Annotated in this window: 190 protein-coding genes, 2 tRNA genes and 1 riboswitch; of the genes, 65 read left to right on the forward strand and 127 right to left on the reverse strand. The window is 67.5% G+C overall.

Annotated elements, in window-relative coordinates:
* Window positions 1–31 precede the first annotated feature (31 nt).
* Window positions 32–2,092, forward strand: a complete 2,061-nt coding sequence (gene kdpB, locus ACGFNJ_RS28685) for a potassium-transporting ATPase subunit KdpB (protein ID WP_393455373.1) — start codon at window positions 32–34, stop codon at window positions 2,090–2,092.
* Window position 2,093: 1 nt separating this feature from the next.
* A complete protein-coding gene (locus ACGFNJ_RS28690) occupies window positions 2,094–2,984 on the forward strand; it encodes a potassium-transporting ATPase subunit C (protein WP_393454737.1) in 891 nt (296 codons plus the stop codon).
* 116 nt (window positions 2,985–3,100) lie between these two features.
* On the opposite strand, the gene ACGFNJ_RS28695 is transcribed toward ACGFNJ_RS28690, so the two are convergent.
* The 11 genes from ACGFNJ_RS28695 to ACGFNJ_RS28745 all read right to left on the reverse strand — a co-directional run bounded on the left by ACGFNJ_RS28695 (window position 3,101) and on the right by ACGFNJ_RS28745 (window position 11,707).
* Complete coding sequence (locus ACGFNJ_RS28695) at window positions 3,101–3,523, reverse strand: VOC family protein (RefSeq protein ID WP_393454740.1); 423 nt, start codon at window positions 3,521–3,523, stop codon at window positions 3,101–3,103.
* Window positions 3,520–5,520 (reverse strand): GTP-binding protein, encoded by a 2,001-nt coding sequence (locus ACGFNJ_RS28700; protein ID WP_393454743.1) that lies wholly within the window; start codon window positions 5,518–5,520, stop codon window positions 3,520–3,522. Before ACGFNJ_RS28700 ends, ACGFNJ_RS28695 begins: the two co-directional genes overlap by 4 nt.
* A 211-nt stretch (window positions 5,521–5,731) precedes the next feature.
* Entirely contained in the window at window positions 5,732–6,217 is a 486-nt protein-coding gene (locus ACGFNJ_RS28705; RefSeq protein ID WP_393454746.1) for an SMI1/KNR4 family protein, read from the reverse strand.
* Between the two features lie 32 nt (window positions 6,218–6,249).
* Window positions 6,250–6,678, reverse strand: coding sequence for a hypothetical protein (locus ACGFNJ_RS28710; protein ID WP_393454749.1), 429 nt, complete (start codon window positions 6,676–6,678; stop codon window positions 6,250–6,252).
* A 55-nt stretch (window positions 6,679–6,733) separates the two neighbouring features.
* Window positions 6,734–7,222: a polyketide cyclase gene (locus ACGFNJ_RS28715; RefSeq protein ID WP_393454752.1), complete on the reverse strand. Its 489-nt coding sequence runs from the start codon at window positions 7,220–7,222 to the stop codon at window positions 6,734–6,736.
* Window positions 7,223–7,404: 182 nt separating this feature from the next.
* Window positions 7,405–8,109, reverse strand: coding sequence for a flavodoxin family protein (locus ACGFNJ_RS28720; protein ID WP_393454759.1), 705 nt, complete (start codon window positions 8,107–8,109; stop codon window positions 7,405–7,407).
* Complete coding sequence (locus ACGFNJ_RS28725) at window positions 8,106–8,552, reverse strand: hypothetical protein (protein ID WP_393454762.1); 447 nt, start codon at window positions 8,550–8,552, stop codon at window positions 8,106–8,108. The genes ACGFNJ_RS28720 and ACGFNJ_RS28725 overlap by 4 nt, the downstream gene beginning before the upstream one ends.
* Window positions 8,549–9,697 (reverse strand): molybdopterin-dependent oxidoreductase, encoded by a 1,149-nt coding sequence (locus tag ACGFNJ_RS28730; protein WP_393454765.1) that lies wholly within the window; start codon window positions 9,695–9,697, stop codon window positions 8,549–8,551. Before ACGFNJ_RS28730 ends, ACGFNJ_RS28725 begins: the two co-directional genes overlap by 4 nt.
* Window positions 9,697–10,362, reverse strand: coding sequence for a methyltransferase domain-containing protein (locus ACGFNJ_RS28735; protein ID WP_393454768.1), 666 nt, complete (start codon window positions 10,360–10,362; stop codon window positions 9,697–9,699). Before ACGFNJ_RS28735 ends, ACGFNJ_RS28730 begins: the two co-directional genes overlap by 1 nt.
* Window positions 10,359–11,039, reverse strand: coding sequence for a DUF2064 domain-containing protein (locus ACGFNJ_RS28740; RefSeq protein ID WP_393454771.1), 681 nt, complete (start codon window positions 11,037–11,039; stop codon window positions 10,359–10,361). The genes ACGFNJ_RS28735 and ACGFNJ_RS28740 overlap by 4 nt, the downstream gene beginning before the upstream one ends.
* On the reverse strand, window positions 11,036–11,707 hold the full coding sequence (locus tag ACGFNJ_RS28745; RefSeq protein WP_393454774.1) for a glycosyltransferase family 2 protein: 672 nt from the start codon (window positions 11,705–11,707) through the stop codon (window positions 11,036–11,038). The genes ACGFNJ_RS28740 and ACGFNJ_RS28745 overlap by 4 nt, the downstream gene beginning before the upstream one ends.
* A gap of 124 nt (window positions 11,708–11,831) precedes the next feature.
* Between ACGFNJ_RS28745 and ACGFNJ_RS28750 the strand changes: the two genes are divergently transcribed.
* The 4 genes from ACGFNJ_RS28750 to ACGFNJ_RS28765 all read left to right on the forward strand — a co-directional run bounded on the left by ACGFNJ_RS28750 (window position 11,832) and on the right by ACGFNJ_RS28765 (window position 15,666).
* Window positions 11,832–13,172 carry a hypothetical protein gene (locus ACGFNJ_RS28750; RefSeq protein ID WP_393454777.1) on the forward strand — a complete coding sequence of 447 codons (1,341 nt, stop codon included), beginning with the start codon at window positions 11,832–11,834 and terminating at the stop codon, window positions 13,170–13,172.
* 39 nt (window positions 13,173–13,211) lie between these two features.
* A complete protein-coding gene (locus ACGFNJ_RS28755; protein ID WP_393454780.1) occupies window positions 13,212–13,910 on the forward strand; it encodes a response regulator transcription factor in 699 nt (232 codons plus the stop codon).
* On the forward strand, window positions 13,903–14,928 hold the full coding sequence (locus ACGFNJ_RS28760; RefSeq protein WP_393454783.1) for a sensor histidine kinase: 1,026 nt from the start codon (window positions 13,903–13,905) through the stop codon (window positions 14,926–14,928). The genes ACGFNJ_RS28755 and ACGFNJ_RS28760 overlap by 8 nt, the downstream gene beginning before the upstream one ends.
* A gap of 267 nt (window positions 14,929–15,195) precedes the next feature.
* A complete protein-coding gene (locus tag ACGFNJ_RS28765) occupies window positions 15,196–15,666 on the forward strand; it encodes a DUF5958 family protein (RefSeq protein ID WP_393454786.1) in 471 nt (156 codons plus the stop codon).
* Between the two features lie 161 nt (window positions 15,667–15,827).
* Here ACGFNJ_RS28765 and ACGFNJ_RS28770 read toward each other — a convergent pair whose 3' ends face one another.
* Window positions 15,828–17,279 carry an HNH endonuclease signature motif containing protein gene (locus ACGFNJ_RS28770; RefSeq protein ID WP_393454789.1) on the reverse strand — a complete coding sequence of 484 codons (1,452 nt, stop codon included), beginning with the start codon at window positions 17,277–17,279 and terminating at the stop codon, window positions 15,828–15,830.
* Window positions 17,280–17,633: 354 nt separating this feature from the next.
* On the opposite strand from ACGFNJ_RS28770, the gene ACGFNJ_RS28775 reads away from it, so the two are divergent.
* The 3 genes from ACGFNJ_RS28775 to ACGFNJ_RS28785 all read left to right on the forward strand — a co-directional run bounded on the left by ACGFNJ_RS28775 (window position 17,634) and on the right by ACGFNJ_RS28785 (window position 21,242).
* Entirely contained in the window at window positions 17,634–20,066 is a 2,433-nt protein-coding gene (locus ACGFNJ_RS28775) for an MMPL family transporter (protein WP_393454791.1), read from the forward strand.
* A 151-nt stretch (window positions 20,067–20,217) separates the two neighbouring features.
* Complete coding sequence (locus ACGFNJ_RS28780; RefSeq protein ID WP_393454793.1) at window positions 20,218–20,547, forward strand: ArsR/SmtB family transcription factor; 330 nt, start codon at window positions 20,218–20,220, stop codon at window positions 20,545–20,547.
* Entirely contained in the window at window positions 20,547–21,242 is a 696-nt protein-coding gene (locus tag ACGFNJ_RS28785; RefSeq protein ID WP_393454796.1) for a cation transporter, read from the forward strand. Before ACGFNJ_RS28780 ends, ACGFNJ_RS28785 begins: the two co-directional genes overlap by 1 nt.
* Window positions 21,243–21,260: 18 nt before the next feature.
* On the opposite strand, the gene ACGFNJ_RS28790 is transcribed toward ACGFNJ_RS28785, so the two are convergent.
* Both ACGFNJ_RS28790 and ACGFNJ_RS28795 read right to left on the reverse strand, forming a co-directional pair.
* Entirely contained in the window at window positions 21,261–22,142 is an 882-nt protein-coding gene (locus ACGFNJ_RS28790) for an alpha/beta fold hydrolase (RefSeq protein ID WP_393454799.1), read from the reverse strand.
* 167 nt (window positions 22,143–22,309) lie between these two features.
* Entirely contained in the window at window positions 22,310–22,768 is a 459-nt protein-coding gene (locus ACGFNJ_RS28795; RefSeq protein WP_393454802.1) for a nitroreductase/quinone reductase family protein, read from the reverse strand.
* Window positions 22,769–22,846: 78 nt separating this feature from the next.
* Here ACGFNJ_RS28795 and ACGFNJ_RS28800 point away from each other — a divergent pair, with 78 nt between their 5' ends.
* Window positions 22,847–23,437 (forward strand): TetR/AcrR family transcriptional regulator, encoded by a 591-nt coding sequence (locus ACGFNJ_RS28800; protein WP_393454805.1) that lies wholly within the window; start codon window positions 22,847–22,849, stop codon window positions 23,435–23,437.
* Here the strand turns inward: ACGFNJ_RS28800 and ACGFNJ_RS28805 are convergent.
* The 5 genes from ACGFNJ_RS28805 to ACGFNJ_RS28825 form a co-directional block, all read right to left on the reverse strand.
* Window positions 23,419–24,477: an NAD-dependent epimerase/dehydratase family protein gene (locus tag ACGFNJ_RS28805; protein ID WP_393454808.1), complete on the reverse strand. Its 1,059-nt coding sequence runs from the start codon at window positions 24,475–24,477 to the stop codon at window positions 23,419–23,421. The two genes, ACGFNJ_RS28800 and ACGFNJ_RS28805, sit on opposite strands and share 19 nt — an antisense overlap.
* 136 nt (window positions 24,478–24,613) lie before the next feature.
* Complete coding sequence (locus ACGFNJ_RS28810) at window positions 24,614–24,796, reverse strand: hypothetical protein (RefSeq protein WP_393454811.1); 183 nt, start codon at window positions 24,794–24,796, stop codon at window positions 24,614–24,616.
* A gap of 117 nt (window positions 24,797–24,913) precedes the next feature.
* Window positions 24,914–27,046 carry a glycogen debranching N-terminal domain-containing protein gene (locus ACGFNJ_RS28815; RefSeq protein WP_393455376.1) on the reverse strand — a complete coding sequence of 711 codons (2,133 nt, stop codon included), beginning with the start codon at window positions 27,044–27,046 and terminating at the stop codon, window positions 24,914–24,916.
* A gap of 2 nt (window positions 27,047–27,048) precedes the next feature.
* Window positions 27,049–28,239: a glycosyltransferase family 4 protein gene (locus ACGFNJ_RS28820; protein WP_393454814.1), complete on the reverse strand. Its 1,191-nt coding sequence runs from the start codon at window positions 28,237–28,239 to the stop codon at window positions 27,049–27,051.
* Window positions 28,240–28,544: 305 nt separating this feature from the next.
* Entirely contained in the window at window positions 28,545–29,633 is a 1,089-nt protein-coding gene (locus ACGFNJ_RS28825; protein ID WP_393454817.1) for a winged helix DNA-binding domain-containing protein, read from the reverse strand.
* A gap of 80 nt (window positions 29,634–29,713) precedes the next feature.
* Here ACGFNJ_RS28825 and ACGFNJ_RS28830 point away from each other — a divergent pair, with 80 nt between their 5' ends.
* Window positions 29,714–30,010, forward strand: coding sequence for a hypothetical protein (locus ACGFNJ_RS28830; protein ID WP_245746040.1), 297 nt, complete (start codon window positions 29,714–29,716; stop codon window positions 30,008–30,010).
* A 9-nt stretch (window positions 30,011–30,019) separates the two neighbouring features.
* On the opposite strand, the gene ACGFNJ_RS28835 is transcribed toward ACGFNJ_RS28830, so the two are convergent.
* The 9 genes from ACGFNJ_RS28835 to ACGFNJ_RS28875 form a co-directional block, all read right to left on the reverse strand.
* Window positions 30,020–30,448 (reverse strand): carboxymuconolactone decarboxylase family protein, encoded by a 429-nt coding sequence (locus ACGFNJ_RS28835; RefSeq protein ID WP_393455379.1) that lies wholly within the window; start codon window positions 30,446–30,448, stop codon window positions 30,020–30,022.
* Window positions 30,449–30,535: 87 nt separating this feature from the next.
* Window positions 30,536–32,065 (reverse strand): PstS family phosphate ABC transporter substrate-binding protein, encoded by a 1,530-nt coding sequence (locus ACGFNJ_RS28840; protein ID WP_393454820.1) that lies wholly within the window; start codon window positions 32,063–32,065, stop codon window positions 30,536–30,538.
* 100 nt (window positions 32,066–32,165) lie between these two features.
* The gene (locus ACGFNJ_RS28845) at window positions 32,166–33,227 is read right to left on the reverse strand and encodes a PHP domain-containing protein (protein ID WP_393454823.1); all 1,062 of its coding nucleotides are present in this window, start codon (window positions 33,225–33,227) and stop codon (window positions 32,166–32,168) included.
* A 5-nt stretch (window positions 33,228–33,232) separates the two neighbouring features.
* Window positions 33,233–33,814: a dihydrofolate reductase family protein gene (locus ACGFNJ_RS28850; protein ID WP_393454826.1), complete on the reverse strand. Its 582-nt coding sequence runs from the start codon at window positions 33,812–33,814 to the stop codon at window positions 33,233–33,235.
* Between the two features lie 63 nt (window positions 33,815–33,877).
* Window positions 33,878–34,738: a bifunctional DNA-formamidopyrimidine glycosylase/DNA-(apurinic or apyrimidinic site) lyase gene (gene mutM / locus ACGFNJ_RS28855; RefSeq protein WP_069163824.1), complete on the reverse strand. Its 861-nt coding sequence runs from the start codon at window positions 34,736–34,738 to the stop codon at window positions 33,878–33,880.
* A 1-nt stretch (window position 34,739) separates the two neighbouring features.
* Window positions 34,740–35,453: a ribonuclease III gene (rnc, locus tag ACGFNJ_RS28860; protein WP_393454830.1), complete on the reverse strand. Its 714-nt coding sequence runs from the start codon at window positions 35,451–35,453 to the stop codon at window positions 34,740–34,742.
* A gap of 22 nt (window positions 35,454–35,475) precedes the next feature.
* Window positions 35,476–35,658, reverse strand: coding sequence for a 50S ribosomal protein L32 (gene rpmF, locus ACGFNJ_RS28865; protein ID WP_014987105.1), 183 nt, complete (start codon window positions 35,656–35,658; stop codon window positions 35,476–35,478).
* A gap of 2 nt (window positions 35,659–35,660) precedes the next feature.
* The gene (locus ACGFNJ_RS28870; RefSeq protein WP_393454833.1) at window positions 35,661–36,329 is read right to left on the reverse strand and encodes a YceD family protein; all 669 of its coding nucleotides are present in this window, start codon (window positions 36,327–36,329) and stop codon (window positions 35,661–35,663) included.
* Window positions 36,330–36,418: 89 nt separating this feature from the next.
* A complete protein-coding gene (locus ACGFNJ_RS28875) occupies window positions 36,419–37,165 on the reverse strand; it encodes a DivIVA domain-containing protein (protein ID WP_393455382.1) in 747 nt (248 codons plus the stop codon).
* Window positions 37,166–37,556: 391 nt separating this feature from the next.
* Between ACGFNJ_RS28875 and ACGFNJ_RS28880 the strand changes: the two genes are divergently transcribed.
* Entirely contained in the window at window positions 37,557–38,075 is a 519-nt protein-coding gene (locus ACGFNJ_RS28880) for a GtrA family protein (RefSeq protein ID WP_393454836.1), read from the forward strand.
* 92 nt (window positions 38,076–38,167) lie between these two features.
* Here the strand turns inward: ACGFNJ_RS28880 and coaD are convergent, their stop codons facing one another.
* From coaD to ACGFNJ_RS28895, 3 genes are read right to left on the reverse strand one after another with little or no spacing between them, the layout of a single operon-like run.
* Window positions 38,168–38,653, reverse strand: a complete 486-nt coding sequence (gene coaD, locus ACGFNJ_RS28885; protein ID WP_393454839.1) for a pantetheine-phosphate adenylyltransferase — start codon at window positions 38,651–38,653, stop codon at window positions 38,168–38,170.
* A 60-nt stretch (window positions 38,654–38,713) separates the two neighbouring features.
* A complete protein-coding gene (gene rsmD / locus ACGFNJ_RS28890; RefSeq protein WP_393454842.1) occupies window positions 38,714–39,265 on the reverse strand; it encodes a 16S rRNA (guanine(966)-N(2))-methyltransferase RsmD in 552 nt (183 codons plus the stop codon).
* On the reverse strand, window positions 39,262–42,666 hold the full coding sequence (locus ACGFNJ_RS28895; protein ID WP_393454845.1) for a pyruvate carboxylase: 3,405 nt from the start codon (window positions 42,664–42,666) through the stop codon (window positions 39,262–39,264). The genes rsmD and ACGFNJ_RS28895 overlap by 4 nt, the downstream gene beginning before the upstream one ends.
* Before the next feature lie 208 nt (window positions 42,667–42,874).
* Window positions 42,875–43,063, forward strand: a riboswitch (cobalamin riboswitch).
* Between the two features lie 152 nt (window positions 43,064–43,215).
* Between ACGFNJ_RS28895 and metE the strand changes: the two genes are divergently transcribed.
* Window positions 43,216–45,486, forward strand: coding sequence for a 5-methyltetrahydropteroyltriglutamate--homocysteine S-methyltransferase (gene metE, locus ACGFNJ_RS28900; RefSeq protein ID WP_393455385.1), 2,271 nt, complete (start codon window positions 43,216–43,218; stop codon window positions 45,484–45,486).
* 347 nt (window positions 45,487–45,833) lie between these two features.
* On the opposite strand, the gene ACGFNJ_RS28905 is transcribed toward metE, so the two are convergent.
* From ACGFNJ_RS28905 to prpB, 3 genes are all read right to left on the reverse strand, one after another.
* Complete coding sequence (locus ACGFNJ_RS28905; protein WP_393454848.1) at window positions 45,834–46,211, reverse strand: nuclear transport factor 2 family protein; 378 nt, start codon at window positions 46,209–46,211, stop codon at window positions 45,834–45,836.
* Window positions 46,212–46,339: 128 nt separating this feature from the next.
* A complete protein-coding gene (locus ACGFNJ_RS28910; protein ID WP_393454851.1) occupies window positions 46,340–47,470 on the reverse strand; it encodes a bifunctional 2-methylcitrate synthase/citrate synthase in 1,131 nt (376 codons plus the stop codon).
* A gap of 6 nt (window positions 47,471–47,476) precedes the next feature.
* Window positions 47,477–48,385, reverse strand: a complete 909-nt coding sequence (gene prpB / locus ACGFNJ_RS28915) for a methylisocitrate lyase (protein ID WP_393454854.1) — start codon at window positions 48,383–48,385, stop codon at window positions 47,477–47,479.
* An 83-nt stretch (window positions 48,386–48,468) separates the two neighbouring features.
* Here prpB and ACGFNJ_RS28920 point away from each other — a divergent pair, with 83 nt between their 5' ends.
* Window positions 48,469–48,648, forward strand: coding sequence for a DUF1737 domain-containing protein (locus ACGFNJ_RS28920; protein WP_393454857.1), 180 nt, complete (start codon window positions 48,469–48,471; stop codon window positions 48,646–48,648).
* 8 nt (window positions 48,649–48,656) lie between these two features.
* Here ACGFNJ_RS28920 and prpD read toward each other — a convergent pair whose 3' ends face one another.
* Window positions 48,657–50,180 (reverse strand): 2-methylcitrate dehydratase PrpD, encoded by a 1,524-nt coding sequence (prpD, locus tag ACGFNJ_RS28925; RefSeq protein ID WP_393454860.1) that lies wholly within the window; start codon window positions 50,178–50,180, stop codon window positions 48,657–48,659.
* Between the two features lie 150 nt (window positions 50,181–50,330).
* Here prpD and ACGFNJ_RS28930 point away from each other — a divergent pair, with 150 nt between their 5' ends.
* Entirely contained in the window at window positions 50,331–51,758 is a 1,428-nt protein-coding gene (locus tag ACGFNJ_RS28930) for a short-chain fatty acyl-CoA regulator family protein (RefSeq protein ID WP_393454863.1), read from the forward strand.
* Between the two features lie 27 nt (window positions 51,759–51,785).
* Here the strand turns inward: ACGFNJ_RS28930 and sigJ are convergent, their stop codons facing one another.
* Entirely contained in the window at window positions 51,786–52,706 is a 921-nt protein-coding gene (sigJ, locus tag ACGFNJ_RS28935) for an RNA polymerase sigma factor SigJ (RefSeq protein ID WP_393454866.1), read from the reverse strand.
* A gap of 168 nt (window positions 52,707–52,874) precedes the next feature.
* On the opposite strand from sigJ, the gene ACGFNJ_RS28940 reads away from it, so the two are divergent.
* On the forward strand, window positions 52,875–54,341 hold the full coding sequence (locus ACGFNJ_RS28940; RefSeq protein ID WP_393454869.1) for an MFS transporter: 1,467 nt from the start codon (window positions 52,875–52,877) through the stop codon (window positions 54,339–54,341).
* A 96-nt stretch (window positions 54,342–54,437) separates the two neighbouring features.
* Window positions 54,438–54,827, forward strand: a complete 390-nt coding sequence (locus ACGFNJ_RS28945) for a nuclear transport factor 2 family protein (protein WP_393454872.1) — start codon at window positions 54,438–54,440, stop codon at window positions 54,825–54,827.
* A gap of 16 nt (window positions 54,828–54,843) precedes the next feature.
* Here the strand turns inward: ACGFNJ_RS28945 and recG are convergent, their stop codons facing one another.
* Both recG and ACGFNJ_RS28955 read right to left on the reverse strand, forming a co-directional pair.
* A complete protein-coding gene (recG, locus tag ACGFNJ_RS28950) occupies window positions 54,844–57,132 on the reverse strand; it encodes an ATP-dependent DNA helicase RecG (RefSeq protein WP_393454875.1) in 2,289 nt (762 codons plus the stop codon).
* A complete protein-coding gene (locus tag ACGFNJ_RS28955) occupies window positions 57,133–58,779 on the reverse strand; it encodes a DAK2 domain-containing protein (protein WP_393455388.1) in 1,647 nt (548 codons plus the stop codon).
* 292 nt (window positions 58,780–59,071) lie between these two features.
* On the opposite strand from ACGFNJ_RS28955, the gene rpmB reads away from it, so the two are divergent.
* The 3 genes from rpmB to ACGFNJ_RS28970 all read left to right on the forward strand — a co-directional run bounded on the left by rpmB (window position 59,072) and on the right by ACGFNJ_RS28970 (window position 60,669).
* Window positions 59,072–59,263 carry a 50S ribosomal protein L28 gene (gene rpmB / locus ACGFNJ_RS28960; protein WP_011210730.1) on the forward strand — a complete coding sequence of 64 codons (192 nt, stop codon included), beginning with the start codon at window positions 59,072–59,074 and terminating at the stop codon, window positions 59,261–59,263.
* Between the two features lie 89 nt (window positions 59,264–59,352).
* Complete coding sequence (locus ACGFNJ_RS28965; protein WP_393454878.1) at window positions 59,353–59,850, forward strand: GNAT family N-acetyltransferase; 498 nt, start codon at window positions 59,353–59,355, stop codon at window positions 59,848–59,850.
* A 39-nt stretch (window positions 59,851–59,889) separates the two neighbouring features.
* Entirely contained in the window at window positions 59,890–60,669 is a 780-nt protein-coding gene (locus ACGFNJ_RS28970; RefSeq protein WP_393454881.1) for an enoyl-CoA hydratase-related protein, read from the forward strand.
* A 20-nt stretch (window positions 60,670–60,689) separates the two neighbouring features.
* On the opposite strand, the gene ACGFNJ_RS28975 is transcribed toward ACGFNJ_RS28970, so the two are convergent.
* Genes ACGFNJ_RS28975 through ACGFNJ_RS28990 form a run of 4 tightly spaced genes read right to left on the reverse strand, consistent with a single transcriptional unit; the run spans window position 60,690 to window position 63,608 of the window.
* Window positions 60,690–61,553 (reverse strand): alpha/beta fold hydrolase, encoded by an 864-nt coding sequence (locus ACGFNJ_RS28975; RefSeq protein WP_393454884.1) that lies wholly within the window; start codon window positions 61,551–61,553, stop codon window positions 60,690–60,692.
* A 54-nt stretch (window positions 61,554–61,607) separates the two neighbouring features.
* Window positions 61,608–61,880: a hypothetical protein gene (locus ACGFNJ_RS28980; protein ID WP_393454887.1), complete on the reverse strand. Its 273-nt coding sequence runs from the start codon at window positions 61,878–61,880 to the stop codon at window positions 61,608–61,610.
* A gap of 52 nt (window positions 61,881–61,932) precedes the next feature.
* Window positions 61,933–62,616 (reverse strand): uracil-DNA glycosylase, encoded by a 684-nt coding sequence (locus ACGFNJ_RS28985; protein ID WP_393454890.1) that lies wholly within the window; start codon window positions 62,614–62,616, stop codon window positions 61,933–61,935.
* Window positions 62,617–62,627: 11 nt separating this feature from the next.
* Window positions 62,628–63,608: a thiamine-phosphate kinase gene (locus tag ACGFNJ_RS28990; RefSeq protein WP_393455391.1), complete on the reverse strand. Its 981-nt coding sequence runs from the start codon at window positions 63,606–63,608 to the stop codon at window positions 62,628–62,630.
* A gap of 258 nt (window positions 63,609–63,866) precedes the next feature.
* Here ACGFNJ_RS28990 and ACGFNJ_RS28995 point away from each other — a divergent pair, with 258 nt between their 5' ends.
* Window positions 63,867–64,586 carry a DUF3515 domain-containing protein gene (locus ACGFNJ_RS28995; protein WP_393454893.1) on the forward strand — a complete coding sequence of 240 codons (720 nt, stop codon included), beginning with the start codon at window positions 63,867–63,869 and terminating at the stop codon, window positions 64,584–64,586.
* A 15-nt stretch (window positions 64,587–64,601) separates the two neighbouring features.
* Here ACGFNJ_RS28995 and ACGFNJ_RS29000 read toward each other — a convergent pair whose 3' ends face one another.
* Window positions 64,602–65,705 carry a D-alanine--D-alanine ligase family protein gene (locus tag ACGFNJ_RS29000; RefSeq protein WP_393454896.1) on the reverse strand — a complete coding sequence of 368 codons (1,104 nt, stop codon included), beginning with the start codon at window positions 65,703–65,705 and terminating at the stop codon, window positions 64,602–64,604.
* A gap of 67 nt (window positions 65,706–65,772) precedes the next feature.
* Window positions 65,773–66,768 (reverse strand): NAD(P)H-dependent glycerol-3-phosphate dehydrogenase, encoded by a 996-nt coding sequence (locus tag ACGFNJ_RS29005; protein ID WP_393454899.1) that lies wholly within the window; start codon window positions 66,766–66,768, stop codon window positions 65,773–65,775.
* Window positions 66,769–66,799: 31 nt separating this feature from the next.
* Between ACGFNJ_RS29005 and cofC the strand changes: the two genes are divergently transcribed.
* The 3 genes from cofC (at window position 66,800) to ACGFNJ_RS29020 (ending at window position 70,688) form a co-directional block, all read left to right on the forward strand.
* Complete coding sequence (gene cofC / locus ACGFNJ_RS29010; protein ID WP_393454902.1) at window positions 66,800–67,483, forward strand: 2-phospho-L-lactate guanylyltransferase; 684 nt, start codon at window positions 66,800–66,802, stop codon at window positions 67,481–67,483.
* A gap of 71 nt (window positions 67,484–67,554) precedes the next feature.
* Window positions 67,555–69,729: an RNA degradosome polyphosphate kinase gene (locus tag ACGFNJ_RS29015; RefSeq protein ID WP_393454905.1), complete on the forward strand. Its 2,175-nt coding sequence runs from the start codon at window positions 67,555–67,557 to the stop codon at window positions 69,727–69,729.
* A gap of 50 nt (window positions 69,730–69,779) precedes the next feature.
* Entirely contained in the window at window positions 69,780–70,688 is a 909-nt protein-coding gene (locus ACGFNJ_RS29020; RefSeq protein ID WP_393454908.1) for an NUDIX domain-containing protein, read from the forward strand.
* Window positions 70,689–70,927: 239 nt separating this feature from the next.
* Here ACGFNJ_RS29020 and ACGFNJ_RS29025 read toward each other — a convergent pair whose 3' ends face one another.
* The 3 genes from ACGFNJ_RS29025 to leuC all read right to left on the reverse strand — a co-directional run bounded on the left by ACGFNJ_RS29025 (window position 70,928) and on the right by leuC (window position 73,809).
* Complete coding sequence (locus ACGFNJ_RS29025) at window positions 70,928–71,587, reverse strand: HU family DNA-binding protein (protein WP_069163850.1); 660 nt, start codon at window positions 71,585–71,587, stop codon at window positions 70,928–70,930.
* Window positions 71,588–71,752: 165 nt separating this feature from the next.
* Window positions 71,753–72,352, reverse strand: a complete 600-nt coding sequence (leuD, locus tag ACGFNJ_RS29030) for a 3-isopropylmalate dehydratase small subunit (RefSeq protein ID WP_393454912.1) — start codon at window positions 72,350–72,352, stop codon at window positions 71,753–71,755.
* A gap of 35 nt (window positions 72,353–72,387) precedes the next feature.
* Entirely contained in the window at window positions 72,388–73,809 is a 1,422-nt protein-coding gene (leuC, locus tag ACGFNJ_RS29035) for a 3-isopropylmalate dehydratase large subunit (RefSeq protein WP_393454915.1), read from the reverse strand.
* A gap of 160 nt (window positions 73,810–73,969) precedes the next feature.
* On the opposite strand from leuC, the gene ACGFNJ_RS29040 reads away from it, so the two are divergent.
* From ACGFNJ_RS29040 to ACGFNJ_RS29050, 3 genes are all read left to right on the forward strand, one after another.
* A complete protein-coding gene (locus tag ACGFNJ_RS29040) occupies window positions 73,970–74,671 on the forward strand; it encodes an IclR family transcriptional regulator (RefSeq protein WP_069163853.1) in 702 nt (233 codons plus the stop codon).
* 33 nt (window positions 74,672–74,704) lie between these two features.
* Complete coding sequence (locus ACGFNJ_RS29045; protein ID WP_393454919.1) at window positions 74,705–75,205, forward strand: pyridoxamine 5'-phosphate oxidase family protein; 501 nt, start codon at window positions 74,705–74,707, stop codon at window positions 75,203–75,205.
* Between the two features lie 170 nt (window positions 75,206–75,375).
* Window positions 75,376–75,573, forward strand: coding sequence for a DUF5302 domain-containing protein (locus ACGFNJ_RS29050; protein WP_393454922.1), 198 nt, complete (start codon window positions 75,376–75,378; stop codon window positions 75,571–75,573).
* Between the two features lie 628 nt (window positions 75,574–76,201).
* Here the strand turns inward: ACGFNJ_RS29050 and ACGFNJ_RS29055 are convergent.
* The 4 genes from ACGFNJ_RS29055 to ACGFNJ_RS29070 all read right to left on the reverse strand — a co-directional run bounded on the left by ACGFNJ_RS29055 (window position 76,202) and on the right by ACGFNJ_RS29070 (window position 78,925).
* A tRNA-Glu gene (locus tag ACGFNJ_RS29055) sits at window positions 76,202–76,274 on the reverse strand.
* 146 nt (window positions 76,275–76,420) lie between these two features.
* Window positions 76,421–76,492: transfer RNA gene (locus tag ACGFNJ_RS29060), tRNA-Gln, on the reverse strand.
* A gap of 136 nt (window positions 76,493–76,628) precedes the next feature.
* The gene (gene gltX / locus ACGFNJ_RS29065; RefSeq protein ID WP_393454925.1) at window positions 76,629–78,101 is read right to left on the reverse strand and encodes a glutamate--tRNA ligase; all 1,473 of its coding nucleotides are present in this window, start codon (window positions 78,099–78,101) and stop codon (window positions 76,629–76,631) included.
* Window positions 78,102–78,148: 47 nt separating this feature from the next.
* The gene (locus ACGFNJ_RS29070; protein ID WP_393454928.1) at window positions 78,149–78,925 is read right to left on the reverse strand and encodes a fumarylacetoacetate hydrolase family protein; all 777 of its coding nucleotides are present in this window, start codon (window positions 78,923–78,925) and stop codon (window positions 78,149–78,151) included.
* A 204-nt stretch (window positions 78,926–79,129) separates the two neighbouring features.
* On the opposite strand from ACGFNJ_RS29070, the gene ACGFNJ_RS29075 reads away from it, so the two are divergent.
* Both ACGFNJ_RS29075 and ACGFNJ_RS29080 read left to right on the forward strand, forming a co-directional pair.
* Window positions 79,130–80,314 (forward strand): MFS transporter, encoded by a 1,185-nt coding sequence (locus ACGFNJ_RS29075; protein WP_393454931.1) that lies wholly within the window; start codon window positions 79,130–79,132, stop codon window positions 80,312–80,314.
* 346 nt (window positions 80,315–80,660) lie between these two features.
* Entirely contained in the window at window positions 80,661–81,269 is a 609-nt protein-coding gene (locus ACGFNJ_RS29080) for a TetR/AcrR family transcriptional regulator (RefSeq protein WP_393454934.1), read from the forward strand.
* 95 nt (window positions 81,270–81,364) lie between these two features.
* On the opposite strand, the gene ACGFNJ_RS29085 is transcribed toward ACGFNJ_RS29080, so the two are convergent.
* The 4 genes from ACGFNJ_RS29085 to ACGFNJ_RS29100 all read right to left on the reverse strand — a co-directional run bounded on the left by ACGFNJ_RS29085 (window position 81,365) and on the right by ACGFNJ_RS29100 (window position 85,759).
* Window positions 81,365–82,372 carry a 3-isopropylmalate dehydrogenase gene (locus tag ACGFNJ_RS29085; protein ID WP_393454937.1) on the reverse strand — a complete coding sequence of 336 codons (1,008 nt, stop codon included), beginning with the start codon at window positions 82,370–82,372 and terminating at the stop codon, window positions 81,365–81,367.
* Between the two features lie 60 nt (window positions 82,373–82,432).
* The gene (gene serA, locus ACGFNJ_RS29090) at window positions 82,433–84,028 is read right to left on the reverse strand and encodes a phosphoglycerate dehydrogenase (protein WP_393454940.1); all 1,596 of its coding nucleotides are present in this window, start codon (window positions 84,026–84,028) and stop codon (window positions 82,433–82,435) included.
* Window positions 84,029–84,270: 242 nt separating this feature from the next.
* On the reverse strand, window positions 84,271–84,483 hold the full coding sequence (locus tag ACGFNJ_RS29095; protein WP_393454943.1) for a hypothetical protein: 213 nt from the start codon (window positions 84,481–84,483) through the stop codon (window positions 84,271–84,273).
* A gap of 388 nt (window positions 84,484–84,871) precedes the next feature.
* The gene (locus tag ACGFNJ_RS29100; RefSeq protein ID WP_393454946.1) at window positions 84,872–85,759 is read right to left on the reverse strand and encodes a LysR family transcriptional regulator; all 888 of its coding nucleotides are present in this window, start codon (window positions 85,757–85,759) and stop codon (window positions 84,872–84,874) included.
* Window positions 85,760–85,847: 88 nt separating this feature from the next.
* On the opposite strand from ACGFNJ_RS29100, the gene ACGFNJ_RS29105 reads away from it, so the two are divergent.
* Window positions 85,848–87,050: an MFS transporter gene (locus ACGFNJ_RS29105; RefSeq protein WP_393454949.1), complete on the forward strand. Its 1,203-nt coding sequence runs from the start codon at window positions 85,848–85,850 to the stop codon at window positions 87,048–87,050.
* Window positions 87,051–87,099: 49 nt separating this feature from the next.
* Window positions 87,100–87,900, forward strand: coding sequence for a DNA polymerase beta superfamily protein (locus tag ACGFNJ_RS29110; RefSeq protein ID WP_393454952.1), 801 nt, complete (start codon window positions 87,100–87,102; stop codon window positions 87,898–87,900).
* 7 nt (window positions 87,901–87,907) lie between these two features.
* Here ACGFNJ_RS29110 and ACGFNJ_RS29115 read toward each other — a convergent pair whose 3' ends face one another.
* Window positions 87,908–88,399, reverse strand: coding sequence for a winged helix-turn-helix transcriptional regulator (locus tag ACGFNJ_RS29115; protein ID WP_393454955.1), 492 nt, complete (start codon window positions 88,397–88,399; stop codon window positions 87,908–87,910).
* 69 nt (window positions 88,400–88,468) lie between these two features.
* Between ACGFNJ_RS29115 and ACGFNJ_RS29120 the strand changes: the two genes are divergently transcribed.
* On the forward strand, window positions 88,469–89,161 hold the full coding sequence (locus ACGFNJ_RS29120; protein ID WP_393454958.1) for a dihydrofolate reductase family protein: 693 nt from the start codon (window positions 88,469–88,471) through the stop codon (window positions 89,159–89,161).
* Window positions 89,162–89,232: 71 nt separating this feature from the next.
* Here the strand turns inward: ACGFNJ_RS29120 and ACGFNJ_RS29125 are convergent, their stop codons facing one another.
* The 10 genes from ACGFNJ_RS29125 to ACGFNJ_RS29170 form a co-directional block, all read right to left on the reverse strand.
* Window positions 89,233–89,436: a cold-shock protein gene (locus ACGFNJ_RS29125; RefSeq protein WP_040708909.1), complete on the reverse strand. Its 204-nt coding sequence runs from the start codon at window positions 89,434–89,436 to the stop codon at window positions 89,233–89,235.
* 143 nt (window positions 89,437–89,579) lie between these two features.
* Complete coding sequence (locus tag ACGFNJ_RS29130) at window positions 89,580–90,062, reverse strand: putative immunity protein (protein WP_393454962.1); 483 nt, start codon at window positions 90,060–90,062, stop codon at window positions 89,580–89,582.
* 108 nt (window positions 90,063–90,170) lie between these two features.
* Window positions 90,171–92,018: a 3D-(3,5/4)-trihydroxycyclohexane-1,2-dione acylhydrolase (decyclizing) gene (iolD, locus tag ACGFNJ_RS29135; RefSeq protein WP_393454965.1), complete on the reverse strand. Its 1,848-nt coding sequence runs from the start codon at window positions 92,016–92,018 to the stop codon at window positions 90,171–90,173.
* The gene (gene iolB, locus ACGFNJ_RS29140) at window positions 92,015–92,902 is read right to left on the reverse strand and encodes a 5-deoxy-glucuronate isomerase (RefSeq protein ID WP_393454968.1); all 888 of its coding nucleotides are present in this window, start codon (window positions 92,900–92,902) and stop codon (window positions 92,015–92,017) included. The genes iolD and iolB overlap by 4 nt, the downstream gene beginning before the upstream one ends.
* A 31-nt stretch (window positions 92,903–92,933) precedes the next feature.
* Window positions 92,934–93,842, reverse strand: coding sequence for an aldolase (locus tag ACGFNJ_RS29145; RefSeq protein WP_393454971.1), 909 nt, complete (start codon window positions 93,840–93,842; stop codon window positions 92,934–92,936).
* Between the two features lie 73 nt (window positions 93,843–93,915).
* Window positions 93,916–94,854 (reverse strand): 5-dehydro-2-deoxygluconokinase, encoded by a 939-nt coding sequence (gene iolC / locus ACGFNJ_RS29150; RefSeq protein WP_393454974.1) that lies wholly within the window; start codon window positions 94,852–94,854, stop codon window positions 93,916–93,918.
* A gap of 61 nt (window positions 94,855–94,915) precedes the next feature.
* Window positions 94,916–95,746, reverse strand: a complete 831-nt coding sequence (locus ACGFNJ_RS29155; protein ID WP_393454977.1) for an ATP-binding cassette domain-containing protein — start codon at window positions 95,744–95,746, stop codon at window positions 94,916–94,918.
* Window positions 95,743–96,795 (reverse strand): ABC transporter permease, encoded by a 1,053-nt coding sequence (locus tag ACGFNJ_RS29160; protein WP_393454980.1) that lies wholly within the window; start codon window positions 96,793–96,795, stop codon window positions 95,743–95,745. Before ACGFNJ_RS29160 ends, ACGFNJ_RS29155 begins: the two co-directional genes overlap by 4 nt.
* 17 nt (window positions 96,796–96,812) lie before the next feature.
* Window positions 96,813–97,805, reverse strand: coding sequence for a sugar ABC transporter substrate-binding protein (locus ACGFNJ_RS29165; RefSeq protein ID WP_393454983.1), 993 nt, complete (start codon window positions 97,803–97,805; stop codon window positions 96,813–96,815).
* 19 nt (window positions 97,806–97,824) lie between these two features.
* Window positions 97,825–98,721, reverse strand: coding sequence for a TIM barrel protein (locus ACGFNJ_RS29170; protein ID WP_393454986.1), 897 nt, complete (start codon window positions 98,719–98,721; stop codon window positions 97,825–97,827).
* Window positions 98,722–98,983: 262 nt separating this feature from the next.
* Between ACGFNJ_RS29170 and ACGFNJ_RS29175 the strand changes: the two genes are divergently transcribed.
* Window positions 98,984–99,988: a LacI family DNA-binding transcriptional regulator gene (locus ACGFNJ_RS29175; protein ID WP_393454988.1), complete on the forward strand. Its 1,005-nt coding sequence runs from the start codon at window positions 98,984–98,986 to the stop codon at window positions 99,986–99,988.
* A gap of 55 nt (window positions 99,989–100,043) precedes the next feature.
* Window positions 100,044–101,063, forward strand: coding sequence for a Gfo/Idh/MocA family oxidoreductase (locus tag ACGFNJ_RS29180; protein WP_393454991.1), 1,020 nt, complete (start codon window positions 100,044–100,046; stop codon window positions 101,061–101,063).
* A gap of 99 nt (window positions 101,064–101,162) precedes the next feature.
* Here the strand turns inward: ACGFNJ_RS29180 and ACGFNJ_RS29185 are convergent, their stop codons facing one another.
* From ACGFNJ_RS29185 to ACGFNJ_RS29200, 4 genes are all read right to left on the reverse strand, one after another.
* Window positions 101,163–101,912, reverse strand: a complete 750-nt coding sequence (locus ACGFNJ_RS29185; protein ID WP_393454994.1) for an HNH endonuclease — start codon at window positions 101,910–101,912, stop codon at window positions 101,163–101,165.
* Between the two features lie 48 nt (window positions 101,913–101,960).
* Entirely contained in the window at window positions 101,961–103,022 is a 1,062-nt protein-coding gene (locus ACGFNJ_RS29190) for a Shedu immune nuclease family protein (RefSeq protein ID WP_393454996.1), read from the reverse strand.
* A gap of 209 nt (window positions 103,023–103,231) precedes the next feature.
* Window positions 103,232–104,650 carry a VWA domain-containing protein gene (locus ACGFNJ_RS29195; protein ID WP_393454998.1) on the reverse strand — a complete coding sequence of 473 codons (1,419 nt, stop codon included), beginning with the start codon at window positions 104,648–104,650 and terminating at the stop codon, window positions 103,232–103,234.
* Between the two features lie 94 nt (window positions 104,651–104,744).
* Window positions 104,745–105,632 (reverse strand): AAA family ATPase, encoded by an 888-nt coding sequence (locus tag ACGFNJ_RS29200; RefSeq protein ID WP_393455001.1) that lies wholly within the window; start codon window positions 105,630–105,632, stop codon window positions 104,745–104,747.
* A 72-nt stretch (window positions 105,633–105,704) separates the two neighbouring features.
* Between ACGFNJ_RS29200 and ACGFNJ_RS29205 the strand changes: the two genes are divergently transcribed.
* The 4 genes from ACGFNJ_RS29205 (at window position 105,705) to ACGFNJ_RS29220 (ending at window position 109,221) form a co-directional block, all read left to right on the forward strand.
* Window positions 105,705–106,124: a PPOX class F420-dependent oxidoreductase gene (locus ACGFNJ_RS29205; protein ID WP_393455004.1), complete on the forward strand. Its 420-nt coding sequence runs from the start codon at window positions 105,705–105,707 to the stop codon at window positions 106,122–106,124.
* 169 nt (window positions 106,125–106,293) lie between these two features.
* A complete protein-coding gene (locus tag ACGFNJ_RS29210) occupies window positions 106,294–107,304 on the forward strand; it encodes a zinc-binding dehydrogenase (protein ID WP_393455007.1) in 1,011 nt (336 codons plus the stop codon).
* Window positions 107,305–107,319: 15 nt separating this feature from the next.
* Window positions 107,320–108,534, forward strand: coding sequence for a cation:proton antiporter (locus ACGFNJ_RS29215; RefSeq protein WP_393455010.1), 1,215 nt, complete (start codon window positions 107,320–107,322; stop codon window positions 108,532–108,534).
* Window positions 108,535–108,861: 327 nt separating this feature from the next.
* The gene (locus ACGFNJ_RS29220; protein ID WP_393455013.1) at window positions 108,862–109,221 is read left to right on the forward strand and encodes a hypothetical protein; all 360 of its coding nucleotides are present in this window, start codon (window positions 108,862–108,864) and stop codon (window positions 109,219–109,221) included.
* Between the two features lie 39 nt (window positions 109,222–109,260).
* On the opposite strand, the gene ACGFNJ_RS29225 is transcribed toward ACGFNJ_RS29220, so the two are convergent.
* The 4 genes from ACGFNJ_RS29225 to ACGFNJ_RS29240 form a co-directional block, all read right to left on the reverse strand.
* Window positions 109,261–109,644 (reverse strand): VOC family protein, encoded by a 384-nt coding sequence (locus tag ACGFNJ_RS29225; RefSeq protein ID WP_393455016.1) that lies wholly within the window; start codon window positions 109,642–109,644, stop codon window positions 109,261–109,263.
* A gap of 70 nt (window positions 109,645–109,714) precedes the next feature.
* Window positions 109,715–110,716, reverse strand: coding sequence for a ketol-acid reductoisomerase (gene ilvC / locus ACGFNJ_RS29230; RefSeq protein WP_174567710.1), 1,002 nt, complete (start codon window positions 110,714–110,716; stop codon window positions 109,715–109,717).
* Between the two features lie 79 nt (window positions 110,717–110,795).
* Window positions 110,796–111,299, reverse strand: coding sequence for an acetolactate synthase small subunit (gene ilvN, locus ACGFNJ_RS29235; RefSeq protein ID WP_014987182.1), 504 nt, complete (start codon window positions 111,297–111,299; stop codon window positions 110,796–110,798).
* A gap of 79 nt (window positions 111,300–111,378) precedes the next feature.
* On the reverse strand, window positions 111,379–113,310 hold the full coding sequence (locus tag ACGFNJ_RS29240) for an acetolactate synthase large subunit (protein WP_393455020.1): 1,932 nt from the start codon (window positions 113,308–113,310) through the stop codon (window positions 111,379–111,381).
* Window positions 113,311–113,725: 415 nt separating this feature from the next.
* Between ACGFNJ_RS29240 and ACGFNJ_RS29245 the strand changes: the two genes are divergently transcribed.
* On the forward strand, window positions 113,726–114,223 hold the full coding sequence (locus ACGFNJ_RS29245) for a PH domain-containing protein (RefSeq protein ID WP_393455023.1): 498 nt from the start codon (window positions 113,726–113,728) through the stop codon (window positions 114,221–114,223).
* A 221-nt stretch (window positions 114,224–114,444) separates the two neighbouring features.
* Entirely contained in the window at window positions 114,445–116,286 is a 1,842-nt protein-coding gene (gene ilvD / locus ACGFNJ_RS29250) for a dihydroxy-acid dehydratase (protein WP_393455026.1), read from the forward strand.
* A gap of 201 nt (window positions 116,287–116,487) precedes the next feature.
* Here ilvD and ACGFNJ_RS29255 read toward each other — a convergent pair whose 3' ends face one another.
* Entirely contained in the window at window positions 116,488–117,333 is an 846-nt protein-coding gene (locus tag ACGFNJ_RS29255) for a DoxX family protein (RefSeq protein ID WP_393455029.1), read from the reverse strand.
* Window positions 117,334–117,468: 135 nt separating this feature from the next.
* Here ACGFNJ_RS29255 and ACGFNJ_RS29260 point away from each other — a divergent pair, with 135 nt between their 5' ends.
* Entirely contained in the window at window positions 117,469–118,569 is a 1,101-nt protein-coding gene (locus ACGFNJ_RS29260; RefSeq protein WP_393455032.1) for a PQQ-dependent sugar dehydrogenase, read from the forward strand.
* A gap of 84 nt (window positions 118,570–118,653) precedes the next feature.
* Here the strand turns inward: ACGFNJ_RS29260 and gatB are convergent, their stop codons facing one another.
* The 8 genes from gatB to ACGFNJ_RS29300 all read right to left on the reverse strand — a co-directional run bounded on the left by gatB (window position 118,654) and on the right by ACGFNJ_RS29300 (window position 129,977).
* A complete protein-coding gene (gene gatB / locus ACGFNJ_RS29265; RefSeq protein WP_393455035.1) occupies window positions 118,654–120,159 on the reverse strand; it encodes an Asp-tRNA(Asn)/Glu-tRNA(Gln) amidotransferase subunit GatB in 1,506 nt (501 codons plus the stop codon).
* A gap of 137 nt (window positions 120,160–120,296) precedes the next feature.
* Entirely contained in the window at window positions 120,297–121,676 is a 1,380-nt protein-coding gene (locus ACGFNJ_RS29270) for an alpha/beta hydrolase family protein (RefSeq protein WP_393455038.1), read from the reverse strand.
* 75 nt (window positions 121,677–121,751) lie between these two features.
* Window positions 121,752–122,786 (reverse strand): ATP-dependent 6-phosphofructokinase, encoded by a 1,035-nt coding sequence (locus ACGFNJ_RS29275; protein WP_393455041.1) that lies wholly within the window; start codon window positions 122,784–122,786, stop codon window positions 121,752–121,754.
* 71 nt (window positions 122,787–122,857) lie between these two features.
* On the reverse strand, window positions 122,858–124,519 hold the full coding sequence (locus ACGFNJ_RS29280) for a protein kinase (protein ID WP_393455044.1): 1,662 nt from the start codon (window positions 124,517–124,519) through the stop codon (window positions 122,858–122,860).
* A 117-nt stretch (window positions 124,520–124,636) separates the two neighbouring features.
* Complete coding sequence (locus ACGFNJ_RS29285; protein ID WP_393455047.1) at window positions 124,637–125,455, reverse strand: hypothetical protein; 819 nt, start codon at window positions 125,453–125,455, stop codon at window positions 124,637–124,639.
* A gap of 61 nt (window positions 125,456–125,516) precedes the next feature.
* Window positions 125,517–127,793: a protein kinase gene (locus tag ACGFNJ_RS29290; RefSeq protein WP_393455050.1), complete on the reverse strand. Its 2,277-nt coding sequence runs from the start codon at window positions 127,791–127,793 to the stop codon at window positions 125,517–125,519.
* Between the two features lie 44 nt (window positions 127,794–127,837).
* Entirely contained in the window at window positions 127,838–128,533 is a 696-nt protein-coding gene (locus ACGFNJ_RS29295) for a response regulator transcription factor (protein ID WP_174567697.1), read from the reverse strand.
* Window positions 128,534–128,636: 103 nt separating this feature from the next.
* A complete protein-coding gene (locus ACGFNJ_RS29300; protein WP_393455054.1) occupies window positions 128,637–129,977 on the reverse strand; it encodes a sensor histidine kinase in 1,341 nt (446 codons plus the stop codon).
* Between the two features lie 157 nt (window positions 129,978–130,134).
* Here ACGFNJ_RS29300 and ACGFNJ_RS29305 point away from each other — a divergent pair, with 157 nt between their 5' ends.
* From ACGFNJ_RS29305 to ACGFNJ_RS29315, 3 genes are read left to right on the forward strand one after another with little or no spacing between them, the layout of a single operon-like run.
* On the forward strand, window positions 130,135–130,455 hold the full coding sequence (locus ACGFNJ_RS29305) for a hypothetical protein (RefSeq protein WP_393455057.1): 321 nt from the start codon (window positions 130,135–130,137) through the stop codon (window positions 130,453–130,455).
* 54 nt (window positions 130,456–130,509) lie between these two features.
* On the forward strand, window positions 130,510–131,217 hold the full coding sequence (locus ACGFNJ_RS29310) for an ABC transporter ATP-binding protein (RefSeq protein WP_393455395.1): 708 nt from the start codon (window positions 130,510–130,512) through the stop codon (window positions 131,215–131,217).
* Entirely contained in the window at window positions 131,214–133,706 is a 2,493-nt protein-coding gene (locus tag ACGFNJ_RS29315; protein WP_393455060.1) for an FtsX-like permease family protein, read from the forward strand. Before ACGFNJ_RS29310 ends, ACGFNJ_RS29315 begins: the two co-directional genes overlap by 4 nt.
* A gap of 10 nt (window positions 133,707–133,716) precedes the next feature.
* Here ACGFNJ_RS29315 and ACGFNJ_RS29320 read toward each other — a convergent pair whose 3' ends face one another.
* Window positions 133,717–135,612, reverse strand: coding sequence for a protein kinase (locus ACGFNJ_RS29320; RefSeq protein ID WP_393455063.1), 1,896 nt, complete (start codon window positions 135,610–135,612; stop codon window positions 133,717–133,719).
* Window positions 135,613–136,029: 417 nt separating this feature from the next.
* On the opposite strand from ACGFNJ_RS29320, the gene ACGFNJ_RS29325 reads away from it, so the two are divergent.
* On the forward strand, window positions 136,030–136,962 hold the full coding sequence (locus ACGFNJ_RS29325) for a hypothetical protein (RefSeq protein ID WP_393455066.1): 933 nt from the start codon (window positions 136,030–136,032) through the stop codon (window positions 136,960–136,962).
* Window positions 136,963–136,974: 12 nt separating this feature from the next.
* Here ACGFNJ_RS29325 and ACGFNJ_RS29330 read toward each other — a convergent pair whose 3' ends face one another.
* Window positions 136,975–137,640: a response regulator transcription factor gene (locus ACGFNJ_RS29330; RefSeq protein WP_069163217.1), complete on the reverse strand. Its 666-nt coding sequence runs from the start codon at window positions 137,638–137,640 to the stop codon at window positions 136,975–136,977.
* Window positions 137,641–137,750: 110 nt separating this feature from the next.
* On the reverse strand, window positions 137,751–138,935 hold the full coding sequence (locus tag ACGFNJ_RS29335) for a sensor histidine kinase (RefSeq protein ID WP_393455069.1): 1,185 nt from the start codon (window positions 138,933–138,935) through the stop codon (window positions 137,751–137,753).
* A gap of 167 nt (window positions 138,936–139,102) precedes the next feature.
* Between ACGFNJ_RS29335 and ACGFNJ_RS29340 the strand changes: the two genes are divergently transcribed.
* From ACGFNJ_RS29340 to ACGFNJ_RS29350, 3 genes are read left to right on the forward strand one after another with little or no spacing between them, the layout of a single operon-like run.
* Window positions 139,103–139,900, forward strand: a complete 798-nt coding sequence (locus ACGFNJ_RS29340; RefSeq protein WP_393455072.1) for a hypothetical protein — start codon at window positions 139,103–139,105, stop codon at window positions 139,898–139,900.
* Window positions 139,897–141,372: an alpha/beta-hydrolase family protein gene (locus tag ACGFNJ_RS29345; RefSeq protein ID WP_393455075.1), complete on the forward strand. Its 1,476-nt coding sequence runs from the start codon at window positions 139,897–139,899 to the stop codon at window positions 141,370–141,372. Before ACGFNJ_RS29340 ends, ACGFNJ_RS29345 begins: the two co-directional genes overlap by 4 nt.
* Before the next feature lie 34 nt (window positions 141,373–141,406).
* A complete protein-coding gene (locus ACGFNJ_RS29350; protein WP_393455078.1) occupies window positions 141,407–141,844 on the forward strand; it encodes an SRPBCC family protein in 438 nt (145 codons plus the stop codon).
* Here the strand turns inward: ACGFNJ_RS29350 and ACGFNJ_RS29355 are convergent.
* A complete protein-coding gene (locus tag ACGFNJ_RS29355; RefSeq protein WP_393455081.1) occupies window positions 141,817–142,437 on the reverse strand; it encodes a TetR/AcrR family transcriptional regulator in 621 nt (206 codons plus the stop codon). The genes ACGFNJ_RS29350 and ACGFNJ_RS29355 overlap by 28 nt on opposite strands.
* Window positions 142,438–142,548: 111 nt before the next feature.
* Here ACGFNJ_RS29355 and ACGFNJ_RS29360 point away from each other — a divergent pair, with 111 nt between their 5' ends.
* The gene (locus tag ACGFNJ_RS29360; protein ID WP_393455083.1) at window positions 142,549–143,394 is read left to right on the forward strand and encodes an SDR family NAD(P)-dependent oxidoreductase; all 846 of its coding nucleotides are present in this window, start codon (window positions 142,549–142,551) and stop codon (window positions 143,392–143,394) included.
* Between the two features lie 85 nt (window positions 143,395–143,479).
* Here ACGFNJ_RS29360 and gatA read toward each other — a convergent pair whose 3' ends face one another.
* Both gatA and gatC read right to left on the reverse strand, forming a co-directional pair.
* Window positions 143,480–144,952 (reverse strand): Asp-tRNA(Asn)/Glu-tRNA(Gln) amidotransferase subunit GatA, encoded by a 1,473-nt coding sequence (gene gatA, locus ACGFNJ_RS29365; protein WP_393455086.1) that lies wholly within the window; start codon window positions 144,950–144,952, stop codon window positions 143,480–143,482.
* Window positions 144,949–145,248 (reverse strand): Asp-tRNA(Asn)/Glu-tRNA(Gln) amidotransferase subunit GatC, encoded by a 300-nt coding sequence (gene gatC / locus ACGFNJ_RS29370; RefSeq protein WP_393455089.1) that lies wholly within the window; start codon window positions 145,246–145,248, stop codon window positions 144,949–144,951. Before gatC ends, gatA begins: the two co-directional genes overlap by 4 nt.
* A gap of 380 nt (window positions 145,249–145,628) precedes the next feature.
* On the opposite strand from gatC, the gene ACGFNJ_RS29375 reads away from it, so the two are divergent.
* A complete protein-coding gene (locus tag ACGFNJ_RS29375) occupies window positions 145,629–146,279 on the forward strand; it encodes an amino acid-binding protein (RefSeq protein WP_393455092.1) in 651 nt (216 codons plus the stop codon).
* Window positions 146,280–146,396: 117 nt separating this feature from the next.
* On the opposite strand, the gene ACGFNJ_RS29380 is transcribed toward ACGFNJ_RS29375, so the two are convergent.
* From ACGFNJ_RS29380 to ACGFNJ_RS29390, 3 genes are all read right to left on the reverse strand, one after another.
* Entirely contained in the window at window positions 146,397–146,906 is a 510-nt protein-coding gene (locus tag ACGFNJ_RS29380) for a GNAT family N-acetyltransferase (protein WP_393455095.1), read from the reverse strand.
* A 67-nt stretch (window positions 146,907–146,973) separates the two neighbouring features.
* The gene (locus ACGFNJ_RS29385) at window positions 146,974–147,318 is read right to left on the reverse strand and encodes a hypothetical protein (RefSeq protein ID WP_069163226.1); all 345 of its coding nucleotides are present in this window, start codon (window positions 147,316–147,318) and stop codon (window positions 146,974–146,976) included.
* A 39-nt stretch (window positions 147,319–147,357) separates the two neighbouring features.
* Window positions 147,358–148,584 (reverse strand): ATP/GTP-binding protein, encoded by a 1,227-nt coding sequence (locus tag ACGFNJ_RS29390; RefSeq protein ID WP_393455099.1) that lies wholly within the window; start codon window positions 148,582–148,584, stop codon window positions 147,358–147,360.
* 266 nt (window positions 148,585–148,850) lie between these two features.
* Between ACGFNJ_RS29390 and ACGFNJ_RS29395 the strand changes: the two genes are divergently transcribed.
* Window positions 148,851–149,195 (forward strand): hypothetical protein, encoded by a 345-nt coding sequence (locus tag ACGFNJ_RS29395; RefSeq protein WP_393455102.1) that lies wholly within the window; start codon window positions 148,851–148,853, stop codon window positions 149,193–149,195.
* 22 nt (window positions 149,196–149,217) lie between these two features.
* Here ACGFNJ_RS29395 and ACGFNJ_RS29400 read toward each other — a convergent pair whose 3' ends face one another.
* The 8 genes from ACGFNJ_RS29400 to ACGFNJ_RS29435 all read right to left on the reverse strand — a co-directional run bounded on the left by ACGFNJ_RS29400 (window position 149,218) and on the right by ACGFNJ_RS29435 (window position 160,219).
* Window positions 149,218–150,252 carry an S-adenosylmethionine:tRNA ribosyltransferase-isomerase gene (locus tag ACGFNJ_RS29400; RefSeq protein ID WP_393455105.1) on the reverse strand — a complete coding sequence of 345 codons (1,035 nt, stop codon included), beginning with the start codon at window positions 150,250–150,252 and terminating at the stop codon, window positions 149,218–149,220.
* Window positions 150,249–150,944, reverse strand: a complete 696-nt coding sequence (locus ACGFNJ_RS29405; protein WP_393455108.1) for an SDR family NAD(P)-dependent oxidoreductase — start codon at window positions 150,942–150,944, stop codon at window positions 150,249–150,251. Before ACGFNJ_RS29405 ends, ACGFNJ_RS29400 begins: the two co-directional genes overlap by 4 nt.
* A gap of 101 nt (window positions 150,945–151,045) precedes the next feature.
* The gene (ligA, locus tag ACGFNJ_RS29410) at window positions 151,046–153,151 is read right to left on the reverse strand and encodes an NAD-dependent DNA ligase LigA (RefSeq protein ID WP_393455111.1); all 2,106 of its coding nucleotides are present in this window, start codon (window positions 153,149–153,151) and stop codon (window positions 151,046–151,048) included.
* Window positions 153,152–153,277: 126 nt separating this feature from the next.
* Complete coding sequence (locus tag ACGFNJ_RS29415) at window positions 153,278–154,369, reverse strand: methionine synthase (protein WP_393455114.1); 1,092 nt, start codon at window positions 154,367–154,369, stop codon at window positions 153,278–153,280.
* 171 nt (window positions 154,370–154,540) lie between these two features.
* Window positions 154,541–155,662 carry a tRNA 2-thiouridine(34) synthase MnmA gene (gene mnmA / locus ACGFNJ_RS29420; RefSeq protein WP_393455117.1) on the reverse strand — a complete coding sequence of 374 codons (1,122 nt, stop codon included), beginning with the start codon at window positions 155,660–155,662 and terminating at the stop codon, window positions 154,541–154,543.
* Window positions 155,662–156,891 carry a cysteine desulfurase family protein gene (locus tag ACGFNJ_RS29425; RefSeq protein WP_393455120.1) on the reverse strand — a complete coding sequence of 410 codons (1,230 nt, stop codon included), beginning with the start codon at window positions 156,889–156,891 and terminating at the stop codon, window positions 155,662–155,664. The genes mnmA and ACGFNJ_RS29425 overlap by 1 nt, the downstream gene beginning before the upstream one ends.
* Window positions 156,892–157,004: 113 nt before the next feature.
* The gene (locus tag ACGFNJ_RS29430; protein WP_393455123.1) at window positions 157,005–158,855 is read right to left on the reverse strand and encodes a glycoside hydrolase family 15 protein; all 1,851 of its coding nucleotides are present in this window, start codon (window positions 158,853–158,855) and stop codon (window positions 157,005–157,007) included.
* Window positions 158,852–160,219, reverse strand: coding sequence for a hypothetical protein (locus ACGFNJ_RS29435; RefSeq protein ID WP_393455126.1), 1,368 nt, complete (start codon window positions 160,217–160,219; stop codon window positions 158,852–158,854). Before ACGFNJ_RS29435 ends, ACGFNJ_RS29430 begins: the two co-directional genes overlap by 4 nt.
* A gap of 221 nt (window positions 160,220–160,440) precedes the next feature.
* Between ACGFNJ_RS29435 and ACGFNJ_RS29440 the strand changes: the two genes are divergently transcribed.
* Window positions 160,441–160,914, forward strand: a complete 474-nt coding sequence (locus ACGFNJ_RS29440) for a potassium channel family protein (protein WP_393455129.1) — start codon at window positions 160,441–160,443, stop codon at window positions 160,912–160,914.
* 32 nt (window positions 160,915–160,946) lie between these two features.
* On the opposite strand, the gene ACGFNJ_RS29445 is transcribed toward ACGFNJ_RS29440, so the two are convergent.
* The 3 genes from ACGFNJ_RS29445 to ACGFNJ_RS29455 are packed head-to-tail and all read right to left on the reverse strand — an operon-like array spanning window position 160,947 to window position 164,784.
* A complete protein-coding gene (locus ACGFNJ_RS29445; protein WP_393455132.1) occupies window positions 160,947–162,587 on the reverse strand; it encodes an MFS transporter in 1,641 nt (546 codons plus the stop codon).
* A 13-nt stretch (window positions 162,588–162,600) separates the two neighbouring features.
* A complete protein-coding gene (locus ACGFNJ_RS29450) occupies window positions 162,601–162,975 on the reverse strand; it encodes an SHOCT domain-containing protein (RefSeq protein WP_393455135.1) in 375 nt (124 codons plus the stop codon).
* Between the two features lie 51 nt (window positions 162,976–163,026).
* On the reverse strand, window positions 163,027–164,784 hold the full coding sequence (locus ACGFNJ_RS29455; protein WP_393455138.1) for an alkyl/aryl-sulfatase: 1,758 nt from the start codon (window positions 164,782–164,784) through the stop codon (window positions 163,027–163,029).
* Window positions 164,785–164,994: 210 nt separating this feature from the next.
* On the opposite strand from ACGFNJ_RS29455, the gene ACGFNJ_RS29460 reads away from it, so the two are divergent.
* Window positions 164,995–165,402 carry a hypothetical protein gene (locus tag ACGFNJ_RS29460; RefSeq protein WP_393455141.1) on the forward strand — a complete coding sequence of 136 codons (408 nt, stop codon included), beginning with the start codon at window positions 164,995–164,997 and terminating at the stop codon, window positions 165,400–165,402.
* 22 nt (window positions 165,403–165,424) lie between these two features.
* On the opposite strand, the gene ACGFNJ_RS29465 is transcribed toward ACGFNJ_RS29460, so the two are convergent.
* Entirely contained in the window at window positions 165,425–167,905 is a 2,481-nt protein-coding gene (locus ACGFNJ_RS29465; protein WP_393455144.1) for a LuxR C-terminal-related transcriptional regulator, read from the reverse strand.
* A gap of 162 nt (window positions 167,906–168,067) precedes the next feature.
* Window positions 168,068–168,427, reverse strand: coding sequence for a hypothetical protein (locus ACGFNJ_RS29470; RefSeq protein WP_393455147.1), 360 nt, complete (start codon window positions 168,425–168,427; stop codon window positions 168,068–168,070).
* Window positions 168,428–168,677: 250 nt separating this feature from the next.
* Between ACGFNJ_RS29470 and ACGFNJ_RS29475 the strand changes: the two genes are divergently transcribed.
* The 3 genes from ACGFNJ_RS29475 (at window position 168,678) to ACGFNJ_RS29485 (ending at window position 173,059) form a co-directional block, all read left to right on the forward strand.
* Complete coding sequence (locus tag ACGFNJ_RS29475; RefSeq protein ID WP_393455150.1) at window positions 168,678–169,013, forward strand: WhiB family transcriptional regulator; 336 nt, start codon at window positions 168,678–168,680, stop codon at window positions 169,011–169,013.
* 151 nt (window positions 169,014–169,164) lie between these two features.
* Window positions 169,165–172,548 (forward strand): BTAD domain-containing putative transcriptional regulator, encoded by a 3,384-nt coding sequence (locus tag ACGFNJ_RS29480; protein WP_393455153.1) that lies wholly within the window; start codon window positions 169,165–169,167, stop codon window positions 172,546–172,548.
* Window positions 172,549–172,573: 25 nt separating this feature from the next.
* On the forward strand, window positions 172,574–173,059 hold the full coding sequence (locus ACGFNJ_RS29485) for an acyl-CoA dehydrogenase family protein (RefSeq protein ID WP_393455156.1): 486 nt from the start codon (window positions 172,574–172,576) through the stop codon (window positions 173,057–173,059).
* A gap of 6 nt (window positions 173,060–173,065) precedes the next feature.
* Here the strand turns inward: ACGFNJ_RS29485 and ACGFNJ_RS29490 are convergent, their stop codons facing one another.
* The 5 genes from ACGFNJ_RS29490 to ACGFNJ_RS29510 form a co-directional block, all read right to left on the reverse strand.
* Window positions 173,066–175,039, reverse strand: coding sequence for a cutinase family protein (locus tag ACGFNJ_RS29490; protein WP_393455159.1), 1,974 nt, complete (start codon window positions 175,037–175,039; stop codon window positions 173,066–173,068).
* A gap of 451 nt (window positions 175,040–175,490) precedes the next feature.
* Window positions 175,491–176,345, reverse strand: coding sequence for a hypothetical protein (locus ACGFNJ_RS29495; RefSeq protein ID WP_393455162.1), 855 nt, complete (start codon window positions 176,343–176,345; stop codon window positions 175,491–175,493).
* Complete coding sequence (locus ACGFNJ_RS29500) at window positions 176,342–177,415, reverse strand: lysophospholipid acyltransferase family protein (RefSeq protein WP_393455165.1); 1,074 nt, start codon at window positions 177,413–177,415, stop codon at window positions 176,342–176,344. Before ACGFNJ_RS29500 ends, ACGFNJ_RS29495 begins: the two co-directional genes overlap by 4 nt.
* A gap of 6 nt (window positions 177,416–177,421) precedes the next feature.
* A complete protein-coding gene (locus ACGFNJ_RS29505) occupies window positions 177,422–178,249 on the reverse strand; it encodes a GNAT family N-acetyltransferase (RefSeq protein WP_393455168.1) in 828 nt (275 codons plus the stop codon).
* A gap of 244 nt (window positions 178,250–178,493) precedes the next feature.
* Window positions 178,494–179,786 carry an NAD(P)/FAD-dependent oxidoreductase gene (locus tag ACGFNJ_RS29510; protein ID WP_393455171.1) on the reverse strand — a complete coding sequence of 431 codons (1,293 nt, stop codon included), beginning with the start codon at window positions 179,784–179,786 and terminating at the stop codon, window positions 178,494–178,496.
* A gap of 111 nt (window positions 179,787–179,897) precedes the next feature.
* Here ACGFNJ_RS29510 and ACGFNJ_RS29515 point away from each other — a divergent pair, with 111 nt between their 5' ends.
* Window positions 179,898–180,755, forward strand: a complete 858-nt coding sequence (locus ACGFNJ_RS29515) for a LysR family transcriptional regulator (protein ID WP_393455174.1) — start codon at window positions 179,898–179,900, stop codon at window positions 180,753–180,755.
* An 88-nt stretch (window positions 180,756–180,843) separates the two neighbouring features.
* Here the strand turns inward: ACGFNJ_RS29515 and ACGFNJ_RS29520 are convergent, their stop codons facing one another.
* From ACGFNJ_RS29520 to ACGFNJ_RS29540, 5 genes are all read right to left on the reverse strand, one after another.
* Window positions 180,844–181,596: an ABC transporter permease gene (locus ACGFNJ_RS29520; protein ID WP_393455177.1), complete on the reverse strand. Its 753-nt coding sequence runs from the start codon at window positions 181,594–181,596 to the stop codon at window positions 180,844–180,846.
* Complete coding sequence (locus ACGFNJ_RS29525) at window positions 181,593–182,609, reverse strand: ATP-binding cassette domain-containing protein (RefSeq protein WP_393455180.1); 1,017 nt, start codon at window positions 182,607–182,609, stop codon at window positions 181,593–181,595. The genes ACGFNJ_RS29520 and ACGFNJ_RS29525 overlap by 4 nt, the downstream gene beginning before the upstream one ends.
* Window positions 182,610–182,675: 66 nt before the next feature.
* Complete coding sequence (locus ACGFNJ_RS29530) at window positions 182,676–183,296, reverse strand: PadR family transcriptional regulator (protein ID WP_393455183.1); 621 nt, start codon at window positions 183,294–183,296, stop codon at window positions 182,676–182,678.
* Between the two features lie 212 nt (window positions 183,297–183,508).
* On the reverse strand, window positions 183,509–184,465 hold the full coding sequence (locus tag ACGFNJ_RS29535; RefSeq protein ID WP_393455186.1) for an electron transfer flavoprotein subunit alpha/FixB family protein: 957 nt from the start codon (window positions 184,463–184,465) through the stop codon (window positions 183,509–183,511).
* Window positions 184,466–184,501: 36 nt separating this feature from the next.
* Window positions 184,502–185,287, reverse strand: coding sequence for an electron transfer flavoprotein subunit beta/FixA family protein (locus ACGFNJ_RS29540; RefSeq protein WP_393455189.1), 786 nt, complete (start codon window positions 185,285–185,287; stop codon window positions 184,502–184,504).
* 225 nt (window positions 185,288–185,512) lie between these two features.
* On the opposite strand from ACGFNJ_RS29540, the gene ACGFNJ_RS29545 reads away from it, so the two are divergent.
* The 4 genes from ACGFNJ_RS29545 to ACGFNJ_RS29560 all read left to right on the forward strand — a co-directional run bounded on the left by ACGFNJ_RS29545 (window position 185,513) and on the right by ACGFNJ_RS29560 (window position 190,510).
* Window positions 185,513–186,331, forward strand: a complete 819-nt coding sequence (locus ACGFNJ_RS29545; protein ID WP_393455192.1) for a methyltransferase domain-containing protein — start codon at window positions 185,513–185,515, stop codon at window positions 186,329–186,331.
* Window positions 186,328–187,935 carry a 1,4-alpha-glucan branching protein domain-containing protein gene (locus tag ACGFNJ_RS29550; RefSeq protein WP_393455194.1) on the forward strand — a complete coding sequence of 536 codons (1,608 nt, stop codon included), beginning with the start codon at window positions 186,328–186,330 and terminating at the stop codon, window positions 187,933–187,935. Before ACGFNJ_RS29545 ends, ACGFNJ_RS29550 begins: the two co-directional genes overlap by 4 nt.
* A complete protein-coding gene (locus ACGFNJ_RS29555; RefSeq protein WP_393455197.1) occupies window positions 187,932–189,185 on the forward strand; it encodes a glycosyltransferase family 4 protein in 1,254 nt (417 codons plus the stop codon). The genes ACGFNJ_RS29550 and ACGFNJ_RS29555 overlap by 4 nt, the downstream gene beginning before the upstream one ends.
* Before the next feature lie 368 nt (window positions 189,186–189,553).
* The gene (locus ACGFNJ_RS29560) at window positions 189,554–190,510 is read left to right on the forward strand and encodes a hypothetical protein (RefSeq protein WP_393455200.1); all 957 of its coding nucleotides are present in this window, start codon (window positions 189,554–189,556) and stop codon (window positions 190,508–190,510) included.
* A gap of 101 nt (window positions 190,511–190,611) precedes the next feature.
* On the opposite strand, the gene ACGFNJ_RS29565 is transcribed toward ACGFNJ_RS29560, so the two are convergent.
* Both ACGFNJ_RS29565 and ACGFNJ_RS29570 read right to left on the reverse strand, forming a co-directional pair.
* Window positions 190,612–191,154, reverse strand: coding sequence for a DUF1697 domain-containing protein (locus ACGFNJ_RS29565; protein ID WP_393455203.1), 543 nt, complete (start codon window positions 191,152–191,154; stop codon window positions 190,612–190,614).
* Window positions 191,155–191,200: 46 nt separating this feature from the next.
* Window positions 191,201–191,947, reverse strand: a complete 747-nt coding sequence (locus tag ACGFNJ_RS29570) for an acyltransferase (RefSeq protein ID WP_393455206.1) — start codon at window positions 191,945–191,947, stop codon at window positions 191,201–191,203.
* Between the two features lie 286 nt (window positions 191,948–192,233).
* On the opposite strand from ACGFNJ_RS29570, the gene ACGFNJ_RS29575 reads away from it, so the two are divergent.
* Window positions 192,234–193,586: a PQQ-binding-like beta-propeller repeat protein gene (locus ACGFNJ_RS29575; RefSeq protein WP_393455209.1), complete on the forward strand. Its 1,353-nt coding sequence runs from the start codon at window positions 192,234–192,236 to the stop codon at window positions 193,584–193,586.
* A 15-nt stretch (window positions 193,587–193,601) separates the two neighbouring features.
* Here ACGFNJ_RS29575 and ACGFNJ_RS29580 read toward each other — a convergent pair whose 3' ends face one another.
* The 10 genes from ACGFNJ_RS29580 to ctaD all read right to left on the reverse strand — a co-directional run bounded on the left by ACGFNJ_RS29580 (window position 193,602) and on the right by ctaD (window position 203,364).
* Window positions 193,602–194,771 carry a class I SAM-dependent methyltransferase gene (locus ACGFNJ_RS29580; RefSeq protein WP_393455212.1) on the reverse strand — a complete coding sequence of 390 codons (1,170 nt, stop codon included), beginning with the start codon at window positions 194,769–194,771 and terminating at the stop codon, window positions 193,602–193,604.
* Complete coding sequence (locus ACGFNJ_RS29585; RefSeq protein WP_393455215.1) at window positions 194,771–195,748, reverse strand: class I SAM-dependent methyltransferase; 978 nt, start codon at window positions 195,746–195,748, stop codon at window positions 194,771–194,773. Before ACGFNJ_RS29585 ends, ACGFNJ_RS29580 begins: the two co-directional genes overlap by 1 nt.
* 170 nt (window positions 195,749–195,918) lie before the next feature.
* Complete coding sequence (locus tag ACGFNJ_RS29590; protein WP_393455218.1) at window positions 195,919–196,710, reverse strand: enoyl-CoA hydratase-related protein; 792 nt, start codon at window positions 196,708–196,710, stop codon at window positions 195,919–195,921.
* A gap of 34 nt (window positions 196,711–196,744) precedes the next feature.
* Complete coding sequence (locus ACGFNJ_RS29595; protein ID WP_393455398.1) at window positions 196,745–197,515, reverse strand: NUDIX hydrolase; 771 nt, start codon at window positions 197,513–197,515, stop codon at window positions 196,745–196,747.
* A 155-nt stretch (window positions 197,516–197,670) separates the two neighbouring features.
* The gene (locus tag ACGFNJ_RS29600) at window positions 197,671–198,504 is read right to left on the reverse strand and encodes an ABC transporter ATP-binding protein (RefSeq protein WP_393455221.1); all 834 of its coding nucleotides are present in this window, start codon (window positions 198,502–198,504) and stop codon (window positions 197,671–197,673) included.
* 62 nt (window positions 198,505–198,566) lie between these two features.
* Window positions 198,567–198,740, reverse strand: a complete 174-nt coding sequence (locus tag ACGFNJ_RS29605; protein ID WP_393455224.1) for a hypothetical protein — start codon at window positions 198,738–198,740, stop codon at window positions 198,567–198,569.
* A 166-nt stretch (window positions 198,741–198,906) separates the two neighbouring features.
* Window positions 198,907–199,734, reverse strand: a complete 828-nt coding sequence (locus tag ACGFNJ_RS29610) for an aminoacyl-tRNA hydrolase (protein WP_393455227.1) — start codon at window positions 199,732–199,734, stop codon at window positions 198,907–198,909.
* On the reverse strand, window positions 199,734–200,180 hold the full coding sequence (locus tag ACGFNJ_RS29615) for a protease inhibitor I42 family protein (RefSeq protein ID WP_393455230.1): 447 nt from the start codon (window positions 200,178–200,180) through the stop codon (window positions 199,734–199,736). The genes ACGFNJ_RS29610 and ACGFNJ_RS29615 overlap by 1 nt, the downstream gene beginning before the upstream one ends.
* A gap of 82 nt (window positions 200,181–200,262) precedes the next feature.
* Window positions 200,263–201,480: a phosphoserine phosphatase SerB gene (gene serB, locus ACGFNJ_RS29620; RefSeq protein WP_393455233.1), complete on the reverse strand. Its 1,218-nt coding sequence runs from the start codon at window positions 201,478–201,480 to the stop codon at window positions 200,263–200,265.
* Window positions 201,481–201,618: 138 nt separating this feature from the next.
* Window positions 201,619–203,364, reverse strand: coding sequence for a cytochrome c oxidase subunit I (gene ctaD, locus ACGFNJ_RS29625; RefSeq protein WP_393455236.1), 1,746 nt, complete (start codon window positions 203,362–203,364; stop codon window positions 201,619–201,621).
* A 302-nt stretch (window positions 203,365–203,666) separates the two neighbouring features.
* Between ctaD and ACGFNJ_RS29630 the strand changes: the two genes are divergently transcribed.
* The 3 genes from ACGFNJ_RS29630 to ACGFNJ_RS29640 all read left to right on the forward strand — a co-directional run.
* On the forward strand, window positions 203,667–204,761 hold the full coding sequence (locus ACGFNJ_RS29630; RefSeq protein ID WP_393455239.1) for an ABC transporter substrate-binding protein: 1,095 nt from the start codon (window positions 203,667–203,669) through the stop codon (window positions 204,759–204,761).
* Between the two features lie 164 nt (window positions 204,762–204,925).
* On the forward strand, window positions 204,926–205,384 hold the full coding sequence (locus tag ACGFNJ_RS29635; protein WP_393455242.1) for an AMP-binding protein: 459 nt from the start codon (window positions 204,926–204,928) through the stop codon (window positions 205,382–205,384).
* A gap of 201 nt (window positions 205,385–205,585) precedes the next feature.
* A partial coding sequence (locus tag ACGFNJ_RS29640) for an amino acid adenylation domain-containing protein (protein ID WP_393455245.1) occupies window positions 205,586–213,026 on the forward strand: 7,441 nt, incomplete at its 3' end.

Genomic DNA, 213,026 nt, shown 5'->3' on the forward strand with positions numbered 1-213,026 from the left:
CCGGGTTCCGCGTGGCGCGCTCGATCCCAAGATGCTGCTGACGTCCCTGCCGGACGCCGTGCGCAAGCTCGATCCGCGCATCATGTGGCGCAACCCGGTGATGTTCATCGTCGAGATCGGCGCCGTCTGGTCCACGATCCTCGCGATCGCCGCCCCCACCTTCTTCGCCTGGGCCATCGTCGTCTGGCTGTGGCTCACCGTCATCTTCGCCAACCTCGCCGAAGCCGTCGCCGAAGGCCGCGGCAAGGCGCAGGCCGACACGCTGCGAAAAGCCAAGACCGACACCGTCGCCCGGCGGCTCGTGAACTGGTCGCCTGGCGCTCGGATCATCGAGGAAGGCGTCGCCGCCCCCGAACTGCAGCGCGGCGACCACGTCGTGGTCGAGGCAGGGCAGGTCATTCCCGGCGACGGCGATGTCGTGGAAGGCATTGCCTCCGTGGACGAGTCGGCCATCACCGGCGAATCCGCGCCGGTGATCCGGGAATCCGGCGGTGACCGCTCGGCGGTGACCGGTGGCACCACCGTGCTGTCGGACCGGATCGTCGTCCGGATCACCCAGGAACCGGGCAAGAGCTTCATCGACAAGATGATCGCCCTGGTCGAAGGCGCGAGCAGGCAGAAGACGCCCAATGAGATCGCGCTGAACATCCTGCTCGCCTCGCTCACCATCATCTTCGTGTTCGCGGTGGTCACCCTGCAGCCGCTGGCGATCTTCTCGAAGGCGAACAACCCTGGCGTGCCGAACACTTCGGCGTTGGACGACTACGGCATCACCGGGATCGTGATGGTCTCGCTGCTGGTGTGCCTGATCCCGACGACCATCGGCGCACTGCTGTCCGCCATCGGCATCGCGGGCATGGACCGGCTCGTCCAGCGCAACGTGCTCGCCATGTCCGGGCGTGCGGTCGAAGCAGCGGGCGACGTGAACACACTGCTGCTCGACAAGACCGGCACCATCACTCTCGGCAACCGGCAGGCCTCGGATTTCGTACCGATGCCCGGCATTTCGGCCGACGAGCTGGCGGACGCCGCGCAGCTGTCCAGCCTCGCCGACGAGACGCCGGAAGGCCGCTCCATCGTCGTCTACGCCAAGCAGGCATACAACAAGCGGGAGCGCACACCCGGCGAGCTGAAAGGCGCCACCTGGGTGGAATTCACCGCGCAGACCCGGATGTCGGGTGTCGACCTGTCCGACGGGCACCAGCTGCGCAAGGGCGCGGCCAGTGCGGTCATCGAATGGGTGCGCGCCCAGGGCGGCGTGGTGCCCACCGAGGTCGGCGTCACCGTGGACGGTGTCTCCGCCTCCGGCGGCACCCCGCTGGTCGTCGGCGAGGTCACGGACGGCACCGCGCGGCTGCTCGGCGTCATCCACCTCAAAGACGTTGTCAAGCAAGGCATGCGGGAGCGCTTCGACGAGATGCGCAGGATGGGCATCCGCACCGTCATGATCACCGGCGACAATCCGTTGACCGCCAAGGCGATTGCCGACGAGGCAGGCGTCGACGACTTCCTCGCCGAAGCGACGCCGGAAGACAAGCTGGCGCTCATCAAGAAGGAACAGGACGGCGGCAGGCTGGTCGCGATGACCGGTGACGGCACCAACGACGCACCCGCGCTCGCCCAAGCCGACGTCGGCGTCGCCATGAACACCGGCACCTCGGCGGCCAAAGAAGCAGGCAACATGGTCGATCTCGATTCGGATCCGACCAAGCTCATCGAGATCGTCGAGATCGGCAAACAGCTGCTCATCACCCGAGGAGCGCTGACCACCTTCTCCATCGCCAACGACATCGCCAAGTACTTCGCGATCCTGCCCGCGCTGTTCATCTCGCTGTTCCCCGGCCTCGACAAGCTCAACATCATGCGGCTGGCGAGCCCGCAGTCGGCGATCCTGTCCGCGGTCATCTTCAACGCGATCATCATCGTCGCGCTGATCCCGCTGTCGCTGCGCGGCGTGAACTACACGCCGAGCAACGCGTCGAAGTTGTTGAGCCGCAACCTGACGATCTACGGCCTCGGCGGCATCATCGCGCCGTTCATCGGCATCAAGCTCATCGACCTCGTCGTCCAACTCCTCCCCGGGATGTCCTGATATGCGTATCTCCTCGTGGATCCGGCAGCACCTTGCGGCGTTGCGCGCGCTGCTCGTGCTCACCGCGATCACCGGAATCCTTTACCCCCTCGCTGTTTTCGCGGTGGCACAGATCCCCGGCCTGCACGACAAGGCGGACGGGTCGCTGGTCAAGGTCGGTGACACCGTTGTCGGCTCCCGGCTGATCGGGCAGTCGTTCACCAGTGCCGACGGGAAGGCGTTGGTGCAGTACTTCCAGAGCCGTCCGTCGGCCGCGGGGTCAGCGGGCTACGACCCGACCGCTACGGCGGCGTCCAACCTCGGTCCTGAAAGCATTGTGGACACGTTGGACGCCGATCCGGCGAACGTGAAGCTCAGCCTGCTGTCCACCGTGTGCTCGCGGAGCAAAGAGGTCGGTGACCGTGAAGGGGTCGACGGCGCGCGCCCGTTCTGCACCGAAGACGGTGTGGGGGCGGTTCTCTCGGTGATCGGGCCGCGCGACGCCGACGGTCAGGTTTCGCATCCGACGCAGGTGGTGAGCGTCAACCAAGCGTGCCCTGCGGTGCCGTTCCTCGGTCATTACAAGGGTGTGCAGGTGCAGTGTGCGACTCCCGGCGAGGACTACTCGATGGGGCGGATCGTGCCGATCTTCGGCGATGCGTCGGTCGATACTCCGGTGCCTTCGGATGCTGTCACTGCCAGCGGTAGTGGGTTGGATCCACACATTTCCCCCAGGTACGCCGACATCCAGGTTGCGCGAATCGCTAAGGCGCGCACTATCACCGAGGATCAGGTCCGCCAGCTGGTGGCTGCGCACACCGACGGTCGGACGTTGGGGTTCCTCGGTGAGCCCCGGGTCAATGTTGTCGAGTTGAATCTCGATCTCGACCAGCGGTATCCGTTCCGCGGCTGATGAAACTGAACGAGGGCCGGTGACAGTGTCATCGGCCCTCGTGCTATTTCTGGGTGCCTTCTGCTTACGGGGTGGCTGCTGCTTGCGCGGGTGTCGCCGGCTCTCTGGGTGTCGTCCTATTCCTGAGTGTCGTCTGCCTTCTGGGCATCTTCTGCGCGAGTTCCCAAGGGCAGCAACGGAAGATGCATCGTCAAGCAGAACGGATGCCCCGCAGGATCCAGCAGCACCCGCCATTTATCCGGCTGCGGCTGTGTCTCGGCCACCCTGGCGCCCAACCGCACCGCCTCCACCTGCGCGACGTCCAGATCCTCGACGACCAGTTCGAAGTGAATATGGTGCGGCGTAGCGCCACCCGGCCACGTCGGCGGCTCGTAGTCCGCCACCCGTGCGGCACACAGCGTGCCTCGTTCGGTGTGCACTACCGCGATGTTCTCAGCGCGATAGACGATCTCACCCCCGAGTAGCGCGGCCCAAAACCCCGCCAATTCCTCCTGATCCGCACAGTTTATCGTGATCAAACTCAACCGAGCGATAGTCACGTGATCATCCTACTTTCCGCGGTGGCGGCACCGCTGGTCGTCGAACCGGCGCTGGTGGTCGTCGAACCGGCACCGCTGGTCGTCGAACCGACACCGTTGGATTGGTGGAGCGGACGGTAGCCCGCCGGTCTGGTCCACCAAGTACCTTCGCCTGCGGTGAGGTCCGGAAGACGTTCCTGCACGGTGCGCGCGTGGCGCGTCGGCAATGTTCCTCGGATCAACCAGTTTCGAGAGCCGAGTGCAGTGTGCTCGATGTCCGCGGCGAGGGTGGCGAGCAAGGACATCACGAGTGCGAATGCCGCGGTGGGTATTTCGGCATCGAAAGCATCATGCGGCTCCAGTATTCGGGTCCCCGCTGATTGCACGGCACGACTGAGCACGATCGGGGTCAGCCCACGGAAATCCGCGGCAGTGGTGATCGGCCCCGCGAACCCGGTGCGAGTGAGGGTGACGGTGCAGTCGGTGATCGCGCGGCCGCGCGGCCCGCGGCGCAGTGTCGCGTAGACGGTGTCCTCGATGGCTTGATGGAATGCGCGAGGCAAAGAGCCGTAGTGCGTTTCGTACCGGAATGTGACTCCCGATCCTGCGGGCGCGGGCTCGACGCGCAGTGCGACGGTTGCCCAGAACCCGCTCGGTCCGGCACCGCGGTGGCCCATCAATTCACCGGCTTCGCCTGTGCCGGTGACCTGTTCGATGCAGACGGGCTCGCTGACGTCGAACTCGACCTCGATGCCGAACTCGTCGGCGAGGGTGGTGGCGATGATCTGCTTCTGGATTTCGCCATAGAGCAGGATCGATAGCGTCCCATCGGGTTCGACGCACGGGTGCAGCAGCGGGTCCTGCTCGGCCAACAGCCGCAATGCAGCAAGCAAACCGAGCGCTGAATCATTGCGGGAGCGGACCACACTCCGCAGTGTTGGCGGCGCGAAGACTTCACCGCTGTCCGAGGTGCCTGCAAGGCGGTCACCGACTCGGACCTCGGCAAGTCCGATAATTCTGCCGATGTCACCGGCGGTGAGGGTACGGCCGTCGCCAGTGCCGCCGACGAGGTGCAGCGACGAAATTCGGGCGGTGTATCGGCGCAGTGTTCCGTCGTACTCGCGGCGTTGCATGGTCACCTGCTGGCGTGCGGCGACGGTGCCGGAAAACATGCGGAGGTAGGCGGTCTTGGCGCCGCTCGGTGCGCGTTCCATCGCGAAAACGGTTCCCTGCGCAGCTTGATCGGCTTCGAGGATTGCCGGCGGGGATGGGAACAATCCGGTGATCGCGTCCAGGAGCGCGGGAATACCCTCCCCGGTCAGCGCCGAGCCGAACAGCACCGGGTACTGCTTGGCACTCGTAATTTGTTGGCGTAGTGCAGCATTCAGCTCAGCTGCGGTTAGATCAGGACCATCTACCACCCGCCCCAGGATCCCGTCGTCGACCTCGGCGAGCGCCTCAGCGGTCCTGAGCCGAAACTCCTTGTCATCGAAAGTCTCCGCCACCACTCGCGCCTCCCGGGTCCCGAGGCCGCTGACCGTGGACATCGCGAGAACATGCGGTGTCAGCGTCCGGCGGATCTCGACGAGCAGACTTTCGAAGCGGGCACCGGCCCGATCGACCTTGTTGACGAAAAACAGTGTTGGAAGCCGTAACTCGCGCAGAATCCGGGCGAGGCCCCGCGTGTGCGCCTGCACGCCCTCGACCGCCGACACAACCAGCACGGCGGCATCGAGGACACCCAACGCCCGACCTACCTCGGCGACAAAATCCGTATGCCCCGGCGTATCAAGCACATTGACCTGAGTTCCGCCGTACACGAACGAGACGACCGCGGAACGGACCGTGATCCCCCGCTGTCGCTCGATGGTCCCGTGATCGGTTTGGGTAGTGCCGGCGTCGACGCTGCCGAGCGCGTCGATGACACCGGTGTCGAACAAAAGCCGTTCGGTCAGGCTGGTCTTACCAGCGTCGACGTGGGCAAGAATGCCGAGATTGAGTGTGTGTTCGATCTGCATGGATGCCGAAGTCCTCGAAAGTCACCGTCCAGTAGGGAACCCGGGGTGTTTCGAAGAATCGGCGCATCGCACTCTCCTGCTGCTCGGCATCGACGACACGAGAACGCTGCCAGACCACACTGCAATACCGCAATCGAATTTCCGACCGCGGCACGCCTCGCCCGCCAGCAAGCGCAGACCGCGGCGTCGACAGCTAGAACATCCGCACCGCTTACCTCGCGGTCAGACCCGCCAAAAACGTCTCGAAGTCGGGAGCCAGGAGTACTGAGGTTTCCTCGTCGGCGTCGAAGAACGCCACCGAAGGTTCGCCCTGCGGACCACAATCCCGGTAGTCGAGTCCGGCCCACCAGTGCCCGTCACCGTTGAGCAGCACGATCGGTGTCGGGAGACCCCATTCCTCGACCAGATACGGCGTGTCCAGCATGGAGATCGCGTCACCTGACGGGCCTATTCCCATGAGTTGATCGAGCGACACATAGTGGTCGAGACCAGAGGTCGACACGGGCATCGGGAACGCATTCCACCGATTCGCGACCGTGCCTCCGTTCTGTATCCGAAGCAACCGGACCAACGAGGCGGGCAGCCGAACGCCCAACTGCGCCTCCGCATCCTGGACCGCCGCGTCCGTGAGTGGAGCCAAGACGCCGTAGTCGGAACTACCCCAGAACGACGCCATCAACTCTTCAGCACTAGTCACGCCGCAGATCATACGAACAGCGGCCCAGCTGGTCAGTCGTCGACGAGCAGTGCATAGAGGGCTTGGGCTCGGTCGTGTTCGCCGAAATCTTGCAGTGCGCCCGCGTACTTGAAGGCCAGGTTGTCGGCGTCGTGGTCGTTCAGACAATTGTGCAGCCAGTTCAACGTGAACTGGGTTGCGCCACCGGCTTGTACCGCGTTGACGGCGTCGAGACGCGTCCCTTCGGCCTCGACGACGCAGCGAACGTCCGTGCAGGTATCGGCCAACAGCTCGGCGAGGTAGACGGAGTACGCCAGTAGCTTGATCGCGCGGAAAGCAGGTTCCTCGTCGTCGTCCTCGGCCATCGATTCGATGACTCCCTGGAGGAAGAAGACGCTGTCGTCGGTGCCGTCCAGGCGAGCGCCGCGGTCCCGTGCCCAGTCCAGAAACCGATGCGCTTGCGCCAGAAGTTGATCGCTCACCGTCGAATGGTACGTATCCGGCGAAGGACGGCCGTCGATATTGCCGCCCCGACGTTCAGGCTTGTGACGTCGCTGCGGCCAGCTCGGCCAGGTGCTGCAGCGAGTTGGTGAGATGTTCGAGACCGAACGGCGGGAACTGGATGTACTCCCTGATGTACTGCGGCACCGCAGACCAGTCGTAGGTGAGCGTGACCTCGGTCTCGGACGGACCGACCGGCACCAAGTCGTAATGCCAAGTCCAGCCACCGAATTCGAGGTGATCGTCGTCGCCCTTCTCCTGACCTGGCAGCCAACCGATGGCGCGCGGCGCATCGAGCACCAGCACCTTGTTGGCCATCCGGTAGTGACCGTCGGGATGGTTCGGGTGATACATGTCGATCCGGAAGATCTGCCCCACCTCGGTCAACGGCTCCTGGTCGACAGCGTCCTGCACCCAACCGGTCCCGTCGATCGCGGAATGGGTCGTCGGATCGGCCAGCACGGCGAACACCCTGGCGGCGGGCACGGCGACGATCAACGCGACACTCACAGTTTCTTCGGACACGATCCGCACTCCTAGTGATCTCGGCCCTCCCGCAGGCACGGAAGAACATTCTCTCCATGCAGATGACGCGACCCGGCGAAACTCATCGGTCCGGTAGCGAAGCTATTGCCTCGAGCAGTCGGACAATAGCTGTCTTGTGGCGGATTGCGTTGTGACGATGCGGCTCTCGACCGCGGACCGAACTACCGGTATTCCGGGTTCTCGAAGTCGAACCGACATCCCGCGTCCCACTCCGATCGCTGGTTCCCGTGCGCGGGGATCCCGTTGGTGTCCTTCAGCATTCGAGCGAGGTGCATAAGGTTCCAGGTCATGAACGTGGTGTTGCGGTTGGTGAAGTCGTTGTCGGGCCCACCGGAGCCGGGATCCAGGTAGGACGGCCCCGGCCCTGCCTCACCGATCCACCCCGCATCGGCCTGCGGCGGAATGGTGTAGCCGAGGTGCTGCAGGCTGTAGAGAATGTTCATGGCGCAGTGCTTCACACCGTCTTCGTTGCCGGTGATGAGACAACCACCGACGCGGCCGTAGTACGCATATTGCCCGCGCTCGTTGAGGATGGACGAGTTCGCGTAGAGCCGTTCGATGACCTGTTTGGTGACAGAGCTGTTGTCGCCCAACCAGATCGGTCCCGCGATGACGAGGATGTCGGCATCCATGACTTGGCGCTGCAATGCGGGCCACTCGTCCGTTGGCCAGCCGTGTTCGGTCATGTCGGGCCAGACGCCGAAGGCGATGTCGTGGTCGACCGCGCGGATGTGGGAGACGGTGACGCCGTTCTTCTCCATGATCCGGGCGCTGATGTCGACGAGGCCCTGGGTGTTGCTCACCTCCGGCGAGCGCTTGAGCGTGCAGTTGATGAACAGTGCGCGCAGATCGTCGTAGGTGGTCATGGTGTGCTCCTCGGTGTGGCGGTGTCGGGCGAGGTCGATGTCCGGGTGCGGCGGAATCTGGTTGCGGCGGTGACGGCGACCAGCACCCAGATCAGTGTGATCGTGACGGTGAGGCCGAGTGGATAGTTTCGGTCGAGCACGGTCGGGTTGTCCGGCATGGCGTGGCCGCGGCCGAGCACCGGAGCGGCGATCAGCACGAGCGCGACGGTGCAGACGGCGCCACAGGCGGCGAGTCCCCACCACGATCCGGGCAGGATGCGACGTGCGGTGACGCCGACGAGGGCGGACAGCGGCGCGAAGATCGCGTCGTGCAGCAGGATCGCACCGCCGAACCAGAGCGCGATGGAGATCAGGTCGGCTCGTGGGAAGTCGAGCAGCAGGCCGATCCCGTACCAGCCGAACCAGATTCCGGCCAGTACCAGCAGGATTCGGATCGTGGTCATGGCAGCACCTCGATCGTCGACAGCCATTTGGTTTGTAGCACGCCGGGTCGGCTCGGCGCGATCAGCCGGCAGGGGTAGCCGTGGTCGATGTCGAGCGTCTCGCCGTTCAACGACAGTGCGACGAGCGTCTCCGCGTCGACCGCGTGCCGTTGCGGGAGAACGGAGCTGCTGTAGATGCCGCTGGTCTCGAGCGAACGGAACAGCACGTCACTGCCGGGGTATGCGCCGACCGCGGCAAGCAGATCGCGCAGCCGCACACCGGTCCATTCGGCGGAGGCGCTCCATCCTTCTACGCAGGCGATGGGGAGTCGCGCATGCGTCTGGGGCATGGCGAGCAACTCGTCCCTGGTGAACTGGCGCTTGCGGTCGCCGACCACGACCGTGAGGCGATAGGCGAGATCACGAGCACGATCGACAACGCCAGCGGCCCTGGCTGACCGATTGACCGGAAGCCCTTGCGGCCCTTCACCACTCCGCGGCGCCAGAACTGCGGCCCAGCGCAGGAACGGCACTGTCTGCCCAGCCACCACCAGCGACGCGGCCCCGGCCGACACCCAGGCGGCGGTGAGCACAGCCCGCCGCGAAACATGCCTTCTACCAACCGCATCGGCGGATTTCGCAGGCTCGAGGGGGCGGCTCAACGCGTCCCGGATCACCGGCAACTTCACCGCCAGGTGCACCGCCAACGCGCCCACCGCCACGTAGGCCATCGCGTAATGCGCGGTGGGGAAGAAGAAGTTCCACGGGTAGTACTGCGCGATATTCAGCAGTCCGGTGACCAACTCGAACAGGATCGCCCCGACGAGAAGCGCGATCGAACCACGCTCGAGCGCACGCAACGGCGAGCCGATCAACGGCCGCTGGAACAACTTCGGGTAGACCGCCCACAGCTTCACCAGCAAGAGCGGGATCGCCGCCACACCGGAGATCACATGCGCGCCCTGGGTCACCCGGTACAGCCACACCGGATGCGCGGGCCACCAGAACCAGCTGGGCGGGTGCTGAATCCAGTGGCTGAGCAGTCCGGTGCAGAAGCAGATCAGGATCGCAACGCCGAGCACGATCCCCACCCGGCTGGCGACCTCGGGTCCGCGCGCAGTCGAGACACGCACGCGCTCTGCCATATCGGTCTCGCGCACGCTCATCACGCCACCGCCCGGAAGGCGCTGCCGTCTCGCCGCAACCACGCAATGTATCGGCCTGCTACTTCGGCGGTGGTGAGCACGTGGAACCCGGTCGCGGCGGCCAGTCGGTCCGCGTGTTCGATCCCGACGCGGGCCCACGGAAACCACGATCCGATGCGGGACGGTGACTCCAGCCGGATCTGCCTGGTGACCGAACCGGTACCGGGACGGTCGAATTCGACGATCGCGAGCCCGTCGGGGGCGAGCAAGTCACCGGTGCGCGCGAGGATGCGTTCCGGATCACCGCCGATGCCGATGTTGCCGTCGGCCAGCAGCGCATACGACCACCGGCCCACACCGGGCAAGGGCCCGAACAGATCTCGGTGCAAGGCGGGAGCACCACGAAACCTGCTGATGGCGACCGCCATCGGCGAGACATCCACGCCCAGGGCAGGCACGCCACGCTGCAGCAGCGCCGCGGTCAACCGTCCCGGCCCACAACCCAGATCCACGGTCGGTCCGTCACAGCAGCAGATCAGTGCGGTGTCGGCACGGTGGTCGACACCACCCGTCACGCCGAGCCAGCGGTCGGTCGGCACCGGCTGCCGGTTGCCGTTGCTCGTGCGCACCCAGCAGCGCTCACCCGCCAACGCGCGTTCGAAGACGTCGAAGCCTTTGCCGCTCATCGCAATACCAATCCGTCACGGGTCAACTCGTGCATGATCGCCGCGAAACGTCCGTCGGATTCCGCGGCGACGCGCTGCGCGTCGGCGTAGGTGTCCACATCACTGAAGCGGGGCAGCGAGCGCACCCGACAACCGCAGTGCTGCAACGCCTCCCGTGTCAGCTCACCGGTTCGGTCGGTCGACATCGGCACGGAGGCAAGGACCCTGGCCGGTTGTGGTGTCGGCAGGCCGAGCGCCCACCAGCCGCCGTCGTCGGCCGGACCGAGCAGCGCGGCATCGTCTGCGGCGAGTTCGGCAGCGGCCGTGTTCAATACGTCGGGGCCGAGCTGCGGTGTGTCCATTCCGATCTGGAGCACCGGCACACCGAGGCGTCCGGCGTCGGCGTGCGCGTTGGCCAGGCGCGCGCCGAAGTCGATGCCGCGCTGTGGGATTACGTCGAAATGGCGGAGCGCCCTGGCAATTTCGCTGCTGGACTCGGCCGCCGCCAGGTCACCGGTGAAGGCGACCACCCGGTGGGCGACATCGCTACGCAGCACCGAGTCGAGCGTATCCAGCAGTGCCGCCGCCGCGACCTGCGCCGCTTCCCGCGACGTCAGCGGCGGGGACAGCCGGGTCTTGGCGAATCCGGCGATCGGCGCCTTCGCGATCACCAACAGTGTTGTCGCACAACCACTCATCGCAGCACCGCCAGAAAGTCCTTGGTGGCACGCAGCGTGCCGAGCCACGAGCCGGACACCTTCGACACTCCACCGGCGCGCGGTCGATACGCGATATCCCGCTCGACCACCTGCCAGCCTGCCCGCGCCGCCGCGACGAGCAGCTCGAGCGGATACCCCGAACGCAGATGTAACGGCCCGAGCGACTGGATCCGTGCCCGCCTGCCGACCCGCATCGCGGCGATATCGTGCACCGGCAGTCCGTATTTCCGCCGCAGCCTGCGGGCGACGAGAAGGTTGCCGAGCCGCGCGTGCCACGGCCAGACGCCTGCCGTGGTCGGCCGCCGCCGCCCGACCGCGAGATCGGCTCCGCTACGGACCAATTCAACGAGCTCGGGCAGTTCGGCCGGATCCATCGATCCGTCACCGTCGAGCACCGCGATCAACTCGGTGCGGGCCGCGTCGATGCCCGCTTGCACGGCGGCGCCGTACCCCGGACGGTCTTCGCGCACCACGATCGCACCGCGGCCGCGGGCGACGGCGGCGGTTGCGTCGATGGAACCGTTGTCGACGACCAAGGCCTGGTAGCCGGCCGGGATGGCCGCCAGGACATTCGGCAACGCATCAGCTTCGTCTCGGCACGGAATAACCACGGTCACTCCGTCCGGATCAACGTGGGTTCGAGTCACGATCCAGACGGTAGGCCGTCGGGCCCGCAGAACGGCCGAAAAACCTGTGACGAAACAGTGACATCGTTCGGAAATGCCTCAGGAACTGCGGTAATAGTTCACCGCCCGTCTTAGGGTGATAGTCGTGCATGACGTTTCCGAGGTCGCGACCTCGCCGCGGGTCCGCCGCGGCGAGATCATCGGCGCAGGCATCGCCGCCGCGCTGGTGCTGACAGCCTTCGCGGTACCGCGAATTGCCAGCGAACAATGGCGCAGCAAGCTGTACGCAGGTGCCGCGCCGATCTTCGGGGTGTGGCTGCCGCATGTGGGCTGGGGCACCGTCCCCGCGATCGTCATCGCGATTCTCGTCGTCGTACAAGGCCCGCCGCTCGCGCAGCGGATGTCGTGGCGGCCGCTGCTGGCGACCGCGTGGGGCACGGCGATCGCCTGGGCGTTCACGCTCGCCATGGTCGACGGCTGGGCGCGCGGGTTCACCGACCGGCTCACCGACTCCAACGAGTACCTGTACGAGGTCGGCGGCGTCACCGACATCGCCGCGATGGTGCGCGAATTCTCTTCGCGCATACTAGATTTCGAGCCGGACTCGTGGACGACGCACGTGTCAGGGCATCCGCCGGGTGCGTTGCTGTTCTTCGTGCTGCTGGACCGGATCGGCCTCGGCGGCGGTGCGTGGGCCGGGTTGGCCTGCATGCTGATCGGCACCAGCGCGGTCGCCGCGGTGGCGGTGACGCTGCGGGCGCTCGGCGCCGAGGAGCGGGCGCGGGCCGCGTTGCCGTTTCTCACGCTGGCGCCGGCCGCGATCTGGATCGCGGTCTCGGCGGACGCGATGTTCGCCGGTGTCACCGCGTGGGCGATCGCGTTGCTCGCCATTGCCGCCCGGCCTGCGGGCAATCATCTGGCCGCGATCGTTTCAGGGGTGCTGTTCGGGTTCGGCATGTATCTCAGCTACGGGTTGGCGTTGCTGGCGATCCCTGCGGCAGCGGTGCTGATCGAGGGCCGCACCGTCCGGCCGCTGTTGCCGATGATTGCAGGCGGGCTCGCGGTCGCCGCCGCCTTCACCGTGTCCGGATTCTGGTGGCTCGACGGGTATCACCTAGTGGTGCAGCGCTACTACCAGGGCATTGCCAGCGATCGCCCCTACGCGTACTGGTGGTGGGGCAATCTGGCGGCGACGGTCTGCGTGGTCGGGCTCGCGACCGCGGCAGCGCTGTCGCGTGCGCTGTCACCGCGCCTCCTGCGAGCCCTCGATCCGACCGCCTTGTTGGTCGCGGCCGGGATACTTGCTGTGCTGGCCGCGGACGTGAGCGGGCTGAGCAAGGCCGAAACCGAACGGATCTGGTTACCTTTCGACATATGGATACTCGCCGCGACCGCGTTCCTGCCCAGGTCAACCGTCCGGGTGTGGCTTGCTGTGCAAGCGATCGGCACTCTCGTGCTCGTCCATCTGATCCTGACGAATTGGTGACGCTATGAGTTGTGCATTGCTGCTAGTCGAGGTGCGAGGATGACCGTTCTCATCGCCGATGACGATCCTCTCGTCCGAGAGGTGGTGCGCCGCTATCTCGAGCGGGACGGTATGACGGTGCGGGAAACCGACGACGGGCCAAGCACAATGGCGGCGCTCACCGATCTCGGCGACGAGATCGAGCTGGCCGTGCTCGACGTGATGATGCCCGCGCCCGACGGCATCGAGATCTGCCGGGCGATCCGCTCAGGGCCACGGCCGGAACTGCCGGTCATCCTGCTCACCGCGCTCGGCGACGAGGACGATCGGGTCCTCGGATTGGAGGCGGGCGCCGACGATTACGTCACCAAGCCGTTCAGCCCACGAGAACTCGCGCTGCGGGTTGCCTCGGTGCTGCGGCGCACCAAAACAGTGCGGGACAGCGACGCGCCGGTGTTGCGCGACGGCGGCGTCGAGGTGCGGCCCGCATTCCGGCTGGCACTGGTCGACGGCACACCCGTCGACCTCACCCCGCGCGAGTTCGATCTGTTGGTCTTCCTGCTGCAACACCCGCAGCAGGTGTTCAGCAGGGAGCAGTTGCTCGCCCAGGTGTGGGGCTGGGATTTCGGTGACCTGTCCACGGTGACCGTGCACATCAAGCGATTACGCGCCAAGCTCGGCGAGCGGCACCGCATCGAAACGGTGTGGGGGCGTGGCTACGCGTGGGCACGCACCGGGAACGGAGCCACCGATGCCTGAGGACACCACCCAGCTCATCGCCTACTCGCTCGCCTGCTCGGTGCCGGTGGTACTGATCGGCGCGTTGATCCTGCGTGCCACCAGCAATCGGTCGCTCACCACGAGTATGGCTGTGCTGGTGCTGATTCCGACGCTGTCGACGTTGGCGGGGATCATCGGGGTCAGCGGGCTGATGTTCACCCACGAGCTGCAACGCAACGCCGTTGTGCTCGCCGTCGTCGCAGCGGTCACGGTTCCTGCGGCGATCGTGCTTGGACGGGAGCAGGCGCGAAAGACTGTTTGGGAGAAGCAGATCCGTGAGCAAGAGCGGGCCGCGGAGCAGTCGCGGCGCGAGCTTGTCGCCTGGGTCAGCCACGATCTGCGCACTCCGCTCGCGGGGATCCGCGCGATGGCCGAAGCGCTGTCGGATGGGGTTGTCAGTGGGGCCGAGGATGTCGCACGGTATGCCGAGCAGATCGGCTGCGAGACCAACCGGCTGTCCCGGATGGTCGATGACCTGTTCGAAATGTCGAAAATCAATGCGGGTGCGCTGCGGCTCGACCTCGAACCCGTCGACCTTCGTGAACTCATCGATGAAGTGCTTGCCGCCAACCGGCCCACTGCGGAACGCGCGAAAGTCGCCCTGCGTGCCGAACAACCCGACACCCGAATCGTTGTCGCCGCAAGCGATCAGGCGCTCAGCCGGGTGCTCACCAATCTGGTGTCCAACGCCATCGCGCACACACCGCCAGGTGGTGAGGTCGCGATCTCTGCGGGTGCGGCTGACGGGCAAGCCTGGGCTCGGGTGGACGACACCGGTCCTGGCATCTCCGAAGAGGACTTGCCACGCATCTTCGAAGTTGCCTATCGCGGGACCGCGGCGCGGTCTCCGGTGGCCGCCGACGGCGTACCGACAGGCAGTGGCATGGGTTTGGCGATCGCCGCCGGGCTGGTTGCGGCGCACCATGGCGACATCACCGTGCAGAACCGGGACTCAGGGGCACGATTCGAAGTCCGGCTTCCGTTGTCGGACAACTGAATCTGCTGGACCCAGCGCCATACATCCTTGGCACGAACCCTTCTGGAACGAATCGAGCCCATGGCAGATAGTGGACCGCAGGCTGATACTGGTGCTCGAGCCGCGGACTCTGTGAGAAGTCGGAGTATCTCAGCCGGGCAGACGGGTGCACGGTGACGGGCGGCCAGGCCGCACTTGATCAAGATGTTGCACCAGAACATATTTCGCGATGCTCAGCTGCGCTCACATGGGACACTGAACGGTTCCATCCGAGCGGAGGAGGCAGTCGTGGGGGACGAACCCGCGGAAAGTGGCGGCTCGGTTGGTCGTCAGTGGACCATGAACGCGCGCGACACCATTCTGAACGGGCTCGCGCAGGAGCTGCGGCCCATGTCGGAGGGTGTGGGGTGGTTCGAAAGTCTTGCTGACGATGAACAATTCGATGTTCTGCACTACCTGGCCGAGCACTGCCGTCAGGCGCACGCAACTGTTGACGATGGGGTGGAGAGCATCAGACGGTCCGGCATACGACCGACCCACACACCGGCGGTGCTCATCACACGCGGGCAGTTGAACGTGCAGCTGCAGAAGATCATCAACCTGCCTCATGACGAGCGAATCAAAGCATTCCGTTTGCTTGTCGCGTTGCTTGGTGTCGCGGACGAGCGCAGGCGTGCACGGTACTGCGTCGATGGGTGCAGTCACATTTGGCACCAGTTGGGGCCTGGCTGGGAGATCGGAACAGCCACCGAGAAGTGATCGGGCGGCAAGCTCCTCACGGTGGGGGTCTTCAGGATGAAAGGCTAGGACTGCCAAGCCTATTCAGGCGGGACTGGGGCAGGTTCGATTGCTGGGCAGTCGTGGTGGTCTGCCCAGTTCGGGTCGCGCCCCTGGCGGTGTCACCCGTCGAGGTGTTGGTGTCACCCGTCGGGGTCGCCTTGGAGGGTGAGGTATTCGCTGGGGTGGTGGTAGTGGTTGATTCGGGGTTTGCGGTGGGGGTCGATGTGGGTGGGTGGGATCCACTGAGTACGGCCGGGTGTGCGGTGGTGGGTCGGGGTAGCGGTGGTGGCCCACCGGCCTGAGGTGGCGAGCTGGTGGTGGGGTTCACAGACGAAGGTGAGCTCGTCGGCATCGGTGTTGCCGTCGGCGGCCCAGTCGGTGCGGTGGTGGGTTTGGCACAGGTAACCCGGTTTCGAGCAGCCGGGGTAGCTGCAACCGATGTCTTTGGCGTGCAGGACGATCCGCTGATCGGCGGTGGCGATGCGTTTGGCACGACCGAGGTAGAGAGGGCGGCCGTCGGTGTCATCGAACAGGGCGAGGTAGTGGCGTGCGTGGGCGGCCATGCGGATGGCGTCGTGGATCGGCAGCAGACTCCCGCCACCGGTGACCACAGGTGGGCCGGAAGCACGCAGTTCATGATGGTCGGGGCTGTGTTGGACCTCTTCGACAGCGTTTTCGAGCTCGGCCAAGCCCATCGACACCACGACTGAGACTGGCAGGCCACGGTGGTGTCCGAGCTGCCCGGAGGCCAGCATCGCCCGAAACACCGCCTTGACCGCATCATGCTGACGTTGCGGCCCGGAACGCAAATCCCGTTCGGCCGCATCAGGATCGGGTTCGTCATCGACATGACGCACCACATCCTCAGGATTACAGGCACCAGGCTTGGCGTACTTGGCGAACACCGCCTCCAAATACGCACGCAACTCCGGATCCGCCACCAACGTGCACTTACTCATCAAATCCGGGCCCTGACGACCCAGGATGAACCCACGACGCCGCTCCCGATCACTCGGAGTGAACACCCCATCGGGGTTGAGGATCGCATCCAACCGATCAGCCACCTGACGCAACTGATCAGGCCGCAAAACCCTGGCATGCCCCGCCAACTCAGCCTCAGCCTGATCACGAGTCACCGTATCCACACACGACGGCAGATGCTCGACGAAATCCCGCAACACCTTCACATGCGCACCCCCGATCACCCCTTCCCGTTGGGCTGCGGCGGTAGCGGGCATCACCGGATCGAGGACTTCACCGTCGAGGCCGTAGCGGTGCGCGAGATCAGCGGCCGCGCGCCAGCGAGCCCGGGCTTCAGCGGGGCTGATACGCAGGCCGTCGGCGAGGGTGTCGATCGCGCTGTGAGTGGCGAAATCGTTGTTGCTCCACTGATCGAGCAATTGCGCGACCAGCTCCAACCCCACACCCGGCAGCGCGCGCACGACAGTCTCCAACCGCTGCATCACGATCAACCGATCCGGATTCGACAACCCATCAGTGCGCACCGTACTGAGTCGATCGAGCCCGGCCTCCAGCGCGCACAACGCCGCCTCCACACCGGGATCAGCGACAGCCACGCTACTCGAAGACATGTTCGAAGCCTACCCGCGAAAACCATCCACTACCAGCAGCTTTAGCACATACCCGAAGATTGGCAGTCTGGCAGTCAACGACAGCCTCGACACCACGCAACTCACCGACCAACGGCCCCTCGCCAGGCCCCTCACCGAGCTCTCATCGCACGATCATCACGTCTCCAGCTGGTCCGGCAACCAGCCATGATCGGAAAATGACGGCGACGCAGGCATACTCGCGGGATGTGAAAGGACGCAGCACCTTGGCCGTCGGCCCGGCAGTACACGGGATTCGCCACTCGGATCCGCTGATGTCTGGGCACCACGATTACCCAATGCGTTCCAGACGTCCGGAAATGGGGAGTTCTAAGGGTGTTCACGTGGTGGGGAACGGTTGTCCATCGATTGCGCTTCGCAGTCATCGGCATCGCAGTAGCAGGACTACTAACGTTGGGCGCCTACGGATTCGGGCTGGAGGACCACCTCAGCTCCGGCGGTCTGTTCGACCCGAACTCGGAGTCGTCCGTCGCAGGCCAACTCGCAGATGAGGCGTTCGGTCGTGACCACAGCGTGGACGTCGCCGTCCTGTACACCGCTCCCGAGGGCAAAACCGTCGACGATCCCGAATTCAGCCGCAGGATCGTCGACAACCTCAATGCCCTGCCGCGCGACCACCCCGACCAGATCGCGGGTATCAACGCCGCGTATTGGCGGACCGAAACCGGCAAGGTGAGCGGTGCCGCGGCGGCGACCAAAGACAAAAAGCATGCCATCGCGCTGATCGCCATTCGCGGTAACACCGACACCGAGATGGTCCGCAACTACCGCAAGGTCCAGAACGTCTTCCGCATCCCTGACGTCGACGTCCGAGTCAGCGGCCTACAGCCGATCGCAGGCTCGCTGAATGACACCATGGCCCAGGATCTTCGGCGCATGGAGGCCATCGCGTTACCCGCGGTGGGTGTGCTCCTGTTCTTCATCTTCGGCGGTATCGTCGCTGCCGCACTGCCACTGGCCATCGGCGGACTGACGATGCTCGGCGCCATGGGGATCATGCGCATCTTCACCACCTTCACCGAGGTGAATTCGTTCGTCTCGTCGGTGGTGACGATGATCGGCCTCGGGCTCGCCATCGATTACGGGTTGTTCATCGTGAGCCGGTTCCGGGAAGAGGTCGCCGAGGGCTACGCCACCCCTGCCGCGGTGCGCCGCACGGTGATGACCGCAGGCCGCACGGTGGTGTTCTCCGCGACGATGATCATCGCCAGCCTCGGCGGCATGCTGCTTTTCCCGCAGGGCTTCCTCAAATCCATGGCCTACGGCGCGATTACGACGGTGACGCTGGCGGCGCTGACCGCGATCACCATCTTGCCTGCGATGCTCGCCGTCCTCGGCAAACGGGTGGATGCGCTGGGGCTCAGACGATTCCGCAGGACGAAGAGCGCAGAGGAAGTCGAGAACGGCTTCTGGGGCCGGTTTCCGGTGTGGGTGATGAAACATCCGCTGAAGATCAGCATCTCGCTGTGCGTCGTGCTGTTGCTACTGATCTTGCCGGTCAAGAACCTGGTCTTCGGCGGGTTCAGCGAAAAGTACCTGCCGCCAGATGATCCGGTCCGACTGGCGAAGGAACAGATCGACACTTTGTTCCCGCTGCGCAGATCCGACCCGATCCAGTTGATCTTCGTCTCCGACGACACCGTTGCCATCGGGTCGGTGTTGAAGCAAGCCAACGACGCACCCGGTCTCAAAACTCAGTTCGAGCCGCCGAAAAGGCCGGACGATCCGCAGGCACGACGCGACATCCACCGCACGTCGGCCAGCCTGGTGAACCTCAACGACGCGGGCGCAACGGTCGACTATCTACGCTCGATCGAGCTGCCAGATGGGGTTACCATGCTGGTCGGCGGCATCCCGGTGCTGCAGAAGGACAGCATCGACGCCTTGCTCATCCGCATCCCGGTGATGGTGGCGGTGGTCCTGTTGCTCACCACGCTGCTGATGTTCCTGACGTTCGGCTCGCTCGTACTGCCGATCAAAGCCGCATTGATGAGCGCCCTCGGCCTCGGCTCCACCTTGGGCATCCTCACGTGGATCTTCCTCGACGGCCACGGCGCGGGGCTGCTGAACTTCACCCCGCAGCCGATTCAGGCGAACGTGCTGGTGCTGATCATCGCGATCATCTACGGCCTGTCCACCGACTACGAGGTCTTCCTGATGTCGCGGATGGTGGAGGCACGCGCCGCCGGAGCGTCCACCACGGAGGCGGTGCGGATCGGCACCGCGCACACCGGCCGCATCATCACCGCCGCCGCGCTGATCCTGCTGGTGGTCACCGGCGCGTTCGCGTTCTCGAAGCTGGTGATGATGCAGTACATCGCCTACGGCATGATCGCCGCACTGTTCATCGACGCGACCGTGCTGCGCATGCTCTTGGTGCCCGCGACGATGAAGCTGCTCGGCGACGACTGCTGGTGGGCGCCGGGGTGGATGACAAAGATCCAACAGAAGATCGGCCTCGGTGAACCCATTCTGGCGCACGAACACCCGAGCGGGGCGGTCACCGATCTGGTGAAGACCACACCGATCACCGATCCGGTGACCGAGCAGATCACGGCACTCGAGGACAATCGACCAGGCAAGGGGCACAACGTTACTCAGAGTCCCTCACCGCAACCAGCCCCGACCGGCCTCCCCTCACCGCAACAAGCCCCGACCAGCCTCCCCGGATTGCCGCGACAACCACGGCCGCCGCGCACGATACGAGACGACAATGCCGACGCTCCGACGCGACCCATCACGCGGTGACGCACAAATCAGCTGGGCAGGCGTGGGAAGCAAACGCGGCCGGCAAAGAAGTGGGCACAAATCGCGATCTTGTTCACTGGCCGATCCATAAGGGCAGAGCCCAGTATTGTTCAGGGTTTCATGTATACAGATTTTGATGTACCGTCACGACGTGGAGACAGTGATACACAGGGACGCGTTGGCCCGGTTCGGGCATGCGCTGTCAGATCCGACGCGTACACAGATCCTGCTGAGCTTGCGCAATGCACCGGGGTACCCCTCGGACCTGGCTGACCAGATCGGCGTCTCGCGACAGATTCTGTCGAATCACCTTGCCTGCCTTCGCGGCTGCGGGCTGGTGGTCGCCGTACCAGAGGGCCGCCGAAGCCGGTACGAACTGGCCGACGTACGCATCGGACATGCACTCGACGATCTGCTCGGCCTCGTATTGGCGGTCGATCCGGCGTGCTGCCCGGCCGCCGATTCGGAAGGGTGCTGCTGATGTCCGCGCCGCTGGGCATCCCTTCGTTCGGATCGATCACGGCGGGGCCAACTACGGAGCGGCGGGCCGTGTTGGCGCGCCGGATTCGATGGTTCGTCGCAGCGACCATCTCCTACAACGTGATCGAGGCGGTCGTCGCACTCAGCGAGGGCGCTCGCGTTTCGTCGACGGCGCTGATCGGCTTCGGGCTCGACTCGGTGATCGAAGTGTCCTCGGCGGCGGCGGTGGCCTGGCAATTCGCCGGCCGCGATCCCGCGGCGCGGGAGAAGGTCGCGCTGCGGATCATCGCGTTCTCGTTCTTCGCGTTGGCCGTTTACGTCACCGCCGATTCGGTCCGCGGCCTGCTCGGCGCGGCAGAAGCACAGCACTCCCCGATCGGCATCGCCTTGGCCGCAGCGAGTTTGGCGGTGATGCCGGTGCTGTCGGCGGCGCAACGGCGGGCCGGACGGGAGCTCGGGTCCGCCTCCGCGGTCGCCGACTCCAAGCAGACCTTGCTGTGCACCTACCTGTCGGCGGTCCTGCTGATCGGGTTGCTGCTCAACAGCGCGTTCGGCTGGTCGTGGGCTGATCCGCTCGCCGCGTTGGTCATTGCCGCCATTGCGGTCAGGGAGGGCATCAACGCGTGGCGAGGCGAAACATGCTGTGCCACACCTGCCATCGGCGCGGCTGATCCGGAATGTGCTTGCTGCGACTGAGCAATGCAACGACCGAGCTCAGCGAGCCAGAAAGACGCGCAGCGCGGTGACCAGATCCGCCGGATTGTCTTCCTGCACATTGTGTCCCGCGTCCGGCACCACCACCAGTTCCCCGTCGGGTAGCCGCTCGACCAGACGCTCGGCGGCGGATTGCGGGAGCACCTTGCTCCGCCCGCCGCGCACGAGCAGCACCGGCAGGCCGGCGAGCTGTTCCGCGAACAGCTCGATGGCGGCGAGCAGCGCGGGAAAGTCGGGCGTGCGCGGATCGGCCCGCGGCACCCAAGCACCGTCTGCCCCAAGGCGAAACAGCTTGCTCATCCGATAGGTGACGACAGCGCGATCGGCCAGTGGGCTGACCTGCAGCGCGCCGTCCACCACCGAATCGAGTTCGCCGACGGGACCGAGCCCGAGGATGAAGTCCCGCATCCGCTTGGTGCTCTCGAAGTCGGCGCCGGTCGCGACGTCGACAAGCACCAGCCGCTCGACACGATCCGGATACACCTCGGCGACACGGGCCGCGACCAGACCGCCGAGCGACATGCCGACCAGCCGCACCCGGTCGAAGCCGAGATGGTCTGCCGCGGCGACGACGTCGTCGGCCATGGTGGCGATCCGATAGTCGTCGGACCAGCCGCTGTCACCGTGGCCGCGCAGGTCGAGCGCGACGAGCCGCGCATCGCCGCGCAGGCCGAGACAAACGAAATCCCAAGTGTGCGCGGTCAATCTGCCACCGTGCAGCAGCAGCACCTCGGGACCTGATCCACCCCAGTCGAGTCCGTGCAACCGGCAGCCCGGGCGCGAGTAGAAGACGTCGCGCGGTGGTGTCGCGTTGTGAATCTGGACCCCCAGCGCCGCCGCCAGGTCGGTCATCGACGGAATCGTGGTTCTTCCGTTCATCATTTCCCCCTTACCTTGGACCTCCAAGGTAAGAGTAAATACCTTGGCCCGTCAAGGCAGGGGTGATCGATGCCATGCGAGCCGCCGACGCCGAACAGCCACCACGCAGTGACGCTGCTCGCGACATCCCGAGTCCTCTGCCTCAATCCGTTGCAGGACAAGGGTTCCGATCAGCGAGCGGCAGCGTCCTCGATCCGGATCATGGTGGCGTACTCGCCGGCACCACGAATATCGTCGAGATTCGGCGAGCCGTCGGCATCGCGGCGCACACCGTAGTACTTCGAATCCCCGGGCGTCACATGCAGGAACTCGGACAGCCCCGCCACCACGAGCGCACGATCCTCGACCGCGGTCGCGATCCCGGACACCGTTCGTCCGCCGATCAACATCTCGACCGGAGCTCCCCCACGCAGGTTGATCCACCACTTGCTGTCCGTGAAGCACGTGACGACCGCACCGACGCGGACGTAGCGAACCACGACGACGTACCGCCTGCCGCTCTTCCGTCCGGTGACGGTCAGCAACATCGTGTTCCCGCTCATCACCCGATGCAGCGGCGACCGCAGCAGCCTTGTCACGAACCAGTTCACATAGCCGGGAACAGTGGGCGGAGCAACCGTCGTCGTCATGCCGAGTCCTTCATTATTTTACGTGTGTACAACAACGACGGTACGCACTGTTGTACATGTGTCAAGTAAGTTGCAGAGATGGCACGACGACGGCTGAGTCCAGCGCAACGACGCGATCAACTGCTCGACATCGGCGCCGCCCTGTTCGCCGCAAGACCGTACGAAGACGTGCTGATGGAGGACGTCGCCGACCAGGCAGGCGTCACCCGCGGCCTGATGTACCACTACTTCCCGAACAAGCGAGACTTCTACGCGGCGATCTTCCAACGTGCCAGCGACCGCCTGCTCGCCAGCACCGGACTCGACGACGACCGCCCGCTCGAGGAGCAGCTGACGACGGCCATCGAGGCGCACATCCAGTACTTCGTCGACAACCCGCGCGACGCCATGACGGTGAATCGCGGTGCGCTGGCTGGAGATCCGGCGATCCAAGCGATCATCGCCGCCGAACTGAGCACCGTCGGCGCCCGCATCCTCGACAAACTCGGCCTCGAAGGGCACGCCCGCGAGATCGCCGCCATCGCCGTGCACGGTTGGCTGGTGTTCGGACGTGCCGTCTGCGTGGAATGGATGCAGTCCCAAACTATTTCACGCGCCGAACTCACCGAGCTGTGTCTGCGCGCATTCGCGAGCGTTATCGACCTCGACGCTCACAACGTCGGCGCGTAGACACCTACGGAGTCACGCAGCGGCGCGAAGGCGAACTGGGTGAGACCGGCGATCGGATCCACCTGCGCGACGAAACCCAAGGTGCGCCTTGCCCGGTCGGGGTCGGCGACGATATGACGGACGTCGCCTGCACGGTAGCGGCCGGTGACGACGGGCTCCGGTCCGCCGCGAGCGGCGGCGAGTGCCGCGGCGACCTCACCGATGGTGATCGGGCGGCCGGAGGAGATGTTGAGCGGAAGAAACCCGGGCAGCGGCTGTTCGACGGCGGCGACGTTGGCAGCGGCGATGTCGGTGACATGCACGAAATCCCTTGTCTGCCTGCCATCCTCGAACACCTGCGGTGGTTGACCGGATTCCAGGGCAGACCGGAAGATCGCCGCGACACCGGAATACGGAGTGTCTCTTGGCATATCGTCGCCGTAGACGTTGTGATAGCGCAGCGCGGTGACGCTGGAGCCGGTCACTGCCGCCCATGCCGAGGCATAGTTCTCCTGCGCGAGTTTGCTTGCCGCGTAGAGGCTTCGGGGCCGCAACGGCACGTCCTCGCCGACCGACTCCCAGGCCAGCACCTCATCGGAGGCCGGGTCGCGGTGCTCGAACATCCCGGCGTCGAGATCTTCGCGGCGACGAACACCCACATCGACCGTGCCACACCGCTCGCCTCGGTAGCGACCCTCGCCGTACACCACCATCGAGGAGGCAAGCACCAAGCGACGGCACCGAGTTCGGTCCATTGCCGCCAGCAGCACCGCGGTGCCGAAATCGTTGTGGCTCGCATAGGCAGGCGCGTCCTGTGCGCTCACTCCGGCGCCGACGACCGCGGCCTGGTGGCAGACAACATCGACCCCGTGCAGCAACGCATCCAGCGCCGCCCCGTCGCGCACGTCTACCTGACGGATCCCCTCGGGCACCGGCGCACCGGGCCCGTGCGCCGCAGGCAGCATCAGGTCGACGGCAATCACCTCGTGCCCTGCGGCGAGCAGATCACGGCGAATATGGGACCCGATGAATCCGGCGGCCCCGGTCAGCAGCACCCGCATGCGCACTCCCGCCGTCCCGGCTCGGCACTGATCTGCCCGATCGTTGCTGTCATGGGACGATCGTGCCTGCTCAACGCCCGCTCGAGCACCAGCAACGCCGCAGCGTCAGACTTTCGTCATGGTTGCCACAGACCGGTCAGCCGCCGGCGTGCCCGAAGCAGTAGGCCGAAGCCGCCAGATATTGCTGGCAGCCCGGCCCGTGGCCCGCGTGCGTGCTGCGGACGAACTGCGCTAGTTCCATGTCGAGATCCATCGGGTCGATCGTGCAGTCGCGGTGGTGAGCGTTCCACAGGTCCCGCATATCCGACGATGTCTGCATCGTGCACCTCCAGCCTGCGTGGTCTATTCGATCCGAGCGGCTTGCCACAGTGCTTCCTTGCCGAAATGCTTCTGCGTGTGCGTAGTACCCGATTCAGCTTCGCTCACGCCATGATCGTCATCTGGTGATCAGCTGCCAGTCGTCAGGCAGCCTGGCCGCGGTCACGGTGGCGCCTTCCACCTCGAGGTCGACGGTGATCGGGCCGAGCCGCAACGCGGACAACGTGATTCGACCCCAGTGCGGCGGCACCAGCGGACGCACGGTGAGGGTGCGCGCAGGCACGTCCGGCTCGAGGCCGAGGAACGAGCGCACCAGCAGCAGCGGTGCCGCGCTCGCCCACGCCTGCGGCGAGCAGGACGTCGGATACGGCACGGGCGCCGGGAACCGCGAGCGCGGGAACCCGCAGTACAGCTCGGGCAGCCTGCCGTCGAAAACCGCTGCGGCGTCGAGCAATCCGTTCGCGAGCCGACCGGCCAGCTCGACCGCCCCCGGCACCTGCCGGTAGCGAAGCAGCCCGGCCACCGCGATCGCCGTGTCGTGCGGCCACACCGAGCCGCAGTGGTAGCTCATCGGGTTGTAGGCGCCCATCGCCGAGGACAGGGTGCGTAACCCGAAGCCGGAGTCCATCTCCGGCCCGGACAGCCGCTGCACCAACTCGGCGGCGTGCTCGTCGGTGGCGATCCCCGACCACAGGCAGTGCGCCGGATTGCTGGTCAGCGCATCGACTTTCCGCTTGCCGCGGTCGAGAGCGACGGCATACCAGCCCTTTTCCGGAAGCCAGAACTGCTCGGCGAACTTGATGCGCAGCTCAGCGGCCTGATCGCGCAGCTTGCTCGCCAGCCGCGCGTCGTCGAAGGCGTCGGCCAGCTCGGCGCGGGCGAGCAACGCCGCATGCACGTAACCCTGCACCTCGCACAGCGCGATCGGCGCCTCGGCGAGATGCCCGCCGCTGTCGTTGACGCCGTCGAAGCTGTCCTTCCAGCCTTGATTGACCAGTCCACGGTCGGTGGCCCGCTGGTATTCGACGAACCCGTCACCGTCCCGGTCGCCGTAGTCGCGGATCCAGCGCAGTGCGGCATCGGCTGCGGGCAGCAGCCGTTCGATGACCGCCGGATCCGCGCCCCAGCGATGACATTCGGCCAGCAGCATCACGAAAAGCGGTGTCGCATCGGCGGTTCCGTAGTAGATGTTGCCGCCGAGCACCTGCCCACCCGCCGGTCCGCGCCGCATCTCGTGCATGATGCGCCCCGGCTCCTCCTCGGTGAGCGGATCGACGCACTGTCCCTGCAACTCGGCGAGCTGCTGCAGCGTGCCGACCGCGAGGTCGACCTCTAGCGGCAGCGCCATCCACGCGGTCAGCAGACTGTCGCGCCCGAACAAGGTCATGAACCATGGCGCGCCTGCGGCGACGAACGGCCTGCTCTCCCCCGTCTCGTCGTGAATCTGCAAGGCGCCCAGGTCACTTTCGGTGCGGCGCAACACCTGCGACAGCTCGGGATGCGAGGCCGCGATGTCGGTGGCGGTGTGCCGCCACGCTTCGATCTTGCGTCCCGGCGCGCTGACCCCGTAATGCTCCCCCGGAGCCAGCGGCGCCTGGAACCGCTGATTGCCCAGCGTCGGCTGGGCGATGATTTCGGTCTGCCAGCTACCGCCCACCGGCACCACCACCCGCCACATCAACGTGCCAGGCAGGACGACGGGTTCGACCGTCGCCGAGACCGAGAGCCCGCGCATCCGGTCGGTCCGATCATGAAACAGCAGTTCGCCATCGGTGACCGCCACCTCGGCTCTGCCATGTCCGACACGTCCTTCCTTGACCGCGAACAGGTCGACGAAATCGGCGTCGACATGCAATTCCAGCGTGACCGCGGTGGGTTCGCGGCCCATGTTCTCCAGCGTGAGCAGCTCGTGCATGCCGTCGGCGATGACGCGTTCGCGCAGCACGAGCAGGGTGCTGTCGGCCAAGCCTGCCGACGGCGGTCTTCGCAACACGAATCTGGCGGCGAAGGCCTCGGGGCTGAGCACCGAAAGTGGTTCGGGCGGACAGCCATCCACCAGCAGTTCCCAGCGGGACACGACCCGCGCGTCCCGGAAGAACAAGCCGTGCGGCCGCCCTGGCTCGACATCGCCGAGCCGGTTCGACAGGCAGAAGGTGCCGCCCTCGACCAGGGTGACCGCGCCCGCCCCGCCGAATCCGGTTGGCTCACCCGAATTCAACGGGGCAGGGCTCAGTGCGGCGGTGACGTCCACCGTCACGCGAGTCCGCTGGCGGCGAGCGGCAACCGGACGGATTCGCTGGTGCGCCACCGATAGTCGGGCCGCTTCCGCCGCCGCATCAACTTGTGATAGATCTGCTCGTAGCCGCGGCCGAGCGGGTCGGCGCCGAAGTTCGCCTCGACGTGGGCGCGGCACGCGGCCGGATCCATCGTCTGGACCTCGGCGATGGCGGCGGCCAATTGCGCTGGGTCGTCACAGACCCGACCGGTCACACCATCGACGACCACCTCGGCCACCGCACCGCCGCGCAGCGCGACCACCGGTGTGCCACACACCATGGACTCGATCATCACCATGCCGAACGGTTCCTCCCAGCGGATCGGGAACAGCAGACATTTCGCGCCCGCCAACAACTTCCGCTTGGCGGTCGCGTCGGCGAGCCCGAACACGTGGTCGTTCTCGGTGAGCAGTGGACGCACCTGCTCGTCGAAATATTTCAGTTCGGGCGGCTCGCTGCACTTGCCGGCCAGCACGAGCGGCATGCCGGCAGCATGCGCGGCCTCGAGCGCCAGATGCGGCGCCTTGCACTCGTTGAACCGGCCGAGGAACAGCGCGTAGTCGTCCTTGTCGGTGCGGAACGGCCACTCCTCGGTGCGCAGAGCATTATGCACCCGCCCTGCCCAATTCAAATCGGGGGCCAGTTCCTGCTGCCGGTCGCTGATCGCCACCAGCGCAACCTCGTCGCCCAATTCCCGGTAGTACTCATAGGAATCGTCCTCGACCGGGCCGTGCACGGTGAGCACCGTCGGCAGGCCGAGGCCCTGGTACACGGGCGCGTTGAGCGGTCCGGCGAAGGTGTGCTCGTGCACCAGATCGATGCTGCCGGTCGCGGCGAGTTCCTGGATCGCGCGCCGTACCCGCAGCGCGTGCATCACCTCGGGGAACGGCTCGCCGAGCCGCTCGGGCACCGTACGATCCCACAGCGGAACGAATTTCGCCTTCGTCCCCGGTTCCCCCGCGCCGAGCAGGGTCACCTCGTGGCCTCTGGCCACCAGCGCGTCGACCAGGTCGGCGACGACAGCCTCGACACCGCCGTAAGCCTTGGGCGGCACATCGAAATACGGCGGAACGACCATCGCGATCCGGAATCGGGTACCGACGTGGTCGATCGACAGGAGATCGGATGTGGCTTTCTGCGCCGAAGTCGGCACGGGTAACGCACTCATGACCCTCCTTCCAAGGGGCACAACCGGTTAGCACTCGCATCCACCCAGCACACCGGGGTGCGGGGCGCCGAACTCGAACTGGTGGCCGCCGCAGCGGAGGTGGAGCTCAGTCACACCGCCGTCCATCGGGCTTATCGGCCTGGTCACGTGGGGAATGTGAGCAGGGGGGCCGCCTGTGATGTACCTCTACGCGGCGGCGCCAAACCATGGACTGGAGTATGTAACTGATCGATAGCCGTGATCGGCCGATCAGGGCCGCCTTTGCGGCCCTACCCGACTATGTCTACGGGGGTGGACGCCCCGGTTCAGCCTTCGATGACGATCTTTCCGTCCTGCCCGGGGACCACGAAAGGAAGCATCCGCTCCGCCTCGGCGCGCACCTCCGCCTCGTCGGCGGCGTCGAACGGGTGCCACGGGGTCACCCGAATGGTGCTGTCGTCCAACGTCCACCGCCCGTGCACGAAGCCGTCCACCAGGTACATCGCCACACCCGCCGACGCCTCCCTGGCGATCCGCTGACGATCCTCGTCGCTGATGATCCGCCGCCGGTCCTTGTGGCCGAGCAGCGCATTGTCGAAGGCGGGCAGGAAGCGCACGGGCACAGCGAGATTCGGGTCGGCGAGCGGAGCTTCCGGCAGATCGAACAGCACCCGGTGCTGATCATCGGTGAAAACCCTCAGGCTGTCGCGCATGTCGTCGACCACCTCGGCGAGCCGGGTGATGCCTGCCCACGCCTGCATGTCGGCGACCGTGGCGGGCCCGAACGCGGCGAGGTAGCGCAGCACCAGGGTCTCGGCCTGCGACTCCGCCTCCATCGGCACGCCCATCCACTCGTCGGCCAGGGCGACGGTCACCGAGCGATTGCGCCATTTGCCCCAGGCGCCGGTGACCGGGCTGTGCACCATCGGCACCAGCAGCTCCGCCGATTCGGCCAGCCTGCGCGGCAGCCGGTCCGGAAAGCGCTCGGCGAGCAGGTTTCCGAGCTCGGTGCGCGACATGATCTGGCCGGACAACAGTTCTCGGCCCGCGACGGCGAGCTCGTCCAGATCGACACCCTCGATCTCGTCACGGTAGTACGGCGCCTGCAGCGCGGAATGCACGATCTGGCGGACCGTCGGGCGCAACCACCGGAAGTCGTCCGCGTCGGCCAGGTGCACCGTGCGGCGGATCATGGTGGAGCGCACCAGCTTTCGCTCCCGCAGCAACCGGGCCAGCTGGTCGTGCTCGAAACTCTGCAGCCGAGACCACAATCCGACATAGGGCCAATTGGGTTCCTGCCCCTGTACCGCGACCAGATGCCGGACCAATTCCAACGGTGTCATCGCGACCCGCTGCGCCAACATCTGACGTACCAGCAGGGTTCGGTTCAGCTCACGCAGCGATAGTTCCGTCATACCTGCTATCTTCGCCGATGGCACCGACAATTCGGGCCAGTCCGGCGTTATCCGCGCATACGTATACGTACAATGGACGCATGTTCGATCCCATCACCCTGGCCGTCGGAGCCGGAATCGTCGGCGCGGGCTGGGCGATCGGGCGCTACGGCCACCGCGGCGCGCCGGGCAGAAAGTCGGCGGCGAGCCTCGCGCAGTGCGGCTGCGGCCACGATCTGGCCATGCACGATCCGCAAGCAGGCGAATGCCACACCGACATCCGCAGGTCCGTCGCGCCCTCGGTGTGGGAATGGGTCCGGTGCCCGTGCCGCAGGTACACCGGACCGCTGCCGGTCGAGGACTACTTCACCCGGCCGATACTCCCGCCGGACAACTGACTCCGGCGCTCAGTCACCCGGCCGCATCTGCATCGGCACACCGATCCGGTTCCACAGGTTGACCATCGCGGTGACCGCGACGAGACCGGCCGCCGCACCCTCGTCGAAGTGCTTCTCGACCTCGGCCCACACCTCGTCGCTGACGCCGTGTTCGCCGAGTTTCGTCACCGCGTCGGCGTAGGCGAGGGCCGCACGTTCGGGCTCGGTGTAGAGCGCCGACTCCCGCCAGGCATTGAGCTGGTAGATGCGCTTCTCGGTCTCGCCCTCCAACCGAGCATCGGTGGTATGCAGGTCGATGCAGTACACGCAGCCGTTCTGCTGGGAGACGCGGATCTTCACCAGCTCACGGATGACCGGATCGAGCGGGCCGCGCCGGATGGCGGCCTCGGCCGCGAACCAGGCCTTGTAGACCTCGGGAGCAACCGTCGCGAGCTTCATTCGTGGCACGTTGTCGTCCTTTCCTCGATGTTCTCCTATCGAGAAGACGAAACTGGGGCGCGGAGTGTGACATCAACGGGCAGCCGTTCACGAACCCGGCAGACACCTGCCCGGATCCGGCAGATCGGCACATGGCGTGTTGCCGTGCGCGCGGAGGACGTCCTTGCCTGCCTGATCGGTCAGGAAGCGCACAAAGCTCGCGGCAAGCGAGTCGCCGGGCAGCTCACCGCTGCTGTAGGCGTACTCGACACCCCAGAACGGATACGTGCGATCCATCGCGGCGTCCCGGCCCGCGCCGACACCGTTGATCGTGACCGTCGCCAGGTCCGCGGCGACCGCCTCGGAGAACTCGGAATAGCCGATAGCGCCGGGGATTTCGCCGACGGCCTTCAGCATGTCGGCGGTGACCTGCACTTCGCAGTGTTGCGCGGTCGAGATCACGGTCCGCTTGATCGCGGTGCAGCTCGTGTGCGTCCGCTCCGGTTGTTGCCTGTCGTCGAGTAGCCTGCGCTCGAACGTGTTTCGGCTGCCGGACCCCGGATTCCGGTTGACGAGCACCACGGGCAGGTCGGGTCCGCCCACTTCGCGCCAATTGGTGACCTGATCGCGATACACCAGGCGAATCTGGTCGGCCGTGAGGTTCTTCACCCCGACGTCCTTGTTGACGATCACCGTGAACAGCGACACCGCCAGCGGGCGATACACCAGCGTGGGATACCCGGTGCCCTTGGGCCCGTCGCTGATGGTGAGCAATCCAGGATTGTCCTTGCCGTCCTCGGCGAGCCGATCGAGACCCCGCTCGGTGCCCTCGAAGCCGAACGCGAAATGCGCATCGGTACAGCGCTTCCCGTACTGCTCGGCAGCCTCCTTGATGACCGGCGCGAAGGCCGAGGACCCGACAACGGTGACCGAGCCCGAGGCACAGTCCAGCGGCGTCGGCACCGGCTCGACGGCGGTGACAACGAGCTGGACGACGATCACCAGCACGAGAAAAACGAGCAGCGCCAGCATCATTCGGGGAATGCCTGTGCGACTGTGGGTTTCGAGTAGTCGGCCGCCCTTGATCCCTCCGAGCAGCACCGGCGCGGGGTAGTCGCCCGCGCCTTCGGACCGCTGCAGGATCGCCAGGATCTTGTAGTGCTCATTGCGATCCAGCGGCACCTTCGGCAGGTCGATGACGCCGATGTGCCCATTGATGTCCTCGCGCACCGTGATTCCCGAGTCCACGTCCAGGTTGTCGGCGAGACCGGGATCGCTCAGCTCGGTCACCGCCATGCCGATCACCCTGCGCTGCGGAAAGCGCAGGTGCAGACCGATCCGACCGGGTTCGGGCGCCTTGTAGTCGCGGGTATCGATATCGGTGGCGCCGCTGTTCTCGATGCGCACCAACACGACCGAGAGATCTTTGAGGTCCGGGCTGGCGCCGTCCAGGCTCGGCCGCAACTGCGGAAGCACCCCGGGGAACACCGATTCCACCTCGCCGGTGACCGGTGTGTCCATCTGCACGCGATAGCCGAGCCGCTTGCGCCCGACGAACACGAACTCCCACAGGAACGCCCCGATCGGCACCGCGATGCCGATCACCGCGAGCACGATCTCGATTGGAAAGTCGCCCAACTAGTCCCCCACCCGATCTCTGTGGCAACCATTTTCGGGTGCGAACGGTCGTCGGTGCGAGATCAGCGGAACTGTTCGGCAACCGTTAACCCGACGGCCATCAGGTCGCGGGCGCCTCGGTCCATGCCAGCAGATCGGCCAGCGGCCAGGTGTTGATGATCCGTTCGGCCGCAACACCATTGGCGAGCGCGCGCTCACAGCCGTAGCCTTGCCAGTCCAGCTGGCCCGGCGCGTGCGCGTCGGTGTCGATGGAGAAGTGACAGTCCATCTCGACCGCGAGTTGGATGAGCCGCGACGGCGGATCGCGGCGCTCGGGCCTGCTGTTGATCTCGACCGCGGTGCCGAACGTCCGGCACGCCTCGAACACCACCTCCGCGTCGAAGCTCGACTCGGGGCGGGTGCCACGGCCGCCCTCGACCAGCCGTCCCGTGCAATGGCCGAGCACGTCCACGTTGGGGTTGGCCACGGCGTAGACCATCCGCTTGGTCATGGTCGCGCTGTCGTCGCGCAGGTGCGAATGCACGCTGGCCACCACGATATCCAGCTCGGCGAGCAGCTCCGCCTGCTGGTCGAGGGCGCCGTCGTCGAGGATGTCGACCTCGATGCCGGTGAGGATGCGGAACGGCGCCATCCGGTCGTTGAGCTCGGCGACCACATCCAACTGCCTGCGCAGCCGGTCGGCGGACAACCCGTTGGCCACCTTCAGCCGCGGCGAATGATCGGTCAGCGCACAGTATTCGTGACCGAGGGCCGCGGCGACACCCATCATCTCGGCAATCGGGCTGCCACCGTCGGACCAGTCCGAATGGGTGTGCAGGTCGCCGCGCAGCTGGGTGCGTAGCGGTTTGCCCGGCGCGCCGATCGGCTTGGCCGCGCCGCGCAGGTCGAGCAGAAGTTGCGGCAGCACACCGGAATACGCCTGCTCGATGACGGTCGCGGTCTTCGGCCCGATCCCTGCGATATCGCGCCAGCTGCGGGCCGCGCGATGCGCCGCGCGCTCGTCGTCCGGCAGCTCGGCGACGATATCGGCGGCGCGCCGGTAGGCCTTGACCCGATAGGTCTCGGCGCGCGAACGCTCCAGCCAGAAGCCGATCTCCCGCAGCACTTCCACCGGGCCGGGCACGGTGGCCCGGTCGGCTGCGGTCGCATCGTCGTCGGTCACCGCGGTCAGCGAATCCTGCTGTACTTCAGGAAGGCGACACCGTCCTCGAACACTCGGCTCGTGATCACCCGGAACTTGGCCGCGTCGGGCAGCCGAGGGCCGGTCCCGAACAGCGAACGTCCCTGGCCGAGCAGCACCGGATACAGCTTGAGGAAGATCTGATCGATCTCGGGCAGCAACACCTGGGCGAGCTCGCCGCCACCGCACAGCCAGATGCCGAGACCATCGGCCCGCTTGAGTTCGCGCACCTTCGCCAGCGGGTCCGCGGCGATCAGCTCGACGTCGGGGTCGGGGTTCTCCGGCAAGGTCGTCGACACCACGTACTGCTTCAGATGCGCGTACGGACTCGACGTTCCGGTCCGCACCCCGAAGTCGTGCGTCTTGCGACCCATCAGCACCGTATCGAAGTAGCGGTTGCGCTTGTCGATGCCGAGGGACTCGCGCACCTTGGTCGGCAACGTCTCTGGGTACTGCGCAGTGATCGCCGGGCCGTGATCACCGCCGACCGGAAAGAAATCGACGGATCCGTCGTCGGTGGCGATGAAACCATCGATGGTCGACGCTACGTAGTACGTGAGTTTGCGCATGTGTCCTTCCTCCACGGCCGGCCTGAAACCCGAACCGCCTACAAGAAAGGTAACTCGCCCCCGCTAACGATCGCGAGGCTTCAGTTGGCACCGCGGGCAAGAATACGAGGAACGATTCATGAACTTCTCGCGCCGGATGGGAGCGCCGCACCGGCGGCACGGTTCGTCCTCGCGGCCGTAGACGGCAAGCGAGCGTTCGAAGTAGCCGGATTGTCCGTTGACGTTGACATACAGCGCATCGAACGAGGTGCCGCCCGCGGCGAGCGCCTCCCCCATCACGGCGCCGACATCGGCGAGCAGGCCGCGCACGGCAGGCCTGGACAGGCCGGAGGCGAGACGCGCACCGTGCAGCTTTGCGCGCCACAGGGATTCGTCGGCGTAGATGTTGCCGATGCCGGAAACGACGCTCTGGTCGAGCAGAATCCGTTTGATCTCGGTCTGTTTGGCGCGGACCGCGGCAACGACGGCATCGGTGTCGAAGCGGGGATCCAGCGGATCACGCGCGATGTGCGCGACCGGTTCCGGCACCAGGGTGCCGTCCACCTCGACCAGCGGCGCGAGCGCCCAGCCGCCGAAGGTGCGCTGGTCGACGAAGCGCAGCTGGGTGCCGTCGCCGAGGGTCGCCCGGATGTGGGCGTGCTTCTCCAGCGGCGCATCCGCGGGCTGTACCAGCAGCTGACCGCTCATGCCGAGATGCACGACGAGCGAGGTGTCCGGCTCGTCGAAGGTGAGCCAGAGGTATTTGCCGCGCCGCTCCGCGGACTGGACCTTCAGTCCGGTCAAGCGGGCGGCGAGATCGGCGGCGCCTTCGAGGTGACGGCGCACCGAACGCGGATGGGTGATCGCCACCGACTCGATGACCCGACCCACCACATGCTCGGCGACGCCACGACGGACGACCTCGACCTCGGGAAGTTCGGGCACGTCAGGCTTCGGCGGTCAGCGCCTGGTAGGCGGTGCCCGCGGCCTTCTGCTCGGCTTCCTTCTTGGATCGACCGACGCCCTGCCCGTAGGCACGGCCGCCGATCACCGTGGTCGCGGTGAATTCCTTGTCGTGATCGGGGCCCGTCGAGGTGATCTCGTAGCTGGGCACGCCGAGGCCACGCTCGGCGGTGAGCTCCTGCAGGCTGGTTTTCCAGTCGAGTCCGGCGCCCATGCGCGGTCCACGCTCGAGCAGGTCGGCGAACAGCCGCAGCACCACGCTGCGGGCCACGTCGATGCCGTGCTCCAGGTGCACCGCGCCGAGCAGCGACTCCATGCCGTCGGCCAGGATGCTCGGCTTGTCCCTGCCACCGGTGAGCTCTTCGCCCTTGCCGAGCAGCAGGTGCACGCCGAGCCCACCCTCGCCGAGCTGGCGCGCCACCTCGGCGAGCGCGTGCATGTTGACCACGCTCGCGCGCAGCTTCGCCAGCTCGCCCTCGGACTTGCCGGGATGCTCGTGGTACAGCCGCTCGGTGATGCTCAGCCCGAGGACGGAGTCGCCCAGAAATTCCAGGCGCTCGTTGGTCGGCAGCCCGCCGTTCTCGTATGCGTACGACCGGTGCGTCAGAGCGAGGCGCAGCAGATCCGGCTGCACCTCGACACCGAGCGCCGCGAGCAAGCTCGCGTGTTCATCGGACGAGTCGGGTTCGTCTGTCACGTCGGTACGACAGGTTAAGCGGTCAGACAGCTGCGGTGACCTGACGGCCCTTGTAGGTGCCGCACGACGGGCATGCGATATGCGGCAGGGTCTTCTCACCGCAGGCGCGGTTCGGGCAGGTGATCAGGGTCGGCGCGGTGGCCTTCCACTGGCTGCGCCGCGACCTGGTGTTGGAACGGGACATCCGGCGCTTGGGAACGGCCACGACTACTTCTCCTCTGTCCTATTACTTGCCATATCGGCTGACTGGTCTGCTGCTGTGGCCGCGCCCGTGTCGGGGCTGCCGTTGCCGGGCGATGCGGTGGCAAATTTCGCCAGCCCGGCCCAGCGAGGGTCAAGTATCTCATGCGAGTGGTCAGAACCCGCAATCGCCATCCGTACGCCACATTCCGCGCACAATCCGGCGCAATCGGGAGTGCACAGCGGCTGCAGCGGAAGCTCGATGCCGATGGCGTCGATGATCACCGGTTCCAGGTCGATCGTGTCGTCGATCATCCGGTAGGCGTCGTCGTCATCGGTGGTCTGCTCGGTCGTGCTGTCCGGGTACGCGAACAGCTCGGTGAGGTGCACGTCCAGCTCGTCGGTGAACGACTCGAGGCAGCGCGAGCACTCGCCCTCGATCGGCGCGACGACCGAGCCGGTGACCAGCACGCCCTCGGAGACGGCTTGCAGCTGCAGGTCGAGCTTGACCTCGGCGCCCACCGGGACACCGATCAGATCGAGGCCGATCCGGGTGACGGTGGTGACGGTGCGACGCAACTCGCGCATCGTGCCGGCCCGGCGGCCGAGGCTGCGGACGTCCAGCACGAAGGCCGCGTCCGGCTCCCGGCGCGAGGCCGAGCGCTGACGCGAGGCAGAACCGGATCCGGCGGGCATCACGAACTCACTTCACAATTGGGGGGAATGGGCAACCACACCACGATACGCGAGGCGGGTGCGTCAACCCAAACCGAACGATATCCCGGCTAGCGGCGGTACTCCGTCGCATAGTCGGGTGCACCGGCGCCCGCGCGCAGCTGATGCCTGCCGCGACCGACGGTCCGAAGAGTGCTGGTGAGGGTCTCCTCGAACTCGGCGAGCTTGCTGTCGACGTAGTGGTCGCATTCCTCGCGCATCGCGTCGGAGTCGGCGTGTGCGGCGTCGATCACCCGCGCGGATTCGGCGTGCGCGGCGCGGACCACTTCGGTCTGCGCGACCAGCCGGTCCCGCTCGGCCTCGCCGTCTTTGACGGAGCGATCGTAGGAAGCCTTGCCCGCCTCGATCATTCGCTCGGATTCCATCCTGGCCCTGCTGGTGACGGCCTCGAATTCGGCGTTGCCGTCGGCGACGACGCGGTCGGCTTCGGCCTGGGCGGTGTTCACGAGATGATCGGCGTGCGCGCCTGCCTCGGCGACCATCCGGTCGGCGTGCGCCTTGGCGTCGGCGAGGATGCGATCGGCTTCCTCGCGGGCCGAGCCGATGGTGTGCGCGGCTTGCTCATTGGCGCTGCTCACCGTCACTTCGGCGGCCGAGCGGGCATCAGAGACGATCTTGTCGCGGATGTCGAGGACGTCCTGGGCGTCGTCGAGCTCACCGGGCAACGCGTCGCGCACGTCGTCGAGCAGTTCGAGCACATCGCCGCGCGGCACGATGCAGCTGCGCGTCGGCGGGATGCCACGCGCTTCCTCGACGATGGCGACCAGCTCGTCGAGTGCTTCGAATACGCGATACATGCTCACTACCCCACTCTCGTACGACTCTTGGCGAACCTCCGCCGAGACCCAGTGTGCCCCTCGTCACGGCTTGTGCCGAGTCATCGTCCGGTGTGTCGTGCCAGTGTCTCGTACGCCACATAAATCAAGTGGAGGATCTGCCTCCACTTGGTGTTAAATTAGTTCAGAAGATCGACAAGGTCTTCGGCTTCGAGCGCTAGCCCCACCGGGCCTGCGGGATTGCAGAAGCCCGAGAGAACGGACAACGCCGTCCCTCGAGTATTGACAGGTTTTGAGTGTTCAGTACATGCTGAACAAGCAGTACAACCGGAACCTTTCGAGATTCGACGGGAAGCAGGCGATCACCCTCGCTGTTGTCCCCATCGAAGGCTCATGTTCGATCGGAAAACCCATGACTGTTCTGGATCTAGAGCGACCGGCAGGAGTTGGCCCCACCAGCTTCTTCATGCCGTTCGTCGGCCCGTACCCGGTGCTACCGGGCGCGTCGACGACCGCACGGTTCGAGCAGATGATGGCCTACCTGCGCGGCGACCGGGCCTTCGCCCAGCTGATCCGCTTCGCACTGGTCGGCGGTTTCAGCAACATCGCCTACGTCCTTCTGTTCTTGGCGATGCACGGCATCGGCTCGCTGATCGCCAACGTGGTCGGGTCGATCGTCAGCACCGTGATCGCCAACGAACTGCACCGCCAGCTCACCTTCCACGCGAGCGGCCGCGTCGGCTGGTTCACCGCGCAGTGGGAAGGCGGCGGCTTGGCACTGGTCGGGCTCGCCATCACCACCGCGGGACTTGCGGCCCTCGATGTTTGGGCCCCGACCATCGGCGGTCCCGCCGAAGCCAGCGCCATCCTCGGCATCACCGCGGCGGTCGGCGGCATGCGCTTCCTCGCCTTGCGCGGCTTGGTCTTCTAAGAACCCATCACCGCAGCCCACAACAAATCAGCCCCGGTTCCGTTCTCTGGAACCGGGGCTGATTTGGGTCTGAGCTGATTCGAGTCCGGCACTCAGCCGCGACGTTCGGCCAAGCGGTCGAGCAGACGCTTGTGGACCGAGGAAGGGAGCATGTCGGTGACGTCGCCGCCGAAGAATGCCACCTCCTTGACCAGCGAGCTGGACAAGAAACCGAAGGCGGGATTGGTGGCGATAAAAAGGGTCTCGACGCCGGAGAGCTTCTTGTTCATCTGGGCCATCTGCAGCTCATAGCCGAAGTCGGTGGCGTCGCGCAGGCCCTTCACGATGGCGGTGATGCCCTGCTCCCGCGCGAAATCGACGGTCAGGCCGTACCAGGACTCCACCCGCACGTTGGGCAAGTGCGAGGTCGACTCGCGCAGCATCTCCATGCGCTCCTCGACGCTGAACATGCCCTGCTTGTTCTTGTTGATCGACACGGTGATCACGACCTCGTCGAACTGGGCCGCAGCCCGGTTGAAGATGTCGATGTGTCCGTTGGTCACGGGGTCGAAGGACCCGGGGCACAATGCTCCTGCCATGGTCAGACGCTATCGTGCGGCCCTGGTCCGGCACCAGGGAGGGTGTGCCGAGGCACAGTGTCAGTCGAATGTCGCCAGTTCGAGCCGCGTTTCGCCGTACTTGCGCGGCTTGGTCGCCGAATAGCCTTCCGGCCATTCGATTTCCGGCGATCGACTGGAGCGCTCGATGACGACCAGCGCGCCGGGATGCAGCCAACCTGCGGCCAACGCGAGCAAGTCGGCCTGCACCGCGTCGGTGTCGACCGCGTAGGGCGGGTCGGCGAGAACGAGATCGAATTCGCCTGCGCCGCCAAGAGCCAGCACGCTGGCCACGGTCCCGATCCGCAGTTCCGCACCGGGCAGCCCGAGATCGGCGATGTTGCCGCGCACCACCGCCGCCGCCTTGCGATCGGCTTCCACGAGCAACGCGTGCGCGGCGCCGCGGGACAGTGCCTCCAGCCCGAGCGCACCCGAGCCCGCATAGAGGTCGAGTACGCGGATTCCGTCGAAGTCGATCCGCGCGTCGAGCGCGCTGAACAAGGCCTCCCGGACACGGTCGGAAGTGGGACGGGTCCCGGCGGGCGGCACCCGTAGCCGCCGCCCGCCCGCGGTTCCCGCGACGATCCGCGTCATTCGCCCGAGGACTCGCGCAGGGCCATTTCGATCAGCAGGTCGCCGCCCTCGACCTGCTGGACCTGGCCGATCGCGACCCGGCCGACGGTGCCTGCGCGCGGCGCGGTGATCGCGGCCTCCATCTTCATCGCCTCGATGGTGCCGATGGTGTCGCCCGCGGCGATCGCATCGCCTTCGGACACCGCCAATGTGACGACGCCGGCGAACGGCGCGGCGATGTGGCCCGCGTTGCCCTTGTCCGCCTTCTCGGCGGCCGGGATGTCGCTGGCGATGGACCGGTCCCTGACCGCGACGGGACGCAGCTGGCCGTTGAGGACACACATGACCGTGCGCATGCCACGCTCGTCCGGCTCGGAGATGGCCTCGAGGCCGATGAGCAGGGTGACGCCCTTCTCCAGTTGGACGCGGTGTTCCTCGCCTTGGCGCAGACCGTAGAAGAACTGGTTTGCCGACAGGCCCATGGTGTCGCCGTATTTCTCACGGTGCGCGAGGAATTCGGCGGTGGGCGCGGGAAACAGCAACCGGTTGAGCGTGTCTCGGCGCTGCTCGGAGGTCCCGGCCAGCCCGGCCTCGTCGGCAGCGGTCAACGGGGTCTCCGGCTTGGCCGGACCGCGGCCTGCCAGCGCGCGGCTGCGGAACGGTTCCGGCCAGCCGCCCGCCGGGGTGCCGAGTTCGCCACGCAGGAATCCGATCACCGAGTCGGGGATGTCGTAGCGACCGGGATCGCTCGCGAAATCCTCGATGTCGACGCCGGTGCCGACCAGCGCGAGCGCCAGGTCGCCGACCACCTTGGACGACGGGGTGACCTTCACCAGGCGGCCCAACAGCCGGTCCGCCGCAGCGTATTTCGCTTCCACCTCCTCGAATCGATCGCCGAGGCCGAGTGCGATCGCCTGCTGACGCAGGTTCGACAGCTGGCCGCCGGGGATCTCGTGGGTGTAGACGCGGCCGGTCGGCGCGGGGAGCCCGGATTCGAAGGGCCGGTACACCTTTCGCAACGCCTCCCAGTACGGCTCGAGGTCGCACACGTTGCTCAGGTTCAGGCCGGTGTCGTATTCGCTGTGCGCCGCGGCCGCGACGATCGCGGAAAGCGCTGGCTGACTGGTGGTTCCGGCCATCGCGGCACTCGCGCCATCCACCGCGTCGGCGCCAGCCTGCCAAGCGGCCAGGTACGTCGCCAGCTGACCGCCGGGGGTGTCGTGGGTGTGCACATGCACCGGCAGATCGAAGTTGCTGCGCAGCGCCGTCACCAGGGTGGCGGCCGCAGGGGCGCGCAGCAGCCCGGCCATGTCCTTGATCGCGAGCACGTGCGCGCCCGCGTCGACGATCTGCTCGGCCAGCTTCAGGTAGTAGTCGAGGGTGTAGAGCGTCTCGTCCGGATTGGACAGATCACCGGTATAGCTCAGCGCGACTTCCGCAAGGGCCGTGCCGGTTTCGCGCACCGCGTCGATGGCGGGTCGCATCTGGTCGACATTGTTGAGCGCATCGAAGATGCGGAAGATGTCGATGCCGGTGGCGGTCGCCTCCGAGACGAACGCGCGGGTGACCTGCTCCGGGTACGGCGTGTAACCGACGGTGTTGCGGCCGCGCAGCAGCATCTGCAGGCAGATGTTCGGCACCGCCTCGCGCAGCGCGGCCAGCCGCTCCCACGGGTCCTCGTACAGAAAGCGCAGCGCCACATCGTAAGTCGCGCCGCCCCAGGCCTCGATGGACAGCAGCTCCGGGGTGAGCCGAGCCACGTGCCCCGCGACGCCGAGCAGGCCGTTGGTGCGCACCCTGGTGGCGAGCAGCGACTGGTGCGCGTCGCGGAAGGTGGTGTCGGTGACGCCAACGGCCTTCTGCGCCCGCAGATCCTGCGCGAAACCGGTGGGGCCGAGGCGAAGCAACCGCTGCCGGGAGCCGTCCGGCGGCGGCACCGTCAGATCGATGGACGGCAGCTTGTCGTGCGGGTAGACGGTGGTCGGCCGCTCGCCGTGCGGCTTGTTGACGGTGATGTCGGCCAGGTAGTTCAGGATCTTGGTGCCGCGGTCGGCCGAACCGCGCAGGGTGAGCAGCTGCGGGCGCTCGTCGATGAACGACGTGGTGACCCGGCCCGCCCTGAAGTCCGGGTCCTCGAGCACCGCCTGCAGGAACGGAATGTTGGTGGTGACACCACGAATTCGGAACTCGGCGAGCGCACGAGCGGCCCGCGACACCGCCGCGGGAAAGTCGCGGCCGCGGCAGGTGAGCTTCACCAGCATCGAGTCGAAGTACGCACCGATCTCCGCGCCGAGGTTGGCGCCACCGTCGAGCCGGATGCCTGCACCACCCGGGGTGCGGTAGGCGGTGATACGGCCGGTGTCGGGGCGGAAGCCGTTGGCCGGATCCTCGGTGGTGATCCGGCACTGCAGCGCCGCGCCGCGGATGGTGATCGCCTCCTGGCTGAGGCCGAGCTGTTCGAGGGTCTCCCCCGCCGCGATCCGCAGCTGCGACTGCACCAGATCGACGTCGGTGATCTCCTCGGTCACCGTGTGCTCGACTTGGATGCGCGGGTTCATCTCGATGAAGACATGGTTGCCGCGCTCGTCGAGCAAGAACTCGACGGTGCCTGCGCAGCTGTAGCCGATCTGCCTGGCGAAGGAGACGGCGTCGGCGCAAATGCGGTCGCGCAGTGCGGGATCCAGGTTCGGCGCGGGCGCGAGCTCGATCACCTTCTGATGGCGGCGCTGCAGCGAACAGTCGCGCTCGAACAGATGGATCACGTTGCCGTGCTGATCGGCCAGGATCTGCACCTCGATGTGGCGCGGGTTCACCACGGCCTGCTCGAGGAACACCGTCGGATCGCCGAACGCCGACTCGGCCTCGCGGGACGCGGCCTCGATGGACTCGCGCAGCTGCTCGGCGGCGGCGACCCTGCGCATGCCGCGGCCGCCACCACCGGCGACCGCCTTGACGAAGATCGGATAGTCGAGCTGCTCGGACGCGGCGATCAGCGCGTCGACGTCCGCGGACGGCTCGCTGGAGCGCAGCACCGGCAGGCCTGCCGCCTTGGCCGCCTCGATGGCCCGTGCCTTGTTACCCGCGAGCTCGAGCACGTCCGCGGAGGGACCGATGAAGGTGATGCCCTCGCGAGCGCAGGCCGCCGCAAGATCCGGGTTCTCGGACAGGAAGCCGTACCCGGGGTACACCGCGTCGGCGCCCGCCGACTTGGCCGCGTCGATGATCGCGTCGATCGAGAGGTACGCCCGGACGGGGTGCCCCTGTTCACCGATCTGGTAGGACTCGGCCGCCTTCATCCGGTGCACCGAGTTGCGGTCCTCGTGGGGGAAGACTGCCACCGTCCCTACGCCGAGCTCGTAGGCCGCGCGGAAGGCCCTGATGGCGATCTCGCCGCGATTGGCAACCAAGACTTTCGTGAACATTGGCCTAAGGTACCCGCCCCCGCCCACCTCACAGACACGGAAGGGCCCTTCGCAGGCATCTTCACAACCCGGTCGGACAGCGTTGCGAAGTTGCGTTCACGGTGCCGTCACATCGGCCCGGCGCGCGGCGGCCTATGCTCGTGGATGCAGCTGGTTCACCGGTGCGCGCGAGATGGAGCCCCGACGTCGCGCAACGGAGTCGAGCTCGGCCATCCAGAAAAGGGTGGGCGGGCGAGAGGGAACCCGGTGAGAATCCGGGACTGTCCCGCAGCGGTATGCAGGAACGACCGCCGTCAGACGCACTGAGTTCACCGACTTGGGAAGCGACGGCCAGTAGGTCGGCCGATACGGCCGGTGCCTGTGAGTCCGAAGACCTGCCAGCCGTGCCGGATACGCCGTATCCGGCGACCACCGCCTCGTGGATTTGGGCGCGCGGTTCTACCAGTGCTGATATGTCGGGCTCTCCTGCCGGGATTCTCTGGCGTGTCACTTGGTCTAACCGCGCCGCCCTGTGGCGATGGTTCGCGACGACCTCAGCACTGGAGAAACATCGTGACTGTTGTACAGAAGACACCGTTCACCGCAACGGTTCTCGGGCTACCTCGGGTGGGGCCGCGGCGTGAGCTCAAACGAGCCACCGAGGCTTATTGGGCAGGCAAGATCGACGCCGATCAGCTGCACGCCGTTGCGCGTGAGCTGCGGACCGCCCAATTCACCGAACTGCAAGCGGCGGGCCTGGATTCGATTCCCGTCGGCACCTTCTCGTATTACGACCAGGTGCTCGACACCGCCCTGCTGCTCGGCGCGCTGCCACCGCGGGTGGCCGGAATCGCCGATCCGCTCGACCGCTATTTCGCCGCGGCGCGCGGCAACGAGACGGTCGAACCGCTGGAGATGACCAAGTGGTTCGACACCAACTACCACTACCTGGTGCCCGAAATCGGTGCGGACACCACGTTTTCGCTGAACCCCGAGAAGCTGCTGCACGAGGTGCAGGAGGCGCTGGAGCTCGGCGTCGCCGCACGGCCGGTGGTGGTCGGCCCGATCACCTTCGTGAAGCTGGCCAAGGCCACCGGCGGCGCCGCGCTGGATCGGCTCGCCGAACTCGTTCCGCTCTACCGCGATCTGCTCGGCAGGCTCGCCGCGGCAGGCGTCAGCTGGGTGCAGATCGATGAGCCGGTGCTGGTCACCGATCTCACGGCGGACGAAATCGCGCTGGTGCGTAGCACGTACACCGAGCTGACCGCGACGACGGAGCGGCCCGCCATCCTGGTGGCGACCTACTTCGGGCACCCCGACGGCGCGCTGACCGCGTTGGCGGACACCGACATCGAGGGTGTCGCGCTCGACTTCACCTCCGGCACCGATGTTTCCGATGTCGCCTCGGTGCCTGCGCTGGCGAGCAAGCTGCTTGTCGCCGGTGTCGTCGACGGACGCAACGTGTGGCGTGCCGACCTCGACAAGTCGCTGGCCACACTCGGCACCCTGCTCGGTTCTGCCGGGTCGGTGGCGGTGTCCACCTCGTGCTCGCTGCTGCACGTGCCCTACACCCTGGCCGTCGAAACCGGACTGGACGACGCGCTGCGGTCGTGGTTGGCGTTCGGCAGCGAAAAGGTGGCCGAGGTACGGCTGCTCGCGACCGGACTGACCGAAGGTCCCGACGCGATCGGCGCGGAACTGGCCGAGGCACGGGCCGCGCTCGCCTCGCGGCACGCCGATCCGCGCCTGAACGACGGACAGGTCCGCGCCAGGCTGGCCGCACTCGGCCCGGACGCCGTCAAGCGGGCGCCCGCCGAGGAACGCCGTGTGCTGCAACAGGATCGGCTGCAGTTGCCGACGCTGCCGACCACCACGATCGGCTCGTACCCGCAGACCTCGGCGATCCGGGTTGCCCGTGCCGAACTGCGCAAGGGCCAGATCGACGAGGCCGAGTACGTCCGCAGGATGCGCGCGGAGGTCGCCGATGTCGTTGCGCTCCAGGAGAAACTGGGCCTGGACGTGCTCGTGCACGGCGAGCCGGAGCGCAACGACATGGTGCAGTACTTCGCCGAACAGCTCGACGGCTTCGCGGCCACCGAGCTCGGCTGGGTGCAGTCCTACGGCACCCGCTGCGTGCGGCCGCCGATCCTGTTCGGTGACGTGACGCGGCGGACGCCGATGACGGTCGAATGGATCACCTACGCCCAGTCGCTCACCGACAAGCCGGTCAAGGGCATGCTCACCGGGCCGGTGACCATTCTGGCCTGGTCGTTCGTGCGTGACGACCAGCCGCTCGGTGATTCGGCGCGGCAGGTGGCGCTGGCGATCCGGGACGAGACGGTGGATCTGCAGGCGGCGGGCATCCGGATCATCCAGGTCGACGAGCCTGCGCTGCGCGAACTGCTGCCGCTGCGCGAAACCGACCAGCGGGCCTACCTCGACTGGTCGGTGCAGTCGTTCCGGCTCGCGACGTCCGGCGTCTCGGATGCCACGCAGGTGCACACCCACCTCTGCTATTCGGAGTTCGGCGAGGTGATCGACGCGATCGCGGGGCTGGATGCCGACGTCACCTCGATCGAGGCGGCGCGCTCGCGGATGGAGGTCCTCGACGACCTCAATGCCGCAGGCTTCGACCTCGGCGTCGGTCCCGGTGTCTACGACATCCACTCGCCGCGGGTGCCCAGTGTCGAGGAGATCACCACCTCGCTGCGTGCGGCGCTGAAAGCCGTTCCCGCCGAACGGTTGTGGGTCAACCCTGACTGCGGCCTGAAGACCCGCGGCCAGGCCGAGGTGGAAGCCTCGCTGCGCAACATGGTCGCCGCGGCCGCCGCGGTGCGCTGATCCAGCGTCGGTGCCCCCTCCGCCCCAGCTAGAGGGGGCACCGACCATTTTCCTCGAAATCCTCGCGTCTCAATCGATTTCAGGCTCAGGACGCGGGCGCTGTCGCCGCCTCGACGTGTACCTCTCACATGGCTCGGCGGCCCGCTTGACCGGCTGCTGCTGCGACCTGGAGCTCATCCCCCGCCGCCACGCCGTATGACACCCCGGACAGCGATCCATGCCTACCCCTCCTCGCACATCATGACTCAACCCGAAATCCCCTGATACAAGTCTTCGACGCGCGAAGCTTCCATTCGGTTCCGCTATATCCCCAGGAAATTTCCGCGGATTCCTTGCCGGAACTCGGGTCAGCCCTCCAGGCCGAAGGCTCGGTTGATGGTGGCCATGTCGAAGTAGTCGTGCCAGGTGGTGATGGCGTCGCCTGCTACTTCGAAGAAGCCCATGACTGGCAGGGGCGTGATTCGGCCTGCGCCGCGGAGGGTGTCGGTGCGGGTGTTCATGACGATGTTGCCGTTGGCGACCTGGTGGTGGATGTCGAAGTCGATGGCGTCGAAGGTGGTGAGGAAGCCAGCGATGAAGTCGCGGATGGCGGGGCGGCCGATGATGGGTTCCATCGGGATGTTGTGGTAGACAGCGTCTTCGGCGAAGAAGGCACTGATCCGGTCCGGGTCGGGATCGGACCAGCTGCGGCACATGTCGCGGACGAGTTCGTCGGGGGTTGGCATGGGCGTTGCTCGCTTTCCTGATGCCGAGACGACGCCGGTGGCCGTCCTACCGCCTTCGATTCAACCAAGCACTTGCTAGGTAGGGGCGGGTTTGCGAATCTCGCCCGCGACAGTTCCGCTCACCGGAATCAGCGGCTGCCGCTGACCGCCAACTCTCGCTGCGGCACCCCGGTGTACTCGGACAACGGCCGGATCAGCGCGTTCGACGCGGACTGCTCGACAATGTGCGCGGTCCAGCCGGTGATCCGGCTCATCACGAAGATCGGCGTGAACATCTCGATGTCGAAGCCCATCAAGTAGTAGGCCGGACCCGCGGGGAAGTCGAGATTCGGCTTGATGCCGGTGGTTTCGGCCATCGTCCGTTCCAGCTCGGCGTACATGCGCAGCCAACGCTGCCCACCGGTCACCTCGACGACCTGCTCGAGCGCGTCCCGCATGGTCGGCACTCGGGAATCACCGCTCTTGTAGACCCGATGCCCGAACCCCATCACCTTCTGCTTGGCAGCGAGCTTGGCGCGCAACCATTCCGCGGCCAGCTCCGGCGCATCGATCTCGAGCATGGTGCGCATCACCGCCTCGTTCGCACCGCCGTGCAGCGGCCCCTTCAGCGCGCCGATGGCGGCGGTGACCGCGCTGTACAGGTCCGACTGCGTCGAGGTGACGACGCGCGCGGCGAACGTCGAGGCATTGAAGCTGTGCTCCGCGTAGAGGATCAGCGAGATCTCGAAGGCACGGACGATCCGTGGATCGGGCGCCGCGCCGAAGCACATGGTCAGGAAGTTCTCCGCGAAACCCAGATGCGAGTGCGGCGCAATGGGATCCAGGCCGCGCCTGCGGCGCATGTCGGCGGCGATGACCGTCGGCAACACCGCGGTGAGCCGCAATGCCTTGGCCAGCAACGCCCGCTGCGACGGCGCGGCACCGAGATCCTCCTCCGGATCCTCGGATCCGAGATAGCTGACCACCGTCCGCACCACGTCCATCGGATGGCACGAGGCGGGCATCTTCTCGATCAGCGACAGGACGGACCGATCGACGCGCCGTTGCGCGCGCTCGCGCTGGCTCAGCAGCGCAAGCTGCGCGGCATCGGGAAGTTCGCCGTACCAGAGCAGATAGGCGACCTCCTCGAACGAGCAGTGCCGCGAAAGATCTTGCACCGCATAGCCGCGATAGGTCAGTGAATTGGTCTCGGGCACCACCTTGGAGATGGTGGTCGTGTCGACCACCACGCCGGCCAGGCCCTTCTTGATCTCGGTCATATCTGCTCACTCACTAAGGGTGAAGTTGAAGATTCCGGAGTCGAAGTCGTTGTACCGCTGGTAATCCAGCAGCTCGTAGAGGCGCGTCCGATGCTGCATTCGGTCGAGCAGGCCGAGTTGGGTTCCGCTGGCGGCGATCTCGCGCAGCCCGTGCTCCACCGCGAACATCGCCAGCCGCAGCGTGGTCACCGGATAGATGACGGCGTTGTACCCGAGCTCGCCGAGCTCCCCCGCGGACAGCAGCGCGGACTTGCCGAACTCGGTCATGTTGGCGAGCAGCGGAACATCCACCGCCGCACGGAACTTCGCGAACTCGGCGGCATCGGCCAGCGCCTCGGTGAAGATGAGGTCGGCGCCGGCATCCGCGTACGCCTTGGCCCGATCGACGGCCGCGTCCAACCCCTCGATGCCGCGGGCGTCGGTGCGTGCGCAGATCACGAAGTTCGGGTCGCGCCGTGCCGAGACCGCGGCGCGCAACCGGCGCACCATGTCGGCCACCGGCACCACGGCCTTGCCGTCGAGATGCCCACAGCGCTTGGGGTTCACCTGGTCCTCGATATGACAGCCCGCCAGCCCGGCGTCCTCGAGCACGGTGATGGTGCGGGCCGCGTTCATCGGTTCGCCGAAGCCGGTGTCAGCGTCGATCAGCACGGGCAGGTCGGTGACACTCGCGATCTGCTGCCCGCGCGCGCCGACCTCGGTGAGCGTCGTCAACCCGATGTCGGGCAGCGCGAGCTCGGCCGAGACCACCGCGCCGGAGACGTACACACCCTCGAAGCCGAGTTCCTGAACCAGCTTGGCCACCAAGGGATTGAAGGCACCCGGCAGCCGCTGAATGCGCCCGGACGTCAGCCCGGCGCGCAGCGCCACCCGCTTGTCGGCCGCGCTCGTCGCCGCCGCCAGTAACCCGGTCACTCGACCCACCTTCCCGCGGACGTCGCCCGCAGCCACGCACTGCTCGATCCAGTCGAGGTTCTTGATCGTTTTAAGCTGACGGAATGACCGAGGACACACGCCCCATGCCCTACCGGCTGATCACCGGCAAGGACGACGCCGCCTTCTGCGAGCGGATCAGCGCACTGCTCGACGAGGGGTATCTGCTGCACGGCTCCCCGTCGGTCACCTTCAACGGCACCGATGTCATTGCGGCCCAAGCGGTCGTGTGGGGGCCTCAGTAGCGACCGCATCAGAAGATCCCCGCAGGCACCTCGGGCGCGCGGCGCAGCACCTCGTCGGACACGGTGAAGGTGAGCTGATCCAGCTCGCCGGGCGCCAGCTCGGCGGTGCGCTGGGCCGCGTCGAGGAACCGATCCTGCTCGGCGGGATCGAGCACGCCCTCGGCGAGCGTGCGGAACTTGGCGATGTACTGCGCACGGGCGAACGGCCGCGCGCCGAGCGGATGCGCGTCGGCGACGGCGAGCTCGTCGACGATGGTCTCCCCGCTCTTCAGCGTCACCACTGCCCTTGCGCCGAAGGCCTTTTCGTTCGGGTCGGTGGCGTGGTAGCGCCGCGTCCACTCCGGATCCTCGACGGTGGAGATCTTGCGCCACAGCTCGACAGTGTCGGGCCGTTGCGCACGCTCCGGCGCGTAAGACCGCTCGTGATGCCAGGTTCCGTCCTGCAACGCGACCGCGAAGATGTAAGGCACCGAGTGGTCGAGGGTTTCGCGGCTGGCGTATGGATCGAACTTCTGCGGGTCCCCCGACCCGGTGCCGATCACCACGTGCGTGTGATGGCTGGTGTGCAACACGATCGACGCGATCTGGTCGAGATCGCCGATGGCCGAACGCATCCGGCGAGCCAGGTCGATCGGCGCCTGACTCTGGTACTCGGCGGAATGCTCCTTGGTGTAACTGTCCAGGATCGCGCGCTTCGCCTCGCCTGGACCGGGCAGTGGCACAGCGTATTCCGCATCGATGCCGCCGAGCAGCCAGGCGATCACGCCGTCGGCGCCCTCCCAGATCGGCGCGGGCGCACCCTCGCCGCGCATCGCGCGGTCCACCGCCTCGACCGCCATCTTCCCGGCGAACGCGGGCGCGTAGGCCTTCCAGCTGGAGATCTCCCCCTTGCGCGACTGCCTGGTCGCGGTGGTGGTGTGCAGCGCCTGCCCGACCGCCTGATAGATCGTCTCGGTGTCGAGCCCGAGCAGCGTGCCGATGCCCGCGGCGGCGGACGGACCGAGGTGCGCGACATGGTCGATCTTGTGCTCGTGCAGGCAGATTCCGCGCACGAGGTCGATCTGGATCTCGTATCCGGTGGCCAGGCCGCGGATCAGCTCCGCGCCGCTGCGGCCGAGGTGCTGCGCGACGGCGAGGATCGGCGGGATGTTGTCGCCGGGATGCGAGTACTCCGCGGCCAGGAACGTGTCGTGAAAGTCGAGCTCGCGCACCGCGACACCGTTGGCCCAGGCCGCCCACTCCGGCGACACCCAGCGCAGTGCGGGCAGTCCGAACACCGTCGCGCCCGAGCGTCCCGGTCCCGGCCGATACGGTTGCGCGAGCGCCTGTGCCCGCGCGCTGGTCACCGGTCGGCGGGTCAGCGACGCGGCCGCGACGGCGGCGTTGTCGATGATCCGGTTGACGATCATCTCGGCGACCTCCGCGGTGACCTCGACCGGGTCGGCAGCAACCTCGGCAACCTTGGTCGCCAGGTGTTCCGCGCGCGGGAAATCCTCGGCGGCGGAGCGGGCGCGTACGATGTGTGTCTTCATGCATCCTCCAAATCGGAGCGGTGAAAGTAGCTCCCTTCGCACGCTACGCACCAGAAATCTCGCGCAAAATACCTCGCAGCGGCATATTTCTGTGGAAAACATCCGCTGATATTGCGATGATTGCGAAGATCTGGGACTACCATCTTGCTGGTGCGGAAGATGTACGCGGGCGCCCGGCTCCGGCGGTTGCGCGAGGAGCGCAGACTCACCCAGGCGGCTTTGGCGAAGTCGCTGGATCTGTCGCCCAGCTATCTCAACCAACTCGAACGCGATCAGCGGCCGCTCACCATCCCGGTGCTGCTGAAACTCAACTCCACCTTCGATCTCGACGTCCAATTCTTCGCCGCCGACTCGGACGCCCGCCTCGTGTCCGATCTGCACGAGGTGCTGATCGACGCGGCGGGCGGGCACACCGCGCCGCTGACCGAGGTGGAGGAGCTGGCGACCAGGCAGCCCGAGGTCGCCAGGATCGTCGTGGCCATGCACCGCCGACTACGCGCCGCCACCGACCAGCTCGATCTGCTCTCGGCCAGGGTGTCCGCGCCGACCGGCGTGCCCGGCGTTCCGATGCCCTACGAGGATGTGCGGGACTTCTTCTACGACCATCACAACCACATCCCGCAGCTCGATATCGCCGCCGAGCAGCTGTTCGAGCAGTCCGGCCTGACCATCGGGTCGCTGGATCGCCAGCTGGCCAGGGTGGCCGAGGAACGCGCAGGCGTGACCGTGCTGGTCCGCGGCGATGGTGCCGATCCCACCATTCCGAAGAGGCACTACGACCCGGACAGCCGGACGTTGACGCTGGCCCGGCGGCTGCGACCCGGCCAGCGCGCCTTCCAGATCGCGACCACCCTGGCGTTCCTGCTGTACAGCACCGAACTGGACGGTGTCCTCGCCGAAACCCCTTCGCTCACCGGCGAATCCCGCACCCTCGCGCGCATCGGCCTGGCCAACTACTTCGCGGGCGCGCTGGTGCTGCCCTACGGGCGATTCCTGCGCTCGGCCGAGGAACTGCGCTACGACATCGACCTGCTCGGCTTGCGCTTCGAGGTCGGCTTCGAAACCATCTGCCACCGGCTGAGCACGCTGCAACGCCAGAGCCAGCGCGGCGTCCCGTTCTTCTTCGTCCGCACCGATCGGGCGGGCAACATCTCGAAACGCCAGTCCGCCACCGCCTTCCACTTCTCCAGAGTCGGCGGCAGCTGCCCGCTGTGGGTGGTGCACGAGGCCTTCGCCCACCCCGGCCGCATTCTCACCCAGATCGCGGAGATGCCGGACGGACGCCGCTACCTCTGGATCGCGCGCACCGCGATGACCGCACCGCACGGATTCGGCACCGCGACAAAAAACTTCGCGATCGGCCTCGGCTGCGACATCGAATACGCCGAGCGGCTGGTGTATTCGTCCGGCCTGCAACTCGACGACCCTGCAACGGCGGTGCAGATCGGTGCGGGATGCAAAGTCTGCGAACGCCCCTCGTGCCCGCAGCGCGCCTTCCCCAATATCGGCAGCCCGCTCGCGATCGACGAGCTCACCAGTACCGATCTGCCCTACCCCCGCGTCGGTTCGCCGGACTGATCCCACGGGTTCCGTTGCCGCAGTGTCCTATTCCTCGGTGGCGGGCGGCAGGTGGGCGAGTTTGTCCGGGTTGGCCACCGCGTAGATGCCGATGATCTGCTCGGTGCGCGCATCGATGTCGAGGACCACCACGGCGAACGGCGCGGCGCCGGAGAACACCACGGCCGACGGGTCGCCGTTCACCCAGCGGTAGTGAATCGCCATGTCCGGCACGTGACTTCGCACGATCTGACTGGCCAGCAGCCGAGCGACCTTGTCGCGGCCGTCGATCGGGCGCAATGCCGCGCGGCGCTTGCCGCCGCCGTCGGTCCAGAACGTCACATCGGGTGCGAGCAAGGCGAGCAGGCCAGGCAGGTCGCCGCCGATCTGGGCGGCCAGGAACTTCTCGGTCACCGCGCGCTGCACCCTCGGGTCGGCGGGCTGCCGCGGCCTGCGGGCGTGGACGTGCTCGCGGGCGCGGTGCGCGAGTTGCCGGACGGCCGGGGTGCTGCGGCCGAGCATGTCGGCGATGTCCGGGTGCGGGAAGCCGAACACCTCGTGCAGCACGAACACCGCCCGTTCGAGCGGGGAGAGCGTTTCCAGCACGACCAGCATCGCCATCGACACGGCCTCGGCGCGGAGCAACGGCTCGTCCGCGCTGTCGCGGTCCGCAGGCTCGTCGGCGACCAGCGGCTCGGGCAGCCAAGGGCCGACATAGGTTTCCCGTCGTCGCGCGACGGCAGCCCGCCTGGCCAGCGCGTGATTGACCGCGATGCGCACCAGATAGGCGCGCGGGTGCTCGATCTCGGCGCCACCGGTCCGGTTGCGTGCTGCCCAGGCCAGCCAGGTGTCCTGCAGCACGTCCTCGGTGTCGGCGACGCTGCCGAGCATGTTGTAGACGATCGAGAACAGCAGTTCTCGATGGTCGGCGAACACCTCGGTCGCGTCGTGGTCCACGCTGTCGATCATCGCTCCTCCTCCGGCGGATCTTGCTGCTCTGAGAGCGTTGCGGGCGGCGAACCGTGACATGTCCGCCGGAAATGTGAGCTGGCTCTCCCGATGTCACGTCTGAGGGCGGCCGAATGTCTCAGTGGGCAACGGATGACATCTCGTCCGCACCCGAGAGAGGACATCGCAGTGCGTGCACCCACCGAATCACCGTCGTTTCTGAGGACCCGCCGCGGCAAACTGACACTGGCGCTGCTGTGCCTGGTCGCCTTCCTCGACTTCGCCGACGCCTCCATCGTCAACGTCGCATTGCCGACCATCCAGCACGAGCTGGGGCTGTCGGTGTCGACGCTGCAATGGGTGACCAGCGGCTACCTGCTGACCTACGGCGGCCTGATGCTGCTCGGCGGCAGGCTCGCCGACCTGCTCGGCAGGCGGCGGGTGTTGATCGTCGGCACGCTCTTGGTCGGGATCGCCTCGGCGACCGGCGGTCTCGCCGAGACCAGCGGCGTGCTGATCGGGGCCCGCTTCGCGCAAGGAGTCGGCGCCGCGCTGATGCTGCCCGCGGCGCTGTCGATTCTCACCACCAGTTTCCGCGAGGGATCCGATCGCACCACCGCGCTGAGCATGTGGGGTGGCACGGCCGGGTTGGCCTCGGCGGCAGGGGTTTTCCTCGGCGGCGTGCTTACTCAGGGGCCGGGATGGCGCTGGGTGTTCTACGTCAACACTCCGGTCAGCGTGCTGGTGCTGATCGCGGTGCCGCTGCTGGTGCCCGACGATCGGCGCAACGAAATACGCGGCGGCTTCGATGTTTTCGGCACCGCGCTGGCGACCAGCGGGCTGATGCTGCTGGTCTACGGGTTGGTGAAGGCACCGGAACTCGGGTGGGGCGATACCCGCACCGTCCTGCAACTCGGTGTGGCCGTGGCACTTCTGATCGGCTTCGTGCTCAACGAGCAGCGCACCGGCGATCCGTTGGTGCCGCTGTCGATCTTCCGGATCAAGGGGCTCGCGGCCGCCAACCTGACCCATCTGACTCTAGCGGCGGGCATGCTCGCAATGTTCTTCTTCGTGACGCTCTACATGCAGGAAGTGCTCGGGTACGGGGAGTTCGAGGCCGGTGTCGCGTACCTGCCGATCAGCCTGACCGTCGGCGCCGTGGCCGGGGTGACGTCGAAGTTCATCGCCAAGACCGGGACTCGGCCGCTGATCGTCGGCGGGTCGGTGGTCTCCGGGATCGGGCTCATCTGGCTCTCGCGGATTCCCACCGATGGCTCCTACCTGGTCGATCTGCTGCCCGCGATGGTGTTCATGTCGATCGGGATGGGTGTGGTGTTCGTCGCCAACACCACCGCCGCGAACGCGGGAGTGCCCGGCGAGCAAGCGGGACTCGCTGCGGCGCTGCTCAATACCGGCCAGCAGATCGGTGGTGCGCTCGGCCTCGCGGTGTTGACCGCGATCGCCACCTCGCACACCACGAGTCGACTGGCCGCCGGTCACGCGCCGATCGACGCGATGAACTCCGGTTTTCAGCTCGCGCTGCTGGTCGGTGGCGTCATCACGGTGTGCGCCGCCGGGATCGGCCTGTGGACCGCCAATTCGCGCGGCGAGGACGCGAAGCGCGCCGCTTCATCCGCTGAAATTGTTGCGGCATAAGATTTTTCGTCACCGAGCCGGGTATCTACGGATACCCGGCTTCGGTGTTCCATTCGTCCAAGCCTTACCGCAGGCGCCGGGGCTACCGTGCCAGTCATGACCATGACAGACAGCCTGCTGGCAGATCAGCTCATCGCCCTGCTCGACGAGTGGATGGCGGCGATCGTCGCCAATGACGCGGCCAGGATCGGCGCGTACCTGACCGACGACTGGATCATGGTGTCGGAGAACGGCATCACCACGGCGAAGGAGTTCCTGGCGTTCGTCGAGTCCGGCGCGCTCACGCATTCGGCGATGCAGCGAGTGGGCGACGCACGGATCCGGCGCACCGGGGATGTCGCGGTGCTCACCGTTCGCGTCACCAATATCGCCCACTACCAGGGCAAGCGGTTCGATGCCGACGAATGGACGACGGACGTCTTCGTCGAGACCGAGCGGGGCTGGCGGTGCGCGCTCTCGCAGATCACCGCCGTCGCGACACCCTAGCCGCACCCAGTGGCGATCACGATTTCGCCAGGTACTCCAGCCGCTCGGCATCCACCGCGGCGTGCATCATCCCAGCCAGGCCGGGATGCCTCTTCAAGCCGGGATCGGACTCGACCACGTCGCGGGCGAGTTCCTGTGCGGCGGTGATGACTTCGAGGTCGTCGAGCAGCGAGAGCAGGCGCAGCGAACGCGCGGTGCCGGACTGCGCGGCGCCGAGCACATCGCCCTCGCGGCGGGTGCGCAGGTCGAGCACGGCGAGCTCGAAGCCGTCGGTGGTGCGTGCGACCGCGTCCAGCCGCGCCATCGCCGAGCCGCCCGGCGCCGCGTCGGTGATGAGCAGACAGAGCCCGGGATCCTTGCCACGACCGATCCGGCCGCGCAGCTGATGCAGCTGGCTGACGCCGAAGCGATCCGCGTCGACGATCACCATGACGGTCGCGTTCGGCACGTCGACACCGACCTCGACGACGGTGGTACAGACGAGCACGTCCACCGATCCGTCGTTGAAAGCGCGCATCACCTGGTCTTTTTCGTCCGCGGGCAGCCTGCCGTGCAGCAAGCCGACCCGCACCTGCGACAGCGGGCCCGCGCGCAGCATGTCGAAGACGTCGAGCACCGCCTGGGTGGTCGGGCCCTCCTTCTCGGTCTCCTTGGCCTTCGATTTGCCGTTGCGGGACTTGCCGGAACCCTCCTCGTCGTCGCCGATACGGGAACACACGACATAGGCCTGCCGACCGGCCTTGACCTCCTCCAGGATGCGCTCCCACGCGCGGTCGACCCAGTTCGGATGCTGCCTGCGCGGCACCACCTTCGAGGTGATCGGCGACCGTCCCCTCGGCAGCTGGGTGAGCGTGGAGGTCTCCAGATCGCCGAGGGTGGTCATGGCGATGGTGCGCGGGATCGGCGTGGCGGTCATCACGAGCAGGTGCGGGCTTGCGCCGGATTTCGCCTTGGCGCGCAACGCATCCCGCTGTTCGACACCGAAGCGGTGCTGCTCGTCGACCACCACCATGCCGAGGTCGAAGAACTCGACGTTGTCCTGGATCAGCGCGTGCGTGCCGATCACGATGCCCGCCTCGCCGGTCATCGCATCCAGCAGCGCGGCCTTCTTGGTTGCCGCCGACATCGACCCGGTGACCAGCACCAGCTTGGTCGCATGCTCGGCGGCACCGAGCTCACCGCCGCTGCCGAGGTCGCCGAGCATGCCGCGCAGCGACCGATAGTGCTGGGCGGCAAGAACTTCCGTCGGTGCGAGCAGCGCGCACTGCTGGCCAGCGTCGACGATCTGCAGCATCGCATGCAGGGCAACGATCGTCTTGCCCGAGCCGACCTCGCCCTGCAGCAGCCGGTGCATCGGATGACTGCGCGACAGGTCGGCGGAGATCTCCGAGATCACCTGCTGCTGGCCCTCGGTGAGCTCGAACGGCAGGCGCGTGTCGAATTCGGCGGCGATGCCGTCGGTGCGCGGCGGGCAGGGCCGCGCGGCGCGGCCGGACACCTCGTGGCGACGGTCGGCGAGCACCAGCTGCAGCGCCAGCGCCTCGTCGAAACGCAAACGCTCCCTGGCCTGGTCGATGTCGGACTTGCGCTCCGGCAGGTGGATCAGGCGTAACGCGTCGGAGACGTTCAGCAGCGCACGTTCGGCCCTGAGCTCCTCCGGCAGCGGATCGTCGATCGGGTCCAGTTGGTCGAGCACCTGCCGCACACAGGCGAGCACGTCCCAGCTCTGCACCTTCGCGGTGGCCGGATACACCGGGATGAACTCCCGCTCCATGAACGAGGTGTCCACTCCCCCTGCGCCTTTCGCGCTCTGCGCCAGGCCGCGCAGGTCACCGCCGCCGCGCACAGTGGTGAGCGAGCCGACCGAGGCGTCGTCGTCCTCGGCTTCGGGCAGGATCAGATAGCCGGGGTGGCTCAGGTTCCATTGGCCGGGCCGCCAGTAGGTGACCGTTCCCGACATCATCGCCCGCAGCCCCTCGCGGACAACGTATTTCACCTTGTCACCGTTGAAGAACGTGACGTCGACACCGCGACCGGTGCCGGATCCGGTGTCCAGCACCACCTTCAGCAGTGAACCGCGGCGGTTGCGCATCGGGCGCAGCTCGGCCTTGGTGATGCGGCCGATCACGGTGATGTGCGCGCCCTCTTCGGGAGCTTCCTCGGTGAGCGGCTGGCCTTGGGTGGCGTAGCGCAGCGGGTAGTGCCGGAGCAGGTCCTCCACCGTGTGCATGTCGAAGGCATCGACCAGGGAACCCGCCGCCTTCACGCCGAGAATGTGGTCGAGCCGATCGCTCAGTGTCGCCATCTACTCCACTCCGATCTGCACCAGATCCCCGTGCTGCCCACCGGAATACACGGTGACCTCGACGCCGGGGAAACTTTCGCCGATGTGCGCGGCGAGCTCCTCGGCGAGCCCGTCCGGCGCCGCCGCGCCCATGAGCAAAGTGACCAGCTCGCCACCAAAAGACAGCATTCGATCGAGCAGGGTCAGGCCCGCCGCGCGCACGTCGTGGTCGATCACCACCACGTCGTGGCCGACCAGTCCGAGGCCGTCGCCCGCGGCGCAGGTGCCGACCATGGTGAGCGCGCGCTCCGGCGCGGCCCGCAGCGATCCCCACCGAGTCGTCGCTGCCGCCTCCGACATGGCGAACGCGTCGTCGACGGCGATCCGGCCGCGATCGTGCACGGCCAGCGCCGCGAGCCCCTGCACCATGGACGCGCTCGGCAGCAGCAGCACATCGCGATGCGCGTCGCGGGCGGCGACGCCGACCGCGACCAGGTCGTGCGCGGGCAATGCGCCGTTGGGCAGCACCAGGACCTCGCGATTCGGCATCGCCCGGATCGCGGCGAGCAACGCGGCCGCCGAGACCGCGCCGTCCGCGCCGAGTACTACCGCCCCCGCGTCCTCGAACAACGCGCCTGCGCCCGCGCCGGCGGCGACCGCGAGGATGCCGCGATCGGCGGGACCGGCGGGTGCCTTTTCGGTGTCGAGGGTCGCGGGGGTGACGAGATGGCCGGACGGCGTCTCGGCGTGGGGCCCGGCGAAGCTCTCGATGCGGATGCCACTGAGGGTGCCTGCGGCGATGCCCGCTTCCACGGCCGCTCCCGCGTCCGCGCAGTGCACGTGGGCGGACCAGGAATGTGCGCCGTCGCCGACGATCACCACCGAATCACCCAGCTCGGTGAGTCTGGCGCGCAGCTGCGCCAGCTGCTCCGAGCCGGTGTCGGTCAAGAGGTACATCACCTCGTATTGCGGTGTTGCCGTGTCTGTTTCGCTGACAGTCGGCTCGGCGACGCGCACGGTGACCGGTTCGCGCGGGGTGTACTCGGGACGGGCGGGGACCTCGCCGAGGGTGATCGAGACCAGGCTGTCCAGCAACACCACGAGTCCCCGCGCGCCCGCGTCGACGACGCCGGCCTCGCGCAGCACGCCGAGCTGCGATGGTGTGTCGCCGAGCGCCTTGGCCGCGCCGTCGGCCGCAGCCAGGGCCACGTCGGCGAGTGAATCGTCCGGACAGGCGGCCGCGCTGGCCGCGGCACAGTCGAGGACGGTGAGGATGGTGCCCTCGATCGGCACGCTCAACGCCTCCCGCACCAGGGCCGAGGCGCGGCGCAGGGCGGTACGCAGCGTGGCCGCGGTCAACGGTCCGTGCCGAACCGCCTCCGCGATGCCGCGCAGCACCTGCGAAAGGATGATTCCGGAGTTACCGCGGGCACCGATCGTCGCGCCGGTCGCCATCGCGGCGGCAACCTCGTGCACGGACAACGCGGCCGAGGCGGTGCTCGCCTGCCGGTCGACGGCGGCCACCGCGGCACGCATGGTGGCGAGCAGGTTGGTTCCGGTGTCGGCGTCGGGGATGGGGAAGACATTGAGTGCGTTGATCTCCTCGCGCCGGTCTGCCAGACCGTCGACACAGGTTCGCCCCCAGCGCAGCAATGCCGTGCCGTCCATCACATCCCGCACTCCGGGCACCGTCACCTCTCTCCCGTCCGCCACCGCCGCCCGCCAGGTTAGCGGGCGATACCGACATATGATGAGGTACCCGATGAGTGTTCCGGCAACGTCGGAAAGCACCCGGTTTGGTGGATCGCCGCCCGTCCCGTTACCCTTGCAGGGTTGCCTCGCGCGGCCGTTGCCGGTTCGTGCTGGCCGACGTCAAGTCGGCAGGGGTAGGTCGATAATTGTTTCCGGACACACTGCCCGCGGGCGGTGGTCCCCACATGACATGAAGGAGTTCGCGACTATGGCTGCCGTCTGCGACGTCTGCGCCAAGGGCCCCGGCTTCGGGAAGTCGGTCTCGCACTCGCACCGGCGCACCAACCGTCGCTGGAACCCGAACATCCAGACCGTTCGCGCCCAGGTTGCGCCGGGTAACACCCGTCGCATGAACGTGTGCACCTCCTGCCTGAAGGCAGGCAAGGTCGTCCGCGGCTGATTCAGCCTCGGACTACTCGAGACCGACGCACGCCCCGGCACCCTCACGGGTTGTCCGGGGCGTAGTCATCTGTTCTCATGGGCGGGGCAATGAACTGGCGTATCACCCCGCTTGCCACCGAGCACACCTACCGCGCCGCGGAATGCCATATCGCCTGCTGGCGTGAGGCCTACCGCGGCCTGGTGCCCGCCCATCTCCTCGACGCCTTCGACGTCGATCGGCGGGCCGAGCAGTGGGAGCGCCAACTGCGGAGGCACCCGGGGACCACATGGGTGGCTGTCGTCGGCGATCAGCTGATCGGCTTCGCCACGGCGAGCGCCACTCGCGATATCCCACCGGTCCCGCCGATGGAGCTGAACGCGATGTACGTCCGGTCCAAGTGGTACGGCACCGGCGTCGCGCACGATCTCTTGAACGCCGCCCTCGACCCGCAGGTCGGCTGCTCGCTGTGGGTGTTCGAAGAGAACCCGCGTGCCCAATCCTTCTACCGCAAACACGGTTTCGAACTGGACGGTGCCCGCAAGGTGGAGGCGTTCACCCCGGCCTTCCAGGTTCGCATGGTGCGCGAACCCGGCGTCCTTCGGTGAGGTCCGAGCCGTACACCCGCGCCAAGTAAGGTGCTGGCCATGACCTCTACCGAGCAAGCCGGGTACGTGACCACCGTCGACGGCGTTCTGCAGATCACCATCGCCACCGCCGCGAACGGCACCTCGATGGACTTCGCCGGAATCGTCGCAGGCACGGCCGCGCTGCGCTCGCTCGGCTCCGAGGTCGGCGCGGTGCTGCTGACGGGCACCGGCGCGAACTTCTGCGCGGGCGGCAATGTGCGCGGTTTCGCGGCGGCCTCGGATCGGGCCGCCCACATCTACAGCCTGGCAACGGATCTGCACCACTTCGTGCGCGCCATCGACGCCACCACGGTTCCGGTGGTGATCGGCGTGCACGGCTGGGCCGCAGGCGCGGGCATGAGCCTGGTGTGTGCCGCCGATATCGCGCTCGGCGGGCCGAGCACCAAGTTGCGCCCTGCCTACCCCGGCATCGGCCTGAGCCCGGACGGCGGCATGTCGTGGACGCTGCCGCGCATCGTCGGCCTCGGCCGGGCGCGCGAGATCCTGCTCACCGACGCGGTTCTCGACGCCGACGAGGCGGTGCGGCTCGGCATCCTCAGCCGTCTCGTCGCCGACGACGAGGTGCAGGCCGAGGCGCTGAACCTGGCCCGAACACTCGCTGCCGGACCACGTTCCACCTACGCGAGCATCAAAACACTGCTGGCGCAGTCCACTTCGTCGGCGTTGAGCGATCAACTCGATCGCGAACGCGAGGCGATCGCCGCCGCGGCGAACGGCGCGACCGGGCGTGAGGGTGTCGACGCGTTCGTCGAGAAGCGGAAGCCGAACTACACGTAATTGCCGAACGACTCCGTGCTTTACGGAGTCGTCTGCAGCACGAACTTCGCGACCGCGTCGGTGAAGGAGTCGTTGTCGTCGCCCGCCGCGGTGTGCGCGGCTCCGCCGATCTCGACCAGCTGCGCGTGCGGCACCAGCTCCTGAAATGCCGCGGCCCCTTCGGAACTCACCACGTCGGACTGCATGCCGCGCACCAGCAACACCGGCATCGTCAGTGCACGCGCGGCGGCTTCCATCTGCACGATCATGTCCGACGGATCCTCGACGCGGCCTGCCAGCATGTCCGGATCCCAATGCCAGTACCAGCGGCCGTCCCGCTCGCGCAGGTTGCGCAGCAGGCCGTCGGTGTTCTTCGGCCGCGGCCGGTGCGGCATATATTCGGCGACCGCGTCGGCGACCTGATCCAGGCTGTCGAATCCGTCGCGGTGCTTGCCGAGAAAGTCGATGACCCGTTCGACGCCGGCCTTTTCCGGCCTGGTCACGATGTCGACGAGCACCAGCGCGCTGATCTGCGCGCCGCCGGGGACGGCGGTGGCGAGCAGAGCGGTGATGCCGCCCATGCTCGCCCCGACCACGACCGCGGGGGCGCCGAGCTGCTCGAGCACGAGCAGCAGGTCGCGCACCATGGTGTCGCGCCGGTAGTCGCCGTCGTCGGCCCACTGGCTGTCGCCGTGCCCGCGGGCGTCGAGGGTGACCACCCGCATGCCGGATGCGGCCAGTTTGCCGCCCGTCTGTTTCCACGAATGCCTGGTCTGCCCGCCGCCGTGCAGGAACACCACGAGCGGGCCGTCGACCGGGCCGAACTGGTCGGCGACCAGTTCGATCCCTCCGGAGCCGCGCAGTAGTAGCGGAGTCGGCTCCAGCAGATTGTTCGCATTACTCATCAACCGAGGATCGCATAGAACTTGTTCTAGTTTCGACCCCCGAGAACGGATATGTCAGCAGTCCCACTTGCCGGACGCGCTGAGGGTGCGCTGGAGCAGGCAGGCGACCTTGGCGTTGACCGACGCGGAGATCGTGGACGAACCGTTCGAGGTGAACTCCTCACCGATCTGCGTCGACGTGTCCGCGGGCGCCGAGGTGGTGTCCGTGGCGTGCTCGAGCGGCAGCCCCTGTGCGCTCGCGGTGGCGGCGCCGCCCGCGAGGGCAGCACAGAAGGCCAAGGTGGCGGTGGTGCCGCGCAGTGCGCCGCGAACGATGGACTTTGGCATGGAAAAGCTCCTCACTCGGTTCAATCTCGGTAGATCACACACAGACGCCCGCTCAGGGCAGACGCCAGTCAACGGGTTCGGCACCCAGTTCGTCCAGTAGTTCGTTCACGCGAGAGAACGGTCGGGAACCGAAAAAGCCGCGCGACGCCGACAGCGGCGACGGATGCGCGGACTCGATATAAGGCACCTCGGCCTGGACCAAGGTGGGCTTCAATGTCGCCGCGTCCCGGCCCCAGAGAATCGCGACCAGCGGCTCGTCCCGCGCGACCAAGGCGCGAATCGCCTGCTCGGTCACCGCTTCCCAGCCCTTGCCGCGATGCGAGGCAGGCGCTCCCGGCGTGACCGTCAGCACCCTGTTCAGCATCAGCACGCCCTGGTCCGACCACGGACTCAGGTCGCCGCACGACGGCGTCGGGTGGCCGAGATCCTTGGCGTACTCGGCGAAAATGTTCGCCAGGCTGCGCGGGACCGGCGAAACATCCGGTGCGACAGAGAAACTCAGGCCCATCGCGTGACCGGGCGTCGGGTACGGATCCTGGCCGACAACCAGCACCCGCACGTCGGAGAAAGGACGCTGGAAGGCGCGTAACACGTTGTCACCGGCCGGTAGATAACCGCGGCCCGCGGCATTCTCTTCGCGCAAGAACTCGCCCATAGCCGAAATTCGATCGGCCACCGACTCGAGTGCCTCCGCCCATCCCGGATCCATGATTTCCGACAGTGGTTTCGCGCCCATGACCGCACAACTTAGCGTGGTTCGTCCGCTACTGCCGAGTCCACCCCACCGAATGATTCCCAACCCGCGCTGCCCGACCACGGCACGCCGCCGACCGTAACGCCGTGACCGGCGCAGACTCGGCCGATCGCCCGCCAGCCGGTGGGCAGCGCGGCGCCTGCCGCCCAGGTCGCCGCGAACGCATGGTCCTCACCGCCGGTCAGAATCCATTGCGCCGCATCGGCATCCAGCAGGGCCGCGATCGGGTCGAGGGCCGGGTCGGCGACCGCGGCGGCGTCCAGATCCATAGCGACACCGGATGATTCGGCCATATGCCCGAGGTCGGCGAGCAGCCCGTCGGAGACATCGGTCAACGCGTGCAGGTCGTCGGCACCGGGCAGCTGCAGCGCGTCCAACACCGATGTATAGGGCGGTTGCGGGACGCGATGGGCGGCAAGCACTTCGGCGAAGGCGGCAGCCTCGGCGCCCGCAGTGAGCACCGCGAGACCAGCGGCCGACCAGCCGAGGCGGCCCGCGACGGCGATCGTGTCCCCCACCCGCGCACCGGCTCTCGTGCGGGGAGCACGGCCGCGCAGGTCGCCGAACGCCGTGACCGAGAGGACGAGGTCACGGCTGCGCACCAGGTCACCGCCCGCGATGGACGCGCCTGCGCGCGCCGCCTCGGCCCACATTCCGTCGGCGAGACCGTCGATCAGCTCCAGCGGTGTGTCGGCCGGGCAGCCGAGTGCCACCACGAACGCGCTCGGCACGGCGCCCATGGCGACCACGTCGGCGGCGTTCTGGGCGATGGCCTTGCGCCCGATGTCCTCGGCGCTCGACCAGTCGAGCCGGAAGTGCCGGTCCTGCACCAGCATGTCGGTGGTGACGACGAAGCGACCGTCGGGCGCGGCGACCAGCGCGGCGTCGTCGCCAGGGCCGAGCAGAACTCCGGGCGCCTGGACGCGGCCCTTGTTGATCCGCTCGATGAGCGCGAACTCCCCCAGTTCACGCACCGTCCTCGGCCTCGTGCCCTTGCTCACGACTGCGCCTCGCTGGCGCTCAGCTCCGTCGCGAGCAAGTGCTCGGCCGTGCCCATGGTTCACTCGCTGCGCTCGCTCACGGACCGGTCCTTTCAGGCGCGCTGCTTGCTGGAATCGACCCGAAGGTACCCTTTCCAGGGCAATCGAGTACTACCGGGCCGGTCACGGCATCGCCGCAAAGTTGCGGCCCGCCGACCGGCGCGGTCACCGCGAAAGGAAGGATCGGTGCGCATGGCGGCGGCAACGTCGGATCGCGATTCGTCGAAGGACGAGGCATCGAAGGACGCTGCCGAGGAAGCGACCACGCACGAGGATGCCGCGGAGTCCGCGACCGAGACCGCGGCGGATGCGGCGGAGACAGACGAGGCTGCGGCGGACGAGGGTACGGCGGAGGACACCTCGACTGCCGAGAGCACGCGCCAGTATTCGCCCGCGCTGATCGCCACCGCAGTGGCTTTGCCGGTCATGCTCGTCGTCGGTGTCCTGGTCGCCGCGGTCGTCGCCCGCAACGCGCCGGTCGAGCGCGAACCGCTGGTGCTCGGCCCGGTGGCCGCGCCCGCCGCGACCGGGACCGCCTGCACCACGTTGCTTCCGCAACTGCCAGTCACGTTGGGCGAGTTCAGCAAGTCCACGCTGGTGGAACCGTCCCCGCCCGCCACCTGGGCGTGGCAGCGCGAGGACGGCGGCGATCCGATCGTGTTGCGCTGCGGCCTGGATCGCCCGCTGGAGTTCAACCGTGCGTCGGCACTGCAGATCGTGAACGGCGTCCAGTGGTTCGAAGCCCGCGACCAAGCCGCCAAGGCAAGCACCTGGTTCGCCGTCGATCGCGAAACCTATATCGCCCTGACCGTTCCAGACGGCTCCGGTCCGACGCCACTGCAGGGCATCTCCGACGCCATCACGGCAAATCTCCCTGCCACACCGATCGACCCGGGACCGCTGCCCAACTGAGTCGGACCCGCTGGTCTAGCGCAGTCCGGTGCCGCGGGCGAGGGCCGTCTCGATCAGGGTGGAGATCAGCGCCCGGTAGTCGATGCCGGTGGCTTCCCACATCTTCGGGTACATCGAGATGGGCGTGAAGCCGGGCATGGTGTTGATCTCGTTGATCACCGGACCGTCGGCGGTGATGAAGAAGTCGACGCGCGCCAGGCCCTGGCAGTCCAGCGCGCGGAACGCCCGCACCGCGAGTTCCCGGACGCTGTCGGACATTTCGTCGTCCAGCTTGGCCGGAATGTCGAATTCGCAGACGTCATCGAGGTATTTGGTTTCGAAGTCGTAGAACTCGGGGGCCGCGGCCGCGGTGTCTTCGTCGGGCATCCGGATCTCGGCCACCACACTGGCTTCCACCCGGCCGTCCGGGAATTCCAGTACGCCGCACTCGACTTCACGGCCGACGATGCCCGCCTCGACGATCACCTTCGGGTCGTGCGCCCGTGCCGCGGCGATGGCCGCGTCGAGCGCGCGCCACTCGGTGATCTTCGTGATGCCGATCGATGAGCCGCCGCGGGCGGGCTTCACGAACGCGGGCAGGCCGAGCCGCTCCCGATCTTCTTCGCGCACCGTCGCGGTTCCCGGACGCAGCACCACCTGGTTGCCGATCGGCAAGCCTTCGGCGGCAAGGAGTTTCTTGGTGAATTCCTTGTCCATGCCCGCCGCACTGGCCAGCACGCCAGGCCCGACATAGGGCACACCGGCGAGTTCGAGCAGACCCTGCAGGGTGCCGTCCTCGCCGAACGGTCCGTGCAGGATCGGGAACACCACATCGACGGAACCGAGCGCGGCCGTGGGATCGTCGAGCGCGATCAGCGCGCCCGAGCTCTGCGCACCGGCGGTGATCGTCAGCGCGGTGCCGGTGCCGTCGACCGACGGCAGCGCCAGGTCCTGGAATCCGAGGGCGGCGATCTCCGCGTCGGCGAGCACCCAGGTGCCTTCGGTGCTGATGCCGATCGGCACCACGTCGTAGCGTTCCGGATCCAGATTGCGCAGCACGCTGCCGGCCGACACGCAGGACACGGCGTGCTCATTGCTCCGCCCGCCGAAGACCACAGCCACCCGGATCCGGTTCGTCATGCCCGGAACCGTACCCGGCGCGGCGCGGGACTCGCATCGCCACCCATTCGGGTCGGCACGACCGCCACTACTCGGGCTTGATGCGCCTGCCGAGCAGGTTGGCGATGGCCTCGAGCACCGAAAGGCCCTCGTGGCAGACCTGATGCACGGCGGTGGTGAGCGGCATGTCCACCTCGTGCTTGACCGCGAGCGCGCGAATCGACGTACACGACTTCACGCCTTCGGCGACCTGCCCGTTGGTCGCCTCCTGCGCCGATTCCATCGACCCGCCCGCACCGAGCGCGTGCCCGAACGACCGGTTGCGCGACAGGGGCGAAGTACAGGTCGCGACCAGGTCGCCGACACCGGCCAGCCCGGCCAGCGTCGCGGGCTCGGCGCCGAGAACCACGCCGAGCCGGATGATCTCGGCGAGGCCGCGCGTGATGATGCTGGCGATAGTGTTGTCCCCCAAGCCCATTCCGGACGCGATGCCGCAGGCCAGCGCGATGACGTTCTTGCTGGCGCCGCCGATCTCGCAGCCGATCACGTCGGTGTTGGTGTACGGCCGGAAATAGCCGGTGGCACAGGCTTGTTGGAGCGCGACGGCGCGGTCGGCGTCGCTGCAGGCGATGACGGTGGCCGCGGGCTGGCAGACGGCGATCTCCCTGGCCAGATTCGGTCCGGACAACACCGCGATGCGGCCCGCGTCGACACCGGTGACCTCGCCGACCACCTCACTCACCCGCAACAACGTCCCGGTCTCGATGCCCTTGGCCAAGCTCAACAACGACGCGTCCGGCCCGATCAGTCCTTTCCACGCGCCAAGATTCGGCCGCAGCGACTGGGACGGCACCGCGAGCACGACGATGTCCGCGCCGTCCAGTGCGACCGCGGGATCGTGGGTGGCCGCGATCGGCGGCAGCTGAATATCGGTGAGGTACGACGGATTGCGATGTTCGGTGTTCAGCACCTCCGCGACCTCGGGTCGCCGCGCCCAGATCGTGACCTCGGTTCCCGCGTCCGCCAACACCTTCGCGAACGCGGTCCCCCACGATCCCGCGCCCATCACTGCCGCCCTCGTCATCTGCCCAATATGCCATGGAAGGATTGGGCCCATGCGCCCGCACGCCGTGCATGCCGTGATCGCGGTCAAGAGCCTCGATCAGGCCAAGAGTCGACTGGCCGACCGGTTGCGCCCGGAACATCGGGCGCGACTGGTCCTCGCCATGCTCGCTGACACCGTGACCGCTACGACGGCCGTTCCCGGGATCCGCTCGGTCACCGTGGTGACCCCGGATCCGGCCGTCGCCGACCTGGCTCGCTCGGTGGGCGCCGCCGTGCATCCCGAGCCGCGCAAGTCCGGACTCGACGGCTTGAACAGCGCGCTGGCCGACGCCGCCAGGGCGTTGCGGGACCGGCACGGGCCGGTCGATCTGCTCGCGCTGCAAGCCGATCTGCCCGCACTGCGACCGGAGGAACTGAACGACGTGCTGACCGTGGCGCCGCGCGGTGTGCGTTCGGTCGTCGTCGATCACGCAGGCACCGGCACGTCGGCGCTACTTGTCCGCGACCCGGTCGCGGCACTCGAGCCTCGGTTCGGACCCGGTTCAGCGGGTAAGCACATCGCTGCGGGCGCGGTCGCTCTGCACGGCGACTGGCCGGGGTTGCGCCTGGATGTCGACACGGCGGACGACCTCGACCTGGCTATCGAGCTCGGCGCGGGCGAGGCAACCTGTGCGGCGCTGCACGACATCGGGTGGCACGATCGTGTTCACCACCACGTTCGGCGGGTGTGCTAGAAGGTCGCCACGGTGAGGTGACGCTGACGTCAATCGCGGTGTCGACCTGCACACAACGAGCCGCGTAGGGGATGATCGTTGGCGTGAGCGATACGGAAACCGTCAAGCAACAGCAGTTGCTGCCCACGCCTCCACCCGCGGCGACACCCGTGTCGACCGAGCTGGCGGCAGAGCAGTTGCCACGTGATCGCTACCTCAATCGCGAGTTGAGCTGGCTCGATTTCAATGCCCGGGTCCTCGCCCTGGCCGAGGACGCCTCGCTGCCGTTGCTGGAGCGTGCCAAATTCCTGGCCATCTTCGCGTCGAACCTCGACGAGTTCTACATGGTGCGGGTCGCAGGCCTCAAACGCAGGGCCGAGACCGGACTGCTCGTGCGCTCGGCGGACGGCCGCTCGCCCGGCGAACAGCTGGAGTTGATCACCGCCCGTACCCAGGAGATCGCTGAACGCCACGCCAGGGTCTTCCTCGACGAGGTGCTGCCCGCGCTCACGGACGAGGGCATCGCGATCATCGACTGGACCGACCTGAACGACGACGAGCGGCAGCGCCTCTCCGGCTACTTCCAGGACCAGGTCTTCCCGGTGCTCACCCCGTTGGCGGTGGACCCGGCGCACCCCTTTCCCTACATCAGCGGCCTGAGCCTCAACCTCGCGGTGACGGTGAAGGATTCGTCCACCGGCGGCGAGCACTTCGCGCGCGTCAAGGTGCCGGACAACGTCGAGCGGTTCGTCCGGGTGCGCCGTGCCGACGCGAATTCGCCCATCCGCGCGTTCCTTCCGATGGAGGAGCTCATCGCGGCGCACCTCGATCTGCTGTTCCCCGGCATGGAAGTGGTTGAGCAGCACTCGTTCCGGATCACCCGCAACGCCGACTTCGAGGTCGACGAGGACCGCGACGAGGACCTACTCCAGGCGCTGGAGCGCGAACTCGCGCGCCGACGCTTCGGATCGCCGGTGCGACTAGAGGTCTCCGACGACATGACCGAGCACATGCTCGAATTGCTGTTGCGTGAACTCGATGTCGACCCCGGCGACGTCATCCAGGTGCCGGGACTGCTCGACCTGTCCTGCCTATGGCAGGTGTACGCGGTCGACCGGCCCAACCTCAAGGACACCCCGTACGTGCCTGCCACGCCTGCCGCGTTCGGCGAGCGGGAGACGCCGCGCAACGTGTTCGCGGCGCTGCGCGAGGGCGACGTCCTCGTGCACCACCCGTACGACTCGTTCTCCACCAGCGTGCAGCGGTTCATCGAACAGGCCGCCGCGGACCCGCAGGTGCTCGCGATCAAGCAGACCCTCTACCGCACCTCCGGTGACTCCCCGATCGTCAACGCGCTCATCGACGCCGCCGAGGCGGGCAAGCAGGTGGTCGCGCTGGTCGAGATCAAGGCGCGGTTCGACGAGCAGGCCAACATCAAATGGGCACGCGCACTGGAACAAGCAGGCGTGCACGTGGTCTACGGCCTCATCGGCCTCAAGACCCACTGCAAGACCTGTCTGGTGGTCCGGCGCGAGGGCGCGACCATCCGCCGCTACTGCCACATCGGCACCGGCAACTACAACCCGAAGACCGCGCGGCTCTACGAGGACGTCGGATTGCTCACCGCCGCACCGGAAATCGGTGCCGATCTGACCGATTTGTTCAATTCGCTGACCGGTTACTCGCGAAAAGAGAACTACCGCAACCTGCTTGTCGCGCCGCACGGCGTGCGCGCCGGGATCATCGAGCGGATCCAGCAGGAGACCGAACTGGCCAGGCAGGGCAAGGACGCCCGAATCCGGCTGAAGGCCAACGCGATCGTCGACGAGGAGATCATCGACGCGCTGTACCGGGCCTCGCAGGCGGGCGTCCCGGTGCAGATCGTGGTGCGCGGCATCTGCGGGCTGCGCCCCGGCGTGCCAGGCATGAGCGAGAACATCGAGGTCCGTTCGATCCTCGGCCGCTTCCTCGAGCACTCCCGCGTCCTGCACTTCCAGGCCCAGGACCAGTACTGGATCGGCAGTGCGGACATGATGCACCGCAACCTCGACCGGCGCGTGGAAGTCATGGCGCAGGTGAAGGATCCGCGCCTCACCGAACAGCTCGGGTCGGTCTTCGACTCCGCGTTGGATCCCAACACCCGTTGCTGGGTACTCCAATCGGATGGAAACTGGCTGGCGTGGCCGGAGCCCACCGGCGACGAAGCTGTCAAAGTACGTGACCACCAAGAGTTCCTGATGCGGCTGCGGAGGCCAGATCAACAGTGAGCGGCACCACGGGGTACGAACTGGAAGGGGGACCTTTCTGGGATCCCCGAGTGACTGCCAACATTCACGCCGCGGGTGCGGTGCTGTGGCGGCGCCGACCGCGCGGCGCGCTCGAGATCGCCGTCGTCCACCGCCCCAAATATCAGGATTGGTCGCTGCCCAAGGGCAAGCTCGATCCCGGTGAGACGCCGGTGCTCGCCGCGGTCCGCGAGGTCCGCGAGGAAACCGGGCTCGACTGCAGGCTCGGACGCTACCTCGGGAAGGTCACGTATCCCGTTCCGGGGCACCGCAAGCTGAAGCGGGTCGACTACTGGTCGGCCGAGGCGGTGGGCGGGGAATTCACCGCCAACGCCGAAGTGGACGTGCTGCAGTGGTATCCGCTGGATCGGGTGATGGACCAGTTGTCCTATCCGATGGATCGGCAGGTGGTGCGCGCGTTCACCCGGCTGCCCGCGGACACCCGCACGCTGCTGCTGGTGCGGCACGCGAAAGCTGGTCGGCGCGACCGCTTCTCCGGGCCGGACCCGCTGCGTCCGCTGGACCGCAACGGTCAGGCGCAGGCGCGGGCCCTTGTCCCGAATCTGTTGGCGTTCGGGGCATCCCGGATCCATTCCGCCGACCCGGTGCGCTGCGTGCAGACGGTGACGCCGCTTGCCGAGAAGCTGGACAGTGCGATCGTCCTAGAGCCGACGCTGTCCGAAATCGGTTATGCCGCAGCGCAGGACGAGGCGCGGCAGCGGATGCTCGAGCTGATGCCGGATACCGGAGTGCCCGTTGTGTGCAGTCAGGGCAAGGTGATTCCGGATCTGTTGCAGTGGTGGGCCACTCGCGACGGCATCACGTTGCCGTCGGCGCGCAACCGCAAAGGCAGTGTGTGGGTACTGTCGTTCGCGGATCGCAAGCTCGTCGCCGCCGACCATCTGGACCGGTCGCTCTCGGCGGACGTCGTACCGTCCTGAGCGTCCCCAGACGCCGCCGTAACGCCCTTGCGCGGAAACATGGCCCGCAACGGCCGATTGGGCCCTCCACGGCCGAAATCGCCCGGAAACATGAGCCTGACCGGCCCGCGCAGGCTGAAAGACGGGCCCCGACAGCCGAAACGGCCCCGGAAGCGAGCTTCCGGGGCCGTTTCGATCGGTATAGCGGGTGATTCAGCCTCCCGGCTGCCACCCGGCGCCAATACCGTACTGGCGCAGTACTAGCGGCGACCGCGAGCCGGCGCCTTCTTGGCGGCCGACTTCTTGGCCGGAGCCTTCTTGGCGACCGTCTTCTTGGCGGCCGTGACCTTCTTGGCAGCCGTCTTCTTGGCGGGAGCCTTCTTGGCGACCGTCTTCTTCACGGCGGTCTTCTTGGCGACCGTCTTCTTGGCGGCGGCCTTGGTCGCAGTCGTCTTGCGAGCGGCCGTCTTTGCGGGCGCCTTCTTGGCGGCCTTCTTTGCCGTGGTCTTGGCGGGGCCCTTGGTGGCAGTCGCCTTCTTGGCGGCGGTCTTCTTCGCCGCCGTCTTCTTGGCGGCGGCCTTCTTGGCTGCCACCGGCGCATTCACGCCGCGCTTAACGGCGGGACCGCTTGCGGCAAGCTTCTGCTTGCCCGCGATCACGGCCTTGAACTGCGCGCCCGGACGGAACGCAGGCACCGAAGTCGGCTTCACCTTGACGGTTTCGCCGGTGCGCGGGTTCCGCGCGACTCGCGCCGCACGCTTACGCTGTTCGAACACACCGAATCCGGTGATTGTGACGCTCTGACCCTTGTGCACCGCGCGCACGATGGTGTCGACCACATGCTCGACTGCCGCGGTGGCCGTGCGCCTGTCTGTACCCAACTTTTCGGTCAGAACGTCGATCAGTTCCGCCTTGTTCATTGAATCCTCCGCAGACTAATGGCCCGTCGTCGGACCGACTAGGTACCACGGTAAACCCACAATGGGCAAGAGTCTATGTGCCACGCCAAAATTCATGTGGTTTAGCACACGTCCAGCTACCGGCCCCCCGTTCATCCAGCTAACACCCAGGGGTGTTTAGTGCCTCTAAATATGTGCTGGGAGGGTAGTGGGTTTCCATGCTGGCCTTGTGTTTTCGAACTCGGCGATCGTGTCGCTGCGGCGCAGCGTGAGCCCGATGTCGTCCAATCCTTCGAGCAGACGCCACCGCGTGTAGTCATCAATATCGAACGGCAACACGGCGGTTCCAGCGGTCACCGTGCGGTCCTCCAGGTCCACAACCAATTCGAGACCGGGCTGTTCCTCGAGCAACTTCCAGAGCATTTCGACATCGTTCTGTGACATCTGGGCCGCCAGCAGGCCGCCCTTACCGGCATTGCCACGGAAGATGTCGGCGAACCGCGACGAGATCACGACCCGAAACCCGTAGTCAGACAGCGCCCAGACGGCATGTTCGCGCGACGAACCCGTGCCGAAATCCGGCCCGGCCACCAGCACACTGCCCCGCTTGTAGGGCTCGACGTTGAGAATGAAGTCGGGATCAGTGCGCCATGCTGCGAACAGTCCGTCCTCGAATCCCGTGCGGGTCACCCGCTTCAGGTACACGGCCGGGATGATCTGGTCAGTATCCACATTGGAACGACGGAACGGCACGCCGATCCCCTTGTGCACGGTGAAGGCTTCCATTGATTCTCCTGAGTCGGTAGAGGTATCGCGTCCGGTCAGTCCAGATCCGCAGGCGAGGACAGGGTTCCACGGACCGCCGTCGCGGCCGCTACGAGCGGGGAAACCAGGTGCGTACGGCCACCTTTGCCCTGTCGGCCCTCGAAGTTGCGGTTCGACGTCGACGCGCAGCGCTGGCCGGGCTCGAGCTGATCCGGATTCATTCCCAGGCACATTGAGCAGCCCGCCTGCCGCCATTCGGCGCCCGCTGCGGCGAAAATCTCACCGAGTCCTTCTAATTCGGCCTGTGCGCGAACCCGCATCGATCCCGGTACAACCAACATTCGCACGCCGTCTGCGACACGGCGTCCCTTTAAAATCCCAGCCACAGCACGCAAATCCTCGATGCGTCCGTTGGTGCACGATCCGACGAATACCGTGTCGACCGCCACCTCGCGCAGCGGCGTTCCCGGGGTCAAATCCATGTACCGCAGCGCTTTCTCCGCGGACTCGCGCGCCGTCTCGTCGGCGATCTGGGCGGGGTCGGGCACCGATTCGCCAAGGGGCGCGCCCTGTCCCGGGTTGGTGCCCCAGGTGACGAACGGGGTCAGCTCGTGCGCGTCGATGTGCACCTCGGCGTCGAACCGCGCACCCTCGTCGGTCTTGAGTGCTTCCCAAGAGGCGATTGCTGCCGTCCAGTCGTCCCCCTGCGGGGCGTGCGGGCGGCCGGCGAGGAATTCATAGGTTGTTTCGTCCGGAGCGATCATGCCCGCTCTGGCGCCCGCTTCGATGGACATGTTGCAGATGGTCATTCGGGCCTCCATCGACATGGCCCTGATCGCCTCGCCGCGGTACTCGAGCACATAACCCTGACCGCCGCCGGTGCCGATCTTCGCGATGACGGCCAGAATCAGGTCTTTGCTCGTGACGCCGGGCGCCAGCGTGCCGTCCACCGTGATCGCCATCGTCTTGAACGGGCGCAGCGAGAGCGTCTGGGTGGCGAGCACGTGCTCCACCTCGGAAGTGCCGATGCCCATCGCCAGCGCGCCGAACGCGCCGTGCGTCGAGGTGTGGCTGTCACCGCAGACCACCGTCATGCCCGGCTGGGTCAGGCCGAGTTGCGGGCCGACCACGTGCACGATGCCCTGATCCAGATCGCCCATCGGATGCAGCCGAACGCCGAATTCCGCACAGTTGCGGCGCAGAGTTTCCACCTGCGTGCGCGAAATCGGATCCGCAATGGGTTTATCGATATCGACGGTCGGGACATTGTGGTCCTCGGTCGCGATGGTCAGATCGGGGCGCCGCACCGGCCTGCCCGCGGCGCGGAGGCCGTCGAAGGCCTGCGGGCTGGTCACCTCGTGCACCAGGTGCAGGTCGATGTAGATCAGGTCGGGTTCGCGCGCTTCACCCTCCCCCGCGCCATGGGCGACGACATGCTGCTCCCACACCTTTTCGGCCATGGTGCGTGGCTGTGCCATTTTCGATCACCTTTCGACAAGCATCCGCCTCCGCGTTCCGGGCTGAGGACGGCGGCGGCTGCACACGTTTTTCGGATAGGCGAGATCAGATGTCCGAGCGGAGCACCCGCGTCGGCGGTTCCGTGTGGATTCCCAACATCCGAGACGCTAGTATCGTTCTATGAGACAGCATAGCGGCATCGGCGTCCTCGACAAAGCAGTGGCGGTGTTGTACGCCGTCGCCGAGCACCCCTGCGGTCTCAACGACTTGTGCGCCCGCACCGGGCTGCCCCGCGCGACCGCGCATCGCCTCGCCGTCGGCCTGGAAGTGCATCGCCTGTTGGCGCGCGACAACAGCGGCATGTGGCGGCCGGGCCCGGCACTCGCCGAGCTGGCCGCAGGCGCCACAGATCCGCTGCTGGAGGCCGCGGCGGCGATCCTGCCCCGGCTACGCGAGATCACCGGCGAAAGCGTCCAGCTGTACCGCCAGGACGGCAATGCGCGGGTCTGCATCGCGGCCCTCGAACCACCGGTCGGGCTGCGCGACACCGTGCCCGTCGGCGCGCGGCTGCCGTTGACCGCGGGTTCGGCCGCGAAAGTCCTGCTCGCCTGGGCCGATCCCGAGTTGCAGCGGTCCATCCTCGCCGACGCCGTGTTCGGCGAACGCGCGCTGACCGAGGTGCGCAAGCGCGGCTGGGCCCAGAGCGCGGCAGAGCGGGCATCCGGCGTGGCCAGCGTGTCCGCACCCGTCCGCGACGCCACCGGGACCGTTGTCGCCGCCGTCTCGGTATCCGGACCCATCGACCGGATGGGCCGCAGGCCCGGAGCGCGCTGGGCGGCGGACCTGGTCGCGGCGGCGGAGGCGCTACACAAGCGCCTATAACACGTTCTAGAAACGACTCTCTAGAGTGAGCGAATGGGAGTCAATCAACGGGCACAGATCGTCATGTCCGACACCGAGATCACCGAGTTCCTGGAACGCAGCCGCATCGCGACGCTGGCGACCATCGGCGCCAAGGGCACACCGCACCTGACCGCCATGTGGTACGCGCTCATCGACGGTGAACTGTGGTTCGAGACGAAGACGAAATCGCAGAAAGCGGTCAACCTGCGCCGCGACCCGCGCATCACCTGCATGGTCGAGGCAGGCCAGACCTACGACCAGCTGCGTGGCGTCTCGATCGAAGGGCACGCCGAAATCGTCGACGACCCCGACAAGCTGTACGCGGTCGGTGTCAGCGTGTGGGAACGCTACACCGGCCCCTACAGCGAAGAAGTCCGGCCGATGGTCGAAACCATGCTGCACAAGCGCACCGCCATCCGCGTCGTCCCCGACCGGATCCGCAGCTGGGATCACCGCAAGCTCGGCCTCCCCCAGCTCCCGCTCGGCGGAACCACCGCCGCCCCACTCGACTGAGCTGCTCCGACACCGAGCCTGCCCGAGTTCGGTAGTAAGCGAACGCGCACCGATATCGAACTGACATCGCGCGCCGCGCCGACTAACGTCGAACCGTTCGACACGAATCGGCCGGGCACCGCCGCCCGCAAGGGCGTGCGCCGCACGGCCGCGACGACGAGGAGCAGGCGATGGCGGATAGTTCCAACGGCTCAGGCAGTCCCGAAGCCTCGAGCGCCGAAGAGGTGAAGCGCAAGTTCAAGGAGGCGCTGGAGCGGAAGAACCAGAACAGCGCCCGAACCGCCGACCACCTCGACGGCCGTTCCAAGGCCTCCGCAACCCACGGCAACGCCAGCCACAAGCGCGAGTTCCGGCGCAAGAGCGGGTAGCTCGTCGGACGAGAAAGGCCCTCCGGTCGATGACCGGGGGGCCTTCGCTGTGTGTGGGTCGAATCCGGTGCTCAGCGGGCTTGTGAGGGGTGCGGGAGACGGTGTCCACTAGTTGGGACGTGCCGGCGGACAGTGGATCGCCAGCGGGCGATCAGGGGGCGATCCGGAACGGCTCACGATCGGCGGTGGACCGTCGAACGGTGAGCTGCCGGCGGCGGACCTTCAATGGGCGCACTTGCGGCGGTAGACCTTCAATGGCAGACCTGCAGCACTCGACTTCCAGCGGTGTTCCTGCAGCGCTAGACCTTCAGCGGTGAACCTGCAGCACCAGACCACCAACGGTGAACCTGTAGCGCGAGATCACCGACTGCGGAACGCCAGTGGTAAACCTGCAGCGCGAGACCGCCAACAGCAGACAATCAAAAGAGCTGCACGAGTCAATTTTGGAGGTCTACATCCACGAGAGGCCTACGGCCCCTTAGCGACGCGCGCGCTGCGCGCGCAGCGCCGCAGCCCGGGGGTCCGGGGGCGAAGCCCGCCGGGTGGGGCGTGGGGCTTCGCCCCCACAAAACACTGCGAAACAGAACAAGGCTCATGCTCTCGATGAGCATGAGCCTTGCATTCTGTGTAGCCCCGACGGGATTCGAACCCGCGCTACCGCCTTGAGAGGGCGGCGTCCTAGGCCGCTAGACGACGGGGCCAGGACTGCTTCTCGTTGGCACGAGGAGCACCTTGGTGATCTTTCGATCGGGAGGCTCGGCAAGCTTAACCGGCCGAGGCCCGGCGAACCAAATCGCCGGTTGCTGTTCTGATTTCGGCCGCGCACCGATCTCGACAACATTCTCCGCTGGGGTACCAGGACTCGAACCTAGAATGGCTGAACCAGAATCAGCTGTGTTGCCAATTACACCATACCCCAATGACCTGGTGATTCAGCCTCGCAGTCTGGCTGACTGTGAGGCCGCGTTCCGGGCCGAGAAGAAGACTACCAAACGGCTACCGGTTAACTACAAATCGCCTGGTCAAAGCCATATTTTCCGCTCTGTGGACAGTTTTCAGGGCTGCGCGGTCCACTCCTGCGCTGAGCGCAGTCGCGCGAGTGTGAGGTCGCGGCCGAGTAGTTCGAGCGACTCGTACAGTGGCGGGCTGATGTGCGATCCGGTCACTGCGACGCGCACCGGCGCGAATGCCTTGCGCGGCTTGAGCCCTAGTTCGTCTATCAGCGCGGTTTTGAGCGCTTCTTCGATGGCCGGGGTGGACCACTGCGTCAGTGGCTCCAGCGCGGTAATAGCGGATTGCAATACCGGAGTTGCGTCTGCGCCGAGATTCTTTGCTCCCGCAGTGGGGTCGATCGCAAATTGTTCGGCGGGCGCCAACAAGAAACGCAACAGTTCCCAGGCATCCGACAACACGACGATCCGAGTCTGCACCAGATCGGCCGCTGCGGCGAACACCTTGTCATCGATTTCGGCGCCGATATGTCCGTGTACGGTCAGGTACTCGCGCAGCCGGTTGCTGAAATCGGCAGGCTCCAGCAATCGGATGTGCTCCGCGTTGAGGGCATCTGCCTTCTTCTGATCGAATCGGGCCGGATTCGAATTTACTTTCGATATGTCGAACGCCGCGACCATCTCCGCCATGCTGAACAGGTCGTGGTCGTCGGCGATGCTCCAACCGAGTAGTGCCAGGTAATTCAGCAAACCTTCAGGGATGAATCCGCGATCGCGATGCGCGAACAGATTCGACTCCGGATCGCGCTTGGACAACTTCTTGTTGCCCTGGCCCATGACGAAGGGCAGGTGGCCGAACTCCGGCGTGAAGTCCGCAACACCGATTCGGCGCAGCGCGGCATACAGTGCGAGCTGGCGCGGGGTCGAGGAAAGCAGATCTTCGCCGCGCAACACATGGGTGATCTTCATCAATGCGTCGTCGACCGGGTTTACCAGCGTATACAGCGGATCGCCGGTGCCGCGGGTGAGCGCGAAGTCGGGCACCGTACCTGCCTTGAAGGTGGTCTCGCCGCGCACGAGGTCGTGCCAGGTGAGGTCTTCGTCGGGCATCCGGAGCCGAATCACCGCGGGGCGTCCGGCATCTCGGTATGCCGCGATCTGCTCGGCGGTGAGATCTCGGTCATAGTTGTCGTAGCCGAGCTTGGGATCCCGTCCGGCGGCGCGGTGCCTGGCTTCCACTTCCTCAGGCGTGGAGAAGGATTCGTAGGCTTCGCCAGCCTCCAGCAAACGCCGGACGACATCCAGATGCAGGTCCTTGCGCAGCGACTGGCGGTACGGCTCGTAGGGGCCGCCGACCTCGGGGCCCTCGTCCCAGGTGAGGCCGAGCCAGCGCAGCGCGTCGAGCAGCGCGCGGTAGGACTCCTCGGAATCCCGTGCCGCGTCGGTGTCTTCGATGCGGAAGACGAATTTTCCACCGTGGTGTCTGGCATAGGCCCAGTTGAACAGCGCCGTCCGGATCAGGCCGACGTGCGGCGTTCCGGTCGGTGACGGGCAGAAGCGGACCCGTACTTCAGTCATGGCTCTCTTTCGCTAGCTGATCGTTTCGAGTGACCTGCAAGCAGTCACTAGCGGTGTTTGGCGGCAACAGGATTGATCAGGGTTCCGATGCCCTCCACGGTCACAGACACCTGCTGTCCGGCCTGGACCGGGCCGACGCCCTCGGGCGTTCCGGTGAGGATGACATCGCCGGGCAGCAGCGTCATCACGGTGGTGACCCACTCGATGAGCTTCGGAATGTCGTGCAGCAGAAGTGAAGTGCGGCTGCGCTGGCGCACCTCGCTGTCGAGCTCGGTGACGATCTCCAGATCCGATGGATCCAAGGAGGTTTCGATCCACGGTCCGAGCGGACAGAAGGTGTCGTAGCCCTTGCCGCGCGTCCACTGCCCGTCGTGGCGCTGCTGGTCGCGGGCGGTCACGTCGTTGGCGACGGTGTAGCCGAGCACCACGTCGAGCGCGCGGGCCGCGGGCACGTCCTTGCACGGCCTGCCGATGACCACCGCGAGCTCGCCCTCGTAGTCGACCTGAGAGGAGCTGGGCGGCAGGATGATCGGGGCGTTCGGCCCGATGATCGAAGTATTCGGCTTGAGGAAGATCACCGGGTCTTCCGGTGCGGGCCCGCCCATTTCGGCTGCGTGCGCCGCGTAGTTCTTGCCGATGCAGACCACCTTGCTCGCCAGGATCGGCGCGAGCAGGCGCACATCGGCCAACGGCCAGCTCCGCCCGGTGAACGTCGGCGTACCGAACGGATGTTCCGCGATTTCCTTCGCGATGCTGTCGCTTCCCTCCCCTTCGATGCTGACGAACGCGACCCCATCGGGACTGGCAACTCGACCTAGACGCATGCCGGGCAGTCTATCGACCCGCTTCCACCTGCTCGAACGCGCCCGACCGGGCGGTCAGTACGGCCGATGCCGCCGACTACCGCCAGCGGTGAGAGATCCGACAACCAGGTCGTAGTATCCGCGTACTCGCAGGGTGTAGCGTGAGTCTCGTTGTTCATTCATTGGGATATGGATCCCATATAATGAGATTCCGAGGTGAGGCCGATGACCACCGTGACGCAGATGCACGAGGTACGACGGTGGTCCATGCTCGGCCTCGGCGTCTTCGCGCAAGCCGCGAGCGCGGTCTTCGTGCACGGCGTCGCCTTCCTGTTGCCCGCACTCACCGATCGCGGGATGTCACTGGCGGCAGCGGGTCTGCTGGTGGCGATGCCGACCGTCGGGCTGGTGTGCACGCTGATCGGGTGGGGCTACGTGGTCGATCGGATCGGCGAGCGAAAAGTCCTGATCGGCGGGCCGCTGCTGATGCTCGCGGCGGGTGCCGCGGCGGCAGCCAGCACGAACGACATCGCCCTCGGCACACTGCTGTTCCTCGGCGGCGTCGGCGCGGCGAGCACCAACGGGGCGAGCGGTCGCGTCATCGTCGGCTGGTTCCCGCCACAGCGACGCGGGCTGGCGATGGGGATCCGGCAGACCGCGCAGCCGCTCGGCGTCGCCGTCGCGGCGCTGGCCGTGCCCGCCGTCGCCGCGACATACGGTGTGCCCGCGGCCATTCTGGTGCCTGCGGCGATGGCAGGCCTCGCCGCCATCGGCTGTCTGATCGGGATCGTCGACCCACCGCGGCCGACGGCAACCACGGATGCGATGTTGCGCGCCAACCCTTATCGCGGCGACGGCACGCTGTGGCGGATCCACGCCGTGTCTGTGCTGCTGGTCATACCGCAGGGCGTGGTGTGGACTTTCGCACTCTTGTGGTTGCATCGTGACGTCGGCTGGTCGTTGGCCGCCGCGGGGATTCTGGTGACCGGAACCCAGATCTTGGGCGCCGCAGGACGAATCGGCGCAGGCGCGTGGTCGGACCGGGTCGGCAGCAGGCTCGGTCCGTTGCGCACGGTCGCCATTGCCGCCGTGCTGTCGATGGCCGCCTTGGCGCTGACAGCGTGGGCCCACATGTGGTGGGCGGCAATTCCATTGCTGGTCGCCGCGTCGGTGATCACGGTCTCCGACAACGGTCTCGCCTTCACCGCGGTCGCCGAGCTCGCCGGGCCGTACTGGAGCGGCCGCGGCCTCGGCATCCAGAACACCGGCCAGAATCTGGCAATGGCCGCGGTGCCGCCCGCGTTCGGAGCACTCATTGCCACAAGCGGTTTCGCCGCCGCGTATCTCGTGGCAGCGGGGCTTGCGGTGGCCGCAGTCCCGCTGGTGCCGACCGGTCGACGCAGCGAATAGCCGTCCAGCCCTGACGGATTGGTGTCCGCCCCCACCGCCGGGGCGGGCACCGATTTGTCGCAAAACGCACCTTTCGGCAGCACGCCCGATCGGTCACTGTTCGGAAGCATGCCGCGACCAGCATCGGAAGCGCCGGGAGCACCTCGGGGACAACATCTTTCACTCGACCGACCGGTTCGGCCCGCCGCACACCGCGATGTCGCCGACCCGCGATGCCGAATTGAACCAGCACTCCCTCGCGCTCGTTGATACCGCAGTACCCCCGGTACCGATGTCGTATTTAGCGACATCACGTCGCCAAGTGCTACCGTAGAGAAAGCAAGTTGCTATCAATACCAGGAGTGCGATGCCGAGGATCGACGCGCCGACTGTCGCCCAACACCGCGCGAACCAGGAGCGCGCCCTACTCGATGCTGCGCGAATGGTGTTGCTCCAGAACGGCCCGCACGCGGTGACGCCCGCATTGGTCGGTGCCGCCGCAGGACTCGCACGCAGCAGCGTCTACAAGTACTTCCGGTCCGGCGACGAAATCCTGGCCAGGATCGTGGCCGACGCGTTGGCGGATTGGGGTGAGCGCGTCCACGATACGGTCGAACGCGCCGAAACGCCCGCCGGCCGCGTCGAGGCCTATGTGCGAACCACCCTGGCGCTGGCCGCCTCCGGCGCCCACCGCATCGCAGTCCTCGGCAGCACCCTTCCGCGCGACGAGTCCGCCCGGCGCGACCTCGCCCACGCACACCACGATCTGGCCGCCCCGTTACGCGCGGCGCTCAACGATCTCGGCACGCCGAACCCCGAGCTGACCGCCGATCTGATCGACGGCGCACTCGGTCGCGCCATCGACCGCATCGATTCCGGCCACGCCGACGCCGACATCGTCCCGGAGACAGTGACTTTCGTCCGCCGCGCCGTCGGCATCACCCAGCGACCGATTCGCCAACGCGGCAAGGCCTGACCCGCCTGCCCAGCAGCACACCAGCTTTCGCGAAAAAACGTGCAAGCCCCGTATCCGAACAACCGTCGGACACGGGGCTTGTCGAGTAAATCAGGTCAGACGATGGCGGCGATGCGGTCGCCGACCTCCACCGTCGACGCGGCGCCCGAGCGAGCGGCGAGGTCCTTCGCGACGGCGGACTCGATACGGCCGGCGGCCTCGGCGTTGCCGAGATGGTTGAGCAGCAACGAGACCGAGAGAATCGCGGCGGTCGGATCCGCCTTGGACTGACCCGCGATATCGGGGGCACTGCCATGCACCGGCTCGAACATGCTCGGGTTGACGCCCGACGCATCGATGTTCCCGCTGGCGGCCAGGCCGATACCACCGCTGACGGCGGCGGCGAGGTCGGTGATGATGTCGCCGAACAGGTTGTCGGTGACGATCACGTCGAACCGGCCCGGATCGTTCACCATATGGATGGTCGCCGCATCGATGTGCTGGTAAGCCGTTGCCACATCCGGGAATTCGGCGGCGACCTCGTCGACGGTGCGCTGCCACAACGAACCGGCGAAGGTGAGCACATTGGTCTTGTGCACCAACGTCAGGTGCTTGCGCCGCGCCTGCGCCTTCGCGAAGGCGTAGCGCACCACCCGCTCGATGCCGAAGCGGGTGTTGGTGCTGACCTCGGTCGCCACCTCGTGCGGGGTCTCGACCCGGATCGCGCCACCGGTGCCGGTGTAGGGACCCTCGGTGCCTTCACGAACCACCACGAAGTCGATGTCCGGGGTGCCTGCCAGCGGGCTGACGACGCCGGGAAACAGCTTGGACGGCCGCAGATTCACGTGATGATCCAGCGCGAACCTGGTGCGCAGCAGCAGCCCGCGCTCGAGCACACCGCTCGGCACCGACGGATCACCGATCGCGCCGAGCAGGATCGCGTCGTGCTGCTTCAGCTCCGGCAGCACGGATTCCGGCAGGATCTCGCCGGTCGCGTGATAGCGCTTGGCGCCGAGGTCGTACTCCGTCTTCGCGACGCCGGGCACGACCACGTCGAGCACCTTGAGCGCCTCGGCGATGACCTCGGGCCCGATACCGTCGCCGGGGATGACAGCAAGCTTCATTGCGATGCTCCGTTGTTCAACGCCGGATGCGCCCGACCGGGTCGCATCCGGCGAACGCGATCAGAACAGGTCGACGACGACAACCTTGGCGGCACCGACGGATTCGGCGAGCGCGGACTGCACGTCGGCGGGGACGTCGCGGTTGACGCGCAGGATCACCGTCGCGCCTTCCTTGTCGACATCCTGGCTCAGCTGGGCGGCAAGGATGTCGATCCCGACCTCACCGAGCTTGGTGCCGATCTTGCCGAGCGCGCCGGGCTTGTCCTCGTAGTTCAGCACGGCGACGTTCACGCCCTCGGCGCGCATGTCGTAGTTGCGGCCGTTGATGTTGACGATCTTCTGCACCTGCGACGGCTCGGTGAGCGTGCCTGCCACATTCAGGGTGCGGCCGTCACCGAACACGGCGCGCAGGTCGACGACGCTGCGGTGGCTCGGGCTCTCCGGCGCGGTGTTCACAGTGGCGGCGATGCCGCGGTCCTTGGCGAGCGCGGGGGCGTTCACGAAGGTGACCTGGTCCTCGACCAGCGCGGAGAACACGCCGCGCAGCGCCGAAAGTTCCAGCACCGCAACGTCGTGCGCGGCCAGCTCGCCGCGCACCAGCACCTCGACGCTGACCGGCAGCTCGTTGGACAGCGCACCGAGCAGCGCACCCTGCTTGCGCACGATGTCCAACCACGGGGCGACGTCGTCGTCGACGCTGCCGCCGGTGACGTTCACCGCGCCCGGCACGAATTCACCGGCGAGCGCGAGCAATACGGACTTGGCGACGTCGGTGCCCGCCCGGTCCTGCGCCTCGGCGGTGGACGCGCCGAGGTGCGGGGTCACCACGACCTGCGGCAGCTCGAAAAGCGGGCTGTCGGTGCACGGTTCGGTCTCGAACACGTCGAGGCCTGCGGCGCGCACGTGGCCGGAGGTGATGGCGTCGGCCAGCGCCTGCTCGTCGACGAGTCCGCCGCGCGCGGCGTTGACGATGATGACGCCGGGCTTGGTCTTGGCGATGGCTTCTTTGCCGATGATGCCCTTGGTCTCCGGCGTTTTCGGCAGGTGCACCGAGATCAGGTCGGCGCGCTCGAGCAGTTCGTCGAGGGAGAGCAGCTCGATGCCGAGCTGTGCGGCGCGGGCGGGCGACACGTAGGGGTCGTACGCGACGATCTTGGTTTCGAAGGCGGCGAGGCGCGCGGCGAACAGCTGGCCGATGCGGCCGAGGCCGACGACGCCGACGGTCTTGCCGAAGATCTCGACACCGTTGAACTTGCTGCGCTGCCAGGTGTGTTCACGCAGGGTGGCGTCGGCGGCCGGGATCTGGCGCGCGGCGGCGAGCAGCAGCGTGACGGCGTGCTCGGCGGCGGTGTGGATGTTGGAGGTCGGCGCGTTGACGACCATGACGCCGCGCTCGGTGGCCGCGGGCACATCGACGTTGTCGAGGCCGACGCCTGCCCTCGCAACGATCTTCAGGTTCTTGCCTGCTTCCAGGACCTCGGCATCCACCGTTGTCGCGGAGCGCACGAGTAGTGCGTCGGCGTCGGGCACGGCGGCGAGCAGAGCCGGACGGTCGGGACCGTCGACCCACCGAACCTCGACTCCGTCACCGAGCGCGTCGACGGTCGACTGGGCAAGCTTGTCGGCGATCAGGACAACAGGACGGCCTTGGCTCACTGTGGAGTACTCCTGGGGAAAGGGGTCGGTAATTACCGCCGATCAGCTTAGTGGGCGCGATTTCGGCGCTACCTACCACCCGGTAGGCGGGCGTCGTCAGTCGCGTCGGATCGGGCGCGTCCGGCGTGCCGAGCGCGACCCCCGCCGACGCGGAGGGCCCCACACCACTCGGGTGCGGGGCCCTCTCCGGATCGCGCGCGGTCGGCGCGAATCCCGGTCGATCAATCGACCATCACGTTAATTCAGCGGCCGCCGAAGGATCCCGTCCACAGGGTGTTGACGATTCCGTGGAGAGCGGCACCGAAGGTGTCCAGGAAGCCGTTGAAGGCAGCGCTGCCGGTGTCGATGATAACGGGGATCATTGAAATACCTCTTCGTTGAAAGACAATCCAGTCGTACTGGCTGACACAAGGCACATCGGCGGTCGAACAAAAGCGGTTACGAAATTCCGCCATTTAGTGACGCAGGTTACAGTCACATCACGAAGAACACCTGGTCAGATGACCATTTGGTGCATAAGCCCTGAGAGTCGAGGTCTTGACCATCGCGTTCGCACTCACAGGCCACGTGCGCAAGGTGTCCACTCGGCAAACATAAAGATCGCCTAAGAAATGCTTGAGGGCACGTTGAGAGAATGTTCCGACACTGCTCAGATCCGGGCATATGAGACGTATGGGACAGGACTCGATAACGCGGCCGAGAGCGCTCGAATTCCTCATAACATCGCCAGGAAGAAACCACCGGTGAGATACATGAATACCCCGGTCAATCGCCGAATAACCAGTAGTTCAGGCGGCGAGAAAGCTGGCGGACAATAGCGCCCACCATTCCAAGCATGAGCGGTCAAGCGACCGCGGCGACCGCCTGCGAGAACGCACGCACCTGTGCGGTCTCCCGGTTGCGATGCCACACCAAGCCGAGCCGCGAGTGCGCAAGCCCGGTCACCGGGACGAAGGTGACCTCGGGCCGCTCATGGAAGTGGGCGGTCGGATGGCACAGCAGCATCGCGCCCCGATCGGCCGCGACCAACCCGATCCCTTCCTCCAGCGTGCCGATGCCAGGCCCCGCCGAGATCGGCAGGCCGCCGGGGGTCACGTCGAGTGCCTGTGCCCGCCGCCAGTACTCGGGTGCAGGCCCGCGCACGCCGATCAACGAGACCTCGGCGAGGTCCTCCGGCGACACGCTGGCCCGCCGCGCCAGCGGATGCGAGCTGTGCACCGCGAGCAGCTGTGGCTGCTCCGAAAAGACCTGTCCCAGTACGAGATCGCTCTCCCCCATCGGCAGCAGCACGACCACGATGTCGACCTCGCCGCGATGCACGGGACCGAACGGATCGGACAGCGGAATCTCGACCAATTCCGCAGTGCTGTAGGGGAATCGGCGATCGAACTGCAGACAGGCGTCGGTCAGCAACCGGCTCGGCGCACCCTGCACACCGACGCGCAGCGCACCGTCCATCCCGCGCGCGGCGGCCCGCACGCCGTCCACCGTTGCGCGCAGCGCCGCATACGCCGGTTCCAACTTCGCCACGAAGTCCTGGCCGAGCGGCGTGAGCGCGACCTTGCGACTGGACCGTTCGACGAGCCGACCACCGACCCGCCGCTCCAACGCACTCAGCAATTGGCTCACCCGGCTCTGCGACACGAACAGCCGTTCGCCGGCGCGCCCGAAGTGCAGCTCCTCCGCCAGCACGAGGAATGCCTCCAGCTCACGCACCTCAAGGCTGCCCATTGCTTCCTCCACCGTCGATGAGTCCAGCTCATAGAACGATGAGAGCTTCGCCGTTGTTTCCGGGCTCGTCGATCACTTGGCTGGAGTCATGACTCAGGTGCGCGCAATCACGGATACTCCACCGGCAGAACAGGGTTCGGCGCTGCGCGGATGGCTGGGCGTCGGTGCTGTGACGGGGGCAACATTCACGGTCGTCACCTCGGAGATGCTGCCGGTCGGGTTGCTCACGCCGATCAGCGACGCGTTGCGGGTCACCGAGGGCGCCGCAGGGCTGTCCATGACGGTCGCCGGGCTGGTCGCGGCGCTCTCCGCGCCGCTGCTCACTGCCGCGCTGGGGCGCACCGACCGCAGGATCGTGTTGTGCGGGCTGCTCGCGGTGTTGATCCTCGGCAATCTCGGCGCGGCGTGGGCGCCGAACTTCGCCGTGATGATGGGGGCCAGGGTGCTGGTCGGCGTCGGGATCGGCGGGGTGTGGGCGATCGCGCCGAGCCTGGCGGCGCGGCTGGTGCCTGCGAAGTCGGTCGGCGCCGCCACCGCACTGGTGTTCAGCGGCGTCGCGGTGGCCTCGGTGATCGGCATTCCCGCGGGGACATACATCGGCGCGCTCGTCGGGTGGCGTGCCGCATTTCTCATCGCGGCCGGCCTCGCGCTGGTGGTGCTGATCGCACTCGCGGCGTTGCTGCCGACACTGAGCGCCACGCGGGCCGCACCGCTGCGCGCGGTACTCGGATTGACGCGGGAACCCCGGTTCCGCACCGCGTTGCTAGTGGTCGCGTTCCTGGTGACCGGGCACTTCGCCGCCTACACCTACATCCGTCCGCTACTGGAGAAGGTGACCGGCGTCGGCGCGAGCACCATCGGCACCGTGCTGCTGGTGTACGGAATCGCCGGTGTCCTCGGCAATTTCGGTGCGGGCTCGCTGGCAGTGCGTAACCCGCGCCGGACGCTGTTGACGATCAGCGCGCCGTTGGCCGTTGCCGTGCTGCTGATTCCGGCGCTCGGTGGTTCCCTCTGGCTGGCGGTGACGTTGATGGTGGTGTGGGGCCTGTCCTACGGCGGCGTCTCGGTGACCACGCAGAATTGGGTGTTCGTCGCCGCGCCCGATGCGCGTGAGGGCGCGTCCTCGCTCTATGCGGGTGTCTTCAACGCCGCGATCGCGGTGGGCGCGTTGTTCGGTGGGCGCACGGCGGACGCGTTCGGCGTCACCTCGGCGATGTGGCTCGGCGGCGCGCTCGTGCTGATCGCGCTGGCCGTCGGCGCCTTCGGCCGCGCACCTGAACAGCGCGGATAGGCCGAAAACGGGATGCGGCGAGGCACTTCGGGCGCATAGCATCGCCGTCATGTCCCTGCGCGCCATCCCCGCCTCGATGGACCCGACCGTGGTCGGGTCCATCGACGACGAGCTGGATCGGATCGAACGAGAAGAGCGCGTCTCGGTGCGGCTCGCCATCGAAAGCGGCAGCCGGGCTTGGGGTTTCCCGTCACCCGACTCGGACTACGACTGCCGGTTCGTCTACGTCGCGAGCCTGGACACCTACCTGTCGCCCTGGCGCACCCGCGACGTGATCGAGACGCCGTTGACCGGCCTGCTCGACGTCAACGGCTGGGACCTCGCCAAGGCGTTGCGGCTGCTGGTCGCCGGCAACGCCGTGCTCATCGAGTGGCTGATGTCGCCGATCGTGTACCGCGGCGACCCGCGGTTCCGAGATGACCTGCGCGCGTTGGCCGATGAGGTCGCCGACCGCAACCGGGTGGCGCGGCACTACCTGCATCTCGGCGCGAAGCAGTGGGAGTTGTTCGACCGCAACCGATCACTGAAGAAGGTGTTCTATTCGCTGCGTCCTGCGATGGCTTTGCGCTGGCTGCGGGAGCATCCCGGTGTTGCGGTTGCCCCGATGCACCTGCCGACGCTGCTTGCCCAGTGCGAGCTGCCCTCGGATCTCGTTGCGGCCGTTGCCGAGTTGACCGAGCTCAAGTCGCGGACCCGCGAAATGGGCAGCGGGACAGTACCTGCCCCGATCGTCACGTTCCTGAAGGCCGAATTCGCCATGGCCGCAGACGCTTTCCCGAAGACGGCCGAGCCAGACCTGGCCTACGCGAGGGCACGGACAGCGGAGTTCTTCCGTAACGAGGCCGGCTAGGCCCTGGTCACTCGGCGACGGCCGCCGCATAGGCCTGCGCCAACTGTTCAGTGGCCGTCGGCCGATCCGGGTCGGTGCGGGGGATGCCGAGGTGGGACTCGCGGAGTTCGTCCATGAACTCCGCCCACAATGCTGGTCCGCCCGCCTCGAGCAACTCTGCCCGCACCCGCAGCCGGGTGGTGGTCGGCCGATGCCGCAGCCCCCACGAACCGAGCGCCGCCATGATCGGCACCAGCTGAATGGCAGGCTCGGTCAGCCGGTACTCCGCCTTTTGGCCGGGCCTGGTGTCTTCCCTGCTCAGCAGTCCGGCCGCGACCAGCCGCTTGAGCCGGTCGGACAGGATGTTCGTGGCGATCCCCTCTTCCGAGCCGGCGAGCAGCTCACGGAAGTAGCGGTGATTGCCGAACATCACGTCACGCAGCACCAGCAGGGTCCACCGATCGCCGATCACCTCGATCGTCGCGTTGATCGGGCAACCCGAACGTCCATGGTCGCGCATCCACCGCTCCTTCGTCGCGAGAAACTTCCGCCTACTGCTTGCAATATACAACCAGTTGCCTCTAATCTGATGCGCAAGCGATTGCAAAATGCAAGCAGTAGAGAGAAAGGCGCCATCAAGCCGAAGCTCATCGTCCGAAACCTGTCGATCTCGCTGGACGGCTACATCGCAGGCCCGAACCAAGGTCCCGACAACCCGCTCGGCGAAGGCGGTGAAAGCTTGCACGAGTGGTGTTTCGCGACGAAGACCTGGCACGGATACGTGGGCACCGAGGGCGGTGTCACCGGCGTAGACGACGACTTCATGGCCGCGGGTGACGTCGGGATCGGCGCAACCATCATGGGCCGCAACATGTTCGGGCCGATCCGTGGGCCGTGGCAGGACGAGGAATGGCAGGGCTGGTGGGGCGACAACCCGCCGTACCACCACGACACGTTCGTGCTGACCCACCACGAGCGGCCGTCACTGCCGATGCAGGGCGGCACCACGTTTCATTTCGTGAACGACACTCCAGAGGCGGTGCTGCAGCAGGCATTCAAGGCCGCAGACGGCAAGGATGTCCGGCTCGGCGGCGGCTCGGCCACGGTGCGGCAGTTTCTGCGTGCGGGATTGGTGGACGAGATGCACCTGGCTGTCGTGCCACTTCTGCTCGGCGGCGGCGCCCGCCTCTACGACGACCTCGGCACGCTGCCCGGCTACACGATCTCGTCGGTGGTCCGCTCCCCCGCGGTCACCCACCTGCGCTTCACCCGCACCGCATAGTCCCCGAAAACGGGAAAAGCCCCGCACCATGCCGGTGTGGGGCTTTCCAAGAAAGCTTGGGAGCGATCAGATCAGAGGACGCGGACGTCCTGCGCCTGCGGGCCCTTCTGACCCTGGCCGATCTCGAACTCCACGCGCTGCCCCTCGTCGAGGGACCGGAAACCCGAGCCGCTAACGGCCGAGTAGTGCACGAAGACGTCGGGGCCTCCGCCGTCTTGCGCGATGAAGCCGAAGCCCTTCTCGCTGTTGAACCACTTAACTACACCCTGAGCCATTTCATACCTTCTGTAGACGAGCCAGATTCTGGCAAATGGAATGCCCTGGTCTCGTAGATCAACGATGCCATGATCCGACGAATTCAGCCACCAAAAGCCCCGCCAACTGTGAGCAAGCCAACGCTTGTCAGGGCCTTCGAACCTCACCTCCCATGCTCTGACAGGCGCTGATCCGGGAAAACCACCCGAAACAGACGCTCAGACAGCTGAGATTCTTGCCAAGCGCGCTCGCGCTCCCCCTCCGACGAATAGGCCTGCGCCGCCTTCACCGCATAGGTCGCCGCATGCACGGCGTGCGCGCAAAGATGGGCGGTGGCCGCCGCGTGCCCGGCCGAGCGCGCGGCATAGGCGCTCGCGTCCTTTCCCAACCGAGCCGACTCGTGTGCGTCGAAGGCCGCCATCCGCGCTTCCCCCACGCTCAGCGCGCCATGAGCCCAGGCCCGGACAGCCTCGATCGCCGTGCGCGGTCGTGTGTCGTCGGGCCGGTCGCGTTCGAACAGCGCAAGCACGTGCTCCGCGCAGGCGGCCGCCCACAGCGCGAGCGCGGCGTGATCGCCGTGGTCGGTGGTCACCGGACCGCTCTGATCGCCTCGGTCCGCACGGGCGTTCTCCTTCTCGGCGAGCACTCGCTGTCGCTCGACCGCTACCAGTTGGCTTGTGCCGCATGGCCATCGCTACCAGCGCACTAAGTCATCCTACGACTTTCCGGCGGGACGCGCAGCAGTGGTTTTCTGTCAAAGTTCCCGCCCGAGGTAGCGCACCTGTCGCGGCTTCGCCTCGTCGTAGCCGGTGCGGCCGGACAGGTGTGCGGGGACGCCGACCTCCCACCAGGCGCCCGCCTCCGTCCAGGACGACGGCTGGGTGCGCACCACCAGCACGGCAGGCCGGGACTCGCGGACCGCGAGGTCCCGCGCGCGGGCGTAGGCCTCGCGCACCTCGTCGAGGTCGGTGGCGGTGACGACGGCGCAGCCCAGTGCGCGGGCATTGGCGGCGAAGTCCACCCGCGGCGGCTCGGCGTGGGTGGTGCGGCAGTCGGCGTAGAAGTTGTTGAACGGCGCACCGCCTTGGCCTTCTTGCAGGCGCGCGATCACCGCGTAGCCGTCGTTGTCGCAGACCACCGCGACAAACGGGTGACCGGCGAAGGCGGCCGAGAACAGTTCGGAGTTCAGCATCAGATACGAGCCGTCGCCGAGCATCGTGGTGACCAGGCCGTCGGTATGGGCCATGGCCGCGCCCCAGGCGCCTGCGAGTTCATAACCCATGCAGGAGAATCCGTATTCGACGTCCATGGTCGGCGTGCCACCGGTGGCGCGCCAGCCGCCGACGAGTTCGCCGGGCATGCCGCCCGACGCGGTCATCACATAGTCGTTCGGCCCGCTGAGGTCATTGACGATGCCGACGACCTGGGCGTAGGTGGGAGTGCCCGGGGTGTGGGCGCGCAGTTTGTCGATGTGCGCGTCCCAGGTGCTGCGCTGGGCCGAGGCGCGGGCGGTCCATTCGGCGTCGGCGCGCCACGGCGGGAGGTGGTCGGTCAGGTCGCGGATCGTCGCGTCCGCGTCGCCGACTATCGCAAGAGCGCCGTGCTTGACCGCGTCGAATCGCGCGGTGTTGACGGTGATCAGGCGAACGTCGGCGGGAAAGACGGTCCACGAGGCCGTGGTGAAGTCTTGCAGTCGGGTGCCGACCGCGAGCACCAGGTCGGCTTCGGCGGCCATCACGTTCGCCGACGTCGAGCCCGTGACGCCGAGCGGGCCCGCGTTGAGCGGGTGTTCGTGCGGAACCAAGGTGCGGCCCGCGGTGGTCTCGACAACCGGAATGCCGTGGCGTTCCGCGAATTCCAAAGCCGTCCGGCCCGCGCCGGAGTAGCGGACGCCGCCGCCGAGCACCAGCAGCGGCCTGGTGGAGGTGCGTAGTGCCGCGGCGGCGTCTTCGAGTGAACGTTTGTCCGGCCTGGGGCGCAGGACGCGGTGGACTACCGGTTCGAACAGCGCGTCCGGGAAATCGTAGGTCTCGGCCTGCACGTCCTGCGGCAGGGCGAGGGTCACCGGGCCCGCCTCGGCCGGATCGGTGAGCACTCGAACTGCTTGCGGGAGTGTGGAAATCAGCTGTTCTGGCCGGGTGATTCGGTCGAAGTAGCGGCTCACCGCGCGGAAGGCGTCGTTGACTGTCGCGGTCGCGTCACCGAAATGCTCCACCTGCTGGAGCACCGGATCGGGGGCGCGGGTGGTGAAGGTGTCACCCGGAAGCAGCAGCAGCGGAAGGCGATTCGCGTGTGCGACGCCGGCGGCGGTCACCATGTTCAGCGCGCCGGGGCCGATCGAGGAGGTGGCGACGCCGACCTGTCGTCGATGAGTCGCCTTCGCGTACCCGACGGCGGCCAAGGCCATGCCCTGCTCGGTATGCCCACGCCAGACCGGGATCTCGTCGCGCCGCTCCTGCAGGGCGGTGCCGAGACCGAGCACGTTGCCATGCCCGAAGATGCCGAAAACAGCAGGGAACAACGGCACTTCGCGGCCGTCGATGGTCTCCGAGCGCTGGGCGATCAGCCAAGCCACCAGCGCCTGCGCCGCGGTGAGTTTCATCCGATCCGTCCTTCGTGATTGGTGACCGGGCAACGCGGATCGGGAGTTTCGTCGTCCCAGCTGCCGCGCACCCAGCTGTGCGCCGGGTCGTCGCAGAAGGCCATCGAGCGCTCCGGCGCGGGGCCCGCCAGCACGTTCAGGTAGTACATCGGATAGCCCGGCGCGGCGATGCACGGCCCGTGATAGCCCTGCGGGACCAGGAAGACGTCGCCGTCGCGCACCGCGACGTTCTCGTCGAGCGCGCCGTCGGCGGTGTAGGTCCGGTGCATGCCGAAACCCTCGCGGGACGGGGTGATTCCGTCGCGGCCCGCGATACGGAAGTAGTAGATCTCCTCGTTGACGACCTCGCAGTCGCTCGCCGTGTCGTGCTTGTGCGGCGGGTAGGACGACCAGTTGCCGTCCGGGGTGATCAGCTCGCAGGCATTGAGTTTGTCGGCGTGGTCCCAGACACCGGGGACGCCGAAGTTGGTGACCTGGCGGGTGGCTCGGCCCGCACCTCGGGTGTCGACCGGAACCTGGTCGGCGGGGCCGTATTTGGGCGCGAGGCGGTTCGTGCAGCGGGCCATGGGGAGTGCGAGTTCCAGGTCACCGGTCGCAGTGAGCTCGACCTCGGCGTCGCGGGGGACGTAGGCGAAGTCGGTGACGCGGGTGAATACCGAGTCCCGGCCGGACAATTCGAAGGTCATGCCGTCCACGCGGACCGTGCATGCGCCGGCGAGGGGCAGGACGAAGGCTTCGAACTCGCCGGTGTGGATGGTCCGGGTTGTTCCGGCCCGCAGGGTCAGTACCCGCAGGCCGGTGTAGGTCCAGCCCGCGTCCTCCGGGGTGAGCCGAATCGGATCGTCGTGCTCGCTAAGGGTTCCGTGTGGTCGGTGCAGTTTCATCGGGCCCCGTCCTGGGCCGGCGCGTGGCAGCTCATCGAGCCTCGCTCAGCATTGTGGCCGCAGCATCCACTGCGGCGGCGACGTCGCCGTCCGGCGGATAGAGCAGGGTGCGGCCGACGACCAAACCGCGAACCACCTCGTGGCCGAGGGCGCCGTCCCAGAACGCAAGGTCGGCTGTCGGGTCGCCAGAGGGGGCACCGCCGAGCACCACGACCGGCAGGGTCGTCGCGTCGAGGACGGAAACATCTTGTGGGGCTGGGATTTTCAGCCACGTGTAGGCAGAGGTGACACCCAGGCCGGACGCCACCGTGATGGCGCGTGACAGCGACGGCGCATCCTTGCTCATGACCAAGGTGCCGGATTCGTCGCGGTGATACGGCAACGGCTCGACCATCGCCATCAAGCCGTTCGCCGCGAGTTCGGAGACCGCTTGCGCGCAGGCCTGCAGGGTCGGGACCGTGCCTGCGTCGGAATCGACCAGGCGCAGCAGCATTTTGCCGCCGTCCAGGCGGAAGCGGGCGAGCGAGTCCGCGTCGTAGCCGGTGAAGCGGTCGTCGATCTCCCATTCGGCGCCTGCCAGGCCGCCGCGGTTCATCGAGCCGATGACGACCTTGTCGTCCAGCGCGTCCAGCAGCAGCAGTTCCTCGACCACGTCGGGTGAGCCGAGTACGCCGTCCACGTCCGGGTGGGCCAGCGCGATCAGCAGCCGCTCCAGCAGGGTGCGACGGTCCGCCATCGCGGTCAGGTCGGAGCCGACGCCGAGGGCGCCGCGGGCCGGGTGGTCCGCGGCGACCAGGAACAGGGTCTCCTTGTCCGCCAACAGGTTCGGGCGGCGCACGCGTTTCGCGTATGCCCGCTCGACCGCCGCAGGGTCCGTCGCGCGGACACGTAGCAGTTCACGCCAGCGTTCGTCGGTCAAATACACCGCTGTGCCTCCCATTGCACCAGCTCCTCCCATTGCACCAGCTCCTCCACCTGCACCAGCTCCTCCAGTTTCGCGTTCGCTCTTCGCTTCAGCGACACAGCAATTCCTCGATCTCGGCATCCGTCGGCATCGCGTCTGCACAGGCCAGCCGGGACGCCACCAGCGCGCCTGCGGCATTGGCGTAAGTGGCGATGCGATGCGGCTCCCAGTCCGACAGCAGGCCGTGGATCAGTGCGCCGCCGAAACCGTCACCGGCGCCGAGCCCGCAGACCACGTCGACTCGGCACGGCGGGACCGTCCAGCGTTCGTATTCGGTGGCGACGAGGACACCCTCGGCGCCGCGCTTGATCACCGCGAGGCGCACACCGCGCGCCAGCAGCCGATCGGCGGCCGCGTCGGGATCGGCGGTGCCGACGGCTACTTGGACCTCGGTGCGGTTGCCGACGACGACGTTGACGTGATCGACCATCCAGCCGATCTCGGCGCGGGCGGTCTCGACATCCGGCCAGAACATCGGCCGGTAGTCGAGATCGAGCACGGTGTGTCCGCGCCTGGCCCGGCGTTCGAGGATGGTTCGCTGGGTGGCGCGGCCCGGCTCGGCGCTCACCCCCGTGCCCGTAACCCACAGCAGCGGAACCGCATCCACCAGATCCCACGGGACCTCGTCCTCGGTGAGGGTGAGGTCGGGTGCGATCGGCGCCCGGTAGAACAGCAGTGGCGGATCGGCGGGTGGGTTCAGCTCACAGAAGACCACCGGCGTCAGCAGATCCGGCGCAGTGGTCACGAACTGCGCGTCGACACCGAAGTCCGCCAACGCTGTTCGCACGTAGTCGCCGAAGCCGTCCGGCCCGACCTTGGTCAGCACCGCGCTGCGGCGGCCGAGCCGGGCCGCCGCCACCGCGACATTGGTTGCGGTGCCGCCGAGGGATTTCGCGAACGACTGAACCTCGGCAAGCCCGACGCCGCTCTGCTGCGGGTACAGATCAACACCGACCCGGCCGATCGTCAGCGCTTCCACGTCGGTCATCGCAACGCCTCTCGTCGCTTCCACGGGCTTGATCGTCGGAGAGTTCTTGCGCGGGAGCCGATCACGACACCACCCGCTGTAGCTCATGCTGCAACGCGTCGAGCTCGGCGCCGCCCGCCATCTGCCTGGTGAGCTCCGGCAGGTCGATCTCCGACTTCTCATACGAACCGAGCATCGTGCCGCGCTTGAGCAACAGGAAACGGTCACCGACCGGGAAGGCGTGGTGTGGGTTGTGGGTGATCAGGATGACCCCGAGGCCGCGATCACGCGCCTGCACCACATATTTCAGCACCACCCCGGCCTGCTTCACGCCGAGTGCGGCGGTCGGCTCGTCCAAGATCAGCACCTTGGCGCCGTAGTGCACCGCACGCGCGATGGCGACGCACTGGCGCTGGCCGCCGGACAGCGTGCCGACCGGCTGCTCCATGTCGCGGAGCTCGATGCCCATGTCCACCAACCCTTGTCGGGCGATCTCGCGGCCCTTGGTGCGGTCGAGCAGGCGCAGCGGTCCGAAGCCGACCGTCGGCTCCGAGCCGAGCACGAAGTTGCGCCAGACACTCATCAGCGGCACCACCGCCAGGTCTTGATAGACCGTCGCGATGCCGTGGTCCAAAGCCGCACGCGGCGAGGACAATCGGACCGACTGGCCATCGATCTTCAGGTCACCGCGGTCGTGCTGGTGCACGCCCGCCAAGATCTTGATGAGGGTCGACTTGCCCGCGCCGTTGTCGCCGAGGATGCAGGTGACCTGGCCGGCGTTGACCACGGTCGACACGTCTTGCAGCGCAATGACTCCGCCGTAGCTCTTGCCGACGCCGATGGCCTCGATGAGTGGAGTTGGTCCACCCGCCTGGCCGCCACTCGTCGAATCGCTCTGCGACGCTGTACTCATCGGCGTACCCTTTCGGCTCGCTTCTGGAATCTGTTGTTGACCAGCACCGCAGCGAGCAGCAGCACGCCGAGGAACAGCATGAACCAGTCGCTGTCCCAGCGCGCGAACACGATGCCCTGCCGTGCCATGCCGAAGATCAGCGCACCGATCGCCGCGCCGATCGCCGACCCGAAGCCGCCGGTCAGCAGGCAGCCACCGACGACGGCGGCGATGATGTAGTGCAGCTCCAGTCCGACACCCTGATTCGCCTGCACGCTGGTGAACCGGAGGATGCCGCAGGAGCCGACGACCCAACCGGCGAAGGCCGTGGTCATGAAGAGCACGATCTTCGTCCGGTCCGCTGGCACGCCGACGGCACGCGCGTTCGGCAGCGCGCCGCCCACCGCGAAGATCCAGTTGCCGAACCTGGTGCGCACCAGCACGATCGCCGCGATGATCGTCAACACGATCCACCAGATGACCGAAGCCTGGATCCGGGCGTCACCGATGTTCAACGTCGAGGCGAACACCCAGCCTGCCGAGTTGTAGCCGTCCGCGCTCCGAATGCCCGACACCTGAACGGTTCCGGTGACCAGGCGGGTGACGCCGAGGTTCAGGCCTTGCAGCGCAAGAAAAGTGCCGAGCGTGACGATGAAACTCGGCAAGCCCGTGCGCATCACGAGCCACCCGTTGAACGCGCCGACCGCCAGCGCGAGCACCAGCGAGGCCAGCAGCGCGAACCAGACGTTCCAGCCCGCGTGCACCGCGAGCAGCGCGGTGACCAGCGCGGTCGACGCGGTCATCACGCCGGCCGACAGATCGAATTCACCGCCGATCATCAGCAGTGCCACCGCGACCGCCATGATGCCGAGCGTGGACGAATCGTCCAGCCACGTCGCGACGCCGAGCGGGCTCAGGAAGCGGTCGGTGATGATCGAGAAGAACACGAACACGAGCAGCGCGCCGAGCGCGGCACCGATCTCCGGCCGGACGACCATGCGCTGCCACAGCGTCGGCCCTTCCGGCTGCGCGGCCGGCGTGGCCTCGGATGTCTTTGTGGTAACAGTCATTTCATCCACTCCTGACCTCAGCGCGTGCCCTGCGCGACGAGCGCGGCGACGGCATCGACGGTGCTCTTGTCGACGAAGGCCGGACCTGTCTGCACCGGCATGCCACCACCGACGGTGTTCAGGTTCGTCCGATAGGCCTGCAACAGCACCACCGGCAGATAGCCCTGCTGGTACTGCTGCTGGTCGACCGCGAACAGCAGCTTGCCCGCGCGGATGGCGTCGACGACATCCGTATTGAGGTCGAAGGTCGCGACCGTTGCGGCGGAACGGGATTCCTGCACGGCGTCCACGGCTCGCGCCGCGACCTGTGAGTTGAGGGTGAGCACCGCGTCGATGGAACGGTCGGCTTCCAAGGCGCCCTTGATCCTGGACTGGGCGTCGGTCGGGTTGTTGATGTCCACCTGCAGCGTGGTCGCGTTGCCGAAAGCCTTACTCGCGCCTTCGCAGCGCTGGTTGGCGCCGATGTTGCCGGCTTCGTGGATGACGCAGAGCATCTTGGTCTTCTTCGCCTCGGCGAGCCGCTTGCCCGCGGCCTGACCGGCGAGTCCCTCGCTCTGTCCCACGTGGCCGACGGCGTGCAGCTTGACGCTCTCGTCCTCGCCGGAGTTGATGGTCACCACCGGAATGCCCGCCCTGATCGCCTTTTCGATCGACACCCGCAGCGCGTCCGGGTTGGCCATCGAGACGACAAGCCCGTCGACGCCCTGCGCCACCGCGTTGTCGATCAGCTTCGCCTGCTGGCCGGGATCGCCGGACGAGTTGTACTCGACCCGGACGCCGAGGTCCTTGCCCGCCGCCTCGGCGCCGTTCTTGACCACGTTCCAGAAGGCGTCGCCAGGGCTGCCGTGCGTCACGACCGCGACTGAGCTCAATTTGCCTGCGGCAACCGGGGATTCCGTCGGTGCGGGCGCGTCCGCTCCCGGCCCGCTACACGCGGCGAGGACGGCGGCAACGGCGAGCCACGGCAGCAGCCGACGCCACCGTGTCCCGCGTTGAGGTCGAAGAGACATCGTTGTCATCACTTCCCAACTAGTTTCGTGCGGCGGCCGGTGCGAGACCCGCCAGGTGACGCAGGCTGCGTTCGGTATTGCGACTCGGCAACTCTGCCGAGTCGGTTGGCTGCAGTGCGGTGTCCTGCTCCATCACATACCATCCGCGGTAGCCTGCGGCGTTCATACACCGAACCAGCGCGGCGATGTCCACATCACCCTCGCCGAGCGGCACATACAGCCCGCGGCGCACCGCCTCGCTGTATTCCAGCGTGCCGCCGCGTACTTCGTCGGCGAGCGCGCTGCGCACGTCCTTGAGATGGACGTGCCCGATCCGGGTGGAGTGTCGCTCGGCCAGCCGCACCGGGTCGGTGCCGCCGATCAGCAGGTGTCCGGTGTCCAAGCAGAGGTCGAGATCCGAATCGGCAAGGAAGCGTTCGACTTCCGCCTCGCTCTCCACCTGCGTGCCGACATGCGGGTGCAGCACCGTGCGCAAGCCGTACGCCTCGGCGATATCGCGGATCGCGGCCGCGGTGTCGATCAGGGTGCGCCACTCGGTGTCACTGAGTGGTGGGCGCGCGTCATATCCGGCAAGTCCGGTGGCGGCCGCAAGCACCAGCACATCGCCGCCGGTCGCGGCGTACAGCGCGGCGGCCGCTTTCGCTTCGGCCAGCGCGGCTTCCGGCTCGGCATGCAGCACCATCGCCAGGAAGCCGCCCACCGAGCTGATCCCGAATGTCCCCAACAGCGCGCGCAACTCGTCCGGATCGCGCGGCAGATAGCCGGGCGGTCCGAGCTCGGTCGCGGAGAGGCCGAGCGCGGCCATCTCCGACAGCACGGTGTGTGCGTCGAGTACGTGACCCCAGCCGGGAACTTCGCAGACTCCCCAGGAGATTGGTGCGGCCGCGATGCGGAGCGGGTAGAGCGGTTCGGTCATCGGGACTTCTCCGACCTTCGATGTCGAGTTGGAGCGCTCCAAGCGATTGGAGCGCTCCAACTATGTAACGTGGGTCATAGTGTGTCAAGAGGTTGTCCTTTGCTGGAGATATGGCTACTACCAGGTAATATGCCGTTTTCCAGGCAAAACTTCGGAAACTCCCATCGGGACAATGTCTGATTAGAGCGCTCTATTGATTAGCGCGCGCCAACCTTGTAACGTCCGACACGGCACGGATCAACAAACGCGGAACGGAGGCGACATGGCGCGACCGACCATGGAAGACGTCGCCGAACGCGCAGGCGTCTCCCGCGCCCTCGTCTCCCTCGTCATGCGCAACTCACCCAAGGTGAGCGACCATCGCCGCCGCGCCGTGCTCGAAGCCGCCAAAGACCTGGGCTACCAGCCGGACATCATGGCGCGCTCGCTGGCCAGCCGAACCTCCAACATCGTCGGTGTCATGGTCTCCGACCTGCGCAACGCCTTCTTCGCCGACGTCGTCGAGGGAATGGACACGGCCGCACAGGAATCCGGCCTCGAACTCATCCTCAACACCGGCCGCCGCAGCGCCGCCCGTGAACGCACCGCCTTGGAAAGCCTGCTGTCGTTCCGCCCCGGCGGCGTCATCCTGCTCTCCCCGATCCTGCCCGCCGCCGCGATTCGCGATGCGGCACAACAGGCTCCGGTCGTGCTGGTCTCCCGGTCGTCCACGATCGCCGAGGTCGACACCGTCAACGACGACGGCGAAGTCGGCGCAGGCCTGGCCGTCGACCACCTGGTGTCCCTCGGCCACCGGCGCATCGTGCACCTCGACGGCGGCGCCGCCTTCACCTCCGCACCCCGCCGCAAGGGCTACCGGGCCGCCATGGAGCGACACTCGTTGGAGCCCATGATCATCCCGAGCGAGCACACCGACTCCGCAGGCATGGCCGCGGTGCAGAAGCTCCTCAACCTCTTCACCCGCGACAACTTCCCCACCGCCCTGGTATGCGGCAACGACTTCAACGCCGTCGGCGCCATGTCCGCACTGGAAGAAGCGGGTCTGCGCGTACCGGAAGACGTTTCGATAGTCGGCTACGACAACACCTCACTGGCCGCCCTACGCCATGTCTCCCTCACCACCATCGACCAGCCCCGAATCCAGATGGGCCGCTTGGCCATCGACGCACTGGTCGAACGCCTCCGCGAAGACCGCACCGACCCCATCCGGCGCCGCCTCGAACCTTCCCTCGTCGTCCGCGCGACGACCGGCGCCCCGCGCAACTGACCGCGCACGCGTGAAATCCCCACCACAAGTAGCTTTTTCACCAGGAGGAGACCCGATGACATCCCACAAAGCCGTCACCCTGGGCCTGGCAGGCACCGGCCGCATCGGCACCGCCCATGCCGAAACCCTCAAAAACCTCCCCAACGTCGCCAACGTCATCGTCGCCGACGCCGACGCCGATCGCGCCCGCACCACCGCAACCAAACTCGGTGTCGAATTCGCACCCGACCTCGATGCGCTGTTCGCCGCGGACCTCGACGGCGTCATCGTCACCACCGCCACCGACTCGCATCCCGAACTGATCGTCCGGGCGGTCGACGCCGGCCTGCCCGTCTTCTGTGAGAAGCCGGTGGCTGCCGATATCGACGGCACGCTCGCCGTCCTCAACCACATCCAGTCCTCTTCGGTACCAGTACAAATCGGCTTCCAACGTCGCTTCGACGCGGGCTACCGCGCTGCCCGTGCTGCCGTCGCGTCCGGCTCGCTCGGTTGGCTGCACACGCTCCGGGCGACCACCCTCGACCCGGCTCCCCCGCCCGCCGAGTACATCCCTCGCTCCGGCGGTATCTTCCGCGACTGCGGGGTGCACGATTTCGACATCATCCGCTGGGTCACCGGGCGCGAGGTGGTCGAGGTCTACGCGACCGGCGCGAACCGTGGAGAACAGTTCTTCGTCGACGCCGGCGACGTCGACACCGCCGCAGTATCGCTCCGCCTGGACGACAACACCCTCGCCACCGTCTCTTTGACCCGCTACAACGGTGCGGGATACGACGTCCGCCTCGAAGCCCTCGGCTCCAAAGCCAACGCCATCGTCGGGCTCGACGACCACTCCCCCCTCACCTCCGTCGAACCCGACTACCCCGCCTCCCCCTACCCCGCCTACCCCGGCTTCATGGACCGCTTCCGCAACGCCTACACCGAAGAACTAGTCGCCTTTGTCTCTGTCGTGACGGGCACCCTCGAAAATCCCTGCAGCCCAACCGATGCCCTCGAAGCCTTCTACGTAGCCGAAGCCTGCGAACTCTCCCGCGCCGAACGCCGGCCGGTCCAGATAGCCGAAGTCCGCCGCTGATCATCCGGAGTTGAAGGCCGCTCGCCATCCGCGGCCTTCAACGCACTCCGAGCACCACCCTCCGGTAGGCACTCTGGAGGTGCGGAGCGGCTTTACCGCTCAGGGCGCTTCGAGACTTCCGTTCAGCAGCACCCGCAGTTCGTCGGGATGCAACCACTGCGGCCGATAGTGAATCATCCTGTGGCAGTTGGAACACAACAGGATCAGATCCGACAACGTCGTCTTGGTCTCACCCGAAACATGCAGTGGTACAACATGGTGGCATTCGATGTACCCGGCACCATGCTCGCCGTACGAAGCTTCGAAGTCGAACCCACATACCTCACATCGCACACGATCTGCGGTCTCGAGGAACTTGGCAATCTTTCTCGACCGCAGGCGGCGATCTCGCTCACGACGGAAGTACCGCGTCGCCAGCAACCGACCCTCCCGGAACTCCACGCCCTCGGGGAAGGCGATGTCAACGGCAACATTCTCGCTGGGAGACGCGTCGAACTCATGCGCCGCCGCACCTGTCCGAATGGCCTGCGCCGCCATCCGCATCTCGGTCAGTGACGTCAGAAAGTCGTCCAGGACTGCACGATCCAGCCTCGACCCGCGGGTCTTTCCCCCTTGGTAGTCAGGATGAGCTGTGGCGATGTCGGCGGTCTTGCGAGAGACACTGCCGACGCTTCGAAACTTCGGAGAACGCAACTCTGGCGGATGAATCGGCAGACTGTTCAGCAGCGCCGACAGTTCGACAGCCCGATCATCTGTCTCCCGGACCTGCCGCCATCCGCCATCCACCATCAGGTCACAGGCGAGGATCAGCTCATCCCGAGTCCAATCTGGATCTGCCACCACGGTCATCAGAGTAGCGCCACAGTCGGACAGATCCAGACCGTGCACGCGGCGACATCAGTCCGCTCGACTGTCCCACACCGTCGTCGACTCACTCGCCGCATCGACTGACGTCACCAACCACTCAGCGCGATCAAGAAGCTCGTCGAAGGTTAGTATCTCGGGCTCGACGAGTTGGCGACGAAACAGCTCGAAAGAGCGAATCTTGTCCCGATGATGGCCTCCGCCCGCACCGAGGAGGCTGTCGAGGTTCCCGATGATCAGGTACGAACGAGGGCGAAGGAGGTACGTGAACTCGTCCGGAACGTCACTGCCATCGCTCGCTTGATCCTGCAGTCTTTCCCCAATTCCGATCACCGCCCGATGCACGGTGCCCTGAACCTGCGCAACACCCCCGGATAGCTCCGGGGAAGGAGACCAGCAGCCTGACCGATATTCAGTCCCCAGCAGGTCCTTTTTATGCGTCTTGAATTCCGCGAAGACCAATGACCTGATACGACCAGACGTGCGAAGCAAGGCATCGGTTCGCTTACCAACGCCAGAAATCGACGCACCTGCAACCACCTGCTCGAGCTTCTCGTCGCTCCACGAGGTCAGCAGCTGCCCCGCAAGCGAAACGCCGAAAATCCAGGGGTTGTCCTCGAAGAAGTGCTGCCAAACCCATTCTTCGCCTGCATGGTTCGGACGCTTGGACGCCTCCGCTTCGAAGTAGTCCTGGTCGGTCAACAATTGGCGAAACTTCTCGACCTGCCCCCTGCGATGGGCCATGGCCACGACATCGCGCGCGGCTTCGTCGTTGGTGATGAGCGTTCGGAACAGCTGCGGATCTCGACGATACGCGGCAACGAGCCGGTCTTCCTCGACATCGACGTCACGGACAACAGAATTACCGAATGCGGTACTCAGGATACGAATGAGATCAACGGCTATTTCCTTGTCGATCTGCATCGATTGGCTACTCTTGCGATGGGACTCCCGATCCCTTGAACCGAAGGTCGACAAGTGCAGAAGCGGACCGCCGTAATCATCTATCAGTTTGTACTCACACTCAACGCCTTTCTCAGGTAGATGCGCCTTGATCTCCTGCGTACTCGGCTTCAGCTTGAGAATGCGAGCCATAGACGAACTCCCTACCACAAGGACAATTCAGCCTCGCTCCCTCTTTCTCCCAGCGGAAGCGAAGCATCGCGCTACCAAATTGATTGTTGTAGCTACATGCTCGGCTGTCAATCATCACAGTTTGACCCCGACGAAGAAACTATCGGCAAGTTCGCTTGGACCAGCGATTTCAAGCGGATTTCAGAGAGCACTCACTGGATCAGCCAGCATCAGGCGGGGAGGAGGCGGGAGATTACTTCAGTCAACTGTTTGACGTTGCGGCATTCGTGCATGGTGATGTGGTCGGCGTACACGGTGGCGGCGGAGTCGCCGGTGGACCAGGAGGTGGCGGGCTCCGGGTTGAGCCAGTAGGCGTGTTTGGCGCGGTCGCACATCGACTGCAAGGCAGCGAGGTTGGGGTCGGTGCGGTTGGTGCGGGCGTCGCCGAGGATCAACAACGAGGTGCGGGGCCCGATGGCGTCCAGGTAGCTGTCGGTGAAACCCTGGAGGGATTCGCCGTAGTTGGAGCTGCCGTAGCGGGCTACGTTGGTGTCGCGGACTATTCGGGCGGCGGTGCCGGGGGCTGGGGGTTCACCACGGGTGAAGTAGTCGGTGATTTCGTCGCAGGTGTCGACGAAGCCGAAGCTGCGGACCTTGGTGAATTGGTCTTGGAGGGCTTGGATCAGTTGGAGGGTGAATTCGGCGAAGCCTGCTACCGAGCCGGAGAGGTCGGCTAGGACGACCAGGTCGGGTCGGCCGTGTTTGCGGGAGCGGAGGACGGGGTCGATGGGGACGCCGCCGGTGGCCATGGAGCGGCGGAGGGTGCGGCGCATGTCGATGTGGCCGCGGACGGATTTGCGGCGGCGGGCGGCTAGGCGGGTGGCTAGTTTGCGGGCCAAAGGGTGTACTAGGCGGCGCATTTCGGCTAGGTCTTGCTCGCGGGCGCCCAGGAAGTCGACCTGGTCGGTGCTGGATTGGACGCCTCGGCGGGCGATGTATTCGGTGCCGCGGAGTTGGGCGGAGCGGAGGCGGGCTTCGGATTGCAGGGCGGTGCGGAAGGCGGCGAGGCGGCGGTTGGCTTCGATGGTGTTGACCGTGGAGTCGAGTTGGTCAGTCCTACCCATGCCTGCGTCGATGAGGTCGATGAGGTCTTCTGGGCGAAGGGTTTTCAGAGTCAGGTAGGAGGACCAGCCTGCGCCGGAGGCGGTGGTGACGGGGGTGGTCGATTGGCCGGAGCCTGCTCCCCCGTACGCGCCGAGTTCGGTCAGGGCTTGGCGAGCGAGGTCGGCGGTGGCGCCGGGATCGTCCGCGGAGAGGGCATCCACCAGGCGATCACGAAGCGACTCAATGGATTCCGGGGTTGCGGGGGACGCGGCTTGCGGCTGCTCTGTGGTCAGGAAGTAGAGGTCGAAGAGTTGGTCGAAGACGGCGCGTTGGCCGTTTCGGCGGAGGAGACACGCAGCCATGCCTGAGCGCAGACGGTTTCGATCGGAAAGCCCGAGTGCGAGCATGGCTTTCGCGGCGTCGATGGTTTCGCTGGGGCCTGCGGTGATGCCGTGATCGCGGAGCAGGGTCACGAACTCGACGAGGCGGTCGGTCATCACCTCGGGCGGTTGCTGCGAACGTCCCTGCTGCGACGGCGCGGTCATGGTGCTGCCCGCCCAGGCGTCACGTCGACGATGGTCCCCCTGGCCAATCCGACCGAGACACGACCACGATGTTCCAAGAGGATCAGTCCTGTGCTCATTTCGCCGCACCCTCGTCGTTCGGCGAATCCGACAACCGGAGTCGTTCGGTCGCGATGCGATGGTCCGCTTGGTATTTCAAGAGCACACCGAGGGTCGATCGGATGACGTTGTTGGATAGCGTCCGCGTCCCGAGCGCAACCAAAGTCTTTGCCCAGTCAACGGTTTCAGCGATGGACGGCGATTTGCGCAGCGAGAGTTCCCGTAACGCGCCGACAACCCGGACCACCGGTTCACCCAACGCTTCGTCGAGCTCCGGCACCTTCATCCGAACAATGGCCCGTTCCAATTCAGCTGTCGGATAGTCGATGTGGAGGTACAGGCAGCGACGCTTCAAGGCCTCGGACAGCTCGCGGTTGGCATTGGACGTGACGAAAACGAAGGGCGTGCGGACCGCAGTGATGGTGCCGAGTTCGGGAATGCTCACCTGATAGTCGCCGAGCACCTCGAGCAGGAGACCTTCGAGTTCGACGTCGGCCTTGTCGAGTTCGTCGATGAGCAGCACGGTGGGGTTCGGGTTGCGGATGGCGGCGAGCAGCGGGCGCTCCAGCAGGAATTCCTCGGTGAAGACGTGGTCGCGGGTGTCGTTCCAGCCTTCGCGCTCGGTGGTGATGCGGAGCAGCTGTTTGGCGTGGTTCCATTCGTAGAGGGCACGCGCCTCGTCGATGCCCTCGTAGCACTGCAGGCGAATGAGGTCGGCGCTGGTCGCGGCGGCGACGGCCTTGGCCAGCTCGGTCTTGCCGACGCCTGCCGGCCCCTCGATCAGGAGGGGCTTGCCGAGGTGGCCTGCGAGGTAGACGGCGGTGGCGATGTCGGTGGACGGGAGGTAGCCGGCATCGGTGAGCCGCCGGGTCACCTCGTCGACGGAGCCGAAGAACTTACTCATCAGTAGACAGTCTAGGACCATGGGAGATCGCGGGCTTGATCTGAACCGCACTCGAGGTTCTACGGTCGGAGCATGATCTTCACCGACGTCGAACGCACCTATCTCGCCGGCCAGCGACTCGCCAGGCTCGCCACCGTTTCAGCTGCGGGCGGACCGCAAGTCGTTCCGCTCGGCTTCCAGCTCAACGACGACGACACGATCGATATAGGCGGACCGAATCACACTGCGACGCAACGTTATCGGAACATCCTCAAGAATCCGAGGGTCAGCCTGCTCATCGATGACATGACGCCGGACGAGCCGGGGGCACTGAAGCCGGGCTGGGGTCGCGGCATCGAGATCCGCGGTGTGGTGGAGACATTGACCGTCGACGAACCGCCGGTCGCGCCGGAGTGGTTCTCCCGCGACATCCTTCGAATCCACCCGCGCTGGGTGAAGAGCTGGAACATCGACCCGGACAACATCGAAGGCGGGTCACGCAAGGTGGATTAGCGAGCAGGCGGCACGATTCAGAGCGACAGACCACCGCCAGTGTTTCGCCGCACACGACCGCATACGGCGAGTTTCCATCCCGAGTACGCCGAAGGCTTGCTGATAACGTGCCTGGGAAGCCCGACCCGCACGGCTTCGACACCGACCTCGAGCACCGCGGAGGACTCACATGGAAACGATGCTCGCCGCTCGCCTGCATCTCCCGTCGCACACCCTGTCCATGGCGCAGGTCCCCAAGCCGGTCCCCGGCCAGGGTGAGGTCCTGATCAAGGTCGAGGCGGCCGGGGTGTGCCTGTCCGACGTGCATCTCATCGACGGCAGCATCCAGCCGAGCCTCTTGCGAGGCGACACCGTCACGCTCGGCCACGAGGTCGCCGGAACGGTCGCTGAACTGGGCCCCGACGTCACCCGCCTCGCCGTCGGCGACCGGGTCGTGCTCCAAGCGGGCGAGGAACGTGACGGCGTGATCTACACCCGCGGCGTCGACTACGACGGCGGCTGGGCCGAATACGCGCTGGCGACCGCGAGCACGGTGCTCCGGATACCGGACAGCTTGTCGTTCGAGCAGGCGGCGATCATCCCGGACGCGGTCTCGACGCCGTGGGCGGCGATCACGGTCACCGGCGAGGTCAAGCCCGCGCAGGCGGTCGGCGTGTGGGGTGTCGGCGGGCTCGGCGCGCACGCGGTGCAGTTGCTGCGCACGGTCGGCGCCTACCCGATCATCGCGGTCGACCCGAATGCGGCCGCCCGCGCCCGCGCCGCCGAGTTCGGCGCCGACCTGGTGCTCGACGCCGCCGACCCGGAGCTGCGGAAGAAGATCGGCGCGGTCACCGAGGGCAAGGGCATCACCGTCGCGTTCGACTTCGCCGGTGTGCCTGCCGTGCGCGAACAAGCGGTCCGCGTGCTGGCCTACCAGGGCAGGCTGGTCCTCGTCGGCATCGTCAACGCACCGCTGACCGTCACGCACAGCGCGCCGTTCTTGGTTGCCCAGCAACAGATTCGCGGCCACTACGGTTCCGAAGTCACGCACGTCCCCGAGCTGGTGCGGCTGACCGAGGGTGGCCGGCTCGATCTTTCGCGTTCGATCAGCGGGACGTTCCCGTTGGCCGAGGCAGCGGAGGTCGTCGACAGGCTCGTCCGCAAAGAGGGCGATCCGATCCGACTCATCTTGCGCCCCTGACGGATCGGAGCCCGCATGCTTATCGCGATCGCCGCGACCATGATCGTCATCCTGGTGTGGTCGTGCCTGTCGAAGTCGATGGTCCGCTGGAAGGTGACCGCACCGCTCGCGATGGTGGTGGTCGGCATGCTGGTCGGCTGGACCAGCGATCACTGGCTGGCCGCGGCGATCAATACCGATGCGGCGCTGCGGATTGTCGAGTTCTTGCTCGCTCTGTTCCTGTTCAGCGACGCCACCGAGGTCCGGAATGGCTTGGCCGAGCGCAAGACCGGCGTCATGCGGCTGTTGTTCCTCGCCTTCCCGTTGAGTTTGGTTGCGGCGGTGCTGCTCGGCGGCGTGCTGCTGCCGGGCAGTCCGTGGCCGTTGATCCTGGTGATCGCGTGCATCGTGGTGCCGATCGATCTGGTGCCCACCCAGACGCTGGTCCGGGATCCCCGTGTGCCCGAACGGGTTCGGCATGCGCTCAATGTGGAAAGTGGGTTCAACGACGGGCTGGTGGCACCGATCTTCCTGTTCGCGTTGGCGGCCGCGGAGACCAGCGCACGCTCGGATCAGGCCATGCATGCGCTCGGGCAGGCGGTGCCTGCCGTGTTGAAATCGGTGCTCGTCGGCGTACCGATCGGCGCGGCCGCCGGATACTTCATGTACCTGGCGGTCAGCAAGGGGTGGACGGACGGTCGCGCCGTCCGCATCGGAACGCTGGCAGTACCGGTGCTGACCTTCAGTCTTGCGGTCTGGCTCGACGGCAACGGTTTCGTCGCGGCGTTCCTCGCCGGCGTCGCCTACCGCGAAATGCGGCGGGAGGTTCCCGGTGAGCCGCTGGAACTGACCGAGGACGTCACCGAATTCTGCAGCCTGGCCATGTGGTTCGCGGTCGGCAATGTCGCTGCGGCGAGTTTGTCGTGGCTCAGCTGGCAGGTCCTGCTGTACGGGCTGCTCGCACTGACGCTGGTTCGCAGCATTCCGGTGGCGATCTCGATGCTCGGCTCGAACTTCACGCGGCACGAACGGCTGCTGCTCGGTTTGTTCGGTCCGCGCGGCGTGGCGTCGATCGTGTTCGCGCTCATCGCATTCAACAAACTTCAGCAGGAAAATGACGCCTACCTCGTCATCGGCACCACCCTGGTCGTCGTTGTCGGCAGCGTCGTCCTCCACGGCGTCGGCGCGCCCCTCGTAGTGGACTGGCACGACCGCAAACGCACCCGCGAGGGCGCGCAGAAACCTGCCTGACCACGAGTGGCACATGGCTGCGGCAAAGTGCGAGAAGACCTCTCCGTGGTGTGCCACTCGTCGCGGCTCGGGGTGTACCCCTAGTACCCGAGAGTGAAATTTTCGGCGGTGGGGATAGCGCCCGTGACGTTTCGGGCGAAATGCGCGAGGGTGGAGCCGTGTGGTCGTGCTCCGCAGGGTTTGCCGGGGGCGCTTCGCGAGGCGGCGACGACACGAACGATCCCGACCTGTTCGCGGGTGTCGCAGGCGATCGCTGTGCGCCACACCGTGAGCGGACCCGCAGCGGGGGATGGTGAACGAACTGTTCACCGCAGAGTGAAAGGATCCATGTTGTTCTCCACACCCAAGTCCACGACGGCACGCCGCGTGCTGGCCCGAGCGGCCGTCGCCGGTGCGATCGTCGTTATGCCGTTGACGGCGTTGGCCATTCCCGCCTCGGCAGACGCGAACCTCGGCATTCCTGGCGTCACCGATGTCAGTGATCGGCCGAACCACGACCGCCGCAACCGCGACCGGCCGAACCACGATCGGCCGAATCACCACCGCCCGAACCACGATCGCGACTGCGACGACTTCTTGTTCAGGGACTGGTATTGCGACGACGACAACCCGTTCGATCACCGCTACGACGACCCGTTCTGGCGGTTCCGCCACGACCGGCCGAGCGGGCTGTTCGGCAGCAGCTAAAACCCGATGGCCCGGCACTTTCCAGGTGCCGGGCCGTCGTCAGGCGCTGAACTCGGTCAGCGACAACACGTTTGCGTCCGGGTCGGTGAACCATGCGATCTTGTCGCCGCCTGGCGTTGTCCACACGCCGTCCTCGTCCTGTCCCATCCCGTCGTACCGACGGAACTCGACACCGCGCGCGACGAGCTCCGCGACGGTGCCCGCGATATCGGACACGGTCCACCCGAGCACCGTAAACGGTTGCGGCACAAGACTCTCCACTGCGGTGACCCGAATCATGGCGTTACCCCCGCGCAGCACGCACGCGAACGGCGTCACCTCGGCGACCTCCAGCCCGAGCACGTCCCCGTAGAACCGACGCGACCGTTCCAGGTCCGTCGACGGCGCGAAACCAATGACCTCAGCGGCAGTGAGCAGCGTCATGCCCGGAGACTACCCCGGCACAACAGCGGCCCAGCACCGAAAGGGTGCCGGGCCGCTGTCCGTTGGAAACTCAGGCGGTTTCGGTGATGGGGCGGTCGACCCAGCTCATCAGGCCGCGGAGCTTGGCGCCGGTGACCTCGATGGGGTGCTCGGCGTTGGCCTTACGCAGGGCCTCGAGCTCCTTGTTGCCGCCTTCGACGTTGGCGACGAGGCGCTTGACGAACGAGCCGTCCTGGATGTCCTTGAGGATGTCCTGCATGCGCTTCTTGGTGTCGGCGTCGATGACCCGCGGGCCCGACAGGTAGCCACCGAATTCGGCGGTGTCGGAAACCGAGTAGTTCATCCGCGCGATGCCACCCTCGTACATCAGGTCGACGATGAGCTTGAGCTCGTGCAGCACCTCGAAGTAGGCCATCTCGGGCGCGTAGCCTGCCTCGACCATGACCTCGAATCCGGTCTTGACCAGCTCTTCGGTGCCACCACAGAGCACGGCCTGCTCGCCGAACAGGTCGGTCTCGGTCTCTTCCTTGAAGGTGGTCTTGATGACGCCTGCCCGCGCGCCACCGATCGCCTTGGCGTAGGACAGCGCCAGCGCCTGGCCCTCACCCTTCGGGTCCTGATCGACGGCGATCAGCGCGGGAACACCCTTGCCGTCGACGAACTGACGACGCACCAGGTGGCCGGGGCCCTTCGGCGCGACCATCGCGACGGTGATGAAGGCGGGTGCCTTGATCAGACCGAAGTGGATGTTGAGGCCGTGGCCGAAGAACAGCGCGTCGCCGTCCTTGAGGTTGGGCTCGATGTCGTTGGTGAAGATCGACGCCTGCGCGGTGTCGGGCGCGAGCACCATGATCACGTCGGCCCACGCCGAAACCTCGGCGGGGGTACCGACGGTCAGGCCCGCCTCTTCGGCCTTCGGCCGCGACTTCGAACCCTCCGCGAGGCCGACCCTGACCTCGACGCCGGAGTCGCGCAGGCTCAGCGAGTGCGCGTGGCCCTGGCTGCCGTAACCGATCACCGCGACCTTGCGGCCCTGGATGATCGACAGGTCGGCGTCGTCGTCGTAGAACATCTCGACTGCCACTGGTTGGTTCCCTTCTGGATACTGTGCTTAGGTCAAAGTTGTTTAGTTGGAAGCGATTACGCGAGCGCTAGCGAGTCGCCGTGATCGACTTGGGCCCGCGGCCGACCGCGACGACGCCGGACTGCACGATCTCCCGGATTCCGTACGGTTCCAGCATGCGCAGCAGCGCGTCGAGCTTGGACCGGGTCCCGGTCGCCTCGACGGTGAGTGCGTCCGGGGAGACGTCGATCACTTTCGCCCGGAAGAGCGTAACCGCCTCGATCACCTGGGTCCGCACGCTGGCGTCGGCGCGGACCTTGACCAGGATCAGTTCGCGGGCCACCGAGGTGTCGGAGTCCTGCTCGACGATCTTGATGACGTTCACCAGCTTGTTGAGCTGCTTGGTGACCTGCTCGAGCGGCAGGTCCTCGACGGTGACGACGATGGTCATCCGGGAGATCTCGGGGAGCTCGGTGCCGCCGACCGCGAGCGATTCGATGTTGAAGCCGCGGCGGGAGAACAGCGCCGCGACCCGTGCCAGCACGCCCGGCTTGTCCTCGACAAGCACACTCAGGGTGTGGGTCGTACTCATGCCTGCACCTCGCTGGCGCTCGGTTCCGGCATGACTACGACCAGCGTAGCTGTGTTGATGGTTCGCTCGCTGCGCTCGCTCACTGGTCGTTCCCCTTGCTCTTGTCGTGCACCATCGCCTCGTGGATGACCGCGGGCTCGGAAGCCGCCTCGTCGTCGTCGAACAGCGGACGGATGCCGTGGGCGGCCATGATCTCGTCGTTGCTGGTGCCCGCGGCGACCATCGGCCACACCTGGGCGTCCTTGCCGACGATGAAGTCGATCACCACGGGACGGTCGGTGATGGCCTGCGCCTCGCGGATCGCGGCCTCCACATCCTCCTCGCGCTCGACCCGGATGCCGTGGCAGCCAAGGGCTTCCGCGAGCTTCACGAAGTCGGGGATGCGCAGGGTGTGCGTGCCGAGATCGGTGTTGGAGTAGCGCTCCTCGTAGAACAGGGTCTGCCACTGGCGGACCATGCCGAGGTTGCCGTTGTTGATCAGCGCAACCTTGATCGGCACGCCTTCGACGGCACAGGTGGCCAGCTCCTGGTTGGTCATCTGGAAGCAGCCGTCACCGTCGACCGCCCACACCTCTTTGTCCGGCGCGCCCATCTTGGCGCCCATCGCGGCGGGGACGGCGTAGCCCATGGTGCCGAGGCCGCCGGAATTCAGCCAGGTGCGCGGCTTTTCGTACTTGATGAACTGTGCGGCCCACATCTGGTGCTGGCCGACGCCCGCACAGTAGATCGCGTCGGGTCCGGCCAGGCGGCCGAGCGCCTCGATGACGAACTCGGGCGAGAGCGAACCGTCCTTGGGCGCGGTCCAGCCGAGCGGGTAGCTCTTGCGGACGCCGTCCAGGTACTTCCACCATTCGGTGAGGTCGAGCAGCGGCGACTTGATGGCCGGGTCGGCCTTCAGCGTCTCGATCAGCTCGATGATCACCTCGCGGCAGTCGCCGACGATCGGGACGTCCGCGTGCCGGTTCTTGCCGATCTCGGCCGGGTCGATATCGGCGTGGATCACCCTGGCGTCGGGCGCGAACGAGTCGAGCTGGCCGGTGACCCGGTCGTCGAAGCGGGCGCCGAGGGTGATCAGCAGGTCCGAACGTTGCAGTGCCGCAACGGCTCCCACGGTGCCGTGCATGCCTGGCATGCCCATGTTGAGCTGGTGGCTGTCCGGGAACGCGCCGCGGGCCATCAGCGTGGTGACGACGGGGATGCCGGTCAGCTCGGCCAGTTCGAGCAGCTCGGGCGAGGCGTCGGCCTTGATCACGCCGCCGCCGACGTAGAGCACGGGCGACTTGCTCTCCAAGATCATCCGCGCCGCCTCGCGCACCTGCTTGCCGTGCGGCTTGGTCACCGGACGGTAGCCGGGCAGCCGCATCTCCGGCGGCCAGCTGAAGGTCGTCTGCATCTGCAGCACGTCCTTCGGGATGTCGACGAGCACGGCGCCGGGGCGGCCGCTGGCGGCCAGGTAGAAGGCCTCGGCGATGATGCGCGGGATGTCGATGCCCTCGGTGATGAGGAAGTTGTGCTTGGTGATCGGCATGGTGATGCCGGAGATATCGGCTTCCTGGAAAGCATCCGTGCCGATCAGGCCGCGGCCGACCTGGCCGGTGATCGCGACAATCGGCACCGAGTCCATCTGCGCGTCCGCGATCGGGGTCACCAGGTTGGTCGCGCCAGGCCCCGAGGTCGCCATGCAGACGCCGACCTTGCCGGTGGCCTGGGCGTAGCCGGTCGCCGCGTGCCCGGCGCCCTGCTCGTGGCGGACCAGCACGTGGCGGACCTTGGTCGAGTCGAACAGCGGGTCGTAGACCGGGAGAATCGCGCCGCCGGGAATGCCGAATACCGTGTCGACGCCGAGCTCTTCGAGCGAACGGACGACCGACTGCGCGCCGGTGACCCGCTCGGGCGGGACCTGGCGGCGGTTGGCCGCTGTCGTCGAACTGCCGGCCTGCGTGCTCGGCTGATTCGCCGAGGGCGCTGGCCTACGGGCCGAAGGCCCGGGCCGTGCGGTAGGTGCACTCACCGTCTTGTTCCTAACTGCTTGTCGTTCTGACCCCGGATTTGTGTCTGGCATGCGGTGTCCTTGCGACTTGCCATGCCGGACATTTCGTCCGAACACAAAAAAGCCCCCGACAGCCATGGCTGTTCGAGGGTGGCGCGTCGCAACGCGAGCTGACGTATTCGACTCAGATAGTCAGGCTCAACGCTGGACGCGCCGGCCGATTACGAGAAGCTCGTTTCGATTCACGCGCATGACGTTAAGCGGGCGTGAACCGATGAGTCAAACAGCTGACTCGTGGCGTCCCATTATGTGGGACAGTGCGGTTGCTTGTGTCCGTTCACCAGGATGCGAGGATGGTGGTGTGTCATCACCGCATCAGTCCGTGCCACCGGCTAAATCGTCCCATACCGCCACTGCGGGATCGGACACGGGTAGCGTGTCGACCCCCCGTGTGATCCGCATCCCACGCCTGGCGTTCCTAGGTGTGTTCATCCTTCTGATGTGCGTGTTCTTCGCGTTCGTCGGGTGGCCCGCCGGGTTGTGGTGGTTGCTGCTGATTCCCGTACTGGTCGGTGTGTGGGTGTGGCGGACGCAGACGACCGTTTCCGAGAGCGGATTGGATTTGCGGACGATGTTCGGGTCGCGGCATCTGGACTGGTCTCAGTTGAAGGGGGTCCGTATCCCGAAGCGTGGATACGTGCGCGCCGATCTGATCGACGGGACCGAGGTGAAATTGCCCGCGGTGAGTTATGACCGGGTGCGCGATTTAGCGGCGGCGTCGCACGGGCGGATTCCGGATCCGTACGCGGTGCCCGCAGAGGACAAACCGGCGAGCGCGAAGAAGGACGAGACCGCGGCTCAGGACACCACTCAGCAACAGGCAACCTCCGAGGACGACGCTGCGGACAACACCGAAAAGGGCAGCGCGGAGTAGCGCACGCGCCAGCAACCGGAACAATTGCCGACGGTAGGATGTTGTCGGCTCATGCGGTGACGTGTCGGACAACCGAATCCGATGCGCTCCCCCGCGGGCCCGACGGTCCGGCACCTCCGGCGACACCGTCTGCGTCGACGACCACCACTCGCGGCGACACCCCGAGCACCACGGACTGACAGTCGCACCTCAGCCCCCCGCGACCAGACTTAGGACCATCAATGCCACCGCTTCGTTCACGCACCACCACCATCGGCCGCAATGCCGCAGGCGCCCGCGCACTCTGGCGCGCCACCGGCATGACGGACTCCGACTTCGGCAAGCCGATCGTCGCCATCGCGAACTCCTACACCCAGTTCGTGCCCGGCCATGTGCACTTGAAGAACGTCGGCGACATCGTTGCCGAGGCGGTGCGCGCCGCGGGCGGCGTACCACGGGAATTCCACACCATCGCCGTCGACGACGGCATCGCGATGGGTCATGGCGGCATGCTCTACTCGCTGCCGTCGCGCGAGATCATCGCCGACTCCGTCGAATACATGGCGAACGCGCACACCGCCGACGCGCTGGTGTGCATCTCCAACTGCGACAAGATCACCCCCGGCATGCTGAATGCCGCTATGCGACTGAACATTCCGGCGGTGTTCGTGTCCGGCGGTCCGATGGAGGCAGGCAAGGCGGTGGTGGTCGGCGGTGTCGCGCAGGCGCCGACCGACCTGATCACCGCCATCTCGGCGAGCGCGAATCAGGCCGTCTCCGAAGAGGGTCTGAGCGAGGTCGAGCGGTCCGCCTGCCCGACGTGCGGTTCGTGTTCGGGCATGTTCACCGCGAACTCGATGAACTGCCTCACCGAGGCGCTCGGCCTTGCCCTGCCCGGCAACGGTTCCACGCTGGCCACCCATGCGGCGCGGCGCGCGCTGTTCGAGCGGGCGGGCACCGTGATCGTCGACATCGCCAACCGCTGGTACCGCGAGGACGATGCGTCGGTGCTGCCACGAAATGTCGCCAACGCCAAGGCTTTCCGCAACGCGATGGCGCTCGACGTTGCGATGGGCGGCTCGACCAACACCGTGCTGCACACCCTGGCCGCCGCGCAGGAGGGCGAGGTCGACTTCGACCTGCACACCATCGAGGAGACCAGCCGCCGGGTGCCGACGCTGTCGAAGGTGTCGCCGAACTCGGACTACCACATGGAAGACGTGCATCGGGCGGGCGGCATCCCCGCCATCCTCGGCGAGCTGCGCCGGGCCGGTCTGCTGGAGACCGATGTGCACACGGTGCACACGCACAGCTTCGACGAGTGGCTCGACACCTGGGATATCCGCTCCGGCAAGGCCTCCGAGGAGGCGATCGAGTTGTTCCACGCCGCGCCGGGCGGGGTGCGCACGGTCGAGCCGTTCTCCACCGCGAACCGCTGGTCCTCGCTCGACACCGACGCGGCCGGCGGCTGCATCCGCGATATCGAGCACGCGTACACCAAGGAGGGCGGGCTTGTCGTGTTGCGCGGCAACATCGCTCCCGACGGCGCGGTGCTCAAGACGGCGGGTATCGACGAGGAGCTGTTCACCTTCCAAGGGCCTGCGCTCGTCGTGGAATCGCAAGAAGAGGCCGTGTCGGCGATCCTCAACAAGCAGATCAAGCCCGGCGACGTGCTCGTCGTCCGCTACGAGGGCCCGGCGGGTGGGCCCGGCATGCAGGAAATGCTGCACCCCACCGCATTCCTGAAGGGCGCCGGCCTCGGCAAGCAGTGCGCGCTGATCACCGACGGTCGCTTCTCCGGCGGCACCTCCGGCCTGTCCATCGGGCACATCTCGCCCGAGGCGGCCAGCGGCGGCACCATCGGACTGATCGAGAACGGTGATCAGATCCGCATCGACGTCAGCACCCGCGCGCTCGAGGTGCTGGTCGACGACGCGGTCCTCGCCGAGCGCCGCGCCAAAATGGAAGCGGCCGAACGGCCTTGGCAGCCGGTCAACCGTGAGCGGCCGGTCACCACGGCGCTGCGTGCGTACGCCGCACTCGCCACTTCGGCCGACAAGGGCGCGGTTCGTCACGTGCCGTAGACCAACGCAGACCTGATCTGCCAACGGCGCCTCTCCCCGGAGAGGCGCCGTTGTCGTTGTCGCCCAACCTTCCTCAGCTACACCGTCGTAATGCACCACTCGCCGAACGTCCAATGAGATTGCGGCGCTGTCGAGTTCCGGGATCGACAGACGAACGGCGCCCCTCGATAGCCGAGAGGCGCCGTGGTTCGGACTGAGGTTTTAGTCGAACGGGCCGATGCCCGTGAAGGGGTTGCCGCCGTGCAGGTACCAGTAGGCGCCGACGGCCGCCGCTACGGCAAGCAGCAGGACGACGAACGAACCGGCGAATGGGCGAGTGGCCCAGCCGCGGTTGCGGTCGAAGGCCAAACGGCCAGGGCCGGTGAGGATGATGACGGCGGCGGCGCCGGCGAGGATGCTTTCGAGCTCGACGCCGGACTTCACGCCCGCGTTGTATTGGAAGCCGGGGATCATGCCCTGCTTCCACGCCCACGCGTCCAAGATGACCGCGAGAATCGCGCCCGCGGCCAGCGGAGTGGCCAGACCTAGGACCAGTAGCGCACCGCCGCCGAGTTCGCCGACGGTGACCAGGATGGCCGACAGGGTGGGGTGATCCCAGCCGCCGTTGTCCATCATGTCGCGGGTGCCGTCGAGGCCGGGGCCGTGGAACCAGCCGGTCAGCTTCTGCAGGCCGTGGTAGACGAAGGTGCCGCCGACGATCAGCCGCAGCAGGAACAGACCCAGATCCAGTGTGCCGCGCCGACTCTCGCCGTTGCGGCGACGCAACCGGCCGGTATCGCTCGGCGCGTTCGCGGCGGGCGGGATGCTGGCATAGGCATACGTCGGGGTGTCCGCGCCGACGGACGGCACATCGGGCCCCGGATCGAGGCCGAGTTCATCATCCGTGCGCGGCACGTCCTTGCTGAGCCGGGGGAACTGCTCGGTCGGCGAATCGAACGGGCTACTCACACCTCGACCGGTGGACGACACCGCCGACTGCTCGGCCATGGTCGGCGTGGAACGTTGCGCCGCCGAGGGTTCGGTTGTGTCTTTCGGCTTCTCGGTCACGGCCAATACCCTATGCTGCGCGGCCCCCCAACGGGCCGCAAACCCTGCGGCGTGGGGCCGCCGGATTTTGCCGAGCGGGCGACTACCGCCCCCCGGGACGGGCGGACGCAAAGCTATTTCCGTAACGTCTGTGCTATGAGGTTGGTTGTCGTTGGTCGCGTTGCTGCGAGCTTGATGCTCGGGTCCGTGCTGGTCGGTGGGTGCGCGCGGTTCGACGATTCCGCGTCGAGCCCGTTCACGCCGGAACCGACGCTGCGTGGGGCGAACATCGACCCGAAGAAACCGTCCCAGGCGCCCACGTCGACGACCAGACCGAGCGGGCCGTGCATCGACCCCGACCCGGCGGTGGTGGCGACGTGCCTGGACACGACCGGCGGGCTGGTCGCGGTCGGCGACGGCGCACTGGTCGCCGAGCGGCGCACCGGACGGATCCTGAAGGTGGTGCCCGAGATGCCGCCCGTCGAGATCACCCAGATCGATGTCGACGGTTCCGGCGACGGTGGACTCAGCGACATCGCGCTCTCCCCGACCTTCCGCGAGGACGGGCTGATGTACGCCTACATCACCACGCCGAGCGACAACCGGGTGGTCCGGATCGCGCAGGGCGGCCCGCCGAAGGCGATTCTGACCGGAATCCCGAAGGGTCCCACCGGAAATCACGGCGCCATCGACTTCGCCACCCCCAACCAGATGCTGGTGCTCACCGGCGACGCGGGCGATCCGGGCGCCGCGAGCTCGGCGTCCTCGCTGGCGGGCAAGCTGCTGCGGGTGAATTCCCCATCGCCGGGCGCGACCGCGGAGATCGCCGTCTCCGGCATCGGCATCGCCGGTGACGTCTGCCGGGACAGCAGGGACAGCATCTGGATCACCGACCGCACCCCGGTCGAGGATCGGCTGCAGCGCCTCGGCAGCGACGGCTCGGTGACCACCGCGTGGACCTGGCCGGATCGACCCGGCGTCGCGGGCTGTGCCGCCGCGACCGATGGCGTGGCGATCGCATTGACCAGGACCAAAGCACTGGCCATCGCCGCGGCCGACGAGAAGACGCACGCCGTCACCTCGGCGCCGACCCTGACCGCGCAGGACAAGTACGGTCAGCTCGGCGGCGCAACGGCAGGCCCGGACGGCAGCATCTGGGTGGGCACCGTCAACAAGACCGACGGCCAGCCCGGCCCCAATGACGATCGCGTGGTGCGCATCCCGCCGCCGCAGGCAGGTGGCGGCGGCCCCGACTAGGCCGCGCACAAAGGGCCGACTCCACGGAGTCGGCCCTTTTGTTTGTGCTGAGTGACGGCCGAATCTGCTACCCGGCCAGCCGATTCAGCTGCAGGCGGCGATGACCAGTTCGCGCACACGTGCGGCGTCGGCCTGACCGCGGGTTGCCTTCATGACGTCGCCGACGATCTTGCCCGCGGCCTGCACCTTGCCGGAGCGGATCTTCTCCGCGATGTCGGGGTTGGCGGCAAGCGCCTTCTCGACCTCGGCCTGCAGGGCGCTGTCGTCGCTGACCATGCCGAGGCCCTTGGCCTCGACGATCTTGCCGGGGTCGCCCTCGCCTGCCAGCACGAATTCGACGACCTGCTTGGCGACCTTGTTGTTGACGGTCTTCGCCTCGACCAGGTTGATCACCTCGGCCACCTGGGCGGGCGTGATCGGCAGCTCCGCCAGCGAAACCTCGCGCTCCTTGGCCTTTTCGGTGAGGAAGGCGACCCACCAGGAGCGCGCCTCGTTGGCCGGGGCGCCCGCGTCGACGGTGGCGATGATGAGATCCAGTGCGCCCGCGTTGACGAGGTCGCGCATCACCTCGTCGGACAGGCCCCAGTCGGACTGGATGCGGGCCCGGCGCAGCCACGGGTACTCCGGGATGGTGCCGCGCAGCTCCTCGACCCATTCCGCCGCCGGCGCAACGGGTTCCAGGTCGGGCTCCGGGAAGTAGCGGTAGTCCTCGGAGGTCTCCTTGATGCGGCCCGACGAGGTGCTGCCGTCGGACTCGTGGAAGTGGCGGGTCTCCTGCACGATGGTGCCGCCATCGGCAAGCACCGCGGCCTGGCGGCGCATCTCGAATCGGACCGCGACCTCGACGCTCTTGAGCGAGTTCACGTTCTTGGTCTCGGTGCGCGTCCCGAATTCCTTGGCGCCGATCGGCATCAGCGACACGTTGGCGTCGCAGCGCAGCGAGCCCTGCTCCATCTTGACGTCGGAAACGTCGAGCGAGCGCAGCACCTCGCGCAGCGCGGTCACGTACGCGCGCGCCACCTCGGGCGCGCGCTCCCCCGCGCCGGTGATCGGCTTGGTGACGATCTCGACCAGCGGAACGCCCGCGCGGTTGTAGTCGAGCAGCGAGTGGCTGGCACCGTGGATGCGACCGGTCGCGCCACCGACGTGGGTGGACTTGCCGGTGTCCTCCTCCATGTGCGCGCGCTCGATCTCCACCCGGAAGGTGCTGCCGTCGTCGAGCAGCACGTCGAGGTGACCGTTGGTGGCGATCGGCTCGTCGTACTGGCTGATCTGGTAGTTCTTCGGCTGATCGGGGTAGAAGTAGTTCTTGCGCGCGAACCGTCCCCACGGGGTGATCGAACAGTTCAGCGCGAGCCCGATGCGGATCGCCGATTCCACGGCCTTCTCGTTCACCACCGGCAGCGAGCCGGGCAGACCGAGGCACACCGGGCACACCTGGGTGTTCGCGTCCGCGCCGAACTCGGTCGGGCAGCCACAGAACATCTTGGTCGTGGTGGACAGTTCGACGTGAACCTCCATGCCGAGCACCGGCTCGAACCGGGCGATGACATCGGAGTAATCCATCAAGTCGACTGTGGGTGCACTCATGCCTGCGCCTCGCTGCCGCTCGGCTCCGCCATGACCGCACCCGCTCCGGTGGCTGTGCCTATTGTTCGCTCGCTGCGCTCGCTCATGCTGCACAGTCTATGTAAGCCCTCGAGCGGCGGCGCAGTGGGCGTCAGCACCTACTTCGGCGGGATGTGCGCGACCAACCAGCCCGTGACGTAGCTGAGCACCTCCGGGGCAATGGTCGTCTCGATGCTGGCGTATTCGTCGGGCTTGCCGGTGTCGGTGGGCTGCATCAAATGGTTGACGCCGGGGATGACGTGGACGGTGGCGTCGGGGTCGGCGGCGAGATGGTCGCGCATCGGCTGTTCGCTCTGCGCGGGCGGCACCTGGAGGTCCTTGCCGCCGAAGAACGCGAGCACCGGAATCCGCAGCGCCGACAGTGCAGGCGCCGGATCGTAAGCGGTCAGCGCGGCCAGATACGGCGTGATGGTCGCGTCGACCTCGGCATCCGGCTTGCGCTGGTCGGGCGGCAAGGCTTCGTTCGCTTTGCGCGCCAACGCCTTCGCACCCGCCAGGTCGCCCGCCTTCAACAGGGCCGACAGCTCGGCGGCGTCGCGCACCTGTTTCTCCACCTCTTCGGGAGGTGCGCCGTTCGCGGTGAGGATCACGCGGGTCTGCTCGACGATCACCTCGGCGCCGGACACACCGGGCCCGGCCATCAGGATGGCGAAGGCGACGCCGCTGTCCGGCCGCGAAGCCACCAGTGGCGCAAGGTAACCGCCTTCGCTGTGGCCGAACAGGCCGATCCGGGCCGGGTCGACATCCTGGCGACTGCGCAGGAAGCCGACGCCGGCCAACGCATCGTTGGCCAGGTCGGTGTAGTTGGCGTCGTCCAGCTTGCCGCCGGTGCCGCCGACACCTCGGTCGTCGGTGCGCAGCACGGCGTAACCCGCCCGCGTCAACGTGTCCGCGATCAGCAGAAAAGGCTTGTGGCCGAACAGTTCCTCGTCGCGGTTCTGCGGGCCGCTTCCGGTGATCAGCAGCACCGCGGGGAAGCGGCCGGTGCCGCTGGGCTTGGTCAGCGTGCCCGCGATGGTGAGGTCACCGCTGCGGTAGGTGACGTCCTCGGACTGGTACGGGAACGGCGGTTTCGGTTCCTGCGGACGGTTCAGCGGGGTGACCTTGCCGCGCTGCAACGTGACCTTGAAAGTCTGTCCGCTCTGGACGAAGTCGCCGACGATCCGGTCGCTGGCTTGGTCGTAGCGGCCGTCGAACTTCGCCGCACCCGGCACGTCGGGAATCCCGAAGGACACCCCGTTGCGGCTGGACTGCACGTCCTTCAGCGGGGCCGCGTGCACCCCTTGCAACGGGATTTCGATGGTGCCCGAGTCCTGGCCGGAGAAGGTCACCCCGATCTCGAGCGGCTGCCCGGGAATCTCCAGCGTCCCATGCCAATCCCCGGTGGTCGGCTCGGGCGGGTTCGAATCCGACGAGCATCCTGCGACAAGCACGGCGATGACGAACAGCGCCAGCGCTCCGACCCGATGACTGCGCATGAGATCAACAGTACCGCCGACCATTTGGACACCTGTCTGGTCAGCGAAGCGCGTGCCAGGTCGAGCACCGACGACTCAGCCGAAGAAGGCTTCTGACTCGCGGTAGCGCTCGTCGGGGACCCGCTTGAGTTGCTTGGTGGCCTCGGACAGCGGGACGAGGTCGATGTTGCTGCCGTGCAAGGCGACCATCTGGCCGAACTGGCCTGCGTGGACTGCCTCCGCGGCGTGCAGGCCGAAGCGGGTGGCGAGGACGCGGTCGTAAGGGGTTGGGCTGCCGCCGCGTTGGACGTGACCGAGGACCGTGGTGCGGACCTCCTTGCCGATGCGGCGTTCGATCTCGGCGCCCAGTTGCTGGGCGACGCCGGTGAAGCGCTCGTGGCCGAATTCGTCGATGCCCCCTTCGCGCAGCGCGAAGCCGGAATCCGGTGCGGGATGGGAACCTTCGGCGACAACGCAGATGAAATGCTTGTCGCCGCGCTGGAAGCGGCGCTTGATCATGGCGCACACCGCGTCCACGTCGAAGGGCACCTCGGGCACCAGGGTGAGGTGCGCGCCCGCCGCCATGCCCGCGTTCACCGCGATCCAGCCTGCGTGGCGGCCCATCACCTCGACCAGCATGACGCGCTGGTGTGATTCCGCGGTGGTGTGCAGCCGGTCGATCGCCTCGCTGGCGATGCTCAGCGCCGTGTCGTGGCCGAAAGTGACGTCGGTGCAGTCGATGTCGTTGTCGATGGTCTTCGGCACGCCGACGACCGGAACGCCCTCGTCGGACAGCCAGCTCGCCGCGGTGAGCGTGCCCTCGCCGCCGATCGGGATCAGCGCGTCGATGCCGTTGTCGTCCAGCGTCCGTTTGATCCGGCCGAGTCCGGCGCGCAGCACATCGGGATTGGTGCGTGCGGTGCCGAGGATGGTGCCGCCCTTGGTGAGCAGCCGGTCGGTGCGGTCGTCGTTGTGAATCTGAATCTTGCGATCCTCCAACAGACCACGCCAACCGTCCTCGAATCCGACGATCGCGTCGCCGTAGCGGCCGTTCGCGGTGCGAACGACGGCACGGATCACCGCGTTCAGTCCTGGGCAGTCGCCGCCTCCGGTCAACACTCCGATGCGCATGGCCGCTATCTTGCCCTTTCGGACATCGCGCGGCAGTCCCACCCCCGAAAAGCCTGGGTAACCGCGATGGCTCAATAGACGTAGACCAGCGCGTTCACACCGCCGTGACAGGTGACGAGACCATCGCGAGTGGTGCAGTCCATGGTGTAGGGCTGCAGCGTTTTCGGGCTGACGGCCTCGACCTTGCGGGTGCCGTCGGTGTCCGGCCCTTGGCCGTAGGACTTGCGGACCTCTTCGGCGAACTCGCAGGTGGTGGCGGAATTGCCGATCGCGGAGTATTGGAAGCGGCCGAACGGCGGGTATTTGGTCTCGCATCCGGAGGCGTTCGGTGGGACCGGCGCGAGGGTCGTCGGTGCGGGGCCGCTGCTGCTGAATTGATCACGCAACTGATCCCGCATCGTCCAACCAACACCCGCCGCAAGCGCGACCAGAACGACGGCACTGGCCAGTAGGAACAGTCTGCCCCGTCGTTTGGGGCGAGCTGACGGCGCCGAAGTAGCAGACTCGCGCTGAGCGGACTTGCGACTGTCCTCCGGCTCGTCCACGGCGCCGCTCGACTCCCCCGGCGGCAGGACGCGGCTGCTGCCGCGCGGCGGGACGGTACCGCGGTGCGATTCCTCGCGCGCTCCGCCACCTGTCGTCTCACGTACCGGACCCGGCTGGTGACGACCGGCGACACCGCGCCCCGCGCCGACCTGGCCCGGCACCGCCACGTCGACACCGCCCCGATCGGGCTCGCGCCGCACCGGTTCCGGCGTCGATTGCCGAGGCACCGCGTCGGTCGGCAGCGCATTGCGGCTGAGCCGATCCGGCCCGAGCGCCGGAAACACAATGGTGGGCGGCGCTTTCGGCCGCATCATCTGATCGGTCGGCAACTCGGTCACCGCGACGACGGCGCGCCCGGTGAGGGCCGAACGCGCGGCCGAGGCGAGCCCGCCCGCGGTCGCGTAGCGCGCGGTGGGTTCCTTCGCCATGCCGCGCACGACCACCTCGTCCAACGCGGCGGGCACGCCTGCGCGCTTGGCGCTCGGGCGCGGCGGCGGCATCGAAAGATGCGAGTGGATCAGCACACTCATCGCGTTGGCCGGGAAAGGTTGCATGCCGGTGAGGCATTCGTAGAGGACGCAGGCGAGCGAGTAGACGTCCGCGGTGCCGGTGACCGGGCCGTGCTCGAACCGCTCGGGCGCGATGTAGCTGTAGGAGCCGACGGCGCCGGCATCGGTGCCGGTCAGCTCGGTGTCCCTGGTCGACCTGGCGATGCCGAAGTCGGCCAAGTAGGCGAAGTCCGACGCGGTGACCAGGATGTTGGCGGGCTTGACGTCGCGGTGCACCAGGCCCTCGGCGTGCGCGGCATCCAGTGCGGCGGCGATCTGCTCGATGATGTTGATGGCGCGCAGCGGGCTCAGCGGCCCCGCCCCGCGCAGCACCGAGCGCAGGTCGTGCCCGCGCACCAGCCGCATGTCGATGTAGAGCACGCCGTCGATCTCGCCCCAGTCGTGAATCGGGATGACGTGCGGCTCGGCCAGCCGCGCGGCCGCCTGCGACTCGCGGCGGAAGCGCTGCTGGAACATCGGGTCTTTGGCCAGATGGGTCGGCAACAGCTTGACCGCGACCACCCGGTCCTTCTCCGTGTCGTATGCCTCGTAGACCTCGCCCATACCGCCTCGGCCCAGCAGCGAGCGCAGCTGGTAGCGACCGAATCGAGTCCCGATCCTCGTCGGCGGTCCGTTCACCCCGATACCTCCACCTCACGTGCGCGACCCCGGCACACCGCAGCGGTAGGCCCGGTGACCTACATCCGATATGTCGGGAATTTCAGGGGTAGTCGTTACCCGGTCCAGTGTGCTTGATCAGGCCGGACACTTGCCGCCGGCGAGCTCGCCGAGGTGCTGGGAAATAGCACCGGCGAGCTTGTCCAGCAGTGTCATGCCTTCGGAGAACGCACCGGAGTCCGACTGCGCGGCAAAGGCGACCGCGATCTGTCCGCTCGGCGTCGAGAGCAACCCGAACTGGCGAACCAGGTACGCACCCGAGGCGTCCGGGCCCCAGCCACCCTTGAACTCGGCGCCGGAGAACACCCCGAGCCCCCAGCGCTGGCTCGGCTGGACCTCTTCCATCAGGCTGACGACGGGCCCGGACTGCGGCAGGCACGGCAGCCGCGAGGCGAACCGAACCTGTTCGGCCAGTGACCACTCCGCCTGACCGAAGGCCGAATGCTCGGGTCGCGCCCTGGTGGCGGGCACGGTGGTCTTGGTGTCGCCACCCTCACGCAGCACCGCCTGCACGGCCTGGGCGGCCTCCTGATTGCTGCCGAGCGATTGCCAGAGCGTGTCGGCGGCGGCATTGTCGGAGGCGGTGATCGCGGCCTGCGCGGCATAGGTCGAGGTGCCGGGATTGCGGCGCAGCGCGGCAATCGTCAACGGCACCTTCATCGTCGACCAGGCCGGACCGGTGGTCCAGTCGCCGAAGGTGATCGCCTGGTCGCCGCCGACCGGCATGATCGCCATGCCGAAATGTCCACGGGCAACGGCCTGCAACTCGACCACGCTCGCCGCCAAGGTGCCTGGCACGGTGATGGACAGACCCTTTTGGTCCGCGTGCGACGCGGCCTGCGTGATGCTGGTCTGATCCTCGTCGGATTTGTCCGTGCCGGTGCCGCACCCGGCCACCAGAAATACTGCTAACGCCGCACAGCCCATTGCTTTTCGCACACGAGCCGGACGGATTCGATCAATAAACATAAACCACCGCGTTATCGCCGCCACTGCACGTGACGAGCTGCCCTTCGCTGGCGCAATTCATCGTGTAGGACCGGCCGGTGACCGGACTGGTCGCCACCACCGAACGGGGCGTTTCCCGCGAACCCGCCGTGCTCACCGCAGCGTACGCGCGCCGAACTTCCTCGGCGAAGGCACAACTCGTCGCGGCCGAGCCGGTGGCGGACTGGGTGAAGGCGCCTGGCACCGCATCGCCTTGGCCGCAGGCCTTCGCGCCTGCGGGCAAGGTGACCGCCTTCGGCTTACCCGGAGTGGAGGTGACCGGCGGCGTCGTCGACGACGCGGACCTGGTGGGCGGCGGCGGCGCGGCCTGCGGGCTCGCAGGCGGCAGCGTCGCGGCGGACTCGCGGTCCGCCGTCGGCGCGACGTTGCGCGAGCTGAACACCTGCCACCCGATGGCGCCGACGACGGCGATCACCACGATCATCGCCACCGCGGCGAGCAGCGGCAGCACGATCGAGCGGCTCTTGCTCGACCGGTCGGCGGTCGGCGCGTACGGATCGTCGGGGTCGTCGTAGTAGTAGTCGTCGTCCGCGTAGCCCTGGTCTTGCGCGTAGCCCTGCTCCTGCGCGTAGCCCTGATCCTGATAGTCGCGCTGGCTGGCGTAGTTGCTCTGCCGCGGATGATCGGCGCGCGCATGACCGCCCTGCGCGGAATACGCGGCGGGGCCGAGGAATTCGGTCGGGTTCGCCGAGGCGTCCGGCGGCGAGTAGCCACCGGGGGCCGAATAGACCTGGGTGGCCGAGTGATCGGGCGGATAGTCGTCGGCGGGCGGTGGCGCCGCCGGTCCATCCGGGAAGCGTCGCGTCTCGTACTGCTGCGGGTCCGAATAGGCCGGGCCGTCGACGTACGGCTGGTCGTTCGAGTATGCCTGTGCCCCGGGGTGTTCCGAGTAGGCCTGCGGGTCGGCATAGGCCGGGGTTTCCGGCTGCTCCGAATAGGCCTGCGCGCCGGGCTGATACGCCTGCGGGTCCGGGTATCCCTGCGCGCCAGGCTGATTCGAATACGGCGCCGGAGCGGGATAGGCCGGTGTCCCCGGCTGCTCCGAATAGCCTTGCGACTCTTGATCCGAATACAGATGCGCGTCGGGGAACGGCCGCATCGGCGGCAACGCCTGATCCGGCGTCCACCGCGGCGGCGGGGCGAACGGCTGCACCACCTCGTGCTCCGAGGTCAGCGGCATGAACTGGGTTTCGGTCGCGGACACCACCGTCGGCCCGTTGAGCCGGATCACCGCGGAGATCTCCCCCGTCGACTCCGGCGACTGCTCGGGCGCACGGACCACGAGCATCGGTCCGGTCGGCGGAGGCGGAGGCACGGGCTTGGTCTGCTGCGGTGCCTGCTCGGCGGCCTGCGGCGCGGGCACACCGGGGATGGGCGCACCCGTCAACGCGGCACGCGCGGCCCCTGCCATCGCCGACGCGGTCGGCCAGCGGTCCGCCGGGTTCTTGGCCATGCCCCGCGCGATCACCGTGTCGAGCCCCGCCGGAATCCCCGCATCCTGCGCGCTCGGCCGCGGCGGCGGATCGGATAAGTGCGACCGGATCAGCACGTTCATGCTGGCCGTCGGGAAGGGCGACGCACCCGTCAGGCACTCGTGTAAGACGCAGGCGAGCGAATAGATGTCCGCGCGCCCGGTGACGTCGCTGACGTCGAAGCGCTCCGGAGCCATGTAGATGTAGGAGCCGACGGCCGTGCCGACCATCGTGACGGCGCTGTCGCCCTCCGTGTGCGCGAGGCCGAAGTCGACGAGGTAGGCAAAGTCCGCGGCGGTGACCAAGATGTTGGCGGGCTTGACGTCACGATGCACCAGACCGCCCGCGTGCGCCGCGTCGAGCGCGCCCGCGATCTGCTCGATGAGGCCCACCGCGCGGACCGGGCTCAGCGGCCCCTCCTTGCGCAGCAGGGTGCGCAGATCCACGCCGGGCACCCGGAGCATGTCGATGAACAGCACACCGTCGATCACGCCCCAGTCGTGAATCGGGATGATGTGCGGTTCGGCGATCCGAGCGGCCGCTTGCGATTCGCGCCGGAACCGGACCTGGTAGACGGGATCGCCCGCGAGTTCCTGGTGCAGCAGCTTGAGCGCGACTATCCGGCCCTTGGCCGTGTCATAGGCCTCATAGACCTCGCCCATGCCCCCCTTGCCCAGCATCGACCGCAATTCGTACGGCCCGAACCGTGTGCCGGTTCGCGGCCCAGGTGTCTCCACCCCGTCAATCCTCCACATCCCGGGCCAGGAGTGCACGCCTAGATCTCGCGAACGCCTGCCCGTCAAAGAGTGGATTCTCCGGGTGTCACCACCCCGTGGTCAAACGCAAAGACGATCGCCGCGGCCCGATCCCGCAGCTCCAGCTTGCCGAATATGTGTCCGACATGGCTTTTCACGGTCACTTCCGAGATGCCGAGTTCGCGGGCGATTTCGGCGTTCACCCGGCCGCGCCCGATCAGTTCGAGCACCTCGTACTCGCGCGCGGTGAGATCGGAAAGCCGGGCATTCGGACGTACCGGACTCGGACGCACCGTCCGGTATGCCGTCAGCACCCGCTCGGTGACGGACGGGTCGAGCCAGGCGCCGCCCGTCGCGACCATGCGCACCGCGCGAATGAGGTCCTCGGCGGGCGAGTCCTTCAGGATGAACCCGGCCGCGCCCGCCCGTAACGCGCCGGAGAGCAGCTGGTCGTCGTCGAAGGTGGTCAGCACCAGGACCGGCGGCGCACCGTCGCGGGCGCGCAGCAGGCGGGTGGCGTCGATGCCGCCGACCCGTTTCATGCGCAGGTCCATCAGCACCACGTCCGGGCGTTCCTCGGCGACCGCGGCGAGCACCTCGTCGCCGTCGGCGCATTCGGTGACGACGAAACCGTCACGCCGCCGCAGGATCCGGCGCAGGCCGCCGCGGACCAGCTCCTGGTCGTCGACCACCAGCACGGTCACCGGGTCCTCGGCGCCCGCCGGCGATGCCGCCGTCACCCGATCTCCCGCGTCCCGCAGGTACCCGTCGGCGTGCCGCGCCAGGTGCGTAGCTGTCTGCGCCGGGTGCGCGCAGGTCTCGGCGCCGCGCAAGTGTGTCCCATCACGTCTCCTGTGCCTTGCGAGGTTCGGTCAAGCCGTGCAGCAGCCCGGGCAAGATCGCGCACGAGATGCCGCCGCGGGTGGGGGCCAGCGGGATGGCGGCCCGGACCGACCAGCCGTCGTCGTGCCTGCCCGCGTTCATCCGGCCGCCGAGCAGTTCGGCGCGCTGCCGCATGCCGGAGACGCCCATTCCGCTGCCCGGGTGGACCGGCAGACCGGCAGGCGCGGTGTTGTGCACCGTCAATGCCACCTCGGTGCCGTCGACGTCCACGTGGACGGACGCGGACCCGCCCGGCGCGTGCTTGACGACATTGGCGAGTGACTCCTGGCCGATGCGATACAGCGCGAGGCCGAGCGCGGGCGAGACCGCGCGGAGATCGCCGGTGCACAGATAGCGCACCTCCAGGCCAGCACGCGCGAAATCACCGACCAGGCCCTGAATATCCTCTACGCCCGGTTCCGGGACCAGCTTGGACGGGCGCGCGTCGAGCAGCCCGACGGTGCGCCGGATATCGGCCATCGCCTGGCGGCCGAGCTGTTCGGCGTCCGTCAGCGATTCCACCGCGTCCTCGACGTCGCGATCGGTTTGCAGCGCATGCCGTGCCGCGGTGAGGTGCAACAGGGTGATGCTCAACGAGTGTGCGATCACGTCGTGCACCTCGCGGGCGATCCGGCGGCGCTCCTCGTCGGCGGCCTGGGCCGCACGGATTTCCTGATAGCCGCGCTCTTGATAAAGGAACCGGCGCTGGTACTGCAGCATCACCCCGGCCATCCACCCGAACGCGACACCGACCAGGTAGGTCGGCAAGCCTTGGGACAGATGGTCGTTCATGTCGAACACCACCAGTTCGATCATCATCGCGGCGGTGATCGGCACGCTGATCCGCTTGCGCGCGATGGCCGCCACCTCACCCGCCGCGGCAACCAGCACGAAGGGCGCGAGGTCGGGCGAGACAGGCTGGGCGAGGAACAACGCCTCCGCGGCCATCGCGAAGAGGCCGAGCGTCAGCGGCCGCGGCATCACGCCGAGGAACGCGTACATCGGGCCGAATGCGGTGGTCAACAGCACGGCGAGGATCGGGAGCGCGGTCGGAAAGTAGCTGTGCCGCTGGATCGCCGCCGAGACGGCGACGACGAACAGCGCCAGATCGACCGCGATGATGACCGACGGCGGATAGTCGAAGGGCAGTTCCTCGACGCGGCGCTGGAACGAGGTCACCGGCTGCCGCGCGAATTCGATGACGCGCTGCTTGGACCGGCCGAGCGACGCACCGGCCCGCCGGAACGCGCCGACCACCGGCCGCTGCTCGCCGGCCGGGGTGGAGACGCCGATCACACCCATGCGGTAAGGCTAACCGCCTGGTACCGGCCCATGCATCGTTCCGGAAGCGGGCGGCGTCTCCTACCGTGGGCGGAGACAGATTCGGGTCCACGGCACGAAGACAGAAAGACCGTCTCGTCCGTAGCGTGAGGCGCATCGTCAACGGAAGGCGAGGCTCATGTCCTGGAAAGATCAGCACGCCCGCACCGACATCGTGCATATGGTGCTTGCCCGCGCCGCGGTCGACCCGGCCGATCCACGGCTGTTCGACGGCATTCCCGACCTGACCCGGCTGTTCGGCGATGCCGACGGGCTGTTGCTTGCACTGCGCTATCGATGGAACATCCATCTCGACGCCAAGCTGGATCAGGCACTGTCGCAAGGGCAGTCGGCGATCGAGGCCTACCTCGAGCTCGCCGCCGAACAACCGGTGCTGCGCGCCGTGCTCGATGCGCAGTATCGTCGCCGCCACCACGTGTCGGAAGTCATGGCGCGCTAACTGGCGACGAAGGATCTACAGCTTGTGATCGACGGAAAAGACCGGGGGACACCGATGCCGAAGCACGCGATGCTCGAATTAGCCGAAGTGACCAAGGAATACCGGGTCGGCGGGCAGACGGTGCGCGCGCTCGACGGGATCAGCCTGCGTATCGAGCAGGGCGAATTCACCTCGATCATCGGGCCGTCCGGGTCGGGCAAGAGCACGTTGTTGCACCTGCTCGGCGCGCTGGACACGCCGAACAGCGGTTCGATCCGCTTCCAGGGCAACGAGATCGGCGCCCTGGACGAGGACAGCCAATCCGAATTCCGGCGCAAGCGGGTCGGTTTCATCTTCCAGTTCTTCAACCTGCTGCCCACCCTGTCCGCCTGGGAGAACGTCGCGATCCCGAAGTTGCTGGACGGCACCGGCATGCGCAAGGCCAAGCCGCGCGCGCTGGAACTGCTCGACCGGGTCGGGCTCAGCGACCGCGCGAACCACCGCCCCGCCGAGTTGTCCGGCGGCCAGATGCAGCGGGTCGCGGTGGCACGGGCGCTGATCATGGACCCGGCGCTGATCCTGGCCGACGAGCCGACCGGCAACCTGGATTCCAAGACCGGCGCCTCGATTCTCGCCCTGCTCGGCGAGATCGCAGGAGCGGGCAATTCCGTGGTGATGGTGACCCACGACATGGGCGCGGTGGCCTACTGCGACCGGGTGATCACGTTGCGGGACGGGCGGATCGGCTCGAACGACAGCGTCGAGCGTTCGGTCAGCGCATGATCGCCACCGCGTGGGATCGGTTGCGGCTGTTCAATATCGGCGATCTGCTCGTGCATCGCGCGCGCACCATGATGTCCCTGGTGGTGATGGGGGTATCGGCGGGCCTGCTCGTCGCGGTGCTGAGCATCTCCGGCTCGGTCACCGGATCGGTGGAGCGGCTCACCCAGAGTCTCGGCGGCCGGGCCGCGCTCGAAATCACCGGCATCACCGACGCCGGGTTCGATCAGCAACTGCTGCAACGGGTCGCGACCACACCCGGCGTCGACAAGGCGGTGCCCATGCTGCGTGCCCAGCTCGGCACCGGCGACCGCAGGGCGCTGCTGATCGGCGCCGACACCAACATCGCGGCATTGGGCAGCGAGCTGGCCGGGCCGATGGCCGCACAGACCGGCAAGCTGCTCACGGTGCCCAACGGTGTGCTGGTCGGCGCCGCGATGGGTTACCGGGAGGGCGAGCAGTTCAGCCTCGGCTCCGGAACCGTCACCGTCGCAGCCGTTATCGACGGCAAGTCGTCCGAGCGTCTCAACGGCGGCCACATCATCGCCGCACCGATCGGGCTCGCGCAGAAGGTCACCGGACGGGTCGGGCGGCTCGACTCCATTCAGGTCGTGCCCGCACAGGGCACCTCGGTCGAGGACCTGCGCACCGAACTGACCTCGGTCGTCGAAGGCCGTGCGGTGGTTGCCGATCCGAGCCTGCGCACCGCGCAGGCGGGCGGCGCGATTCAGCTGGTGCGGTACTCCACGCTGATGGCTTCGGCTGCGGCACTGATCGTTTCGGCGTTCCTCATCTACAACGCGATGAGCATGGCGATCGCACAGCGCAGGCCGATGCTGTCGTTGCTGCGGGCGATCGGCGGCAAGCGCGGGCCGATGGTGCGCGACCTGCTCGCCGAGGCCGCGCTGCTCGGCCTGTGCGGCGGCGCGGTCGGCGCCGTGATCGGCATCTTCATGGGCCGCATCGCCATCGGTCAGCTGCCCGTAGCGGTGATGTCGTCGGTCGAGGCACGCACCGAATACCTGGTGCCCTGGTACGCGATTCCGTTCGCCGTCGCGGCCTGTGTGTTCGCCAGCGTCTTCGCGGCCGGACTGGCCGCGCGCCAGGTGTATCGGGTGGAACCCATCGAGGCGCTGGCCCCGGTCGGCGTCGGCCGCACGGACCGGACCAGCCCGCTGATGCGCTGGGGCGCAGTAGTACTCGGCCTCGGTCTCGGCGTAGTGGCGATCGTGGCCGCCGAGCTCGATCTCGGCCGGTATTCGTTGGGCGGCATCTCGTTGGCGATCCTCGCGTCAGTCGTGCTCTGCTACGCGGCAATCGGTCCCATCGTCCGGTGCACGGCGGCGATCGCCCGCGTCTTCGGTGCGCCGGGCGCGCTCGGCGCGACCACCCTCGAGCGCGCGCCGCGCCGCGTGTGGGCGACGGCGATGACGGTGATGATCGGCGTGGCCGCCACGGTCTCCATGAGCGGCGCCTCGACCAACATGGTCGACTCCGCCACCACGACGTTCAAAGACCTTGCCAAGAACGACGTCTACATCACCCCGGCCTCGCTGGCGGAGTTCCCGACCGGCCCGCTGCTGCCCGCCGGACTCACCGAGAAGGTCGCCGCGATCCCCGGCGTCGGGTCGACGAGCGAGGCGCAGATGGCCTTCGCCACCCTCGGCGGCGGACGGGTGATGTTGCAGGGCTTCCCGCCCAACGCACGCGAGACCAGGATGGGCATGCTCACCGATGCCGCCGTCGCGCGGTTGTCCGCCGGTCAGGGCGTGGCGATCTCCCGGGACGTGGCGCGGTCGCTCGGCGTCGACGTGGGTGCCACGCTGATCCTGCCGACCCCGACCGGCACACACCCGGTGACTGTGGTGCAGGTGATTCCGTACTTCTCGGCGATCGCAGGCGTGGTCATGATGGACCTCGACCTGTTGCGGCAGTGGTACGAAAGGCCCGGCGAGACGGTCCTCACCGCCAACTTCGCGCCTGGCGCGGATCGCACGGCCGTGCTGGCGGCGATCCGGCAGGTGGTGCCTGCGGAGCTGTACGTGGACACCGGGCCGAACACCGTGGTCGAGGCCGCGTCCAGCATTCGGCAGGGTTCCGCGATGAGCAACTCCATCCTCTGGATCGTGGTGCTGGTGGCCACGGTGGCGCTGTTGAACACGTTGATGCTGTCGGTGCTCGAACGGCGCAGAGAACTCGGCGTGCTGCGAGCCATGGGCACCAACCGCAAGTTCCTGATGCGCTCGGTGCTCGCCGAGGCGGCAGGCATCGGATTGGTCGGCGCCGCACTGGGTCTCGTGGTCGGCGTCGGGGTGCAGTACCTGGCGACCGCCGCCATCGCGCACGCGCTCACCATCGACATCCTCTACCGGCCGAGCCCGATGCTGCTGGTGTACGGCACCGCGGCGCTCGGGCTCGCGCTCCTCGGCTCGATCCCGCCCGCACTGCGCGCGGCCCGACTGCCGATCGTGGAGGCGCTGGCCGTCGACTGAATCGTGGTGGCTACAAGGGTAAGCCGGTGAACCAGGCCTTGAATTTGGCCGTGGTCAGGCCGAATCCGGATTCGGGCATGCTGTCGGTGAGCGTGACGCTGGCGTAGAGCAGGTAATTCGCCCGCGCCGGGTCGGACTCGAAGCTCACCACGACGAAACCGTCCGGCAGGCCGCTGCCGTCCTTCTTCCAGCGGTAGGTGGTGTAGGACTTGCCGCCGTTGCTCTCGGTCGCCTTGGTGTTCGACGGCAGGTCGAGCAGCGCCGCCTTGGCGTCCTCCGGCGTCTTGAAGGCGACCGCGAGGTAGTCGGGCTGGTCGATCGGCACGCCCCAGCAGTTCCAGGCCGTCTCCCACTTGGGGAAGGCGGGCGCGTCGTCGTCGCTGGAGGGCTTGCCGCCGGTCTTGGCGGTGTCGAGGAAGCAGGTCTTGCCCTCGTAGCCGGGCCCGCTACCGATGCCGTATTTGGTGTCGACACCCTGCGGTAAGAGCTTGGGGAACGACTTGGCGAGGGTGTTCGGATCGGTGGGTGTGCCTGCCGCGGTGGACTTTCCGGTGCTCGATGGTGACGACGACGAATCCGAGCCGCCTGCGAACGCGAACACGACCCCGGTGACGACGAGCGCGATCACCGCGACCAGTGCGAGCACCACGATGAGCGCGGTATTCGAGCGACGCGGCGGACCTGGCGGCATCTGATAGCCGGGGCCTGGATTCGGCGCGTACCCCATCGATGGCGGACCGGACGGCGAGAACGCTTGTCCAGCACCGGAGTTCGGTGGGTAGGTGGCACCGCTCTGGCCGACCGAGGCGAACGGCTGACCGCCACCCGCGTCGACCGGCGCGTTATATCCGGTCGGCGGGAACTGCTGCCCGGCACCGAAACTCGGCCCGTACTGCAACCCGCTCGGGCTCGGCCCGTACTGCGGCGCACCGGTACTCGGCCCCACCGCGTTGGTCGGACCCGAAGTGGCGAGCGGCGCCCCGTACGCGAGCGGCGATCCGGAGTACCCGCCCGACCCCTGCTGCGCCTGCATCGTCGGGGCGGGCTGCGGCGTGTACTGGGGCATCGCGTGCGTCGGGGCGGTGAGCGCTTGCCGTGCGGCAGCGGCGAATTCGGCGCAGGACGGGAACCGGTGCTCGGGTCGTTTCGCCATGGCCACCGCGATGACCGCGTCCATCGCCGCGGGCAGACCTTGCCGCAGCGCGGCCGCCGACGGCGGCGCCAGCTGCAGATGGCCGCGGATGATCTCGGCAGGGGCAGGCGCGTCGAACGGGGCGACCCCGGTCAGCAGCCAATATAACGCGCACGCCAGCGAATACTGATCGGAGCGATGGTCGAGGTGCGCGCCGGTCATCTGCTCCGGCGAGGCGTAGGCGAGGGTGGCGGTGAACATCCCGGTCTGGGTCAGATGCGTGGAATCCTCGCGCAGCCTGGCGATGCCGAAGTCGGTGAGAAAGACCCGCTCGCGGTGGCCGCCGCGGGCCAGCATGATGTTGGCGGGCTTCACGTCCCGGTGCAGCACGCCCATGCCGTGCGCGTAATCCAGTGCCTCGGCGACGCCCTCGATGATCTGCACCGCCCGTTCCGGCGGCAGATTGTGCGGGTTCACCGTTGCCGCGTCGACGCCGTCGACGTACTGCATGGAGATCCACAGCTGGTCGTCCTCGGTGCCACGGTCGTACACCGCGACGATGTTCGGGTGATCGAGTTGCGCGGCGAGATCGGCCTCGCGCTCGAACCGCGCCCGAACCTCTTTGTCGGTGAACAGCTCACGATTGAGCAGCTTCAGCGCGGTTTGCCGAGGCAGCCTTGGATGTCGGGCCAGGTACACCGATCCCATGCCGCCCTGCCCGAGCAGCTTTTCGATGGTGAACCCGGCGAACACCTCACCGCTGGTCAGCAACACGCCCCCTTCAGGTAACGCCGCGGCGTCCGGAGGTCACGTCCGAGCGCGTCATACAGAGCTTGGAGCATAGCGAACACCGCAGGAAGCGGGGTCCGGCTGGCTCCCCACTGTGAGTGGCATGCTGACCAAACACTGCCAGAATCGGCCCGTCGAAGCACGCCGAGCCGAAGAATTTGCGCGGGGGCGGCACCATGAAACCATGACCGTTCGACTCGATCGCACGGCCACACAGCCGGGCATACAGAGTGGTATGGCCTCCTGGCCACGCGGTTTCGAATTCTTCGGGAATATCGGCGAAACTATGCGGGAGGCATCATCGTCGGGTCAACGGCTCTACGATGCCGTCATGATGGTGTTACGCCCGGTTACCGATCGGGTGGATCCGATGAGCTAATTTTGCACCGCCGAGGCACAGCGATGACACGCACTGGTGGTGGGGAGGACGCGGTGGTGATGTCCACGGGAACACGGTTCGCGCGCCGCTCGGCGTTGCGCGGCACCGCGCTGCTCGCGTTGCTCGTATCGGCCTCGTGCGCACTGCTTCCCGGCAACAGGAACACCGACGACCGGCCCGCCGTCATCGTCGACACCGCTGGATCTTTCCGGCCGGGCCTTTCCGTCTCGATCCCGGATTCGCTCGCCGCGGATTTCACTCAGCTGCAACCGAATCTGAACGGCCAGGTCGGCATGGCGATCATGCCGGTCGGCGGCGGCCGGATGACCATTTTCGGCGATTGGACCAGCGGCATCGCCTGGTCGACCATCAAGGTGCCGCTCGCGATCGCCGCGCTGCGGCACGATCAGGACGAACGCATCGCCGAGGAGGCCGAGGCCGCGATCACCGTGTCCGACAACGATGCCGCCGAAGCGCTCTGGCAGTCGCTCGGCGACGGGCTGGAGGCCGCGAAGGCGGTCCAGGACGTGCTGGACGAGGCGGGCGACTCCACCACCGGCGTGGCCGGACCACGAACCAGGTTGGACTACACCGCCTTCGGGCAGACCGAATGGACGCTGGCCAATCAGGTGCGCTTCGCGTCCCGGTTGCCGTGCCTGCCACACACTTTCCAGGTGCCCGCGCTGATGTCGGAGATCACCCCCGATCAAGCCTGGGGGCTCGGCACTTTGGCAGGCGCGGCGTTCAAGGGCGGCTGGGGTCCCGACGACGACACCGGCGCCTACACGGTCCGCCAGTTCGGCATCGTGCCGACCACCTCCGGCTTGGTCGCCGTCGCCCTTGCCGCACAGGCGGATTCGGGGACCTACGAGGACTCGACCATCATCATGGACCGGATCGCCGTGCTGCTCGGCAGGCACCTGCCCGAACTGCGCGGCGGCAGCTGCCCGGACTGACCGGCGCGCACGTCAGCCTGGCGTGACCAGACCCGACTCGTAGGCAAGCACCACCGCCTGCGCGCGGTCGCGCAGGTTCAGCTTCGAAAACACCTTGGACACATGGGTTTTCACGGTCTGCTCGGCGACGAACAGTGACTCGGCGATCTCGGTGTTGGACATGCCCTTCGCGATCAGCTCCAGCACCTCCCGCTCGCGCGGGGTGAGCGAGGCCAGCGCGGGTGTCGGCTTGGCGCGGGCGGCGGAGCGGCGCTTGGTGACATCGGCGATGAGCCGCCGGGTGACCGTCGGCGCGAGCAGGGCCTGGCCGTCGGCGACCACCCGGACCGCGCGCACGAGTTCCTCGGCGGGCGCGTCCTTGAGCAGGAACCCGCTCGCGCCGAGACTCAGCGCCTCGTAGACGTAGTCGTCGATGTCGAAGGTGGTGAGCATCAGCACCCGCACCGGCGGGTCGAATCCGGCGGCCAGGATGGCGCGCGCCGCGTCGAGCCCGTTCATCTCCGGCATGCGCACGTCCATCAGGACCACATCCGGGCGCAGCCGCTTGGCCTCGGCCACCGCGATCTTGCCATCCGGCGCATCCCCCACCACGCTGATGTCGGGCTGGGCGGCGAGCAGGGCACCGAAACCCTGGCGCACCATCGCCTGGTCGTCGGCGATCAACACGGTTATTGCCACCGCCTTACCTTAGGCGGACCTGACCCGCACCGGCGAGACGGCTCAGTTATCGGCTCGACCGAGCGGGCGCGGATCCACGGGCCGGGTGCACACGGACGACGGGTGACTGGTCACAGCACAGCGGTGTTCAGCGTGGCGCCCTGGCTCAGCGGCAGCTTGGCGTGCACCGCGAAGCCGCCGTCGGCGCTCGGGCCCGCGGTGAGCTCGCCGCCGACCGCGAGGGCGCGGGCCTGCATGCCCGCGATGCCGTGGCCGCCGTTGCCGACCGGACGGGCGACGGTCGTCGTCGGGCCGTTGCGCACGATGAGCTCGAGCTCCGGCCCGACCCGCAGGTGCACCTGGATGGGCGCCTCCGGTGCGTGCCGCGAGGCATTGGACAGCGACTCCTGCGCGATCCGGTAGAGCGCGAGCCCCGGCGCGTCGGGGACGGTTTCGGGCGCGCCGTCGATCGTCCACGCGATGCGCACGCCGGCCCGCAGCGCGGCCTCGAACAGGCCTGGCACGTCGGCGGCCTTGGGTTGCGGTGCGGTGTCAGGGGTTTGGCCGTCGCTGCGCAGCACGCCGAGCATGCCGCGGATCTCGTTCAACGCCTCGCGGGCGGTAGCGCCGATCGACTCGAATTCGGCACGGGCCGCGGGGGTTACGCCCTCGACCCGATAGGGCGCGGTCTGCGCCTGCACCACCACCAGCGACATGTGGTGCGCCACCACATCGTGCAGGTCGCGGGCGATGCGGGCCTTCTCCTCCAGGATCGCCCTGCGGGCCCGCTCGACCTCGTTCTCCTCTTCCTGCTTCACCAACTGCTGGCGCGAGAGCACCAACCAGCGTACGAGTAGGCCGAACAGCACCACCGCGCCGAGCGCGATCGGCCACGCCCACACCGTGCTGCTGCTCGACATCGTCGTGCCGAGCAACAGCGAGGTCGCGATCCAAGCCACGCCGATGATCGGCACGGTCGCCCGCACCGCCACCGCGAACAGCAGCACGAACAGGCTCAGGATGTGCACGACCTGGATCGGCAGATCGTTGTTGGGCTGATGCTGAATCGCCAGCGAGATGAGCATGCCGGAGCCCGCCGAGATGGCCCAGCCGAGCGCGGGGTTGACCCGGATCAGCAGCACCGGCAATGCGGCGAGTGCCGCGATGAACGGCTGCACCGCCCCCGGCACCGCGTGGGTGAGATGCAGCGTCGGCCACGCGACCGCGAAGAAGATGAGGGCGACGAGCACGGTCAACACGTCGAACCACATTCGCGCCGTCAACTGCTTCATCCGGGCACGGCTCTGCTGCTTCATAGTTACGACCCTAGAAACCTCAGCTCACGGCCACGTCATACCCTCGGGTGATTTCGCACCCCGTACCTCGGTGCGAGACCTCTACCCTGCTCCCCCACGGGCACGGGCGCGGAAACCGGTCTCCGGCGTGAGGTCCTCGAGCGGGCCGTCTTCCTAGCGTCTAGATCATGAGCACACCGACCACCGCAGGACCCGCGCCGACGCGGTCCGCGCAGGCCGCAGGCGCCGCCCGATTCCCTTCCGCCACTACCACTTCGACGCCGCGGCGCGGCGCGGCACTGGTTGCTGCGGCACTGACCACGCTGGCCGCCACCGCCTTCCTCGCCCCGGCGCCGCATGCCGCGGCGGCGATCAGCGAGCCGGTCGAGAGTGCCTCGGCGCGGGTCGCGGTCGCCGAGCTGACCTCCGGTGGTCCCGGTTCGCTCGCCGCCATCCCGGACGACTTCAGCACCCGGTTCGGCTACCGGCCGAGCACGATCGGCGGGCTCGTGGCGAATCCGGACGGCGACTGCTCGTCCCCTGTCACGCTGCCCGCCGAGTTCGATACCGCGTGCAAAGCGCACGACCTGGGCTATGACCTGCTGCGCTACGCCGAGCAGCGCGGCGAGCCGCTCGGACCGTGGGCGCGCCAGGCGCTGGACACGACCCTCGAACGGCACATGCACGAGGCCTGCGATGGCAGGACCGACCCGTTCTCGCGGTCCCGGTGCAACACCATGGCCGGGATCGCGGCGACCTTCGTCGACCTCAACTCGCTGCGCCAGGACTACGGTGCGCCGGTCGCCGAGTCGCTCCTCGGTGACGCCGATTCGGCCACCGGCTGGCAGCTGCTCGGGGTGCTCGGCGCGGGCGTGGCCGGGCTCGGCGTCGCACTCACGATGCGGAACACGAGGCGGGCGGAGCGGCCGAACGCCGCGTCGGCCCCGATGACCGATATCACTGCCGCACTGGGGGTTCAGCGATGACGAGCACACTGTCGAGACCGGCGGATACCGCGGGCAAGGTGCTCGCCTTCCCGCTGCGCGAAACAGCCACCGAAACGCCTCAGGCCGTGGTGGTTTCGCCCGCAGGGCGGCTACGGTGGACGGCTGTCGCGACGATGGCGCGGCTGTCGCGACCGCGGATCGGGACGTCGCTGGCGATCGGGGCGGGCACGCTGGCCTCGTTGGCGCCGGGGCTGCTGCCGAGGACGCCTGGGACGCAGGCGATCCTGACCGGGTTGCTCGTCGCGGTCACGCTCGGGGTCGCTGGGCTCGTTCGATTCGTGGTGCGGCACTGGGACTTCGATGTCGATCGCCGGTGGGCGCGTGGTCGGCGGCCGGTGCTGGTCGTGGTGTCGGCGCTGGTGGTCGGTGCGGTCGCGCACGACACGCATTGGCAGAACGCGTTGCGCGCGGCGATGGATCGGCCCGCGATCGGCCCCGGGTACTGGGTGCGGTGGGTGCTCGAAGCGGTGCTGATCGTCGCGGTGCTGGTGTGCGTCACCAAGTTCGGCGGTTGGGCGTTGCGCGCGCTGGGGTGGGTGCGCGGGGTGTCGCTGGCCGTGGTCACGGCGGCGTTCTTGGCGCTGGCGGGCGTGCCTGCGATGGTCGACTGGCGGCGGACCGCGTATGCCGTTGCCAATGCGGAGCTGGATCCCGCACTGGTCCAACCGGTCTCGGCGACCAGGTCGGGCAGCGCGATGTCGGCGGCGAGTTGGTCGTCGCTCGGCGCCGAGGGACGCAAGTTCGTCAGCGGCGACCCGGCGGGACCGATCCGGATCTACGTCGGCGTCGAATCGTCGCCGAACCTGCAAACCCGTGTCGCGCTTGCGCTTCGGGAAATGGAGCGCACCGGCGCGTTCGACCGGTCCAACCTCGTGCTGATGGTGCCCACCGGGTCGGGGTGGATCGACGGCAACGCCGTGCGCGGCTTCGACCAGCGCTTCGACGGCGACGTCGCCCTTGTCGGACTGCAGTATTCGTACGCGCCGAGCTGGGTCACCTTCGTCTTCGGCCGGGATCAGGCGGTGGCCGCCGCGCAGGCGCTGTTCACCGCTGTCGAGGAGCGGATTCGCACACTCCCCCACAAGCCGAAGCTCTATCTGTACGGCCAGAGTCTCGGTGCGCTCGGCGGCAGCTCGGTCTTCGCCGACGACGCGGACCAGGACCGCCGCACCTGTGCCGCGCTGTGGGCCGGACCGCCCGCCGGACAGGTGCACCGGGCCGGGGCGACCGTGCTGGCGAACAGCTCCGACCCGGTCGTGCACTGGTCGCCCGCGCTGCTGTGGCACGCCCCCGATCTGACCGGCGTCCGCACGGATGCGCCACGGCCGCAATGGCTCCCGGTGGTCAGCTTCCTGCAGACCACCGCCGACCTGCTCGGCGCGCTCAATGCGCCTGCTGGCCACGGCCACCGCTACGGCACTGACCAGGGCACCGCGATGGGGACGTGCTGACGCGGCGCAATTATGCAACGTGTTCTAATTGCGCATGGCCTTTGTCATCGACCTGACCGTGGACATCGACGCGCCCACCGACGTGGTGTGGCAGGTGATCACCGACCTGCCCCGGTACGGCGAGTGGAATCCCTTCGTCAGCGAATGCCGGAGCACGCTGGTGCCAGGCGAGCCGATCGACATGGTCGTCCACCTCGGGCCGAAGCCGCGCCGCCAGCGCGAATGGATGGTCTCGAACATCGAGGGGCGCGAGCTCAGCTACGCGATGAAGGCGGTCCCGCTCGGCACGCTGCACAGCCTGCGGTCGCACACGCTGACGCCGCTCGACGGCGAGCGCACCCGGTACGCCTCCCACTTCGAACTCGCGGGCTGGCTGCATCCGGTGGTGGTTGCGCTGCTCGGCAAGGCCATGCAGAAGGGCTTTGCCGGGATGACCGAAGGCGTTCAGCGACAGGCGGAGTCGCGAAAGTAGGCCAGCGCGGCAGCCAAGGCGGCGTCGGCGTACTCCTCGGTGAGGCCGCCGAGTCCGAGTGACCAGCGGAACTGGATCGGGCCGAGCAGGAGATCTATCGCGAGTTCGACGTCGAGGTCGCCACGGAGTTCGCCTGCGCGCACCCCGGCGGCCAGACGCTCGGCGACGGCCACGCGCTGCGGCAGCAGTAGGCGCTCGCGGTAGGCAGCGTTGAGCTCGGGGTCCTGCTGGATCTCGATGTACATCGCGCGCAGGAACGGTTCGAAGGCAGGGTCGGTGAGGGCGGCGACCGAACCGCGCAGCAGCCCGCGGAGGTCGGCCGCGATATCGCCGGTGTCGGGGAGCACGAGACCGTCGGGGCCGGAATCCATTTCGAGCATCGCGTCGAACACGACAGCACCCTTGGACGGCCACCAGCGGTAGATGGTCTGCTTGCCGACACCGGCGCGGGCGGCGATGGCCTCGACGCCGAGCTTCCCGTAGGGCAGCTCGCGAATGAGCTCGGCGGCGGCGGCCAGGATCGCGGCGCGGGCGCGTTCGCTGCGCCGCACCGCGCTGGGTGCCGTGCGACGGGCGGCAGGACTCTCGGACATGTGGCGATCGTAACACCAACGAGACGAACCGTCTCGTCTTGACAGAGCTGCGTCAGGTTGACATCGTTCTTCCCAACGAGACGGAGCGTCTCGCGACGAAAGGAGCACCCCATGACCAGAACCTGGTTCATCACCGGCGCCAACCGCGGACTCGGCCGGGCCTTCACCCTGGCCGCACTCGCCGAGGGTGACCGCGTCGTCGCGACCGCCCGCGAGCCGAAGACCATGACCGACCTCGCCGATGATCGACTCACCGTGCTGCCGTTGGACGTTCGCGATCGGGGCGCAGTCGTCGCCATCGTGGACAAGGCATTCGCGCTGGCGGGCACGATCGACGTGATCGTGAACAACGCGGGCTACGGATTGGTCGGCGCACTGGAAGAACTCACCGAGGCGCAGATCCGGGACCAGATGGACACCAATTTCTATGGCGCCCTGTGGGTTTCCCAGGCGGCGACGCCGCACCTGCGGGCGCAGGGCGCCGGCCACATCGTGCAGATCTCGACCGTCGGCGCGGTCGGCAGCCTGCCGCTGTTCGGCATGTACAACGCGAGCAAATGGGCGCTGGAGGGATTCAGCGCGTCGCTCGCGGATGAGTTGCGGCCCTTCGGCATTGCGGTCACGCTCGCGCAGCTGGGTGGCTTCGACACCGATTGGGCGAAGTCGAGCATGAAGTTCGGCGCCGGGCTGCCCGCGTATGCAGAGCTGCGCACCGGGATCCTCGGCATGCCGGACTACCCGGACCCGAGCGCTCCCCCGCCCGCGACCGACTACGAATCCGAATGGCAGGAAGCAGCACCGGAAGTGGGTGCGGCGGAACTCATCGCCTTGGTGAACATGCCGAATCCGCCGGTGCGCAAGGTCATCGGACCCGGAGCGCATCAGATGGTGTCGATGGCGCTGGATCAGCGACGCCAGGACTACCAAACCGACCCCGAATTCGTTTGGCCGGTCTAATCATTGGGATGCCGGGCTCGTAGCCCGAAAACGACTTCGCACAGCCTCCCGTTCGAGGGGCTGTGCGAAGTCGTAGCTGGGGTGCTCAGGCGATAGCGCCGCGAGCCGCCTCATAGGCCGCACCGACCCGGTACAGCCGATCGTCGGCCAGCGCCGGAGCCATGATCTGCAGGCCGACCGGCATGCCGTCGTCCTTGCTCAAGCCCGACGGCACCGACATGGCCGGATGTCCGGCCAGGTTGGTCGGCAGCGTGCACAGGTCGGACAGGTACATCGCCAGCGGGTCGTCGACCTTCTCGCCGAGCTTCCACGGGGTGAACGGGCTCGTCGGCGAGACGAGCACATCGACCTGCTCGTAGGCCTTGTCGAAGTCGCGCGCGATGAGCGTGCGGACCTTCAGCGCCTGGCCGTAGTAGGCGTCGTAGTAACCCGCCGACAGCGCGTAGGTGCCGATCATGATGCGGCGCTTGACCTCGGGGCCGAAGCCTGCGGCCCTGGTCAACGCCATGACCTGCTCGGCGCTGTGCGTCCCGTCGTCACCGACGCGCAGGCCGTAGCGCATCGCGTCGAAGCGCGCCAGGTTCGACGACACCTCCGAAGGCATCACCAGGTAGTAGGACGCCAGGCCGTATTCGAAGTGCGGACACGACACCTCGATCACCTCGGCGCCGAGTTCCTTCAGCACCGCGACGGCGGCATCGAAGGATTCGAGCACGCCTGGCTGGTAGCTGTCGGAGTGAAGTTCCTTCACCACACCGACTTTCACGCCGCTCAGGTCGCCCTTGGCGCCGTCGCGCGCGGCGGCGACCACCGGCGGCACCGGCACGTTGCGCGAGGTGGAGTCGCGCGGGTCGTAGCCCGCGATCACCTCGTGCAGCAGCGCGGTGTCCAGCACGGTGCGGCCGCACGGGCCGCCCTGATCCAGTGAGGACGCGCACGCGACCAGGCCGTAGCGCGACACCGTGCCGTAGGTCGGCTTGGTGCCGACGGTCGCGGTCACCGCGGCGGGCTGACGGATGGAGCCGCCGGTGTCGGTGCCGATGGCAAGCGGCGCCTGGTTCGACGCGAGCGCGGCGGCCGAGCCGCCGCCGGAGCCACCCGGAATCCTGGTGGTGTCCCACGGGTTACGCGTCGGGCCGTATGCCGAGTTCTCGGTGGACGAGCCCATCGCGAACTCGTCCATGTTGGTCTTGCCGAGGATCGGGATGCCCGCCGCGCGCAGCCGCGTGGTCAGCGTCGCGTCGTACGGCGAGACCCAGCCTTCGAGGATCTTCGATCCGCAGGTGGTCGGCATGTCGGTGGTGGTGAAAACGTCCTTGAGCGCCAACGGAACTCCGGCCAGCGGCGACGCGGGCGCGGCGCCGGAGCCGAGTTCGGCATCCACCGCGGCGGCCGCTGCCAGTGCCTGCTCCCCCGCGACGTGCAGGAACGCGTGGTACTCGCCGTCGACCTCGGTGATCCGATCCAGGTGCGCCTTGGTGACCTCGACCGAGGACACCTCGCGTGCGTGGATCTTGTCGGCCAAGTCGGCCGCAGACAACGCAGTCAGGTCGCTCATTCGGCCTCTCCCAGAATCTGCGGGACCATGAACTTCTGCTCCTCGGCCGCGGGTGCGCCGGACAGCGCCTCGCCGGGCGTCAGGCACGGCACGACCTCGTCGGGCCTGGTCACGTTGGCCGTCGGATTCGGCGACGCGGTGGCCGGGACGTCGGCGGCGGCGACCTCGGAAATGGTCCGCACGTGGCTCAGGATCGAATCCAGCTGGCCGGCGAACTGATCCAGTTCGGCATCGGACAGCGCGAGCCGGGACAGCCGGGCGAGGTGTGCGACCTCGTCACGGGAGATGGCGGGCACCGCGGGACCCCTTTCGGCTTTGGTGTCAACAGTTCACAATCGCCGCGCGCGACGGCGCGGCGCAACCAACACAGCCTAATGGAAGGCGCCGAACGGACTCCGGCCGCAGTCCGCGCACCACGGCGGCGCGGACAGGGTAAGTTCTCTGCGGACGCGGCGCGGCGTCACTCGACGAGTGGCCGGACTGCGAACACGGTGGTCGGCACACCCTTGCGACACACCTTCGCAACTAGAGCGACACGCCGCGATGGGACGAATTTGCCGCGTGGCGTGCATCACTGGCCGTACTTCGACTCGATAACGACGGCTATGGGGTGTAAGTATTGGCTGACCCGGGTATCCGTTCAGAACCCCTCGGCCGCCCTAGGAAAGGAACGCACGTGTCGTATCTGCTCCGCGTGCAACTTCCGGATCGACCGGGAAGCCTCGGTGCCCTCGCGCTCGCACTCGGCTCCGTCGGTGCCGACATCCTCTCGCTGGACGTGGTGGAGCGTGGCGCCGGCTATGCCGTCGACGATCTCGTCGTCGAGGTACCGCAGGGCGCGCTGCCCGACACCCTCATCACCGCCGCCGAATCCATCGGCGACGTCCGGGTCGACTCCATCCGCCCGTACTCCGGCGTGCTGGACACCCACCGCGAACTAGAACTCATCGACCAGGTCGCCAGCGCCCGCGACGACCGGCTGCAGGTGCTCGTCGACGGCGTGCCCCGGGTGCTGCGGGTCGGCTGGAGCACCATCATCGACATGGGCCCGCAGGGCGCCTACCGCGTGGTCGGCAGCCCGAGTGCGCCGGAGACACAAGCGGGTTCGGCGCCGTGGATGCCGCTGGAGAAGCCCGCCGTCCTCGATCCCGAAGCCGAATGGGTGCCGGAGATCTGGCGCGACATGGACACCAAACTCGCCGCCGCGCCGCTCGGCAACACCGGCAAGGTGCTGCTGCTCGGCCGCCCCGGCGGGCCCGACTTCCGGCCATCGGAGGTCGCACGCCTCGGCTACCTCGCAGGAATAGTCGCCACCGTCCTCGGCTGAGCGAACACCCGCACTCCCTCTCGGGATCCGCACCACTTCTGTGGACCCGCACCTGTTCTGGGCTGCTACAACGAGTGCGGATCGACAGAATGAGTGCGGATCGGCGTGCAACCGTGCTTAGTCCGTGAGGTCGAGGCGGAGGACGGTGAGGAGTTCGCCTGCGTTCGTGTACCAGTCGCGGTCGGGGACGTGGCGGAAGCCGAGGCGGTCGTAGATGCGGCGGGCGTCGGCCATGACCGGCATGGTGGTCAGGGCGACGGCGTCGAAGCCTTCCGCCCGTGCCGTCTCGATGACGTTGCGTACCAACGCGGTCCCGACGCCGAGGCCGCGAGCCGACTTGCCGACGGCGAGCATGCGGAACTCGAGTTCGCCGGGACGGGCGATCTCCGCGTACGGGCTGCCGGGCCTGGCGACGGTGAGCGAGCCGACGATGCGATCGGCGTGGACTGCCACCAGAATCTCCGCGGCGGCGGCCCGGTGGCCGGTGTCCGCGAGCTCGTCCGCGTACGGACTGCCTTCTCGGACAAAGCCTTCCCCGACGTAGACCTCGACCGTCAGCTCACCGATCGCCGCGTATTCGTCCGGCGTGGCAGGCCGAATGATCAGCCCCGTCTCCTTCGCATCCATACCAGGCATCGTGCCATTCGACGTAGAGCGGTCTACGTCACACGTACCGGACGGGGCGAATCGATCGTCAGGAACCGAGGCTCGGCCGGGCGCCGGGATGCGCGATCTGCCAGCGTTCCGGCTTGCCGGACGGGTAGACCACGGTGATGGCGTCACCGATCGACGGCCAGGCGTTGACGTCCCAGGCGAAGCGACCGTAGACGACCGTGCCCGGCTCGGTCGGACCGGACAGGGTGCCGGTGATCGTCACGTACTGCTCGCCGAGTGCGTCCGGGCGCGGACTCACCCCCGTGACATGCAGGGTGCCGGTTTCGGCTACCGCGGGCCGGAACGCGCCACGGCCGCGCAGATAGAGCATGACCATGCCCGCCACGGCGACAACCATGATCAGCAGCATTCCGAACTCGAGCATGGCCCCATGCTATTGCCTGCGCCGGACGAACCCGCGCAGCTACACGGTGGCGAGCTCGCTGGTGCCGTGCTCGGTGCGCCGAACCTGCCAGACCACGCTGCGGGTTCGCGCCGAGCGGCCGTTGCCGCGATCGATCAGAGCGCGATTGTTGGTGGTGTAGATCAGTTGGGCGCCACGGGAATTGGTTTCCGGGTTCTGGAAGAGCTGGATCAGCCGGTCGGTCTCCTCGGCGGGCAGGTGCGCGCCGATATCGTCGACGGCGAGCACCCGGCCGGAGTCGAGCGCGTCCAACATGGTCGGCAGCAAGCGCAGCAGGGAGACGGTCGCGGTGGATTCGTCGGTGATGTCGAGTGGATTGGCGATGCCGTCGTGCACCAGGCCGAGGCCGACACCGCGGCGCGCCACCATGCGCGCGTACAGCGCGTCCCTGGCGGCCTTCAGGTTCGTCAGCTCGCGCTCGAGCAGCAGCGGCGTGACGCCGTTGTCGCGCAGCAGTTGGTCGGCGTGGTCGGGCGAGGTGGCGCACAGTTCGATCTGCTTGCCGATCGCGGCGATGTCGGCGTCCAGGTCACGCAGGTAGTCGGCGTACATCGGATCGTTCTCGGCGATCAGCAGATCGGTGATGCCGAGCTCGGCGGTGCGCAGCAACATCAGCAGGCGCGCGGCGTTCTCCGCCGAGCGAGAGACGTGCCCGCCGAGCCGGTGCGCGACGGCCGCCGGGTCCGCCGGACCGAGTTGCACCTCGAGCATCGACTCGAACCAGCGGTAGGCAGGCACCAGCGCGTCGGCGTACATCTGGCCTGCGAGGCTGAGCAACAACGCATTCGGCCGCACCAGCGGCACCAGCGCGGCGATCCCGTAGCGCGCGGCCTCGAACATCGGGCCGATCTTGATCTGATCCCCGTTGCGCTCGAACACGATTCGCTTGCGTGAGCGCGGCTGGGTGTGCAGCCACTCGGCGGTCACGTCGGCATTGTCGAGCCGGAAGCCGTAGGTGTAAGGCACTCCCTCGGCGACGAAACCCGCCACGAATTCCGAAGGGCGGTCCGGGAATCCGAGGTGCGGTGCGCGCACCGGCCCGGCGTAGGGATCCCAGCCGGTCACCGAATGCAGTACGGCGTCACGCATCTGGGCGAGCGCGTCGATCAGGTTCGTCTTGCCCGCCGCGGCGGCGCCGTGGATCGCGGTCACCGGCACCGCAACCGGACCACTCCCCCTGGTCAATCGCAACTCCTGCCCCTCGGCCAGCGATCTGTGATTGGTCACCTGAAAACTGCGCAGCATCCCGCCATCCTGTCGTCCTCGCCGCCGCGCCGCGACGGCAGGGCTTCTCGGTCGGCCCGCCGGCGCCGAGCTTGGTCATAGCCGTTGCATATAACCTCAGCGTCTGCGCATGAGCCGGGTCGTCGGCAGCGCGCGACCAGGTCGATCGCCCGACAAAGTCGCTGGTGGCGGGTTAACATGCTGGGCGCCACGAGTTGCTCGTGTGCCGCTGTTCGGTAAACGCTCGAAACGGATGGGTAGTGATCGGTATGACGGTTCGTCGTCTGGTGATTCGAGGCGCCGTCGCCGGTGCCATCGCGGTGGGGTCGATCGTGGTGGTCGCGCCGTCCGCCGTCGCCGACAACCCGTGCGAGGGCGCCTCGGCGCGGGTCTTCTTCGGCAACAGCACGAACATCTGCCAGTCCGGCACGGCGACCTACAGCGACCCCGTCGTCTCGAAGATCTGCTCGATGCCCACCTCGACCGTGCACGCCGAGGTCACCCTCAAGCAGACCAAGACCAAGACCATCACCCAGACGATGGACCTGGCGAACGGTCAGTGTGGTCGATTCCCGCTCCAGGGCCAGCTCAGCTCCACCGTCTCCGTCAGCTGAGCACAGCCGTCCACCTCAGTGATCACCGCTCCCGCAAGAGCAGCGCGCTGTCGCCGAATTCGTGCCACAGGTAGCCGGTGTCCAGCGCGGCGGCATAGGCCGTTTCGACGGTCGATGATCCGGCCACCGCGACGAGCAGGTCCAAGTGCGACGCACCGGGCGCGTGCCAGCCGGTGATCAACCCGTCGACGACGCGCGCCGGGCGGTCGGGACCGAGGACGAGATCGGTCCAGCCGTGCACGGGACGCACGGCGCCCAGCGGATCGGCGGCGGTTTCCAGGGCGCGGGTGACGGTGGTGCCGACGGCGATGATGCGCCCGCCCGCCGCCTTCGCGTCGTTGACCATGCGGGCGGTCGCCGCCGAGACGGTGCAGCGTTCCGGGCTCGGCGGCTCGCCCGCCTCCGGTGAGGACACGCCGGTGTGCAGGGTGATCGGCGCGATCGCGACACCGGCCGCAATCAGGTCGAGGACCAGATGTTCAGTGAACGGCCTTGCCGCGCTTGGCATTTCCGCACTGCCAGGGATGCGCCCGAAGACCGTCGAGTAGTAGGACGCGGACCATCGTTGTGGCACATAGGCGTAGGTGATCGGAGAGCCGTAGACGCCCATCAGGTCGCGCGGATCGACGGTGACCTCGGCCACCCAGAGGCGGCGCGCGCCGGGCAGCCATGGTTCGCGCAGCGTGGCCCGTGCCCCCTCCGGTAGCTGGATGACCGTGCCTGCCGACAGTTCTCCGGCGGGAAAGGGCGTGCGTGCGGTGGTGCGAATCTCGACGACCCAGCCGCCGTCGTCGAGCCAGGTCGCGAAATGCACTGCGACCTGGCGGCGCTCGATGCGGCCGGCGACGGCCGCGCTGCGCGTCGCCGAATTGTTCACCACCACAAGGTCGCCCGGCCGCAGGTGGAACGGGAGCTCACGGAATCGGGCGTGGGTCAGGCCCGCTCCGGCGACGAGCAGGCGGACATCGTCGCGCGCCAGTCCCCTGGCCTCCGGTGGTGCGGTGGCGTTGCGCTCGGGTGGCAGCACGAAGGAGCGCGTGTCGAGCAGTGCCGTCACCGCGGCTGTCCGATCGTGAAATCCGCTGCGGCATAACGACCGTTCTTGGGTTTGTCGCTGAGCAACCGCAGCAGCGCGGGGACCACCGATTCGGGTTCGGGGCGATCGGAGATGTCCTCGCCGGGGAAGGCGGCCTGATGCATCTCGGTGCGCATGTCGCCGGGATCGAAGGAGTAGATCGACACGTCCGGGTGCTCGGCGCCGAGCACGGCGGTGAGCTGGTCGAACGCGGCCTTGGCGGAACCGTAGCCGCCCCATTGCGGATACGGTTCGATCGCGGCGTCGGAGCTGATGTTGACCACGACGCCGCCTGGCTGCAGCAGCGGCAGCGTCGATTGCAGCACCGCAAGCGGGGCAATGACATTCGTCCGGTACACCAGCTCGAGTTCGTCGAGCGGGTAGTCGAGCAGCCGCGGCAGCGGACTGGGGCCGAGCCTGCTCGCGTTGTTCACGATCAGCGTCAGTTCGCCGGTGCCGCGGACGGACTCGGTCACCAGTGCGCGATGTGCCGGGTCGGTGATGTCACCGGGAACGGGGATGAACGCGGCGCCGAGTTCTTCCGCTACCCGGTCCAGCCGTTCGGCGCGCCTGGCTGTGCCGATCACCCACCAGCCACGCCGGACGAGTGCACGGGTGAGTGCGAGCCCGAATCCGGCGGAGGCGCCGGTGATCAGGGCCGTGGGAAGATCCATGTCGACCTCCTGGTAGTGCCTACCAGTCGATCGTCATACCTCGAGCATGGTTCAGGTCAAGTGCTGTTCGCCGTCGGCGGACCGCGACCGTCCGCCGGCGACTACTCGTCGTCCTCCTCGGCCGCCGCGGGCGCAAGCGCGTCCGGGCCCTCGGCCAGTAACTGCCGGAACCCGTCCTCGTCGAGGATCGGCACCCCGAGTTCCTCCGCCTTGGCCGCCTTCGATCCCGGTGCGTCCCCGATCACCACGAACGCGGTCTTCTTCGACACCGAGCTGGCGGCCTTGCCGCCGCGCACCAGGATCGCCTCCTTGGCGCCGTCGCGGGTAAACCCTTGCAGCGAGCCGGTGACCACGATCGAGAGGCCTTCCAGGTTGCGTTCGATGGACTCGTCGCGCTCGTCTTCCATCCGTACGCCCGCAGCACGCCACTTCTCCACCACGACGCGATGCCAGTCGACGGTGAACCACTCCGCGACCGCGGCGGCGATGGTCGGGCCGACACCCTCCGCGGCGGCCAGCTCCTCCACCGAGGCGTTGTCGATGCGTTCCATGCTGTAGAACTCCGCGGCCAGCGCCCGCGCGGCGGTCGGGCCGACGTGCCGGATGGACAGGGCGACGAGCACCCGCCACAGCGGCCGGTCCTTCACCAGCGCCAAATTCTCCAGCAGCCGTTTGCCATTGGCCGACAGGCTGCCGTTCTTGTTCACGAACAGCGTGGTGGTGAGCAGCGCTGCCTCGTCGAGGTCGAACAGGTCACCCTCGTCGACGATCGCACCGGAGGCGAGCAGGTCGTTCGCGGCTTGCTCACCGAGCGCTTCGATGTCGAAGGCGCCGCGTCCGGCGACGTGATACACCCGCTCGCGCAACTGCGCCGGGCAGAACCGTTGATTGGGGCAGCGAATGTCGGCGTCGCCCTCCTTCTCCGGCGCCAGTTCGGTGCCGCAGACCGGGCAGTGCGTCGGCATCTCGAACTCGCGCTCGGCGCCGGTGCGCGCGTCGACCACCGGGCCGAGCACCTCGGGGATCACGTCGCCCGCCTTGCGGATGGTGACGGTGTCGCCGATCAGCACGCCCTTGCGCTTGACCTCCGAGGCGTTGTGCAGCGTCGCCATCGCGACGGTTGACCCCGCAATCGACACCGGCTCCATCACCGCGAACGGGGTGACCCGGCCGGTGCGGCCGACATTCACCTCGATGTTCAGCAGTTTCGTCGTCGCCTCTTCCGGCGGGTACTTGTAGGCGATCGCCCAGCGCGGCGCGCGCGAGGTCGCGCCGAGGCGGCGCTGCAAGGCCATCTCGTCGATCTTGATGACCTGGCCGTCGATCTCGTGCTCGATGTCGTGACGGTGCTCGCCCCAGTAGGCGACGCGCTCGACCACCGCGTCGATGCCCTGGACCCGCCTGGTGTGCGCGGAGACCGGCAGACCCCAGGACGCGAGCGCTCGATAGGCCTCGTATTGCGACGACGGGGTGTACCCCTCCAGTCGCCCGAACCCGTGGCAGATCATCCGCAGGTTGCGCCGCGCGGTGACCGCGGGATCCTTCTGCCGCAGCGACCCGGCGGCGGTATTGCGCGGATTCGCGTACGGCGGTTTGCCTTCGGCGACGATCGAGGCGTTGAGCGCCTCGAAGTCCACCAGGCGCAGGTACACCTCCCCGCGCACCTCGAGCAGGGCCGGGATCGGGAATTCGTCGTTGGCGGTGAGCTCGCCGGGGATGTCGTCGATGGTGCGTGCGTTGAGGGTGACGTCCTCGCCGGCCCGTCCGTCGCCGCGCGTGGCGCCGCGCACCAATCGCCCGTTCTCGTAGACCAGGTTCAGCGCGACACCGTCGATCTTCACCTCGCACAGGTAGTGCAGGTCCGGCCCGGTCTCCGCCTCCACCCGGCTCGCCCAGGCGCGCAGCTCGTCGAGGCTGAACACGTTGTCCAGCGACAACATCCGCTCGAGATGATCGACGGTGGTGAAGTCGGTGGCGAACCCGCCGCCGACGAGCTGGGTCGGCGAATCCGGCGTGCGCAGGTCGGGATGCGCCTCCTCCATCGCCTCCAGCCGCTTCAGCAGCGCATCGAACTCTCCGTCGGTGATGATCGGAGCGTCGCGCACGTAGTAGCGGAACTGATGCTCGCGCACCTCATCCGCGAGCTGCTGCCACTGCACCCGCTGCGCTGCCGTCGCCGAGGCCGCCGCACTGTCACGTTCACTCACCCAACGCACATTAGCCGAGCCCACCGACATCCCACGGCAGTGTTCGCGCACGTCGCGGTACGTAATGAACCAGTGCGCCTCGTCCGACGCCGGTCGGCCGTCCGGTTGTCTCGGCGGGCACCGGCCTCACTCGAAGCTGAGCGACTCCGGGTCTTCGGCGTAGGCGCGGGCCACCTCGGCGGCCAGGGTGAGGGACTTGCGGGCCCAGGTCAGCGGGGCGCCTGCGAGGCCGCAGGCGGGACTCACCAGGACCTGGGTGGCCAGGGTGGTGCGCGGGAAGCCGAGGCGGTCGATGAGGCGGACACCGGGTTCGGCGATGGTGCGCCAAGTCGGCGGGGTCGGCGGCGGCGTGGTCGGCACGAGGCCGAGAACCAGCTGTTTGCCGGAGTCGAGTATCTCGCCGATGCTGTCGAGATCGCGGGTTGCGACCGTGGCGATGTCGAAACCGATTGCGGCGGCTGCGCTTCCGCGCAGGAAGGCGAGCGAGGGCGGCTCGGCACAGCTGTGGATCACGACCGGCGCGGATTGGGCGGTGATGACCGCGTCGAGGATGCTGCTCGCCTCGGGTTCCGGTAGCGCACGGACGGTGTTGAGCAGGCTGACGCCGGACAGCGAGCCGGCGAGCACCGCGGTCAGCGCCGGTTCGTCCAGTTGCAGCAGTACTTGCGCGCCTAGTCGCTTGCGGATCTCGGCGACGTGACCGACGAGGCCCTCGGCCAGGGATTCCGAAAGATCGCGCAGCGCACCAGGATCGGTGAGCGCCAGGTGTCCGCTGGGGAGCTCCACCTGAGCCGCGAGCGTCAGCGGGCCTGCCACCTGCAGCTTGATCGGCCTGCCGGTGCCTGCCGAACCCGCTGTCTCCCAAGCCTCTTCGAGCGCGTCGAGGTCGGCGCGGAACAGGTCACGCGCGCGCCGGGACACCGCACCCGGCCGCGGCGACAACCGGTACCCGCGGGTGGTGGTGTCGAATCGCATGTCGACCAGCAGCGCCGAAACGCGGCCGATCATGTCGGCGCCGACGCCGCGGCCGGGTAGCTCCACCAGATGTGGAAGGTCGGGTAGCTCACCGAGGATGGTGGTCGCGGATTCCCGCGGATCGATGCCTGGCCACGAGCCGACGCCGGTCGCGATCCCGCCGCGCAGCGCGGGCGTTCCGCGCAGCTCCGGTTCGCTCCCGTGTCCCTGGACGGTGAAACCGTCGTCGTCCAGCCGTTCCATCTCGTGCACCGTTGTCCGTTCCTGTCGGTTGGTTCACTCTGCGCGGCAGGACGATTCCGTGGCGCAGGGGGCAGTTGCGGACCCGATGCATTGTGCACGCCCCGACAGCATCATCGCCGACCGGTACCGCTCGTCGGAAGAGCTGAGTCGATCAGACGCCCGCAGGCCGCCTCACCGTGTACCGGAGCTGGCGTCGCTGCCGACCCGCGCGCCTGCGACGGTGCCGGTCCCGGAGATGGTGCCGCTGCCGATCACCTGGTCGCCCAAGGCATCCTGGCGGTACAGCACGACCGCTTGGCCCCGCGCCACCCCGGTGAGCGGCTCGTGCAACCGGACGGACAGTCCGGCGCCGACGGCCTCGGCGGTCGCCGATGCGAGACCGCCGTGCGCACGCACCTGCACCACGCACTCGATCGGCCCGTCCGGCGTGACGCCGGAGGTCCAGATCGCGCGCTCCGCCTCGACGGTCCACACCTGCAGGTCCTCGGCCGAGCCGACGCGAACGGTGCCGGACTCGGGATCGATCCCGGTGACGTAGCGCGGCTTGCCGTCGGCAGCAGGACCAGGCAGCCCGAGCCCCTTCCGCTGGCCGATCGTGAACCCGTGCACGCCTTCGTGTTCGGCGAGCTTGGTGCCGTCGGCATCGACAACGGCGCCGGGCCTGATGCCGATCTTCGCGCCGAGGAAGGCGCGGGTGTCGCCGGACGGAATGAAGCAGATGTCGTGGCTGTCCGGCTTGTTCGCGACCGCGAGCCCGCGCTCGGCGGCCTCCTCGCGGATCTGCGGCTTCGGCGTGTCACCGACCGGGAACATGGCGCGCGACAACTGCTCCGCGTTCAACACCGCGAGCACATACGACTGGTCCTTGTCGGCGTCGACGGCACGGCGCAGCACGCCGTCCTCGAGCCGCGCGTAGTGGCCGGTGACCACGGCGTCGAAGCCGAGAGCCACCGCACGGTCGGCGAGCGCGGAGAACTTGATCTTCTCGTTGCACCGCAGGCACGGGTTCGGCGTCTCGCCCGCCGCATAGGCCGCGACGAAATCGTCGATCACGTCTTCCTTGAAGCGGTCGGCGAAATCCCAGACATAGAACGGGATTCCGAGCACATCCGCGGCCCGGCGCGCGTCCCCCGCGTCCTCCTTCGAGCAGCAACCGCGCGACCCGGTGCGCAGTGTGCCCGGCGACGCGGACAGCGCCAGATGCACGCCGACCACCTCGTGACCAGCGTCGACAGCACGCGCCGCCGCCACAGCCGAATCGACACCACCACTCATCGCGGCAAGTACTCGCATCACACACCTCCCTTCGCGCCGGCCAGACCCGCGGCCATGGCCCGCTCCACCACCTGGGGCAACACCATCAGCAACGCGTCGACATCGGCGCGGGTCGAGGTGTGCCCCAAGGAAAATCGCAACGATCCGCGCGCCTGCCACGGCTCGACGCCCATTGCGATGAGTACATGGCTCGGCGAGGCGACACCCGCGGTGCAGGCCGACCCCGTCGAGCATTCGATCCCCGCCGCGTCCAACAGCATCAGCAGCGAATCGCCTTCGCAGCCGGGGAAAGTGAAGTGCGCGATGCCGGGCAGTCGCCGGTCGCCAGGCGCGCCGTTGAGCACGACCTCGGGCACGATCTCCCGGATGCCGTCGATCAGTGCGTCCCGCAACGCGGTCAATTCCGCAGTGCGGACCGGCAATTCGGCCGCGGTCTGACGCAGCGCGGTGGCCAGTCCGACCGCCGCCGCCGTATCCGAGGTGCCCGAGCGCAGGTCGCGCTCGTGCCCGCCGCCGTGCAGCAGCGGCACGCACGGCACCTGCCTGCCGAGCAGCAGCACGCCGATGCCGTGCGGTCCACCGACCTTGTGCCCGGCGAAGCTGGCCGCGGACAATCCGCTCGCGGCGAAGTCGATCGGCAACTGCGCGGCGGCCTGCACCGCGTCGCTGTGCATCGGCACCCCGAATTCTCGTGCCACGGCGGCCAATTCACCGATCGGCTGGATGGTGCCGACCTCGTTGTTCGCCCACATGACGGTGACGAGCGCGACGTCGTCGGGGTTCGCGGCCAGCTCCGCGCGCAGCGTGCGCGGCGAGACGACGCCCTGCGCGTCCACCGGCAGCCAGGTCACCCGCGCGCCCTCGTGCCGCTCCAGCCATTCGACGGCGTCGATCACCGCGTGGTGCTCGACCGAGCTGGCGATGATCCTGGTCCGGCGCGGCTCGGCGTCGCGGCGCGCCCAGTAGATCCCCTTGACGGCCAGGTTGTCGCTTTCGGTGCCGCCGGAGGTGAAGATGACCTCGGAGGGCCTCGCGCCCAGATCGGCGGCGATCGACTCGCGCGCCTCCTCGAGCGTCCGGCGCGCGGCGCGCCCCGACCCGTGCAGCGACGACGCGTTCCCGGCCTGCCGCAGGGCAGCCGTCATCGCCTCGACCGCGGCAGGCAACATCGGTGTGGTGGCCGCATGATCGAGGTAGACCGTCTGGGCCGCTACACCGTGGACCGGACCCGAAAAACCCGCCTTCATGACCAATAAAGGATAGCGGGACCCGGTTCCCCATTATTCCCGGCCGATCTTGACAGACCGCCGACACGCCGAAGTGTCCGTTTTGCCCGGCCGACGGACCGAGCAAGATTCGCCTATGCCGCCGTGGTCGGCCTGGTGTCCGGTCTCGTCCCATCCATCGCTCGGTCCAGCGTGAGCGCGGCATCGATGAGGGCAAGGTGGGTGAAGGCCTGCGGAAAGTTGCCCAGCTGTGCCCCGGTGAGGGCGATCTCCTCGGCGTAGAGCCCTACGTGGTTGGCATAGGTGAGCATTTTCTCGAAGACCAGGCGGGCCTGGTCGACGTCGCCGGCGCGGGCGAGGGCATTGACGTAGTCGAAGGTGCAGAGCGAGAAGGTGCCCTCGGCCCCGCGCAGTCCGTCCGGCGCCGCCGCCGGGTCGTAGCGATAGACCAGGCTATCGGTGACCAGTTCCTCCGTGATCGCAGTCAAGGTGGACAGCCAGCGTGGGTCACGCGGTGCGACGAACCCCACCTTCACCATGCGCAGCAGCGACGAGTCGAGTACCTCCGAGGCGTACTGCTGGACGAAGGCCTGCCGATGCGGACTCCAGCCCCGCTCCCACAGTTGGGCGTAGATCTGATCGCGCTCGGCACGCCACTGCTCGATCGGACCGGGCAGGCTGTGGGTCGTCGCGATGCGGATGGCGCGGTCGAAGGCCACCCAGCTCATCAGTCGGCCGTAGCTGAAATCGGCGCGCCCGCCGCGGGTTTCCCAAATTCCCTCCTCCGGTTGATCCCAGTTGAACGCCAGCCAGTCGAGCAGGGCGGTGACGTCCTGCCAGCCCTCGTGCCCGATGCGCAGACCACGCTGGTCGGCGCGATAGATGGCGTCGAGCAGCTCGCCGTAGATGTCGAGTTGGAGTTGACCGGACGCGTCGTTGCCGATCCGCACCGGACGGGAACCGCGATAGCCCGGCCAGTGGTCGAGGACTTCCTCGCTCAGTTCCGGTGAGCCGTCCACCCGGTACATGATCCGTAACCGTCCATCGGACTCGTGATAGCGATTACGCAGCCAGCGGGCGAAATCCGCTGCCTCCTCGGTGAATCCGAGGGCGAGCAGCGAGTGCACGGCGAACGAGGCATCCCTGATCCAGGTGTAGCGGTAGTCCCAGTTCCGCTCGCCGCCGATCTGTTCGGGCAGCCCGGCGGTCGGCGCCGCGACGATGGCACCGGTCGGCGCGTACGTGAGGAGCTTGAGGGTGATCGCCGAGCGGTGCACGGCCTCACGCCAGCGACCCCGATAGGTCGATCGCGCGAGCCACGAGTGCCAGTAGCGCACCGTGCTGTGGAACAGTTGCGCAATTTCGTCCGGCCGGATCGTCCGTGGCGGTCCCGCTGCGGCCGACTCCAGGACGATCCCGCGCGTCTGGCCGGCCTCGAGGGTGAACGAGCCGTAGACGCGACCGTCCTCGGTGGTGTGGATCTGGGCGAGCCTGGCGTCGTCCGGTTCTCGCACCACGTGCACGGTCATGTTGTGGTCGCCACCGTCGAAGACGACGCCGTCCTCGGTCTGTCTGAGGGAATGCGGTTGGCGGCCGTAATCGAAGCCGGGCAGCAGATCGAGGTCGAAGGTCAGGCGTCCGCGCACGCAGCGCACGGTCCGCACCAGCCGATGGTTGTCCGTCGGCCCGCGCCCGAGGATGGGCGGCATGAAGTCGCACACCTCGCCGGTGCCGTCCTCGGTCAGGAACCGGGTGATCAGAATCGCGGTGTCGGGGAAGTACAGCTGGGTGCTCCGATAGGGGCGGACCGAAGGCTGGATTCGACAGTGCCCACCGTGTTCCTGGTCGAGCAGCGCCCCGAAGACGCTGGGCGAGTCGAAACGGGGGCAGCAGTACCAGTCGATGGTTCCGTCGGTGGCGACCAGTGCGGCCGTCTGCAGGTCGCCGATCAGTCCGTGGTCGGCGATTGCCGGTGCGTCGGTCATGCGGATTCTCCTTGTTGTCTTGGGGTTTCGGAATCAGCCGGGGGCCGGGCCACCAGCTCCACTGCCAGCAGCAGGATCCCGGCGGTCAGTGCGATGGCGACCACGACCAGACCGGTGGGAAAGTGCCAGAACACCACCGTCAGTGCGGCGACGGTGACGATCGCCACGCGCAACGGCACCCGGTATCGCGCGGTGAAGGTCTCGATCTGGTTCGGCTCGCCACGGCGCGGTCTGCGCACGGCCGCGAGTGCGCTCGCGCCGCCGGAGCGCACCGAGCGGGCCGAGTTCGACGGCCCGGCAAGGTAACTCGCCACCGCGATGATCACGGACAGGGCCAGCACCGCGCGCAGGCTCCCGCGTAGCGGCGCGTAGACCGCGTCGATCACCGCCGCCGCGGCGTCCGGTGCGAGGAGCTCCGCGGGTATCGCGTCGAGGTAGACGCGGCGCCCGATGATCAGCGCGACCGCCAGCGCAACCATCGCCAGCGCGGCGCTCGATCCGGCCAGTGCGAGCGTCCTGGTTCGGTGTTTCCGGGGAGTCAGCCACAGTGCGCAGGCCGCAGCGGCCAGCGCGACCCATGGCAGGACATTCGCCAACCGATCGAGCGTCCGAACGGCCTGCTGCGCCTTGATCAGCTCCGGGGAGCGGAAGAGGACGAAGTGCGCATCGACGTCGGGCAGCCTGTCGCCGAAGGTGATTCCGCGTTCGTCGAGTTGCTGGCGGACGGCCGTCAGGATGGCGCTCAGCGAGATGCTCACGGTGCCTTGGTCATCGATCGCGACACCGGGCCTGGTCCGGCCGGTGAGCACCGCGACGAGCGCCTCGTGCGCTCGACGGTTCGCGACGACCCAGAGCTGTTCGAATTCGTCGCTGGAAACCATTCTCAGAGCGGTCTGTCGAATCAAGGTCTCGCTCTGGGCGGCAATCAACGGAGGCAGGCGGCGCAATGCCTCCGTCACGAGTGGGCGATCGGCAGCCTGTGGCGGCAGGTTATCGGTCAGTGCCGTAACAGCTTTCGCGGTCGCCCCTTCGATATCGACCCGCGTGACGATGGCCGCGGTGATCCGGTCGGCGAGTTCGGCGTGCACCGCCGGATCTGCTCCCAACGGCCGCACGGTCGCGACATAGCGGTCCGTGTCGAGGATTTCGCTTCGGCAGAAGCGCGCGACCACCGACCCCGCGACGGCAATCCCCATGATCAGCAACAGGATTCCCACCGCGGTCCAGCGAAGGGTGCGCCGGACCCGGTGCGTGCGTACCCCGACGGTGGCGCGCAGCCGCTCGAGTTCAGCACGTTCGTCTGCGGTGAGCGCACCGGGATTCTGCGGGTCGGGCAGTTCCTGACTCTGGTTGTCGACGTTCATCGTCGTCCTCGATTCCGGAACAGAATGGCCGCCACCGGAATTCCGGCGTAGGGTCGAAACGGATAGTTCGCGTGCGCGCTGCCCAGTTCGATCCGGCAGCCGGTCGGCCGAAAGGGATTGCCTCCATGCCCACCGGACAGAATTCGCACATTCCGTCGACACTCGACCGCCGCCGTCGGTCCCGGCGCGATGTAATGGTTGCCATCGCGGCGGTTTTCATATTGTTGATTGCCTATTTCCTGCTGCCGTTCACCCGAATCGGCGATATCAGGACCGCAATACTGCTGATTGTCGAAGCGGTCGCGACGTGCGTCATTTTTGTGTGGCAGATTCGTGCCGTGCTGCGCGCCGACCGTCCGCTGGCACGTGCATTGGCAGCGGCGGTCGCCATTTTCGGCTGCTACGTAATCGGCTATGCCACGGTGTATTTCACGCTGTCCGCGGGCGATCCGGCCTGCTTCAGCGCACCGCTGACGAAGATCGATGCGCTGTACTTCTGTGTCACGGTGTTCGCGACGGTCGGCTTCGGGGACATCGTGGCAACGTCGCAGGCGGCCAGGGTGGTCGTGCTCATCCAGATGATCGGCAATCTGATCCTGATCGGGTTGGCGCTGCGGCTGCTGACCGCGTCGGCCGAAGTGCGCCGTGCCGAGCTGCGGGCCGACGAGCCCACTCCGCGTTCCGACCAAGAATGAGCCACTGACGTAGCGAAAGTAACTCCACGACATCATTTTTCGCCTCCTGACTGGGTGCACTCGGGGGGTGCGGGAGACCCGACGGCGCGTTTCGGGATCAGACCGGTGCCGAACAGCGCCCCGACGGCAAGCAGTGCGGCGAGGGACAGGGCCGCCCGCAGCGCGATGAGCCGAGCGTCGGCGTTGACCGAGACGATCGCGTCCGCGGTGGCCTGCGGAACACCGGCCGCGGCGAGCGCCTCCCGCAGTTGCGTGGTGGATACGAACGAGGCGCCGTCCGCCAGTTGCGTCGTAATCTGCTCCTGCACAGGGGCAGGCACCGCGGGGTTGTCGTCGATCCCGGTGCGCGCGGCACCGATCAGCGCGGCGATCAACACCGACCCGATCAACGCGGTGCCGAAGGAGGCACCGAGGTTGGTCGCCGTGTTCTGCAGCCCGCCGACCTCGGCACTGCGCACGTCCGGGACTGCGGCGACGGTGACCGCGCCGAGCTGCGAGGACAGCGCGCCGAGTCCAAAACCCAGGAACACCATCGGGATCAACACCACTTCGGCGCCTGCGCCGGGGTCGAGACCCGCGACCAGAATGGTGATGCCGACAACCATCGATATCAGCCCGAGCCGAACGACCCGGCGCGGATCAGCGCGCGGCCGGATCTTGGGGATGCCAACGGCGGCCAGCACCAGCGCGGCCGACAACGGCAGCACCCGCAGTCCGGTTTCGACCGCGGTGAGCTCGAGCGCCACCGAGAGATACAGCGGTACTGCGAAGAAGACGCCCGCCTGAACGAGGAACTGCGCGAAGAACATCGCCAGCCCGCCGACGAGTTGCCGGTGCCGCAGCAACGCGATGTCGATCAATGGCTCCCGGCCGATGCGGGCCAGCCGGACCTCCCACCGCAGCAATCCGTAGAGCACCACCAGTCCCGAGAGCAGCAACCAGATCACCGGGGACAGGCCGAGTAGTTGCGGCCCAACCGGTCTGGGGCGGACCCAACCCCAATCGCTGGACCGCAACACGCCGTACACGACAGCGCCGAGGCCGAGCACCGACAACGCCGAGCCGACCAGGTCGAGCCGGACCGCTACGGGCGCGACGTCGGCGACCCGACGCAGCACCAGCAGGATGGCCAGCACAAGGACAACCTCGCCGAGAAACACATAGCGCCACGACGCGAACGTTGTCACCGCGCCGCCGATCATCGGTCCGACCGCAACGGCGCACGCACCTGCCGCGGCGACGAGTCCGTACGCCGCCGCCCGACGCGCGGGCGGGACGTTCGCCGCGACCAGCGCCACGATCGCGGGCATGATCAGCACTGCGCCGAGGCCCTCCAGCAGTGACCAACCGAGCAGCAGCACAGCGAGATTCGGGGCGAGGGCGGTGGTCAGCGAACCCGCGCCGTAGACGACGAGACCGACCGCGAACGCGCGTTTGCGGCCGAGCATGCTGCCGACCTTGCCGCCGGTGATCATCAATGTCGCCATGACCAGCGTGTACAGCGTGATGGCCGTCTGAATGCCGGTCACCGGGGTATCGAGATCGGCGGCAACGCTCGCCATCGACACATTCATCACCGAGCTGTCCAACGTCATCAGGAATTGGCCTGCGGCGAGGACCGCGAGCACCAGGGTGGAACCGCGCTCGGTCGGGAGCCTTTCCGCGTGGTTCATCAGGCGGCCGCGGCTACGGCAGGATCGTTTCCTTGATGCGTTTGAATTCCTCGTCGGTGATCGCACCGTTGTCGAGCAGCCGCTTCGCGGTGGCGATCTGTGACGACGAGTCGATTCCTGCGACTGTTCTGATGTATTCGTTCTCGGCCTCGTAGTAGCGCAGGTTCTCGACGCCGCGCCGTTCCGCCATGGAATTCCCGCGCACAATCAGATAGAGCAACGCGGTCACAAAGGGAAGAACGAGCAGGCAGATAATCCACAGTGCCTTTACCCATCCGGAGGTACTGCGGTCACGGAACAGGTCGGAGATAATGGCGAAGAGGATCATCAAGTACGCCACGAACAAGAACGTCAAAACGGAGAACCACAGGAAATCCCAAAAAGACATATCGGTTACCCTTCCTTGGGCGCCGGACCGGTTGTGGTGCAGGCGATTCGGCTACGGGGTGACGATCGGAAAATCAGGGTCGGCCGCATCGGTCAGCGCAAGCAGCCGGGACCACACTGCGGTGTCACCCGCGGTCTGCAGATGGTCGAGCGATCCGGTGTCGAGCAGGACGAGCAAGCCTGGTTTGGTCAATGTCACCTCCAGATCGGCCGGCCTCGGCCTGGTGGCCGGATGGTGGATGAGCGCGCCGTTGCTGAGCTCCATGTGGTAGATCTCGGCGGAATCGGTGAACACCCATCGGATGCTCAACTGCTGGGACCAGGCCCGCGGGCCATCGATGGTCGACGCGATGGTGTCGAACAGCTGCGTGATACCCAGTGCCGGTGCGACACCGGGCCGTCGCGCCGGACTGCCACGGCCATAACGCAATTCGGCCGCGCCGCTGAGATAGCAATTGCGCCACGACGCGCATTCGGCGCCGTTGCCGAGCCGCTCGAAGACGGAAGCCAAGGTGGCCCTGGCCGCCGCGTGGTCCGGATCGGCGAACACCGCATGGCTCCCCAGTTCCGCGGCGAACCGCAGGTCGCCTGCCGCCGCGAATTCGCGCGCCTTGCCGACCACGGCCTCGACGCCGCCGAGCAGTGCGACATAGCGCGCCGCCTGGGCTCGTGGCGGATGCAGCCAGAGATGCGCGGGATTGCCGTCGTACCAACCCAGATAGTGCTGAGAGATCGCTTTGACATTGTGGTTCAGCGAGCCGGACCGCCCAGCGGTGTGCGGCTGCGCCCGCAGCCGCGGTGACAGGCGCAGCTCCTCGGCGATCTCGATTCCGGTGTAGCCCTGGTTGAGTCGGCGCACCGTCTGGTCGTGCAGGTAGGCGTACATGTCCCGGTGGTCGCGCAGAAACGCGAGCGCTTCGGCCCGGCCGCTGCTCGGCCAGTGGTGTGCGGCGAAGACGACATCGATATCGTCGGCGAACAGTTCGATCGCCTCGGCGATGCCGCGCGACCGCATGCGCGCGTCGCGCGCAGGCCCGCCCCGCAGCGGCACCAGGTCGTACATGCTCTGCCCGACCTGGTCGGCCATGAACAGTGCTCGGGCACAAGGAAAGAAGACATTCATCTCGGCGGGCCATTCGGTGCCTGGCACCAGCTGGAAGATCATCCGGATGCCGTCGATCTCTTCGTCCATGCCGGTGTCGGTGATCTCCAGCGTCGGTGCGAGCAGGTGGGTAGCCGCAACGACAGGGTCAGCAGCCTCTTCGATGTCGACCTTGCCGCGCGGCCCGTGCGCCAGCGCGGCGCCCGAGCAATAGGCGCCGCGTCGCTGCACAGCGGGCGCCGTTGATACGTTGCGCGCCAACGTGTTCAGGAACCGTGTCGGTGCGATGATCGGCACGGTGCTTTCGGCGTCGACGACACCGAGCACGCCGCCGCCGTGGCTGCCATGGGAATGCGTATGGACCACGGCGACGACTGCCCGCTCACCGCGATGCCTGCGGTACAACCGCAGGGCGGCGGCGGCTGTTTCGGTGCTTGTCAACGGGTCGATCACGATCACGCCCCGATCGGATTCGACGAACGTCATGTTCGACACGTCGAATCCGCGCACCTGATAGATGCCCTCGCACACCTGGAAGAGACCGTGCCGGACGGCGCGACGGCTCAGCCGCCACAAACCGGGATGGACGGTGGCCGGACGGACACCTGCCAGAAAGCCGAAGGATTCCATCTCCCAGACCACGGCATCGTCCGCATTCGTGATCACGCAGGGTGCGAGAGTGCCGAGCAGATCATGGTAGGCAAGCATGTGCTGCTCCACTCCTGTCGATTCGGACGGTGCGCTATCGACAGTGCCGCCGCGGCCGCCCGATTTCCTCACCCACCGCGGATGAATTCGGTCCGACCGCGGCGCGGACGCGGGCGGCCGGACAGAGTCACCCGCGACGGGCGAAGTGCGGCCGACCCGCAGGGAGCAGATTCGAAGTCGTCCACCAACCCACTCAGGAAGGGACGATCCATGACACACGAGCCGGATATCGAGCACCCGCAGCACCGCGCGGCCGCAGGCACATCCCTCGCGGCGGCCGTGTTACTGCTCACCGTGGGCGTAATCTCCATCCTGCAGGGCATTGCGGCGATCGTCGCCGATCAGCTCTACGTGGTCGGCTTCGAGTACATCTACCGATTCGACACCACCTCGTGGGGGTGGACACACACCGTGCTCGGCGTCCTGCTCTCGATCTGCGCGATCGGCTTGATGGCAGGCGCGACCTGGGCCCGAGTCTCGGCCATCATTGTCGCCGCGCTGTCGATCATCGGGAACTTCCTGTCGCTGCCCTACTATCCGGCGTGGTCGATCCTGATCATCGTGCTCGACGTCGTTGTCATCTGGGCCGTCGCCACCTGGCGGCCGGGCCGGGCATGACCGCCTCGGCCCGACCGCCCGGTCAGAGCAGACCGGTGCGGCGCGCGAGGACCAGGGTTTCCGCGCGGGACGTGGTGCCGAGCTTTGCGTATATCCCGCGCAGATGTGTCTTGACGGTATTGATCGACACGCCAAGGCTTTCCGCGATCTGCTGAGCGGTCCGTCCGGACGGCAGCTGGTCGAGCACGGTGCGTTCGGTGGCGGTGAGGCGCGGTTGCGCGTCGCCGCGCCGGACCGCCGGATGATGCCGGATCTCCTCGGCGTATCTGTTGTAGCGCCCGAAGGTCCCGACGTTGGCGTCGAGCAGCTCGATGATTCCGGCGATATCGAGGAACGGCCGCACGAGGTGATCGGGCTCGGAAACACGCAAGGCCGACTCGACCGCGGCCTTGGCGGGCAACGGATTTGCCAGCGCGGCCTGCGCCGAGGCGGTGAGCAACAGCGCGGTGAGCGTATGCACCGGGTGCGCGGAGTCGGCGTCGGCGAGGACCGGTTCCACCAGGCCGAGAACAGTTTTCGGGTGATCGGAGTGCGCGGCGACGATGGCGCGGGCGAGCGTGCTGCCTGCCTGTGCACCGAGAGCCTCGTCGGCCTGATCGATCAGTGGTCGCACGGTATGTGCGTCATTGACCTCGAGCAGGACGCGGACCACCTGCGGCAGGACCAGGCTCGCGACAGCGGGTAGCGCGCGAGCACGCTGGAGCAGTCGCATCATGCTCGCGCGCAACGACTCCGCGGCGGCGTACTTGTCCTCAGCGGATCCGAACGTCCGCAGCTGCGTGACGAGTCCGGCGCAGCCCGGCTGCCGCATCGGCAGAGCAGGGTCGGTGTCATGTCGGCCGACGAGGTAGCCGACATAGGACGAGACAGACTTTGCCGCAACGGCATCGGCGCAATCACCGAGATGGTGGGCGTCGGCGATCCGGACGGCCCGGTCGGCGATCTCGCGCGCCACCGAGATACCGCCGCGAATGCCGGCGGCGACCGCGAGGCGAGCAGTGGACCGGACGACCAAACGATGATTGCCGACGCACTTCGCCAGGGCGAGGGCACGCCGAAGCTGTTGCCGACCACCGCTGAGATCCCCGCGCGCCACCATCACCGCGGCTGCCTCGATCGCCACGTAGGAGTCGATATCGGCTTGTCCGGTGACCGGAAGTGGTTCGGGCAGCTTGATTTCGGTGAGCCCCGTGCCGCTGGCGATCGCCGTGGCCGCGGTGGCGGCCAGTGTCAGTGGCACGATCCAGCCTCTCGGCGCAATGGTTTCGGTGTTCGGCGTGCGTTCGCACACCAGGCCCAAGTGGGTCACCGCCGCGCTGACATCGTGTCGTTCGAGCGCGTCGATCGCCCGCAGCACCCACAGATACGGGTCGTCGGCCGGGAGTCTCGCGGCCCGCTCGAGCTGGTGGAACAGGCGCTCACCGGCGCCGTCGAGCACGATGCGCATCGCCATCTCGCGCAGGAAACGCAACAGCTCGAACGGTGTGCCCGCCAGCACGTGCGGCAGCGCCGCCATGGGCATGTTCATCGCCGCATACCAATCGGCCGTGCGGCGGTGCACCTCGAGATAGGTAGCGCCGTAGCGGGCCTCGGCGAGCAGATGAGTGCGCAACATCGGGTGATAGCTGAACCAAAGCTCGCCATCGTGTGCCGCATGGGTGAGCGGGAAATTGACCCGGAGCAGTCCGTCCAGAATCTGATGCGCGTCGAGGCCGGTGAGCTGTTCGGCGAGGGCCGCGGTGAAGGTTGCCGGAACGCTGGTGTCGACGACGAATCGTCGAACCTGCTCGGACAGCGTGTCCACGAATTCGGCGAGCAGAAAGTCGGCGACCGCGCGTGGTGTGCCCGCGAGCTCGGCCAGTGCGGTCTGCCGATCACGGCGGGTACGGAGCTGACGCGCCGCGATCCGCACGAGCGCGGGCCAGCCGTGCGTCAGATCCATGACGGTGCCGAGTTCGGCGTCGGTGAGCGGGCAGTTGTGTTCATCGCACAGCTGTTTCGCGCGAGCCTTGGTGAACGCCAGATCCATTGGGCCCAAGCATGATACGAGGCCGGGCAGCTCTACGGCGTGCCAGCGCAGCGGTGGTGCGAACCGCGCCGAGATCACCGCGGTGATCGACGAAGGCAGGTGTGCGAGAACGTATTCCAGATAGGCAAGGGCGGGCGGGTCGGTGATCAGATGCGCGTTGTCGATGACGAGCACGGCGGGATGCTGGACAACGGAGCACGGCAGCACGGTCCTCAGCGCAGCGGCCCCGGCATTTCGCCTGGTCACGGTCAGCCATCTGACATCCGTTTCGGGTTGCGACGGGCGCAAGTGGTTGCCGAGCCAATCGGCGATCAGCACGGTTTTCCCGCTGCCCGCCGGCGCCGAGATCAGCAATGCGTGCCCTTGCGCCGTGGCGATGGCGGCATCGAGCCGGTCGTACAGTTCGGGCCGCGCGATAGGCCTGAACGCGAAAGTCGGTATCGCAGTCTTGGACAGTTTCGATCCAGTCGTCATAGGCTTCCCTAGATTCGTGCGATCGGCACGCGTTTGCCCGATCGGCTCGCATAGTTTCCGGCACGACGCTTCCGGAATGCTTTCGAATGGAGCACGCTGTGTTTCCAGATCAGTTCCACGTTTCCGGCCATGATCGAACGGCATGGCCGGAAACCACGCCGCTTACTCCATGGGGAGCGGAACGAATGGCCCATAGTCCCGCACGTGGCCGTCCATCCATTCCCAGAGCGACGCGTCGTCGACGACGACACCATGCTGTCTGCGCAGTCGCCAGCCCGCGTCGGTCTTCTGCCAGATATCGCCGTCGCGATCCCGGTACAGTCCGGGCAGGCGGGGTTCCGGCGTGGCTGCGGCAGCCATCGAATCGACGTGCGACATGCAGTTCGTGCGGTATTCGGTGAGGACGGCGGCCAGCGGTCCCGATCCGAGCAGTGCCACAAGGAACGATGCACTACAGGTAGTCGTCCACGGGTGCACAGCGGGGATCGTCGGTCCGGATTCGATGGTCGACGGTATGGACATCGGATGCGCTCCTGCGAGTCGAAGAAATATGTGCCGACGATTATCCGCCGACATACTTCCATTTATCTTCCGAATATCTTCCATTCGACTTCCGATTCAATTCGATACCCTTTCGTAATTATCGAAGGTTGCGCAACGGGCGGGTCCCGCGAATACAGTAGCGGCATTCCTGAAGCTCGAATCCGGAGAATGCGTTCCGGCGTCATACGCCGTTGCCTGCCTGCCGGGAAATCGAATAGGAGGTGGTCGTGTGAACTGGCGACATCGGGCCGCATGCCGGGGTGCCGCGCCGGGAGTCTTTCACCCCGCCGTGCCACCGAAAGGCGACCCGAGGCAGGCGTTGGCGTACTGCCGTCGCTGCCCCGTTGTCATCAACTGCGCCGCGCACGCGCTACAGATAGCCCAGCAGCGTGGGATTGTCGCCGGCGTGTGGCTCGATGGCGACCGGGAAGGGGCCGCGGTATTGCGAAACATCGCGGCCGGACAAGCCCAACCGCGACGTTGCGTGAAGTGCTGGCGGACCATCCACTCGGCCCGGCCCGACCGTACCTGCGCGCTGTGCGGATTTGCCGAGATCCCGGTCTGAATGAGTGGATGCCGTTGTCCGCCAATAAGTTTGCTGGACATGTTCACGATCGGTCCGGTTTGTACATTCGGATACTTAACGGTAATTTACCGGTCGTTCTTCACGCTAAATGATGGTGTTGATTTCCCGACGGTCGGAGGGACGTCGTGTTATGACGGAGCCACAGGTTCAGGTGTTCGGTCCGCTACAGGTTTCGCTCGGCGGTCGGACCGCCCGCATCGGTGCCGGTCGGCAACGAGCGGTGCTCGGCCGATTGGTACTGGCCGGTGGACAGGTCATCGGCAGTGATCGCCTGGTCGAGGACGTCTGGGAGGGTGGCCCGCCGTCACACGCGCCTGCCGTGCTGCAGGTCCAGATCCACAATTTACGGCGCGTGCTCGAGCCTTCTCGAAGACCGAGAACCGCGGCGCGAATTCTGGTGTCCGAAGGCGGCGGATACGCGCTGCGATTGGCCGTCGGAAGTGTGGACGCGTGGCGGTTCGAGGCACAGATGCGACAGTATGAACAGCGGATGCATGATCCAGTCGATCGGCCGGGGGCGCTGGAGCGCTATCGTCTGCTCGACGAGGCGTTGAATTGTTGGCACGGCGCCGCATTCGAATCCTTTTCCAGCGCGTCATGGGCGGCTGCCGAGGTTTCCCGACTCACCGATATGCGGGTCACCGCGACCGAGATGCGCGCCGAAGCGGCACTGGAACTAGGCAGACTCGGTGAGGTCGTTGCCGTGCTACGGCAGCAGGTCGAAGAACACCCTGGGCGTGAAGAAAGTGTTCGATTGCTGGCCGCGGCACAATATCGACTCGGACAACAAGTAGAGGCGCTGGCTACCGTGCGCCGGGCCCGCGAGTTCTTGCGCTCGGACTTCGGCATCGATCCGGGACCGCGGCTGGCCGACCTCGAATCGGCGATCCTGAAACAAAGCGTCGAGCCCGATCACGTCGGCGATCGCACGACCACACCGCTCGGGATATCGGCACCACCGGCCCACCGCGACGAACCACGCCCGCGCACCCTGCCGATGAGTTCGGTCGACTCGAGCGCCGAGCCGACGTTCTACCCACAGCAGCGCTCCGCCCTGTATGCCACCGCGGCTGAAGCCTGTCATTCCGGGCTGAGGCTGACCTGGCTGGTCGGGGCGGCGGGCGCGGGCAAAACGACATTCACCACGTCGGTGGCCGCCAACCTCAGCGCCGACGGGTGGACCACCGCCATCGGCCGTTGCCCCGAGGTCGACGGCGCACCGCCCGCGTGGGCGTGGACCGAAATTCTCGCCGAACTCGGCGGCGCGCCTGCCTTCACGGAGCCAGCCTCCGGCCACGTCGATCCGTTCACGATCGTGCGGGCGGTGACGGGGCGATGCCGGGAACTCGTGGTGAACAGCCCTGTCGTCATCGTTTTGGAGGATGCGCACCGGGCGGACGACGCGACGCTCCAAGTGCTGCGACAGTTGGCGAACTGGCTGCAGCACGAGCCCGTTCTCGTCATCGTGACGGTGCGCGACCACGAGCTGTCGCCCGCGCTGCGTGCGGCGGAAGCGGCGCTGGCCGATCGGATGACCGAACGGGTCGAATTGGCAGGCCTCGACCTGGCGGGAACCCGCAAAGTCGCCCAGGATGCCGGTCTCGCGACGATCGACCGTGAAGCGCTCCAGACCTTGCACGAACGGACCGGCGGCAACCCCTTCTTCGTCAGGGAGGTGTCGAAACGGATAGCGGCGCGGGGGGATTCACGCGGGCTGCCCGAGAACATTCGCGCGGTGCTTATCGACCGGATCGAGCAGATGCCGGAGGGCATGCTGACCGTGCTGCAGTACATCGCGGTCTGGGGCAGGGAGATCGATTTCGACACTCTGGTCGCGCTTTCCGGCGTCGCCGAGGAGACGCTTGTCGATCTCATCGACTCTGCCACCGCGGCCGGGCTGGCCGGATTCGACCACCGGGAACGGATCGCCCTCGACCAGGCGCTGGTCCAGGACACGGTGTACAACAGCATTTCGCCGCTGCGATGCGGCCGAATGCACTGGAGCGCAATGGAATTCCTGGAGGCGCGGATCGACGAGCGCACCGCCGATCTCAGGGACGCCGAGCTACTGGCACATCACGCCGCCCGTGGGGCCACCAGGACAACGGCCGCACATGCGCTGCGGCACGTGGTCGCGGTGGCCCGCAGATATGAACGAGTCGGCATCCGCACGGGCGCGGTCGGTCTGTGGCATGCCGCCGTCGAATTGCATGAGCTCGCAGGGCATTCGGCGCGAACCGCAGACCCGGACGATCGGCTGGCGTTGTTCGAGACCCTCTGCGTGCTCGCGGACGCGTTGGCGTACGACGGCCAAGCCGCGCATGCACGAGTCGTTCGCAAGAGGGCCCTCGGGCTGGCCGAAGACCTGGATGACGAAACTCTGATAGTGCGGGCGCTCACCTGTCGGATGGCGCCGACCATCCGGGTCGCACCGGACTGGTGCGCGACCGACACGCACCTGATTCATGCACTGGAAGCCGCACTGGCGCGGACCGATTCGGTGGCGGAGCGGGCTGCACTGCTCGTCACCCTCGTCATCGAGACGGCGGAGGTGATCCCGCTGATGCGTGAGCGCGCGGAGGAAGCACTGACCCTGGCGCGCCGTACCGGTGATCCCGAGTTGGTCTGCGCCGCACTGAATGCCGTCGCGCATACGGTCGATGACGCTGCTGGCGCATCGAGTTGGCGGCCGATCGCCGACGAACTGCTCGGTGTCGCCCGTGCCGCCGGGCGGTGCGATTACCAGGCGCTGGCGCACTATCTGCGTTTTCTGGCGGCCTGCCGGGACATCGATCTTCGCGCGGCGAGCAGGCACGCGGCGGACGCGATCGACTGCGCCCCTTACGCCCGCGCAAGCCCACTGCCCGATGTCCTGTTGTCCTTTGCCGCAGTAGTCGAGGTGCTGCGCGGCGACCTGACCGAGGCCGAGCGCAAGTATCAGCGGTTCGTTGCCAGGATGGCCGAGGCCGATGTCGCGAACATGGACGCGATCCGGCTCGTCGGCGGTCTCACCGTGAGTTGGGCTCGCGGTGACATCTCCGACCTGCTTGACCGGTTGACGCCGCTGTACGCCGCCGACCCCGATCGAGTCGCGCAGCTGTATGTCGTCTGTCTGCTGCACGGCGGTGACGAAGCGCGGGCCAGGACGCTGTTCCATGAACACGCCCTGGTGCGACGCGACTTTCATTGGCCGCTGATGTCCGCCTTCCGCGCCACCGCCGCCGTCGCCCTCGGCGAGGTCCAAGCATGCCGGGAACTGTTCGAAGCCTTACTCCCCTACTCCGGCACGCTGATCGGATTCGACACCGGCGCAGCCTTCTTCGGCCCCTTCGACGCACTGCTCGCCGACCTCGCCGATCTCACCGGCAACGCCGACACCGCGAAAACCCTGCGCGCCCGCGCAGATACCGTGCTGCGCCGAATCCACGCCGTGCTCGAGTCCCTCGCTCCGCGCCCCACTCCCCTGCCTCGCCCCACCGGCGACGAACCTTCTCCCCAACTCGCAACCCGCTGAGCCCAGCGGTCCGAACGAGCGGACCGTGGGATGTCGGCTCATCCCGTTCTTCGCGCTGAGCCCGCTGCTCGCCGCCGTGCCACTCGGGATCGCCCAGCGTGCCGTCGACGAGCTCGGCCAGCTGGCCGCCACCAGAGTCCCACTCGGACAACGACAGTCGATCGCGCACGACCCGGTATTCCAGGACCAGCTCGGCACCGTTCTCGCGCGCCTCGGCGCACTTCGCGCCTACCTACTCGACAGCGCCGACACGCTCTGGCACAGCGCGCTCACCGGCGCCGTGCCACCCCAGGTCCAGGCCAGCACGTCGATGGTCGCCGCCGAAGCGATCGAAACCGCGCTCGCCGCAGTGCAATTCGCGCACCGAGCGGGCGGAACCAGCTCGATCCGAAACCCCAGCGTGCTGACCCGATGCCTCAACGACGTCCTCGCGGCGAGCAGGCACGCGGTCTTCCGGCCGACCGCCCGCCGAAACGCCGCGCGCGCCCTGCTCGGACTCCCCCTCGACTAACAGCGGTCACTTGACGCGCCCGATCCGCAGGTTCATCCAGTCGCCGAGCCACTGGACGGCGTTGCGGCCGGAGCCGTCGACGATCAGGTTTCCGTAGTTCATGTGTGCGCCGGACGCGACGAAGTTGGCGGCGCTGAGGCCGTCGCTGATGAGGTTGACCAGATTGATGGGGTTGATCGGCGCGATCTGGGTGAGTTGACCGGTCAGTGCCTTGAGGTCGAGATCATCGGCCTTCGCGATGGTGCGCGGACCGGTGCCCCGCTTGCCGAGCACCTCCGGCGCGGGCTGGCGGGCTTTGCCGGTCAGCATGTCGACCGCGGCCGCGGCCAAGTCCTGGCCGATCGGCAGCAGGCCGGTCAGCGCGGTACCGGCGCCGATCAGGTCGGGCACCTGTCCGGGCGGCGGGACCAGCTTCTCGAGCACCGACCATGCCACGTCCTGGATGCGGCCGACGATGTTCGCCAGCCGCGGGATGTCGACGGCGGACAGGATCGAGGTCACCATCGAGGTCACCGCGCTGAAGCCGAGCGAGTCGGGGATCACCGACAGCACCTGCGAGATCCATTTCAGGTCAACGTTTCCCGCCAGCTGCACCAAGGGGTGCAGCTGATTGTTCAGCTCACCCGCAATCTGATGAGCGCCTGCGGCGTCCATCGCGAGCACCTTCTGCGGGAGCAGCGCGAGGTTGGCCAGGATCCCGGGGAAGTCCACCGTGGTGACATCGGCGGCGACGTCGAGCGCCTGGTCGACCAGCACAGTGGGCTTGAGCAGTGCCAGGATGTTCCTGGCCGAGCCGAGGATGTCGGGCGAGGTCGCAGCCAACGGCGCGACCTGGTCGCTGATTTCGTGGGCCGAGCTGCGCAGCGAGCGAGCCTTCAGTGAATTCGACCGCAGTTTGCGGACCCCGTTGTTCAGCAGCTTGTCGGCGGTGTCCGCGATGGCGGTCACCGCCGATGCGGCCTCGGCGAGATCGGATTGCTCGGCCAGGGCCAGCACCTCGCCCGCGTTGTTCTCGGCGGTGCCCGCGGGGGCAGCGGTCAGCCGGGCGGTGGCGGCCGGGTTGGCCGCGCCGGAGTCGATCAGATCGGCGAGCGGGTTGATCGTGTTCAGCAGCGTGTGCGCGTTGGCACGGACCCGCGTCAGATCGATGGCGGCAGGCGCGGTGATGCTGGCGGTCAGATCGCCGACGGCCCCGGCCAGGCCTGGCAGGTCGGCCTTGGAGAAATCTGCGGTCAATGCCTCGGCCAGTGGAAAATTGGCCTCGGGCGTCGGTAGGGCACCGCCGCCGGTGAGCGCCTTGCTCAGGATAGAGCCCAGCGCACCGAGCAGGGGGTTGGCGCCCTTCTGGATCGAGCAGTAGAGGTCCTTGGGATCACAGATCGAGGTGACCCGGCCCGCGAGCAGGCCCATGCCTTGCGGTCGTGGATCGGCGATTCCGGTGCCCGCGGTGTCGGGGCCGACGACGGAGACGCCCGCGGTGCCCGCTCCCGGGTCGGCGAGCAGGCCGACGGCAAGGACCCGGTCGACGGGGATCGGCCCGCGACCGTTGCCGATGTCGGCGGCGATGTCGCCTGCGGCGTCGGCGCCCTGGCTGTAGCCGTTGATCGTGAATTTCGCGGCGGGGCAACGGGTGCCGTAATCGTGCAGCACGGTCCTCGCGTTGTTCAGCGCGGTGTTCTTGCTGTCGGCGTAGGTGAAGCCGTTGTCGAACGCGCGGGCCATGTAGGGGGTGAAGAAGATCTCCGACCTCGGCCCCTGCTCGCGCTGGATCGCCTCCGCGATCGGCGCGAGCATGCCGACCGGCCGCCGCGGATCGGCGTTCTCGTCGGTCTCCCAGGTGCCGGGGATGAACAGATTGAAGGTCCCCGCGCACGGGATCGGCTCCGCGTGCGCGATGGCGGGGGCAGCGACCTCAGACGACCCTACGGCTATACCGACGGTCACCATGGTGGTGACCACATAGCGTGCGGACGAACGCATCACTGACATCTGCACCTCACTACCGGACTCGGCCGGTTACTTATCGCCGCGCGGGCACGCGCATCACCGAGCCGTCCGCCTCGAAGCAAGTGGACTGCACTGGGCCCGGTACCGAGCGAAATAGCGTGCCGCACTTCGATGTACGGAATTCCTGCCAGAGCCGACTGCATCCAGGAGCGACGCATTCGGCTGGTCGATCAGGCACCAGGGTAAGTCAATTCGCGAATCACGAACTGGTTACGACGTCCTACTTAACTCCATTTAAGAAGCCCTATTCTCCGCATGAATGACGAAGGGCATCGAGAGGCAATAGAAAACGCGATCAGCCGCAGGCCCGAATAGACACATTGACCAATGGATTCGGCAGAGGGTTGTGATAGCTACCAAATACTCAGAGCCGCAGGAGGATTCCGCTCGTCGTGGCGGATGCGCACCGCCGCGACGCCGATGCTCAGTACCGCTGCAGGATCAGGTCGGTCTTCAGGACGTCGGTCGAGGCCAGCCAGCCGTGGGTCCGGAGCGTGTCGATCGCCTTGTCGCGCAAGGTCGTCGCGTCGTTCTTCTTGTCGGCCTTGAAGGACAGCTCGATGACCGTCTCGGTGCCCGAGCCCGAGGCGGCACGGATCGGCACCACCTCGATGTCGATGTCGGTGCCCTGCCAGGTGCCGGTCCAATCCTTGGCTTGCACCGGGCCGTGCTGCCTGGACGCCTTCAGCGTGTCCTTGCCCCAGTTCGCGGCGGACCAGTCCTTCAGCTTTCCGGGGAGGCGCGCGACGAGCAGCGCACGCGCGTCCGACTCGCTGGGCAGCGCGGTGCCCTGGTACCCCTTGGCCGATTCGGACTTCTTGGTGGCGAAGCTCAGCGTCATCTTGCTGTAGGTCCAGTCGACCTGTGCCTCGTAATCGGTGTCCGACGAATCGAATCCCTGCTTGTTGGCCTGGGTCAGCGCCGCGTCGAGAGCACCGTCGGCGACCGGGAATCGCTTCTTGTAGTTCAGATCGAAGTCGCTGCCCGCCTTGTGCCGCAACCGCACACTCCAGCCCGCGGCGTTCAGGTCGAGGCCCGCGGTGTCGAAATACTCGTAGGCCAGCTCTTTCGGGGTGCCGCCGAGACCGAAGGTCGATCGCACCTCCGGTGTCAGCGCACCCGTCGAATCCAGTGCCGTGGCACCGAGATTGAGCTTGATCTCGTAGCTCGGCACCGCATTGGACGCGGCGGACGCGTCCGGCGCCTGCGTGGTGCCGCAGGCCGTCACTGCCAGCGCCGCGAGCGCGGCGGCCAGCACGTTCCTGCGGCGCAGGCTCATTCGGCCGCCACGTCGACCCGGCGATCCCGGCCACGCAGCACCGGCCGCAGACGACGCGGCCTGCGCACCTCCGGCGCGTCCGCGGCGACGGACGGGTCTTGCACGCGGGTCTTGCCCGCCTCGATCCACAGGGTGGCATCGCGCAGGCCGTGCCTGGACAGCTCGGTGCCACGAACGGCGGCCGCGCAGCGGCGGGCCAGTTCCCTGCGGTCGGTGCCCGGCTGTTCGACCCGTTCGAGCACGACCTCGGCGACCATGCCGCGGGATCGCAGCACCCGGCGGGCCGAGGATGCGAAGGTGTCCTCGCCGACGAAACCGGGGACGGTGCACTGCGCGCCGTGCCGGTCGAGATAGCGCAAACGCACCGGCTGGACCGGGGTTTCGGTGTCGATCGCCGCCTGGAACAGCGCGGGCCGCATGGAACCGTAGGCACGGCCGCACCAGGTGGTGCCCTCGGGGAACACCGCGATCCGGTCGCCCGCCGCCAGCCGCGCGCCGACCTGCGCCACCACGCCGGGCAGCGCGCGCAACTTCTCCCGCTCAATCGGGATGACCCGCATCAGCGTGGCCAGCTTGCCGAGCACCGGCCAGTCCACCATGTCCGCGCGGGCGACGAAGCCGAGCGGCTGCACCGCGGCCAGCGCAACGATGTCGGTCCAGCCGATATGCCCGACCACCACCATGACGCCGGTGCCAGCAGGCCCATAAACGGCAGGAGCGGCGTTGCCCTCACCGACAACGCCGCTCTCATTCGTGGTGTCGACCCTGTGCTCACCCACCCCGCCGGCTCCGCCGGCTGCCGTCCCCCTGCGGTCGACGATGCGCAATTCCATTCCAAGACAACCCAACAACTTTCGCGCGTAGCCGCGCTGCAGCTGTTCCCGCTTGCCTTGCGGGGTAACAAGATTCACCACCGGAAAGCTGATGAGCAGCCCGGCGACGCCGAACAGCCTGCCGATCATCCTTCCGGTGCCGACCTCATCGATCGAGTCGATGCAGCCTGCCCCGCAGGGGCTCGACGGCATCCACGAGTGGGCGGTGGCCTGTGCGGGGGGTGCGTCGAAGACCATGTCCTCTCACCGTCCTCCATCGAAAGACGCTGCGGCGTCTTGTAACCGGTTGAGATAGCGGGTGTTGATGGTGTCGAGGCCGAGCAGCGCGACGAAGTCGGCGACCGCGAAGTCCGGATCGTGGGCGGGCTCGCCGCAGATCTCCGCACCGAGGCGCAGGTACCCGCGCAGCAGCGGCGGCAGCTTGGGCCGCGTAGGCGGGGTCATCTCGTCGAGGGTCTTGCCGTCGACCACCACCGGTCGGTACGGGTGCACGCGCTGTTCGGGATCCGAGGCGTGCCTGCCGAGCAGCAGGTCACGGACGCCGCGGACGTTGACGCCTGGCTCGTCGGCCGGGCCGTCCTGCATCGGGACCGAGACGCAGCCCATCACCCAGTCGTAGCCGGTGAGCTGGATGTAGTGCAGGATGCCCGCCCACATCAGGGTCAGCACCGAACCGTTGCGGTGATCGGGCACCACGCAGGCGCGGCCCATCTCGACGATGCGCATGCCTTCCGGATCCAGTTGCGCCAGATCGAATTCGGTGGCGGTGTAGTAACCGCCCGCGGCGGCGACCTTGTCCGGCGGCAGCATCCGGTAGCAGCCGACGAAGTCCTCGGTCCGGTCGTCGCGGACGAGCAGGTGGTCACAGTGGTCATCGAAGGAGTCGGCGTCGAGGCCGGTCCCGTTGTCGGGGATCTGGAAACCGGGCTCGCTCGCGAAGACGCCGTAGCGCAGTCGCTGCGCCGCCACGCGGTGCTCAGCGTCGGACGAGACGACCAGCGAGTACCGTGACCGTTCCACCCCGGTGTCCGTCGAACGCGCCGGGGCTGTCAACACGGACGTAATAGTCATAACCGTGATGAAACGAGACCGACACTGCGCCGGAGCAACCTCGAAGTGTCGCGTCGATGCCCGTTCGATGAACGAGATTGCGGTCACACCAAGCGTTTACCGGACTGTCGCGACCTGTTCGCGCCCTCGCGCCGTTAATGCATCTTTCACATGATTTAAGCCCGGCTGAACGCCCGTAACATACCGAGCCGAGCAACAAGAAAGTCGCACCGCGAGCTACGCGATGCGACTTTCGATTGCTCCGTTACGCGGCAGACCTTTGCTCGACCCGTCGCTGCTCGGCGGTCTTGGTGACCTCGGCGAAGCCAGGACGACCTGTGCCGATGAAGGCGACCAGCCAGGATGCGACCGCGGCGAACCGGTTACGGAACCCGACGAGGTAGAACAGGTGCACCGCGAGCCACATGAACCAGGCGAGCACGCCGCGGAAGGTGATGCGGTCGTTCAGTTTGGTGACCGCGCTGAACCGGCTGATCACCGCCATGCTGCCCTTGTCCCAGTACTTGAATGCGGTGCCCGCCTGCTTCTTTCGCCGAATGATGTCGGCGGCGTGCCTGCCTTCCTGCATGGCCACCGGCGACTGTCCCGGGTAGCCGTTCAGCGAGGTCATATCGCCGATCGCGTAGATGTCGGCGTAGCCGCCGACGGTGAGATCGGGGTTGATCAGCAGCCGGCCCGCCCGGTCGGTCTCCACACCGGTGGCCTCGGCCAGGATCTTCGCGAATCCGCCCGCTTGCACGCCTGCCGACCAGACCACGGTCTCGGCCGCGATGCCACTCTCGATGCCGCTCTTGTCCTTGACGGTGACCTTGCCCGCTTCGATGTCGGTCACGAAGGTGCCGAGCAGCACCTCGACGCCGGTACGCGTCAACGACTTCTTCGCGTATTCCGAGAGCCCGCCGCCGAACGGAGGAAGCACCTCGCCCGCACCCTCGACGAGGGTGACCGAAACTTCTTGGTGGTAGTACCTTTTCGCCAGTTCCTTGAGCTGGCCCGCGACCTCGACACCGGTCGCGCCCGCGCCGACGACCACGAAGCTCAGCAGCCTGCGCTTGGTCTCCTCGTCCGCGTCCTTCGCCTCGGCGAAGACCCGCTGGATCTGTGCACGCAGCAGCTTGGCGTCGTCGATGGTCTTGAGCGAGAAGGTCTTCTCCGCGAAATCGTCACGACCGAAGTAGGACTGGCTGGCGCCGGTGGCGGCGATCAGCGATCCGTACCGGATCCGGCGCTGTTCGCCGTCGTGCTCATAGGTGACGATCGCCTTGGCGGGGTCGATGGCGACCACCTTGCCGAGGCGCACGTCGGCCTCGCGGTGGCGGCGCAGAATCGAGGCGATCGGCGGCGCGATCTCCTCCGATGCCAGCACACCGGTCGCTACCTGGTACAACAACGGTTGGAACAGGTGCTCCGGCGTGCTGGAGATCAGCACGTACTCGATACCCGACTTGGCAAGTTGCTTGGCGGCGGAGAGTCCGCCGAACCCCGACCCAACGATGACGACACCCGCGGTTTCGATACCCGCATCCACGTACTGCATGACAGCCTCCTTCTCTCATTACCAACCGTCATCGGGAACGAGGATATTTCAGGAGTTAGGGCGCATAATACAGATGACTCTTATCTCGATCCGTCATTAATGAGAGGCGCTGTGGAACTTCGGCAGCTCACCTACTTCGTCGCCGTCTGCGAGGAGCTCAGCTTCAGCGGCGCGGCCGCGAGGTGTTTCATCTCACAGTCCGCGATCAGTCATCAGATCTCCCGGCTCGAGCGCGACCTCGGCGTGCAATTGTTCGAGCGCTCGACACGATCAGTGGTGCCCACCGACGCCACCGCACGGCTACTTCCCCTTGCGAAACAGATGCTGAGCCTGGAGTCGGCGATCCGGGCGGCGGTGCGCACCGTCGGTCCGCGCATCCGGCTCGCCGCGAACATGTCCTTCGCGACGCGCTCGCTGTCGGCGATCGCCAGCGCCCGCGCGACCCATCCCGAGGCGGAGATCGAGTTCGTGATCAAGCCGTTCCGGCAGCGCATCACCGCGGTGGCCGACGGCGACTGCGATCTCGCACTGATCCGCGGCAGCGTCGACCAGCCGGGGCTGGAAGTGGAACAGCTGTGGGTCGAGGATCTGGTGATCGCCACCTCCAGCGCGCATCCGCTGGCCACCAGCGAAACGGTGACGCTCTCGGACCTGAGCCGGTATCCGCTGCTGCTGCCGCCGGAACAGGAACAGGTGCTGCTGCACACCGTGATTCGGTCCGCGTTCGCCGAGCTGCCCACCGGGCCCACCTTCGGCCCGCCGATCCCGCCCGACCACACCGCGACCCTGGAGCTGATCAACCGGCCCGACGCATGGACGGTGCTCTACGCGCAGAGTCCGACCGAGGGGCTGGTCGTCCTGCGGCTCGCCGAGGCCAAGCTGCGGATCCCGGTGTCCGCGGTGCTGCGCAGCGACCTCCGCCGTTCCTCCATCCTGACCACGTTGCTCGGCGCACTGCACCGCACCTGAGCAGCGCGAAACCCGCTGGTGCGCAATAGGCGAACGACCCCGAGCCGAAGCTCGGGGTCGCGCCGTGCCCGTTCATGGCAACCAATGACTAGGCGTTCTCGCGAGCGAAGCTGCGGGCGCCGATCACCACCAGCAGCACTGCGAGCACCGCCGTGACGCCGGAGCCGATGTAGACATCGGAGACGCCATAGTCGCCACGGAACAACGCGCGGGCGGCATCGACGGTGTACGAGAACGGGTTTGCCTTGGCGAGGCCACGCAGCCAGGTCGGCCCGACGCTCATCGGCAGCAGGATCCCGGACAGCAGCATGACCGGCAGCGTGATGCTGTTGAGCACCGACGCCAGCGTGCCCTCCGCCTTGGCCCACAGCCCGAGCGCGTACGACGCCGAAGCGAGACCGGCCGCCATCACCGCGATGAGCAGCACCGACAGCACCAAACCCAATGGCGCAGGCCGCAATCCGAACGCGAGCACGGCGACCCCGACCAGCACGAGCGCCTGCACGGTCAGGACGGCCATGTCCTTGAGCACCCGCCCGAGCAGCAGCGCACCCCGGTCGGCGGGCGTAACCCGTTGCCGTTCGACGACTCCCGAGCGGACCTCGACCACGATGGCGAATCCCGCATACAGCGCACCGGTCATGCCGGTCATGATGACCAGCGCCGGGGTAAGCACCTTCCACGGATCCGTGCCCGCGGGCGCGATCCCCTTGAACAGCGGACCGAACAGCACCAGATACAGCACCGGCTGGGACAGGCCGATCATCACCCAGGTCGGGTTGCGCAGGTTCGTGCGCAGCTGCGACCAGAAGATCAATCCGGTCTCTCGGAGGAACCTCATGCCCGATCTCCTTCGCGCAGTGAACGTCCGGTGATAGTGAGGAAGACATCGTCGAGGCTCGGTCGTTTGACGGTCAGCGCACCGGGTGCGATGCCACGCTCGTCCAGCGCCCGCAGCAGCGGCACCACCGCGGCGTCGCCGCGTTCGACGGTCAAGTGCACCACCACGTTTCCCGGATGCTCCGCGCCGTCGGAGCGCATGCCGGAACGGACCGTCAGCACGTCCTCGGCCACCGCAAGCACGAGATCCGCTTGGCCCTCGGCGATTTCGAGGCTGACGACGTCGCCGGCGATGCGGCGTTTCAGTTCATCGGGCGTGCCCTCGGCGACGATGCCGCCGTGATCCATCACCAGCACGCGGTCGCACAGCGCGTCGGCCTCTTCGAGATAGTGGGTGGTGAGCACGATCGTCGTCCCCCGATCCCGCAGCCTGCGAATGTGTTCCCACAGGTTGGCCCTGCTCTGCGGATCGAGCCCCGTTGTCGGCTCGTCCAGATAGATGAGCCCCGGCCCGTGCACGAGACCGAGCGCGATGTCGACGCGCCGCCGCTGGCCGCCGGAGAGCTCGGCGCACTTGCGTTCACCGAGCCCGTCCAGCTCGAGCACCGTGAGCAGCTCCTCGGCGTTGGCGATCGCCTGCGCCTTGCCGAGTCCGAAAAGTCGTGCCTGCAGCACCAATTCGTCCATGACCAGTTCGAGGTCGTTGGTGGTGTGCCCCTGTGCGACGTAGCCGATGCGCGCACGGACGGTCCGCGATTCGGTGCGTAGGTCGGCGCCGGAAATGGTTGCCTCGCCCGCGGTCGGCGCGATCAGCGTGCTGATCATCCGCAGCGTGGTGGTCTTGCCCGCGCCGTTCGGGCCGAGGAGACCGAGGATTTCGCCGTCGTACACGGCGAAATCGACCCCCTTGACCGCCTCGACGGGACCGGTTCTGGTTTTGAAGGTTCGGGCAAGCCCATGCACCTCGATGACCGCTGTGCGTGTGCGGCCACGAACGGTGTCGATCGTTTCCACACCGATTACGGTAGGAACGATCGACTAAATAGTCAAGCTTTACTATTCAGGCTTGATCAACCAGACTCACTGCATGCCCGGCTCCCAGGTGTTCATCCGCTGGTACTGGCCGTCCCACACATCGAGCTCGCGGGTTTCGATGCGCTCCAACGTCTTTCGCGACCACTCCAAATCGGCCCTGGTGTGTGCGGCGGCAAGGCCCATCGCATCGGCGACGTGATACGGCTCGGTCTCGGCGGGATCGCCGCTGCCCGCCAGGATCCGCGCGATCTCGCGCTCGGCGAAGACGAGCTCGGCCTCGAACTTGAGGATCCGACTGCGCAGCGCGGCGATGACGTCGTCCCTCGGCACCGCCGGAAACAACGCAACCGCAGCGAAATACGGGTACTTCGGCTGCTCGGCAGAGAACAATGCCGAACGCACCATTTCGCCGAACTCCTTCTCCCCCTCGGAGGTGAGCCGATAGGTGGTGCGCTCCGGCCGAGCCCCCTCCTGCCCGACCCCCTCCACCGCGATCAGGCCGTCGCGCTGCAGTGTGTTCAATGCGCCGTAGACCGAACCCGGCTTCACATTCGCCCAATCGTCCGCATGCCAGGACAACAGCTCGCGCCGGACGTCGTATCCGTGCACCGGTTGCAGCAAGCGGACGATGTAGAGCACCAGCATCCGCGTAGTGGGAACAGCCATATTCGCAGGCTATCGCACCTTTACGGCGTCACTGCGCCCGCCACGATACGCGAAAGGCTCGCCAAATCTTTTATCGCATTACGCGACAACTGATTTGGCGAGCCAGGGGTAACTCACCGGGTACGGACGAACCCGGCCAGCCATCTTTCGCAAGACGGAAGACCGAGGTCACCCGCACCCAGCCTGCCCGCAAAAATTCGCGGAGAGGCGGACTAGCCCTTGTGGGCCTTGACCGCTTCGGTCAGCTGCGGGGCGACGTTGAACAGGTCGCCGACGATGCCGTAGTCCGCGATCTCGAAGATCGGGGCCTCTTCGTCCTTGTTGACCGCGACGATGGTCTTCGAGGTCTGCATGCCCGCCCGGTGCTGGATCGCGCCGGAGATGCCGAGGGCGATGTACAGCTGCGGCGAGACCGTCTTACCGGTCTGGCCGACCTGGAACTGGCCGGGGTAGTAGCCCGAGTCGACGGCGGCACGCGAGGCGCCGACGGCGGCGCCGAGCGAGTCGGCCAGCGCCTCGACGACCGCGAAGTTGTCGGCGGAACCGACACCGCGACCACCGGAGACGACGATAGTCGCCTCGGTGAGCTCCGGACGGTCACCGGCGACGACCGGCTCGCGCGAGGTCACCTTGACGACGCCGTCTTCCTGAGCAGGCACCTCGACGGTGACCTTCTCGCCGGCACCGGCCTGCGCGGACGCCTCGATGGCGCCGGGGCGGACCGAGATCACCGGCACGTCGCCGGTGGCCTTGGCATCGACGGTGAACGCGCCACCGAAGATGGAGTGCACGGCGGTGCCGTCGGCCTTCACGTCGATGACGTCGACCAGCAGGCCGGAACCGATGCGGGCGGCCAGGCGACCCGACACCTCCTTGCCTTCGGCGGACGCGGCGACGATGACGGCGGCGGGGGAAACCTGCTCGGTCAACGCGGCGAGCACGTCGACCTTCGGGGTCACCAGGAAGTTCTCCACATCGTCGGACTCGGCGATGTAGATCTTCGCGGCGCCCGCCGCGGCGAGCGCGTCGGCCAGCTTCTCGCCGGTGCCCGCGGTGCCGAGCACGACGGCGGCGGGCTCGCCCAGGTTGCGGGCGGCGGTGAGGAGCTCGGTGCTGACCTTCTTGATCGCACCGTCGGCGTGCTCAACGAGCACAAGTACTTCAGCCATTTGTGTTCTCTCCTAAGCAGTCTCGAAGGGGCGGGATCAGATGATCTTCTGACCGACGAGATACTGGGCGATCTTGGTGCCGCCGTCGCCCTCGTCCGCGATCTTCTCGCCCGCGGTACGCGGCGGCTTCGGGGTGGCGCCGGTGACGGCGGTGCCCGCGTTCGCGACACCGACGGTCGACGGGTCGACGCCGAGGTCGGCCAGCGTGAAGGTCTGCACTTCCTTCTTCTTCGCGGCCATGATGCCCTTGAAGGACGGGAAGCGCGGCTCGTTGATCTTCTCGGTGACGCTGACGATGGCGGGGAGGCTGGCCTCCAGCTTGAAAACGCCGTCGTCGGTCTCGCGCTCACCGGTGATCTTGTCGCCGTCGACCGTGAGCTTGCGCAGGTGGGTCAGCTGCGGCAGGCCGAGGTACTCGGCGATGATGGCGGGCACCGCACCTGCGCGACCGTCGGTCGCCTCGTTGCCCGCGATGACCAGCTCAACGCCTTCGACCTGGCCGAGCGCGCTCGCCAGCACCCAGGCGGTCTGCACGGCGTCGGAGCCGTGGATCGCCGGGTCGTTGATGTGGATGGCCTTGTCGGCGCCCATGGACAGCGCCTTGCGGATGGCCTCGGTGGCCCGGTCCGGTCCGGCGGCCAGCACGGTGACCTCGCCGCCCTGCGCCTCCTTGATCAGCAGCGCTTCTTCGACGGCGCGCTCGTTGATCTCGTCGAGGACGGCGTCGGCGGCTTCGCGATCGAGGGTGTAGTCACCGTCGGTCAGCTTGCGCTCGGACCAGGTGTCGGGAACCTGCTTGATGAGTACGACGATGTTCGGCATCGGTCTTCGTCGACCTCCTGTTCTGGTTACACGTGTGGGTGGTCGCACGAGCGGGGGCCGTACGTCCGGGTGAGTAGCTCAGGGCGTGACACTACCCTACGTTAAGTTACTCGTGGGTAACTTAGCGGCTTCTCTCTCACAACGCCAGTCCCGGCGATATGGTGCGCCGGTCCGCAGGCCGGGTGCGAGTGTCTCGCAATGGGCCTTACCAGTAACGTCGGAGTGATGAGTGAGGCTGTGATCCCTGCCGCAGTGGACGATCCGACGGGTCGATCCGGCGCCACCGACGCGACCGACGGCACGGTCGAGCCGCTGCCGTTGACCGGCGAGCGCACCGTCCCCGGCATCGCCGAGGAGAACTACTGGTTCCGCAGGCACGAGATCGCCTATGCCAGGCTGCTCGACCGCTGCGCCGGAAAAACCGTACTGGAAGCGGGATCCGGCGAGGGCTACGGCGCCGACATGATCGCAGGCGTTGCCGCCAAGGTCACCGGCGTCGACTACGACACGGGTGCGGTCGAGCACGTGCGGGCCCGCTACCCGCGGGTGGAGATGATCCAGGGCAACCTCGCGGCACTGCCACTCGACGACGCCTCGGTCGACGTCGTCGTCAATTTCCAAGTGATCGAACACCTTTGGGACCAAGGCCAGTTCCTCCGGGAGTGCTTGCGCGTCTTGCGTCCCGGCGGCGAGCTGCTGATCAGCACGCCGAACCGGATCACCTTCTCCCCCGGTCGCGATACCCCGCTCAACCCGTTCCACACCCGCGAACTGAACGCGGCCGAATTGACCGAGCTGCTGGTCGAAGCCGGATTCCAGGTCGCGGAGATGATCGGCGTTCACCACGGCCCCGGGCTGCGGGCGCTCGACGCCAAGCACGGTGGATCCTTCATCGACGCACAGATCGAACGGGCGCTCGCCGGACAGCCGTGGCCCGCCGAGCTGACCGCCGATGTCGCGGCGGTCACCATCGACGACTTCGAGCTGATCGCCGACGACATCGATGCGAGCCTCGACCTGGTCGCCATCGCGGTGAAGCCTTGAGTGACAGGGCTGTTCCCGGCCAGTTCACCCTGGTTCTGCACTCCCATCTGCCCTGGCTCGCGCATCACGGCCGCTGGCCGGTCGGCGAGGAATGGCTCTACCAATCCTGGGCGGCGTCCTACCTCCCGGTCGCCGAGGTACTGAGAACGCTTGCCGCCGAGGGCCGTTCGCATCTGCTCAGCCTCGGCATCACGCCGGTGCTCGCGGCCCAGCTCGACGACCCGCACTCGCTGGCCGGGATGCATCACTGGCTCGGCAACTGGCAGCTGCGCGCCGACGAAGCGGCGATGAACGGCAACCTCGCCCTCGGCAGGCACGAACACCGGTTGGCCACAGCGGCTTTGGCGGACTTCGAGCGGCGCTGGCGGCACGGCGCCGCCCCGGTCTGGCGCGAACTCGTCGACGCCGACACCATCGAACTGCTCGGCGGGCCGCTCGCGCATCCGTTCCAGCCGCTGCTCGATCCGCGGCTGCGCCAGTTCCAGCTCACCGAGGGCCTGGACGACGCGCAGCACCGCTGGGGTCACACGCCCACCGGCATCTGGGCGCCGGAATGCGGCTACACCCCCGGCATGGAAATCGGCTATGCCGCGGCGGGTGTGACCCATTTCATGGTCGACGGACCCGCGCTGCGCGGCGACAGCACCCTCGGGCGGCCGGTGCGCGAGTCCGATGTCGTCGCCTTCGGGCGCGACCTGCACGTCAGCTATCGGGTCTGGTCGCCGAAATCCGGCTACCCCGGCCAGAGCGCCTACCGTGACTTTCATCACTACGACCACGCGACCGGTCTCAAGCCCGCGCGTGTCACCGGCAAGACCGTCGCCGGTCCGGACAAGGCGCCCTACGACCCGGAGCTGGCGGCCGCCGCGGTGCTGCGCGATGTCGACGACTTCGTCGCGACGGTGCGCCAGCGACTGATCAGCGAATCCGAGCGGATCGGCAGGCCCGCGCTGGTGGTCGCCGCGTTCGACACCGAATTGTTCGGTCACTGGTGGCACGAGGGCCCGCAATGGTTGGCCCAGGTGTTGCGGGCACTGCCCGAGGCAGGCATCACCGTCGGCACCCTGGCCGACGCACGCGAACGCGGCTATGTGGGCACACCGGTGCCGTTGGCCGATTCGTCGTGGGGCTCCGGCAAGGACTGGCGGGTCTGGGCCGGCGACCAGGTGCGTGACCTCGTCGAACTGAACGACGACATCGTGCGGCTGACCCTCGACACGATCGACAAGATGCGCGCCGCCGACGGTGGGCCCGCGCTGCGCGACCACGTCGCCGACCAGTTGCTGCGCGAAGCCATTCTCACCGTGTCCAGTGACTGGGCCTTCATGGTCAGCAAGGACTCCGCGGCGGGCTACGCTCGCGACCGGGCGCACCGGCATGCGCACGCGGTCCGCGAGATCGCGGCCGCCGTCGGAGCGGGCCAAGTCGCCAAAGCACAGCAATTGGCGGCAGGATGGGGGTCAGCTGACGGACTCTTCCCCGGCGTTGACGCACGCAGGCTCGCGCGTGCCGGGTCCGGAGGAAGCTTTGCGGCGGCATCCCAGCCTGACGCCGCACCAGGATCGGACCCCGCTCTACGGTCCACCGCAGAAGGACATGCATGAAGATTTTGATGGTGTCGTGGGAGTACCCGCCGGTCGTGGTCGGCGGGCTGGGCAGGCACGTGCATCACCTGGCCACCGAGCTGGCCGTGGCAGGTCACGAGGTGGTCGTGCTGGCCCGCCGCCCCTCCGGCACCGACTCCTCGACCCATCCCACCCACTCCTTCATCGCGGAGGGCGTGCTGGTGGTCGCGGTCGCGGAGGATCCGCCGGTCTTCGATTTCGGCGAGGACATGCTGGCCTGGACGCTGGCCATGGGCCACGCCATGGTGCGGGCAGGCATCGCGCTCGGCAAGCCAGGCATCGGTGACGGCTGGGTGCCGGACGTGGTGCACGCGCACGACTGGCTGGTCGCCCACCCCGGCATCGCCCTCGCCGAGTACTACGACGTGCCGCTGGTCTCGACGATCCACGCCACCGAGGCAGGCAGGCACAGCGGCTGGGTCGCTGGCAAGGTCAACCGGCAGGTGCATTCGGTCGAGTGGTGGCTCGCCAACGAATCCGACGCGCTGATCACCTGCTCGACGTCGATGCAGGACGAGGTGGAGCGGCTCTACGGGCCGGAGCGGGTGCCGATGACGGTGATCCGCAACGGAATCGACGTGGGCGCGTGGACTTTTCGGCCGCGCTCGCCGCGCACCGGCCCGCCGCGGCTGCTGTATGTCGGCAGGCTCGAATACGAGAAGGGTGTGCAGGACGCGATCGCCGCGCTGCCGCGTATCCGCCGCGCCCACCCAGGCACCACCCTCACCATCGCCGGTGTCGGCACACAATTCGAGTGGCTGCGCGAGCGGGCCAGGGTGCATCGGGTGGCCCGCGCGGTGAACTTCGCAGGCCAGCTCGATCACGACGAACTGCTCGGCTGGCTGCACGGCGCCGACGCCATCGTGCTGCCGAGCCGCTATGAGCCCTTCGGCATCGTCGCGCTGGAGGCGGCCGCCGCGGGCACCCCGCTGATCACCTCGACCGCGGGCGGACTCGGCGAAGCGGTGATCGACGGCGTCACCGGCGCCTCCTTCGCCCCCGCCGACGTCGACGGCCTCGTCGAGGCGGCCCGCGCGACCCTCGACGATCCGGCCGCGGCACAGGATCGCGCCTACGCCGCGCACGAGCGCCTCACCGCCGACTTCGCCTGGGACGTGGTCGCCGCCGAAACCGCGCAGGTCTATCACTCCGCCAAGCGCCGCGTGCGCAACCCGCTCGGCCGCCCCACCATCGTCGAACGCCCGCTGCCGGAACGAGATCCCAAGTAGCTGCCCCATCGCCGCGCAAGACCCAGCCCGCCGCGCACAAAACCGCCAGCAATAACACGCGCGCGCCGCGAATGTCTGCGCGGCACCAACTGACCTACCACCCGCGCACGTTTCGCAGCGCCGCGCACAAAACCGCCGGCGAAAATGCACGCATCCGGCGAATGTCTGCGCGGCACTAGGCAGCCCATCATCCGCGTACGTTCCACGGTGCTGCGCATGGTTGGTGGTGCTGCGCGCGTGTTAGCTAGCGATAGCGGGCGCGTCAGGCGAAAAGGTGCGCGCGGCAAGGTTATCCACAAGGTGTGGGTTGTTCACAGGGGGTGGGTTTGGGGGGCGCGTCGGGTGTGGGGGGCGGGCACGATTGGCGGATGGAAGCCAAACCGATTCAGCGTCGCGAGGCGTTGGCACAGGGGTACAGCGATGCCGAGCTGCGGAGTTTCACTAAGCGGCATTGTTGGCGAAGGATTCGACCGGGCTCTTATATGTTGTCCGATACGTACGAGGTCATGGACCAGCAGGAGCGGTATGGCGCACTCGTGTACGCGTCTGCGGCTCACTTGGCAACGCCTGCCGTGATCAGCCATCAATCCTCGGCAGCTGTTCAGAATCTGCCGTTGTGGGGACTACCACTGGATCGCGTGCACATCACTCGGCATCGAAGCAGCGGCGGGCATCGAGGCAAACACGTGCACGTACACTGCGCGCCGTTCCGAGACGAGGACGTCATCTCAATCGGGTCATTGCGAGTATTCACACCCGCGCGCACCGTTGCTGACATCGCACGTACCGTCGGACTCCAAGCAGCGGTAGCGATCGGTGACGCGGCGATGCGCCGATTTGATTTGAACCACGAATCCCTATGCCAGGCACTGGCTTACGCTGCGGGAAGGCCCGGATATCACGCGGCATCACGAGCGATCGCCATGTTCGACGGACGCAGCGAAAGCATCGGCGAGTCTCGCAGCAGGGTCGTCCTCGCCAACCTCGATCTCCCTACCCCTGAGCTGCAAACAACGGTCCTGGATACGTTCGGCCGATTCGTTGCCCGTGCCGACTTTTGCTTCGAGGAGCTGGGCATCATCGGCGAATTCGACGGCAGGGTGAAGTATGACGGCAGTGTGAAGACCGCTGAAGATCCCGCCACCGCGCTCTACCGCGAGAAGCTTCGCGAAGACAAACTACGCGACCTCGGTGGGGAAGTCGTCCGCTGGACCTGGTCCGACCTCGATACCGCCGACGCCATCGCAACCCGCTTTCGCCGCGCCATGGCTCGAGCAACCCACCACCCCCGCCCAGCTGGACGCACTGTCCGCATGCCCCGCTAATCGCAGGTTCACGTGGTACCGCGCATGTTGTGTGGTGCTGCGCGCAGAATGGCCAGCAATAACAAGCGCATCGCGCGAAAAGGTACGCAGCGCCGTCGCCGCTACGCGTCCATCTTCTTGACGATGCGCTGGACGGTGAGCCAGGTGCGGGTGGTGATGTCTTTGCCGTGGGTCTTGTCGAGCCAGGTCATGAAGTCCGGGGTTTTGCCGGGCTCGCTGTTGTCGACTACCGCAAGGAAGGTGCTGCACGCCTTGTCGAAGCCGACGACTCGGGTGAGCGGATCGGGCTGGTCGGGCAGTTCGGCGGCCTTCTTGCGGTTCTTGAGGAACGTGGCCACGAGGTAGGTCCCGCGTCCGTGGGTGAGGCCGGGGAACGGATCGGTGTCGAGCAGGGCGCGCAACTCTTCGTAACTGCGGATGATCGTGCCACCGGCGATGCCGAGCTCGGCGTTGAGCGCCTGCTGTATCCGATCCTCGAGATCGCTGACATCGGTATCCGTGCTGTGAAACACGATATTGCCGCTTGCGAGCACCGAGGCGACCTTCTCGAACCCGAGCATCTCGAACACTCCGCGCAACTTCTCGTTGCTCATGTTCGGGTTGCTCGGTGCGATCCCCCGCAACAACGCGGCATAGCGATTCATAACGAGGAACCTACCGAAGCCCTCCGACGGATACCGTGATCCGTGGCTACGCGGTTTTCGCGCCGTTCTTCTTGCGTTCGATATCTTCCAGTGCCGCAAGGTATTGCGCGCGTTCCTCGGCGCTCGCCTCCCAGGCATCCTTGCGGTTCTTCACGACCTTGGCAGGCGCGCCGACCGCGATGCTGTAATCCGGGATCTCGCCCTTGACGACCGCGTGCGCACCCAGCACACAGCCGCGGCCGACACGCGTTTCCCGCAGCACGGTCACCTTCGCGGCGATCCAGGTGTCGGGGCCGATGCGAACCGGGCTCTTGACGATGCCCTGATCCTTGATCGGCAGCGTGATGTCGTCCATCTTGTGGTCGAAGTCGCAGATGTAGCACCAGTCGGCGACCAGGGTGGACTCGCCGATCTCGATGTCGAGGTAGGTGTTGACGACGTTGTCCTTGCCGAACACCACCTTGTCGCCGATGCGCAGCGAACCCTCGTGGCAGCGGATGGCGTTGCCGTCGCCGATATGCACCCACCGGCCGATCTCCATCCGGCCGAGCTCGGGGGTCGCGTGCACCTCGACCCGCTTGCCGAGGAAGACCATGCCGCGCAACACGATGTGCGGGTTGGCCAGCCGGAACTTGAGCAGCCGGTAGTAGCGCACCAGATACCAGGGGGTGTACGCCTTGTTCGCGAGCACCCAGCGCAGCGACGCCGCGGTCAGAAAGCGCGCCTGCTGCGGATCCCGGCGGCGCGATCCCCGCCAGCGCGAGCGCAACGGTGCGCCCCACATGCTCGTCACGAACGGATCTCCTGTCGTGGTCTAAGGCCTGTCACCCACCGGAGTGGGGATGGGAATAGAGCCTAGTACGCCGCATCGCGCCGTCCTGCGCAGACCGGGATGGTCGTGATGCCGACGAAGATACCCCCGGCTACGGTGGCAAGCCGCCCGGCACCACAACGGCAGGACTCGTCCTCCCCCGCGCACCCCTCCCGTACAGTGACTACCGCGCCGCGGGCGGCGTCTGGCAATTCCACACGCGTACACCCGAACCGGGTGGCCCTAGAGCTGGGAAACGACGACAGGAGTGCAGCAAGTGCGAAGCGGCGGCGTACTGGCCAGTTCCGTGCGGCGATCGTCCCGGGCCCGGCTATTGGCGGCGCTGGTCGCGGTCGGCGCGGTGGCGTTGACCGGCTGCGGCACCGACGTCGACGACATCGCCGTCGGACCAGGCAAGGGCTGGCCCGCCGCGCACCACGACGCCCGCAACGACGGAAGCAGCCCGGTCACCGGCGCCAAGAAGGTCGCGTTGAGCTGGTCGCGCCCGATCGGCGGGCCGATCGCACAGCCGGTGACCATCGGTCCGGACGGGCAGATGTTCCTCACCACGAACCTGCCCGGCTGCACGATCTTCTCCTTCCAGATGGCCACCGGGCGTAAGCGTTTCTGCAACGAGCTCGGACCGGGCGCGATCAGCGCCGCGTCGTCCGTCGACGGCGCCACCAATGTCTATGTCGGCGACGATCGCGGCAACGTCGGCGGCGTGAACGCCTTCAACTACCTCGGGCAGCCGCGCTGGCGCACCAGCGTGGCAGGCACGCCGATCTCGGTGCAGTTCACCGGCGACGGAAACCTGTTGTCGGTCACCCAAACCGGTCAGGTGGACGTGTTGTCCCGGCAGACCGGCGAGCGCGTCGTCCCCTCGATGCAGCTGCTCGGCCAGCCCGATCCGCTCGATCACCCGAACCTCACCTGGCCTGCCGCCGGGCACGGCCTTGCCGAATGCCTCTCCGGCGAACCGCAGTGCCCGGTCGCGAACATCTCGGCGGTCGACGCGGCCAGTGGGCGCTTTTTCGTCACGGTATGGAAGCCGGGCGATCCCGTCGCCACGCTGGTCGCACTTCGCTACGCGGACAAGAAGATCCAGCAGGACTGGAGCGCCGCGATGCTGACCGGCGGCAGTGCGACGAGCCCGACGCTGTCCGCGGACGGCAAGACGGTCTATGTCGGCGACAACAGCAAGCGGCTGATCGCGGTCGACACCGCCGACGGGCGGACCAAATGGGTGCAGCAGTTGGAATGGGCTCCGCGCGGCGGCATTTCGGTCTCCACCGACGGGCTGATCATTCCGTCCGGCGACGACGGCTATCTGCTCGCGCTGCGCGACACCGGCGATGTCGTGGAAACCGTCTGGGAGCGTAAGGATCTCGACCTGCGCGGAACTCCGGTGCAGACCGCGGGCGGCACCGGGTACACCACCGCCGCGATCGGCGAAGGATTGAACCTGATCACCTTCGACATCAAGACCGGCGCCACCATCGACTCCGATGTGCTGCCCGGCGCGCGCGGCAGCACCACCGGCACTTCGATCGGCGCCAAAGGCGAAGTCGTGGTCGCGACGCGCATCGGCGAGCTGTTCGTCTTCAAGCCCGAACGCTGACCTGCCGGTCCGAGCTCAGTGCACCTGCGCGGTGCAGAGGAATGCCGTCGGCGTGCGTCCGATCCGGGTGATCACCAGTGTGAAGGGCTGGACGCCTTGGGGTTTGAGCGTGCGCCGGAGTTTGTCCGGGTCCACGTCGACGCCGCGGACCAGGATTTCCAGTGGACCGCAGTCGTGCTTGCGGAGTGCCGCGCGCAGCGTCTTCTCGCGGTAATCCAGCCGATCGATGATGCGGAAGCCGCGGGTGCCCGGCGGCACCGCGTCACCGGTGAGGTAGGCGATGCGCGGATCCAGTTGCCAGAGGCCGTGTTTCGCGGCGTAGTGACGGACAAGGCCGGAGCGGATCACCGCACCGTCGGGGTCGACGATCCAGGTGCCAGGCGCCCGCTCGGGGATGTCATCGGGGTCGGCGTCGGTGAGCGTGAACGATGTTCCGGCCGAAGACAATACGGTGGCTCGTCGACTGATCGCCGAGTCGGTCAGCCCCGCCGACCACAGGCACGCCTCGCGTACCGCGCCGTCGAGCGAGACCACCTCGACCTCGCCGGACCAGTCGAGCCGGTCGAAATCCATACCGGGAGCGCACTTCACCACGAGATCACGGCCCGCATAGGCGGACAGCAGATCGGGCAGCGGCGGTTGCAGCTTCGCCGGATCGTGGGTGCGCCTGCCGTCGGCCCTGCGCGCCGGGTCGGCGACGACGACCGTGTCCCTGCTCACCGGGACCAGGGCATCCGCCTTGGCCAGCAACACATTTCGGCTGCCGCCGAGGTTGTGCGCGGCCATCGCGAGCCGCACGTCGTCCAGGTCGCTGCCGAGCACCGCGGGACACACCCGCGCCAGCTCGACGAGCTCCGCGCCGATCGAGCACGTCACGTCGTGCACCGCCCGCCCGGCCAACCGGGCGGCGCGGCCGCGCGCCACCGCCGTCGGTGTCGCCTGTTGGAGTGCGTCGTCGGTGAACAGCCATTCCCCCGCCCCGGCGAGCTTGGCCGCGGCCTTGCGTCGCAGCCGGACGGTCTCGACGAGACAGGCCGCCGCGGCACCGTGGTCACGCCGCACCCGCTCCAGGTCGCGCAGGTGCGTCGCCTGGGTCAGCTCCAGCCGATCCACCTCGGCTAATGCGGCAAGGCCCGCCGCACTGCCGAGAAAGGTGACATCCGCGCGACTGAAGCCGTATCCCACTACTTGGCGGAACTACCCGGCTTCACGCCGGTGATCATCGCGTTGTAGAAGAACTGACGCGGCACCACCCGGCGCATCACGTTCTCGTCCAACCAGCTCAGCCGCAGCCACGCCCGGTACATGGCCATCCGGTAGCCCATGGTCAGCTTCTCGTCCGGCACGGCCGCCTCGAAGGTGCGCACCGGCCAGCCCCACAGCGCGGCCGCGAACTCTTCGGTGGTCGCCTTGACCTCGACGGCACCGGCCGACCGTGCCATGCCCTCGAGATCGCTCGGATCGAACGTGTGCAGGTCGACGACCGCCTCGAGCGCCGCGGCCCGCGAGGACTCGTCCAGCTCCTGCTGCGGGCGCCGCCAGCCGGCGAGCTGGGGCAGCTTGGTGACGGTGGTGGTGGCCTTCCAGGTGATCCGGCCGAGCCAGCGCGCGTAGAAGTTGCCCGCGGTGGTCGGCTCGCCTGCGAAGACGAAGCGGCCGCCCGGCTTGAGCACGCGCAGGCATTCCTTCAGCGCCAGCTCGACGTCCGGGATGTGGTGCAGCACCGCGTGCCCGACCACGAGGTCGAAGGTGTCGTCCTCGTACGGGATGGTCTCGGCGTCGGCGACCCGGCCGTCGACGTCGAGGCCGAGGTGCTCGGCGTTGCGCAGCGCGACCTTCACCATGCCCGGCGACAAGTCGGTGACCGAGCCGGTCTTTGCGACGCCGCCCTGCATCAGGTTCAGCAGGAAGAAGCCGGTGCCGCAACCCAATTCGAGGGCGCGCCCGTACGGTAGCGGGGCCGGGCCGACGGCCGCGTCGAAGCGACCGCGGGCGTACTCGATGCAACGCTCGTCATACGAGATCGACCACTTGTCGTCGTAGGTCTCCGCTTCCCAGTCGTGGTAGAGCACCTGGGCAAGCTTCGTATCCTTGCGCGCTGCTTCGACCTCGGCCTCGGTGGCGTGCGGGTTCGGCGCGGGGTCGTCAGGGCGTACCGTCATAGCGGCTAAGCCTACCCAAACGTGGGGACCTGGCCCGCTGTCGGCCCAGCCATTGTGATCACTCCTGGACCGGCGTCCGTATTGGAACCTGTTTCGACCAGGTGATCTTGACTAACCCACAGCTCAGGCCGCGTCGGCCGAGATCAGAATGAGATCTTTCGGTCGCCTGCTCAGCGGCCGACGAAGGCCGCCGAGCCCGGGCCGTCGGCCAGGTAGGAACGGAGGCCGATCACGCGGTCTTCGCTGGCAAACAGATCAGACCATTCGGTCTGTGCGCGGTCCAAGCCGTGCGGGCCCGCCTCGAAAACGGCCTTGGCGGCGGCGAGCGCTCGGGCCGGGCCGTCGGTGAAGCGCTGCGCCCAGGTGAGCGCCGCGGTGTAGACGTCGTCGGGCGGGACGACCTCGTCGACCAGCCCGAGCACCCGTGCCTCGTCGGGCTCGACGAAGCGGCCGGAGTAGACGAGGTCCTTGGCCGGGCCAGGACCGATCAGCAGCGCGAGCCGACGGATGCCCGCGAGCGGTATCAGACCGGCCTTGATCTGCGGCAGGCCGAGCTTCACGTTGTCGCCGATGATGCGCCGATCCGCGCCGAGCGCGAGCTCGAGGCCGCCGCCGAGGCAATAGCCGCTGATCGCCGCGACCGTCGGCTGCGGCAGCCTGGCCAGGCAACCGAGGTGGCGTTGCAGATCGCCCGCCATCGCCCTCGCCTGGTCCGCGCCGAGTTCGGCCAGCTCGGCCAGGTCGTCGCCCGCCGAGAACACCCGCTCGTCGCCGTAGAGCACAACCGCCGCCACCGTCGGATCCGTGGCGATCGAATCGGCCGCCTCCGCCAGCTCCCGCACCAGCTGCGCGTTCAGCAGATTCATCGGCGGGCGGGCGATCCGGAGGACGGCGACGCGGCGCGCGGCATCGGAAGGATCGGCCTGCGGCGTCGGCAGCTCCAGGGTCACGAATTCGGCCATGGGACGCCACGCTACCGGGTCGCCGCGCGCGAACTCACTTGCGGACAGATCCCCTGAGCTTGCTCTGATCCGGCAGATCCGCAAAGTAGCGCACGTTGCCGGGGAAGGTCAGCAGCTGCTGTCCGTCGACACCCGTGACCACCGGCATGATCGGTTCGATTACCGCCTCAGCGGCGAGAATCTCTGCGGTGGAACCGAATTCGCCCAACGCGTACAGCTGCGACCAGGTCGGCGGCAGCAGGATGTCGGTGCCTGCCCGCCACCGATCCAACGCCTCGGCCGAGGTACGCCAATGCACCTCGGCGGCCTCGGAGGTCGCGCCGTCGGCGAGCTGCCCCTCGGGCAGCACCGCGACGAAGAACCTGGTGTCGTAGCGTCGCGGCTCCAGCTCCGGCGTGATCCAATTCGCCCACGGCCGAAGCAGATCCGCGCGCAACACCAGGTGCTCCGCGGTGAGGAACGCGGCAAGGGACAACTCACGGCGTTCTAGTTTGCCGCGCGCCTCGTGGTACTCGGCGGTGTCGGAGACCACCGAGTCGGCGGTCGGACCGGCAAGCAGCACACCGCATTCCTCGAAGGTCTCGCGCACGGCCGCACAGACCAGCGCCTTCGCCCGCGGCTCGGTGGTAGCGAAACGCTCTGCCCACCAAGCAGGTTCGGGGCCTGCCCAGGCGATGTCGGCGGTGCCGTCGGACGGATCGACGCCACCGCCGGGGAACACGGTCATTCCCGCGGCGAACGCCATCGCGCCTACTCGGCGCTGCAGGAAGATCTCCGGCCCCGCGGCGCTGTCGCGCACCAGCATCACGGTCGATGCGTCCTTGACCGCCGGAGGCTGAGAGTCCGCCTGCACTTTTGTCTCACTCACCCCAGCACCATAACCCGCGCTCGGTGAACCTGGTCACCGCGTGTGCTCGGTCAGCGAGATCGCCGAACCGGCACTGGCAGCATCGCGCTAGTTCAGCGGGTGCGGTGCTTTCCCGCGCGACGTGCCCGCCGGGCGAAATAGCGGCCGTCGACTTGGTCGAGGGCGATCTGCTGACGGAAAGCATCGCTGAGGTTTTCGGAGGTGAGCACGTCGGTGAGCAGCCCCTGGGCGATGACCTCGCCCTCGTTGAGAAGCATGCCGTGGGTGAAGCCGGGCGGGATCTCTTCCACGTGGTGGGTGACCAGCACGATGGCCGGCGCATCCGGATCGGCGGCCAGGTCGCCGAGGCGCTCCACCAGTTCCTCGCGGCCGCCGAGATCGAGGCCTGCGGCAGGCTCGTCGAGCAACAGGAGTTCGGGGTCGGTCATCAGGGCGCGCGCGATGAGGACGCGCTTGCGCTCACCCTCGGAAAGGGTGCCGTAGGTGCGATCCGAAAGATGTTCGGCGCCTAGGCTTTCCAGCATGTCGATGGCGCGGTCGGTATCGACATCGTCGTAACGTTCCCGCCACCGGCCGAGCACCGCGTAGCCCGCCGACACGACCAGGTCGCTGACCTTTTCGTCCTTGGGCACCCGGCCCGCCACCGCTGCGGACGACAAACCGATCCGCGGCCGGAGTTCAGTGATGTCGACCTTGCCGAGAATCTCGCCGAGCAGGTGGGCGATGCCCGAGGTCGGATGCATCTCGGCGGCGGCCATGCGAAGCAGGGAGGTCTTGCCCGCGCCGTTGGGCCCGAGGACAACCCAGCGTTCGTCGAGCTCCACCTGCCAGGTGACGGGACCGACGAGCGTGTGGCCCGAGCGACGGACGGTGACGTCGGTGAAATCGATGAGCAGATCGGGATCCGGTTGCGGCACGCGGTCCATCTTGGACCACCCGCCGGACCGGCCGCCAACGCGGGCAGGTGCGGGTGCGCGTGTCGAGTGGGTCAGTGCCTGCGACCCGGGGCAAATACGTCACGTAGGCGCTGGTCGGCGCGCCGATCGGGGTCGAGGCGTTCACCATCGCCCGCATCCGCCTTGTGCATCACGCGGGCCACCGCGAGGGCCAAGGGAACCGACAACAGTACCCAGATTATGAGAATCACCAGCAGCGTTGTCATAGCTGGTCTTTCCTTCGGTCGAGCAAGGCGACGTTGCCTTGGTCCATCGAGCCTCCGCCCGGAGGCCTGGCAACAGTAGAGCACTACGTCCTCGGTATAGCTGCTATCAGTCATACCCAAATCACTGGCGGACAACGCCGCATTGGCGCGAGCTTTTACCGCACGGTTACCAAGATCGAGCAGGTACCGCGATCACCGTTATCGAGCCGGGCGCCACCTCGGTGAACCCGGCGTCGCGCACGGCAACGGCCGTCCCTTGCGCCACTGCATCGGTCAACCCCTGCCATCGACGCGCATCGGCCTCCCGCACCGAGCAGCAGAATTCGCGCTCCGCCCAGCGCAGAGCCCGCTCGGGGGTCAACGCACCCGCCAACAGCATGCTGGCGTGGCCGACCTGCGCGGCCGCCTTGCCGAGGGTCATCTCGAGTCCCGAATTCACCCAGAGCACCGGCAGATCCGGATCGGCGGGGCCTGGCTCGTCGTGTTCGAGGTCGGTGCCGCCGATCTGCAACCGCCGGATCCTCGGGTCGATGGCGCCGACCGGACCAGGGACAAGGGCACGCGCCTGCGCACCGTCCACCTCGACCGTCACGCCGTCCACGTCGTTCGCGGCGAGCCACTGGCCGCCGCGGGCGCGCCGGGTCACCTTGCGGATGCGAGAGCGCTTCCAGGCCAGGTAGCGCGCCGACCACTCGCCCTCGGGGCCGACCCGCTCGTCCAAGCACAGCGCGACCGATGCGGTGGCCGCCGCCGCGAGCAGGGCGCTGCGCAGCGGCGGGTCCACCTTGGGCAGGTGCAGCACAATCTGCATGGCCTGCACCATGGCCGGATCGTCGGGGTCGCCCGCGCCGCCGTAGCCGGTCGCCAACTCCGCGTGCCTGACCCGGAATCCGGCGATATCGAATTCCGCCGACTCCGTGGCCTGTTCGCTCGACTGCACCGCACTCCCCCGGGCATCCCGGACTCCGGCACCACATTCCGGGATGCTCGACATCACTCCACCTTGATCGTCAACGAAAACGTCTGCGCGGGTTCCACACCCTGCTCCCACGGCCGCAGATAGTTCATCACCAGCTTGGTCGCGCCGGGCACGGCACCGACGAAGGTCCACACCGACGTCCCGCCTGATCCCGGCATGACCGGCTTCGTGGGATCCGCCTTGTACTCCGGTTCGCCTTGCACCCGAACCAGATTGGCATCCACCTCGGCGATCTGCCACGAGTACCCGGTGGACGGGTTCGCGGGCAGCGTCACCACCAGCGACTGCCCGGTCTCGAGCCGCCGCTCCTTACCGTTGTCCGCCTCGGTCACCGTGACCGCGGCAGGCGCAGGGCCGGTCGTCGGCGCGGCCGATGAGCTCGACCCGGACCCGGACGCATCGTCCTTGCCACATCCGACAACCGTCAATCCGAGCAGCAACACCAGCAGAGATTTCCGCACCGTACCCTCCGATCACGCCGACGATCATGGTCGGCGTCAGCCTACCGACGGCAGGGTCTCGACCCGGCCATCGACACCGGGGTCAACTCAGCGGGACGCGGCGCACCAACCCGTCGTGCGCGTCGGCGGCCTCGATCTCGTGCCTGGTGACACCGAGGATGTACAGCACCGCGTCGAGGTAGGGGTGCGACAGCGCCGCGTCGGCGACCTCACGCAGCGCGGGCTTGGCATTGAACGCCACCCCGAGTCCGGCGGCATTGAGCATGTCGATGTCGTTGGCGCCGTCGCCGACCGCGACGGTCTGCTCCATCGGCACGCCCGCCTCGGCGGCGAACTTGCGCAGCGCGGTCGCCTTCGCGGCCCGGTCGACGATCTCGCCGACGACCCGCCCGGTCAGCTTGCCTCCCTTGATCTCCAAGGTGTTGGCCTGCATGAAGTCCAGCTCCAGTTCGTGCGCCAGCGGCTCGATCACCTGACGGAAACCACCGGAGACCACACCGCACTGGAACCCGAGCCTGCGCAGCGTGCGGATCGTGGTCCGTGCACCGGGGGTGAGCTCGATCCGGTCGGCCACCTCCTCGATCACCGACTCGTCCAACCCGGCCAGCGTCGCCACCCGCTGGCGCAGCGATTCGGCGAAATCGATCTCGCCGCGCATGGCGGACTCAGTGACCTTGCGGACCTCGTCCTCGACGCCCGCGTGCGCCGCGAGCATCTCGATCACCTCACCCTGGATGAGCGTGGAGTCGACGTCGAACACGATGAGCCGCTTGGCCCTTCGTGCCAGCCCGGCCCGCTCGACCGCGACGTCGACTTGTTCGGCTACCGCCACCTCGGCCAGCGCCGTGCGCAGCCGGGAGTCGGTGTCCGCGCCGGTGTCGGTCGCGGTGACCAGCAGCTCCATCCCGGTGACCGGGTAGTCGGCGATGCCGCGGATGCTGTCGATGTTGGCGCCGAGCGCGGCCAGCTGCCGCGACACCGAGCTGAACGCGTGCGCGGTGACCGGGGAACCGAGGATCACCACCGCATGGGTGGACATCGGCTGCCTGCCGATCGCCGCGTCGACCTCGACATCGACGTGCATGCCGACGGTGTTCATCGCCTCTTCGAGCTCTTCCTGCAGCGACTCGGGATCGCCTGGGCAGGTGACGAGCACGCCGAGGGTCAACCTGCCGCGGATGACGACCTGTTCAACGTCGAGCAGGCTCACGTGGTGCCGCGACATCGCCGCGAGGAGCACGGACGTCACACCGGGACGGTCGGGTCCGGTGACGGTGACGAGAACTGTGGTGTCGGCCAACTGATGTGCTCCAGGTTTAGAGGTGTTCCGTCGCAGGCCTGGACTTCATTGTCGCGTCGCTACGGGTGTACTTCGCCGCACAAACGAGTGTGCACCCGCTGTGGACCAGCAGGTGCACACTCATCGGTCGTCGTAAATCTACTGTGTCGCGGTCGCGCCCTCGGTGACCTCGTGGCTGTAGTGCTTGCCCGAGCCCCAGCCGACGTGCGCTTCGGCCCGCATCCGCTCGACCATGTGCGGGTAGTGCAGCTCGAACGCGGGACGCTCGGACCGGATCCGCGGCAGCTCGTAGAAGTTGTGCCGCGGCGGCGGGCAGGTGGTCGCCCACTCCAGCGAATTGCCGTAGCCCCACGGATCATCCACCGTGACGACCTCGCCGTAGCGGAAGCTCTTGAAGACGTTCCACACGAACGGCAGCATCGAGGCGCCGAGGATGAACGCGCCGATGGTGGAGATGGTGTTCAGCGTGGTGAAGCCGTCGCTCGGCAGGTAGTCGGCGTAGCGGCGCGGCATACCCTCGGCGCCGAGCCAGTGCTGCACCAGGAAGGTGGTGTGGAAGCCGACGAACGTCGCCCAGAAGTGCCACTTGCCGAGGCGCTCGTCCATCATCCGCCCGGTGATCTTCGGGAACCAGAAGTAGATGCCGGCGAAGGTGGCGAACACGATGGTGCCGAAGAGCACGTAGTGGAAGTGCGCGACAACGAAGTACGAGTCGGTCACGTGGAAGTCCAGCGGCGGGCTGGCCAGGATGACACCGGAGAGACCACCGAAGAGGAAGGTCACCAGGAAGCCGATCGACCACAGCATCGGCGTCTCGAACGTCAGCTGACCGCGCCACATGGTGCCGATCCAGTTGAAGAACTTCACACCGGTCGGGACCGCGATGAGGAAGGTCATGAACGAGAAGTACGGCAGCAGCACGGCGCCGGTGGCGTACATGTGGTGCGCCCACACCGCGATGGACAGCGCCGCGATGCCGAGGGTGGCGTAGACCAGCGTGGTGTAACCGAAGATCGGCTTGCGCGAGAACACCGGGAAGATCTCGGACACGATGCCGAAGAACGGCAGCGCGATGATGTACACCTCGGGGTGGCCGAAGAACCAGAACAGGTGCTGGTAGAGCAGGACGCCGCCGGTGGCCGGGTCGTAGATGTGGCCGCCGAGGTGCCGGTCGTAGGCGAGGCCGAACAGCGCCGCGGTGAGCAGCGGGAAGGCAAGCAGGACAAGCACGCTGGTGACGGCGATGTTCCAGGTGAAGATCGGCATCCGGAACATGGTCATGCCCGGTGCACGCAGGCAGACGACCGTGGTGAGCATGTTGACGCCACCGAGGATGGTGCCGAGGCCGGAGACGGCGAGGCCGAGGATCCACAGGTCGGCGCCGACGCCCGGCGAGTGCAGGATGTCGGTCAGCGGGGTGTAGGCGGTCCACCCGAAGTCGGCGGCGCCGCCGGGGGTGATGAAGCCCGCGGTCGCCATCGAGCCGCCGAACAGGTACAGCCAGTAGCTGAACGCGTTCAGGCGCGGGAAGGCGACGTCAGGCGCGCCGATCTGCAGCGGGAGCACGATGTTGGCGAAGCCGAACACGATCGCGGTCGCGTAGAACAGCAGCATGATGGTGCCGTGCATGGTGAACAGCTGGTTGAACTGTTCCGGCGAAAGGAACTGCAGGCCAGGCCGTGCCAGCTCGGCACGCATCAGCAGCGCCATCAGACCACCGACGAGGAAGAAGCTCATCGCGGTCACCAGGTACATGGTGCCGAGGACCTTGGGGTCGGTGGTCGTGACCATCTTGTAGAGGTAAGAACCCTTCGGCCCGGTCCGCGCCGGATACGGCCGAGTCGCTTCCAACTGAGGGACTGGCTTGGGCTCTACGGCAGTCACTGATCCTCCTGAAGGTGCCTTTAGGTCGCTCCGCAGGCTCCGCTGCTTGCATCCGTCCCCGTGTCGGAACAGACGACAGTTCGCTTGCGCTTCTGGAATCGTAAACCGTGCTGCCGCAGCAACCCGCACGGGTCCTACTCTGTGTCGTATTTCGTTGGTCGGGCCCGATCCTATGCCGTCGATGCGGTGTGCGCCGACCGCGCCGGCGACCGACGCCCGTTTCCGCATCGGCGGTGACGAGGACTGCGCGACTGGGTGGCCACGTCCCTGCGTTGCCCGCCCGCGCATGTACCCTCACCCGCATGCCGCTGAGCGCCTTCGTTCGCATCCGGAACCGCACAGCCTCCCCTCGATCCGGCCCCGCCCCCGTGGCGCGCCGGATCGGCCTGGTCGCGGCGTTATGCGGCGCCGTCGTCGCGGCGGGCTGCAGCACCCCGGCCGACGACGCCAGCTCGATCGTGCGGACCACCACGAACATCGCGGGTGCCGGCGTGGTCGGGCTCGAGCGCGACACCAGCAAGGCGTGCCCGCTGCCGAGCGCACCCGACGCGGGCAGCGGCAGCACACGGACCGTCACCCATGCGTCGGGCGTGTCGGAGGTGCCCGCGGATCCGCAGCGCATCGTCGTGCTCACCACCTCCGCGTTGGACGCGACCTGCGCGGTCGGACTGTGGGAACGCGTGGTCGGCGCGGTCACCCTCGACGGTTCCCGGCCGCAGCCAGCCTATCTCGGCACCGGCGTGCTGAAGATCCCCGGCGTCGGCTCGGCCGCCCAGCCGGACCCGGCCAAGATCGCCGAGCTGCACCCCGATCTCATCCTCGGCGACATCCCCACCGCCACCGCGAGTTTCGAGGCACTCCGGGCGATCGCGCCCACCGTGCTGGTCGGCGCAGGCAACAGCTGGCAGGCCGAATTCACCGCTCTCGCAGCGGGTCTCGGCCGTCGCGAGGCCGCGGACGCCGTGCTGGACGCCTACCACACCGAGGCGGCCGACGCGGGGATGGCGATGGCGGCGAAGCAGACGCAGGCCTCGCTCATCCGCTTCACCGCGGACACCGATCAGGTTCAGGGCAGCGACAGTTTCGCGGGCCAGGTCCTCGGCGACATGGGCGTGCAGCGCCCGCAGGCGCAGCGGGGCACCTCGTTCAACGTCACGCCGGACGACTTCGCCACCAAGGTCGAAGGCGACCTGATCTACGTGCTGCTGGCCGGGGACGAGGGCAAGAAGCACGGCGCGGCGGTGATGCGCACCGACCAGTGGAAGAACCTCGGCGCCGCGGGCGACAAACGGGTCTTCGCCGTCGAGGACACGGTCTGGCACGGCAACGGCCTCACCGCGGCCCGCGCCTTGCTCACCGATCTCACCGGCACGCTCAACGGGTTCGTCACGGACTGAATCTCATACCGGACCGAATCTCATACCGGGGTACCACCCGGGGTGAAGATTTCCCCACCCTCGGAGGTAGCTCGACCAGCGCTTGGGTTGCTGTCGAAGTCTCGTCCAGACGAGCAGATTAGAGGTACGCAAGAAACCTCTACACGAGACTCGAGGACGACATCATGGACACCAAGACCGCTTCGCTCGCCGACAACCTCCGCATGCTGCCGCTCACGCAGCCCGTGGCCGAGGTCGATCCGAACGCGGTCGTCGTCTCCACCGCCGACTGTGTCCTCACCTACGCCGAACTCGACCGCTGGTCCAACCGGCTTGCCCGGCTGTTGCTGCAGATCGGCGCCAACCTCGACACTCGGGTCGCGCTCGCGATCTCCGATGACATCGAGTCGGTGGTCGCCGAACGCGCCATCGTCAAGGTCGGCGGCACCCCGGTGCCGGTCGCGACCGACGGCATGTTCGCGCTCGGCACCACGCTCGGCGTGACCACCAAGGCACGCCGCGCCGACCTCACCGACCAGATCGACTGGCTGGTGCTGGACGATCGCTCGACCCTGCAGCGCTACCTCGCAGGCTCCGACGCACCGCTGCGCAACGACGAGTACCCGCTGCCGAAGTCCGCGTGAACCACCAGGCGCGCCCGAACGTATGACGTTCGGGCGCGCCTATCGGCATGTCCGAGCACGCATGTCGGCAAACCCCGTCGGCGCACACGTCATCGGTCCAGAATGAAATCTGTCGCGAGCTGTGCGGCAGGTGCTTCCACTATCGCGCTGGCCTGCGGCGTCATTCCGCGTGCCGCGGGCGGTAAGAATGTAGGACTCTTCATGCAACAGCCTTCCCCCTCGCCGATCGAGACCGGTGCCGGTCTGCCCGAGGGCGCTTTCGCGCTGTCGGCAGCCCAGCGCGGGATCTGGTTCGCCCAGCACATAGCGGGCGACACCCCGATTTCCATCGCACAGTATGTCGAGCTGAGCGGACCGATCGACCTCGATCTGCTGGCACAGGCGGCACGCCAGGCGGGGCGCGAGTTCGGCACGGGATATCTGCGGTTGCTGGAGATCGACGGTCATCCGTATCAGTTCGTGGACACCACGCTGGACGACAGCCTGAACACGGTGGACTTTCGCGGCGAGCGCGATCCGGAGGCCGCCGCGCACGCGTGGATGCGTGCGGAGTACGAAGCGCCGCTGGAGCTCACCAGGGACCGGCTGGTTCGGGTGATGATGCTGCGGATCGCCGAGGACCGCTGGTTCTGGTATTCCCGCATCCACCACATCGTGCTGGACGGCATGGGCGCGCTGACCATGGTGCAGCGCACCGGCGAGCTCTATAACGCCGTTATCGAGGGCAAGGAGCCACCCGCCGCCAAGGCCGAGGATCTGCGCAAGATCGTCGAGGCCGATCTGGCGTACCGCAATTCCGATCGCTTCGGCGCCGATCGCGAGCACTGGATGGCGCATCTGGACGGGATGGCCGATCCGGTGAGCCTGGCCGGGCGCAGCGCCGATGTCGACGCGCACCCGAGCCGGGTCGCAGGCGCTCTTCCGCGGGAGACCGCGGTGCTGCTCGATGCCGTCGCGAAGGCGGCGTCGTCGGGTGTCGCGCCGACCGTGGTCGCGGCCTTCGGCGCGTATCTCGCCGCGATGACGGGTGCGCCGGAAGTGATTCTGAGCCTTCCGGTTTCGGCGCGCACCACGGCGATCCTGCGGCGTTCCGGCGGGATGATCGCCAATGTCGTGCCGCTGCGGCTGCGGCTGACGCCGAGCACGACCGTCGGCGACGTGATCCACGCCGCGCAGGGCGAACTCACCGGTGCGCTGCGGCGCCAGCGCTACCGGCAGGAGGACATCGTCCGCGATCTGGGCTGGGCGATGGACGAGGCGGCGTCGTTCGGGCCGTCGGTGAACCTGATGATGGTGGACACCAGGATTCAACTCGGCGCGGTGACCGGGCGACTGCACGTGCTCACCTCAGGACTGATCGACGACTTGTTCGTCAACCTGTACCCGGGGGTGGGTGGCGAGAGCACCCACATCGACTTCCAGGCCAACGGAAACCTGTACAGCGACGCCGAATTGGCGGCGCACCATCGGCGATTCCTGCTGTTCCTGCACGAATTCCTCGCCGCGGGACCGCAAGCGGCGCTGTCGACGGTGCCGGTGGTGTCCGCGGACGAGCAGGCGCTCCTGGTGCCCGCGCGTGGGCCCGCCGGTGTCGCCGCCCAGACGTTGCCCGACATCCTCACGGCCGGTGCGGCACTCGCGCCCGACGCGGTCGCGATCAAGGCCGAGTCGGTGTCACTGACCTATCGACAGGTCGACGCGTACACCAACCAGCTGGCCAGGGTGCTGCTTGCGGCGGGCGCCGGACCCGAACGCACGGTGGCGATCTCGATCCCCCGGTCCGCCGAGTCGGTGCTCGCGATGATCGCGGTGGCCAAGACCGGTGCGGCGTTCGTGCCGATCGATCCCACCTATCCGGCCGACCGGATCGAGCACATGATCGGCGACAGCGGTGTCGTCGCCGGTGTCACCGTCGCGGCGGCGCGAAAGTCGCTGCCGGACCGGGTGGAGTGGTTGCTCCTCGACGACAACGCGACCGAGCAGCGGGTCGCCGCGCGGAAGACCGCGCCCATCACCGCCGCCGAGCGGCCCGCTGCGCTGCACCTGGATCAGGGCGCGTACATCATCTACACCTCGGGATCGACCGGCCTGCCCAAGGGCGTGCTCGTCGCGCATCGCGGCCTCGCGAACCTGGCGACCGGCTCCGGCGCCGGATTCAACGTGACTGCCGATTCCGTAGTGGCCCATGCGGTCTCGCCGAGCTTCGACATCTCGGTCGAGGAGATCCTGGTGACGCTCGCCGCGGGCGCGACGCTCGCGGTGGTGCCGCCCTCGGCCTATGCGGGCGAGGAGATGGCGCAGGTGCTGCGCGCGCATCGCGTCACGCATCTCAATGTCACGCCGACGGTGGTGGGTTCGCTGGATCCGGCCACGCTGCCCGACCTGCGCACGGTGATCGTCGGTGGCGACGCCTGCCCGCCCGAACTGGTGGCGAAGTGGTCGGGCCGCACGCTGCTGAACGGCTACGGCCCCACCGAAACCACGGTGACCACGACGTTGAGTGCGGCGCTCGTCCCTGGCGCGCCGGTCACCATCGGCAGCCTGGTGCGCGGCGTCACCGCGGTGGTGCTCGACCCGTGGTTGCGTCCGGTCCCGCCGGGCACGGTCGGCGAGCTGTATCTCGCGGGTCCAGGGCTAGCACGCGGGTATCACCAGCGCAACGGGCTCACGGCGGGCCGATTCGTCGCCAATCCCTACCAGGCCGGTGCGCGGATGTACCGCACCGGCGATCTGGTGCGATGGAGCACGCATCACGATCGGCTCGAGCTGGAATACCAGGGGCGCAGCGACTTCCAGGTGAAGGTGCGCGGGTTTCGCATCGAGCTGGGCGAGATCGACGCGGCGCTGCAGCGCCAGCCCGAGGTGGACTTCGCGATCACCCTCGGCGCCGAGACCGGTTCCGGCGCTACCGCATTGGTCTCCTATGTGCTACCGAAGCCCGGCGCCGAAGCCCACCCGGAGGCGTTGAAAGCGGCCGCAGGCGAGACACTTCCGGCCTACATGGTGCCCGCCGTGGTGATGATCCTGGACAGCATCCCGCTCACGCCGCTCGGCAAGGTCGACCGGAAGGCACTGCCCGCACCGGATTTCGGCGCACGCACCATCGTCAGCCGTGCCCCGTCCACGCCCAAGGAAGAGGCGCTGGCCGCCCTGTTCGCCGAGGTGCTCGGGCTGGAGACGGTCGGCGTCGACGAGAGCTTCTTCGCGCTCGGCGGCGACAGCATCGTTTCCATCCAGCTGGTGTCGCGGGCGAAGGCCGCGGGCATCGGGCTCAGCGCACGAGATGTGTTCGAGCGCAAGACCGTTGCCGCGTTGGCCGCCGTCGCCACCGAGGTGCGCGCCCAGGTGGTGCACGAGCTGCCCGGCGGCGGCGTCGGCGCGGTCGAGCTGACGCCGATCGTGCACGCCATGCTGGCGCAGGGCCCGACGTGGCAAAGGTACAGCCAGGCGGTGCTGATCGGGTTGCCCGCGGACATGACGCGGTCGCAGCTGGTCGCGGCCGTGCAGGCGCTGATCGATCAGCACGATCTGCTGCGATCGACGTTGCGGCGCACCGAGGACGGCTGGATGTGGGAGGTGGCCGAGCGCGGCTCGGTCGATGCCGACTCCCTGGTCGAGGTTCGCACCGCAGGCGCCGATGTCGAAGCAAGCACCGAACAGGCCTTGCAATACGCCGCCGATCTGCTCGATCCCGCGGCGGGCGTCGTCGCGCGGTTCGTGCTGATCGAGCGCGCGGGTGCCGATCCGGTCTGCTGGCTCGTCCTGCACCACCTGGTGACCGACGGCGTCACCTGGCGCATCCTGCTGCCCGATCTGGCCACCGCGGCGTTCGGCGGCACGCTCGCTCCGGTCGGCACCTCGTTCCGGCGCTGGGCGCACGGGCAGGCCGCGCAGGCCGGCGAGCGCACCGCCGAACTGGCGCTCTGGCAACGCATTTTGGCAACACCGGACCCGGCACTCGGCGCGGGTCCGCTCGATCCCGCGATCGATGTCGTGGCGACCATGGCGCAGCGGGAGACTCGGATCGCCACCGAGCTGGCGCACACCGTGCTCACCACGGCACCCGATCGATTCCATTGCAGCGCAGACGATGTGCTGCTCGCCGCGCTCGCCATGGCGGTGAGCCGATGGCGAGGCCGAACAGCGACGCTCGCCCACCCGTCGCCCGACCACCACCCCTCACGGAGTCGCTTCGCGACGCTGTTCACGCTGGAGGGGCACGGGCGCATGGACGCGATCGTGCCCGGCGCCGACGTCGCGCGCACGGCAGGCTGGTTCACCAGCGTCTACCCGGTGGCCGTCGACCTGACCGGGATCGACCTGGCCGAGGCGTTCGCGGGCGGCGCCGCGGCGGGCGCCGCGATCAAGACCGCGAAGGAACAGCTCAGGGCGGTGCCGGACAAGGGTGTCGGCTTCGGCATGCTGCGCTACCTGGACGCGGGCACAGGCGCGGCGCTCGCGGACGGGCCGACCCCGCAGCTCAGCTTCAACTACCTGGGCCGGGCGACGACCGGCGCGGACACCGGACCATGGCTGCCGCAACGCTTCGCGTCCACACAAGACGATCGCGCGCCGCTGGCCGCCGTGGTCGACATCAACGCCGTGCTGACCGATGCCGGGCTCGAGGTCACCTGGGCCTACGCGACGCGGCTGCTCGACGCGGCCGATGTCGATCGGCTCGCCGAGCTCTGGCACGAGGCGCTGCGGGCGCTGGCCGCGCACGCCGAGACCGCGGGCGCGGGCGGGCGGACGCCGTCCGACTTCGCGCTCGTTCCGGTGACCCAGCCGCAGATCGAGACCTGGGAGCGCGGCTATCCGAATCTCGCGGATGTATGGCCGCTCTCGCCGTTGCAGTACGGGCTGTTGTTCCACGCGCTGTACGACTCCGACACCGCCGACGGCTACACGGTGCAGTCGCTGCTCACCCTGGCGGGCACCGTCGACGCGACCCGGTTGCGCACCGCCGCAGCGGCATTGGTGGCACGGCACGAGAATCTGCGGGTCGCCTTCGTGGAGACCGACGACGGCCCACGCCAGCTCGTGCTCGCCGACGCCGAGATCCACTGGCAGGACATCGATCTCACCGACATCCAGGACCCCGAGGAGCGGCAGCGCGAACTGGACCGGGTGATCGCGCTCGACGCGCGCACGCGGTTCGACCTCACCCGCCCGCCGCTGGTGCGCTTCACCCTGGTCAGGACCGACGCCGACGCGTACCGGTTCCTGCTCACCAATCACCATCTGGTGCTTGATGGTTGGTCGACGCCGCTGCTGGTGCGCGAGCTGCTGACGCTGTACGTCACCTCGGGTGACGCGTCCGCGCTGCCGCCCGCGCATTCCTACCGCGAGTTCCTGTCCTGGTTGGCCGAGCAGAACAACGCCGAATCCCTTGCCGCATGGACGGAATCGCTGGCGGGCATCGACACCCCGACCCGCGCGGTGCCGAGCCTGGCAGGCATCGAGTCGACCGAGACCGGCATGCTCTCGACCGAGCTGTCCGCCGACGCCGTCGCCCGTTTGGAGGCCGCGGCACGTGAATCCGGCGCCACCGTCAACACGCTGGTGCAGGCGGCATGGGCCATGCTGCTCGCGATGCTGACCGGCCGGACCGATGTGGTGTTCGGCGGCACCGTCTCCGGCAGGCCGCCGGAGCTCGCAGGCGTCGAAGAGATGGTCGGCCTTTTCATCAACACCCTGCCGGTGCGGGTGCGGCTCGACCCGGCCGAGAAGGTGGTCGACCTGCTCGCCCGCGTGCAGGCCGAGCAGGCACGGCTGCTCGATCATCAGCACGTCGGGCTCGCCGCCATCCACCAGGCGGTCGGACTCGCCGAACTCTTCGACACCCTCACCGTTTTCGAGTCCTATCCGATCGACCGCGAGGCGCTCTCGCAGGCGCTCGACATCGCGGGCATGCGGGTGATCGACGTCGAAGGCACCGACGCGACGCCGTATCCGTTGAACCTCATGGTCATTCCGCTGCGCGGCAGCAACGGCAACGACACCCTCCGGATCAGCCTGAAATTCATGGCCGATCAGCTCGATCCCGCCACGGCACAGCCGCTGCTCGATCGCTTCGTGCGGCTGCTGACCCAGCTCGCCGACAACCCGCGCGCGCTGGTCTCCCAGCTGCAGTACTGCGACGACGCCGAACGTGCCGCGCTGCTGCCGGTGCACGGCGCGGCGTCGCTGCCGCTGCGCACGCTGCCCGAGATCCTCGCCGCGGGAGCGCAACTCGGCGGCGACGGGATCGCGGTCAGCGCGGGCGACCTCACCATGAGCTACCGCGAGCTCGACGCCTGGTCCAATCGCTTCGCCAGGATGCTGCTGAAGCGGGGCGTCGGGCGCGAGGTGTTCGTGGTGCTCGCGCTCACCCGATCGCTGGAATCGGTGGTGGCGGTGTGGGCACTGGCCAAGTCCGGCGCGGCCTTCGCGCCGCTGGACCCGAACTATCCGGTCGAGCGCATCGAGCACATGCTCACCGACTCCAAGGCGCCGATCGGCGTGACGGTCACCGCGTTCGGCGAGTCGCTGCCCGGCACCATCGACTGGCTGCTGCTCGACGACCTCAACACCATCCGCCGGGTCATGACGGTCTCCGATGCGCCCATCACCGACGCGGAACGCGGCGGGCCGATCGACATCGACCAGACGGCGTATCTGATCTACACCTCCGGCTCGACCGGCAAGCCGAAGGCGGTGCTGCTCAGCCATCGCGGCGTCGCCAATCTCGTGTCCACGCAACGGGAAACGCTCGATCTCGACGAGACGTCGAGTGCGCTGCAGGTGGCCTCGCCGAGCTTCGACGCCTCGGTGTTCGAGCTGCTGACCGCGCACGGTGCGGGCGGCAGGCTGGTGGTCTCGCCGCCGGATGTGTACGGCGGCACAGAGTTGGAGCAACTGCTGCGCGCCGAACGGGTGACCCACGCGGTGATCACCCCGTCCGCGCTCGCGACCATGGAGCCCACCGACCTCGACGATCTGCGGGTGCTCTCGGTGGCCGGTGAGGCCGCCACCCCGGAGCTGATCGAACGCTGGGCGCCGGGGCGGCGGATGGTGAACCTCTACGGGCCGACCGAGTTCAGCATCTGGGCCACCGGGCCCGCCGAACTCGTTGCTGGCGAGCCGATCACGATCGGCGGCCCGGTACGTGGCGCGGCGACCATGGTGCTCGACACCTGGCTGCGGCCGGTACCGGTCGGCGTCGCAGGCGAGCTGTATCTGGCCGGGCCCGCGCTGGCGCGCGGCTATTTCAATCGGTTCGAGATGACGGCGAGCCGGTTCGTCGCCGATCCCTACGGCGTCCCCGGCGAGCGGATGTACCGGACCGGCGACATGGTGCGCTGGGTGCCCGGCCGCGCGGACGAGCTCGAGCTAGAGTACCTGGGCCGCAGCGACTTCCAGGTGAAGATCCGCGGGCTGCGCATCGAGCTCGGCGAGATCGATGCGGTGCTCTCACGCGACGACGAGGTCGAGTACGCGGTGACGATCGGCCGCACCGGGCCTGCTGGCGCGACCGTGCTGGTGTCGTATGTGCTTCCACCGGAGAGGGTTCGGCTCGACACCGAGCGGCTGCGGGTGCGGGTGGCCGCCGAGCTGCCCGGGTACATGGTGCCGAGTTACCTGGTGGTGCTCGACACGATTC

Source organism: Nocardia sp. NPDC049149 (assembly GCF_043197455.1).
GTDB lineage: Bacteria > Actinomycetota > Actinomycetes > Mycobacteriales > Mycobacteriaceae > Nocardia.

Coding starts and splice junctions, on each gene's coding strand:
- rpmB (WP_011210730.1), top strand. CDS start 59,072: ATGGCTGCCGTCTGCGACGTCTGCGCCAAGGGCCCCGGCTTCGGGAAG.
- ACGFNJ_RS29560 (WP_393455200.1), top strand. CDS start 189,554: ATGGAAGCCAAACCGATTCAGCGTCGCGAGGCGTTGGCACAGGGGTAC.
- ACGFNJ_RS29215 (WP_393455010.1), top strand. CDS start 107,320: ATGCTTATCGCGATCGCCGCGACCATGATCGTCATCCTGGTGTGGTCG.
- ACGFNJ_RS29085 (WP_393454937.1), bottom strand. CDS start 82,372: ATGAAGCTTGCTGTCATCCCCGGCGACGGTATCGGGCCCGAGGTCATC.
- ACGFNJ_RS28975 (WP_393454884.1), bottom strand. CDS start 61,553: ATGAGTAATGCGAACAATCTGCTGGAGCCGACTCCGCTACTACTGCGC.
- ACGFNJ_RS29275 (WP_393455041.1), bottom strand. CDS start 122,786: ATGCGCATCGGAGTGTTGACCGGAGGCGGCGACTGCCCAGGACTGAAC.
- ACGFNJ_RS28755 (WP_393454780.1), top strand. CDS start 13,212: ATGACCGTTCTCATCGCCGATGACGATCCTCTCGTCCGAGAGGTGGTG.
- ACGFNJ_RS29555 (WP_393455197.1), top strand. CDS start 187,932: ATGAAGATTTTGATGGTGTCGTGGGAGTACCCGCCGGTCGTGGTCGGC.
- ACGFNJ_RS29630 (WP_393455239.1), top strand. CDS start 203,667: ATGCCGCTGAGCGCCTTCGTTCGCATCCGGAACCGCACAGCCTCCCCT.
- gltX (WP_393454925.1), bottom strand. CDS start 78,101: ATGACTGAAGTACGGGTCCGCTTCTGCCCGTCACCGACCGGAACGCCG.
- ACGFNJ_RS28805 (WP_393454808.1), bottom strand. CDS start 24,477: ATGCGGGTGCTGCTGACCGGGGCCGCCGGATTCATCGGGTCCCATATT.
- ACGFNJ_RS28795 (WP_393454802.1), bottom strand. CDS start 22,768: ATGACGACGACGGTTGCTCCGCCCACTGTTCCCGGCTATGTGAACTGG.
- ACGFNJ_RS29100 (WP_393454946.1), bottom strand. CDS start 85,759: ATGGGCAGCCTTGAGGTGCGTGAGCTGGAGGCATTCCTCGTGCTGGCG.
- ACGFNJ_RS29340 (WP_393455072.1), top strand. CDS start 139,103: ATGAGCACACCGACCACCGCAGGACCCGCGCCGACGCGGTCCGCGCAG.
- ACGFNJ_RS29350 (WP_393455078.1), top strand. CDS start 141,407: ATGGCCTTTGTCATCGACCTGACCGTGGACATCGACGCGCCCACCGAC.
- ACGFNJ_RS29500 (WP_393455165.1), bottom strand. CDS start 177,415: ATGGTCTTCGACGCACCCCCCGCACAGGCCACCGCCCACTCGTGGATG.
- ACGFNJ_RS28770 (WP_393454789.1), bottom strand. CDS start 17,279: ATGTCTTCGAGTAGCGTGGCTGTCGCTGATCCCGGTGTGGAGGCGGCG.
- gatA (WP_393455086.1), bottom strand. CDS start 144,952: ATGAGCGACCTGACTGCGTTGTCTGCGGCCGACTTGGCCGACAAGATC.
- ACGFNJ_RS29195 (WP_393454998.1), bottom strand. CDS start 104,650: ATGACCGCGCCGTCGCAGCAGGGACGTTCGCAGCAACCGCCCGAGGTG.
- ACGFNJ_RS29125 (WP_040708909.1), bottom strand. CDS start 89,436: ATGGCTCAGGGTGTAGTTAAGTGGTTCAACAGCGAGAAGGGCTTCGGC.
- ACGFNJ_RS29495 (WP_393455162.1), bottom strand. CDS start 176,345: ATGAGCCTGCGCCGCAGGAACGTGCTGGCCGCCGCGCTCGCGGCGCTG.
- ilvD (WP_393455026.1), top strand. CDS start 114,445: ATGCCACCGCTTCGTTCACGCACCACCACCATCGGCCGCAATGCCGCA.
- iolC (WP_393454974.1), bottom strand. CDS start 94,854: ATGACCGACGTGGAAGCGCTGACGATCGGCCGGGTCGGTGTTGATCTG.
- ACGFNJ_RS28690 (WP_393454737.1), top strand. CDS start 2,094: ATGCGTATCTCCTCGTGGATCCGGCAGCACCTTGCGGCGTTGCGCGCG.
- ACGFNJ_RS29470 (WP_393455147.1), bottom strand. CDS start 168,427: ATGTCCATACCGTCGACCATCGAATCCGGACCGACGATCCCCGCTGTG.
- ACGFNJ_RS29590 (WP_393455218.1), bottom strand. CDS start 196,710: ATGGCCGAATTCGTGACCCTGGAGCTGCCGACGCCGCAGGCCGATCCT.
- ACGFNJ_RS28760 (WP_393454783.1), top strand. CDS start 13,903: ATGCCTGAGGACACCACCCAGCTCATCGCCTACTCGCTCGCCTGCTCG.
- ACGFNJ_RS28955 (WP_393455388.1), bottom strand. CDS start 58,779: ATGGACGGCACGGCATTGCTGCGCTGGGGGCGAACCTGTGTCGACGGT.
- ACGFNJ_RS29155 (WP_393454977.1), bottom strand. CDS start 95,746: ATGAGTACAGCGTCGCAGAGCGATTCGACGAGTGGCGGCCAGGCGGGT.
- ACGFNJ_RS29385 (WP_069163226.1), bottom strand. CDS start 147,318: ATGCTCGAGTTCGGAATGCTGCTGATCATGGTTGTCGCCGTGGCGGGC.
- kdpB (WP_393455373.1), top strand. CDS start 32: ATGCTGCTGACGTCCCTGCCGGACGCCGTGCGCAAGCTCGATCCGCGC.
- ACGFNJ_RS29355 (WP_393455081.1), bottom strand. CDS start 142,437: ATGTCCGAGAGTCCTGCCGCCCGTCGCACGGCACCCAGCGCGGTGCGG.
- ACGFNJ_RS29205 (WP_393455004.1), top strand. CDS start 105,705: ATGATCTTCACCGACGTCGAACGCACCTATCTCGCCGGCCAGCGACTC.
- ACGFNJ_RS28785 (WP_393454796.1), top strand. CDS start 20,547: ATGTCCGCGCCGCTGGGCATCCCTTCGTTCGGATCGATCACGGCGGGG.
- ACGFNJ_RS28880 (WP_393454836.1), top strand. CDS start 37,557: ATGACTGTTCTGGATCTAGAGCGACCGGCAGGAGTTGGCCCCACCAGC.
- ACGFNJ_RS29145 (WP_393454971.1), bottom strand. CDS start 93,842: ATGGGAGGCACAGCGGTGTATTTGACCGACGAACGCTGGCGTGAACTG.
- ACGFNJ_RS29595 (WP_393455398.1), bottom strand. CDS start 197,515: ATGCTGGTGCGCGACAGCGCCGCGGGGCCGGAGATCTTCCTGCAGCGC.
- ACGFNJ_RS28945 (WP_393454872.1), top strand. CDS start 54,438: ATGACCATGACAGACAGCCTGCTGGCAGATCAGCTCATCGCCCTGCTC.
- ACGFNJ_RS28850 (WP_393454826.1), bottom strand. CDS start 33,814: ATGCGCAAACTCACGTACTACGTAGCGTCGACCATCGATGGTTTCATC.
- ACGFNJ_RS28985 (WP_393454890.1), bottom strand. CDS start 62,616: ATGGGCGCGAAACCACTGTCGGAAATCATGGATCCGGGATGGGCGGAG.
- ACGFNJ_RS28790 (WP_393454799.1), bottom strand. CDS start 22,142: ATGATGAACGGAAGAACCACGATTCCGTCGATGACCGACCTGGCGGCG.
- ACGFNJ_RS28905 (WP_393454848.1), bottom strand. CDS start 46,211: ATGCCAACCCCCGACGAACTCGTCCGCGACATGTGCCGCAGCTGGTCC.
- ACGFNJ_RS29605 (WP_393455224.1), bottom strand. CDS start 198,740: ATGACAACGCTGCTGGTGATTCTCATAATCTGGGTACTGTTGTCGGTT.
- ACGFNJ_RS29075 (WP_393454931.1), top strand. CDS start 79,130: ATGACCACCGTGACGCAGATGCACGAGGTACGACGGTGGTCCATGCTC.
- ACGFNJ_RS29450 (WP_393455135.1), bottom strand. CDS start 162,975: ATGTCTTTTTGGGATTTCCTGTGGTTCTCCGTTTTGACGTTCTTGTTC.
- ACGFNJ_RS29360 (WP_393455083.1), top strand. CDS start 142,549: ATGACCAGAACCTGGTTCATCACCGGCGCCAACCGCGGACTCGGCCGG.
- iolD (WP_393454965.1), bottom strand. CDS start 92,018: ATGAAACTCACCGCGGCGCAGGCGCTGGTGGCTTGGCTGATCGCCCAG.
- ACGFNJ_RS29070 (WP_393454928.1), bottom strand. CDS start 78,925: ATGCGTCTAGGTCGAGTTGCCAGTCCCGATGGGGTCGCGTTCGTCAGC.
- ACGFNJ_RS28875 (WP_393455382.1), bottom strand. CDS start 37,165: ATGTATCGCGTATTCGAAGCACTCGACGAGCTGGTCGCCATCGTCGAG.
- ACGFNJ_RS29425 (WP_393455120.1), bottom strand. CDS start 156,891: ATGAAGGCGGGTTTTTCGGGTCCGGTCCACGGTGTAGCGGCCCAGACG.
- ACGFNJ_RS29335 (WP_393455069.1), bottom strand. CDS start 138,935: ATGAAGCAGCAGAGCCGTGCCCGGATGAAGCAGTTGACGGCGCGAATG.
- mnmA (WP_393455117.1), bottom strand. CDS start 155,662: ATGCGAGTACTTGCCGCGATGAGTGGTGGTGTCGATTCGGCTGTGGCG.
- ACGFNJ_RS29200 (WP_393455001.1), bottom strand. CDS start 105,632: ATGAGTAAGTTCTTCGGCTCCGTCGACGAGGTGACCCGGCGGCTCACC.
- ACGFNJ_RS28820 (WP_393454814.1), bottom strand. CDS start 28,239: ATGAGTGCGTTACCCGTGCCGACTTCGGCGCAGAAAGCCACATCCGAT.
- ACGFNJ_RS29005 (WP_393454899.1), bottom strand. CDS start 66,768: ATGACGAGGGCGGCAGTGATGGGCGCGGGATCGTGGGGGACCGCGTTC.
- ACGFNJ_RS29445 (WP_393455132.1), bottom strand. CDS start 162,587: ATGAACCACGCGGAAAGGCTCCCGACCGAGCGCGGTTCCACCCTGGTG.
- ACGFNJ_RS29585 (WP_393455215.1), bottom strand. CDS start 195,748: ATGACGGTACGCCCTGACGACCCCGCGCCGAACCCGCACGCCACCGAG.
- ACGFNJ_RS29345 (WP_393455075.1), top strand. CDS start 139,897: ATGACGAGCACACTGTCGAGACCGGCGGATACCGCGGGCAAGGTGCTC.
- ACGFNJ_RS28970 (WP_393454881.1), top strand. CDS start 59,890: ATGACCTCTACCGAGCAAGCCGGGTACGTGACCACCGTCGACGGCGTT.
- ACGFNJ_RS29540 (WP_393455189.1), bottom strand. CDS start 185,287: ATGCCGAACATCGTCGTACTCATCAAGCAGGTTCCCGACACCTGGTCC.
- ACGFNJ_RS29305 (WP_393455057.1), top strand. CDS start 130,135: ATGTCCTGGAAAGATCAGCACGCCCGCACCGACATCGTGCATATGGTG.
- ACGFNJ_RS29405 (WP_393455108.1), bottom strand. CDS start 150,944: ATGGATCTTCCCACGGCCCTGATCACCGGCGCCTCCGCCGGATTCGGG.
- ACGFNJ_RS29040 (WP_069163853.1), top strand. CDS start 73,970: ATGAGACAGCATAGCGGCATCGGCGTCCTCGACAAAGCAGTGGCGGTG.
- ACGFNJ_RS29325 (WP_393455066.1), top strand. CDS start 136,030: ATGACACGCACTGGTGGTGGGGAGGACGCGGTGGTGATGTCCACGGGA.
- cofC (WP_393454902.1), top strand. CDS start 66,800: ATGCGCCCGCACGCCGTGCATGCCGTGATCGCGGTCAAGAGCCTCGAT.
- ACGFNJ_RS29545 (WP_393455192.1), top strand. CDS start 185,513: ATGAGTGAGGCTGTGATCCCTGCCGCAGTGGACGATCCGACGGGTCGA.
- ACGFNJ_RS29080 (WP_393454934.1), top strand. CDS start 80,661: ATGCCGAGGATCGACGCGCCGACTGTCGCCCAACACCGCGCGAACCAG.
- ACGFNJ_RS29170 (WP_393454986.1), bottom strand. CDS start 98,721: ATGACCGAACCGCTCTACCCGCTCCGCATCGCGGCCGCACCAATCTCC.
- ACGFNJ_RS29025 (WP_069163850.1), bottom strand. CDS start 71,587: ATGAACAAGGCGGAACTGATCGACGTTCTGACCGAAAAGTTGGGTACA.
- recG (WP_393454875.1), bottom strand. CDS start 57,132: ATGGCGACACTGAGCGATCGGCTCGACCACATTCTCGGCGTGAAGGCG.
- ACGFNJ_RS29185 (WP_393454994.1), bottom strand. CDS start 101,912: ATGACCGTGGTGGCAGATCCAGATTGGACTCGGGATGAGCTGATCCTC.
- rsmD (WP_393454842.1), bottom strand. CDS start 39,265: ATGACGCGGATCGTCGCGGGAACCGCGGGCGGGCGGCGGCTACGGGTG.
- sigJ (WP_393454866.1), bottom strand. CDS start 52,706: ATGATCGACAGCGTGGACCACGACGCGACCGAGGTGTTCGCCGACCAT.
- ACGFNJ_RS29180 (WP_393454991.1), top strand. CDS start 100,044: ATGACATCCCACAAAGCCGTCACCCTGGGCCTGGCAGGCACCGGCCGC.
- ACGFNJ_RS28740 (WP_393454771.1), bottom strand. CDS start 11,039: ATGAGTGGTTGTGCGACAACACTGTTGGTGATCGCGAAGGCGCCGATC.
- ACGFNJ_RS29610 (WP_393455227.1), bottom strand. CDS start 199,734: ATGTCGAGCATCCCGGAATGTGGTGCCGGAGTCCGGGATGCCCGGGGG.
- ACGFNJ_RS29430 (WP_393455123.1), bottom strand. CDS start 158,855: ATGACCGACGCACCGGCAATCGCCGACCACGGACTGATCGGCGACCTG.
- ACGFNJ_RS28995 (WP_393454893.1), top strand. CDS start 63,867: ATGGCGGCGGCAACGTCGGATCGCGATTCGTCGAAGGACGAGGCATCG.
- ACGFNJ_RS29210 (WP_393455007.1), top strand. CDS start 106,294: ATGGAAACGATGCTCGCCGCTCGCCTGCATCTCCCGTCGCACACCCTG.
- ilvC (WP_174567710.1), bottom strand. CDS start 110,716: ATGTTCTACGACGACGACGCCGACCTGTCGATCATCCAGGGCCGCAAG.
- ACGFNJ_RS29095 (WP_393454943.1), bottom strand. CDS start 84,483: ATGGCGGAATTTCGTAACCGCTTTTGTTCGACCGCCGATGTGCCTTGT.
- ACGFNJ_RS29490 (WP_393455159.1), bottom strand. CDS start 175,039: ATGCGTTCGTCCGCACGCTATGTGGTCACCACCATGGTGACCGTCGGT.
- ACGFNJ_RS29110 (WP_393454952.1), top strand. CDS start 87,100: ATGTCCCTGCGCGCCATCCCCGCCTCGATGGACCCGACCGTGGTCGGG.
- ACGFNJ_RS29120 (WP_393454958.1), top strand. CDS start 88,469: ATGCGCAAGCGATTGCAAAATGCAAGCAGTAGAGAGAAAGGCGCCATC.
- ACGFNJ_RS28910 (WP_393454851.1), bottom strand. CDS start 47,470: ATGACCGAGATCAAGAAGGGCCTGGCCGGCGTGGTGGTCGACACGACC.
- ACGFNJ_RS28720 (WP_393454759.1), bottom strand. CDS start 8,109: ATGACCACCTACGACGATCTGCGCGCACTGTTCATCAACTGCACGCTC.
- ACGFNJ_RS28735 (WP_393454768.1), bottom strand. CDS start 10,362: ATGAGCGGCAAAGGCTTCGACGTCTTCGAACGCGCGTTGGCGGGTGAG.
- ilvN (WP_014987182.1), bottom strand. CDS start 111,299: ATGAGTACGACCCACACCCTGAGTGTGCTTGTCGAGGACAAGCCGGGC.
- ACGFNJ_RS29165 (WP_393454983.1), bottom strand. CDS start 97,805: ATGTCTCTTCGACCTCAACGCGGGACACGGTGGCGTCGGCTGCTGCCG.
- ACGFNJ_RS28980 (WP_393454887.1), bottom strand. CDS start 61,880: ATGCCAAAGTCCATCGTTCGCGGCGCACTGCGCGGCACCACCGCCACC.
- ACGFNJ_RS29510 (WP_393455171.1), bottom strand. CDS start 179,786: ATGCAGTACGTGGATGCGGGTATCGAAACCGCGGGTGTCGTCATCGTT.
- leuC (WP_393454915.1), bottom strand. CDS start 73,809: ATGGCACAGCCACGCACCATGGCCGAAAAGGTGTGGGAGCAGCATGTC.
- ACGFNJ_RS28835 (WP_393455379.1), bottom strand. CDS start 30,448: ATGAAGCTCGCGACGGTTGCTCCCGAGGTCTACAAGGCCTGGTTCGCG.
- ACGFNJ_RS28825 (WP_393454817.1), bottom strand. CDS start 29,633: ATGACGGAACTATCGCTGCGTGAGCTGAACCGAACCCTGCTGGTACGT.
- ACGFNJ_RS29190 (WP_393454996.1), bottom strand. CDS start 103,022: ATGGCTCGCATTCTCAAGCTGAAGCCGAGTACGCAGGAGATCAAGGCG.
- coaD (WP_393454839.1), bottom strand. CDS start 38,653: ATGGCAGGAGCATTGTGCCCCGGGTCCTTCGACCCCGTGACCAACGGA.
- ACGFNJ_RS29015 (WP_393454905.1), top strand. CDS start 67,555: ATGATCGTTGGCGTGAGCGATACGGAAACCGTCAAGCAACAGCAGTTG.
- ACGFNJ_RS29220 (WP_393455013.1), top strand. CDS start 108,862: ATGTTGTTCTCCACACCCAAGTCCACGACGGCACGCCGCGTGCTGGCC.
- ACGFNJ_RS29000 (WP_393454896.1), bottom strand. CDS start 65,705: ATGACGAACCGGATCCGGGTGGCTGTGGTCTTCGGCGGGCGGAGCAAT.
- gatB (WP_393455035.1), bottom strand. CDS start 120,159: ATGAGTGCACCCACAGTCGACTTGATGGATTACTCCGATGTCATCGCC.
- iolB (WP_393454968.1), bottom strand. CDS start 92,902: ATGAAACTGCACCGACCACACGGAACCCTTAGCGAGCACGACGATCCG.
- ACGFNJ_RS28725 (WP_393454762.1), bottom strand. CDS start 8,552: ATGACCACGATCCGAATCCTGCTGGTACTGGCCGGAATCTGGTTCGGC.
- ACGFNJ_RS29530 (WP_393455183.1), bottom strand. CDS start 183,296: ATGGCTGTTCCCACTACGCGGATGCTGGTGCTCTACATCGTCCGCTTG.
- ACGFNJ_RS29270 (WP_393455038.1), bottom strand. CDS start 121,676: ATGCGCAGTCATCGGGTCGGAGCGCTGGCGCTGTTCGTCATCGCCGTG.
- ACGFNJ_RS28830 (WP_245746040.1), top strand. CDS start 29,714: ATGTTCGATCCCATCACCCTGGCCGTCGGAGCCGGAATCGTCGGCGCG.
- ACGFNJ_RS29105 (WP_393454949.1), top strand. CDS start 85,848: ATGACTCAGGTGCGCGCAATCACGGATACTCCACCGGCAGAACAGGGT.
- ACGFNJ_RS29435 (WP_393455126.1), bottom strand. CDS start 160,219: ATGAACGTCGACAACCAGAGTCAGGAACTGCCCGACCCGCAGAATCCC.
- ACGFNJ_RS28870 (WP_393454833.1), bottom strand. CDS start 36,329: ATGCCCGCCGGATCCGGTTCTGCCTCGCGTCAGCGCTCGGCCTCGCGC.
- ACGFNJ_RS29115 (WP_393454955.1), bottom strand. CDS start 88,399: ATGCGCGACCATGGACGTTCGGGTTGCCCGATCAACGCGACGATCGAG.
- ACGFNJ_RS29160 (WP_393454980.1), bottom strand. CDS start 96,795: ATGACTGTTACCACAAAGACATCCGAGGCCACGCCGGCCGCGCAGCCG.
- ACGFNJ_RS28965 (WP_393454878.1), top strand. CDS start 59,353: ATGAACTGGCGTATCACCCCGCTTGCCACCGAGCACACCTACCGCGCC.
- ACGFNJ_RS28810 (WP_393454811.1), bottom strand. CDS start 24,796: ATGCAGACATCGTCGGATATGCGGGACCTGTGGAACGCTCACCACCGC.
- ACGFNJ_RS29460 (WP_393455141.1), top strand. CDS start 164,995: ATGACACACGAGCCGGATATCGAGCACCCGCAGCACCGCGCGGCCGCA.
- ACGFNJ_RS29380 (WP_393455095.1), bottom strand. CDS start 146,906: ATGGATGCGAAGGAGACGGGGCTGATCATTCGGCCTGCCACGCCGGAC.
- ACGFNJ_RS29565 (WP_393455203.1), bottom strand. CDS start 191,154: ATGAATCGCTATGCCGCGTTGTTGCGGGGGATCGCACCGAGCAACCCG.
- ACGFNJ_RS29300 (WP_393455054.1), bottom strand. CDS start 129,977: ATGGGTGTGATCGGCGTCTCCACCCCGGCCGGCGAGCAGCGGCCGGTG.
- ACGFNJ_RS28730 (WP_393454765.1), bottom strand. CDS start 9,697: ATGAGCGTGCGCGAGACCGATATGGCAGAGCGCGTGCGTGTCTCGACT.
- ACGFNJ_RS29175 (WP_393454988.1), top strand. CDS start 98,984: ATGGCGCGACCGACCATGGAAGACGTCGCCGAACGCGCAGGCGTCTCC.
- ACGFNJ_RS29395 (WP_393455102.1), top strand. CDS start 148,851: ATGACGGTTCGTCGTCTGGTGATTCGAGGCGCCGTCGCCGGTGCCATC.
- ACGFNJ_RS29225 (WP_393455016.1), bottom strand. CDS start 109,644: ATGACGCTGCTCACTGCCGCTGAGGTCATTGGTTTCGCGCCGTCGACG.
- leuD (WP_393454912.1), bottom strand. CDS start 72,352: ATGGAAGCCTTCACCGTGCACAAGGGGATCGGCGTGCCGTTCCGTCGT.
- ACGFNJ_RS29045 (WP_393454919.1), top strand. CDS start 74,705: ATGGGAGTCAATCAACGGGCACAGATCGTCATGTCCGACACCGAGATC.
- ACGFNJ_RS28800 (WP_393454805.1), top strand. CDS start 22,847: ATGGCACGACGACGGCTGAGTCCAGCGCAACGACGCGATCAACTGCTC.
- ACGFNJ_RS29520 (WP_393455177.1), bottom strand. CDS start 181,596: ATGAGGTTCCTCCGAGAGACCGGATTGATCTTCTGGTCGCAGCTGCGC.
- ACGFNJ_RS29465 (WP_393455144.1), bottom strand. CDS start 167,905: ATGACGACTGGATCGAAACTGTCCAAGACTGCGATACCGACTTTCGCG.
- ACGFNJ_RS29480 (WP_393455153.1), top strand. CDS start 169,165: ATGACGGAGCCACAGGTTCAGGTGTTCGGTCCGCTACAGGTTTCGCTC.
- ACGFNJ_RS29050 (WP_393454922.1), top strand. CDS start 75,376: ATGGCGGATAGTTCCAACGGCTCAGGCAGTCCCGAAGCCTCGAGCGCC.
- ACGFNJ_RS29455 (WP_393455138.1), bottom strand. CDS start 164,784: ATGCTTGCCTACCATGATCTGCTCGGCACTCTCGCACCCTGCGTGATC.
- ACGFNJ_RS29600 (WP_393455221.1), bottom strand. CDS start 198,504: ATGGACCGCGTGCCGCAACCGGATCCCGATCTGCTCATCGATTTCACC.
- ACGFNJ_RS29505 (WP_393455168.1), bottom strand. CDS start 178,249: ATGACTATTACGTCCGTGTTGACAGCCCCGGCGCGTTCGACGGACACC.
- ACGFNJ_RS28895 (WP_393454845.1), bottom strand. CDS start 42,666: ATGTTCACGAAAGTCTTGGTTGCCAATCGCGGCGAGATCGCCATCAGG.
- ACGFNJ_RS29310 (WP_393455395.1), top strand. CDS start 130,510: ATGCCGAAGCACGCGATGCTCGAATTAGCCGAAGTGACCAAGGAATAC.
- ACGFNJ_RS29635 (WP_393455242.1), top strand. CDS start 204,926: ATGGACACCAAGACCGCTTCGCTCGCCGACAACCTCCGCATGCTGCCG.
- ACGFNJ_RS29415 (WP_393455114.1), bottom strand. CDS start 154,369: ATGGAACGGCTGGACGACGACGGTTTCACCGTCCAGGGACACGGGAGC.
- ACGFNJ_RS29290 (WP_393455050.1), bottom strand. CDS start 127,793: ATGTGGAGGATTGACGGGGTGGAGACACCTGGGCCGCGAACCGGCACA.
- ACGFNJ_RS29260 (WP_393455032.1), top strand. CDS start 117,469: ATGAGGTTGGTTGTCGTTGGTCGCGTTGCTGCGAGCTTGATGCTCGGG.
- prpD (WP_393454860.1), bottom strand. CDS start 50,180: ATGAAGACACACATCGTACGCGCCCGCTCCGCCGCCGAGGATTTCCCG.
- ACGFNJ_RS29535 (WP_393455186.1), bottom strand. CDS start 184,465: ATGGCTGAAGTACTTGTGCTCGTTGAGCACGCCGACGGTGCGATCAAG.
- ACGFNJ_RS28700 (WP_393454743.1), bottom strand. CDS start 5,520: ATGCAGATCGAACACACACTCAATCTCGGCATTCTTGCCCACGTCGAC.
- ACGFNJ_RS29315 (WP_393455060.1), top strand. CDS start 131,214: ATGATCGCCACCGCGTGGGATCGGTTGCGGCTGTTCAATATCGGCGAT.
- ACGFNJ_RS28920 (WP_393454857.1), top strand. CDS start 48,469: ATGACCGAGGACACACGCCCCATGCCCTACCGGCTGATCACCGGCAAG.